A 230686-nucleotide genomic window follows, 5' to 3' on the forward strand; every position below is an offset into this window, starting at 1 on the left:
TTAGTTGAGCAGGCTGGTAGAATTCACTCTCTTGCAGCTGTGAGGACTGGCATTCCTCTCATCGTTTGTCTCTCCATTTCGTGAATTCCTTGCAATCCGACATCAGATCGGCTCCAATCATAGTAGTGACCCAAACAACCAGATTTTTTCCTGACGCTAAAAGGTTTCCCCGATGAAACATCTTACATTCATTGCCTGCCTGTTTATAACAAGCGTTTGTTTTGCTGCGAACCACGCACCAAAATTCAAACCGCAAACCATTGATGATACGGTTGAAATCGGTTATGGCACCGCCATTGGCGATGTGGACGGCGATGGAAAACCAGACATTCTTCTGGCAGATAAGAAAGAGTTCGTCTGGTATCAGAATCCCACCTGGAAACGGCATGTGATTGCCGAAAATTTGACCGAACGAGATAATGTTTGCATCGCAGCTCGCGATATTGACGGCGACGGGAAAGTCGAAATCGCAGGCGGCGGACAGTGGAACCCCGGCGATACACTGAATTCGGGAGCGGTTTTCTATCTCGAACCACCCAAAGATCGAACGCAGTTATGGAATCCCATCAAACTTCCCAATCAACCCGTTGTTCATCGCATGCGTTGGGCCAAGCTGGGAAAAAATCGTTTTGCACTCGTTGTTTCTCCCCTGCATGGCAAAGGAAATAAAAAAGGGGAAGGTGCCGGTGTGAAATTAATTGCTTATGAGAAGCCCACAAATCCCAAAGACAAATGGAAGCAAACGGTGATCGAAGACACGTTACATGTCACACACAATCTTGACCCCGCTCAATGGAATCCCCATACAGAAGCAGAAGAGATTCTCTATGCAGGTCGTGAAGGGGCAATGCTGATTTCCTTTGACCAGGGACAGTGGAAAAAGGAACGTTTTCCTGTCATCGAAGGCAGCGGCGAAATTCGTATGGGACGTTTGACCCCCTCCAGCCAATTCATCACGACCATTGAACCACTACATGGCGACAAACTGGTATTGTATCAATCTGGAACGAAACCAACTGAAATTTCAGGGCGACAGGTACTTGACGAAAACATCAAAGCCGGCCATGCGATCGCCACCGCAGATCTCTCAAGAAACGGGCGTCAGGAAATCGTGGCTGGCTGGCGTTCTCCCAACAAAGATCAGAAAGTGGGAATCAAGGTCTACTGGTCTACTGATGCCTCAGGCAAAAATTGGAAATCTGCCTGGATCGATGAAAACGGGATGGCCTGCGAAGACATTCGACTGGGCGATCTGAACGGCGATGGGAAAATCGATATTGTTGCCGCCGGTCGCAATTCACACAATTTGAAAATTTACTGGAATCAATCTGAGTAAGACAACACTCTACATCGTCCTGCCACCATCAACGACTAATAACTGTCCGGTGCTCAGAGTTGTTCCCAGCGAAAGATACAACACTGTATCGGCAATGTCATCAGGTAGAGAAGGGCGGGGAATCGGATAACCCGACGTCTCTTCGGCCAGTTGTTCGTCGGTCATTACCCGTTTCAGCCAGCGGCTGTCAATCGGACCGGGGCAAACGGAGTTCACGCGAATCTCAGGTCCGAGAGCACGGGCCAGTGATTTTGTCATCGTATTTAAACCACCTTTACTTGCACAATAGGCAACACTCGAACCACGACCATCAATGCCTGCGGTGGAGCTGACATTCACCACCGATCCCAAATCACTGATCCGCAATAAATGTGCTGCTGCACGAACACAAAAGAACGGCCCTTTCAAATTCACCCCCAGAATGCGGTCCCAAATTTCCTCAGTCACTGCGTCCAGATCCTTGTGTTCGATAAATTCAGTCGTACCCGCATTATTTACAAGCACATCCAGCCGTCCCCATTGAGATTCCACTTCGCCAATCATCGCTTGCACGGCTGCGTCATCACTCACATCACATTGAATGAGTAAGACGTTCCCTCCTTCTGCCTCCACCAGAGATTTTGTTTCAAAGGCTTCTGCTTCGCTACGGGAATAATTCACCACAATATCAAAGCCTTCTTCGGCAAACCGTAGGGCACAGGCACGTCCTACACCCGTGGCTGACCCGGTAATCAATGCAACGTACTTTTCATTCATGAGCAAATTGTTCTGTTAAATTATTCTATATTTAAGTTGAGAGAGAATTCTGATAAGCCGCCTGAAATCGCTAAGTGTTTAAATTCGCTTCGACGATTCCCCAATCGACTTCGATGCCCAGTCCTGGCAAGTCAGGAATCGTGATGACCGGACCTTCGATCTGGAGCGGATTTTTAACAACAGAAATTTCATGATATTCAGGACCGAGAATATCACCCGGATATTGTTCAATGTTCATATTTGGACAACCAACGACCGAATGACACATCGCAGCGGAAGCGATATCAAGTTCCAGATTGGAACCGATACTACAGGGAATCCCGTGTTGCTCGGCGTATTTCACAATCGCGACGGTCTTACTGATACCCCCGTTCTTACCGGGATAGACGTTGATCACATCGCAGGCTTCATTCCGAATACACTCTTTGGCATCTTCCAGATCAAAACAAATGTCATCAGCCATGATTTTTGGTTGAATGGCACGTCGCACTTCTGCGAGTGCAGCAAAGTCACCCCGAGGTGTCGGTTGTTCAAATAGCGCCACATTACAGTCAGCCATGCGTTCCATTGCTGCAATCGCGGTGGTTGCATCCCAACCGGCATTGGCGTCGATGGTTAACTCCAAATCCGGTCCCATTGTCTCACGTACCAGCTTGACGCGAGCAACATCTTCATCCGGATTCGTACCCACTTTGACTTTGATCGTACTAAATCCGGAAGCCACAAGTTCTTTTGTTCTACGTTCTGCCCGTTCCAAAGGATACGCGCCCATTGAAAAGCGACACTTGATCGAACGACTCCGCGCAGCACCTCCCAATAACTCATAGACCGGTTGGCCTGCTTCTTTTCCTTTTATGTCCCAGCAGGCCATTTCGATTGCGGACTTGGCAAACCAGTTTCCCTGTGCGATCCGATCCATAATTAAATTCACGTTTTCAATGTCACACGGATCATGTCCCAGCAATAACGGTGTAAAGATGCGATCGACAATGGCCTGTGCCCCCCAGACCGTTTCACCACTCCAGCGTGAGATGACTGTTGCTTCACCGGCCCCCTCAATACCGGCGTCTGTTTCCACTCGCAATACCAGATATTGGGAAACATCGTGTTTGCCGAGTGCCGAAATCATACGGCGTTCAGGCTTGAGAGGAATACGAACAGGGTAGGTTTTAATCGCGGTAATCTTCATGATGGTCTCGCTTGTGTTCCCAGTTGTCAGTCATTGTTTCATCAACTTGAGCCTGTTATCGAATAAGTCAATAATGATACCAAATCCGTTTTCATACAGGAATCAAGAGCAAACATTTCCCTGTATTATTACTTGAAACCATTAACCAATGAATACTGCAAGTCGGTAATGGTTGAATTGACGTTTCGATTTCGCTAAAAGCAACTCCAAGATCAGATTGAATTCTCCCTAACTCATTCGAAAGTGAATTGTCCGTGTCGTCTCTCGAAGATCGTCTCCCATTGACTTCTCAACGAATTTTGAACGGTATTGAAAACCAGTTACATACTGGAATGCAGATTTATGTCTCATTGCAGGGCGAAGTCATTGCAGACGCCGGTGCAGGAGAGGCCCGCCCCGGCATTCCCATGACGGCAGATACGATCAATCTCTGGCTCTCGGCGGGAAAGCCGCTGACAGCGATGGCCATTGCGCGACTAGCGGAACTGGGAAAACTGAACTTTGACGATCGAGTGACACGTTTTATTCCTGAATTCGGCACACACGGCAAAGAATCCATTACCTTACTACACATTCTTAACCACACTGCCGGCTTTCGACCGGTCGAAACGGGCTGGCCGGAATCGGATTGGGAAGAGACAATCCAACGCATCTCCACTACACCACTTGAAGAAAACTGGCAAATCGGAAAAACGGCCGGTTATCACGTTTCATCCAGTTGGTTTATTTTAGGAGAAGTCCTGCAACGCATCATGGAACAACCTTACCCTGAATTGATGCGGGATCTGATTTTGGAACCTCTGGGTATGAAACAGAGTTGGCTGGGTATGCCTGTTGAAATCTTTGAAACGATTCAAGACAACATTGCCTATGTCTATCAGCGAGAAAAAGGAGAGATGCAACTGACCGACTGGCATACAGCACCGCGCTGTTTGAAACCTTCACCGGGGGGGAATGCACGAGGCCCGATTCGGGAACTGGGCTGGTTTTATGAATGTCTGCTGAATCAGGGTCTACCGTTGTTTGAACCTCAGACTGTTGAAACAATGACATCACGGCATCGCATCGACCAGTTCGATTTAACGCTGCAACACATTGTCGATTATGGGCTCGGTTTTATTATTAATTCAAATCGTTACGGCGAAGCCACCGTCCCTTACGGGTTCGGTAAATATGCTTCGGAAGAAACGTTCGGTCATGGTGGTTCACAATCTTCGATCGCCTTTGCCGATCCGGAAAAAGAATTAGTGGTCGCCGTCGTTGCGAATGGCAGACCGGGTGAACCCAAACATCAGCGCCGTGCAAAAGAAATCAACGAGGCGATTTACGAAGACCTCAAGTTGATTTGACAAAACAGACTTTACGGTGCGACAGCCCCTACGTAAGGTTTCATTCCACCGGGAGTCCCGGCCACTTTGCGAGCAGGATTATCCGGGGCAGGGGAGAGAAACTTTTGATCGCTGGGTGTTGTAGATACGAAATTGCTTAAATTCGCATCTCCCCGCTTCCCTTTATTTTTGAAGAGATCCAGCTCGTTTGCTGGAATAGGTTTTGGTGCTGTTCGCGAAGAATAATTTTCCTGAGCTGTTAAAATCTTTGCCCAGACTTTGGGATCGTTCTGTTGTTCGACAGTTGCTTCTGGGCCTTCAAGCGTTGCAAACAGATTACGGGAAATCTGAATCGCTTCGCTATTGGGTCCGGGCATCGCCGTAATCACAATCCCTGAGTTCACAATAAAAAAGGTATTGTTCGTCAGTTTCAAGTTAATAAAATCATATCCCAAGGACTCAAAACGTATCCCGGTTGCAGTCTCAGAGAAAATAGATTCTTTGATATGAGTGTCTTTCACTGTGGATGAATATTGAATGCCCGTTTGCATCGTATTTAAACAACGCAGATTGGACACAACAATCTCACTATTCGCATCGCCTGTAAAATGGACACCAACGGCTTGTGGGTTGCCCGCTTTGATTTTCAGGTTTTCTAGAAGCAGTGGTTCACCTCTAAGTCCACTCACTCCCGTCGCCAAAATACCAGTAGTTTGAAAATCATTTATCTTCAAATTTTTCAATCGCGTTCCGACCAGGTAATCATTTAATTGAACGGCTACTTTTTTGCCTTGTGCTCTGATCAGAAAACCTTCTATTGTGAGTCCTTCGATTCCCTGTAGCTGAATGATTGGTTCAGGCCCCTCAGGAGCCAATATCACTGGTTTTCCCTCGTCGGCAACAATCGTAATTCCTTTTGGATATTTCAATAGGGAATTATCAATACTGATCCGCTCTTTTAATTCCTGCCCGGCAGCGACTTTGATCGTGTAATGCTTGTCACTCTCATCAAAATTTTTCTCAAAGACAATCTGAATGTCTTTGAGAACGGCGGAAATCGATTTGTAATCTTCCTCTGGCCCAACTTTAATTTCTTCGGGTAATGATTCCGGTTCTGCAGGCTTGTCTGGTGTTGGTTCTGGTTGGACAGTCTGTGCGTCTTCAGGCTTTGGTTCGTCACCTTCCCCCTTCAACGCATACATCACAACTCCCACTATCAACAACAATCCTACTCCGCCTCCCGCGATTGCAGGGAGAAACCACCGACGATCGCTGCCGGGAATCGCATCGAGAAAAGAATCGGAAGCCGTCGCTTCCTCAACTAACTCCGCTTCAACTTCATCTGGCTCGGCTTCCATAACGACCGAATCACCAGGCAACGCTTCAGCAACAGGAATTGCTTTTTTGATAGGTCGCTTCGCAGGTTTCTTGACCGGCTTTGCCACCGGCTTAGCCTTAGCGGCAACTGCCGGTGCAACCGCTTTTGCACCACTTCCGGGCTTTGTTTCTGCAACACTAGAAATGCGCGTTGATCCGGCACCGATTTTATCTTCTTTTACAACGGAGGAATCTCGAACGTCGGAAGAAGGCTTTTTTGTCTGCTTGAGCTGAGGACTGCTCTTAGCCTTTTTCAAATTTCCGGAATCACTTGCCTGGGGGACGACTGGTTCATCCTTCAAATTTGAGAGAAATGCAGCCAGCTCGGGATCTTTTTTCTGTTGCTCTTGAGCTCCGGAACTGTTTTGAGTTAACCCAACCCCGGAACCGACACCACTACTCACATTATTCTGTCGCCACACATCGTCTGTATTTTTCTGCAACCATTCATATAAGGCTTCCGCCGTTTCAGTTGCGGTTTGGTATCGCTCCTCGCGATCTTTTGCCATCATTTTATTAATGATCAACAATAAATCTTCAGGAGTATCGGGTCGGTCATCAGTGATAGGTGGTGGCTCTTTCGTTTGATGCGCCATCAATCGCTGCGCGAGCGTACCTTCGGTGAAGGGGGGATGACCTGTCAACAAAAACGATAAAGTACAACCCAGGCTATAGATGTCGGCGCGGGAATCTACCATATGACTGTCAATGGCCTGCTCGGGCGCGAGATAGTCAGCCGTCCCCAATACCTTCTCATCATGCGCGATTGTCAGTGACTTGTCTTCACCTTCGTTAAAAAAACGAGCTAACCCCAAGTCAAGAATCTTGACGACCCCTTTAGAATCAACCAGCAAATTTCCAGGTTTGACGTCCCGGTGTACCATATCTGCTTCATGAGCGTGAGCCAAACCATTGGCTGCCTGTCGGATATAATTCACAGCATCTCGAAAGTCGAGAGGTCCATTCTTATTCACGATCTCATGTAAATCCCGACCATCGACATATTCCATCACCAGAAAATGAATCTCTGCATCATTTTCCATCTCATGGTCTACATCATAAGCACGCACGATATTTGGGTGATCCAAGAGTGCGACGGCCTGTGCTTCACGATGAAAGCGGGCGAGGTAAGAAGCGTCATTAACGCGTTTGGAAGGGAGCACTTTAATGGCACAACGGCGACGCATCAGTACATGTTCCGCCAAATAGACCGAACTCATGCCCCCTTTACCAACCAGATCCAGCAGGCGATATTTTCCAAGGAAAAATCCTTTATGCTTTCCCTGTAGTAACTTGGTAGCCTGCCATCTGGTTACCAAAGAACGCCGAATCAGCTCCTCTGCGATCTCAGCAGGTTCGCCCAGCTTGACCCCTTTTTCCTGATATTCGGAAAGAAGTTTTTTCAACTGATCGACCGAAACCAGACCGCTTTGTTTTACCAGGTTTAAAAAACCTTCGGCCGTTAGTTTTCCTGCCATTCTCTACCAATTCGCTCAACGTGTCCTTCGATGAATCTCTATTTACTCAGCCAGGTAATAATAACACTCTAGCATCCGTTTTAATGCCTGACCAGTATTGGTTTAAGGAATCTCCTGAATCACATCTAATGAATGGAATGCTTACAGAAGCATTTTTTCCATCGATGCAAGATATATACAATTTGAACACTATCTGGAAAGGGCTTAATTTTAACTGAATCATGACAACGAAATTGGATAAAACTGGGAAGAGATTCAAAAAGCGCAGCAATTGACTATAATATTTCGAGTAGAAATTCGATTAATAGTTTAGAGATGACGGGCAGAATACGCTTAAAAAGTCCAAGAAAAGAGTAGAAACCAGGAAACAAGATATGAGCACGACTGCACGCAAAGAAGAACTTCCACAAGGACTCTCTGTTTTGGGGAACACCTTGTTATTTCTGGGCTTAGGTATTTTTGCTCTCTCTCTCACAGGTACGAGTTGGCTCCCCTTTACCATGCCCCGTTCCTGGTTTCAGAATCCAACCGTGTGGAAGTTATTGGCACTCTGTTTGTCCTTCGGCGGAATTGCTATTTTAAAACAAATTTCCAGCTCGGAAATGAAAGAGGGAGAACGTAAGTACCAACCCCAGCAAACCAGAGACTGGATCCCGGAAGTGCCTGGACAGCGTTTTGAGACACTCACAGTATACACAAAAGAAAACTGCCCCCTCTGCGAAGAAGCAACCGAGATCCTGGAAGATTATGCCGCCTATCTACCTCAAGCAGAATTGATTGATATCTATAGTGATCCGGCACTTGTGGAAAAATTTGGCACATGTGTCCCCGTCGTGTTAATCGACGGGAAAATCCGATTCCGCGGACGCATCAATGAAGTGTTGCTTCGTCGTCTGATCGTAGCATCACCTGCCAGAGAACTTTTGAAGAAAAGCTGTGGCTGTAACAAACAAGGCTGCGGCTGTAAGCCAGAACCAACACAGCTCAAATCGAGCGGATGTGGTAGTAATTGCCGGTGCGCTTAAATCTGCCAGAAACAATCACGGCCAGAAAAACAATTCTCTACCGGGAAATTCAGTTTACAGGTTATTGTGATTCTACGTTAAATCAGTTAAATTGCATGTAGGAAGCATGGGTTGGCATTTCAGGCTGACCCAAGGGGCCAGCGATTCCTTCTATATTAAATACTACAGGTTAAAGATCATGTCGTCTGAAATCTCATTGAAGAATTCAAAAGTACTCATCGCTGATGATAATCATCAGAATTGCGAGCTATTAGACGCATATCTGCTGGATGAAGGTTATGAAACCTTCATGGCATATGACGGCAAAGAAACAATTGAGAAGGTCGCCGAAATTGAGCCTGATCTGATCTTACTGGATATCATGATGCCCAAACTAAGCGGCTATGAAGTTTGTGCACAGCTGAAACAAAATGAAGAGACCAAAGATATTCCCGTTCTGGTCGTCACGGCATTGAATGAAATGGGAGATATTGAAAAATCGGTGCAGGCTGGTTGTGATGATTTTTTAACCAAGCCTGTGAATCGAATTGAATTAACCACGCGCGTCCGTTCTCTATTGCGTGTCAGACATTTGACAAATGAGCGGGATCGATTGCTGGCTTACCTTGCGGAAGTGGAACGCACACCTAATTCCACTTCCAGTGAATCATAATACTCAACGTGGTTTGTCTTTACCAAGACCCGCGCACGTAATCATCAATCCTGTTCATTTCCGGTCAATTCCGTTAGTGAGCGCCCTTTTTCATTTCGATAGACGCTAAAGTTCTACCGATGCTTTTTGAATAGAAATCTCTCATGACTGATTCAAACCCAGTAGGGTCCGACTTGACAGTCACTACTGAAACAGTTTCAACACCACGTGTGACTCTCAAACCAAGACGTGCACTCCCTTTCTTTGGTCGGCATCCCTGGGTCTTTGCAGGAGCGATTTCGAGAATTGAGGGAGCTCCTCAAACCGGTGATGAGGTGATCCTGCAATCAGATAAGAAAGAATTTATCGCTCGCGGCCTATTCAATCCTAATAGTAACATTCGAGTCCGCCTGTATGTGTGGGAAGAAGAACAGGTCCTGGACGACAACTTTTGGGAACATCGACTGGAGCAGGCAGTTGCACTGCGCGAAACAGTCGGCTTGTTGGATCAGTTTGAAAACACTGGTTGCCGACTGGTCTTTAGTGAAGCAGATCAACTCTCAGGACTGACCATCGACCGTTATGGCCAATGGTTTCTGGTTCAATTTTCCAGTTTGGCACTCTCACAAAAACAGGAACTGGTCATTCAGTTTCTCAAAAAGAGATTTCAACCCAGGGGTATCTGGTTACGTACCGAAAAAGGGATGCGTGAATCGGAAGGTCTGGAAGTCTCTGATCATCTTCTCGATGGCGAAGCACCTCCCGAACATTTCTTTCTCGAAGAGAATGGAGTTCGTTATGGCATGAGCATGGTGACGGGACAAAAAACTGGATTTTATCTTGATCAACGCGAAAATCGTCTGGCAGTTGCTAGATACCTGGAAGGACACCGCCTGCTGGAAATGCATTGTTACACTGGAGGCTTCGCCTTGAATGCAGTGATTCATGGCAAAGCACAATCAGTTCTCGCCTACGATTCTTCACCATCTGCCATCGAACAGGCCACAGCCAATGCAGAACTGAACGGTGTCGGCAATCGTATTCGTTTCCAGACTGGAAAAGCATACGAAGTACTGGAACAGTTAAAAGCAGAAGGAGAGCAATTCGATTCAGTGATTCTGGATCCCCCCAAAATGGCGCGACACCGTAGCGGAATCAAACAAGCCCTGAAAGGATACTTTAGCTTGAACCGTTTGGCCTTCGATGTTCTGAAACCAGGAGGCATTCTGGTTACTTGCAGTTGTTCGGGACTGATCAGCCAGTCAGAATTTCAGCAAATGCTGTCTTCAGTTTCACAACATACACGGCGACATGTCCAGATTCTGGAACAGCGTGGGCAACCAGCTGACCATCCTGTCTCTCCCAGCTGTCCCGAGAATCATTACTTGACATGTTTGATCTGTCGTGTTTTATAATCATCGAAAGCCAATGAAAAAGATTTGAAATACTGGCGACTTCGGCTGCCATTCACACTTCTTACAGAACTGACAAGAGTTCTAAAATGAAACATTATGTCACGCAAATCTAAAAAAAAACAACGTTCTAAAAAAACAGCTCCAGCACCGGAACAGATGCTGCTGGACTACTTGGCACCTGATTGGCAAGCTAAGTACACTCTCTGCTTCCAATCGAACTTGCAGCCACTCACAACACAAATAATGCAGCGTGCTCAGTCAGATAGCCGCGTTGACAGTTTCAGTTTTGATAAAACGGTTAGTAACCGCATTCAGCAAAAATGTCGTATCTTACAGGAAGAACAACCGCTTTCTATTGAATGGAATGCGCTCTGCGACAGCGATTTTCCTGAAAGCAAATATGACGCGGCACTTTTACCGCTCTCGGAACAGTATTCCGACGAGTATGTGCGAGATTTGACATTCTCTGCCTTTCACTGCCTGCAAATTGGAGGCATTCTGACCATTGCATCGCCTCGCATCAAAGATTACGACTACCATAAATTTCTGAAGTCACTGTTCAGCAAAGTGACGAGAATCGTTTCCGACTTTGGAATCATCTATCAAGGCAAGAAACAGAAATCGCTCTCCAACAAAAAAGATTTTCTCGATGAAACAGTGATTCGAGATGGCGATCACCTGTTACATGCTTTTACGCAACCTGGTGTCTTCAGCCACCGTCGCCCCAATCAAAGTGCGCGTGCTTTGACTAACCTCATGGAACTTTCTGATAAGACAACTATCTTAAACGTTAATTGTGGTTCTGGCATTGTTGCGTTTGTTGCAGCAGCTCGTCATGAAACCGCAACCGTTCACGCCATTGACAGTAATGCACGCGCGGTGAAATGCACAGAGCAGGGGATAGCCAGGAATCATTTGTCTAACCTTCGTGTGGAATTACACAAAGAAGGAGAGGGGATCGTTCCAGAAACCTACGATTATGTTCTCGCGTGTAAATCCTATTTCACAAGTGAAGATCAGGGAGAGGCCTTCTTACAGATGAGTCTGCGTGCCTTGAAGCCAGGAGGGCTGTTACAGTTTTCTACCAAACAATATCAATGGTACGCCAATCGTTTGCTTGATCTATTCACCGATGTTGCAATCGACGGCTCTACACATCACTTCATGTTGAGCGCAAAAAAGCCAGTTCAAGCTACCTCAGATCTGTAATATTAATCATCGTCCAATCAAATTTTGAGATGAGAATCAGTTTCAGTGTGTCATCATTTTCTGATTTTCACTGATTTTATTATAATCTTTTCTCAAGAATCACTCGTTAACTACGAATCACGAATGGGGAAAAATCGATTTAACTAACTGAGATTCGAGAATTCCTCGCACAATTGCATCTGAACATAACAAGCACGGTTTTGATCTTTTCAGAAGGAGACTGTTATGTCATTATTCCTGTCTATTACGATCCTGGCTTTCGCGCCACAAATTCCCCATGAAAATGAGCAGCCACCTGCCCAGGCTGAAAAACCACAAATGACAACCAATTTTACAACTTTTGACCAACTGGCCGATTCACTCTCTTCCCGCGTTCAGACAGGCACTCTGCTATTCAGCAAAGGAGACTGTCTGGCAGTTCGCATTTACACAAAAAGTGCTTATACACATGTCGCGATGGTTGTGATCCGAAATGGCGAACCATTAGTTTACGACAGTATGAACGGAACAGGAGCCCGCTGCCTGACGCTGAAAAATTATTTGAATACTCAGCGTCCTGCTACGATTCATATCTTTCAACCAAAAACAAAATTCAATCCGTCCATGACAGCTGAATATGAACATTATCTGGATCAAAAATTGGGAACGCCTTATTCAATCAAACATCACTTGACCGGAAGCAGAGCTAAGGGAATCCATTGTGCGGAATACGCCATAGATGCATTATCTGCTTGCAATTTGATGAAAGCGAACGCCCCCGCCAAAGTCTCTCCGGCTTCTTTAGTCACGGGGATCGTTAAATCGGATCGCTATACTCCTTCGATCACTTTCGAGTTGAAAAGACCACCGCGCGTGTCAGAAAAATCGAGTAGCTGGTGCCATCAACTCTGGATTGATACCAAAAACTGTACTTCTGCCTGCTGTATTAAACTGCGGGGATGGGTCTTCTGCCAATAAGAATCTGTAGCTCTGCTTGCAGAAAGTTTACAACATCTTCTTCGAAATCAGGGAAAGATCGGTAAACACTGCTTGAAAGTGCAGGGATTGTTAGCGAAAATCTACGAAGAAACTTTTGCTCATGTGTGACTTATTTCGTAGACGAAAGCGCGATTATGTTGAAGCTCCTCCGTGATAAACAAGCAGTCTTGTTTGTGTCTTGTATTAAACAGTGCCTCTGCTATTCCCTGATTGTAGCGATTCTGCTATCAGTCACTCCGACCTCTGCACAGAAAGATACTAAGGAGCCACAGACTGTTTCAATTGAGCGCGAAGCAATCTCACTCAGACATCCTCGTGATTATTATGTTCCGTTGAATTTAAAACCGGTACGTTCACTCATAATATCTTCGCCGATCGATGGAGTTGTGCATGCAGTTGATGTCAAATCGGGAGAGAAACCAACATCGAAAGCAGTTTTAGTTCGTCTGGATTCTAGTATCCCGAAAGCCGAAGTCACGCGCGCAGAAGCAGCCCTGGAATTGGCCAAACAGGAACAAAAAAATACAACAGGCAAAGCTACGGCAATTGCCAAAGCCAAAGTGGAACTGGCCGAGGCAGAATTGAAAATCGCCAACATTCGATTAGAGCAAACCAATATCCGCGCGCCATTTCAAGGAGAGATCTTCCGAATCTTCGCCACTCCTGGTGCTTTCGTCAGAGCAGGGGAACCACTTCTGGAATTGGGGGATACCTCAAAACTCCAAGTTGAGATCCCATTGGAACGTGAACAGGCACAAAAAGGTTCCAGCATTAATCTCAATGTGGAAGAACAGGTAGCTCAAGCCACCGTTGATCAGATACTTCCGCTCTCCCCAAAATTTGAAAAGCTTAGAGATCTCGGGAATTCCATCACCTCGGCTGTGGTGATTTTGAATAATAATGGGAATCAGTTTCGGCCAGGCCAAGCTGTGAATGTGGCATTGATTCCACGCTATCCGATTGCGGAAATTCCCACCATTTCCGTCAAGAACACCCCTGAGGGAAAACGAACGATTCAGATTGTTCGTGAAAATGTGATCAGAGACCTGACTCCCCAAATTCTGGGTCAAATCGGCCCAGAACGGCTCTTTGTCTCAGCTGCTTTCAATAAAGATGATGAAATCATAGTCAGTACATCACAACCTCTACCGGATGGAACCGCAGTGCAACCCAAACTGACAGTCGGCAAGCCAGAGCCTACCCAGGGAAAAACGACAGGACGTTCTCCGTCAAAACGACCTGAAAAAAAGGTCAGCTTTTAGATTCCATTGTTCCGTTAGGGGCTCGACCTCGTTACACTATAAGCTGTGAGAAAATATTTCAGATCAATAATCTGAGTTCATAAGATTCACATCACATCTAAAAAACGAGTTCAGTTTATGATAGATCATTGTAGTCAATGGCAATGATCTCGAATAACAGTGCGTTGAGTCGTTCAAAAGCTAGAGGTTGCGCGATGGCAGAAACAACGGAAACAACAGAATCAGAAAATGTCGTCGATGAATATGAATTGGTCAATCTCATTGCCGATGGCACCACTACGCAAGTCTGGGAAGTAAAAGAACAGGGCGGAACGACCAGTTTTGCTATGAAACGACTCCTCCCAGAGCCTATGAAAAAACCGGAAGTCGTTGCCACGATGAAACTCGAGGCAAAAGTGGCTGGATCCCTGGATCATCCCAATCTGATCTTTCTTCATAAATTTGTGAAATCCAAAAAGCATATTTATTTGCTGATGGATTATTTTCGCGCGCCCAATCTGCGTTCTCAAATGTCCTCTGACCAACTCGGAGTCCAGACACGTCTGCGGAAGTTGATAGAATCAACAGCGATGGCACTCGGACACATGCACGAAAAAGGTTGGGTACACAAAGATATCAAACCGGAAAATATTCTGATCAGTAAAAGTTCGGAAGTCAAAGTCATCGATTTTGGCCTCGCCGTACCCGTTGCCAAAGGGATTGGTAAGCTGTTTGGAAAACCCAAAACCGTTCAGGGCACACGCTCTTACATAGCACCAGAAACAATTAAGAAACTCCCACTCGGTCCGGAAGCAGACGTTTATAGCCTGGGAATCACGATTTTCGAAATCCTCACTGGAAAAACTCCCTTTCATGGTGAAAATCCTAAAGAAGTTCTTCTAAAACATATTTCAGAACGCCCTGTACCTCCTTCGAGCATTAATCCGAATGTCTCACCCGAATTTGATGAATTCGTACTGAAGATGCTGGCTAAGAAACCTGCAGACCGATTTCAATCGATGGATGAAATCGTTTCTTCCATGAGGAATATGAAATTATTCAAAACAGAAATTTCAGAAGTCATCGCTCAGGAAAAAGCGCAAGCAGATAAAGAAGAAAAGGAATCGATGAAAGAAAAGCGACTGGACAGTCGCGCGGATGCCCGCTTATCAGAACTGGTTAAAGAAGATCCCAAACTGGCTGAGCAATTAATAGCCGAACGTAAAGCTAACGCCAAGCCGAAACAAAAGCCAGAACCTCCCAAAAAAGAAAAGAAACCCCAGCAACAACCGCCACCACCTCAGCCAATGCCGGGTGGATACCCGCCACAGTATCAGCAACCAATGTATCCACCCCAACCAATGCCCGGGTATCAGATGCCGCCGCAACCCATGCCGGGACAACCAATGCCAGGGCAACCTGTGATGCACCCACCACAGCAACAAGGACAACCTCTGCCTCCTGGAGCTTATCCTCCACCAGGTTATCCGCAGCAACCACAACAACCCTATCCTCAACTTCAACCACCACAACCTGGCATGCCACCACAGCAGGCTCCTGTCGCGCCGGCACCAACACAGCAGGCACCGCAGCCGCAACCACAGCAACCCCCGGCAGCGCAACAACCACCGGCTCAGCAACCTCAGGAGACCGCCGAGAGCAAGAAAAAAACCAAGAACGATGACGATCTTCCTTTTATGGATGAATTGCCAGACGTGATCTAAAAATATAAAATCTTGCATTAATCACTTGCAACTTGCAAAATACCTAGCATCTTTACATAAACACATTCTTTTTTTATACGTGGCCTAGCAAAACATGTCTGTCATTAATCAGCTTCCATTCGAACGTCCCATTTACGATCTGGAAGAACAGCTCAAAAAAATCGAACAGGAACCGGATCCTACCCCCAACACCAAAGATGCCATCCGCAATATGCGTCTGGAAATCACACGCATGAAACGCGAGATCTTCGCGAATCTCGATGCTTGGGATACCTGCAAAGTTGCCCGCCATCCTGAGCGCCCCCAAACTCTGGATTACCTCGAATTAGTCTTTGATGAATTCGTAGAATTACACGGCGATAGAGCCATGGGCGATGACCGCGCTATCCTGACCGGTTTTGCCAAACTCGACGGGCAAAAAGTCATGTTCGTCGGTCAACAAAAAGGTCGCACTTTAAAAGAACGTACCGAATGCTTTTATGGCTGTGCTCATCCGGAAGGCTATCGTAAGGCGCTTTCCAAAATGAAGATGGCGGAAAAGTTTGGCATTCCCATCATCTGCCTGATCGATACTCCGGGCGCGTATCCGGGTATCAAAGCGGAAGAACACGGACAAGCCTACAACATCGCAGTCAATCTCAGAGAAATGTCGCTTCTGAAAACCCCCATCATCTGTGTTGTGATTGGCGAAGGTGGCTCTGGAGGTGCATTGGGGATCGGCATCGGAGATCGTATTGCTGTCTTGCAATACGCGTATTACTCCGTGATTACTGCTGAAGGTTGTGCAGGTATCTTGTGGAAAGATGTCAAATTCGCCAAGGAAGCCGCCAACGCATTGAAGTTCACCAGTCAGAACTTGTTGGAAATGGGAGTCATCGATGAAGTGATCCCGGAACCACTGGGGGGAGCACATCGCGATCATCGTCAAATGGCAACTGCTTTGAAGGTTTCATTAGCAGCCAATCTGAAGGAGTTGAAGGAGCTACCCAGCGACCAATTAGTCGATCTCCGGTACGAGAAATTTCGTAAGATCGGCATGTTCAACGAAACAGGGGAAACCGAGTAATACCACTCCGGTTTCGAGCATACTCACTAGCCTGCAAGAAACAGTGACTTCACACCTCAATACTAGAAATAGCATCCTACCACGAACGTCCGATAATGTCCGTTATGTTAAATTCAATTTTCAAAAAGGCCTATTTTTATAGGGTTTTCAAATCTTCTCTCTGTTGCTCCCTAGGTCCCTGTATGCAACTTGATTTGCCTGTTTTGTGTTGCCCTTTTTCAGTCTGATACAACCACTTTTAAGACACTGATTTCTAGCGTCTTTGAATGTTTTTTAACCGGCTCTGCAGTGTTGAACTAAGTGAATCCAGTGAGACCTGCTGTAGCTCTAATTGACGCAAAACTCGCACGTCTAAAGGCGTGGTTACATCTGTCTTGGAATCGGGGTCTCCCCCAGTCAATAGCACATCTGCTCGCCAGTCTCTTAAGACTGCCATTACGACCTGATCTGGCAAGCCTGAGAGGCTTTCTTCAAACTCCTCGATGAGTGAATTCTGTGCCTCAGGATAGTCAGAATAGATCGCAGCAATATCCCGCAATAACACTGCCCGCTCAGGAGCCAATTTCTCTTCTTGATTTCTATTTGCGTCAAACAAAGGGCTACCTGATGTGGTTGATTCATCTGGTTGGCCATTTTGCCAGTTTTCAGCAACCCCTCTCAACACACCGGGGATCCGGGACGTGAGCTGCCTGGCAAACTCCTCACGGTCCTCAGGGGCAGTTGAATTGAAGGCTTCAATGATCTTATCTTCCAGCTCTTCGCGTAAATAGACGGGAATGCTCTTGAGAATCTCTTTTAATGAGGGTTCCTGATTCGTAGTTCGAACTTTAGAGCCATCTCCTTCCGATCCGCGAAAGAACGGATTAGGAAGATCGTTTGAACCAGGTGGAAACGGGTTTTGTTCGCCCTGATGCTTACGATCGTCGCCGAACAGTTCTTCATCGGGATTACGGTCACGAACGGGAACGTCGGGATGATTTAATTCGGCCAGATACGAATCAAGAACATCATGAAACCCTGCCGGCATGACAGGAGCCAGCTCGTCTAAGATAACCGCAGCTGCATAACCACTGTGAGAAGTCAAAACAGTGGCACGGGCTGATTCGGAAATCGTGATTACGAAAAAAGTCAGAAACAATGAGAAGATGATGCCTTTTGCTAGACCCAAAAGCGCTCCCAGATGACGATCAAACTCCTGGAACTTTAATGCATCAAGAGTTGATTTTAAACTTCGCGCCACTGTAAACGAAATAAATGAGAATACAATATAGATCACTAACATCGCGATCCAGCGATTCAATGGCGGTTTCACATTAATCATGGGAGCCAATTGTAAAGAAAGCGATTCTGCAAAAGCAAAACAAAGAACCAAAGCAGCAATCGCTGCCAATTGCCAGACCACTCCTTTGGAAGCCCCCTTCCAGATGGCGTAAAGCAGAATTCCAGCAATCAGTAAATCAAACCACATTTCGACATCCTGTCTAATTTGGATCTTCCGTAATCTATGGGCGGACGCTCCTCCCCTGCTAATACTCCCCCGATTTTTTTAAAATCAAGGGAAGGGGATTATAGGTAAAAATCACGGTCAGCGCAAAGACCAAATTTTGCCCTGTATTTCAGGAATCAAAGAAAAGACAAACCCTCTTTTGAAAAAATGACAGACCGGTTTTATCTGTTATTTTTTATCGTCTTCTGCATCTAGATAACGCTCGAAATAAAAGATCGCAAGTCTAGTTAAACAATAAACCAACCCTACGATCAGAGGCATAAATATGATAAGGATGAAAACTATGCCCAAGAAAGGGTTTCCAACTGGCCCTGTTTCAAAGATCCCATCGGTCCGCTCCCACTCTAAAACTGTGTCAAGATAATACATCAAATGCCCTGGAATTCCACAAATCAATACCACAGCACATATACTGCATACGAATGCAAGAACTCTTTGATAGGGATTCATGCCAGTCTATTCCGTCAATGATTTTTTAGTATCAATTGATTAAAACTGTTTCTTGCTATCTAACAGCAGGGTGATTGGCCCATCATTGACCAGTTCCACATCCATGTGTTCTTGAAAACGTCCTGTGGCAACTTCAATTCCATGGCCTTTCACTTCTGCGACAAAACTTTGATATAGCTCATCTGCCTGTTCGGGACGGGCGGCATTCACAAAACTGGGGCGACGTCCTTTGCGACAATCACCCAGTAAAGTAAATTGGCTCACGACCAGCATTTTCGCGTTAACATCAGATAATGCCAGATTCATTTTCCCGGCATCATCTTCAAAGACACGGAGTCCCACAGTTTTCTGTGCCAGGTAAATCACATCATCCTGTGTATCATCCTGTTCGACTCCGAGTAAAACCAAAAAGCCCTGTTCGATTTGCCCCGTGATCTCATTATTCACGGTCACACTCGCGCGGGAAACCCTCTGAACAACGGCTCTCAATTTGCCTCTCCTGATTGGTTCGTTTTCCTGATCATCACTCAGACTTTCATCCCACGTGAACAGGAAAAGGGTTCGAGCGGAAGATCAAGTTCCTGTTTACAAATCAATTGTCTGATCAGCCTGGCGGTAATCGGTGAAAGTTGTAATCCATCGCGATAATGCCCGGCAGCCATTAACAGATTATCGTAGCCTTCAACAAATCCGAGATATGGTAGCCCATCAACAGACTTGGGTCGTAAACCAGCCCAGGCACGTTCGAAAGTTGCCTCTTTCAAAGATGGAACAACAGACTGCGCAAATTGAATCAAACCGCCAACGCCTTCGGCGGTATTGTCTTTATTAAAGCCGACATTGCTTTCCGTCGAGCCGATCAGAATTTTTCCATCACTACGAGGCACCAGATATTGACTACCACATTCGATCACATTACGAAACGGTAGGCGATTCACCGACAGCAAAACAATCTGTCCCTGGACAGGAACCAGTTCGCAATTGATTCCAAGTTTACCAAGAACTTCAGAAGACCAGGCGCCCCCTGCAATCACAGTTTTCTCTGCACGATGAATTTCTGATGAAGTTCGGACGCCTGTGATTTTAGAATCACTCATTTCAAAACCGATGATCGGCATTCCGGAATTGAGTTGAACTCCTTGATTTGCACAAGCCAGGAGCAGCGCCTTTAAGTGTCGGGGATTTCGAACCTGGCTCATCTCAGGAAGATAAAATGCTTTCTTCACCTGCTCGCTTAAAAACGATGCGCGCTCCTGTAACATCATTTGATCGAATTCTTCAATCAACGCACCTGAGTCGCGCCATTCTGAAGTGAAGTCATCCCACGCGGCACTCTCATCACCAAATGAAATCTGCAAACCACCGCAATTGATGAAACCGTTGTCGATGCCCGATTCCTCTTTCAACCGGCTCGACCATTCGGACCATAACAGCTTACTGGCGGCACGCAGTTGAATACCGGGAGTCATCGCCGACTTGAGATCCGCAGGAGGCAACATACCCGCCCCTGCCCAAGATGCTTCTTTTCCCAGTTGCTGACGGTCAAAGATGGCAACAGACAGACCTTGATTTGCTAATTCATAAGCGACAGAAAGGCCAATCACCCCACCGCCAACAATATTCACATCCATCATAAGAATTATGTGCCCTGGTATCACTCAAAAACTCGGAGAACTCAAGGCGATTGATTATAGCGGACTGCTTACAGAATCAAAGGGTCGAGCAGAACTCTAATATCAAGAAACTAAACCCCTTCTCTCGTAAGTGCTCACCAGCAAACCAAATTTACTTTTTCACACGACCAGGACGTAGCGTGCGCGCATATGTTGCAGCCAGCGTTCGTAAATTGGACCCGTAGACTTTCGTGAGTGCAGCCGGAACAGCTGTGCCACTCTTGAGCTCACGCAAAAGCAACGCCATTTTGGGCAGTCCCCCACTTTTGATCAAAAACTCAACTAAAGTAAAGCCAACGGCCGATGTTTCCGCAGGAGAAAAGGTTCCCTCAGCAAACAGTTGCTCAGGACGAGTGACTTTGGGAGCCGCTTCGAGCGCCTGCTGCCTTAACGATTCAAAATAGGTTTGACTTGATGAACCATTGGAGGCAAGCAGCAATCCTAATCCGCTTGATACCCACATTGGTACGTCCCCTGCCCCTCGTTGAATCGCTGCATTGGTGAGTCCCGCAATAACATTAGTTTGTAAATCAGGAGCATCCGCAGAAGCTTCATCGCCTACGTCCTGCAGTACCAGATAGGCATCCAGATAAATTGGGGTTACTTTAGAGTGCCAGGTCACTGTTCTATCAATACGACGGTCTTCAATCGTCTGGTTAAATTCCGAATAGCCAAAACGATCTTTATACACAAAGACTGCCAGCTTCCCTTTCCAGAGTGGCTTCTGCTTATCGTTGAACATTTTTCTTAAGGCATCGGCCTGTGTTTCAGCCCATGCACTAATCTGCTTTAGTCGATCTGCACTGACGTTTCCATAAAAAATGAACTCATCGGTTTCTAATATTTCTGCTTTCTCTTTTGTAAGAGCACGCTTCCAAAGTGACTCAGCATTTTCACGTCGTAGATCGGCAAATTTTTCAGGCGAAAGTGTCGCTAATTCTGCCCTGCGCTTTTCATCTTCTGTCGGCACCATCGCTCGCAGTGCAGCCTTCGCATCTTTTCCGTCAAACCTGGCCCCTTCAGCAATCCAGGTTTTGAGATCTTGCGCATTTTTTCGTTTGAGCAATGCCTGCCCTTGTGGCATTTTAATTGGATCCTGTAAACCAACCAGATGCCAGAGGCGACTCTCATCTGGCTTACCAGGAACGATGACAGAACCACTTTCACCTCCACGTAGGATATCTTCAAATGTCACAACCGAAAATTCGCTCGCGGGATTATTACCACTATGACAACGCAAACAAAAATCCAACATCCAGGGTGCTACATCTTCCATAAAAGAAACTTTTTCGTTACCAGTCGCCATAACAACCTTGACTGGTTCTTTCTTTTTCTTCGTAGACGCCCCGATAGGATCGGTCTCTTTTTGTCCGTCAAAGCGTGCGCCTTCAGCAATCCAGCGTCCAATCAATTGAATCTGATTCAGCGCCAAGGGTGCTCCGTTCCGGGGCATACGTTGATTCCCGGTAGCAGTCAATTTGCGAATGATTAAACTGTTATTGGGATTACCGGGAATCAGCAAGACACCATTACGTCCTCCCTGCTTCATGCCGGCAAACGTATCCAGTTTCAGATTGGAACTAGCACGCTGAGCACCATGACAGTTCACACACCTTTCATTCAAGATAGGAGCAATCTGAGTCTCAAAGCTGATTCCCTGATTTCCTGCCACTTTTTTTCCGCCTCCCATCCCCTTCTCCAGAAGTTTGCGGCGCAATGCGATCAGTTTTTTAGTACTCACAAGAATCGGGTCTGTTTCGGCGAGCATGGCATCTGCGGCAAGTTGCTCCAATTTCTTTTCTTCCGCATCTGTCGCTTCTTTGGCTTCTTCATACTTTTTCTGTCGAATCAACGAAGAAACCTTACCCAGGTTCTTTTTAATTGATGCCAATTCTCTTCTCTGCGCAGATGTGAGCTTCGCGGCCTCTACACTCCCCGCTATTACCCCCAAACACAATAGCAAGACAAAGAGAATTCGTAATACGTTGACAGACTTAAATGACATAACTTGCCTCATCGCTTGCTTCTTGATTGATTACTTTAAAAAATAGCCCCCTGCCCCGCCCTATCACTACTTATTTTATTCAACTATAGGGTTTGAAAGCCGGGTGGAAAAACTACTTCTGGGGTCAGCTTAAAACTTAACAGATGCTTACTTGTAGCCATCCAGTATAATCAGCCCCGGGATCAGAAAAAAGATCTGAACACATCGAAACAGAAATCTAAACAGAGTGTACAATGCTTCCTTTTAACTCAACCTCCCCTATCTAGTCCCCGTTCGCCACTTTTTGACAATTGCCAGTAAGAAACCTCAGATTTTTCTGATGATGTTCCGAGACAAGCCTATCTCAGATTGTCTATAATAGAGGCAGCATAAGTACTTTTTCAATCACTTCTTGCAGAACCTCCGCTTTAAATTATGTCTCTGACAGCAGAATTATCACAAAAATCTGAGCACCTCCAACAAATTTTGTCGACAATGGATCGCATTGTTGTCGCCTTTTCTGCAGGCGTTGACAGTACAGTGGTCGCTCAGGGGGCTTTTTTAGCCCGTGGCGATCATGCATTAGCAGCCACTGCAGTCAGCCCGAGTCTGGCTCTGGGAGAAAAAGAAGAAGCGATCCGACTGGCAAAACTGATTGGCATCGAACACCGTCTGATTTCCACTTCGGAGTTTTCTATATCTGACTACCGAGCCAATGCCCCCAACCGTTGCTTTTTCTGCAAAACAGAACTGTATCAACTACTCACCCGTTCTGTAGCATGTAATGAATGGGAAACGGCAACACTTGTTAACGGTGCTAACCTTGATGATCAAGGGGACCACCGTCCGGGAATGCAAGCCGCTATGGACTTTCAAGTTCGCAGTCCTCTGATTGAAGCAGGTTTTACAAAGGTGGATGTCAGAAACTTAGCTCGTCACTGGGAACTCCCCATCTGGAATAAACCAGCACACCCCTGCCTTTCCAGCCGCATTGCTTATGGCGTGGAAGTGACAGAGGAACGCGTACAAAGAATCGACCAGGGAGAACAATATCTTCGTCGGCAATTTCAGATTGACGAACTACGTGTTCGTCTGGAGCCGAATGAATTGGCGCGCATTGAAGTTCCACTTCACCAAATACAAAAATTGACCACGCCCACAGCAGTCGAAGAGATTACACAGGAGTTTTTAGCATTAGGTTTTCACAATGTAACACTTGACTTGCAGGGATTTCGATCCGGTAGTCTCAATAGTTTTCTCTCCATTAATGACCTCCATATAGCCGCTCAAAAAAAATGAGTCTCTGAAGGGATTGCATCTTGGTCCCTCTCAGAACAGAATAAACCAAAGAAAATACAGCAATCATTTGATAAGGAATACCAACTGTGGATCCACATAGCGATACTTACATTGATCTTCGCAGTGATACCAAAACAAAACCGACACCCGAAATGCTGGAAGCGATGATGACCGCCGAGATAGGCGATGACATGAACGGTGAAGATCCGACCGTGAATCGTCTGGAATCGATGGTCTGTGAAATGCTGGGAATGGAAGCAGCTGTCTTTGCCTGCTCGGGTACACAGTCCAATCAAATGGGGCTCAGGTCACATTGTCTTCCAGGCGATGAATTGCTGATTCATGAACTGGGACACATCGCCATCTTTGAAGGAGGTGCACCTGCAGTTCTAAGTGGTATTAGTTGTCGTACACTGAGTGGCGAAAAGGGTATGTTGACTGTAGATACTTTGCAGGGGAAAATTCGCGCCGATGACCAGCACTTGTGTCGAACCCGGCTCCTCTGTGTGGAAAATACGACCAATGCCGGCGGTGGATATTATTACCCTCTCGGTCAACTCAATGAAATCTGCGATTGGGCACACGAAAATGGTTTAAAGACACATATGGATGGTGCCCGGGTCTTTAATGCCACAATCGCAGCGGGATACTCCATCAAAGAAGTCTGTGCTCCGCTCGATACCATTTCCATTTGTTTTTCGAAGAGTCTCGGCTGTCCAATGGGTTCTATTCTGGCTGGCTCGAAAGAAGAGATTGCCAAAGCACGACGATCCCGTAAAATTTTCGGCGGTGCTTTGAGACAAGCCGGAATCGTTGCTGCCGCTTGTGTCTACGCATTAGAAAACAACATTGACCGACTGCAAGAAGATCATGACAATGCCCGTTTCCTGGCAGAGCAACTGGCAACCATTGAAGGGATCTCCATTTCTCCTGAAGAGACCGAAACAAACCTGGTCTTTTTCGATATTCATCCGGAACTTGGCAACGCCATGCAACTTTCAAAAGCCTTGCACGAAATCGGGGTAGGCATTGGTGCAATGGGACATACTCGTCTTAGAGCCTGTACTCATATAGATATCAGTCGAGAGAAAATTGCTCAGGTTCCCGCTGCCATCAAAGAAGCACTCAATTCCGGCCTCAATCAATATCAAGGAGTGGCAACAGGTCCTTACGCCCGTGGATAATTAGAGAGGCCCTTGCTATAGCACGTCCAATTCAACCATAGCGGCTTCAAAGCGATGATACGAGACCCAAATAGTCCTGGAGACGCTAAAAGAAACATGCTTACATGATAAACTCTTAAAAAAGAAGCACTTAAAATAAAACCTTTAATATGTTTTGAGTTCAGTGCTTTCCCCCTCTCTATAATCCATAAAATCGTCACCAGCCACCGGGTCCCGGGTTGATCGGGCGATTTCTAGCCCTGAAATTAAACTTTCTACAATCTCTGCGTCGATGGAATAAAGGTTCAAACTCCCCTCAACGATTGAGGCCGTAAAGACATAGGACTATGTCTTACACTTAAGCCCAAATCTTGCTTTATATTCCATTGAGCTGGAGGATGTGCAGGAAGCCATTCTACATTCAATATTGATAACAAGCTGAAAACAGGTGTTCTTTTGCTCTATTAAGGTGCAAATTCACTTGAATTCAGTGAATTCAATGAAAGAAATGGCCATGACTGCAGACTACCAGTTGAATCGATCCCCCGTATTACGATATCATGAATCCCATGAAGTAAATAATGATCGGGAGAATTCGCTCCCGGCTGACACAGGATTCCGTGACAGGGGGAATGCCGCCATGGACGTTACCGGCACCAGTTCTATTTCCGGTTCTCTGCCAATCAATAAACCGGTTGAGCAGAATAACACCAACAACAAAGAAGCGCCCACCTCGAGACCGATCTCTTCACCAAAGGATGAATTAGAGATTTCTTCAGCGGGGCGTATGCTGGATGAAATGACGAACGACTCTGAAATGCGCGCAGAACGGTTGGCACAAATCAAGGCAGCTATTGATGATGGCACTTATGAGACCGATGAAAAGCTCGATGCAGCTTTGAATCGTCTTTTAAACCAAATCGACGAATCTGCGTAATAACGCAGTTGCCGAAAAAAGTAGAGAAATTGTTCAATTATTGAGTGAGAGATATCGGAACTCAATATAGAAAAACTGGAAACCACTATGTCTCCTATCGAGAACTTTAGAGAGTTTCTAGCCAGAAAAGGCATGCGATTTACTAAGGAACGTGAGTTGATCGTGGCTGAGGTCTTTTCATCTTGCGAATATTTTGATGCAGACCAGTTGGTAAAACGAATGGCGGACCAAAAGACCAGTCGCCGCGTCAGCCGTTCGACAGTCTATCGTACCCTAGGCTGGCTGATAGACGCCGGTCTGTTACGAAAGATGACAGATATGATTAACCGTGATCGTGATGTTTATAGTACGATTTCGAATAACCCACGTTTTCGACTATAAAAAAATTTAGAAGAGAAAGAGACAACAGTGCTTAATTTAGAAAGCCTGGAAATCGCTGTTTCTCCTACCGAGAAATTCAGAGAATATCTGGCTACAAAGGGTATGAGACTGACGCAGGAGCGTGAATTGATCGTGACTGAAGTCTTCTCATCTCACGAACATTTTGACGCAGACCAGTTAGTAGAACGGATGGCGGCTCAAAAAACGGGGCGACGCGTCAGCCGTTCCACAGTTTATCGCACATTAGGCTGGCTGGAAGAATCGGGTTTATTGCGAAAAGTTGCAAGGACCAATGATCGCGATGTCTATGAGCACGATTATGGCTACCCGCAACACGATCACTTTATCTGCAAAAGCTGTGGGGAATTGTTCGAATTTCAGAATTCTGACATCGCTGAAATTCTGGAGAAACTTGCAGAAAAAATTAATTTCCGTATGAACGAACACCGACTCGAAGTATATGGAATTTGTGAAGACTGCTCACGTCCAACTCAACGCCGCCATAAAAAGCTGGATCTGATCTAAATCTAAACTGCAAGATCCTTGGTCCCCAGTCGTCTGAGTATTTTCAACGACGCTTGACAGGAATCGCACGGTAAATCCGTAATAAGAGCAACATCACAATCAACGCTCCCACTGCGATACCAACTATCATAGCCAGGCCCGTTGCATCACCAAATAGCTTACGGATGGAAAGTTCTGGTGGTGCACCGGGTACTGTCGCTGGCCATTCGGCCAGCCAAATCCATTTCCAGCCCATGAGTACGATCAAAGTTGCCGCACATAGATAGGGACCATAAGGGAGATAAGTTTTCCCTGTTACCATACGGCTCAAAAACCCAATTAGTAATCCACACAAAGGTGCCAACGGTAAGATCAACAGGATTGGCTGCCACCCGACAAAACTGCCGATCATGGCCATTAGTGTCACATCTCCAAACCCCAAAGCTTCCTGGCCCAGTAAAACAGAAGAGATAAATCGCAAAGCCCATGTAAGCCCCCCTCCTACAATGAGCCCCGTTAAGCTCCAGACGAAACCATGCCAATGTGAGTGACCTTTGATCCACTCAGGAATGTAGGGACCAGATAAACCGGGAATCGCCTGGTTCCAGTCGACCCAAAAATGAATGATTTGAAGGTGCCCCGCGATAGTCGCTCCTAAGACACCAACAACCATTCCGGTTACTGTAATTTGATCGGGAATTAAATATTCTCGAAAATCGATACTGGTTGCGGCTACAAGCAAGGTCAACAGTACATAATGATAGAGCATTCTCCACTCTAGCATCGCTGCAGAAGGAGCTACGGAGGGTACTTCCAGACAACGTTGCTGCACAGCCATGAAATAATAAAACGCAAATAATCCTCCCGTTCCCAGTTCCAGTAGTATTTCCGAACGAGGGATGTAAGTGGAACATTTTCGGCAACGGTTCCGAAAAGGAATCCAGCGAACAATGGGGACCAGTTTCCAACGGGAAATGAGAATTCCACACTTTTGACAACGAAAGAATGGCTGAGCTTCTGGGCTCAGAGACATTCTGCGAACCCAGATATTCACGCCAAACCCTACCACGGTTCCCAATAAAAATAAGATCCCCGCCATGACCAACGGTAATTGATCCTGAGGTATACTAATCAATTGTTCCGAGATAAATTGAGCCATATCTTAAACAAACCTGAACAAAACCTGCTTTCACATAGGTGATTTTATAAGAAGGCTTTGTTAAACTGTCCGTTAACTGATTTGATCGTAAGATTATGTTAGACGAGGATATGGTGAAGTCTGATGACTCCAATCGCAATTGCGGTTGCGTGAAAAAATGAAATTAGATGAAACTGGATTGAACCAGAGCCATCTAAACGCATTTATTTCACAAACAGATCGTCCGATCAATTCAGAGATCCAAAGCGCTCGCTCACTGCTTTGAAAATCCATTTGCGCTCGGAAAGGCCCCTGTAATGAGGAGAGTCTACAGACACAGTACGTACTGTACATTGTTGGCATGTTGTTTGAGTTTTTTAAGTATCGGCCAAGTATTCGCTGACGAGGTTTCTAATCCTCCACCAGAACGATCACTTTCAGAAGCACCAGCACAGGTTGCAGCTTCTGTAACTATGAATGGGGCCGACATGGCTTGGCTAATGGTCTCTTCGGCATTAGTCCTCATGATGACGGCTCCTGGTCTTGCGCTTTTTTATGGAGGCTTGGTTCGTAAAAAGAATATCCTGGGAGTCATGATGCAATGTGTGTTCCTAATGGGACTCATGTCTGTCATCTGGGCCATTTGGGGTTACAGTTTTGCCTTTGGCTCTGATATTCTGGGTGGGTTTATGGGTGGCTTTGACCACATTCTGCTTAAAGGGGTCATCCCCACTTGGTCTGATGGAGCCGTTATTATTCCAACTACATTTGATGGTGCCATTCCCACTTCACTCTTTATGGTCTTCCAAATGATGTTTTTCATCATTACCCCTGCTTTGATCTGTGGCGCGTTTGCTGAACGCATGAAGTTCAGTTCAATGGTCGTCTTCTCAATTCTCTGGGGCACTTTTGTGTATTGCCCGATCGCTCACTGGGTTTGGTCTGATACCGGCTGGTTGTGTCATGGGAACGAAGATGCGCTTTACCCTGCCTTTGATTTTGCGGGTGGAACCGTAGTACATATCAGCTCCGGCTTCTCAGCCCTTGTTTGTGCCATTCTACTAGGAAAGCGCCTCGGATACGGTCAGGAACCAATGCCTCCCCATAATTTGACCTATACTTTCATCGGTGCCACGATGCTGTGGGTCGGTTGGTTTGGATTCAATGCTGGAAGTGCAGGAGCTGCCAACTCAGATGCCGTGAATGCTTTTGTTGCCACACATTTGGCGGCGGCGGCTGGTGTTTTGGCCTGGGCTGCTGCGGAATGGGTTTACAACGGAAAGCCCAGTATTCTGGGTGCCTGCTCAGGTGCAGTCGCAGGTCTGGTTTGTATTACACCTGCCTGCGGAACCGTGACTCCGCTTTCCGGTATCATTCTCGGACTCCTAGCAGGCTTTGCCTGTTACTTCGCTTGTACTACTCTGAAATCAAAATTTAAATACGATGACTCGCTCGATGCGTTTGGAGTTCATGGCATTGGCGGTACTGTTGGAGCCATCCTCACAGGCGTATTTGCGACACGAGCCATCACGGGAGATGCTGATGGATCTGGTTTACTGGAAGGTAATACCCAACAATTTATTAATCAATTAGTGAGTGTGGGTGCTGCGATTGTTATTTCGGTCATAGGAACCATTATCATTCTGAAGTTGATTGATTTGACCATGGGCTTACGAGTCAGTAAAGATGGTGAAATTCAGGGTCTTGACCTGAGTCAACATGGCGAAGAAGGATATATTTTCTTGTAAGATTATAAGTTAATGGGAGTCAGCATCAGGCTGACTCCCATTAATTTCCTTTAGAAAAGTGAACCTTAAAAACGATACAAGCGATTAGTTTTCATTGTTTTTAAGGAAATTAAATTGATGTATCGAGATTTCCCTGCGAATTCGATATAATAATTAAGTGTGATAGTCGCTTGGGTTTCCGAAAGCGCTGGAAGAGAACCGAGCATTTTTCTGGGAGTATGATTCCGATGAAAAAAGTAGAAGCTGTCATTAGACATTTCAAGCTGGAAGAAGTTAAAGATGCTCTGACTGAAATTGGTGTCCAAGGAATGACGGTCTCTGAAGTCCGTGGTTTTGGACGTCAAAAAGGCCATAAGGAACAATATCGGGGTGCCGAATACACCGTCGATTTCCTACCAAAAGCTAAAATGGAAGTTATCGTTCCCGATGACCAAGTAAAGGCCGTTGTCGACACGATATTAGAGTCAGCACGGACTGGTCAAATCGGCGATGGAAAGATCTTTGTGATGCCAGTCGAAGACATTATTCGTATTCGAACTGGCGAAGCGGGAGACACCGCCCTTTGATAATTCTGCGTAAAGCGAGGGGCGTTTTGCCGCCCCTTTTGCTTTACATCTGTGCCAATGCGACTCAAATCAGGATTTTTCGAAAGTAGCACTTGATGAAAAAGATACAGGCAATCATACGCCACTATAAATTAGAAGAGGTCAAAAACGCGATTTCCGAAATTGGAATCAGTGGGATGACTGTCAGTGAGGTACGTGGTTTTGGTCGTCAACGTGGTCACAAAGAAACTTATCGTGGCAATGAATATATCGTTGACTTTCTTCCTAAAGTGAAACTCGAAATCGTTGTTCAAGATGATATGGTTCAAAAGTCAGTAGAGACGATTACGGAAGTTGCCAGAACCGGTCAAATCGGTGATGGGAAAATCTTTATCACTGATCTGGAAGAAGTCATTCGAATCCGCACGGGAGAAACTGGACCGGAAGCGGTTTAAACATCAATTTGCTTCCTTCTACTACTTTCTGTCATGAACCCGGGCAACCTTTTTTCTTTTTCGTTTCAGCCTGGAATTTTTGATGTCATACATTTCTCCCACAAGCTCTGCGGCACAACCATTTGTTGTCTATCGAGCAAAGCTGGATCAAGCCAGAGAACGTGGCCAAGAGTTATTAAAGAGTGGTGCGAGCGGCTTGCAGATCGCAACTGCAATTGCAGAATCAATTGAGCAATTAATCCTGCAGATTATCCAAGACCAGTTTTACCAGCTACCTGAGACAGAGCAAAAATTAATCAGTCAACACAGTACAATTATGGTCATCGGCGGCTCAGGACGCGGATTGATGGCCCCGTACTCTGATGTCGATTTGTTGTTTCTTTATCGTAGTCAGGTTACCAGTGAATTCTCAGAATTCGTCGGAAATATTGTGCGTACTTTTTGGGACACAGGCCTGAAACTGGGACATAGCGTCAGGACCGTTGCTGATTCAGTCAAGATGGCACGGACGGAACCAGAATTCGCAACTGCCATGATTGAAGCACGCTCGATCTGGGGAGACGAATCTCTTTCTGAACAACTGATCCGCAGCTTTTATCGGCATGTCATTTTATTTCGCAGACGAATTTTCTTTGAACAATGTGTCATAGCACGTTGGGAAGAGCGCGAGCAGCATGGCGGCGCGGTCATGCAGTTGGAACCCGATATCAAACGATCGCCCGGTGGTTTGCGGGATATTCATTTACTGCGGTGGGCAGGTTACTCTCGTTACGGAACAGCAAATCTTGATATGCTGCGACTAGACAGCCGGATCAGCAGTCGTGATGTTCGCACGCTGAAACATGCCCGCGATTACCTGCTCAAAGTACGTATTCAACTGCACTATGAAGCTGGCAAACAACAGGATTTATTCACCAAAGACACACAGCTCTGGATGGCCGAACAACGCAACATTGAAGGCACCAATGGACAACGCCCAGTAGAACTTCTGATGCAAGAATATTTCCAGCACAGCAAAGCCGTTGCTGAAATCACCGAACGTTTTATAAAAGCACATCGCCCTCAACCAGTTTTCTCTCGGATCTATAACTTTTTGATGACACACCGTTCGGATTCGATTCTAAAAATTGTGCCAGATCATTTGGATGTCGTTCCTAAATATCGCACCAAAGTCAGCAGCAACCTGGAAGAAATCCTCAAACTTTTCGATACTGCCTCACTTTATGGCATCTCAATCGCTCCTGAACTTCTAGACGCAATTCGCGAATCAACCCTACAACTCCCCCCTGCCCTTACTAATGAGTCAATCGATCTATTTCGAGCCATTATGGACCGAAGTAATAACTTAGGTCCGACTCTGAGAACGATGTTTGAAACGGGAGTGTTAAATTTACTGATTCCCTATATGAAACACGCATACTGTTTATTGCAATTTAATCAATACCACAGTTACACCGTCGATGAACATACTTTTCGTGCGATTGAAGCAGCAGAGACTTTTACAAACGATGATTCGCCTCTGGGCAGTTCCTATCGACGTATTGAAAAGAAAGATATTCTAAATCTGGCTATTTTGCTGCATGATATCGGTAAAGGTTATGGGGAAGACCACAGCAAAATGGGAGCAATGATTGCTGCAGACACGGCAGTCCGCTTTGGCTTGAAAGAGGAAGAACAAAAGTTATTGGTCTTTTTGGTGCGAGAGCATCTAACGATGGCCCATCTGGCCTTTCGTCGCGATATTTCAGATCCTGATATTCTGTTCGCATTCAGCCAGAAAGTAGGTAGCCCGGAAAAATTGCGAATGCTGTACGTACTCACTGCCGCTGATATTACTGCGGTAGGTCCCGGTGTGTTTACTGACTGGAAATCAGAATTGCTATCGGATCTATATGAACGAACCATGCTGTTACTTGGTGGTAAACATTCCCGCTACAATCGAGATCAACGGCTTTCGCGCGTTAAGCAGCGTGTACGTAGTCATCTCGAACTTCCCCAGGTTCTGGAAAACGAAGAAGACACGACGCCCTGGTTCACCGAGTTGTTCAACTCGTTTTCCCCGCATTATCTATTGGTGACCCCCTCAGAACGTATTGCTGCTGACATCAAAATCTTGCGGGATCTTCCCGCAGATCAAATTGTTGTGGAAGGAGAATTTGAGCCAGAGACCAGAACGGTCAACTACCATGTGATCGCGCAAGCCATGTATTCACAATCCTGTTTTCATCGAGTGGTCAGTGTCTTCACTTCAAAGCGGATGGATATTATCTCTGCACAGATTACCACAAGTGTTTCTGGTGGAGTGGTTGATAGTTTTAGAGTGATCGATAACGATTATGCAGAAGAAGTCCCGACCAGTCGCATCAAAAAAATGGAACAGGAAATTCGTAAAGCAGTTCTTGGCGAATCCGATGCGAAAACGATGTTTTTAAATAACCAGCGTTTTCAAGAAGCGGCAAGCTTGAGTGGTGAATTTGATCTGGGTCGCGTCGAAATTGATAATCAATCTTCTAAACGTTGCACAATTATTGATGTGATTGCCCATGATCGGATCGGTTTGTTATATATCGTTTCGCGCGCGATCAGCCGCATGGGATTGTCTGTCGTGATGGCAAAGATCTCAACACACCTCGACCAGGTAGTTGATGTCTTTTATATTATTGACGAACAGGGACAGAAAATAGAACAGGATGCGAGACTACAAGAAATCAGCAAACAGTTGCAAGAGACTCTGCATGAATTTGAGCTGGAAGGATACAAAAGGTACCAACGAGTGTAGTATAAAAAATTAAGCAGGAATGACTTCCAAAAAGGTAATCTCAGCATCCATATGAATTTGACAATCAGGGGCCGTTGCGGGTATCAGAATAGTTTTCCCTGGGAGAAGTTCATAAGTCTCTTCACCACAGTCTAACTGGCCTTCCCCTTCCAGAATAACCAATACCTGAGCTTGGCTTAAAGTGGGCAATGAAAAAGAATGCTGAGACTGATGGCGTCGTATTGAAAAGTACTCTGACTCCAAAAGTTGCTCAACATCGTGCCCTGCAGCAAATTGTTTCTGTGGTTGGATTAAATCTACTGGTCCTCTATCAAAACTGATACTCTCAAAAGCTTTCGTGATATGCAAGGGACGTGGATTCCCTGATTGGTCAAGGCGGTTCCAATCAAATAAGCGATATGTGATATCGCTGGTTTGCTGAATCTCAGCTAACAGAACTCCCTCACCAATCGCATGAAGCGTACCCGCGGGAATATAAACACAGTCCCCTTTTTGCACGGGGTAACTATGTAAACATTCTTCAATGGTCCCCTGCTCCAAATGCCGTCGGAGTCGACATTCATCAACGCCTGGTTTTAAACCCGCGTAAATTTGACTTCCTTCGGCGGCATCGAGAATAACCCATGCTTCAGATTTTCCTGACTCGATCGAGTCAAATTTCTGTTGATCAGAGTTATCAGGATGAACCTGTAAAGATAAACGGTCGGTCGCATCGATGAACTTAATCAACAGCGGAAACGTTGTATTACAATTACCGACCCCAAAAAGGGCATCTGGATCTTTATGAATCAATTGAGACAACGTCCAGCCAGCAAATTCTCCATTGGCAATTCGAGTTTGGGCAGTAGGATGGTCAGACAGCTCCCAACTCTCTCCATAGTCCCCTTCAATACCAATTAATTTATGCAACTGCGTTCCCAGACGCTCTCCGCCCCATCGAGTACGCTTAAAAATAGGCGTAAACTCAAGTGGTAACAGGGTTGCCGTGGACTGAACTTTTTGCAGTGACATAATTGAAAAAAAGCAATACCAATAAAGAAGATAGAAAGAAGAGTAAAAATGGACTCTTCCATAATGCTAAACTACGAAAGCCAGCAATTGCAACTATAATCTCTATGAATAGAGATAAGTGCGTTCTCATGGACTTTTTTGTTTTTTTTCTCGAACTGACCTTATGCAAAGGTTCCAATTGCCATAAACCGAAACACCTGCTAATCTCTCCCCCCTTGCAATCCTTACAGACAGTGAATTCGTTTGTACACATGCCCAGAAACACAATAAAACGATTGCAATAATTAGATTTCCACTGTTTATCTATGAAAGGCTGATAAGTGGCTGACTTGTTAGTACAAAGATTGGAATGGGATCTTTCAATTGGAGACACAATTCAAATAGGCGATCAGTTTTTGACGGTAGTTGATATCGAGGGAGATGAAATACTGTTTCAGTTAGATTCAGAAGACCCATTGAAATCTAATCCTAAAGATGAAACAAATTCCAACTCACAATCGTGTCGCTAGTCCGAAAACAAAATGATGAGCTTCGGTCTAAAAAATCCAAAATGTAGTTCAACCCGAGCTGAATTAACCAGCTACTTCACGGGTTAAACTATGATTCGAACCTAGAATTGGATCTGATAACGCTTCGTCATCTCTCTACGAATTGACGCCGTGGAGTCTTCGATTTCTTTCCAACTTGTGAAACGAACACCTGTTGCTTTTGACTGCTCTTCTGCACGGTTCTGAATCTTCACACTCGCATTCGAACGTCGACCGTAATAATTATTGTTTGAATCATAATTATAACTGTAATTACCATAAACGCTGGAATTCCGAACCCCAGTGCGAGATCCTGCTGCTCTTTTTGCTAACGCAACACCGCGAAGAGTTTCAGCAACTTTCGAGCCGTAGTCAAGTAAATCTTCATCGACGTTTAAGATAGGAAGTCTGTCAATTTTTCGTGCATAGCGTTCGTTGTAAACTATGTGATTATCGCGATTCGTTTGAAGGTATTTTCGTAAATCATCAACGAGAACTGTTACCGATTTGAAATATGTCAACGAAGCCTGAGCAACTTTTTCTGGACTACCCGGGCTTAAATCTTCGTCTTTCAATTCGCTAAATTTTGTCGAAGGAATTTCCAGAATACTAAACACACGACGCATGCCATCATTGGAAAGAGAGCCGCTGAGAATAATTGACTTACCTTTTAATTCGACTTTCCATTTTTCTAAATCATCCAAGTGGATTCCCAAATCATCTATGACTTCCAAAACCATGGGTTTCGCAAGACTGGCAAATTTTGCTGTCTCCGAGCTAAAATCGATACGCAATTCTCCTTCGGCTTTGCTGCCTATCTTGACAGAAAAAGTAGCGCCTTGAATCCCGCTGATAAGTTCAGTTAGCTCTTTAATTTTTTGTTCATTTCCTTTTAACACATTCGACTTCTTAAGGCCTTCCTCAAGTTTATGAGGTTGTGTGCTATCTTTCAGGTCAATTGCCATCGCAATTTGTGGTCCCGCCCGGCGCACGACTTTCACAGCTTGACTTAAATAAGTTGAAATAACCGAACTGGAATTTTTTCGGCCAAAGTCCGCCCAACGAGAAACAGCCTGTCGATTTGCAGGATGCATGACCCCCATGACAGAAGTACTAAGCCTGACAAAATAGGCATCACTGGGTGTCCACGCAGCATGTAAACCATTGATCGAATCTACATAACCACCTTCTGCCCGTGCAATGGAGCGCATTGGAATCGGTTCTTTTAAATCCATAACCGCCAATTCCCAGTTTTGCCCTAAGTCATTCGCAAAGTTAAGTTGTGCTGCAATGACAATTTTTTCTGCTTCGGGTGGTAAATAAATAGGCCGTTCGACATAAGCGGCTTCATGTTTTTTTTCCCAACCTTCTTTTCTCGCCAATGTGCTGGCATGCATACGAGAGACATCAATGACAACAACTGAATTAGCACTTGAAGGAATTCTATTGAGCAGGTCTTCAAACTGAGCCCACGCAGGAACCTCATAGAAAAGAGCGGCAAGCAAACACGCTGGAAGAATTAGTAGCGACCTTGGAGCAGAGTTCGATGCTGACTTGAAAAACAGAACTGAAAAAATACGCAGAGAAGCTTGATGAATGTATTTCATGATTCAACCTTTGATGTGGAGCCCGAATGCCTAAGTTATCACGTCAGGCAAGATTTGTATTAGAATGCGTTTGAAACGGATCCAGAATAGGAATGAAATCATCATACCAAGCTGCATCCCCTCGCGCCTAACAATATCGTATTTTTTCAAGGTTGCATTAGTGATTCAGTTTTTCAACATTGTTAAGGATCAAGAAGCTGTTAAAACTCGTTCTGCTTTCACATTCATTCAGGTGAGGATATGAACCTCTTGGACACACATCCAAACAGTTTTAATATCCTAAAACAATTCAGTGCAGAGGAACCATATGAAGAAAAATTATCAATAAATACCTCAAAGTATTTATTGATAATCAGTTTGGTCTGAACACAAATTACATCTACTTATGAGTAAGCGTTTTTGGATCGGCAGGAAAAAGACACCACTTTGGCACTTGAGGGATTGCAAGCCTCTTTCGTTTTGTTTCAGCAATGACCTCTTGAAAGCGAGGAATATTTTTTAGCCAAAGTGTTGCCTGCTGATCATTATAGATCTGTACCCAGTCTTTACGCTGCTCCAGATAACCCAAAACATTCAAAGACGCAGGCAGTAATAATATTTCTGTTGGATACTGATCGAGTAAGGGAGTGGGACCATGCGAGTTCTTATCCAACTTTTGAAATTGCACTAACTCTGCTTCTAACTTGGCCGAGTATACAGTTCGATAACGGCCATCAAAGGCGATTCGCGATTCTGGAAACGTTTGCCAGATGACATACTGTGCCCAACCGTAATCCGTTAAAATATTTCCGTTGAGATTTTGGTCTTGTAAGACTTCGATTGATGCTACGGGCATGCCTGGTGCTCTGCTTCGCGTTTCTACTCCAATCTGCCACGGAGGAACGGACTCTTCCCAGAGCTTCATGATTGTATGAACTGCCAAACCACTAACCACTAACATAGTAGAAGCAACTAATAGAGAACGGATTATTCTGCGCCGTTCTCCTCCCCACTGCTGATTAAGATAAGGAAACAACCTACGAATCGAATCAGAAATTGGCATCGGCAATAAAATAATCACTGCGATTGCCAATAATGCCACATGCCGAATATGGCTGATGGCTTGATAGGCAATCACAACGATTAAAATAAGATCTATCCACTCCCACTTTCGTGAACCGAAAAATGCCAGTCCGATTAACAAAAAGGGAATATAGTATAACAATGCCTGTTGCGCATCCCAAAGTGGTTGCCACTCACGAACAATCTGTTTTGTGATTAAATGATCCCACAACATCTGATGTAATTGAATTCCATAAGGATTGATCAGTGTCACAGTCCAGGCAAGACCAATGGTAATACACAACCGAAAAAAATCTCTTTGTTGATATTGTGATTGATAAACGCCCTTGCCCATCCAAAGTAATACAACCCCTTGAATTCCAACGCCAGCCAGAAAACCACCATGAGAGTTTGCCCAAAACATCATCACCACCGGCAGGTACCAGATTGATTTCGACTGAGGATGATTGAGGTAATGCCTTAACAATAACAGAGTCAATGCAAAACAACCAAAGGTGACAAGTTGAGGACGAACGAAAACTACAAACTGGGAAAGGCAGAATGCAGTATAAACCAGTAACAAGATTGCAGCAGCAAGACTTGCTTTGAATTTTCTCAAAGCAATCCAGGCAGGAATAAAAATCACCAATAACCAGAAATTACGCCACAACCAAAGTCCAATATTTCCAAAACTGCTCCATAACCAACCAAAAGACAACTCAGAAAGCCATTCGTGATTCACCCAGATGGCACCTGGTTCGGTATAACAAAATGGATCGGAGTATTCTACCAGAACATGTTGTTCTATCGCACGCAGACCATAAAGCGTATGTCCCCAAAGATCAGGGTCAGCAATCGTCACAGTGCAAGTTAAAAATAGACAACATCCCCAGATCATAGTAGTGGAAAGCCACCACTCTTGATCGCTCATGGTCCATTCGCCGGGAACGTGTTCTAAATCAGGTCCTTTCACAAGCTTGCCTTTGCCAGATAATTCATTGCTCTCTTTGGATCTATTACCGTTTCATAGTGAATAATAAAAAAAAAGATCTGCACATGATTGTACAGACCTTTTGATTTTCGTTTTCAATCTCATCGCCAGCAAATACTGAGTAGAATAAAACTCATTACTTACTTTTAAGAATGTCTTCCAGACTGGGAAGCGGAGTATGGATTGGTCCCAACACAGGCAAGTCTTCGCCATTTGCTGGAGATTCTTCATAAGAAGTCAGATCAATTTGTGCATAAATTTGAACGAACATTTTATGCGAATAAGGAGCTCTAGGATCACCGCCTATTGCGACAACTTCTCCTTTTTGCTTCAAAACATTCGTGTAGTTATATGGTCTAAAGTAGTAATAACCATGATAAACTGGCGTGTAAGGATAATGAGGGTACATATCTCCTGTTGTTTTCCAATTCCACCAAGGTCGCTTCTTTAATTTGCAAAAACCATTGCAATAACTACTGCCACACATATTACATACACCATATCCACCACCTGAACCATCTCCTCCACCTGACTGGCAAGAGCCGCCTGGCATGCAGGAATGGGCTGCAGGATAACTACATTCACATGATGCTAATGAGATAGTTGCGGGAGCACTGACTGTGCTGGCAGGAATGACTTCACCGTCATACTGCCAGGCACTTAAACCGATGAGCAATGCAAAACTCGCATTCATGAGACCACCTTTTATATCTTTACGTTGTATAAACAACTCATTTGGTTAGGCAAACTGGTGGGATAACAACTGAAATCCACTCTGAACTCAGAGCGTAATCTCTCTCACCATAAATCGTTTTCGACTTACTAGTGACCGGAGGTAAAGTAGAAAATCAGATAAATCTCTAAAATATAAAAAATTGCATAATCTGGGAAACACTGCAAAATTAAGATTAACCTCCCTGACTTGATTATCCGATAAGACTGATGCTACGGGAATTGTATGAACAGATACCAACTCCCGATTTGAGTTAAAATGATATGTTGAAAGTTAAATCCGCAAATAACTGATAGCTGGACTTAAATTCCTTAACAGTTTTGAGCCATCTACCAGACACAAACTAAAAAAGCGGCAACATCATAAGTAATTAAACTAATCTCCTTTAAGCGTGGCTTAATGTGAGCGATAATTAACTAAATTCCTAACTCCAAAATTGATGTCCAAAGGATTGGGAGACAAGTATGTCTATAAATGCCTCATGGAAAAGACGCACAATGCTGGCTTTTGCCTGCGGTGTCGCTATTACAGCTACGCCACTTGCTGCACAGGTCCCTCCAGCTCCTCCTGTTCCAGGTAAAATTAAAGCGAACAAGTTTACTTCTGGAGCAGCAAAAAAGAATACACCGGTTGTAAGCACCAAAACAAAAGAAAAAGTCCATCAACTCGTTGATCGAATTTACGAATCCGAAGTAGAGCTCAGTGTTCAACAAAGGCATTCAAAAATTCTAAAAATGAAGATGGATGTCTTCCGAGTCGCTATCGCAGACCCAACAAAAATTGAAGTGGTAGCCTTCGGTGCTCAGGAAGTTGAAGTTATCGGAAAAGAAACCGGTACGACAACAATGACACTCTGGCTAGGACAAGAAGCTAATCCTCAGATTCTGAGTGTACAAGTAAAGGTTGAGGGCGATAATTCCATCGAAGACTTACGTCGAATGGAATACGGTGAATTCCAGAAGATGATCAATGAATTCTTCCCAAACAGTAAGATTCAATTGATTCCTTTTGCTGATAAGCTGATTGTTCGAGGTCAAGCCCGAGATGAACAGGAAGCAACACAGATCATTACAATTATCCGTGCACGCTCCGGCGGTGGTTCTTCTATCGGTAATGGAACTGGTACAGGTTCTTTGTTCACAAGTGGTGAAGCAGCAGATCCTTTCCCCGACGGTGCAGTGCTTCCCGAAGCCACTGTCATCGATATGATGAAAGTTCCGGGAGAAAAGCAAGTGATGCTGAAAGTACGTATCGCCCAAATTGATCGTTCTGCCGCACGCACTGCAAGTACTGACTTATTTGTGAGATCGGGTGACTTTGGCTGGAGCCAATTGTTCACAGGAGTTGCATCACAATTGGCAAATGGGGGAACTGGTCTTGTAACGGCTTCATTAACAAGCAGTGATGTCGACCTCTTCATTTCAGCACTTGCTCAAAATGGATATGCGAAAATTCTCGCTGAACCAAATTTGGTTACAATCAGCGGACGAGCAGCGAACTTTATCTCTGGTGGTGAATTTGCTGTCCCAACAGTCGTTGGCGTAGGTGGTGCTCAAGCAGCTACCACAACTTTCAAAGGCTTTGGTACACAACTTTCCTTTCTGCCTACTGTGTTGGATAAAGATAGAATTCGATTACAGGTCACCCCAACTTTCAGTACCGTTAATCCGGCACTGTCTGTTCAAGGAATCCTGGGGATCGATACACAATCAGTCAGCACTACGGTTGACATGCGAGAAGGTCAAGTTTTCGCCATCGCCGGACTGATTCAAGAACAACAACGTGGAGACTTGAACAGAGTACCATTTATTGGAGATCTTCCTTTCGTAGGTCCCCTGTTCTCAAATAAAGCTGTCTCACGTGACGAAACAGAACTAATCATCTTGATTAGCCCTGAACTGGTTCACCCAATGGAAGCAGAAGACGCCCCTACTGTACTACCTGGCATGGAAGTTACTGAGCCAGGTGATTGGGACTTCTTCTTCTTGAATAACATTGAAGGCAAACCTGATGTGCACCACAGAAGCACTGTCTGGTATATGCAGAAAAAACGTATTCATCAGCAACAAAAAGATTTTATCCATCAGACAAAATCTGACAAATACTATATCAATGGCGACTACGGATTCTCTGACTAACACAAGTTATTATTTCTTTGCAAAATAAAACTTATATTATTCCAATCACATTCACTCAAGACTGTGAGAGAAAATACAAGGAAGTAAGCAATGTCTATACAACCTAAAATTGCAACTTTGCCTGCTATTGCTTTAGCAGCAATGCTGGTCAGTGGTTGCCATCATAAAGAACATCACGCACAAATACCCTACGATGCTGTAGCTCCACTGGGAACGATTAGTGATGACATTTGGCAAAAGCAGGAAGAAAATGCGGAAGCTTCCGACTTCGTAATTTATGAAAGTGAATTTGTCGGAGCGACTGCAAAACTGAATGCTGCTGGTGAAGACCACGTCAAACAAATTGCGGTTCGCATGGTTTCAACACCTTTCCCTGTAATTGTTGAACCCAGTTCTATGTCTGTTAATCAATCGGATGAATACAAATATCCGGTCAATGGAAATGATGATCTGGACATGCATCGCCGAAATGTCATCGTTAAAATCTTAACAGCGATGAACGTACAAGATGCTGATGAAAGAGTCGTTGTGGCTCCTGCCTTGGCACCCGGCTTTGAAGGGTTCGAAGCCTATCGAGCTTATACTAACGGATTCCGAAACCGTGGTAATGGTGGAATCGGTGGGCTCGGTGGATTCGGCAGCGGATTCGGCGGAGGATTTGGCGGCGTAGGCGGTGGAATCTTTTAGATAAAAGAGGAATTCGCTACGGAAACATGAATCAGTGGACGGGTTCTTTTGAATCCGTCCACTTTTTAATAGCATCAAACAAGTAGGTATCGCCTGCTAAGTTATGGTCCGGTCCAGATCGAGCAAAACACAAATTTAAGCTCGCTATGCTGTTATAAATAGCACAATACAATTAGTCAAAATAACGCCAGGAATAGAGTTATGAACAACAAAGGATTGTCTTGTTCAACCGTGATCCTTCTCATCACAATCACTTTCCAGGGATGCTCCCATCTAAGCAACCAGGTTGCCAAAGTCAAATCGGCTTTACCAACTCAGAAAAACTCAGATAATCTTATCCTTGCTGCTCGAACATTTGAGAGCAAGAATGAATGGCTGGCGGCCCGTGAGCAATATGAAAAATATTTAAGCAAAAATCCTAAGAGTGCTAAAGCCTGCCATCGACTAGGTATCGTCTGCACCCGATTAGGTGATCCTATTGCTGCTACACGTTATTTTACACAAGCGCGACAAATCGATCCGCAAAACTCGGTTTTGCTTAACGATTTTGGATATGCCCTCTATCAACGAGGACAATATAAAGCTGCTGAAAAAATCTTTACAGAAGCGTTACAGAATGATGCCAATAATAATCGCATTATTAATAACCTTGCGCTTAGTGTTGGCCATCAAGGGCGTTTCAAAGAAAGCTTTTCACTCTTTCGAAACATTATGCCTGCAGCTGAAGCACATGCAAATGTTGCATACATTCATACACAAAGAGGTGAAGGTGAGCTAGCCCTGAAGGAATATGATTTGGCGTTGACTGCTGACCCTGATCTAAGAACAGCCGGCCTAGCGGCTGCTGAGTTAGCAGAAATGAAGACCCTGTTTCTTGCAAAACGGGACCAAAAAATCACACAACAAGTGGCAACCAATAAAGTGACTCCCAAAATTCAACTTGACAAACAACCGACACAGCTTGTGACCTCAAAGCGACCCGTTCAAAAAAAGCCAACACTATCGATTTCTCAATCGACTCAAGCTGGAAAACAAAAACTGATTTCACAAACTTCCATGAAGAGACAAGCTAAAGTGGAACCATCATTCAAACCTGTCTCTAAGTCTGAGCCAGTAGTGGAAGAACAAGAGTTGGAAATCAATTCCTTCCGAACGCTAGATGAACTCTCTGAAGAAGAATCGGTTATCATCCGTATCTCAGATGAAAAAACACAAGAAGAAAATTTATTCCGAACCCCACAGGAACTGCAAAACAACTAGCATATTGCTGTCTTGCTTACTTCCCTTCTCGTGCTTTAATCGCTTTTACTGCAGCAGCTGCATGAAATTTGAAGTTCTGATTTTTGGTACTGCGGGATATTTCGTCTATTTTATTTAGGCTTTTTTCTGTCCCAATTTCCTTGAGTACACTGAAGACCCTGACCAAAGTCAATAAATTGGATGGATCAAGCTGGTCTAATACGGCATCCTCTGCCCGACTCCCATAGGCAATCAACTTTTTCGATGCATTATGAGACTTAAGAGGCTCTTTCAATAATTTTGCTACAGCAATAATCCCTTCGGAGGTTTGATGTTTTAGAATAGAATCCATGATAGCATCTGATCCCAAGATATTGACTTGAGATAATAACTCTATTAAAGCGGGAACATCTTCTTTAGTGGACCAAACCACCAGCGCTTTCGACGCATCAGCAACGACAATGATATCTCCACTCTTCAAAACTTTGATCAAGATTTTTGAAATCTCAGGACTTTCTTGTGTTGGATTGGCTTCACTTAATTTTTTCAGCGCAGCCTTTCGCTTCAATACGTTTGTTGTCGCCAAGTCCTGAAGAATGTTTTTAAGATCCACATCGATATTTTCAGGGATCTCAAACTTACTGGCTTCCTTACGTTTCTTAATTTCCGCTTGATGCTTCTTTTGCAACTCTTTCTGATCAGCTCGATATTTCAACAGTTCGGCTTTAGTCATTTGTTTCGAAGAAATCGTGATCGGAATTTTATGCACGCTTGTTTCAGAACGACGAAATAGCTTGTAGTTCATCGTTAGGCTTTTCACACCACCTTGCTTTTTATCAAACTGAATCGTACCTGTTCCCGCCAGTTCTACTTCAGGACTTCCGTCAACCATCGCGATAGTTCGATAAGAATGCTTGACTTCAATAGAAACATCCTCTGCTGTCTGTCCAGTAATTCTATAGTCAGTTGTCTGTTTGGCCCCCATTGTTTTTTCCACATTCGTGCCTCGTAATGTCAACGGGATTCGATCTGAAGAAATAATCGAAATACTGGTTTTTTCACTTTCGGACCACTCAGTATTATTCTCAGGAGAAAGTGGGATCAGATTAATTTCTGATAAATTACCAATCAGATAAGGGAGTGAGGAAGAACCTTTTATCGTATCAATTTCGCCGTATCGATTCATATTTAAAACATGCGGTTCAAAAGATCTCATCATGTTATGGGTCAGACCTGTAAAAGGGGATCTGTGACGATGCAATCTCATGGGATGGATTAATAATCGTTTACTTTTGCTTTTCTTGGTAGAATTCAAACTTCCAGTACATCGTAGCGAAATACTATCTGAGTCTGACTTGATCACTTCATATTGTTCGACGCCACTTAATGTTTCCGTATAGTCATCCAATGTGGCTATGATGTCGATCCGATAAGCAAAATGTTGTCCTTGTTCCCATGTGTATGTCAGCTTCGTTTTCTCTGCTGCATAACCGGAAACTTGCACAAGAAACACCAACATCGCCCCTAAAATGATCTCAGAAAGACGCCGAGTTACAAAGTGAAAGCCATCGAATCGAGAGGCAAACAAATCTCGCAATTGAATTCCTGATAACATAAGAAACTCCCAAAGAAGGAATTAACACGGACAGGTTCAGATATTCATTTCAATGTACACAATCCAACCCCAACCTGCACGAAAGAAATACAAAAAACTGGTTCGATTGTGAATCGCCCGCAAGCGTCATATCGGGTCAGTCTTTGAGCAACCAATCAACAGCAGCAATTTCTTTGTTTGCCGTTTTATTGAATATCTCGACTTTATTTAGCTGGTCGGCTGAGCGATACGTCGCCTGTACCAACTTGGGGACTGATGTGAAGTTACTAGCAATCCAGAGTGCCGCTGGCTGGCACAGAGACAATAACCCGTTGACATCACCATATTTCACTGCTCCAGGCCATAGTCTGAGATCACGAATGTTAGTAATCTCAGCAAAACGAAAGTCTCCAGGCCCGACAGCTAAGTGGTTGATGAGATTCGGAGAATGGGCACAAGCAGCGGCAGCACGGACTCCTGAAAAACCAAAACCAACCAGCGAAATGGACTGGGGATTGCTTTCATGATGTTTCGCAAAAGAGAGAACATTCAAAATGTCATGTACCTGTTTTGAAAATATGGGGTGATTATAGCCCAATGTGAATCCAGCAAATTCACGAGGATTCTTCACTACCGGCATTTCCGTGGGAGCAGGTTGCTTCTGATTAAAATCGCCTTGATAAAGTACATCGATTCCGGCAACCGCTGTTCCCGCATCAATCAGCCGCTGAATGGGGGCCGTCGGTAGACCATTTTTTTCCAGCAAACCAGATTTCCCCTGATCGTGTAACCAGATCACTACTTTATTGTTCCAATCCTGAGGTAGAAAGAAGAGAGCCGGAGTCGATTCACCATACTGTTTATTCTTGATAAGTGTATGATATTGGCGATATCCCTGCTTCTCTTCTTCAGAAATATTTTCTGCTTCCAAATCATCAGCAGTTGGCAAGGGCCGGCCTATCATCACATCGATCGCTCCTCCCACAATCTTTCGATATTTTGCAAGGCTTGCCCGATCGCTGGGAGTCAGCTGTTTAATTTGATCTGCATTATTTCTAGCCAATGCATGTAAAATTTTGATTTCTGATTTCTCATCGCTGGGAGGTGCAGGATACTTTTTATCCCAGACGGATAGTTCTTCACGAGTCAATGGGATAAAGTCAGGCTCGATAATCGGTGACGTAAGCCCCAGCTTGAAATGTTGATTAAAGAACTCATACATCATGGCGCGACTGACGTAGTTATAATTATGCGGGAATGGATAATATTTGCCGACTACGTTTTCAGGGACTCCCATCATCTTGAAGTGCTGTTTCAGCTCGGGCAAACCTTTGGTCTCGATTTCTTTGGTCCAGTCATTCGCTGCAGACATGCCGAGGGGACGAGGAGCCAGGAGTGCCGCAAACTCAATATTTCCAGTGTTGATTCGTAAATAGCTTGCGTTTTCACAGGTACACCCCCCCTGCATCGCAGTTGAAACCATTACTGCCGGAAACGCAGCAGTAATGCGATCATCAATAGCAGCTAACACAAATGTTTGAGTTCCTCCACCACTAGCACCAGTAATACCAATGCGTTTCTTATCAACTTCTGCTAAAGAACTCACCCAATCCAGCGCACGAATTGAATTTAGCGTTTGTAATCCGAGCGCATTGATCAATCGTAATTCTGCCTGCGCACTGAATAGGCCCCAGTTCTTTTCGCTCGACATCTCTGACCGCTGTTTTGCGAAACGATGAATCAACTGGTAGCTCAGACAGAATCCATCGGCATACCCCAACATGTCATAATGGAATACCATACACCCCATACGAGCCAGTTGAACGCAACGTGCCTGAAGCGGATACCTGCCACCTACCTCGTATTTTTCTGCACCAGCTTTAATATCTGCCTGAACACGTTTTTCTCCACTGTCATAAAAGCGACCTTCCGCAAAATGCCCATGCGGAGATAAAATCATCGGAAAAGGTCCCTGTTTCCCTTTGGGACGATATAAATTACCAGTCACAAATAAACCGGGAGAACTTTCAAAAAATACTTTTTCAACTGTATAATCATCCCGATCTACTTTGCCATGCAGCGTTGCCTTGATCTCTGTATTTTCGGGTTTCGGCCAAACACCTGCAGCAACCATGATTTGTCGCCTGACATATTCTGCCCGCTTTGCCCATGCTTCAGGTGACTCACTCGGATTAAACGGAAAGTACCCATTCAGGTCTTTTAATTCCTGGAAACGGCTGTCAGTGAACTCAGGTATTTGATCGTCAGCAAATGACTGCCTGCTCCCACAAGCCGAATTAAAAGCGCTTGCTGACAACAATGCTAAGCCAATATTTTGTAAAGCCGTTCTACGATCTATTGAGAATTGGTCATCGTTCTGAAACATCATTCCCCTGCTTTCTTCTAAGTTGCATAACGACAGAAAATTCAAGCCAGAAGCTCAACCTTGAAAGTTCTTCCAGTCTAACCACAAGCCCTGCACAGGTGCCAGCCTGAAAATAACTTTTTGAGCAACGGGAAATATTTCTCTACACCTTAGAATCGATCTGCCAACAATCTCCTCCGATAAAGAAAGGGAGCCATTCACTTTTAGTATCAGAATAGTTGGTATGATTCAATATCCATGAGCAGCTACACCCGTTTCTTCACCCAGACCACTGTGCCTAAAAGGATTATAAGTACGATGCCTGCAATCAGGCTCCAGTAAATCGAAATCTGCTCAGGCTGTGGAGCAGGATTGTAACTAGGCACATGATAGCGTTCGCCCTTGGCCTGAGATTCTGGATGATTGGGAAAGGCTTCTGCTTTAATACTCAGGTCTTTCCAAAGGACCCGCACCGGTGTTTTAATATCGCTTTGTTGCACTCCTAATCGTAACAGGTCCACATCTGCAGTCCCCAGTTCGACTTCACGTAATTCACGAAATGGCTCACTTGCTCCTTCTGATACAAAAAACTTTAACATACTGCTTTCTCTTACCAGCCTTAATTTTCCGATGTTCGTTTTTGTATCATACAGTTTCACATTATAGTTTCTTTTCGAAGCTACTGTTGTCGACAAAGTGGTACTGAAAACGTGTTTGTGTTCAGGTCGCAAAAGCCGTCCGATCATGACAGCCGATTCTTTCTCATCATGCATTCTGAGATAGAGGCTTGGCCCCATCCCATAGCCGGACTCTGGATCCTTCCAGGAGGGAACTTCAAATGATGCGGTAATTTCAAAATCACCTTGAATCTGAAACCGCGGGCTGACTCCGACTGCGGATAATTTGTATCCTGTCGGCAATGTGAATAATAAACCTTCAGAACGAGGTTGTAATAGCTTCACAGTTCCTCTTCCCAGCGGAACTAGTAACTCATTGTCAAACTGCTCACCCCAAAAACTGAAAAAATGTTCTCGGGCATACTCTTCTGCTACCAACGGTGAAAAAACCGTTATCATGAGACAGAGGCATAAAACAAAACGAGAACCGATTTTGAGCCAATATTTCATATTCCCAAACCTGTCGACTGTTCTCCTCCGGAAATCGTTCCCGCTGATCGCCAGACTTCGGCATTGATATTTTCATTGACAAACCGGACGGCACCATCCCCCATCAGTACATTGACCCCATTCATATGCCAACTGGAGGGGTTCATGATAACTCCATCCCAAGTAAAACCGTTTTTGCAGCTGGTACGGTTGGGGGTCCTAACATGGTTATATCGAGTCCAGTTCATATTACCTGCTAACCAGGTTTGCCCTGACTCAACATCATACTGATACGCGCTGGCCGTCTGTGGTGCCAAGCTACCACAAGCATCAATGAATTGGTTTTCAGTCCAGACTCCCTGGAGGTTATACAAATCTGATAAAGGATCAATCAATGTATCATCCCAGGTCCCTTTCGCACGCTCGCTAAACATAGCCGTATTGGAGAGCCCATCTTTGACATCGCCCAGTCGAACACTACTATTCTGACCGAACATGCCATTACCCTCTCTACCAGACCACGAACTCCCATTACAAGACCGGTAGTTATTTGGGCCCCAGCGGCTTTGTAATCGACTCAGGTCACTGGGGCAAATAAACACATTCAACTTTGCCTCAGCTGCTGGACCGTTGAGCACTTCATGAAACCGCTTTGTTAATTCTTCCTGAGCATCATTGGCTGCATTCACAAAAGGATGAAATGGTGCAACATCAAAATTTAGCAGATTGTAGACTGCCGCCTGATCCAGGTAAGGTAATAACATTACGTGTGCTGAGTACCTACGGTCGTTTAAGGTTCCCAACGAAGAGATCGGGCCATCATTATCATGACCTACTCCGAACGGTAGAACTTGATGCACTTCGTGGTATGCTTGCAGTGCAATGCCAATTTGTTTTAGATGATTTGCACATTGCGCTTTTCGCGCAGTTTCACGAACCATTTGCACAGCTGGAACTAATAGCGCTACCAGTAAGCCAATAATCGCTAAAACGACCAATAATTCAATAAGAGTAAATCCACTGCGTCGATTATTATCTGAATGAATTTGCTTCGTTATAAGTACCAACTATTCTTTTCCTTTATTGATGAGTCTTAGAGCAAACCTCCACAGTTTAACGACTTTAGAACCCATTAAACCTTTTATTAGACATACTTAACTTTTACTTTCTGCTACTTGTTTTTAATTTTGCCAAAAAACTTTCTAATTTACGAATTTTCTTTGTTAAGAAACTGCGTCAACTATACAACTTACTAGTGAGCACAACGTAATTGTGCAGACTTTCAGAGATAGACACGTATTTAAATGATGACTTGGCACTAATTTCTCGATTTGTTAATTCAGCGTCTTTGCAAGTGAGTCAACTCACCTAGAGTTCTCCTAGAAACTCTTTATGAACATTTTATCAAATATTCAGAAAAACATTATTATTTTATGAAGACGCGTTAGTAAAACATAAGCTAATTATATTTATATACTTACAGTTATTTAATTCAAAAGATTTTGTTCAAACTATCTTGGCGTTGCCTTAAATTACATTATTTTTAATTGTCATACTTGCCCTGTAGACGACAGTATACTAAAATAAAAAACAGGTATAACACTCAGGCTATTACGTTAACATTTATGATAAAAAAAGTAACTCCTTTTTATACATCCCTGATGGTTAATATCTTTTTTTAAAATCCTGATTAGATTTCTTTTTGGGTAATACGTTTATGGATTCCTGTTTGTTTCAGGAATGTCAACTTAGTTCACTTTAACTTTAAGAAACGAGGTACTTTGTAATGGCAGGCACCAAAGCAAACCTTACACAGCGACAACAAGAGATTTATGATTTCTTGAAAGACAAAATTATTAACCGAGGTTATGGACCAACTGTCCGTGAAATCGGTGCTAATTTTGGCATCCGCTCTCCTAATGGCGTGATGTGCCACCTGAAGGCTCTGGAAAAGAAAGGGCTTATTACCCGCGAATCTCATATGTCACGAGCCATTCAGCTGTGTGATCACTCACAAAAACGAACGCGTCTTCCACTGGCAGGACAAATTGCTGCAGGTAGCCCGGTTCTTGCCGTGCAGGATGATGAGCACATCGATTTCGGACCATTATTTGATCCAGATGATCAATTCTGCTTGAGAGTCAAAGGCGTCTCAATGATCGAAGATCAGATCGCCGATGGTGATTACGTCGTGGTCCACAAGCAAAACACTTGTAAAGAAGGCGACATTGTTGTTGCTTTAGTTGATGGCCAGGAAGCGACACTAAAACGTTACTATTCTGAAGGTGACCGTATTCGCCTTGAGCCAGCAAATTCCAGTATGCAACCGATTTATTCTAAAAACGTTGACATTCTTGGAGTTGTCACTGGCGTCATTCGAAAATACTAGGCGATCCCTCAGAAGACGACACGGTTAATTCGAATTCAGAATGATCTATATTTTGGATGTTTCCCAAAAACGCTCTGGTATTTTACCAGGGCGTTTTTTCATGCGCGAAACACTCCAATCAACCAGCGGCTCGGGTTTGATATTGATTCAGCTTGTTATAGAGAGTTTTCAGGGCTATTCCCAACTCAGCTGCACATTTAGGCTTGTCACCGTCATGTTTGTCAAGCACATGATAAATCACTTCCATTTCAATATCACGCAATGTTTTTCCCTGGGTACCCTCTGTCCAATTGACCGATGAGGAACCAGCGAGAGGAATCACTGAGTCTTTAGTCAGATTGGATGGTAAATCGGTAGGCATAATCTGCACACCATCCCACAGAATAACAGCATGCTCCAACGCATTGGCCAATTCGCGTACATTACCTTTCCAGTCATAATCCTGTAAAATCTCAATGGTTTCCGGAGCGAGAATGTCTTTAGAAATGGAGTCTTTTTTCAAATGTCGTTTCAACAATACACGCGAAATTTCCGGGATGTCACCTTTACGCTCGCGTAAAGCAGGCAGTCGAATTTCGAAGGTATTCACACGAAAATATAAGTCTTCTCGGAAAGTCCCCTCATTGACCATTTCCTGTAGATCTCGATTCGTCGCACAAACAATCCTGACATCAACGTGAAATGTCTCGCTGTCACCAACACGTCTCACTTCGCCTGATTCGAGAAAACGCAGGAGCTTCACTTGCATTGTTTTATCTAATTCACCTAACTCGTCTAAAAATAACGTACCGCCATTGGCAATTTCGATCAAACCCTTACGAGGAGTGTCTGCACCAGTGAATGCCCCCTTCCTGTGTCCGAATAGTTCGCTCTCCACTAGATTTTCAGGCAGAGCACCACAGTTGACAGGGACAAAAGGCATCGACGCACGAGAACTCAAGTCATGCACACGGCGCGCCACCAGTTCTTTACCTGTTCCAGTTTCACCCAAAACCAGAGCAGTAGAATCTGTGGGAGCGATTTTTTCGATCAGCTTTTTCACCTGCAACATTGGTGGCGTCTCACCGACAATTTGACAAGGTCCTTCTGCCAACTTGAGACGTGATTCAAGTGCATAATTCTTGTTCTGTAAAGAACGCTTATCAGCGACTTTTTGCAGAACAGTTGCAATATCGATCAACTTACAAGGCTTAGGTAAAAAGTCATATGCGCCGCGGCGAATCGCCTGAATGGCTTCATCAATACTTCCATGACCAGTACTGATAATCACCTCGGTCTCCGGAGAAACTTTATTAATATGATCCACAACATCCCAACCACTGAGCCCGGGCATTCGTAAATCAACAATGGCAGCATCAAAGGTGATCTTATCCAAAGCAACCAAAGCCGACTGACCATCCTCACAAATGGTGACATCATGTCCCATACGTGGAAGCTCGATTCGCATCACTTCACGAATGGCCGCTTCATCGTCGACAAATAAAACCCGTAATTTATTGACCGAATTACTCAAGTTGTGCTCCTTCTTCCTGCTTTGACATCCTGTCAAAGAGAAAGCCATTTAATAAATTTGATAACCGAATGGTATTCAGGAAGGAATAGGTGAAAGGTTCTGAAGAAATTCTGTTCGAATCATGCGAACTCATTTTTTTCTCCAGCATAGAAACTTAACAATGTAATTCCGAAACCGGGACTACATCCAGGACCTTTCTCTGCACAATGCGCGTAAAATAAGGAAGGGGAATTCTTAAAGCGATATGCTGTACAGAGAACATCCATTTTCTCCTGTATCGTTAACTTTGCGTGAATCAATCATGGGGAGAGACGTGTAATATCACATTTTAAAAATCGTGGCAATCGGAGAATTTCAAAAATATGAATTTCATAAAATTTACTTAACTAATTACGCTGCCTTATTTTGTGCCTTTGACTTTTTAGGGAGTTCTACAAAAATCGTACTTCCCTGCCCCAGACCTTCACTTTCGACTTCGATCTCCCCACCATGATCCTTGATAATCCGATGTGTGATCGACATCCCCAAACCAGTCCCAGTCCCATCAGCTCGCTGGGTGAAAAAAGGATCAAACAGCTTTTCTTTGACTTCCTGGGTCATGCCACAGCCATCGTCCTTAAAAACCAGTGCCACGGAATCTACATTTTCACGAACTAAAATTTCTAAAGTCCCCCCTATATCCATCGATTCCAAAGCATTAGTCATAATATTAAGGACCACTTGTTTAATTTCTGCAGGATTGAATTCCGCGTTACATGGATTCTTTTTAGCAAAAAGGATATTCCGCCCTTTCAAACGTTTAATCAAACTGACCATCGAGCAAACTTCTTCAATCACTGCCACCAGATCATTGACACTCCTCTCTGAATTTTGACCGCGTGAAAAATCGAGTAGCTTGGAAGTGATATCCCTACACCGCATCGCTTCGCGCTGAATTAAGCCGAGATATTGCTCAGCGACTTGAATATCTGCTTCTTCACAATGCGATTTTAAATCGACCATTCGCCCTTGCAGAGATTCAGAAGCCATCGAAATCGCAGAGAGAGGGTTATTGATTTCGTGAGCGACACCAGCAGCCAGAACACCTATTCCCGCCAGCCTTTCCGAGCGAACAAGCTGTTTACTGCGTTCTTCAACCTTGTGATTCAATTCATCACGTTTTTCTTTAAAGCGCAACGTCATATGGTTGAATGCTTCCGCTAGCTCTGCCATTTCATCATTGGATTTAATCACAAATTGGTGATCAAAATGCCCCTGGGCGACAATCCGGGCTCCTTCATGCAAATCCTGGATAGGAGAAAGTACAGTGCTGTAGCCATACCACATGAGGCAACCAAATGCGATAAAAACCACCAGACACGTCACCCAGACTATATTATATCGGGAACGATAGACACTCGATGCACGCTTTAAGGCTGCCTTGTTCCCAGTGGGAACTTCATGCAGCTCCAGCAGCATGGATTCGAGATGCGCGATCTCGAAAATCATCTGCTGAGCCGTTTTACGCCTCTCTTGTGGATTTCCCAGATTGGCTTTTTTAAGTTTGAGTTTTTCCAAAACTCTTATACTGGCGCCATGTTCGCTAAGTTGTGATTTAACCCAGCCTTTCCAGAGCGCCACAGTTGGATCTGGTGGCAATTGATCTACTTTTTGTAGAAAGCTCTGGATTTCCGTATCAACCTCATTCAACTGCTGTTCAAACTTTTGTTGGTAATGGGTACTAGCTTCAGCATGTGAATTCAGGATTTTCTGGAGAGGTTCATTAAGAGCCACAACAGACATAATCAGTCGATCACGATCAGGCAGGCTATTTAGAGAATACTCAAAATCCTCGACAGTATCACGGTAAGATCGCAAACCGGAAACAGCCCCATAAGCCAGCAGAATCAACATAAAAAAGATGATCCCCAAGCCTAATCCCAATTTTCGTCGAATTGTTTGTGTAAAGAACACACTGACCTCCGTGTCACAAGTCCTTTATAATCCCCTGAAATAAGAGTGGGATCATATCTGAATTGGATTAAAAATCCAATGTTAATTTAGGAGACTTCCCCGTATGGACAGAACTCTGAGTTGAGAGAGAATTCTGGGTCATAATCAGTCCTCTCGAGATGACTGATTGGAGCCCTTTTTCCAGCGCGCCTGATGAACCATTTCTTTTCGATAGGAATGTAAACCTGACATCAAAATATCAATCGCGCGGGAAAAATCGCGAAAGGCTTTTAAATATTTTTTCTTTTCCAATCCTTCCTTGGCTTCGTAATATATTTTATTATGGGCCGACCATTCAATGGTCCATTCTTCTTCCATTGCCGCGCGCTGCAGCTCAGATTCCATTGTTGTCAAGTATTGCAGAAAGTCCGTATTAAATTTCAAACGTTCCGAACGATAAGGTTTCCATTCTACAGTTTTACTGTGATCCAGATATTCCTCATGTATACTAGACTCTCGTTGAGAAAATAACTTTCGCACCAGCAACACAACTAGAAGTGACATACCCCCAAACGTCAGAAATTCACCTCTGTCAAATTTTGTGAGTAACCACATGACGATTCCTGTTGCAACCATAAGTGAAGCAACCCAGACACCTGCCAACCACCACCATTCACTCCAGCTCTTCTCTAACTCTAATTCCGGCTCTGGTTCCGGGGGTCTTTCCTGTGAAAGATTCCCATCGGGAAGTTCTCCCACTCGTACCACAATCACTGAAATATTATCAGATCCACCCCTTAAATTTGCCAGATTGATCATCAACCGGCAGGCATCACTGGGTTCCAGATATTTGGCAATCATTCCTATTTCTTCATCTTTAAGATGGCTCGTCAGTCCATCACTGCACAAGATATATCGATCACCTTCCATCACCGGATAAGGGCCTTCAATATCGACTTTAACGACCGGCTCTGGACCTAACGAACGTGTAATCACATTACGAGGTTCATTTAAGTAAACTTCTTCGGGTTTCATTCTTCCCTGACGGATCAGTTCCCACTGTAGACTATGGTCGAATGTGAGCTGATCGATGCGGTTTTCGCGAACCCGGTAAACGCGACTGTCGCCCACATGACCGATTACCGCTCCTTCTGGGCACAGACAAATCGAACTGCAGGTCGTTCCCATTCGCATAAATTCACGATTCGCCATTCCGCGTTCATTAATCGCCTGATTGGCAACTTCAATGGCTGATTTCAACGACTTGGCAACAGGACCCGGTTTATTTTTAAAGAAAGTATGCGGTACAGTCTCTGAGGCAATCTTGCTAGCCAATTCGCCGACAGCATGCCCTCCCATGCCATCAGCGACAAGAAAGAAGTGGCCATGATCGCGCCAGCTCTCCTGGTCTTTACAAATGCGAACAGATATTGAATCTTCGTTATTCCTCCGTCGAAAGCCTACATCACTCTGCGATGCGAACTGAACCGGATGTTCCCAACGCATTGATTCTCCTTAAAGCAAGTCATGAAACGGCAAATTCTAACCTCTAATCGCACTACCTAATATCTTGGAGAGAAACGAGATCAAACGCCAGAGCACACGATAAGAAAACTCGTTTTTGTTATTGAAATTTAACAAAAACACTCTATTCAAAGTCCGATAAAGCGGCTCACTTGAATAGTTGTACCCCGCTTGTGTTTTCGAATGAATCAATTTATCTTAAGCCTAATTCGACCCAGGCATCGTCTTGCCAGTCAAATTGTAAACATAGGCCATGATTTCGACGAACACTTCATATAACTCAACGGGAATTTCCTGACCAGATTTGACATCGCGATACATCTGTCGCGCCAATGCTTTGCGTTCGATAATTGGAATTCCATGCTCATTCGCAATTTTTCGAATCTGAAAGGCGATTTCACCGGCTCCTTTTGCAACCACAACTGGGGCAGGCATTGATTCGGGATCGTACTTGATTGCAACCGAGATATGCGTTGGGTTGGTAATCACCACATCTGCGCTTGCTACTTTAGAAAGTTCTTGAGACATGGCCAACTTCCGATGTGCCTCTTTTCGCCGTTGACGAATCAAGGGGTCACCTTCCATGGATTTCATCTCTTCACGAAGCTCCTGCTTGCTCATCATCAAGTCTTTTTCATGCTTCCATTTCTGAAATGCAAAATCCAACCCCCCTAAAATAATCAAAGCTAAAGCGAGCAATATTCCCAACTCAACCGACGCACTAAAAATATCATGCATAATGGTTTCCGGAGCAGCTCCCATTAATGCCAGAAAATTGGGAAACATGATATAGCTGAACCAGATTGCAATTAGAACCAACAAAAATATCTTACCGAGACTGATGGCGAGTTTGACCAACCCACGAATAGATAGAATTCGCTTGGCCCCCTCAATAGGATTGAGCCGTTCCCATTTGATTTGCAGCACATCGGGGGAAACCATAAAACCGACTTGAACAATATTAAAACAGATGGCAGAGATAAAGAGCGTCAGCATAGCCCCTATTGTCCCACCTAGAAAGAGCTTGATCACTGCTTCGCAACGTTCTATTAACATTGCTGGCTCCATTTGCAACCAAACCGGAGCCGTCAATGTGACTTCCATCAAGTCCTTCATATTGCTGTTCATAGTGATGGCAAAGAAATAGAGAACTGCGGCAGCGGCCAGCATCATTCCAGCCGCGTTCAAGTCAGTACTTTTCGCAATGTTCCCCTTTTCACGGGCTTCATTGCGCCGATGATCTGTGGGTAGTTCGGTTTTTTCTCCTGAATCATTCTCTGCCATATTAGTAGTGGTTCAATCTATTTTACATCACTGTACTACGACTTAATTGATCTATCGCCATCGGAACAGATTCAATCACAATGTCTGCGAGTCCTGTTAAAGTAAATACAAGAACCGCTACACTCACTACCACACGAATCGGAAATCCAATCACCAATACATTGATTTGGGGGACTGTGTGCCCTAGATAGCCCATCGCCAGGGAAACCAATGCACTAATTGCCAAGAGAGGTGCAGCAACTTTAACCGACAACACTAATGACTGATGCATGATGTTCTGAAGCACATCCAGTGTATTTGTAGAAACGATCCCCTCACCCACCGGGAATACTTGGAATGTGTCGATCAAAGTAGAAAGAATTAATAGATGACCGTTAATCGGCTCCATAACTAAGAAAATCGAAATCCCCACCAAATAAAGAAACTGACCACTGAGTGAAGCATTCATATCAAAGCCGGGGTTGAATACCTCCCCTAAAGCCATTCCCGCTTGTTGATCAGCCATCTGTCCTGCCATCTGTAGACTTAATAAAATGATGTAGACTCCCAGTCCCAGCGCGAAACCTAGCGTCAGTTCCCCTAAAATCGACCAGATATAATCCAACAATGAAGCTGGCATATTAGCGACAAATTGATAGTCGTTCACCGTTAATTCCCGTGTCCCCTGGCGTCCACTTTTAATAATCAAATTATCAAAGCGGTCATGTAAATGTGTAGGTACTTCATCTTTACTGAGCCGCTGATTCTGATTTGCATCGAGCTCATAAAAACCAACGATCACCTGATCATGCAATGTTGGTGTGATGAGAATAGAAAGGCTGAGAACTAATAAAACACGTATATTCGTGGGAAAGATCGGTTGACCGAATACTGGTCCAATAATCATCAAGCCACTAATGCGAACCATCACCAAAGTAAATGCATAAAACTGTAACATCGCCCACTGCAAAACCTGTGCTGGAGCTACTTGCAAAAGAGGATTCATCAAGTATTGATCGAGAATTGCACTCACTGGTTTCTCTTTTTCACAGTTTCAATGGCCGTAATGGGGTTAGAGGCGAGACGGAATCTCTCTAATCAGATTTGTGCTATATTCCATCATTAATGCAGTAACCCATGGCAATGTATATAGAATCGCCAGTACCATCATCACGATTTTAGGAACAAAACTAATTGTTTGATCTTGAATCTGAGTGACTGCCTGTCCGATGCTGATGACTAATCCCACAACGACGGCCGTCAACATCACCGGGCCACTGACCTCCAGCATGATCAGCAATCCTTCACGCCCTAAATCCAGAACTGTTGAAGTATCCATACTTTTTACCTGTAACTAATAATGACATAAGCGCAACGGTAGCGCTCCAGTCAACCGATGATCCTGACGCTTTCCAATAGCATTCCCACAGTCAACAGCCAGCCATCGATTAAAACAAACAACAAAATTTTAAATGGAAGTGAAATCAATACCGGAGGCAGCATCATCATGCCCATACTGATAAGGATTGAGCTGATAACCATATCAATCACAATAAAGGGGAGGTACAGTTGAAAGCCAATCAGGAAAGCTGTTTTCACCTCGCTCAACATATAGGCTGGCAATAAAACTGTCAGTGGAACTTCGTCGTAGTCTTTTGGAGGTTGGTAACTTTCCGCTCCCGGGGTTCCGGGAATCGGTTGCTGATACTCTAGAAACATCCAAACTGTATCACTGTTTCCTGTCAATTCAATTTGATCGCTCATGAATTTGCGAAGTGGTGCAACAGTTTTTTGAAACGCATCTTCCATAGAAACCGGTTTTTGTTGAGTCTGATTCGTATAGGGCACAATTCCTTCTTCATATGACTTTTCCCAAATGGGAGCCATCACCATAATTGTTAGAAACAGGCTAAGGGATGTGAGCACCTGATTTGGTGGTAACTGCTGCGTGCCTAATGCCTGCCTCAATAATCCGAATACAATGACAAATCGAATAAAACTCGTGGTCATAATAAGTATAGAAGGCGCCAGACTCAGCACAGTTAATAATAAGAATACTTTTAGAGTCGAATTTAGCCCTTGAGGAGATGTCATCTCTTCGACATTAAAGATCTCAGGAACCCCCGTTTTTCCTGTGGGCTGTTGTGCTAATGCAGATGGTCCCTGAGATACTTGTGAATTCTGATTGGCGGCTCCTTGATTTGAAAGCGCTTGATTAACCGGGGGCTGAGCCTGCACTGTTTCTGCTATCAGGACTATCAGAAGCATAAATACAACCACACTCATTACTGTCCTACACAGAGGAGCAGTAAAAGTAAGGGGTGTTATTTGCTGGTGCCGCTTTCTAAGCATGCCCGGGCTCCGAACTCTCATTCACAGATTGTCGAGAGGTATGCAGAAGCTTCTGTTGTAGCCGAGAAACAGCTGCGTTGTAATCACCATGTTCTGGTGATCTGGCAGGTTGTTCGGGTTCAGTACGTACATACTGTTTAAAACGGTCTACAGCTCGATCCTGTCCATTCTGATCCGGCTTGTTTTGAGTCGATTGAAATAGATTCAAAAACGTCGAATTTGAACGTTCGGCCTGTTCACGTTCCCGACACATACCAGTTATAAGATCGACTTCGACTGGATCTAAAACTTCACTGAGCATTTCGAGACCGGCAGGAGAAGAGCCTAAAATCAATATTCGAGAACCACAGCGCACAAAATGAATCGTCTGACGTGCATCCAAAGGCCGTTTTCCCAGAACTTCCATCACTTCGCGAGGTAAATTTTTAGATGCAAGAGGAGAATGTTTCTTAAATATTTTTGCACAGACCAGAATAATCGAAATCACAACAAATAGCGCACCTAATGTTCCCCAAAGGGAGGGAGCGCGTTTTTGTAAACGATCCCCGTTCTGACCATTTGCGTTCTGAGTTTGTCGATCCACAGGCGTAATCGGATTGGAACGTGCTTTGTTATTGGTATCATTTGTAGAATCAGCTTTGATTTTAGTCACTCGTGCTGATCGTGAGGTCACTGGCTGGACAAACTGGTTGGAAGCAGATGGAACAGCTCCCCTTCCCTGAGTTCTTTGTGCGATAATATGTCGCGATTGTTGTTTATAAGTCTGCGTTTCATTTATATTCGCTCGTAGCTTACGAAACTCGTTATTTCGCGCAGACGAATTCACATCCTCTGACATTGCACTCGAAAGACAATGCATACTACAGACTAATATTAGTCCAGATAAGTAGAAAAAACGAATCATCAAACCCTTTTCATCGTCAACCGTGTTGATAAACAGGTAATTCCGTTTTCGTGGCTTGCACTTACAACTCTGGTGAAATAATCTCTGCGACTCGCACACAGAAATTATCATTCAGGACCAAGACTTCGCCCCGAGCGATAATTCGACCATTAACCAAAATATCCACAGGATCACCAGCCAATTTATCTAACGGAACAACGACTCCTTCTTTCATTTTTAATACTTCTTCGATTAACAGCTCTGTTCTGCCGAGCTCAATACACAGATCCAGCTCAACATTTTGCAATGAAGAAAGCGCCATTGCTTCTTCAGGGCTACTAGCCATTGATTCAAAGTTTGGAAATTCAAATTCTTTGGTCCCTCCCAAGTCCGCTGGGATTCCACTCCCCGGCCCTAAATTAGGAGAAATCGCAGCCGCCAGGTTTGCTTCAGCCTGATTCAGTAATGCTTCGGTTTCTTCGTGAGAAGAGATAGGCATTCCTGATTGATCACCAGATGGGGAAGCATGCTCATCAAAAAGAGACCCAATATCATCATTATTAACAACTTGACTTTCTGTTGATTCAGTCTCATTAGCTTTTGCCTCAGAGCCACCATCCTCTGAAGCGGCTCCTTGCAGCAATTTTTCGATATCAGAAGGATCAAGAAGATCACTTGTTGCACTCTCAGGTTCTTCTTTAGGAGTCTCTGCCGCGGCATCATCCGAAGTCGTACCTTCCTCCTTCGCATTTAACAGTTTTTCGATTTCAGAAGGATCTAAAAGATCATCATTCTCTTCAGCCACGATTGCGCCTTGATTTCTTAACCATGCATTATTGTGTCATTGTGCGATATTCACTGATAACGATTTCAGTAACATAACTTTTCTTGAGAACTTTATTAATCGCCTCTTTCATCATACGTTTCATCGTACCCAATTGAGGGTCGTTAAGATCCGATAAACTTGATTTGCGAACCACTTGAATGACAGCTTGTTTGACACGTGCTTTGCTTTTTTCTTTGACCATGCCACCAAAATCTGACGCTGCTCCCTCACCAACAAGAGCCACAAGATTAAAAGTAACATGAATTGTTGCACCTGGTTCAGCGATGTTGTTCGTGACACTGAAATTATCAATAGGGACTTCTGCTGTATCGGTCTGTTCTTCAGGCATCGGTTCATCCGGGAGCTCAGTTGGTTGCTCTGGGGCCAGCAGCCAATAAGAAATGCCGATCTGAAGGGTAATTACAAGCAGTAGTAATCCTCCCACCTTCAGTAACTTTGCTTTTGAGTTATTACCTGAGACAGCTGTCTCTTCGGTGGACGCATCTGCTTCCGAATCGACACCAGGATCTTCTGTTTCGGTGTCTGTTGCCACGAGTCTCCTCCTTGAACTCTCGCATTTTGTTTGATGAAAGACAAATCCTTTGTCTTTTTATTCACGTCGCTTCTCACGAACGTTTTATTTCACAGGCAATGGTTTAAATCCAAATGAAACAACAATTCCATTTGGCAGAGTCTATTAATCGTTCTTTATTCACGATTGCCTGTCTTTGGAGAGACTATATACGCATCAATCAAAAATACGTCAACCCGACGATTCAAGTATTGTTCCTCTGGATTTCGCGTAATGGTCTGCGGCTCTGCATCACCAGATGAACTGACGATTAGTCTTTCCGGAGCGATTCCCTTAGATTCCAGGTACTCAGCAACATTTTTTGCTCGGTAAAACGATAGTTCCTGAGAATCTCGGAACTTTGAGTCCTTTGGGAGAGGTTCGGGAGATGCATGACCACGTACAACGAGACGGTTCGGTCTGGATGAGAGAATCTCCGCAATGATATCCAGCTTTCGCTTGATTTCAGAATTTAATTCAGCAGAAAACCTCCCAAAACTAGCACCTCCGCCCAATGTTACTTCCGTTCCGCTGTTGATGCGCTCTACTGTTTTGTTAGGCCCGCCACCACCAGCAGATTTTTCTTTGCCGGCTTTAGTACCCCCATCAGAACTTGATCCCTTAGAAGCCGGCTTTTTCTGATTGCTGGTAGGTTCCAAATTTTTCCCTGGTACAGCAGCAGTACCGGGATCTGAACCAAAGCGCTCCCGCAAGGAATCGAGCATGGCGCGAACACTTCCTTCGTCGGTACGAATTTCACTCATCGATACCAACATGATGAAAAATGTCAACAAGAGAGACATCATATCACCATAGGTGACAACCCATTCTGGAACGCCTGGAGGTCCATCATCTTCCGGCATCGCCATCTGAGAACACTCCTTTTTTGTCATTCATACAATGAGCTAACTTGCAAAACTTGTCACGCAAGTTAATAACGACAGTTCCACATGTTGTAAGAACGATGTTAAGCTGCAGCCTGGCTATCTTTACCAACCCGTTGATCAATCGGAAGGAACGTATTCAATTTCTGTTCGATCACTCGCGGATTATCTCCCTCTTGGATGGCGATCAGTCCTTTGATGATTACTTCTCTCACCTGGAATTCCTGCTTACTATAATAAGCCAGCTTATCAGCAAACGGTAGAAAAAACAGGTTGGAAACAACGGCACCATATAACGTTGTAATTAACGCGACGGCCATACCTGGGCCAATAGCTTCCGGATCATCCATATTCCCTAACATGATAATCAAACCCATTAATGTACCAATCATCCCGAACGCAGGTGCATAACGGCCCACGGTATCCATCAGAGATTTTCCATTTTTATGTCTGCCCGCAACAGCTTCCATCTCCGTTCTTAAAATTTGCTCCATTAATTCCACATCAGTACCATCGACGGCCATCTGGACTCCCAACAAAATAAAGGGATCCTGAATCTCTTCTGTTTTGGCTTCCAAAGCCAAAATACCATCACGACGGGCAATTTCAGCAAATTCCACGATTTGCAGAATAACAGGCCCCAAAGCTTGTTGATTAGGAAAAAATATTTTCTTGACAACCTTTGGAAAAATAAGCATCGCCGCGCCGGGAAACGCAATAAACGAGGCGGCAATAGCTCCCCCGACGACAACAGCAGCAGAGGGAATATCAATAAAGGCAGCAAAGCTCGAACCAGGCGCAATTGCGATTGCCAGCAAGAGCAATGCGATTCCAGCCACAAGTCCGCCAGCTGTTGCCTTATCCATTTCTACTAAAATTCCTGAAGAATGATGACTGTCTGGTGATCTCGAATGAAAAACGCTTTGATAGCAATTGGCCCCAATTAGAGGCCAGGTACGAGGCGGATCGCTCTTGAGTAAGCGATCGAGCGTTTGACTACTTCTTCGACACTCTCTTTTACAATCAACCGATCATCCGATGTCAAAGTAATAAAAGTGTCTGGCCTGCTTTCGATATACTGGATCAAGTTTGCATTGATCACTAATTCCTCACCATTCAGCTTGGTCAATTTGATCATGCTGCCATTCTCCTTAGCACAGCAATATCTTTGTTCGAATTGCAAGGAATTTTCATGACACTTTTACTATCGTCCCAGAACCAGAAGCTCATCTACCAATTGCTGCACCGAACTGATCACTCTCGCATTTCCTCGATAGTTAGTCGAAGCCACAATCAGGTCTACCAGGTTCCGTCCGACATCCGTATTTGACAACTCAATGGAACCGGCACGAATGGTACCTGCACCAAAGTTACCAGGAGTCACCAGGAACGGAGGTCCAGAACTGACTCCCTCCTGAAAGGTTGAGTTCCCTGATTCCAATAGTCCTTGCGGATTTGAGAAACGAGCCAGTGTGACTTGTCCCAAGGTACGAATGATTCCATTATCAAACACACCATTGATGATACCTGTTTCATCAATCACAAAACTGGAAAGTGTCCCTGGATCCGAACCATCCTGTCGATCCAGCTTTAAAGTACTTCCCGCTGATTGAGAGGAAATACCAGAGATATTTGACAGATCAAGTGATACATCCATTTCATCAGCTGCTGACAAAACTCGACTCACTGCAAATGTGGTTGGTGTAAAGTTAGTCACTTTTCCCTTACTATCAAAGGTGATCGTTCCATTTGAGACCGCGATATCACCATCATTATCATCAGCACTCTCAAGGAAGTAACGGAACACTGTATTATTGGACGTACGCGATTCTAAGACACTTGTCATTTTCATCGTAACTGGCTCGCCCAGAGAGTCAAAAATCACAAAGTCGGTAATGGCACTTTCGCCATTTGCCGATTGAGATTCAGTAAATGGCATAGCGACAGTAGCACCATTTGAAGTCAAATTCCCAATCGTAATGTTAATATCATTGACTACCCCGGAGTTGCCAACAATCTGAAATTCGCCTCCCCCTGTAATGGTGACTCCTGGTTGACCTCCCGTACCACCATCATTGGGAATCGCACCTCCACTTTGAATCCCCAATGTTGAATCTAAAAAAGTAGCAAAATCTGCGGCAGTTGTTCCTGCACCTACCACCAAAGTCAACGGATCAAGCGATCTCCCCCCCTTACTGGGCGTAAATTCCAGAGTCTCACCTACCGTAAACAAAGGAGTTCCAATACTGGCTTCTACATCCGTCAATAACGTAGCCCCAGTAATGGCAGCATTCGCATTCCCAGCATCGGTAAGTGCTCCGCTCGTTAATACTGTTCCCAGTGTACCGATTGTTCCCGTAGGTAATAGAGCGCCACCTATATCTACATTCCTGGTGGCCTGAGCTACATTTAAATCTCCCAGGGGAACCTCGATATCTGTTAGAGTGGTAGTCACAAGATTAAAATCTTCATCCACTCCATATCCCTGAACTTTGAATCCACTTTGATTAGTCAATAAACTCTGACTGTTTAATTCAAAGTTACCATTTCGCGAATAAGCCTGACCATCGGGTCCTTCCAGTATAAAAAAGCCATCTCCTTGAATGGCTAAGTCTGAAGGACTGGTACTATTTGTGACACTTCCCTGAGTGAAATCTTTTCGGATCGAAGCACTTAAAGCCCCCAAACCAATCTGACGGGGGTTCGTACCGCCGTTTGTACCAGTAGGACGCGAACCCACACCCAGTGTTCGCGATAACTGAGTGGTAAAGAGCACATTCGATGCCTTGAAACCATTAGTTCCGGCATTAGCAATATTATTTCCTAATACATCAATGCTTGTCTCATTCAGAGATAAACCACCAAGTGATGTATTTAATGCAGATGTCAATCCCATGACTACTCCTTGGTTGAATCAACCAGCTTAAAAAACCTAATCCTTTGGTTCTAATCGCGCAGCATCAGCCAACACTGTGCTACAGCTCTACTTTCTATATCGTCTAAAATAAGCCTGATCATGTTCTATTTTTGGGGTTTTTGATTACGTTTATTTTAGTGCATCGAGAATATGGTCATAAACTTTGAATCAAGCTGCACTTGCAGGCTCTTGAACATTGGTGATTGCAGAAACGGGAAGTTCAGCATCCCCAACTCCTATATACGCTTTCCCATCTCGGACGAAAGCACGGTCAACTATTCCAGCTATAGCAGGCTGACCATCCTCCTGCCCTTCTATTTCTTTACCAATAAGGCCAGCCGCCTGGGTTAGCCCCTGACCCAATGTGATTTCAGTGAGAGTATCAGACAATTCGATATTGGATTGTAATTCTCGCATGCTGGAAAGCTGATTCAATAACTGTTCGTTGCCTAATGGTTCAGTCGGATCCTGGTTTTGTAACTCGGTGATGAAAAGTTTTAAGAAATCATCGGCAGTAAGACCACTAAAGGCCGAATCATCTTTATCAACAACATTGACTGTTGTAGTACTGTTTGTACTACCGACTCCATCAACGGACATTTTATCACTCCTTGATATCTATATCCCTAAAATTTTATTTAGATCTGCACATCGATTTCTTCTACATTCTCTGCCTCGAAGCCTTGAGAACGCATAACTTGTGGGCTATTTTGTTCTACTTTTTCAGTATCTTCACGCGCGACAGTCTCATCCGAATGCGCCCGTTCTTCTTGCCACTGCTCAGATTCATCTGAGTTTTCAGAGAACTGGTTGGCATCAAAATCGTTCGCCGTCTGAGACTGGGCATCCGAATTTGAGGAACGTTGATCTTCACTGGCATCTGTATTGATATGTACGTCAATGCGATCAATCGAAACTCCAGTTTTTGCCAATGCCTCTTTCAACTGAGCGATGTTGTCATTGATCACTTTTTGTGCATGACTGTTTTGCACTTCCAACTTTGCCAGGTACTCACCATTTTTCAACGACACTTCTATTTGGAGTGTCCCTAATTCAGGAGGGCTGAGACGAATTTTTAGTTGCTGTCCCGTGGATTGTGATTGGCGTATAGAGCTGCTAATTCGCTCAACTAATTGCTCAACCTGATTGGCATCTATAGTTGGCCCTACGGAAACGGTACCTTGATTTCCAGCCACCTTAGCAGTCTGATTAAGTCCAACCTGTTGTGAAACGGGCTGGCTGTTATCATTCGTCGGAGTGTTTTCCTGTGAAATGGGGCTAATTTTTGAAGCATCCGATTGAGCTCGAGTTTGGATATCTAAACCTGGATTTAGATTCTGATTTCCGGGTACTGTGGCGACTTCTTCTGATTGCTGATCTACACCTTCGGAATCACGTGCCGTGCTTTCATTCACAATTTTTGTGATATCGGTTTGTTCTGAATTTGCTTCGGGTTGAACTTGCTCAATTACCGTTTCTGAAATCGTTTGAATCGACTCATGGTCTAAGGTCAACTCTGACTGATCAGATTCCTCAGAAGAGGATTCCGATTGTTCTTGATTGTTGGAACGAAGGTATCGTTGTTGCAAGACCGCTTGTATATTGATTTCACTCTCTTCCGTAGAACCTGAGGAATGATCGGAATTTTTCGCTTCAAATTCTTCAATTGCTTCTTTTAATTCTTCTGTGATTTGAATTCCTAGCAATTCTTCTGAGTTCAACAGAACATTTTGTTCGGAGGCTGCTTCATCACCTTCTGCCAATGCCTGAAGTGTGTCATCTAACTGTGAAGTAGAATTCACCCCATTTGTTTTGTCCGCTTGCACTTGCTGATTGATCTCAGTTTGTGACATATCAACAACCTGTTTCTGTAGGAGATCAGCCAGTCCTTCTGGTATGGGTAAAGTCTCTAATGAGTTGGTTTCCGTCACATCAGTCGGCAGACTAATGTCAGTTTGGTCTTCAGCAACTTGGAAATTGGCAGGGGGTTGAATCTCTCCGTCACCAATTATAAGTTCTTGAGCCAATTGCTCTTCACTTTGCGTGGAAAGTGTTGACTCGAATAGAGAGTAAACTTGTCCTTTAGCTTCGTTTTCAGACAGTTTTACTTCTTGTATCGTACTGAGCCCAGATTCTTCAATCGCTTCAACTGATTCTGAATTCTCTTTTGTTTGAGATTCCTGAGCGGATTGTATGGCCTCAGATGCTGACTTTGAAGACCTTGATTCCTGGTACGCTTCGGTATTATTATCTCGGCGACTCTCTCGCTGTTGCACTTGATCTTCACGATAATCAGCATTCGATCTGGAATGGGTGTCCGTTTTTGAAGATCTTTTTTGATCTGATTGAAAATCAACAGATCTCGATTCTGTTTCCTGTCTTCTATCAACTGTCGAATCTGATTGTTTCTTAGACAGGGACTCGCTTAACTGTCTGCGATAAGTAGAATCCGCACTTCGAGATGCCCCCGGATTAATATCGAGATTCGTTTTCCCATATTGACTTAAATCAGGTGCCGGCAGGTCGAGAATGGAAACCTTGTGAGAACTAGACATTTCTCAGTACCTCAGATAAGAAAATGATTCTGTTTACAATCGTTTCGCGTACTTTTTAGGAGTGCGCAATAAAGACCACAGTTGGATTTAACTGTTTCACCAGTATCATTTTCGTCAGAATGAGGTATCAGACATCACGTAAGAATACGTAAAATAAACCTATTTTAGCGAAAAATTGTATTAGGCTTGCGTGGAAAACCTCAATTGTTTTCCGAAAGTTTACCGAGCGTGTCTTCAGAAAGGCTGCGGAACCGTTCATCTTGGGAGATTTGCTTGAATATCTCTTTTCCGCGTTTTATGACCAAAGGATCAGCCATCACCAGGAATTCCTTTAAAAGCTTAGCGATAAACTTCCCATCCATGCCCTTCAGGAGCTCAATATTTTCTTCGGTAGAGAGCTGCATTAAATATTGAACAGCATCACCGGGAGGCAGTGCAACGAGTACACTCTGAGTTTTTTTGGTAGCAGTACTCTGACTTTGCTTTTTCAGGATTTTGAGTTCCTCTTCGAACTCTTTCTTCGCTTCTTCAAAGTTCAGACGATCTTTTTTTAGAGAATCCGAAGACTGAGTGATAGAACTTTTCAGCATTTCAATTTCATCTTCGCGTGATGCTAATTCTAAAATACGCATCTCGCGTTTCAATGTGATCTCGTCACGTGATGGCGACGTTTCCACATCTTCAATAATCGCCACATCATCCAACGACTGCCCCGTAACGATCAGACGAATATCTTTCATTGAATCTGCAGTAAGATGCCCTCTAAACCACAAAAAACCGATGCCCAGTAGTTCTGACATAATGGTCGCTACACAAAAGACACTGACAATAATGGCTAAAGAGCGGATCATCTTGAAACCCTTGTTTGTTGAGTTGCAGCCCAAGTTTCTTCGAGCTCAAATGATTCTTTCCTGGTTTGCTCATAAAGAAACTGCTCACGATGTTTGTCTGACAGCTTTTCCATTGCTTTCACTTCCTGCTCGGCACTTGCGAGTGCCTGTCGGCACGCCTGAATCTGTTTTTCTACAATCTTACGATTGGCTATGATCATCTGAATCTGAGCCTGTAATTGCCCGGCATAGAATCGGAGGCTGGTAGAGCCATCAATGTCAACGGCACCTTTTGATTGCCGTACTCGAATTTCCTGAAACTGTTCTATCCTCAATTCCTCTAAATTCTGCTTCTGTTGGATTAATCGTTGATCTGTCTGTAGTACCTCTCCCAGTAACTGGCGGCATAAACCTCGTTTATGACATCGCATTTTGAGGACAGATTCGAATTGAAACTGAAACTTTTTCATACCGGGTTCGTTACCGCCTCTCGATTAACAAAATGGTCAAAAGATAAATTTCACCTAATCTGTCTTCGTAACTGTCTCAACTTCCTGCTCGCTTTCAGGAACATGACTTATTGACGCTAGTTGACGGGAACGAACAAGTAAATTTTCAAGCCCTTTTGCTGCGTCTTCGTAATTTGAATTTTCTGTGCTTCCCTGTTTCAAATACTCATTCCAGAGCGGTTTTAATCGAATTGCAAGATCGACCTCAGGGTTTGAACCCGCTTGATAAGCACCAATCGAAATCAAATCTTCCGACTGTTGATAAGCAGCCATAAGTTTCTTAATCACTGCAGCCGATTCTTGATGCTCAGAACTGGTGATATCGTTCATGGAGCGACTGATACTTTGTAATACATCAATAGCGGGCCAATGTGATTCATGCGCCAGCTTCCTGGAAAGCATGATGTGCCCATCCAGGATTCCTCGAACAGTATCTGAAATCGGCTCGTTAGCATCATCGGCTTCAACGAGAACCGTGTAGAAACCAGTAATACTACCTGAATTGGTGCGACCACTACGTTCAAGTAGCTTCGGCAGGAGGGAAAAGACGCTTGGAGGATATCCCCTTGTTGCCGGTGGTTCACCAGCAGCTAATCCAATTTCCCGCTGCGCTAACGCATAACGGGTTACGCTATCCATCATGAGTAGTACATCCTGCCCCTGATCGCGGAAGAATTCTGAAATCGCCGTTGCCAGATGTGCTGCACGAAGTCGAATGAGTGCTGGTTCATCACTGGTTGCTACAATGACAACACTACGAGCCAACCCTTCAGGTCCAAGATCACGGTCGAGAAACTCACGTACTTCTCGGCCACGTTCACCCACGAGGCACACGACATTTATATCAGCCGAACTTTGTCTGGCCATTTGCCCCATTAATGTACTTTTTCCGACACCACTGCCTGCAAAAATACCGAGACGTTGTCCTTTTCCGCATGTTAAGAAGCCATCAATGGTTCTGATACCTATACTCAAGGGAGTATCAATCCGCGGACGTTCCAATGGAGAAATCGGTTTCGCTTTCAGGTTTGCACGATGCGATAGCATTGCCTGATTTTTTCCATCAATACAACGCCCCCGGCCGTCCAATACTCTTCCCAGTATCCCCTCTCCCACTGCAACAGCAGGTACAGATTGAATCAATGAAACCCGATCCCCTCGACGAATTCCCGTTAACTCTTCATAGGGAAGTAACAAGGTTTCCTCATCCTGAAATCCAATCACTTCCGCTTCTACAGGTCGACCGTTTTCTCGATCAATAGAACAGACTGCCCCTAAAGGAGCCGGGAAGCCAGAAACAGATGTGGTTAAACCAACGATCCGAGTGACCCTCCCTGTAAGACGAAAAGGTAGTATCTGTTTTATTTGTTGAGAGACATCAAACATAGGTTTCAGCTAGTCCTGATTTTGGATAATTAACTCTTGAGAGATCCTCTCCAATTGAGCTTCAATTGTGGCATCAATGGTTCCATGTTGTGTCTCAATAAAACACCCCCCAGAAGAAATCGATTCATCCTCAATCACTTCACACGTCTGACATCCAGTAAGATTGGTAATAAACGCTTTCGTACCTTCTCCAAGTTGAGCAACATCAACTGGATTCAGATGAAATCTGATGTGCTGTGTACCTGATGCCAGCTTGAGAGCCTCACTCATCATTACGTTCACAGATTCAGGATGAGACTTGAGTTCGTGGCGAATTAGTTTTTCTGCAATGTAAAGGCAAATATCGACAGCCGTAGCATCCCACGTTTTACGCCAGTTTACCTGCTCATTTTGTAGCCCCTCAACAGCGGCCTGCATTGCAGGATAAATTGTCCCCAACCTCTCCTCAACACTTCGATTAGCTATCTCTTCAGATCGAGATTGAATTGATGCTTCCACTTCATGTTGAGCTTCCTCATGGCCTTGTTTTTTCCCTGCAAGAAACGCCTCTTGTTTAATCTGTTCTGCTTCTTGCTGCGCATCGATAATCATCTGACGTGTCTGATTACGTACGGTCAGAATATACTCCTCACAACGTTTTTCGATGTCATTAAAATTGTAAGCAATTTTCGAACCCAGCGACCGAAATGCTTCAGCTTTTAGTAATTTTGTTGTTTCCAGTTCCACCATGCTGATAACTTTTATCAATAAAAAATGAAAAAATGTTCAAATCTCTGCGAGATTATGTTTCGTTAACAATTAATCAATGTTGACTGTAACCTATGTGATATACTGTTCGCTCTCATTTCCAGCAGCGACTTCAATTTCACCTGCGTCTTCTAATCGACGGACACTATCAACAATTTGTTGTTGTACTGCTTCAACATCACTGACTTTAATCGGTCCTAGATATTCCATCTCTTCTCGAAGCATATCAGCCGCTCTTTGTGACAGATTACTGAGAACTTTCTGTTTAATTTCATCAGAGGCACCTTTGAGAGCAATTGCCCACTGGTTGGTATCTACTTCCTTCAACAAGGCTTGAATTGCTTTACCATCCAGTTTGACCAGGTCATCAAAGACAAACATCAAACGCCGAATTTCATCAGCCAGGTCCGGTGTATCTTGATCCATACTTTCCAGAATCCCCTTATTTGTCATACGATCGGTTACGTTCAGAATCTCTGCCACCAGCTCAACACCACCCGCTTTTTCCATTCCCTGACTGAACGTATTTTTCATACGATGTTCGAGACTCTTTTCAACATCACGAATTACTTCTGGGCTGGTTTGTTCCATGTTTGCAATCCGCTTGATCACATCCATCTGCTTATTAGAGGGTAGCCCGGCCAGAACTTCAGCAGCCAGATTACTTGATAAATGCGACATAATCATTGCGATTGTCTGCGGATGTTCTTCTATAATGAATGTCAATAAATTCGCTGCGCCTGACTTCTGTAAAAATCCAAATGGAACAGAATTCATCGTCTGATTGATACTATCGAGAATCGAGCCCGCGCCTTCTTTACCTAATGATTGTTCGAGGAGTTCGTTGACTGCATCCAATCCACCTCGCTCCATATTGGTCTGTTCACTCCGCAACGCTGTAAACTCATTCAAAACGCTTGTTTGTTGCTCTTTAGAAACATCTTGCATGCTGGCTATCATCATAGTGACTTTTTCAACATCTTCTTTGGGCATTAAGCTGAGTACTTCAGCGGCAAGCGCTTTATCCAAGCTCAATAACAAAGTCGCTGCTTTTTGTAATTCATCCATTTTCTTATCCAAAGTCTAAATGATTTTCCAACTTTAATGCCTAAGATCATTTCGAATTAAGTTTTCGATTGAATCCATTTGCTCAATACGATCGCTGCGACTTCTGGGTTATCGCGTACCTGTAGTTGAACTTCATCACGCTGAGTCGGTTCAACGGCCGGTTTTTCTTCTTCCTCTTCTTGCGTAGAGTTGGCTGCCAATTCTGCCAAAGGATTGACTAAGTCCTGATCAACGTCTTTCACTTGAGGCATACTCTTATTGAGCATCCACAATGCCCAGATTGCAAATAAGCCCAAGCCAATCGTACTTCCCCATTGGCTCATAAATTCACCAACACTCTCTGTAATCGGTAATGCTATTTCCGGAACATCTGGATCAACACGTACATAAGAAGAAACACTCACGGCATCAACCGCTGATTGCGAGGGGATGAGCTTTTGCACCTGCTTTTGAATATTTGTCTCGACTTCTGTTTTTATAGCATCTGTTGCCTGTTTGAATGCGGCAATATCAGCTTCTGCTTCTCCTTTTTTTGTACCACGTTTAACGGCAACAGCTTCGTAATAATCCTCTGGAATAGAAACAGAGACTTGCACTGTGCTGGGCATGGCTGCCACAAATTCTTTCTCAGTCCAAGTGAAAGATGGGGCAGTAATCGATTCGTTATTCGTTTCTGTGACTTTCTCATTTTTTTCATTACCACGAGCGACAGACAGAGAGTTAGGCTGATTGGAGCGCGCACCTGGTTCTGATTTGACTGGTTTCGAACTGATACTGCGTTCGCTGGACTGCTCTTTTGACTGCAATGTCACCTTGGCATCGGTACTGATTTCCTGTTTTCGTTCAACATACCGTTTCAGATTCTCAACATCGACATTCACGTTCACAAGGACGTCCGGAATGTATGACAGAGAATCATGTATTTTATCCTGATAGTTTTTAGTATGTTTATTGACCCACGTGATAAATTGGCTATCGAAAGCGTTGTTTTTATCTTCGGTTGTGTAGGATGTTCCCGTCGATTGATCGAACACTGTTACTGAATCAACAGTTAAATCAGGAACCATCGTAGAAACGGCTGCGCGCAGGCTCGTAATTAATACTGGTGTCAAGTCTCTACCAGGACGCGGCTTGACCATTACCGTGGCAGTTACTTCAGGAGTAGTATTATTCCAGCGTAATCGCTTCTTGGAACGAGCCCACATAACACTCGCGTCTTCTATCGCAGGAATAGCTCGAATCATTCGACGTAACTGGTTTCCGAGCGCGATATCACGCATGACCTGCAGTTGGTCCTTGCTGACAAACATGCTTGATTTTTCAAACTGTTCCTGCCATTCTGAAGCCCAGTCAGTCGGTAATCCGCCCCCTTCGATTAAAGCGGCGTTATAGCGTGGGACTTCATTTTGAGGAACCATGATTCTCTGGCCTTTACGACTAAAATCGGTCAAGCCGGCCCGCAACAGAACTTCCTCTGCGTGAATCACTTCCTGAGTTGTAAAGTCTTTCCCGAGCGAAAGGGAGACATAGCTGGAATTTTTGTCTCGAAAAAAGAGCACTCCAAATGCAATCATCATCAATAGTGGAACTGCCAGCAAGATAGCTCGCTGGCTGCCAGACATTGATTGAAGTAACTCATTAAACTGCTGATATACTTTTTTTATGGTATCCATACCGTGCGACCAATCGACTAATCCGTGTCAAAATGGTTTAATAACAAACTGAATTTATTTTCAATCTACATTTGCATCCGCTGAATTTCATTATAAGCTTCCAGAAGCTTATTCCGCATCTGCACCATCATTCGCAGAGCAAGATCTGCTTTCTTAATTGAAGAGAAGACTTCTGCCTGTGTAATGTCTTCTCCTAACAATCCCTTTTCAATCGATTGCTGAGATTGCAACTGAATCTGATTCACATTTTCCAAAGACTGAAGCATCATATCTTTAAAGGAAACATCGCTTGAAACATTATTTGCAGTATTATCATTGAATCCCACTGGCGGAATTCCAGGTGAAAACATATTGCTAATTTGGTTTATGGAATCAGTCATTCTGCTCACTTCCCTGAGATCAGATGAAATTCGGAATTACTTATTATTGGGAATCTGGAAATCACGCCAGAATTCGTAACGAAGTAGTAAACATTTCTTTTGTAATATCCATAGCAGAGATATTCGCTTCATAGGCACGCCCCGCTTCCAATGCATTCACGAATTCTGTCGTAACATCAATATTAGGATATGTCACCAGACCATCCTGGTCTGCATGAGGATGCCCCGGAGTGTATGTTTTTCGTAATTCGCTGTCTGTATCAATTTCAACTTTATATTTGACCCCAACACCTGATCGCTCCTGACCCAGGCTTTGAGTATCTGCCTGAAATGTGACTAATCTTCGGTAGAAAGGCGATTCCCCACTATTAGGATCATGTGATACATTCACAGAGGCAATGTTACCAGCGATCGTATTCATCCGTTGTCGCTGTGCCACCAGACCACTAGAACTGATGTCTATTCCCTTAAACATGTCATGTCCTTTGCAATTATTATAATTATTTATTCTTATTATGATCATTCAAAGCTAGGGACGTTCTGAAATCACCGTCATCAACTGATTCATCTGTGCCATCATGACCTCAACAGCAAATTGCTGCATCAGTGAATTTTTTGTCATGCGCATGACTTGGGACTCCATGCTCCGATTGTTCGCATCTTGAAATGTCAGGTTTTGAGGAGACGCTTCCTGCGCTTCAAATAAGCTTTTAGGAAATAAGTTTTCCAATTGTGATTCAACTGACTGACTATTTGCTAAAGTAACTGGCATCCCTAAAGATTGCGGAGCCGCAGGTCCTGGTATTTTATCTTTCAACTGAACTGCTTCACGTAACGCCTGCTGAAAATCTTCAACGGGTAAGTCACGCATTTTATAAGATGGTGTATCAATATTGGCGATATTCCCTGCAAGAACTTCCTGTCTATGTTCCGCGAACGCGGCCATTTTTTCCAATAAAGGCAAAGAATTCGAATTCAGAATTTGATCTATCATAAAATCCACCTCACAAAATGCTTAAGACACCACGGTCGGTCACGCAGCTCGTTTGACCTTAAATCTTCGTTTCGAATCTGGACCACCTCGAGGCGGATATCCATAAGATCTCAACTTCCCAGAAAGTGTTCGTAGGCCAATATCCAGCATTTGTGCCGTATTTTCACGATTTCCGCCACAACGGGCAAACGTACTTTCTATGAGTTTTTGCTCCATCTCCCGTAAGGTCATCCCGACTAGAGAATCTGTATTTGATATCATCTCTGATCCTATCCAAGGTGATAAACTGGCGGCATCAAGTCGGGAACCGCTGTCAACCAGATTCACATGGCGGATCAGATTTTGTAACTCCTGGACATCCCCAGTCCAATCATGTTTCTTCAACATTTCCAAACCATCTAATGTTAATAGTTTGGGAAGCGTCCCCTCTGTCTTAGCAACTTCACTAATGATATGCTCAGTCAACAACGCCAGATCTTCTTTTCGATCATTCAAACGGGGAACGGAAATTGTTGATTCCGTGAGAATCACTGCCAGTTTTCTCTTAAACTGATTTTGTGATACCAATTCTTTAAGCGAAACATGGCTAGTGGAAATGACTCGACAATTCACATTTTTTTGCTGTTTTTCTTCTGGAGAAAAATATGTTTCATTCTCAAAAATCTTCAACAAAATACCTTGAACAGGTAATGAAGCCAGATTCACCTGATCGAGAATCAAGGTTCCCCCCTCTGCCTGTTCAATACGTCCTGGATTCCAGACAGGCTCGTCTGAATAACTGCTTTCTTCATGTGAATAAAAACCAATCAATTCCCGCTCCACATTCTCTGTAGTCAGAGTATTACAATTCACTTTAATGAGCGGATGAGAATCAATGAACATGGAATCGTGTATAATTTCAGCAATCAGAGATAACTCTGAACCGGGTACCCCTTGCAATAAGACGGGACATTTCAGGTGGATAATATCTGCAATACGATCACGTAATGTTTGAATAACCTGACTATAGCCAATGAGCCGGCGACTGGAGCGTTCATTTAATTCTGAAATCAAGTCAGCACATTCTTGAGACAATCGAGCGTATTTGATAGCAGAATCGAGTAGTCTCCTGATACTATCAACGGAATCCTGGGGATTCAGTTCTGCGAATGGAATCATAGATTCATAGGAAGTCGTTTGACCAGATTTCAAAACCTCTTTTTGTGTTTCATTAGTTAATGCTGGATAAAAAAGAACAGGAATCAAATTCTGCTGATTATCATGATCAACCGAAAGTGTAAACTCCGAAATTGACTTTTGATCAAGTAACACACAAACATCTGCTCTCGCACGGAGCGGTGCTTGTGAAAAATTGACTTCCGCTAAAGGAATTACGGTATACCCTAAATTTGAAAACTGAGCACACACTTCTAGGCGACGAATACGATCCTGAGAAACAACCTGAATCGCTCCACGTGACAAGGAATTTTGTATTTGTTTTATATTCATTATTCAAAACCCATCTAATTGAAAGGTAAAATGATTTGTATTCAAAATAGATCAAACTATTGATCAATATTTAAATGGCGATGAGTGACCGGGGCCAAACTGTCCCGATAGGCTTCGCCCACTCTCTCGCCCTGGTTTAATGACTGGATCTGGTGATTCGTACGATCTCGTCGATCTACCATACATTGGGTACTTGTGTCTTCATTCTTTAACAGCTTTGCAAGAACTTCTTCAGACTCCCGTAAGATCTGTTCGCATACTTCGCGTTGATCAGCTGACAACAAATCTCGCTCACTCCTCCATTTCTCCCAAAGCTTAGGCAATTGTCTGGTGTATTGATCCAGTTGCCCAAATAACCGTTGTTTTTGCCCTAGAACGTCCAGCAAGCCGGAATAGTCATCCTGGTCAATCAAATTTTGCTGCTCAAACGAAAGCTTTAGCAATCTTTTTGAATATTCCAAGCGAACTGAAAATAGTTTGGGATAATCGATCATTTTTAGGGAGGTCAAAAAACTAGATATAATTTTGGTTAAACAAAATCAGGGATACGCCACACGGCGAATAATAATTCCTGAATTGATCTCTATTTTGCGGTTACAACATTAAACACCAGCACCTGTCTCTATTTGATTTGGACGGTTATCAGAATTACGTAGTTCACGTGACCAATCCAACCAGCGGTTCCATTCTTCGCGTCCCAAATTCGTTGCCCTGGACTCAAAGACTTTATCCGGCATCTGTTTCAAAATAATTTTTGCCTGTTCGAGCATACTTTTGGCCTCATTTTTTTTCCCCAGACTCTCGTAACATCCCGACATTTTCATATATGCGATCAGGACTTCCGTGCTTTGAGGATAGCGGTTAACGGCATCATGATAAGATTTGATTGCTTCCTCGTACTTTTCAGTCAGGTACAATAAATGCGCAGTACCAAAACAAGTTGACTTTAGCAATCTTTTTCCCAAAGAATCCAGGCGATCTTCGCTTTCCAGTTTTCGCAGATCACGGTTTAACTTTTTGAGTTGCTGAATGGCCAGGTCCAAATATTCAAACTGTTTTTTTTTCAACTCTTGTCGCGCATTATCTGTTTTTGCATATTTCATTTCTTGAAACGGTTGATCCGCCAAATTTTGAAGAGATCTTGCTAACAGAAAACGCGCTTCATAGACCTTGTCTGATTCAGGGTAACGATCGACATATTCTCGTAGCCGCTTCGTTGCTTCTTCATGAAAGACAATGTTAGCTGCTTCTTTTCGCTTCTGATCAGTCTGTGGTTCTTTCTTTCCTTCTTCTTTTTGAGACTCCGCGATCTTTCCACGATGAAAATTTAGTTTACCCAAAGAGAATAAAGAGTCCTGCCACTGTTTCGCTTTCGGCGTCAAATTGCTTGATTCCAAAATTTCTTTCCAGATTGAGGCAGCCTGATCAAGATCATCTTTCTCAAGATAAGCGATCCCCATCAAATATTTTGCTTCAAATGAAGCGACATCAGTCGGATACCCATTGATGACTCGCTCAAAGTGATCGATCGCCTCATCAAGTTGATCAAGTTCAAGTAAAACTTCACCACGCCGAACAAGTGCCTGTGGCATTTTTTTACTTGGGTTTGTATTAATGAATCGAGTGATCACTTTTAACGCCGTCTCAAAGTCCTGACTTTTATGGAAGTGCTCTGCAGAGATTGATAAAATTTCTCCATAACGATCAGACGTAGTCAGAAGTCTGGCAAGCTCGTAATATGCTTTACCGCTTTGTTTCCAGCGTTCATTCAACTCAGGCTGCATACTTAGCTGCTGACTCACTGTAGATTCATCAAAAACACGTTCCAGATACTCAGCCCATCGGCGATTTGCATTTGCTGCTAATTCTTTCGCTTGAACTGCTGATAACAAAGGGGGAAGGTAATCTGACAATTGAATGGCGGCATTAAAATAGGTCACACCATTTTGAATATTTTTTTCATCAACCCAATCATTCCAGGCATCGAGAACATAAGTCCGAACCCGATCCAGATCAATCCAACGATTACGAAATTCTTCAGGACTCTCAATTGAGCGTAGTGCAGCACGATAGGCAATGAGTGCTTCTTCCGTTCTACCATTCTTTCGTAACAGTTCAGCAAGGTGTAAATAAGCAGCCAGACCTTCATGAGTTCCGGCATAACGATGAGTTGTTTGTTCATATAAATCGATGGCGGCGACTGTATCATTCAACGATTCAGCACACAATCCCATCAAATATGAGGCCTGTCGGGAAAACTTTCGCTCTAAACCCAGATTGTCTTTCACAGGAGCCAGCATACTTAAAGCCTCTTGATACTTTTCTTCTGCCATAAGCGTTTGTGCCTGAAAGACGATTGTTACCTGATTCACAGATTCTTTCTGTTTCACTTTTGACAAAACCTGCTGGGCCTGCTCATTCTTGCCCTGTGCCAGAAAAATCTGTGCCCTTTGTAAATACAATCGATCCCGTGTCAATGAATCCAAATCTTTAAGCTTGAGAGCTTCCGTATTTAACTCGAATGCTTTCTTTAAAACAGTATCCGCTTTATGATCAAGATAGATATCTGTTAGTAACATTGAGGCCTTCAATTTCCCGGGCGGATGTGTCTCAACCGCTTCTTCTAAAAGTGGGCGTGAACTTTTCATAGAACCCAATAAATAAGAACATGTTCCCAGCGCGTAACTCCATTGTGGACGATACTCTTGGTCAATCGCTCTTCTCTCAGCTTCTTTAAGATAACGGCTAGCGATCAAATACTGATGTTCCTGTGATTCTCCGGTAAGTCCTTCTGCATTTTCAAAGGCAACGATCCCAAAAATAAAATACAAAGCTCCTGGAAAATCAGGGTCCTGGTAATCCTGTTTCTTCAAATCGTATGCGATTTTCTGAGCTTGAATCCGGGTATTATTATCTTTTGCCGATTTCAAGATATCTAATGCTTCAGCTAAAATTTCTTTGGGCGTTTTTTCTGGTTCGCCACTAATTGTCAAACAGTAAAGAGATAGCAAAACCAGCACAGAGCCAGCAATTCCCAAAGGCTTCCAATGAGTTCGAGCAATTTTTGTAACTCTGTCACGTAATGAAAGCTCTTCGGTTTCTGCACCTTCTGCAGCAGTTTCTTCAGCACCGTCTGCCGGTGATTCTTTCACCGCAACGTCAGCAACCTCGTCTGATTCTGTTTGATTATTGTTTTCTTCTGCCATGACTTAGTAGCCCATCTTGTAGACGGGAGATTCGTTACACTGAATTGTCAGTTGAAGTGAAAAGCTTAGATCTGTATTGGAATTGGTATTCAGAAATAGTGATAGAATGATCGCGATGACAAACAGAATTCCAGTGAAATGGAATGATTGCCACGCAATTGCAGAATCAAAATTGAGAGTCTTTTTGTGTGAATGTAAAGAAGTGAAAATGAGAGACGTGAATCTTGAGTCTTAATACAAAAAAAGTTGTTTTTTTGTCAATATCGATTCAAGCTTATGAGTCACCACAGCTACTCACAACAAGAAATAGCGCAGAATAGGAAATATAGAAAAAATTTTAACAACAATCAACGCAACATATTGTGAAGCCCGCCCGCAGCCTGTTTGCCATGCTGTCGATAATTTCTATCAAAGGGAACTCTCAGATAAATTAATGTCTGCTTTAGAATCTCTGAAGCTGGAGGGCCTGCAATGGTCCCACCATAATGGTTTGGCCCGACTGACGGTTCATTCACCACAACCAGAACCAGTATCTGGGGATCATGTGCTGGTGCACCACAGATAAAAGAACTCACATGTAACTGGGATGAGTACTTACCAGTTTTGGGATCAGGCTTTTGTGCAGTTCCCGTCTTCCCAAACACAGCATACTCTTCTAACATCGCTTTTCGCCCAGTTCCCCGCCTGACAGTTTCTAGCATCGGCACCCTAACCAGCCAGTCAGCAACTTCTGATGAGACGATGGGAGTCGAAACCAAAGGTCGGACTTGTTCAGGTTCTTCATCAGAACGGGGAAAATGATTGTGATCAATCTGATCTCGAATCAAGCGAGGATTTAGCAGTTTCCCTTGATTAGCGAGAGCCACATGGGCAGTAATTAATTGAATTGGAGTCACTGCAATCTCCTGCCCCATTGGGATGGAACCGGTCGAATAGATATTCCATTCTTTCAAAGGTCTGACGATCCCATTTAATTCACCAGGTAACTGAATCCCTGTTTTCTGACCGAGACCAAACGCTTCGACTGCTTCGAACAAACCGGGATTAGTCAGTCTCTCGCCAATTTTCGCCATCCCAATATTACTTGACTTAACCAGAATATCGGTGACACTCAACATTCCATAACTGTGATGATCGTGAAGCACTCTCTTACTCATGCGATACTCACCATTTTCACAATCAAACTCTTCCTCTTTTTCTAAGATCCCTTTCTCAAGTGCTGCCGCTACAATAAAGGGTTTCAAGGTCGAACCTGGTTCATAAATAGATGCAATTGCCGTATTTTTCCAGGCAGACTCAGAAATGTTCTCAGGATGATTCAAATCAAAGGTCGGAACAGAAGCCATGGCCAGTACTTCACCTGTTTTGACCCCCATCACGATAGCACACGCACTTTTGGGCTGCCATTCCTTAACAATTGCCTGCAATTGTCGCTCGGTATATAGCTGAATGATCGAATCCAACGTCGTTACCAAACTTTCTCCATTACACGCTGCTACTCGAGAATCATTGCGAACTTCAATCACACGCCCATGTGCATCGCGAACCTGAAACCGATAACCATCTTGACCACATATCATGTGATCAAAAGCCTCTTCGATACCCCCCTGTCCTTTTCCATCAATATCCCGGAGTCCCAGAACATGTGCGGCTAAAGCACCTTGAGGATATTTTCTACGATATTCCTGTCGAAAGCCCCAGACATCATCAGAGAGACTGAGCGATCTAATGTCTTGTAGTTCCTGATCGGTTAGACGTCGTTTAACCCAAAGAAAAAGCTTATTCCGATTCTGTTTTAGCCGGTTGAGAAAATGCGCTTCATCAAGGTCAAGCAACTTGCAGATCTGTGCAACATCGTTCTGATTTTCTAGACGTTGCGGAATAACAAATAAACTGCTTGTCACAATCGTTGTTGCCAACAGCCGTCCATTCCTGTCAAGGAGATCCCCTGGCCTGGCAGGTATTTTTTCTTTATAAACCTGCTGTCGAACAACGACAGAAGCAAACTGGCGATGCCCGATGTATTGAAGATAAATGAGCCGCCCGGAAATCACGATCCATGCGAATACCACAAGGATCACAAGGCTCCAGGTTCGCCAACTTATATGTCGATCAGACTTTGTGGAACTCAAAACACTTCTCACTTTTAATAATGATCGTTCGAATCAGATTCCATGCCTGAAGCCAGTTTCCTCGAACCAGATTCAAATGAACCACAATTCGCGGTGACGAAGTTCGCTCATACTATTTTTCAACCACTTTTGAGGAACGATTCAAATGCCATTGCAGTAAAGGCATTTCACGTCGATTCGTTGATGAAGGACGTTGAGTGGATTGCACGTCAAGTTCACCTCGCTCGATAGAATTCAAGACCTGTCCGGGAGAACCGGCCTGTTGAGTAGCCAGTTTCATTTTCGCATGGACATCGACCAACACATCCAATTGATAATGTTGACGACTGACTCGGCGCTTAAGCTCCAAACTCTCTTTTTCAAGCGCAATTCCTATCAGCGATACAGCAACCGCTAACAAGATTGCACTTCCGAAACGGAATAACATCGACTTCAGCCTTTCGAAGCCAGCCGATTGATGATCAATCAATTCACCACTGGTTTAGACTCTGATGAAAAAAGACTAACACATGTGTCTAATTTCACTATCGGCTGGATGTGTTTCCAGGAACAAGACTGACTCGGCTGGCGTCATAAGGGAGCTGTAATTCTGTGCCAATTTTTAGCTTATTTGGGTTCTGCAGTTTTTGACGATTGATCTGATAAATCTGAAACCAGCGAGAAGAACGTCCGAGATGTCTCTGTGAAATATCGGTTAATGTATCATTACTCCCCACACGGTACATCGGACGCCCATCTTGACTGATAAAAAAGCCAGATGGTTTGCTTGATTTCCGCACTGATCCTGTTCCGGAAAACTTACTGGCTACAGTCTGTGTCGATTTGTGCCGCGATTGATATCGAGCATCAATCGCCGTTCGATCCGGGGCAATCAGTTTCGTACCTGGCCTCATTTTTTGTGGATCACTCACCCGATTTTTGTTGATCTCTGCCAGCAATTGAAAATAACGGCCGGTACCATACAATTTCTTAGAGATCGTCCAGAAATTCTCGCCATGTTGTACTGTGTATTCACCGCGTGCATTCATGACAGGCTCTTGTTGGAATGACTCTTCCTGTAAAGCACCAAACTCCTGAGTGGAATTGACTCTGGTTTGTGCAGATCGATCAAACAGCCCCTGAGCCTGGGGCGTTTGTTGTCCTGTCATGGCTCCTGGATTGTGAAATGTACTAGAATCAATTGCCGCTGACGGATTTTTCACCGTCGTGACGCTTTCTGCCTGTTGTGCTGAAAATTCTTCCGGACGAAAATTACCAAAACGGTCTTCACCCTGATTCACAGAGTCTGCATTGAATTCTGAAACTTCTGGCTGTTCGAATTCCTGATTGAACGACTGCTCATTTTGAGCCATCGATGACTGGGGTTCACTCTGTGAGAATTCAGCAGCATTAAAGTCGCCTGCTTCAGCTGGTGTGGAAATATCAGTGATATTGATCTTCGCTGTATTATCAGAAAATTCTTCCGGGTTCTGCATCTGAGCTGAATTTAATTCATTTGCGGGATCAAAGTTTTCAAACTCATTCTCTGCAGACTGCTGTGGTTCTGCCTGCATAGTTTGTCCTTGCTGTGCTACTGCACCAAATGGATCTTCTTCTGCTTGAAATGCATTGGTAGTCACCTCTGCTGATTGATCGAACTCATTACCAGAAGACTGTTCTCTCAATCCCGAATTTCCTGCCTCTGGATCAGGTGGCAATCCAGTTTGTGATTCCAGATTGAAATCGTTAGATTGCTGAGCCGTCTGCGTTGGCTGTTGAGCAAACTGATTCTCTTGTGAAAATGGGTTTTGTTGCTCAGCTCCAAATTCCTGTTGAGAATTATCAAAAGTAGCGGGCTCAGACTGATTCTGCATGCCCTTCTGAAATTCATTTTGAGTAGGATTTTCAAATTCATTATTCGAATTTGACGAGGAATCAAACTGCTGGAATCCATTATCTGTCTGATTCATTGCCAATTCAGAAGACTGTTGAGGTTCAGACCGATTTTCGAACGTGTTTTGGGAAAACTGATCCGCGCCTTGTACTCCAGACTGCTGCATCCCAAAAGAATTATCCTGATCTTGCCCTTCCTGTGGAGTGGAAAACCCCGAATTGCTTTCATTCGAATCAAAACCATTCGACTGATCGACGACCTGATCAGAAGAGGAAGGCTGCAAATTCCCCTCTCCAAAAGGATCTACTTCTTGATTCGGATCTGCTTCTGGCAAGTTCTCCGTGGAATCAACCTCTGCAGGATTATTAACAGCGAGCTCTTCCTGCGGTCGATTAATTTTCTGATAAACAACCAAACCAAAGGCACTCAGCAAGATAAAGATCAGACAAAGTCCCACTTTGGTTTCAATGGCAATCCCAGACTTAGGTTTTTCAATTCCCCAGTCTTCTTCGGTTGTCTTTTCTGTTTTTTTTTCTTCAGCCATGGCACTGAACCAATTCCAATAAAACGTAAAAATTGTTTTCTTCAGACCAATAGAAAACTATTTGCCTGCCAACTAAATTTAGTAGTGAAAATTAAGTCTTGATCGCAACCCTTAACTTCGCCGTACGGCAACGTGGATTGACACGCTGTTCTGCCTGAGTCCCAACAATAGGCTTCTGTGTCAGTCTCTTCCAAATAGCTTGATTCTTAAAAGCCTGCTTGACTAATCTGTCTTCCAGCGAATGAAAGCTGATAATCGCAGCTCGTCCTCCTGGTTTCAGAACCTGTGGTAAGACAGTTTCCAACATGGTTTGTAATTGTTCGAGTTCCTTGTTTGCTGCTATCCGTAATGCCTGAAATACACGTGTCGCCGGATTTTTCCTTGCTGAAGTCAATGCCTTATGCGGGACAGCTTCATGAACGGCTTTTGTCAAATCTACTGCCATCCTGATCGGTGCCGACTTGCGCTGCCTGACAATCTGAGCCGCTATTCTGTGACTGAAACGCTCCTCACCATAAACTTCCAATATTTCACTCAGCTCTGATTCTGAAAGTGTTTCCAGAAGTTTCCAGGCTGGAACTCCCGATCTGGTATCGAACCGTAAATCTAATTCTCCTGACGACTCAAATCCAAATCCGCGCTCGACGTCTCCTAATTGATCTGAAGACAATCCCAAATCTAACAGAATTCGATCAATAGATTTTAGTTGCAGTTCATCCAAGACTCTAGGTAGCTCTGCATAACTCGCCTGTTTGAGATGCCACTGCCCAACTGATGATTTTTCTAACTGTAATTTTTCTTTTGCAAAATTGAGCATCATCTCATCACGATCCAGACCAATTAAGATTCCTTCCTTACCAATTTTTCTCAATATGTGTTGACTATGGCCTCCGGCTCCTACTGTTCCGTCAACAACAACCAGCCCGGGAGATAAATCAAGTTGTTCAATGACCTCACGTAACAGGACCGGTATATGAGTCGTCTTCTTCTGATCACCGGACATACGTGACATTCACTTGGTAACAGTACTAAATAAAAATGATTTATCAATAATCGTACGGCGGCCAGACAGGCAATCATTGTGCGATTGATATTAGTTCTTTGATTTGATTGTAAAGATAGGGGGGTAGAGACTTTTGAAGTGAAACTCTGAGAGATTGTTGCTTAAGAGTTAAGTTGAAGAATCAACTTGAATTTCAAGCCTGAGAAGTTTAGAAAAATTTCGTTTTTTTGACAAGATCAGTTAAAGTTTTTTGAAAGGCGGTTATACAAAAGTGCTAAGTCGTCTGATAGAAAGCAATTGAATCAATCTCATTTGATAAGATTTTAGTAAACCGTGTAAGAATTTCTTGTTCACATCAACTTTCTTTGCTCAAGGAGGGAACCCTGAAGCCATCCGTCTCAAGTAGCTTCCTTTCTACTTAAGTGCGGAGACGAACGACCGGTGGCCCAACCGAAGTATTCTGAGCACACACAGGTGAATTCCATTTCACCTTCAATCCGCGAAGCCCGGTAGCCAGCGGAAGAGTTCCATTATTTCCTCCTTGAACAATACTGTTTTTTATTTTGTTGCTAAACTGCGCTTACTACTAGAAGCCATTCACGAAACGTTCCATCTCTATTCGATTTCTACCAAGGCATTTGACCAAAGGCTTGAGAGGCCATCTCATCAAAACGAGGTCCATGATCCTTAAGGTAGGTTTCCCAACGCTCTGTACTCCAAATTTCTGCATGATCTTGAACTCCAATCAATATCACTTCCTGTTTTGATTCCAGGCTAGCCAGATTAGCCAAACGTTCCGGAATACAAATGCGTCCCTGAGCGTCCACTTCCACTTTCTCAGCCCTCGAATAATACAATCGGAGATAGCGGGCTGCCTCCGGGACATTATTGGAATACTCTTTTAAACGCTCTGCCTGCTGTTCAAACTCCTTCTCAGAAAAAAGCAACAAAGATGTTTCCGTGCCTGGTGCAATATAAACCTGTGTAAATTGTTTGTTGACAAGTTCTTCTTTGATTCGCTTGGGAATTGCCAAACGACGTTTTCCGTCCAGAGTCTTGTTGAAGGTTCCAGTTAACGCCATTGATCCCCACTTGCCACCATTATTCACCACAGAGTGATGAATTTATCAGCCAGATCGGAATCGTCAAGCATGATTGATTCGCTGAGTAGAAAACAAAGAACTCGAAATGACCTAGATACTTATCACGATTGGAATTGTGAATTTTTAGTTTTTTATATTTTATTGATTTGAATCAAAATTGATGCTCGATTTTCGTCAATTCAGCGATGCTTTATCAGTAGGTTTTCGTAGATCTGGTCATATTTCTGGGCTATTGCTTCCCATGTAAATTCTTTTTTGACAATAGTTTGCGCATTTCTGGCCATCTCAAGAGACATTGCAGGTTCATGACTGAAGTCTCGTAATGCCTGTTGAATCTCAGCAGAACTACCCTGAGCTACTAGAACACCCTGTTTACCATGTTGCATTAACTCAGAAACGCCGTCCACATCCGTTGAGATGACAGGCAAACCAGAGGCCATCGCCTCAAGAACCACATTTGGCATCCCTTCCCATAACGATGGAAGCACCAAACAACTGGCTGCCTTCATCAATTGAGGAATCTGAGACTGCCAACCAGCAAAATGAATCCGTGAAGCACACGGCAATTGGTACGATTGGTGTTCCAATTCAGCTTTCAACGGCCCCTCACCAACAAACAGGAGATGAAAATCGGGAGCTTGCTCCGCAAAGCAAGTAAATGCAGTCAGAAGATCGTTGGGGGCCTTCTGAGGATCTAATCTCCCCACGAACAGAATCACCTTCGCACCGGTAGGAATGCCCCAGGGGCTCAAATCTATCGCTTCTGCTCTATCAAACAATTCGAAATCTACGCCATTAGGAATTACCTTCACTTTAGATTTTGAAAGCTTACCCTGCCGAATAGAAAACCGTGCCACCGATTGACTGACACAGACATTCAAATCTACAAGGCCGTTAGTCCAACGATCCAGAAAGAGGTGACCATTCTGTCGTTTTTCTGAAACACGAATGCCAGAAACGACATGCCGTATTCCGGAAATGCGCGCAGCAAGTCGACCGGCTAAATTGGCATGAAATAAAAATGTTTGCAGTAAAACTGGTTTCTGTGCTTTGAACTTTTTTGCCAGTCGCCAGATAATGCGGGCATCCCAAGGCGAATGAACGTGTAAGATCTCTATGGGAATGTCCGCTAACTGGAGTTCATCAGCCAGTGGTCCCGTGCCTGTCAGAGAATAAACAACGGGAGACCATTTTTCACGATTCAAGCGTTTTACAATCTGAACGAGCGCACGCTCCGCTCCACCAGGCTGCAGCCCGGTAATACAAAAAGCTATCGGAGTGGGAAAGACATCGTCAGACAACTATTTTTCCTCTTTAGGAAACAAAAGGTCAGCATCGGACTGATGGAGTCAGCCATAACCTGAATTCTATTGTTCGAAGGCTGAAATTGCCGACAAGCTTAGATTTCGAAATTGTGCTCAATATGATAAGAGAAAATAAAAATCTTCGTTAAAATCCGCCATTTTCAACGGTTTCCAAGAAATTTCAGCAAACAAAATTAATCCCTCTTTAAATTAATCGCTTCAGAAACTTGCTTCATGACCGAATTAAACACATTTGACTACGAACTTCCTCCGGAATTAATCGCCACCCAACCGACACAGCAGCGAGATCAATCTCGGATGTTAGTAGTAGACCGCCAAGCAAATACCATTATCCATAGCTCGATTTCTGAACTACCAAAGCATTTAAATTCTGATGACTGTCTGGTCTTGAATGATACGCGTGTGCTCTCAGCCCGGATATTCGGTGTCAGAAAATCAACGGGTGGTAAATGGGAAGGCCTCTATCTGGGATCTGATGAATCAGGCCAGTGGAAATTGATGAGTAAAACAAGAGGCAAGCTGATTTCGGGAGAGATAATTGATTTGGTACCTGCCCATCCAAGACAGGAACAAAAGCAGATCTCACTTCAAATGCAAAGCAAGGATGCAGAGGGTTACTGGACTGCCGCAGTTCAATCAGATGAAGACCATCATACCATATTGGAACACTTTGGGACGATGCCTCTGCCTCCCTATATGCGACGTGAGCTGGCAACGGATGTCGACTGGGAGCGCTATCAAACCGTTTATGCCAACCAACCCGGCGCAGTGGCAGCGCCAACAGCAGGTCTGCACTTTACTCCTGACCTATTGAATGAGTGTACGCAAAAAGGAATTCAGATTGCGAAAGTCACGTTGCACGTTGGTATTGGAACATTTAAACCAATCTCGGTGCAAACATTGGATCAACACAAGATGCATTCTGAATGGTGCGAGTTATCGGAAGAGTCTGCCGTATTGTTAAACGAAACCCGACAAAAGGGAGGTCGAATCGTTTCCGTGGGAACAACAAGTGTCCGTACCCTCGAAACAGTAGCACAACAGGGCTCGCTCAATGCCTGGCGAGGAGAGACAGACATCTTCATCTATCCACCATATCAGTTTCAAGCCGTCGATTGTCTGCTGACCAATTTTCATTTGCCAAAATCAACTTTATTAGTTCTGGTAAGCGCCTTTGCTGGTACTGAATTAATACGCGAAGCCTACGAAAAAGCGGTCGAAGAACAATATCGTTTCTTTAGCTATGGCGATGCCATGTTGATTTTATAGCCCGTCTTGAAAATTATTGAGGTTTGGCTATTTCTTTGGGAACCTGACCATCTAAATAACGCCAGTTCTTAATAAATGAAATCAAATCTGCCATCTGCTGTGGATTGATGGTCTTCTCCAATCCGACAGGCATTAAAGAGAGTCCACTGGATTTCATTTCTTCAATTTCTTCCTTGAGTACAGTAACCGTTTTCCCTTCAGGCTGCTTTAACGTAATCGAAGCACCACTATCAGAAGAAATAATTCCAGTATGGACGACTCCATCAATGGTAATGATCGTATAACTAAAGAAATTGGCATCGATGGCACGATTGGGATCCAGAATATTTGTGAGAAGATACTCTGGTGTTTTCGAGCGTGAATCACCAATATCGGGTGCGACATTCACACCGATCTCTCCAATTTTGTGACAGGTCACACAGTTCTTGACAAACACCTGCTTTCCATGCAATGGATTCGCCTTCAATTTCAGAGAGGCCTGATAAGCGGCAAGTACTTTTTGGCGGTCTGCTGGAATAGCGGCAGCAAATAGTGCAGCCGCTCGCTTCTTGATTTTTGGATCACGATGTCGCTTCAATCGTGTTGAACGTGAAGGACCCAACTCTGAAATCTTGATCTCTCCCTTTTCGATTGCATCCAGCAGTAAATTAGTTCGACCTTGATTTGCCAGCATCGCATCCAGAATGGCTCGTCTCATGCCGGGTGTCTGTTTTGCATATCCATCCATCAAAACGGCGCCTATCTGATCGTCGGCGTACGGACTGATTGCCCCAATAGCTGCGATCTTAACAGCCTGTGATGGATGATCTTGAATCAGCGAAAGCAGTGTTTTGCCATTCATGTCAAAACCCACGAATTGTAATACAGCAATCGCATTCAGTTTTTGAGTCAGTGGAGTTTTGGAATCAGAAGCAATATCGACAATCTTCTGAAAGAAATCCCTCAACTTCTTCTGATCAGCAATAGATAACTGTTTTTGATACTGTGCGATTGATTTTCCACGACGTCTGAGGCTAGTCCCTAATCCTTCAATGCCCGCAATTTGAAGTTCTAATTGATGACCGGAATCCAAGCCCGCAATCAATGAAAGCGTCTCTTGAATTTCTTCCGCTTTCAAACGGGGTCCGATGGCAGCCGTCATTTCTCGAACCGCATCATTGATACCTGAGTTTTTCGAGGTGGTATTCAACTGACTAAGAAAAGATTCAAGCACCGTCACCGCGGAATCAGAGGCAGAAGAGAGTACGGCAGCGCGAGTCCAGGAATCATTGGCTCCCTTGAGCATCAATTTTGCTAACTGATCAACTATCGCCTGATTATCCTTGGCTTCTCCCAGACTGATTGCCAATTGAAAACGCAACCGGGCATCAGCGGAATCAACAAGTGAGAGCACCTTTTCTTTTAACTTCGGATCTTGAGACAATCGCGGTTCACTTAAACGAACGGCTTGTTCTTTAACACGTTGAGATGAATCTTTTAATGCCGTCTTCAAAACAGATGCGTTTAGTCTTCCCAAACCTTCCAAAGCCCATAATGCATGAATACGTGCATGCTCAGACTTTCCTTCAGATACAAGTTTTTCTAATAAAGGCTGGATTGCAGGATCTTGACGTTCAAAGATTAACCGCGATGCAGTCTCCCGTTGCCATGCATCTCCTGAAGATAGTGCCGCCGCCAACTGTTCAAGAGTCGCATCTTTCAAGGCGGTAAATGCGCCTCTTTTAATCTTAGCTCCTTTAGGAATGATGCGATAAATCCGGCCACGATCAATTCCATCATTCAAATCGGAACGCTTTTTCAATTCCACAGGCATGAACTGAGGATGCTCGATTACCGCACGATACATATCACAGAGATACAAAGCCCCATCGGGGCCATTTGCCATGTTCACAGGACGAAACCACTCATCGCGGCTGGCAAGGAACTCAACCTGATCACGACCATATTTTGAATCATAAGTTGCGCCCTGGGGTGTCATCACATCGCGGTGAACCAAATTTGCTGTCGGTTCACAAGTGAAACTATTGCCATAAAATCCTTTTGGAAACAAACCTCCACGATAAATTGTCACACCACAGGCGGCGGTGAATTGCCCGGCGTGGAGTGTCGAGGTCGTCCAGGTACGACTGATGGCGTAAACTCTTGACGTCTCTGCACTCGGTGAAACATCATGAAAAACCGACTTCACTGCCAGATATGAATTTCGTTTAAGATAACGATTTTCAAGGACGATATGCTTATTGGGATTTCGATTAGAACAAACGAATCGATTACCGTAATCATCAAATGTTAAACCAAATTGTCCAATTCCAGAAATCGATTCATAATGCCCGCTCAGAGGTTGAAAGCGGAAATCAAGCCCATTAATAGGGACTTGTTTCGCTTCTTTTTTCCACTGTGGATGTGTGGCAATTACGGAACCACCTCGAAGACCATTCGCTATATAAATGTGATTATCTAAACCCAATGTGGGATGGTTTGCGCGAAGTTGAGAGTTTTCTTCTTTGAATCCAGTAAACCAGGTTTCAACAACATCGGCTTTATCATCACCATTGGTGTCTTTCATGAATTGTACTTTACCTGCCAGAGTTACAATCAATCCCCCTTTCCAGGGTTGAATTCCCGTGGCAAATAACAGTTTGTCCGCAAAGACCTTTGCAGTCTCGTAATAACCATCATCATTCTTGTCGCGCAATAACTTAATCCGGCTTTTAGGATCTTCCCCTGGTTGAGGCCCATGGGGGTAGTCTGTCATTTCAACAACCCACAATGATCCTGACTCATCAAATGCAACCGCCACGGGATTAATCACCTGGGGTTCGGCCGCTACCACCTGCATTTCGAAATCAGGATGAACCACAGTCTGTTTGAGCGACTCTTCGGGAGATAATGGTGATTTCGGTACCTGAGTCACCTGATCTGCGGCAGACATGAACTGGCTTCCGACACTAATCGCCAAAATCAAACAGCCCACTCGCATCCCGTAAGCTTTTACTCTCGAAATTATCTGATCCCGTCTTAATAAATGTTGTGTTAACATAAAAATCTTGGCTCGTTTCATCTTGAATCACCGTATCAATTAAAAACTAAATTCTTATTTAAACTACGAAATCATATAAACAGTAATAGATCCATCGTACCTGACATGTGAAGGATTCTCTATCTCCCCCAAAGCATGTTTATTGGAATCTATCGAATTTATAAACAATATTAACGTTTAGAGGAGGCCAGAGCGATCACCATTGGCAAACTGTTTAAAAAAATCCATGTATACATCATCTATTTGAGGAATTCCCGGGCTCAGCAGCCTAAATGGGTTTTATGTTCTCTACGAAATCGTTTACCCTGATCTATCACAAAATATGCATGAGATTCATAAATAAACCCCCATCAGAATTATTATTTATCTACTAAAGTATAATATGCAGTCTACCAGCCTGGTTTTAATACGATTCTGCCTCTCAGCCTGGGTTGGAGCAGCAGTCATCTTTGTCATTACAGGGGTTCAAGACGTCACCTATCAGCCGTTTGACTCCCTGATGAGAGATCAACTCATCTCTCTGCACTTCCCAGTTTATTATACGATGGCATGGATCTTATTAGGGGGAACATTTCTGGGTTGTTTGGGAATACGAAATAAAGAGTTGATCTCTCGCGGTAGGGCAAATCTCATTTTCTGCCTGGTGGTGATTATTCTAGGAATGAGTCTGGTTGATTATATCTGGATCTACTCTCCGTTGGAATCAATGATCACTCCCCCCGGAAATCCACGCCCAGCTAACTTTCGCGTGTACCACCAAGCCTCAAAATATGTTAACAGCATCAACATATTGCTGAGCCTGATTGCTGCAGTTTTAATCAATCTTCCTGTGAAACGTCAAAGACCAATCGAATCCTAGTACGAATTCTTAGTCTCGAATATGGAATAACTGCTTAAGCGCATCGAGTAAACCATGCGGGGTCCCTTCCCTCGCTTCATGCCTTAGCACTTCCAGTGGGGGATGTAAAAGTTTATTCACGATTTGTTCGATGGAACGTTCAATTAATTCTTGATCTTTTTCATCCAAGTGCGATAGTTTTCCGAATAGCTTCTCAACTTCCTGCTCGCGCACGTCGTGCCATTGTTCTCTGAGCTGTTTAATAATCGGACCTGTAGCCCGATGATAGACCCCGTGCATGAACCGTTCTGTTTCTTCGTCAATGATTTCCAGCGCTTTTTCCACTTCTTGTTGTCGTGCTCGGCGATTTTCTTCGCACGTCGCTTCTAAATCATCGATATCATAAAGAAAGATATCATCGTTGAGTTCGCCCACAGCAGGCTCGAAATCGCGAGGCGCCCCCAGATCGAGTATGAAAAACGTTTTATTCCCTGCTTTCTGTAAAACGCGTTCAAAGCAGGCCACATCAACAATCGGCTCGGTGGCGCCGGTCGTGCTGACAATCACATCAGCCTCGGCAAGATAGTCTTCCAATTGCTCACAAGGCCTTGCCTCGCCACCAACTTTCATCGCCAGCTTTTGCGCATTTTCAAAACTGCGATTGACAACAATAATGCGTTCTACACCCTCATCTTTTAAATAGGTCAGAGTCTCTTCTGCCATTTCGCCGGCACCAATAATTAAAACCGTTTTGTCGTCGAAGTATTCAAAAATTCCCTTTCCAAACGTTCCGACAGCGACACTGGCAATCGAAACTCGCCCTTCAGCAAGTTGAGTTTCAGTCCGTACACGGGCAGAAACGCGAATTGCCTGCTGGAATAATGCATGTGTTAACGGACCGCATAAGGCATTTTGAGTGGCGCGTTGATACGCTTCCTTAACCTGATTGACAATCTGTGGCTCGCCTAACACCATACTGTCGAGACTTGAAGCAACCTGAAACAGATGCCTTACCGCATCGGGACCTGTTCTCTCAAGAAAATCTTCAAAAAAATCGCTGACTGGAACCTGGTGAAATTCGGAAAAGAATTTTGCCAGGTCCTGATGAGAGGGTCCTGTCTCAGACTCCTGACTGACAGTATAAAGTTCGACCCGATTGCAGGTTGATATCACCACCATTTCCGTATCGGGATAAGATTTTTTCAACTCGGAATAAGCGCTATCCAACTGTTCGTTCGAAGAAAATGCCAGTTTCTCACGAACATCCAATCTTGCTGTTTGATGATTACAATAGACCACTTGCAGGTTCACGAAACGATCCTTCCTGCAGTTGATCTCTGAGATTCCCCAAACGGAGCTGAATATTGCGAGTGCCAGGAATCAAAGTTCAGTATGCGAACATTTGCCAGTATTTGAATACCAATGAAAGTTAAGAGCAACAATCCACCGGTCCAGATAGTTAATTGTGCAATATGTTTTTGATTAGGCCGTTTTGTTCTGAGGATGAAAATCACACTAATCATCATGATCACCCAAACGATTTCATAAACGATAATTACCGGATCAAAAAAGGAGACAGAATGTGGCCCTTTTTGCACATAGACCCCTAAACCAATACCGATTCCCATACCGACAGTTAAAAGTGGAACAGAAATCATTAAGGCCCAGCGATTCAAACGTGCCAGTTTTGCCAGACTGGGAAGGTTGAAACCTTCAGAAAAATTCTGTTTCTGCTTTAATCGACGGTGTTGAATCAGGTACATGGCGCTGATCACAAAACAAAGTACAATTCCCACGCCCCCTAAGACCAGTAAGGAAGCATGCAACATCGCCCAAGATCGAATGGCTGGTTCGACCAGCATATTTGTGTCGTTATCCACAAAGTAGGATGCAATTACTAAAGCCAGAACCAGAGGAAACAGAAATAAACCAATAGCGAGTTCTTTATCGACTAGATTAACGAACAGGAAGATCGCCACTAACAACCACGAAAACACAATTAACCAATCATGCGATGAGCTTAATAATGGTGGTAACTGTGTCTCGCTAGAGCGTTTAAAGATGTAGGCAGTCTGTGCTACCAAACCAGCGAGGGAAGAGAAAAAGATCAAAGATCGAAGATACCTGTTTTTTTTATGCTTGAATCTAGCCACTTCCAACCCGAAAGCAACCAGATAACTGGCCATAAAACAGAAAACCGTAACTTCCGTCAACATAATAGATACTTTAATTAATACGACCCAAGCAAAAATAGAATCACCCTATTCATTACTGATGGATATCAGAATGGCTATCTATTATAGGCCTGTTCAGCAAGTTAAGGGCAAGTCATCTTGCCTCAGATTCTAATTCGTATTCTGATATTTTTTTATGAAGTGTATTCCGGTTAATTCCTAAACGGGTGGCGGTTTTCGTCTGAACACCTTGACAAGATCGTAAAACCTGCAAAATCAACTCTTTTTCCACTTGCGAAACAACCTGAGCATGCACATTGGTTGAGGATTCACCTACATCCCGTAATTGCAAACTCACTAGTTCACGGCACAAAGATTCGGGATCTTGTGTTTTGGAAGGTAGTGAACGAGGAACCGCTCTCCCTGTGACGTGTCCTGGTAATAAATCGAGGGATGGCCCCTCTTCACCCGATAGTACAATTAGACGTTCTACATAATTTTGCAGTTCTCTGACATTTCCTGGCCAGGCATAATTCTTAAAAGTCGACAAAACCTCCTCCGAAAAATGAGGTAATGCAACTTTTTCTACAGCTGAAAACTGTTTTGCAAAAAAGTGTATCAATTCCGGAATATCATCAGCACGATCTCGTAATGGGGGCAAGTCAATCGGGATGACATTTAGACGATAATACAAATCCTCGCGAAATCGTCCCGCTTCAATTTCATCCATTAGATCACGATTCGTTGCCGCAACAATTCGACAGTCTACTTGAATTGATCGTGTATCCCCTACTCTCTCAAATTCATGCTCTTGCAGCACTCGCAATAATTTCACCTGCAAAGTAAAGCTCACAGAATTGATTTCATCGAGAAAAATCGTTCCACCATGTGCTGCTTCGAAACGACCAGTCCGATTTTCTACTGCACTGGTGAAAGCACCTTTAATATGCCCAAAGAGCTCACTTTCCAGTAGACTTTCACTCAACGCACCACAGTTCACTCGGATGAAAGGTCCTGTGGCACGAGGACTTAACTCGTGAACTGCCCTGGCAATTAATTCTTTTCCTGTCCCCGTTTCACCCGTTAATAATACTGTGGATGATGTACTGGCAGCACGACGAGTCAAACGATATACATTTCGCATAGCCGAACTATTGCCGACCATGTCTTCTAATATGGGGCGATCGTCTTCCATTCGTTGTATCAGAAAATCCTATGTATTCGCAGGGAAACAATTTAGAGCACTCAATAAACGAGCAAAAGTGTGTCAGATAAACTCGTTGAGGTTAGCTTAAAAGAGCAAACTTGGACTGAGTCCCGGCTAATCTAGCATGAAAACATTGCACCTACATGCACAAAAAGGTGGCGAACGCTCTACTATGATATTCTGTAACTAGGGACTTAGGAAGAGGCAGACTTAGATTTTTTGATAAACAATAACCAATGCTTACTTCATTCGGTATATTGAGATAAGACTGCTAGCAAAATCAGCAAATCAGCTTAAAATTAAGGCTATTAACTCATTTGGAACCAAAAGCAATGGGCATCTCTGCTGGAACAGGATGATTTTGTCCATCTACCAGAACCACTTTCGGCTGGTGTTTACCAGACCCTTTGACTTTGTACTCGGCGTAGCTGGCAATAATGACTAAATCTTGAGGCTGAACTAAGTGAGCAGCAGCACCATTGATACAAATCACGCCTGAACCAGACTCGCCTGAAATCGCATACGTGGTTAGACGAGTTCCGGAAGTGATATTATAAATTTGCACCTGCTCATACTCTACGATGTCAGCAGCATCCATCAGTTCCTGATCAATGGTAACACTTCCATTGTATTCCAGATTGGCCTCAGTAACCGTAGCGCGATGGATTTTTGACTTAAGTAAAACGCGTTTCATCATTCAAACCTGAAAGAAGATGGACTTCTTTTTGCCTGTATAGACAGACTCTTCGATTATAATTCTCGGCGTATACTAACCAGAGATCTTATTGATAAGCAAGAGTGTATTCATTTGACCATACAGCAAAACCTTAAGACTGCAATGGTGCAATCTCAATCACTTGACTTTCGTTGGTATTATACTCTTGTCTTTTAACCGAGTCATCAATTTTTCGGTCCCAAGGCTCATCAGGACTTGCTCCCATAAACCGTGCATAGAGGTAATAATAGGTGGGAATTAAGAAAAGAACCAGACCTGTTGCTAATATCAACCCGAAAATGAGACTGGCGGCCATCGGAATCAGAATCTGTGCCTGAAATGAAGTCTCTTTGAGTATCGGCGCCAATCCAACAATTGTCGTCATTGATGTCAATAACACAGGTCGAAAACGACGACGCCCCGCATCAATTAACGCATCCTTTAAAGGAAGTCCATCTGCGATGCGGTGATTGATGAAATCGATCAGTACGATTGAATCGTTGACTACCACACCTGTCAAAGCAACCAGGCCGAATAAGGAAAACAGTGTCAATTCCATACCTAGTAGCGCATGTCCAAAAACGGCCCCGATCACTCCAAACGGAATGATCCCGAGAACTATGAGAGGTTGAACATAAGAACGAAATTCTATTGTCAATAACGCAAACATTGACGCCAGAGCAATAAGAAGACCGATGATCAAACTATCTACTGATTCATCTGTTTGCTCTTGCTGCCCTTCCCAGCGTACACGCACATCAGGATATTTCGCCATCAACTGATCCATAAAGCCTCCCGGCTTTTTCAATGACTTGACGATTTCGCTGGCGTTCCCTTTTTTCTCATTCAAATCTGAAGATACAGTGATAGAACGTTGTTGATCGATCCGGTTGATCTCCGAGTAACCTCTTTTTACAGTTACTTCAGCTAATTCTGTCAAAGGTCGTTCCGCGCCGTCTCCTGTACGAATTCGAATGTCATCAAACCCCATCAACGATCGTCGTTCTTCTTCCGGATAACGGACCATTAACTTCACTTCGTGTCGACCACGTTGCAGCCGCATTACTTCTTCACCGTAATAGGTTGCCCGCACAGTCTCCGCCACATCCGCCAATGGAACTCCCATAGCGCGTGCTTTGTCTTTGATTTTAATTTGAAACTCCCACTTTCCGGGACTGGAGTCGTCGTTAATATCTTTGACCCCTGGATATTTCGCAAGTTCCTGCTTTGCTTCTTCAACGGCGGCTTCTAGTTCATCCAGATGTTCTCCATTTGCCAATAGTTTAAATTCAATCGGCTTGCCGCCTGGTCCCATTGAAGGAGATTTAAAAGTAAGACGATCCACACCTGGAACTTCGCCAACTTTTTCTCTCCAGAGTTCGAGAATCTCTTCACTACCGAGAGTCCGTTCGTGGGCTTCTACTATTTCGACACTGACTTTACCAACATGACTGCCTTCAACAGATCCACCAACACCACCGCCTGATTCATCCCGTGTTCCAAAACCCACATTTCTACGGACTAACTTGATGAGAGAATTACCATGCTTCTTCTGGTAGTCTTGATTCAGCTCTTCAAACGCTCTTTGAATATGAAGTGTCGCACCTCCCGTAATTGCTTGAGGAGTTCCATCAGGAAATTCTACGGTCGCTTCTATCATTCGGTAATCAGTTTTCGGAAAGATATTAAATGGTGCAAAGCCCCCCATAATCAATCCAGCAGACAATAGCATCAGAGCCCCAGCAACAGCTAAAGCAGACGAAGGGTAATTCAAAGCAGACCTTAAAACAGGTAAGTAACAGCGGTCGATGAACGAGTTCAGCTTCTTTCCTACAAACCCAATTTTCTTTTCTGAACTCATTTTTCCGTGTGCCAAGTGACAAGGGAGAATAAAAATACTTTCCAACAGCGAAATCACTAACATTGCAATCACAGCAATCGGCATTACCGCAATGAATTTTCCCATAATCCCTGAAACAAACAACAAAGGCATAAACGCGATAACCGTTGTTGTGACAGATGCACAAACCGAAGGCAAGACTTCAGTCGCACCATCAATGGCAGCCTTCAGAATTGATTTACCCATCTGACGATGCTCATAGATATTTTCCCCGACAACAATCGCATCATCAACGACAATCCCCAATGCCATCAAAAACGCAAACATGGAAAGCATATTTAATGTTTGACCGGTATAGAAAAGCACAATACATGCACCAAACATTGAAATCGGAATCCCCAATGCAACCCAGAACGCAAGACGAAATTCCAGAAAGATAGCAAGAGTAATAAAAACCATAAGGAGGCCCTGCAGCCCATTTCTCGTTAATAACTGCATACGATCACGTACGTCAACTGACTGATCTTTCCACAGCTTCAATGAGTATCCCGGTGGCAGATTTGCTGTTTTCACGTACTCGCGAACTTCTTCAACTATCGCCAGCAGATCCTCTTGCGCTGTTCGTTCGATTGCTACAGACAAGGCGGGCTTTCCGTCAATTTCACTGATCATGGTTGTATCAGCAAATTCATCCTGCACACTTCCGAGGTCGCCAACCGTTAAGACAACCCCTCCCTCTTCAGTAACTAAAGGGATCTTTTCAATTTCACTACCAATCAGATGTTTATTCTTTCCTCGTAGTAATAAAACCTGTGAATCGGTAATTAATTTCCCACCAGGTAATTCCAGGTTTTCTCTGCGAACGGTTCTTGCCACATCCTGCAAGGTCAGACCGTATTTTCTGAGTGTGGCTTCGGGAATTTCGATATCAATTTGATAATCGCGAGCGCCTGCAATATTTGCCTGCGATACGGATTTTAACTGCAGCAGTTCATCTCGGATTCGCTCAGTGACAGCACGTAGCTCCCACCCACTGTCTTCATTTTCATTATCAGGACCAATGACGGCCACTTCAATCGCTACCTGCCTGAACGTAACTTGCTGGATTTCCGGATCTTCAGCCAATTCAGGAAAACTGGGGATACGATCAATCTCAGAACGAACCTCATTTAATACTTTCTGCACATCAGGTACATCAGCCCGTAATTCTAAAACCAAAGATCCTGAACCTTCATTGGCAATCGAGGTCATCTTTTTGATACCGTCAATTGAACGAACGGCCTCTTCCATTTTCTGGCAGATACCTTCTTCCACTTCATCAGGACTTGCTCCTGGATAAGGAACAGATACCAGAATAATTTCCAGTTCAAACTCCGGAAAGACTTCACGGCGCATGAACATTAAAGAGACAAGCCCTACCCCCAAAACGGTAACCATCAAAGTATTCATTGCGGGCGAGTTATTGATCGCCCACTTGATGATCGACCTCATTCAACCTCTCCTTTACGAACCAGCATGCCTTCATTCGCTACGCTCAATGGGGATGTGACAACCTGATCCCCTGGTCTCAACCCGGAGGCTCCCAGTTCAACGAGTAATTGGTTAGCACTCGTGTCTACAACGCGGATCTTTTCTGCATGTAGTTTTCCCTCTCTGACAACCCAAACCAAATTGCCGGGGCGAATTGCTGTCTCAGGAATTTTCAATAAAGACACATTGCCTTTGAGGGGAATTTCGATGGAAACATACATGCCACGTGTTAAAGGCGGCGCTCCGACAATCTTACTTGCCGGTTGGCCATTTACCAAAATTTGAGATGGTTTAGGATCTGAAACGACAATACGACAGGGAACAGTTCTCGTTTTTTCATCCAGGCCAATCCCATCATAGCGAGAGAGCTTGCCTTTCCAGATAAATTTTCTACCTCCCAATTCATAAGTGACGTTAACGGGAAGCTGAGGAAGTTGATAGCCTAAATCATGTCGGTTATCCTGAGATTTAGCTGAGGATAGCTGACCTTTTTTTGCAGATTGAGCGGCATGCTGCCAGAGTTGGTATAACTCTTCCATTCGCAGGTTCGAGCGTACTTCCACAGCAGAAGTATCTTCAATTGTAACTAATGGATCGCCCGCTTTAACGTAACCATCTTTTTCGACAGAGTCTTCTACAATAACACCATTAATCGGAGAATAAATGTGCGTACGACTCAGGTCCAGTTTCGCTCTTGTCAGTTGAACTCCCACCAGATCACGGGCGTGTTCCATTCGTTTTCGGCGTGACTTGAGTAGATCTGTCTGGTTGGTTAATTTTTGTAGCGAATTACGAGATGAAAGTTCTGTACGTTTGGCTTCATCATATTCAGAGTCTGAAACGACATTTTTAGTACGTAGTTTTTCTACGCGATCCAGATGTGTTTTCTGTAGGAGCACCTCTTCATGTGCCAAGTCAATCATCGCTTTTTCATTATCGATTTCGACTTCTAATTCATCGATGGCATCCTGTGCTTGAGCAAATTCCTGAGTAAGACGCTTTACTTCCAGTTCATAGTTCTCAGGATCGATTTGAATTAGTAAATTTTGAGTATTCACATCTTGTCGTTCTCGTTCGGTTGCCTTGCGAACAATATTTCCAACTTTACAGCCATTCTGGGTGTAAATCACTTTTCCAGAAACTTCTGCTGCAAGTTTGACCTCTCTGGAGGGTACAACAACCCCATCAACGGTGATCGTGACCCCTTTATCAGAAAAATCGATGGTTTCAGTCGAAACCAATGGCGCCAAACTGGCAAGTGTATTTTCACTTTTCTCAGGCTCTTTTTTCATCGCCATGAGGACAACCAGGCTTCCACCACCAAGGGCGATAATGACCACTGGTAACAGAATGTGTTTGAGCTTGTTGAATAAACTTCTTGATTTTTGAGTTTTCAAATCTGACATGACCATTTTCTATATTGAAACGCGTCACAGTGGTAATTGAAGGAATGAGTCAATTACCGTTTGTGAATTCAAGTAGATGTGTATTATTTCGAACAGGATGATGCCAAGGCGATCATCTCAAAACAACCTGCTAAAATTTCAAATAGCTTTTCTTAGAAATTTTTTATTTTTATTTACTCTATTTTCGTTTGATAAGATTCAGATTTTATGAACGGGTGAAGAAGATTCCATTTCGGACAGAGCCATTTCCTGTTTCAAATTTTTGATTGCTGCAAGAGAAAACTGTAGAACGTGTTCAATTAAACATTCGACATCGTAATGAGTGTTTTTTTCTTCATTGCCTAACATCAAGGTCACCAGACTTTCAGAGACACGGTAAAACTGGCATTGAGCAGCGATACTGAAAACACACTGCATACGACGATACTCAGGGACTTCTTCGCCCAGCATCTCCTGCAATATGGAATCTGCGATATTTACAAAAGGACGAAAGTGTTCTTGAATAAGATGCTCGCAGGCCTTGGTTGGCTCCAATACCTCACGCATAATCAAATGGTTACTCCAGGAATCCGTTCCTAACATCCTCATCACCAATGTAGTGACCCAGTCTCGAAGTTTTTGTTCGGGAGAAGTGTCAGAGGACCACTCTGGAAGCGGTGCACGAGAAATCCCCATCTCTTTTGCGAGACGGATCACTTCCAGATAAAGTTGTTCTTTATCTCCAAAGTAATAATTCACGCTAGCAAGATTCACGTCTGCTTTCTGACAGATTTCGCGCACAGTCGCTTTCTCAAACCCCTTTTCTGAAAAAACGGGCCCTGCTACTTCAAGTAATTTGTCACGAACATTAAATGATGACATATAGAAAGTTCCATCTCTTTTTAGCGCATGAGACTTAACTTGACCACACAATCTAAATCGATAAAGCAATGATATTTAAAACACTGTTTCAAACAATTGTATTAAACAAGCGTTTAAAATCAATTGCAATTTTTAAAATGCAACTTATCTCAAATCAAAATATATACATATGACGATTTCAAAAAAGCTAAAAGAGAGAAAATTTGCGAGACATTCTGAATTCGAATGCGGAAGACGAATATTGAAAAAATGTCGATTCCCGCTTTTTAGCCAGTCAGCCGCTCAGGGCCATCTTCTCGAATCGAAAAGTGTTGAAAACCACTCGCATCCAGGCGCTGCCTTAAGAGTTCTTTCCAGAGCGGTTCTCGGAGACCATTCAATACACCATATAAGACCGTACCGATCGTTAAGCTGGCAACTTCGACCACGCTCATCGGAAGCGAAAACTGCTTTAGGTCTGCGAAGATCTCATCCGCACTACAGTATTCGCCAAATTTATGACCGGAGTACATAAACTCTACACCAGAGAAGTCTTTGCTCCATTCATAATCGAATGGACCAAACTCCTTCCTGCGATGAAGAACCCAAAAACAGGTTCCATTAAAGCGAATACTGTGAGTACCTCTCAAAACTTCTAATCCTTCAACAAATTGAATGATTCTGAGTCTCATTGAAAAATGACTCTATTGTTCTTGAAGAACTAAACCGAACGATCAATCATACGGAATCGACTCATCTTTGCGAAGTCCGTTTTATGAACCCCTGCTCCACTTTTTCTGTCCCTACAAACCTCTGATTTAAACGGTATCCATAAGAGACCCAGCAATATACAACAAAAAAAGACGATCATAAGTCGATAACTCACCAGAACTTGCTATTATTAAACACATACTCAAAAAAGTCGTGCGCATTTAATCAATCCAGGATCCATGAAACAAACTGAACCATACAAGGTCGCGTTGGACATTGTCCGCAAATTACGGAATGCAGGTTACCAAGCTCTCTGGGCGGGAGGCTGTGTTCGCGACCTGCTACTGGGAAAAAAACCACAGGACTACGATGTCGCGACCAATGCTCTACCAGATGAGGTTCGTAAATTGTTTGGGAAACGGCAAACTTTAGCCGTAGGCGCCAGTTTTGGCGTCATTATCGTCCGCGGTCCACATTCAGACTGTGATGTTGAAGTAGCCACGTTTCGTAGTGAAGGCCCCTATCTTGACGGGCGGCGTCCGGAACACGTGACGTTTACGACAGCTGAAGAAGATGCCCACCGTCGTGACTTTACCATCAACGGCATGTTTTATGATCCCCTTACTGAGTCAGTCTATGATTACGTGGGAGGACAATCCGACCTTAATCAGCAAATCATTCGTGCCATTGGAAATCCGCTGAAACGGATGCAGGAAGATAAACTTCGGCTGCTACGCGCAATTCGTTTTGCTTCCACACTTGAGTTTCGTCTGGATCAGGTCACATTTGAAGCAATTCAAACAATGGCGAATGAAATCTGTGTAGTGAGCCCGGAACGGATTTCCGGTGAATTAAGAAAAATGCTGCTTCACCCCAATCGCAGTTATGCAATTGAACTTGTTCAGAGTTCCGAATTGTTAAAATCAATTATTCCTGAATTAGCTCCCTTATGGGAAGATCCAGAAAAACAGCCTTTGTGGGACCAAACACTTCTTCGTCTGAAAGGTCTCACACTCATCAATTTTGAGCTGTCATTCGCTACCTTATTATTGGATTTGCCTCACGAAGATAGCACCCATCAGCTCGATATCATTCATGATATTTGCAAACGACTTCGCTTTTCCAATCATGAAACCTCTCTGATTTACTGGTTGATTCAGCATCGAAACAGTCTGGAAAGCGCCCCATCATTCAAGCTCTCACGACTCAAACGACTTTTGGCTCATAAAAATTGTCCCTACCTGATTGAACTGGTCAAAGCGGATCTTACTTCTCAAAAACAACCTCTGGACGACCTTGAATTTTGTTGTCAGTATCGAGATCATACACCCACTGAAGTTTTGAATCCTCCTCCGCTCATCACAGGCAATGACTTGATTGAGTTTGGAATCAAATCAGGTCCTGAATTCAAGGAACTACTCAATAAAATTCAAGATGCTCAGCTAGATGAAATCATTCATACAAAAGAGGAAGCCTTTGCCCTGCTTTCCCGATTGCATCAGAACTAAACGAGCATTCTACTAATTCAAATCAACATCACACTAAAGGCGTATTTATGACAGACTCCATTCGTATCGGCATTATTGGTGCTGGTGCCGTCTCCGACTACCATCATGTCCCTGGCATTGATCTCGATCCGCGAGCAGAACTGGCTGCGATTTGTGATCCTAACTCAGAACTACTGGCACAGCGCCAATCCGATTGGGGAAAAACCAAAGCCAGCACTAAGTATCAAGAAATTGCTGACGATCCTGAAATCGACGCGGTCATCATCGCCACTCCCAACTTTACACATCATGAAATCGCACTGGCTTGCATTCGAGGGGGAAAACATGTGATGTGTGAAAAGCCCTTGGGATTAAATTATACGGAATCGGCTGAAATGTATCGGGCCGCTCGCGATACCAACCTGCGACACATGACGGCATTCACATATCGCTTCGCCCCTTCCATGCGCTATGTGAAACATCTTGTGGAATCAGGAGCACTGGGGACTCCCCGTCACTTCCGTAGCCAACGCTTTCTCGATTGGCCTGAATCAAGCTGGGGCTGGCGACAAAGTAAAAAGTTAGCCGGAGCCGGTGACCTGTTTGATATGACAATTCACCGCATCGACTTTGCCCAGGATTTACTTGGTCCGATTAAAAGCATTTGTGGTGCAGTTGCGCAATTTGTTCCGCGAGACAAAACTGCAGAAGGTCAACCTTGCGAACCATCTGAAGTTGATGACTGGTCTTCCTTAATCGGACAATTCGAAAATGGTGCAGTTGGAGTCTGGGAAGGGAGTACGTTAATGAAAGGCTATCACAATGATGGTTTTGGTTATGAATGGGCAGAAGTAAATGGCTCCGAAGGTTCCGCCGCCTATCAATTGACAGACCCCAATAACATCTTGATCGGTAAGCCTGGACAAACGATGGAAAAACTTCCGGTACCGGATGAATTTCTGGTTATTGAAGGCAGTCCACGCAAGCCACATGAGGGTGTGCCTAGTACCGTATTCCGTTACGATTTGGTCTACGAATTTGTGTCAGCCATTCTGGAAGAACGGGACGCCATCCCTGGTTTTGATCATGGGGCTTCAGCTCAACTTGTCGCTGACTCCGTACTGGAATCGTTTGAGAAACGCACATGGATCGACATTCAATGCAATTTATAAGTTTCAGAATGTCAGTTGATAGCGAATCATCCCCGTGGGAGAGACATCATAATTGCCGTTGTTCGATAAATATTCCAGCTTACGATTAAACACATAACCAATTTCAAACTGGCTCACCATTCCATTGGTATGCTTTGTCTCGATTCCGCCAATCAATCTTAGATCATTGTATGTCACAACGTCATCAACTGCCGTTCCTGCACGACGAATCGCCCACGAACCACCCCCAAATTCACCAGCCACATACAACCAACGTTCTCGCGCCTCACTCTTCTCGATACGATAAGTGAACTTGGGTTTTGGAAAAATAAGCTCAAGACGTGATCCTTCACTAAACCACATGATCATACCGGCAGCAGGTAATAATTTGAGATCTTCACGATCGATATAAACCACCCCAAACACAAACTGTTTGGAACGTGAGTGCATGTAATAGGCGAGCCCTCTTCCCGTAATTCTGAGAGAATCAGTCGTCACGTTTTTAAAATCGCTATAAACCCCAGGTGCTACTTCGAGTTCATATGACCATTTTTCGTTGAATTTATTAAACCAACGAAAGGCAACCGAGGTATCGTAGACCCGAGCCGGTAAATCAGTTCGTACAGGACCATCCAAATAATGCACGCCAAACCGGGGTGTGATGGTGAATCCTTCATAGCGAGGTAGTTCCAAAGCTTCGGATAAACTCAGGCTGAAAATTCCTAGATCATCACCTGTACCAGGTAACCAGGTCACATTGGCCGTGGCACGTTTATGAGAAATTAATGGCACAAACGTTTCGCATTCGAGACATTCATCTTCCGACTCACTCCAGGAATCGTCGGATTCCAACAATTGGGGAGGAATTCCTAACGCCTCACGGGCTTCTGCGTCTAAAACTTCGGGAACTTGAGGCGACTGGCTGATTTGCTTGATATCCTGATCACGCGGTGCAAATATCGTTTGGTGACGACGATAAGACTCAAGATTTGTTGCTTTCTTTGCTCCCAACTCAGAAAGTCTTCCCTGAGCATAAGCAAAACGACCAGTCACACTGCTCAATACAATCACTGATGTAACTATCAGGAGAAAAACAGCCTTCAAAGACTGAAATGGCATAACTGAGTCTTCCAAATGAATAATTAACCAGGTACGTAAATTCTATCTGGTGGAGTTCTACCACCATGGGTAGTTGTCAGAACTAATGGGGAGAGGTCAAAAGAATAGAGAGATGTAGAGGCAAGAAATATCAAGGAAACACAAATGGGTCAACCCGAATCCAGAGTATACGCTTCTCTTAAGGACTCTGAAAAATGCCCTGCTCTGATCGTTGCCCCCTGTTTCAATAGATGTTAGAATCAGATACCGAAGACAGGAAATATACATAAGAACAATACTATACTTTCATTTTTACCAGGAATACACAAGAAATGGGACGTGTTGAAAAAGGGCGCGAACTGGCCCAACGTCGAATCCGGAAGCATAAACTGAAACAACTTCGGGAAAAATTCGCCAAGGCAAAAGACTCTGCGGAAAAAGAAGCGATCAAAGAAAAAGTTCGCAAGATCAGCCCTTTTGTTGTATTAGAAGAATCTGCCTGAGATCCCTTCTTATTATCGATCATTGAAGTAGACGCTCGCTTTATTGAAGTGAGCGTCATTTTTTCTTGCGCTGAGGGGATAATTGAAATGACTGACTTCAATTCAACTCACAACCGAGCAGTCTGGTTCGATATACCCGTGGCTGACCTTGATCGAGCTGCAGCATTTTATTCAGCAGTTCTTTCGGTAAAAGTTCATTGCGAACAATTCAACGAAACTCGATTCGGCGTTTTGGGTCATGAGCAGGGAAATGGCGGTTGTTTGATCCTCGATGAATCGGCAATCTCGGCTGACAAAGGGATCCTAGTTTATATGAATGTCGATCATCGTATTCGGGATGCCGTAACGCAGGCCGAAGCCAAGGGAGGAAAAGTGATCGAACCGATTCACTCTATTGGTCCGCATGGCTTTCGGGCTCTCATTCTCGACAGCGAGGGAAATCGTCTCGCGTTACATTCTAATTCTGATAAATAAAAAATCACAGCTTAAGAGACTAACCCCAAAACTGTGATTCAAATAATAACCAAATTGATCTTGAACCGTTACTTTTCAGAGAACAGGTACAATCCTTCATGTGCATTCACATAAATTGTGGCACCTTCTGAAAATTCTCCCGACAGTAACTTATTCGCAAGTTCATTCTGGATATTCTGCTGAATGGTACGCTTTAAAGGACGCGCTCCATAGGTGGGGTCATAACCTTCTTCCGCTAACAAATCTTTAGCGGCATCAGAGACTTCCAATGTATATCCATTCTCTTCCACTAAAGCGGCTAAATTCTTTAATTGTAATTCCACAATCTGGCGAATTTCTTCACGTCCGAGCGGATGGAAGACAATCGCTTCATCAATTCGATTTAGGAATTCAGGTAAAAACTCGCGCTGCAGTGCATCCATCACACGGCTATGGATCAACTGCTCATCCTCCTTACCAGATAAATCCATAATCGTCTGACTGCCAATGTTAGACGTCATCACGACAATTGTATTTGAGAAATCAACAGTTCGCCCGTGGCTATCTGTCAATCGCCCATCATCGAGTAATTGCAAGAGAATGTTAAACACATCACGGTGTGCCTTCTCTACTTCATCCAACAAGATGACAGAATAAGGCTGGCGTCGTACCGCTTCCGTCAATCGCCCCCCTTCTTCGTAACCGACATATCCTGGAGGCGCACCAATGAGTCTTGCCACGGAATGTTTCTCCATGAATTCACTCATGTCGATGCGAATCATGTTGCGTTCGTCATCAAACAGAAATCCGGCAAGTGCCTTACATAATTCCGTTTTTCCCACCCCCGTGGGTCCCAGGAACATGAATGAACCGATGGGACGACTCTGATCCTGTAAACCGGAACGAGAACGTCTGACCGCATTGGAAACCGCTTCAACAGCTTCGTTCTGATTGATCATTCGCTGATGGATTTCCTCTTCCATTCTCAGTAATTTTGCCCGTTCGCCCTGTAACATTTTCGAAATGGGAATCCCGGTCCACATACTGATCACCTTAGCAATATCTTCCGGCGTCACTTCCTCACGCAACAAGCGTTCGCCACCGACATCGCCGAGTTCTGTAACCCGTTCTTCCATTTCTGACAAGCGTTTGCGAGCTGTATTTAACTCCTGTTCTGCATTATAAGCAGTTGTAAAGTCTTCATTGGAATTTGTTTGTTGCGCTCGATTAAATGCCTGTTCATAAGCTGTATTCAATCGATCAATCTCTTCCTTCAATGGCTGTAAACCAGACAAGGCTTCCTTCTCGGTTTCCCAACGGGTCTTTAGCGCATTGACGCTCTCCTCACGGTCGGCGATCTGTTTTCTTAATTCTTCCAGACGCTCTTTACTATCCGCCGTCGTTTCCGTTGCCAGAGCCGTCGCTTCAATTTGCATTCGAGTTAATTGACGAGTTGCCTCGTCAATTTCAGCAGGCATCGAATCCATTTCCATCCGCAAATGGCTAGCTGCCTCATCCACTAAGTCGATGGCTTTATCGGGTAGAAAACGATCGTTGATATAACGGTCCGATAATGTCGCTGCATTGATTAACGCATCATCCATAATGCGCACTCCATGATGCGTTTCGTAGCGTTCTTTTAAGCCACGCAAGATGGAAATTGTGTCTTCCACAGTCGGTTCCTGTACCATCACCGGTTGAAAACGTCGCTCTAAAGCAGGGTCTTTTTCGATATGCTTGCGGTATTCGTCGAGAGTCGTGGCTCCCACACAATGCAATTCTCCGCGTGCTAATGCCGGTTTCAATAAATTGGAAGCATCCGCGCCCCCTTCTGCTGCCCCTGCTCCCACAACTGTATGCAATTCATCAATAAACAGGATGATCTCCCCCTTGGCCTGTTCGATTTCTTTAAGAACTGCCTTCAAACGATCCTCAAATTCACCACGGTATTTCGTGCCCGCTATGAGTGCCCCCATATCTAGAGCAATCACCCGTTTATTTTTAAGATTCTGGGGGACATCGCCAATCACAATACGATGTGCGAGCCCTTCAACAATTGCTGTTTTTCCAACTCCCGCTTCACCAATCAAAACCGGATTATTTTTTCGACGACGGGATAAAATTTGAATGACCCGTCGAATTTCCTGATCGCGGCCAATCACCGGATCGATTTTTCCCTGCCGTGCCAGTTCCACAAGATCTTTACCGTATTGCTCCAGCGATTGGTATTTTTCCTCGGGACTTTGATCAGTCACTCGTTGACCACCACGTACGGCCTGCAAAGCCGACAACACATCGTCTTCTTCAATGCCATTTAATTCCAAAAGACGTTTTGCCTGATCATCTACAGTAGTAAAAGCCAACAGCAGATGTTCTGTCGAGACAAAATCATCCTGCATCTGATCAGCACGATCCTGAGCAGCCTGAAGGACCTGAAGCAACGCCTGACCAATACCCACCTGAGACATGGCTCCGGTTACTTTAGGAAGGCGTTGAATTTCGTCATCTACCATTTTTTGAAGCTGAGGAAGATTGGCACCAATCTTTTGAATCAGAGGTTTCACAACACCTTGTTCTTCGTCCAACAGCGCTTTGAGCAAATGCAAAGGCTTAATTTCCTGTTGGCCAAAATCTTCAGCCGTTTGCTGGGCACGCTGTACTGCCTCTTGAGCTTTTACAGTCAACTTTTCAAATCGAAACGCCATAATGCTCCTCCAATTCTTTTCCAATATTGCGCAGCAACTCAACAGCTTGGATTATCTTTCTGAATAACCAGCTGACAAGTAATGTTTTTAGGAATTTAGTTTTTTGTTTAAGGAACAGGCCCAGTGAGGTGGGAAAAAATGAACCTGCTAATCTACATGACTACAAAAAAATTATTATGTAAAACAAAATATATTAAGTAGGAAAGGTCTTATTTACTCAGAAGTTGGGAACTCAGAATGAAACCTGAGCTCCCGTCTCCTATTCTCGATAAAGCACTAAAACGAAATCTGTTCTAGTCTTTTTTCTCAAATTCTGCATCAATTACATCTTCTTCCTCAGCGGGAGCAGCAGCGTCTCCGCCCTCGGCGGAAGTACCATCGGCTCCTGCAGCTTGGCTCTCTTTATACATCTGCTCTGTGAAAGCATGAGTAGCCTGCTGTAATTCCTCGCAGGCAGTGTTGATCGCCGCTGCATCTTCAGTACCGATCGCATCGTTCACTTTTTTCACTGATGCCTCAATCGCTGACTTGGAAGAATCATCAATTTTCTCAGCGTGTTCTTTCAACAGTTTCTCTACTTCATAAATCAGTCGAGACCCATTATTCTTGGCTTCAGCCAACTCGAATTTCTTCTTGTCTTCATCGGCGTGGGCTTCTGCCTGTTTCTGCATCTCTTCAATTTCGGTTTCAGACAAACCACTGGACTGTTCAATCCTGACAGAAGTTTCCTTACCTGTAGCAACATCTTTTGCCGAGACATTTAAAATTCCATTTACATCAATATCAAATACCACTTTAATCTGTGGAACTCCACGAGGTGCTGGTGGAATTTCTTCCAGATTAAACTGCCCCAACAATCGGTTGTCGGTAGCCATCTGCCGTTCTCCTTGGAAAACGCGGACTGTAACGGCAGTTTGGTTGTCGGCAGCGGTTGAAAATACTTGGTCCTTGGTCACAGGAATGGTTGTGTTACGTTCAACCAGTTTCGTCATTACGCCGCCTTCGGTTTCGATTCCCAAAGACAGCGGAGTGACATCCAGCAACACAACATCCTGGACATCGCCAGAAATAATACCACCTTGAATAGCAGCACCAATAGAAACCACCTCGTCAGGATTGACTCCCTTGTGTGGCTCTTTCCCAAATATTTTCTTAACGAATTCCTGAACTTTGGGAACACGCGTTGATCCACCAACCAACACAACTTCATCGATTTGGCTCGAATCAAGTCCTGCATCCTTCATTGCCTGCTCGACTGGCTTCCGACAGCGTTCAACAAGAGGATCGATCAACTTCTCAAACTCAGAACGGGTAATCGCCATTTGTAAGTGTTTTGCGCCTGAACTATCCGCAGTAATAAACGGCAGATTAATATCTGTCGATTGTGAAGAAGACAATTCTTTCTTTGCTTTTTCGGCGGCTTCGCGCAAACGCTGTAACGCCATCGCATCATCTCGCAGATCTATTCCCTGCTCCTTCTTGAACGCATCTGCAATATGATTGATCAACTCTTCGTCAAAGTCGTCTCCCCCCAGATGACCATCACCGTTCGTACTTAGAGTTTCAATGATTTCGTCGCCGACTTCCAAAACGGAAACGTCAAACGTTCCACCCCCAAAGTCGAACACGACAATTTTTTCGTCGTTCTTCTTTTCCAAACCGTAGGCCAGTGCAGCGGCTGTCGGCTCATTGATGATACGCGAGACTTCCAAACCAGAAATCTGGCCCGCGTCTTTGGTCGCTTGTCGTTGAGCATCATTGAAATAAGCGGGAACAGTAACGACCGCTTTGTTGACTTTATGTCCCAGATAGCTTTCTGCGGCTTCTTTCAATTTCCGTAGAATCGAAGCTGAAATTTCTGGCGGGGTGTAGGTTTTACTACCTGCCTCTATTTTGACATAGTCCTCAGGTCCACCAATAATTTTATAGGGTACGATCTTTTCTTCACTCTGTACTTCATTGTGCCGACGTCCCATAAATCGCTTTACGGAATAAACGGTATTCTTGGGATTGGTCACAGCCTGACGTTTTGCAGGCTCTCCCACGAGCGTCTCTCCTTTATCGGTAAAAGCGACAACACTAGGGGTAATCCGATTCCCTTCCAGGTTAGGAATCACTTTGGCTTCCCCACCTTCCATAATCGAAACCACTGAGTTTGTAGTTCCCAAATCAATTCCGATGATCTTTTCACCTTGAGACGACATTCGAGTTTCCCCTCTTTCTTTATTCCTAATTCAGATCTGTACTAGACACAGTCTCAAAACGAAATCCAATGTCATGTACATCAATCATGTGCTTCTTATGATTTCAATCAGTGAGCTAGCTGGAAACCAGCTGATTACTTACTTAGCAATGTACGTGCCAAGCCGATTTTAACATCTAACACAAAACTCTAAACAACTTAATAATAAACACTTACAAACCAAATAGTTTTCGCTAACCGAAAATTCAAACCATAAAGAATGCCATATTGGCACCCTCAATAACCAAGCCTGCCTGCACGTCAGAATGACATATTGGCAGTTTATATAAACAAGCTCTTAGAATAAACGCTAAACACTTCAGAGGTAAGGCTCAACCGCTTGACAGCCCTTAATTACGGCGGTACAAACTAGAACAATTGAAGACTAAGTTGATTTTTTTTGAAAATCAATTCAAACAGTATATAAAGTTTTCAGTTTTCGTCTGACAACCTAAATGCTTGTTAGGTAATGTCTTACAATTTTTAAAAAAGATTATTGATCGGGAGAAATCCCAAACTGAGAAGCTCTGAAGGGATTGTAATCCAATTGTGAAACTGGCAGTAAGCATCAAGGCACGACCAGGGAGGGCATGTGATCTGGCTGCGGTTAATTTTCTGAGAGACAGAAACGAGACTCACATCCTGAAAGATTCCGATGGCCAAGAAAAAAGCGGTTAAAAAAGCCACCTCAACAAGCAAATCGAAGGCGGCAGTAAAAAAACAACCAGCCCAAAAGCAACCAGCACGAAAAAGCAGTAGCAGTAAAAGAAACCCGGCCTCAATACAGTCCGAGTTAAAGAAAATTGACCGTGAAATTGTAAAATTGGTCAACAAACGCTGCTCAATGACGATAAAACAGATCAAGTCAGATCCTGATCCACGGGCTGCCATGTTTGACCCCAAGTCAGACGAAGAACTTCGTGAATTCATTGAAAAGCTGAATTCATCCGGTCCACTCACAAATAATGCGGTTCGAGGAATCTTCCGGCAAATTTTAAGTTCTGCTCGCAGACAAATCCACCCACAGCGAGTTGCCTATCTTGGACCAGCGTATAGCTATACCCATTTGGCAGCACTGGAGCGTTTTGGTGAAGAAGCTGACATGGTTCCCGTGAATACTATTGGTGCTGTCTTTGAAGAAGTAAATCGGAGTAACACGGAATTTGGTGTAGTACCTATCGAAAACAGCACTGATGGACGTGTTGTCGACACACTCGATATGTTTACCAGACTTCCTCTCAGAATTTGTGGAGAAGTTCTGATTGCTGTTCATCACAACCTGCTAGCACGTTGTGAACGTAGTGAAATCACGGAAATCTATAGTAAACCACAAGCACTTTCCCAGTGTCGTGAGTGGCTTTCGAGAAATATGCCCCAAGCACACTTACATGAAGTGACCAGCACTTCAACTGCAGCCCAACTAGCTGCGACGAAACCAGGTGCAGCTGCCGTTGCCAGCCATCAAGCGTCAGTCGAATATGATCTTCAAATTATCGTCGAAGGAATAGAAGATAACACCAACAATGTAACCCGTTTTGCTGTCATCGGCGAAGAAGTCTGTGAACCAACGGGCAAAGATCGAACTGCCATTCTGGTGCAAATTGCTCATAAAGCGGGTTCGCTGGCCGATACCCTGCAAATCTTCAAAAAGAACAAAGTCAATCTTACCTGGATCGAATCTTTTCCCTTGCGAGGTGAAGAACCAGGATATCTCTTCTTTATTGACTTTGAAGGACATATTCAGGAAGCCCACATCAAAAGAACCATTAGTGAACTCGAAAAACGAGTGGTGCGTCTGGAAACAATGGGTTCTTATCCACGCAGTGGCATTTTGGAATAACCCCCTTTTTTTCTACCAGTTTCCTCGATCTTTCCAGATAATTCATGAAATCGAGCCAATAAGAGCTACATTTCAGGTTTTTCAGCTGGGATCCTTGAATCACTGCTTCTGAATCAATAACTTATCCAGCACGAAACGTCCTCTCTGAATTCAAAATTCCGTATGCCGATGCTCAACAATACGGATAATTTCTCCTTCTCTTTCTCATTGAAAGCGAAAGAGAATACAAGAAATGTTTAAATGACAGAGAACCTTCAGCACATTACTTCATTTAATTACAGGATAAATCATGCGTCGCTTTCTTGTAGCTGGTAACTGGAAAATGAATACTACCAAAGACTCCGGATCACAATTGGCCCAAGCTTTGGCAGCTGAAGTTCCAAAAGAAAAGACAGCAGTTGAAGTGCTGGTTTGCCCTCCCTTTCCTTACCTGAGCACAATCGGTGATATCGTAAATGGAACGGGAGTCGGTTTTGGTGCTCAAAATTGTTATCATGAATCGCCAGGGGCATTCACGGGCGAAATTTCAACTGAAATGCTCTCTGATGTGGGTTGTCGCTCAGTCATACTGGGACATAGTGAACGACGACATATCCTCAAAGAAACTGACGCTGATATTAATTTAAAAGTAAAAAAAGCCCTCGATGCAGGACTTCAGGTTGTTTTGTGCGTCGGAGAGCTGCAAAGTGAACGTGAATCTGAACAGACCGAGGCTGTCCTCGACACCCAGATGACAGGTGGCTTGGAAGGTGTTAACTCAGCTGCCTTCGACAAAATTGTGATTGCTTATGAACCAGTCTGGGCAATCGGAACTGGCTTGACTGCCACTCCCGATCAGGCAGAAGCGGCCCATCAGTATCTCAGAAACTGGCTCAAAGATCACTACTCTGCAGAGATTGCTGATTCAACGCGAATTCTCTATGGGGGCAGCGTCAAACCTGATAATGCGAAAGAATTACTCTCTCAGGAAAATGTGGATGGAGCCCTGGTTGGGGGAGCCAGCTTGAAAGCTGAGCTTTTTATCCCTATTATTCAGGCAGCCGTTGAACTAGCAGAGAGTTAATTTAAGCTGGCAATTTCTCTCGATTCGTCTCTACTCGAGTTACAGAATCGATTTACAGATCGTAGCTTACTAAGGTATGATACGCTGAAATTATCGTTTCTTCTCAGAAAATCGCCCACACTATATTAAATAAATTTCATTTGAAATCGCCACTATAGGATAACACAATGCTGCTTTCATACTTGATGATGACCCTGTTGATGTTCTTAGGGATTCTTTTGATCATCATTATCCTGCTACAAAAAGGACGCGGTGGTGGATTGGCAGGTGCCTTCGGTGGCTCTGGTGGACAGAGTGCTTTAGGAACCAAAGCCGGTGATGTGTTTACCAAAATCACAGTCATCATGGCAGTCATCTGGGTCATCTTAGCTGGTGTATCCGGAATCGTGGCCAGAAATAATTCTGGCAGGTTTACAGGAGGCTCTGCGGCTGTGACTTCTGATAAAACAGAAATGAAGCCAGGTGAAGAGAATGCTCAGGATCCACCAATGACTGAAGCACCAGAAGATCCAAAATTCAATACAGACCTCAAAGACAAAAAAGAAGCTGAGGCTCCCTCAGAGTCACAGACAAAACCAGCTCCAAAAGCTGACGAAAAATCATCCACAACGAAATCAGAAGAAAAAACGGATACAGCCAAACCCAAAGATGCCACTACACCTGCAGAGAAAAAACAGGATACCCCTGCAGAAACTGAGAAGCCTAAGTCTGAACCAAAATCGAACTAGTCTTCGCGGCATAAATGAAATCAATTTAATGAGAGACTGTTCTCTTAACTTCCATCGATTCCTGTTTTCAGAAAAGAGTGTGTTGTGCTGCTAGGCATGACTGGTTTTGGAAGTTCGACAGCAGAAGATGACCGATTATCGGTCCAAGCTGAAATTCGAACTGTCAACAACCGTTATTTAAAAATATCGACCCGTTACCCGGATTTTTACGCAAAGCTTGGCAGTCAGATTGAAAAGCAATTGCGAAGTTCGATTACGCGCGGAACGGTTAATCTCACACTGAAAATCAATCATCTTGATCGAACGAGTGATTATTTACTGGATGAAGAGGTTGTCAAACAGTATTGGGAACAGCTGAAAAATATCACTCAGGCCTGTCACCTTCCACTTCCGGATGATCTTAATAGTCTGCTTTCCTTGCCTGGGGCTGTTCTTGACAACGACTCGAAATCACACACACCTGAATCGGATTGGCCACTGATCGAAAAAGCACTTCGGGAAGCATTGGAAGATTTAACAGAATTCCGCAAAAAGGAAGGTGAGTCAGCACAAGCCGATCTTCTTGCCAGTAATCAGATAATCTGTGAACAACTAAAGATCGTAAAAGAAATTGCGCCACGTGTCGTTACCAACTATCGAGATCGTTTGCATCAGAGACTAAGCGATTTGCTCCAAGACCAGGAAGTCGACCTTGATTCAGACAGCCTGATTCGGGAAGTCAGCCTGTTTGCAGATCGCTCTGACATCAATGAAGAACTCAGTCGTCTGGATTGCCACCTGGAACAATTTGATACAATATTGAACGGCTCAACATCCCAGGGTAAAAAGCTGGAGTTTCTGGTTCAGGAAATGTTTCGAGAAATCAATACCATCGGATCTAAAGCCAATGATGTTGAAATCTCGCATGCTGTGATCGAGATGAAACTTGCTGTCGAGAAGATTCGAGAAAACGTTCAAAACGTAGAATAACATATAAATTTGTCCATAAATATTGAATATCGAGACGACACAGGGATCGCTCTGGAGTTTTGTAACGTGTCAAATCCTCAAGCAGAAATACCAATCGTCGTACTCTCTGGACCGACTGCCAGCGGTAAAACCACGATCGTAAAACGGCTATTACAGGAGTCTCCTGTCAAATTGATCAAAGCCATCTCAGCCACGACCCGTCCAATACGTAACGGAGAAATTGATGGCCAGGACTACTATTTCCTGACGCCAGAAGAATTTGAGGAACGACGGAAAAATAACGAATTACTTGAGTGCGAACAGGTACATGGGTTGGGATACTGGTACGGTACGTTAAAATCGGAAGTAGATCGCGCAGCCAAAGAAGGTGGCTGGCCCTTTCTCGAAATAGATGTTCAAGGTACATTGAAGCTTAAACAACAGTTTCCACAGACAATGACGCTGTTTGTCAGAACAAGTTCTGATGAAGAATATGAAAAGCGAATTCGGGATCGAGGAACGGAATCAGAAGAAATTATCGAAAAACGGCTCGCAACGATCCGCAAGGAGTTGGAGCTGGCCGAGTATTATAATCATGTCATTATTAATGACGAACTGGATCGGGCTGTCAATAAAATTGGCACCATCCTGAAACAACGGGAGCAAGAAATCAATGCTGGAAGAATTTAAGGAAGAAGAGATCGTTAACAAAGTTGGCGGTCGGTTTAAATTGTCTTCGCTTATTCAGAAACGAATCGTCGCTCTCAACCGAGGGGCACGACCACTGGTTGAGATGCAAACTAAAAATCATATTGAAGTGGTCGTCAAAGAGATCATGGAAGATAAGATCTATCTGGATCAATCAGGCGAAGTTGCGATCAATGATGATGGAAGTCCATTAGATGCAGTCGAATTTGATGATGCAGGTCCTACACTCGAAGATCTGATTTAATTGAATCATCAGGTCCATTTGCTCCGGAAATCTACCCATGCAGGGGCGTGAAATTTTATTAGGTGTTTCAGGCGGGATTGCCGCTTATAAGACAGCTGACCTTACCAGTAAACTGGTCCAGAAAGGGGCGGCTGTCAGTGTTGTAATGACCAAGGCGGCCGAAAAGTTTATTGGAGCAACTACGTTCGAAGCATTAACTGATCGTCCGGTATACCAAGGTAGTTTTTCCCCTAGAGAACATTTCCAGGGAGAGCATATTGGCCTGGCCCGCCGAGCGGAACTTTTTGTCATCGCACCGGCAACAGCAAATGTCATTGCTCAACTTGCTCATGGTCTGGCCGAGGATCTCCTTTCAACACTTACATTAACCTGTACTGCTCCTATCCTGATAGCTCCGGCGATGAACGCGGATATGTGGGCCAAACCTGCGGTGCAGCGCAATCTGAGCCAGATCAAAGAGGATGGAATTCATATCGTAGAGCCGGGAGAAGGCTGGCTCAGTTGTGGTGTCATTGGAAAAGGCCGCATGGCAGAGCCCGCAGAGATTTTAACACGAATTGAAGAATTACTAAATTGATTCAAGACATTCCTGGTCATTTTCAATTCGCTTGAAGTAAATGAAACTCATGAGAATTCTTATCACTGCTGGCCCCACCCGTGAATATCTTGATGACGTACGTTATCTTTCCAACGCCAGCAGTGGCCAGATGGGATATGCTCTGGCACATTCTGCGATTCAAGCCGGACATGAAGTTGCCCTTGTATCTGGACCGGTCAGACTGCCTCCACCGGAAGGATGTGAAGTCTACCATGTGGAAACGACTGATGAGATGTATGCCCAATGCGAAAACCTCTTCCCTGAATGTGATGGGGTTATCGGAACAGCAGCAGTCTGTGATTATAAGATTAAAACCCGAGAGCCAGGTAAAATCGCCAAAACCGGTGAAGCGATCACTTTGGAACTGGTAGAAACGATTGATGTACTAGCCGAACTGGGGACACAGAAAGGCCACCGCTGGGTGATAGGCTTTGCTCTGGAGTCACAGGATGCTCGCTTCAATGCAGTCCGCAAACTCTACAGCAAAAAATGCGATGCGATTGTCCTCAACGGCGTGAATGCCATCGGTTCCAATGAAAATTATGTGGAAGTCATCGATCAAAGCCAGGAAACCGTCGCCACTTATTCTGGTGAGAAATCTCTGGTAGCAGAATCACTCATCTCCTGGGTACAAGCACACATCGCTGGAAAATAATGTGAAAGCCGATGCTATCAATCTAATGATAGAAACAGGGGACGGCAACAGGACCTGAACTCAGAAGCCCCGGTACCAGAAATGACAAACGTTATAATCTGTCCTATCCGCACAACCAGTCCTTTCAACTTCGACTGTCTTTTCTAACCCGACCAACCCGCGCGTATGAGGCAGAAACGCAACATAGTTTGTTGAGTTTTTCCGACATGACCGTCGTTCGTGTGCTAGGTTTGAATAGTTAAGGAAATCAACATCTAGCAGAAACCATACTTTTGTTTGGTACGTCTCAATTCCCCCTGATTGAGACAATAGTCGTGAAAATGTTCCCGTTTGTTGATGTTCTTGGGTTTACTCACAAACGGGAACAATTTTCTTTCCATGCAAAAATCTAATGCCTTCTGAAAAAAGTAAGCACTTTTTTGCGTTCGCTTTACGCGCCGTTGATTCCATTTTTAAAATAAATTGGTCTCCATTTTTTGTATAGATTTGCAGGTTGGTCGTCATGATCGACATTCAACGGTTCAAAACAGATTTAATTGCGCTCGGGTTGCTGGCAGTCACAGTCTTTCTCGGACTGAGTCTCTTCAGCTATGACCCCGCTGATCCTCCTGCGCAACTGGTCTACCCTGTCCGTGAAGCTGCTCAAAATCTATGTGGAACTACAGGAGCCCATGTCGCTCATCTTTTGCGAACTGGCTTTGGTGTAGGTGCCTGGGGAATCTTTCTAGCGTTGATCGTAATTGATATGCGTATGTTTTCACGTCAACAGGCAGTTGGCGCGATGGTAGAACTCTTTGGACTTGCGCTGATTTTAGCCTCGGTCTGTATTGTCAGTCAAATGATGTTAGGCAATAACAGCACGACACCTCTTATTGGTAGTGGTGGTTATATTGGTGCACTTGGATTCTCATTTTTGGAAGCAAAATTTTCTGTTGCTGGTTCCTTAATTCTGTTAGCTTCCATGTTTTTTGCAGGGCTCTTATTAACAGCCGATACGATGCCTGTCCGGTTTCTTTTTTCCTGTCTCTCATTTCCGTTTCGAGTTTTAAGCCGCGACACTTCAGAATTTGAGGAAGCGGCTGAAGAAGAATATGAAGAGGACGAGGACGAAGATGTCATCGCTGAAGATGAAGAGGAAGAGTATGAAGAAGAAGTCGTTGCCGCTCCAAAACTGAAAAAAGCCAAAGTACGAAAACCGATCAAAGTAAATCCACCAGCGGGCCTTCGCTTGTCACGCGAGCCTCGACCCATCGAGCAAAAAAAAAACAGCTCGTATAAGTTGCCCGGGTTAGAACTCCTGGAAGAAGCAGAAAACTTTCCATTTGAGTTATTAGCGAAAAAAGCGGAAGAAGCAGCCGAAGTTCTGGAGAATACATTCGCCGATTTTGGCTTGGATATTCAAGTTTCTGAAATCGATACCGGTCCAGTTTTAACTCTATTCGAACTCAATTTGAAACCTGGATTACGTGTTGCCAAAGTGACAGCACTGGCTCATGACCTCGCGGTCGCTTTACGAGTGCCATCAGTGCGAGTTGTGCCTTCTATCCCTGGAAAAAATACAGTGGGTGTCGAAGTTCCTAATGAAAAGCAGGTCATGGTACGTTTGAAAGAACTGATTGAGGCCTGTTCTCAAGAAGCAGATCGCAATCGAATTCCACTTTTCATGGGTAAAGACGTGAGTGGCCGCCCTCTGACTGCTGACCTGTCGAAACTGCCTCATCTATTGATTGCAGGACGTACCGGAACAGGTAAAAGTGTCTGTCTCAATACACTCATTCTTTCGTTACTGATGACGCGGACTCCCAACGAAGTCAAGATGTTGATGATCGACCCCAAAATGGTGGAGTTAAGTGGTTACAAGCGAATTCCCCATTTGATGCACCCCGTAATTACCGATATGAAAAAAGCGGAAGCGGTTTTGGCGTGGGCTGTCGACAAAATGGAAGAACGCTATGACCTTCTCGCGCGTTGTGGTGCTCGAAACATTGAAAGCTTCAACAAACTCGGAAAACAAAAAATCTTAGAGCTGGCTGACATTGATCCTGATTCAGAAGAAGCACAGCAAATGCCAGAAAAAATGCCTTCCATCGTGATCGTTGCGGATGAAATTGCTGATATGATGATGACATCAGGTAAAGATGTGGAAGCACACATTATCCGTCTGGCTCAGAAATCGCGGGCTGTGGGCATTCACCTGGTACTCGCAACTCAAAAACCAACCGTCGATGTCATTACAGGGCTGATTAAATCTAACCTCCCTGCCCGAATTTCGTTTCAGGTTGCCAGCCGTGGTGATAGCCGTGTGGTATTGGATGAAAATGGTGCTGATGCTCTGCTCGGCAATGGTGATATGCTCTACCTGGCTCCCGGAACCAGTAAACTGACTCGTGCTCAAGGGGCCTACGTGAGTGATGAAGAAATCGAAAATGTAATTGACTTCTTTGGCGATATGGAACCAGAATACAGTCCTGAACTGGCTCAAATCACAGCTGCAAACTCAAAGAAGAATAATGGTGGTGACTCTGAACGTAAAGAGGACAGCCTGTATAATGAGGCAGTTGAAGTCGTTATTCGCGAAGGTCGCGGCTCTGTTTCTCTATTACAACGAGCCCTTGGGGTAGGCTATGGTCGCGGTGCCCGTTTGATCGATTACATGGCAGAAGATGGTATTGTCGGTGAGTACAACGGCTCACAGGCACGTGAAGTCTTGTATACAATCGATGAATGGGAAGCCGCGAAGCAAAACGACTTCCAAGACGATTATGAAGAAGAAGAATACGAAGAAGAGTTCGTATAACGTGGCATTTCGCCCTATTCTTCTTTACTTATTGCCTTAAAAGATGTCTGAAGTCGTAAATTCTGTTTGACTACCACAGCCGCTCTGCTTATGATCTTTCCATTACAAAGCGCATAATTAGCCATTTTCACTAGGATTTGAAGGTCTTTTCGTCAATGATGCCTGTTTCAAATATCGTCTGCGTCAGCAGCATTATTATTATTTGCGAAATTACAGGCTCACTATGACTTGAGGATCATTATCAATTTAACAGATTTTCAGAACCTCAGGTCACAACCTGAGGTTTTTTTATTGCATTGACCAAGACTCATTAAGGACTGTGACAAGATAACCTGAAAGAAAATAACAGGAGATCATTTCATAGTACAAAACGTTAGCATTTAGTGTGGCTCGAATAGGATACAGTCTAAATCAACCAGCGACTCTTCAATTTTCAAAGAATAACAGAAAAAGAAAGCCCCTAAAGATGGCCCGAATTCAGATGTATGACACAACTTTGCGGGATGGCAGCCAGGGAGAAGGCATCAACTTCTCATTGGAAGATAAGCTGCAAATTACCGTAAAGCTTGATGAAATGGGCTTTGACTATATTGAAGGTGGCTATCCTCTTTCAAATCCCAAAGACACAGAATATTTCCAGCGCGTCGCAGAAATGGATCTGAAACACGCTAAAGTCACAGCCTTTGGAATGACACGTCGTAAAGATATTGCCGCAAAAGATGATGTTGGCATGCAGGCACTCCGCGACTCCCAGGCACCCGTTGTCACTATCGTCGGTAAGACTTGGGATTTGCATGTCACAGAAGTTCTACGGGTGAGTCTCGAAGAGAATCTGGCCATGATTACAGATTCAGTCTCCTTCATCAAATCATGCGGACGTGAAGTGATCTATGACGCGGAACACTTCTTTGATGGATTTCGAGCGAATCCGGATTATGCTTTAAAAACGATTAAGGCAGCTGCCGAAGGTGGCGCAGATATCATTATCCCCTGCGATACGAATGGCGGAAGTCTGCCTGAAGTCATTGCCAAATATCTCGACCTCGTTCGAAGTGAGTTGAATACCCCCCTGGGCATTCACTGTCACAACGATTGTGATGTCGCAATAGCTAACTCATTAACTGCGGTAGAGCATGGAGCCGTACAAGTTCAGGGAACGATCAATGGAATCGGCGAACGCTGTGGAAATGCTGATCTGATTAGTGTGATCGCCAATCTGGTCACAAAACAGGAAGGTCATTCGGTTCTACTTGACAACAATTTACATAATCTGACCGAACTATCGCGCTATGTTTACGAACTGGCTAATATGAATTTTCGATCAAGCCAACCGTTTGTTGGCAGTAGTGCCTTTGCACACAAAGGCGGCATGCACGTTCACGCCGTCAATCGTATCGCCAGAAGTTACGAACACATCGAACCGGAAGTGGTAGGTAACGAACGGAAAGTACTCGTCAGTGAACTGTCCGGCCGTTCCAACATTGTCGCAAAAACGACAAAATATAAACTCGATCATGATCCAGAGCTTCTTACCAAAATCTTGGAAAAAGTTCAGGATCTGGAAAACATCGGCTATCAGTTTGAAGCGGCGGAAGCCTCGTTCGATCTGCTCGTCAAAAAAGTCGCAGGAACATTCACACCTCACTTCGAGAAGATTCATTATCGAGTCAACGTTGAATCAGATCACACTCATGAACCGCTTACAGAAGCGACCATTAAACTAAACGTCAACAGTCATCAGGAACATGTTGTCGGCGAAGGCGATGGTCCTGTCAACGCATTAGACACGGCACTCCGCAAAGCCCTCTGCCCTGCTTACCCAGCACTCGAAAAGATGCATCTGGTTGATTACAAAGTACGTGTCATCAACTCTGCAGAAGGCACTGCCGCCCGCGTACGAGTAGTCATTGAGAGTAGAGATGAACATGATGTCTGGAGCAGCATCGGAGTCAGTGAAAATATCATCGAAGCGAGTTGGCTGGCACTCGTAGATAGCGTCGAATATAAGCTCTATAAGGATAAAGGAACTTTTTCCGACTAGAATGAAGAAACCGCGACCGTCAATAATGCCCGCAACAACTATTTTTGCTATATCTGAGTCTGATCAGTCATGTTTAGCTGCTCCGACAGGCTCTATTCATTGACGAATGATACTCATACATCAATCAGGTCCCTCAAACTTCAAACAAGACTCAATAGTAACTCATGACCGAATCGCTTGACAAACAATATCATCCTGAGAGTGCACAAGAGAAATGGTATCAATTCTGGGAAGAGAAAGGCTATTTCCACGCCGAACCGAACCCGGAAAAACAACAACACACGATTATGATTCCTCTTCCCAACGTTACAGGTGCCCTGCATATGGGGCACGCGTTGAATGGAACTCTGCAGGATCTGATTACCCGCTGGCGTCGGATGGAAGGATATGAAGCGCTCTGGATGCCAGGAACCGATCATGCTGGCATCGCGACACAGGCAGTTGTTGAACGTCGCATGAAAGAAGAAGAAAATCTGACTCGCCACGATATCGGACGTGATGCATTAGTAGAACGTATCTGGGAATGGAAAGACCAGTATGAAAAACGAATTCTAAATCAATTACGTAAACTGGGAGCCAGTTGCGATTGGCAGCGTACGCGTTTCACACTGGATGAGATGTGCTCCAAAGCAGTGAGACGCACATTTCTGAAACTCTTTTCTGATGGTCTGATTTTTCGTGGTAAACGCCTGGTAAACTGGGATCCATTCTTGCAAACCGCTGTTGCCGATGATGAGGTGTTTTCAGAAGATGTCGATGGACAGTTCTGGACGTTCCAATATCCGATAGTCGATAGTGATGAACGGATTTCCTTTTCCACCACACGCCCTGAAACGATGCTCGGTGACACCGCGGTCTGTGTGCATCCTTCAGATGAGCGGTATACTCATTTAATTGGAAAAAACGTACGCATTCCATTAAACGGACGTGAAATCCCGATTATCGCAGACGCTTTACTGGCAGATAAAGATCTGGGAACCGGAGCCGTCAAAGTCACTCCCGCCCATGATCCGAATGACTATGCTTGTGGATTGCGAAATGATCTGGAATTGATCAACATTCTCAATCCTGACGGAACCATCAACGAAGCCGGTGAAGACTATGCAGGCCTAGATCGTTATGAAGCACGCAAAAAAATCGTCGCTGATATGGATCAATTGGGCTTCTTCATTGAAGTGGAAGACCGTCTGATTCCTGTCAAACATAGCGACCGTTCGAAAACTCCGATCGAACCTTATTTGTCGGATCAATGGTTTGTCAAAATGGACACCTTGGCTCAGTCGGCCATCGATGCTGTTGAAGATGGTCGTGTGCGATTCTTCCCCAGTCGTTATTCCAAAACTTATCTTGATTGGCTCAAGGAAAAACGAGACTGGTGCATCAGCCGTCAACTCTGGTGGGGACACCGTATCCCAATCTGGTATTGTGAAACCTGTTCTGAGGAAGATCTCAAACAGGCATTTGATGATCGCTATGATGTGAGCTACCGGCGTGATGATGAAGATACCTGTTGGCTCATCTGTAGTGAAACTGATCTAAAAAGTGATGAGCTGGGAGCCGACCATCAATTAACGCAGGATGAAGATGTGCTGGATACCTGGTTCAGCAGCGCCTTATGGCCACATGCCACACTTGGCTGGCCTGATAAAAATCCGGACCTGGATTACTTTTACCCGGGAAGTGTTCTCGTCACCAGCCGGGATATCATCACACTCTGGGTTGCCCGAATGGTGTTGACCGGTCTCTATAATATGGACGACATTCCTTTCAAACATGTCTGTATCCATCCTAAAATTCTCGATGGTTTTGGTCAGACAATGTCCAAATCAAAAGGAAACGGCGTAGACCCGATGGACCTCATCGATAAATACGGCGTCGATGCTGTGCGGTTTACAATCGCCTCATTTGCTGGAGAAACTCAGGATGTCAGACTGCCCGTCGGATACGAAGATCCGGAAACTGGTGAAGTTGTCCCTCAAACTCTGAAACATCAGAAAACCATTCCCGCGGGTGGTGAGAAACCACGTATCAAATTCCCTAAGAGCGGAAAAACGTATCAGTACACCAGTCCCTGGTTTGACCCCGATCCAGGAGAAAAAGTAGCCCGCATCGTGAGTGAACGTTTTGAGTATGGCAGAAACTTCTGCAATAAACTCTGGAATGCGAGCCGCTTTGCAATGCTCAATCTTGAAGGATACACCCCTGCTCCATTAGATGAAGCTGATTTAACAATGGAAGACCGCTGGGTTTTGAGCCGTCTCTCCAGTGTTGCAGAAGAAATGACAACCGTTTTAAATCGTTATCAATTTGATGTCGCAACTCGCGCCATTCGCGACTTTACCTGGAACGAATTTTGTGACTGGTACCTGGAAATGATTAAACCCCGTCTCTGGGATGAAGATCAAAAACCAGCCGCTCAGCGAGTATTAGTAGGCGTACTCGATTCACTACTGCGGCTGCTCCAGCCTTTTGTACCATTCATTACTGAAGAGCTTTGGCAACGTTTGAATGAGATTTCCCCCGAACGCGGATTATTCAATCCAGAACCGGCGGCAGAAAGTGTGACGATCGCTGACTGGCCAGAACCACCAAAAAACTGGCAAGATTCTCAGTTGGAAAAACGCTTCGAACGTCTGCAGGAAATGATCGTCGCCGTTCGTAATATTCGTGCCGTTTACAAAATCTCACCTTCAGTATCACTAAAACTATTCCTACGCTGTGAATCTGAGGTGGCTGATGACATGCAAAATGTTGCCAGCCAATTTGATAATTTAGCTAAAACACTATTGGAGTCGGCCGGGGCTGACGTACAACGTCCCAGCGGTTCGGCCACGTTTTCGCTAAATGATGTAGATGGCTTTATCTCACTGGAAGGTGTGATTGATTTAGAAGCAGAACTGAAACGCCTGGAAGTAGAAGCAGAAAAACAAAAGAAACACATCGAAGGAACTGAGAAAAAACTGGCCAACAAGAACTTTGTTGATCGAGCGCCGGCTGAAGTCGTTGAGGGTGTAAAAGAAACCCTAGCTGGATTACAAAAAAAACATCAAAGTATCCTCGAGACAATCGCACAATTAAAAGAAAAATAGTGAAAGTTTCCGGCTATCATTTCATTAGAATCCTGTTGTGCTGCCATTGGGCGGTGTATAATAATGACACTAAAATAAAGACGTTCTGATTCAGGAATATTTAACTCATTCTGGTTGGCTGTGTTATTTTCTCTGCCCGACCACAGGAGGTTCTCTTGCTTGTTGAAATGGAGTTATCTCGCATTATTATCAGCGAGATTGGTGACCAGCAGGTGATTTATCTGCGCGAAGTGAATGGGGAACGTATCTTTCCGATCCTGATTGGTATTTTTGAAGCAACTACCATTGACCGTCGTGTGAATCAGGAATTCTCACCTCAGCGTCCCTTAACACATGACTTATTAAAAAATACGATTGAATCACTGGGTGGGAGACTCACTGACGTTGTGATCACACATCTGGAAGACCACACTTACTATGCAATGTTGCGGGTCGATCAGAATGGAGAATTAGTGGAAATCGATAGTCGCCCGAGTGACGCAATTGCTTTATCAATTCATTACGATCCGCCAGTGCCGATCTTCGTCCATGAATCCGTGCTGGAGCAGACTTCCAAGTAAACCACTTCAGGAATTCTTAGTACACTGCTACAAAAAAAGGCTCTTCCAATTACGACCTTCGGAAGAGCCTTGTATCGATTTTCAGTATCTACTAGTTGCAATCCGCAACCAATGGTCCAGCCAATTCATCTAAAATAATCAGACGACCGGGTTGCTTTGTCATGTATGTGGAAGGAATCCAACTCGTCGGTTCGTGTCGTAATGTCATCCAGACACTCATTCCCTGCCACTGCATCCCCCGTGAGAAAATCCCATCACAGCCACCGATAATCTTATCGGCGTTCAGGAAACAGCCAGGGCCAATCGTGTTAGCATATGCAGGCACGAGAGTCGTGCGACTTTTGAAGCTTGTCACTGCATTCTGTTCGATGGTGAGCGGATGCAATTTTGCACCGATCCGGTGAGTTTGAGCCTGCCACTCCTCTTCAGAATTGAACTCACCTGCAAAATGAGGTTCCCAGAACGCGATGTGGCAAACTCGACCGATGCCAAAAATCACGCCCAGTTTTGCACCCGCTGATCGCAACTCACCAATTTTATCGGCATAGGTTGGTAGTACATCTGCGGTAGCAAAGTGTCGTTGGTTCTCAGGAACAGTCAAATCACCCAGGGGGCCATAAAAGGCATCCTTCATTGCGAACTGAAATGCTCCCGGATTGGTAGGAGGTAACGTGTTTCCATCCGCATCACTCCATTCATCCATGTTGAATCCATAAACATGATCGCAGGAAACGCCCCACTCTTTCAGAAAGAAAACAGCCCAACGATACATACCCATTGGTCCCACAGGCAGAATCAACGCCAGTTTCTCTCCTGCATCGCGTGACTGCTTAATCGTTAATGCAATTTCATGGCCCATAATTGTATCGAAGTCGGTTACACTTCCACACATTACTGGTTCGAAGTCTTTGTGCCACCAGGACTGGCGATCTGTAATGGACGCCGGATCCGCATTCATGCATTGATCAATTTTTGCCAGATCCCAGCCAGCTGGAAAATAACCTTCCATCATGGAACCGGCAATCGTACTCATTAAATCCATAACTGTTCCCTTCTCAATCCAAACTCACAATTTTTTCAAACTCTGGAAAACGTCAAAAACTCCTAATTTCTAACGATTATTTCAAAATTCGGTTTCAGGCGTGGATTTTAGCATAGACAGAAAATGAAAACAGGAAACAAAAGGCTATGATTTCATAAACAAAAGAATAATTAAACCAACACTTTAAGTCCGATAAACATCTTGAATTCTCTCATCGAAATAGTTCTAATAGATTTGCTGAATTGATTGTTCTCCCAAGCAATCAATCCTGCCTGAAAATGACCTTCCTTACAAACCGAATATTTTATCTTTACGATAATTATCAACCTGCCTGATTGAACAACAGAGTCCTCTCTGTTGTCATAAACAAGGGGCTTTTATTGATAAATGTCCAGACTTACTTTTTTGGGATTGAAAGCGATCCCTGTATAGTCCGATGGATATTCTATTGAATAACCTCCCTTGCTGCGGTTCATCCAACCGGAGAAATAAAAACGATGAAAGTACTGATTGCCCCAGCCTGTACAGCTCTGGCTATGATTATTGGCTGGTTAGTTTATGAACAGTCTCTACAAGAGACTCAGACGGCTCCTAAAACCATCATCACCCAACCCATTGCCGTGCAGGTGACCCGTTCCACCGAAAAATCTCTTGAAAAGCGCATTAACCTCGTAGGCAATCTTGAAGCTGGATCACAGGTTGAGATTCGGACCAAGCACAGCGGGTACATTAAATCGATGCCATTTAATGTAGGAGATCAAATTAAGGCAGGGGATATCATTCTGGAGTTAGATGACTCTGAAAACCAGGAAATGGTCATTAAATCAAAAGCCGCACTCACAGTTGCGAAAGCACAGTTGAAGGCACAAATCACCGCTCAAGAACTGACTCAAAAAGAACATGAGAGATTATTACTGCTTAAAAAAACAGGAGTCAGCACGGTACAGCAAATGGAAGAAGCGGTCGCGAATATGGCCATCGCGAAAGCGCAGACGGAACTCGAACAAGCAAGAGTTGAACAGGCAGAATCGGGGCTTGAGCAAAGCCGCCTGCGTCTGCAGGAAAACCAAATCCTGGCTCCGACAAACGGCTTTGTGGCAGAACGTCTGGTTGACGTTGGCGATTTGGCCAAACCCGACGTTGCTTTGATGAAGATTGTCAATCTGGATACGGTCCGCACGATCGTGCACATCATCGAAAAAGATTATGAAGATGTCAAACTCGGCCAGAAAGCTGTCATTTCCGTAGACACCTTCCCCGATAGAACATTTTCCGGCCATGTTTTACGCAAAGCACCTGTGTTGGATCCACAGACGCGGACTGCTGCGGTATACATCGAAATCCCCAACAAAGATTTCTCATTGAAACCGGGCATGCATGCACGTGTTCAAATTGTGTTTGAACAACGTCACAAAGCCAAAGTACTACCAGTTGCTTCTCTGACGCGCCGCAAAGATGGGCCTGGATCAGCAGTTTATATTATTGATGGAAACCCGCCGGTTACTGAAATCCGTAATATTGAAGTCGGCATCAATGATGGTGAACTGGTCGAGATTCTCTCTGGAATCAATTCGGGAGATCTCGTGATAACGCTTGGAAATCGACTTGTCGATGAAGGTCAAACAGTCACTCCCGTTGAAGTCCCCATGGACGAGGTTCTTCAATCACCACTGCCTTTGCCGCAGAAAACGAATTTGTGATTTAGACCATCTTCTTTTATGGAGATGATCAATGATTGAAGATTAATATATGTCCCTGACACGACTGGCAGTTCACCGACCGATCACTACACTGATGGCCTCTCTGGTATTGGTCATGCTGGGTTGTGTTTCGTTGTCACAACTGGCAGTGGACCTGATGCCGGATATTCAAAATCCAAGCGTGAGTGTGATCACGATTTACAAAGGTGCCGGCCCCAGTGAAGCAGAAACGCTCATTACGCGCCCCATCGAACAAACTCTCAGTTCAGTCGCCGGCGTGGAAAACATTCTCAGCAGCAGCGTCGAGGGAAGCAGCACCGTTCGCCTGCAATTCCAATGGGGAACAGATCTCAATCTAGCGATCAACGAAGTCCGTGATTCGCTGAATAAGCTAAGAAATTCCCTTCCTGAGGGTGCTGAGGACCCTTATATTCGCCACTTTGATGTTGCTGATAGTCCAATTATCTATTTCGGTCTCAATAGCGATCTCGACCCGATTACCCTGACCCGCGTCACGGAAAATCAAATTATTCCCCAGTTTGAGCAGTTGGATGGTGTGGCCCGAGTGCGCATGCGAGGAGGGATTGAACGGGAGATTCAGATCAATCTGGATCGTAGTAAACTTGAATCTCTGAACATGGGCGTCAATGAAGTTATCAATGCTTTACAGCAAGATAATATCAATCAACCCGCAGGAAATTTTGAAGAAGGACATCTCAATTTACATATTCGCAGCCAGGGAGAATTTACCAGCCTGGAACAAATCGAGAATACTGTAGTACGTGAAAAAGCAGGCGCGACCGTTCGCGTGCGTGATGTTGCTGATGTTGTCGACGGAGAAAAAGAACGTACCGAGTTAACTCGTATGAACGGGCAGCCCGGTATTCTGCTCTACGTTTATAAACAGTCTGGCGCCAATACGATCAGTGTGAGCGACCTTGTTCGAAAGCAAATTGAGCGCGTTAATAAATCGTCTTCGGATGTAAATCTCAGTATTCGTGTTGATAAAGCTGAATTTATTCGACAATCAATTGCTAATATTCAAGAAGCGGCTCTTTATGGAATGGGCCTTGCGTTTCTAGTACTCATTCTCTTTCTACGAAGCTTTCGTAGTATGCTGGTGATCGGTGTATGTATGCCTCTCTCCGTTCTGGCGACATTTATTCTGATTTACTTTCAAGGTTTCACTTTGAATATCATCTCCTTTGGCGGCCTCGCTCTTGGTGTCGGTCTCCTGGTGGACAATTCGATTGTGGTTCTGGAAAGTATTTTCCGCAAACGGGAAGAAGGACTTGATCCTATTGCAGCTGCCATTGAAGGAACAGCTGAAGTTTCTGCTGCCATTGTTGCCAGCACATTGACGACACTCATTATCTTCCTGCCGTTGGTATTTATTCAGGGCGCGACAGGAATTCTATTACATCAACTGGCGTGGGTTGTTTCGTTCTCGCTAATCTGCTCTTTATTTGCTAGTCTGACACTGACTCCCGTGATGAGCGCTTACTGGATTCCGGCCGAGACAAAAAAAGTTCGCTCCAAATGGTCCAAACCTTGGTTTGCCACCATCGAAACCTTCCATAATACAAATCATAAGATTCTACTGTTTCTGGAACGAATTTATGAGCGAATTCTACGTTTCAGCTTAAAACACTCAACGATGACCGGTTTCACTTTATTAGTATGTTTTACAGCGACTCTAGGCTTATCTCCACGTATCAAAACTGAGTTTTTACCGAAGACAGATGAAGCAACCGTCAATGTATTTTCGAGAATGGCAGCCGGTATCCAACTCAAAAAGTTGGACCAGCAAACACGTATACTTGAACAGGCAACAATCAAATCAGTTCCAGAAGCAGTCGCCATCGCCTCATTCATCGGTGATAGTGCGGATGATGCAGACCGCTGGAATCGAACTACGTTGCGAATTCAACTCTCACCTCGGAGTGAACGAAAACGAGGTATCGAAGAGATTCGAAAAGCCCTCGATGATGCTATTGGTCCCGTCCCCGGCATGAAATTTCAGGTGAAAGCGCAAACGGAAATGATGCTGATGAGAATGATCAGCCGCAGAGGTGGTGGTGATCTAGTAGTTCAGGTTGCCGGGCACAATCTACAGCTATCACAAGAAATCGTAGAACAAGTCGTTGAGGTCATGAAACAAATCCCCGGACTGATCAACGTTGAAGCGGAAATCTCAGACCAACGTCCGGAATTGACCGCTTCTATTGACCGAGATAAAGCTGGGCTTCTCAAAATCAGTGTGCAGGATATTGCACAGACCCTTGAAACTACGATTCAGGGAACTGAAGCAACTCTCTACCGCGAAGACGGCGATGAATTCTCAGTAGTCGTTCGGCTTCGTGAAACAGACCGCGATCGTCTTTCAGATGTACAACAAGTGGGTGTCACAACAGAAACAGGTCGTACGATTCCACTTAAAAATCTGCTGCAATTTAAAACTGACGAAGCACCTGTTGTGATCGAACGCCAGGACCAACAACGTGTCTTAAGAATCTTTGCTGATGTGGAAGGCAGAGATCTGGGAAGTATCGTTCCCGAGTTAGAACAGCATTTGAACTCCATACAAATTCCTGCAGGATTTTCAATTCGAGTCGCCGGTGACTGGGAATCACAACAGAAAAGTTTTGATGCATTAAAGCAAGGATTTGTCCTGGCCATCATATTGATGTATATGGTCATGGCTTCACAGTATGAATCGCTGAGAGATCCATTTTACATCCTGTTCTCTGTTCCACTTGGAATGATTGGTGTGATCTGGGTCTTTGTGTTTACTGAAACGACATTAAATGTTCAATCCTTCATTGGCATCGTCGTTCTTTCCGGTATCGTTGTGAACAATGCAATCGTGCTTGTGGATTACATTAATCAGCTCCGTAGACGCTTTCCCGACAAACCGCTTTCCGAACTGATCATCCAGGCAGCCACTCGGCGATTTCGCCCCATTCTGATGACCACTTTGACCACAGTTCTGGCAATGATCCCCATTGCACTGGGCTGGGGAGAAGGCGGGGAATTACAGGCACCAATGGCACGTGTTGTAGTAGGTGGACTGTGTGCTGGTACGATTATTACGTTACTCGCCATTCCTTTGATTTATCAGACATGCACAGGATCTGTTACAAAAGAAGCGAAAGAAAAACATCAAGTATGCTCTGAGAATCCCCCCCTCGGTCAGGCAATAAAATCTACCTGAATATGCTGGCAGAGCCCATCTACGATAGCATCAAATCAGCCAGAATGTCTATAATAAGCGTCTAAAGGATGAGCAGACATTTCCGCTTCAGTTCTTGTGTTGCATACTACAATCAGATTAGCATCTATTTCATCTGTGGGCCCTTGGACAGTCATTCCGATTTATGATGAATCAAAAACCTTCTCTCATTTCTGAACCGATTCCCTACAATACAATTTTTCCCTGGTTGCATCTATTTCGCATCTTTCGACTGGCCGTCGATTTTCAGAAAATTATGCTAGCTTCGGCAGCGTTTCTACTTTTGCTCCTGGGAAATCACCTGTTTAACACTCTTCCATTTGCCCCTCCTCAACAGGTAAGAGATACAGAGCAGTTACTTCCGCAAAACATCCAGTTTTATCCACAAGCTTCGGATCGTTTTCTGCAACAGCGGCTAAATAGCATCAAAATACTTGGAGAGAATAGCAACTACACAATCTTTCATGAATTGAATGAAAGAACATTGCTGGAACCAATGTCATCTTTTACAAGGCCCGTCTTCACTCTTTTTAATGTTGGAACCAATTGGAGTTCCCTCGCTTACGCTACGACGCAACTACTCTGGGCCGTTATCGTATGGTCCCTGTTTGGCGGAGCCATTACCAGAATTGCCGCCATCCAATTTGCTCAGGATGAACATATCGGACTCCGCGCCGCGTTACGTTTCTCATTGAAACGCATTCTTTCATTGGTGAGTGCTCCCCTGCTCCCTTTCGCCGGTATAGGATTTTTCTGGGTATTGTGTCTACTCATCGGCTTGCTCGGTTATATTCCAGGAGTCGGGGAAACCATTGTCAGTTTGTTCTGGGGTCTTGCCTACCTGTTTGCATTTGTAATGAGTTTGATTCTGCTGGTTACCCTAGCGGGCTGGCCTTTGATGATGGCCACGATCAGTGTCGAAGACAGTGATGGTTTTGACGGGTTGAGCCGTATCTTCAGTTACCTGTTTGGCCGAATCTGGTATTTCCTCTGGCTCGTGATTGTCACCCTTTGCTATGGTGCTGTTTGCCTCTTCTTTGTGGAATTACTGCTCACATTTATCACCTATCTCTCTTACTGGGGAGTCACTTGGGGGCTAAGTGATGATACAACCAATCAATTATTCATGCCTAATCAGAATTCGCTCGCGAGAACCATTACTCTGGGATGGGGAAAGGTACTCAGTATTTTATTTTCCGGATTCATCATCAGTTTTTTCTGGTCGGCAAATACTGTTATCTATTTTCTTTTACGAAAGTGTGATGATGGGACTCCAATCGATCACATCTACAATGCAGATGCGGACGAAGAACAAGCAGCTGATCTCCCCTTAGCGGGCGTTGCTAAATCAGAAGAACCAGTGATTGAGCGACCTGTAAATCCAGAGCAATCAGAAGAAAAACCGGAAGACGAAGAAACGTCTTAGAAATAAGATATCAAGGCTAAACTAATAGATAAGATTAATCTCTCTCAGATCAGATCCGGAAAGACGTCAGCACTTTTCAATACCGTTTTACCAGCGAAATAATCCGGTACCCCAGGCAAGGCCTGCTCCAAAACCACTAAGTAGGACGGTATCGCCTCGGTTAATCAGACCGGCTTGAAATGCTTCATCAAGTACAATTGGAATCGATCCCGCAGAGGTATTTCCATACTTGCTCAAGTTGTTAAATACCTTTTCGCGAGGAATTCCCAATTGTTCACAAGCCGAATCAATAATTCGAATATTGGCCTGATGCATCAAAAACAAATCGACCTCATGCACACTCATACCAGTTTTGGTTAACATCAGGTCAATAGAGTCGGCGACAGTTCTGACAGCCCATTTAAAGACACTACGACCATCCATACTTAAAAAATGGCGACCATCTTTGATGTCTTCTACTGTAGCAGGATTACGTGTACCACCGGCAGGACGATCTAATAATGAGGAACCGCTGCCATCCGAACCAGTCTGATAGCAAGTTAAACCCTGATGTGGATCCCCTTTCGCCAGCAATACGGCGCCTGCCCCATCGCCAAATAGAGGAGCAACGCGGCGATCATCAGGATTAACAATACGACTATTACAATCTCCACCAATCACCAGAGCCAATTTACTGTTTCCTGTTGCCACGTATTGAGCGGCTGTGACGAGAGAATACATGAATCCTGCACAAGCGGCTTGTAAATCAATTGCGGGCGCATCAAGACCTAATCGATCCTGAACCAGACAAGAAACCGAAGGACATTGATAGTCGGGTGTAAATGTCCCGACAATCAGCAAATCAATGTCTTCAGGACTGACACGTGCAGCACGAATGGCTTTTTGTGCCGCTTCGTAACACAAGTCACTGGTCGCCATTTCTGGAGGGGCATGACGGCGTTCTAAGATACCAGTACGTTGCTCAATCCATTCCGGATCAAAACCATAACGCTCCTGCAGGTCTTGATTGGTAACGATATTATTGGGTACGTAAGATCCACTCGAAACAATTTGTACTCCCAATAATGAATTAGTTCGTTGACTAATCACTTGGCGACCACGCTTACTCTCTATTTTCTTTTTATCAGATGACAATTTCACCTGTTGATTCAGAAGCCCAGACGCATCCAAGACTGATTCAAGATCGGAGGAATTGACTTGATTTTTGGTTTTATACTTTAAAGAAATTTTGTGCATTATTCTGACATCCTTATTCAGCATTTACTGACCCCTGAATCAATTTCAGAGCCCAGCCTCCATTCAACACGAATCCTATCGTGATGTAGCACAACTCCAATAGAACAGGCCACTTTCACTAAGTAAACCTGTCATGAATACGATTTTGCACTGTTCACTAAGAACACTCAAGATTTTTTGTGAGAATAGAAATGATCGAGTCTCACTAATACATTGATGGTCATTATTATCTAATCATTCTCATAATGTTCGCAGAGTATAGCGTTTCATAAAATTGGAAACTAGCGAAATATAGAAAATTCCAGCTAACGAATAAGATAGGTAAAATACCACCGCCTTCAAAATGAACATAAACACACATATTTCAGGCAACTTCTTCATCCAATTTATCATTACAAATTCGATAATAGAGATATGTTTCGAATTCCTCTTCCAGATTATCTCCCCTTTTCACTTCGATGCTGATTCCATACCCACGGATTTCGAGTATTCGTGTTCTGATTGCCGCTCCTACTTCAGAATCACAAGATATGCTTAAATCCCCTGATAAAGGGGGAAACAGCCCGATATGCACTACACTCACTTTCTGATTCCTAGCGAACTGAACCAGGGTGCCCCCCTCAATCACTTCAGAACCATCGGGTTCCGTCATACGACTCATCCACTGTGAACGATTTTCCTGCTCTTCGTCAAACTCAATGACTTCATGAGTAGAATCAGTAGATAGTTCCGGCAATACCTTCAATAATGCTTCATTACTCTCATCGATCAATGCAGGTGTCTCGACGCTCGTTTCTTCCGTAACAAGCGTCTGCTTTGGGCTTGAGATGTGTCTTTCCTGGTCATGCTGCGAGAATTGTTGTCCTTCTTCATGTTGAAGCTCGGTTGGAAAATTCTCAGAAGCTGCCAACGCTGCCGCCTCGCGTTCAATCAGCTCGTGAACACCAGCAAATGCCAAAAAGTAAACAGTAATCAAGCCCCATCCACCAACAGATGTCAATTGTCCGTCTGGAAGCGCTGCGAACATTCCGCCTAAGACTGGTAGAATCAGTACCAGAGTTAGTGAATACTTCTGACTCTGTGAAAGATCCATCAACCGCTGAGAGCGTATCAAAAGTAGAGTGGCTAAAGAGAAACACGACAGCAGACCGCCTAATGTTACCAGAGGTAAAAAGCTCTGCTGAACTTGAAAAATGCCAGTAGCGCGCATTAACAGTAATACACTGGCAAGAATGAAACTAACACCAATCATAAAAAAAGGGAACAGCCATCTCAAACGAGATGACTTTCCCTGAATGGTTCTATTCTTAATTTGATTGATGCTGCGTTTTGTTTCTTCCATGTCGAGCATCCTCCATTCTGCTCGGCGAGAGTTGACTCAGAAATCAGCGGAACCTCAATCACGACATCGCGAATTGAGGCTCAGGCACTTCGTTTCCCAGGCCAGCAGCGTCTCTCAACTCAGCAGCTTTGTCTGTTGCTTCCCAAGTGAAATCGGGATCGTTTCGACCAAAGTGCCCGCCCCAGGTTGTTTTTCTGAAGATGGGACGACGCAACTGTAAATGATTAATAATCCCCTGTGGCGTTAACGGAAAGATATCTCTGACCAGTTGAGAAATCGTTTCTTCCGGAATCACCGAGGTTTCCTTTGTATCTACATAAATACTGGTCGGTTCAGCAACACCAATCGCATAGGAAAGCTGAACTTCACACTCAGAAGCCAGACCAGCGGCCACAATATTCTTCGCGATATAACGGGCCATATAAGCTGCAGAACGATCCACCTTGGTAGCATCCTTACCACTGAATGCGCCGCCACCATGACGTCCCCAACCACCATAAGTGTCGACAATGATTTTGCGGCCTGTCAGACCAGTATCTCCATGAGGCCCCCCAATCACAAATCGACCAGTAGGATTGATATGATATTTGGTCTTGTCACTCAAAAAATTTGCTGGAACAATTTCCTTGATCACATTTTCAATGACGAAGTCACGAATCTCTTCCTGACTGACATTTTCAGTATGCTGAGTTGAAACAACTACGGCCGAAACACCAACAGGCTTGCCATCTTCGTATTCAACAGTGACCTGGCTTTTACTGTCTGGCAACAACCAGTCGACTTCACCATTCTGACGGATTTCAGTCAGCTTATTCAAAATTCGGTGAGAAAGGGCAATCGGAACTGGCATGTATTCTTCAGTCTGGTTACAGGCATATCCAAACATGAGGCCTTGATCTCCTGCACCTTCTGCATCAACACCTTGCGCAATATCTGCACTTTGTTGATGAAGCTTTACCAGAACTTCACAAGTATCAGCATTAAAGCCGATATCTTTACTGGTATAGCCAATATCCCGAATCACATCACGTGCAATTTTCTCATAATCCACTTTTGCATTACTTGTGATTTCTCCTGAGAGCACAACAAAGTCAGTTGTGCACAAAGTCTCACAAGCGACGCGCGAATAAGGATCGCCAGCAAGCAGTGCATCCAATATCCCATCTGACACCTGGTCAGATACTTTATCAGGATGCCCCATACTGACCGATTCACTTGTGAACGAGAAGTTAGCCATGCGTCACTCCACCTTTTTTGCATTGATTAAAGAAAGATAGTCAAAAATATATCTCGCCCGATTTCGGGATCACTTTAGTATCCACTCATCCTTGAAAGATCATACCAAACACACTCTTGTGAACCTGACCTTTGCGAGTATTATTGTTCCCGATTGTAGAGCCCCTGAATGAACTCAACAAGAGTTTCTCCCCTCTAGCTTAACGTTTTGAACAAGGTTTCTCAAAAAATCAGCACTATTTTCATAGATGATCAGTAGAATATTTCCCTGCATTCTAAGCCGCACGTTCACAGCTAGTTACCTTAGTGTTCATGAGGAGAGGAAGAATCAAGTTCACAGTCCGACTTGTTGCACCACGTTGGTCTAAGACAAATTTTTGTGCCCGCTCTCCCTGACTTGCTGCCGTTTGAGGATCTTTCAACCAATCCAACAGAGTGACGAGCAATTCATCCTGGTCATGGACCACTTTAGCTGCCCGATGTTGGATCAATGCATCCACCACATCTTTGAAGTTCCAAGTATTGGGTCCGAACATCAGAGCAGTACCATAACCGGCGGGCTCAATCATGTTTTGCCCTCCCCGCTTCGTCAAACTTCCCCCAACGAAAGCCACATCCGCCACCCCCCAACAGGCTTTTAATTCTCCCAATGTATCCAGCAAACCAACGGCCGGTGCTTCACTGTTGGAAAAAGGAAGCAACGTACTTACATCACCCTGTCTTTGTTCGCTACGACGAATTAAGGGCAGGCCATAACTTTTTATCATTTCAGCGACTTCTTCAAAGCGTTCCTGGTGCCGGGGAACCAGAATGAGTCGAAGACTCGGAAAATATTTCCTGGCTTCCAGATAAATATCCAGAGCAATACGTTCTTCAGGAGACTGTGTACTACCTGCAACCAAAACAGTCTGTGCTGTATTTAACCGAAATGTACTTCGGAGCTCGGCTGTTAACGGATTGTCCCGCTCAACTTCAATACCGTCAAACTTTATGGAACCAGTAATATGAATACGGTCTGAATTACCTTTGAGACTTCGAAACCGCTCAGCATAATTCTCTGTCTGCGTTGCAATCAAATGGAGCCGATTCAAGAGAGGACCGATCAATTTGCGAATCCGCCAATATCCACGAAAACTCTTTTCGCTTAAGCGACCGTTGATAATAGAGACTGGTATTTTTAACTCAGCAGCAGCGAGTACAAAATTTGGCCAAAGTTCCATTTCCACCAGAATCACCGCCGTTGGTTGAATTCGCTGAAGGGCACGCTTGACTGCCCATGAAAAATCGAGCGGAAAATAACAAATACGATATTGGGGAAATTTCTCTTGAGCGACAGTAAACCCGGTATGAGTTGTCGTCGTGATGACAAACTCCACATCTGGAATCTGCTCTTGAATTTGATCTAATAACGGTGGCAGTTGAAGCACTTCACCGACACTGACGGCGTGAAACCAAAGACAGGGACGATCTTCATCCCGACAAGGCAGGTTTCCCAGAAACTTCTGACTCCAACCAGATCGATATTTCTTTTGAACCAAAACCCGATACAGAATGATCGGGAAAACAACTGCCAACAACAGGCAATAAACAAGGTTCAAAAGATAAGAAATTAAACGCACGGGATTCCATTCCCTTATCAAATTCTGGTGTTGCCTGAGCACATTACTGTTTAAAAACTACAGGTTCTTGCCGCAGCACTTTTTATATTTTTTCCCGCTACCGCAAGGGCACGGATCGTTCCTGCCTACTTTGGGTTGCTGATTCACAATCGGATCAATTGTTTGCTGTGATGGCTCTGAAGGACTTCCCGATTCCTCTCCAGACTCATCATAACCATAATCATCTGAGACCTCTTCATGTACCGTCGAAGTGACCTGCCATAAAGAACCAACAAAATCAGGACTCTGTTTTTCCAATCGGAAGATGGCTGAGGTGACTTGCTGACCAATCCGACCCCACATCGCATCGAAGGCCTTCATCCCTTCGCGACGATATTCTACCTTGGGATCTTTTTGGGCATAACCAACCAGACCAATTCCGGCCCGTAAATGGTCCATGTAATACAAATGGTCTTTCCAAGATGTATCTAATACTTCCAGAATGAGCGAACGTTCTGCCTGACTTAGTTCGGGGCGATACCGATGATTGTAAGCTTGATACAACCGTGTTCGAATCTCATCATCAGATAGAGGTTCTAGCTCTTCCGTCGTTAAATTCGTCTCCAGTTCCTGATTGGCCCATTCAACCAGTTCTCCTAACGCCGGATTGTGAGAACCTCCATGAACTCCATTCCCGGAAGCAACAGTGGCTTCTTCCGAGTATGCTTTAGTAAGAAACTGTTCGATCTGTGAAGAAGCTTCTCCATTGACAAAAACTTTCTCACTTTCAGTGGAAAGAATCTGTTGGATTTCATTAACGGGCTTACCTTTCAACGATTCCAATTCCAGATTCGTTTGGAACCTTGTATTAGCCCATTTCACCAGTCCAATACGACTATTCGCTTCATTACCGGGCTGTTGATTTCCGAGGAAATTATACATACCAACAGTTACAGGAAACGTCACTTCTTTTTCGCGGTATAGTTCTTTGACTTTTTCAAGGACCTTCTCTTTGGCTTCAGGAATACTCAGATCTTTAAAATCCTCAGGATCGGCGGTAATCCCAAACTGATAATCCAAATATCCAACTAGAGAACGCGTACCCCAGCTTGGATCGAGGAAGGTCTCTAACGGTGAAAAATCAATGCGACCAATGGCTTTCTGTGCATGATCGTATAAAGTCTGATGTAGACCATCTTTGCCGCTTTTCTTCAACTCACGCTCATTCAAATTTAAGCTAAAGTGAGCGTTGGCCCATTTAGCGAGTGCCTGCCAGTTCCAATCATCTTCGTACTCTTCTGGCAAGTTCTCTTCAATCTGTTCGGCAATTAAATCATCAGCTTGTCGACTTGCTTCATCTTTGAGGTAGCTGACTAATTGCTCAAACGTCATATCCCGAACACTGACAGCTTCGACGTCAATATGCGCTTCCTGACCACACCAGGCTGCGATCGTATCCCAGCGGTAATTACTGTCGAGCAAGCGATCGGTTTCTTCATCTACCTGTCGTTCGATCATTTCTAAAATCAAATCGCGGCAATTACAGCCATCCAGGATTTGTTGTCGGTAGCCGTAGACGTTTTTACGTTGCTCGTCCATCACTTCATCGTATTCGAGCAGATGCTTACGCTGTTCAAAATGGCGTTCTTCAACCTTTTTCTGAGCACCTTCAATCCGGTTTGAGACCATGCGGCTCTCAATCGCTTCGCCTTCTTCCATACCCATGCGGGACAAAATCGACTTGACCCAATCCCCCGCAAAGACCCGCATCAGTTTGTCTTCCAGAGAGAGAAAGAAACGACTGGAACCCGGATCTCCCTGACGACCAGACCGACCACGTAACTGCAAATCAATACGGCGGGAGTCATGACGCTCTGAGCCGATCACATGCAATCCGCCCAGTTGGGTGACCTCTTCCGCTTCAACATCCATGCCTTCCCGTTTTTCGATTTCTTTGACAAGCTGATCCCACTCTGCTTTAGGAACCTGTAAACGAGATTCATATTTCTGACTCAATTCATCCCAGGCAATATGCTCGGCACTACCCCCCAGGATGATATCGGTACCTCGACCGGCCATATTGGTCGCAATCGTGACGGCCCCTTTGCGCCCCGCCTGTGCGATAATTTCCGCTTCGCGCTCGTGCTGCTTTGCATTGAGTACGTTATGCTGTATTCCATATTTACTCAATTTATGGCTGACGATTTCCGACTGTTCAATGGATACCGTTCCCACCAGAATGGGGCAACCTTTTTCATGCACTTCGCGCACTTCATCAGCAATCGCAGTCCACTTTTCTTTCTCAGTCTGATAAATCACGTCGGGATGATTGATTCGCTGCATCGGACGATTCGTAGGAATGCTGACCACATCCAGTTGATATATCTTCCAAAACTCTTCCGCTTCGGTCATAGCGGTACCAGTCATCCCCGCAAGCTTATCATAGAGTTTGAAGAAATTTTGTAAGGTAATTGTTGCCAGAGTTTGCGATTCTTCTTTAATCCGAACGCCCTCTTTGGCCTCCACAGCCTGATGCAAGCCATCGCCCCACTGACGTCCCGGCATCAAGCGACCTGTATGATCATCGACGATAATCACTTCGCCCTGTTGAACGACATAATTCACATCTCGTTTATAAAGATGATGGGCTTTGAGTGCATTATCGATTAAATGAGGCCACTCCATATTGCCGGCCGTGTAAAAACTTTCCACTCCAGCCAGTTCTTCCGCGTGTTTGACACCTGCATCAGTTAAGTGACATGTATGTTCTTTTTCTTTGACCTCAAAATCGACGCCCACTTTGAGCTTCATTGAGACGGAATTTGCCTTGGAATATTTTGTGAGATCATCCTGAGCCGGCCCGGAAATTATGAGTGGTGTTCGGGCTTCATCGATCAGAATATTGTCAATTTCATCGACAACAGCATAATGAAGAGGCCCCTGTACCTGCAGCTCTTTCACAGGTTTCATATTGTCGCGCAGATAATCAAAACCGAATTCATTATTCGTTCCATACGTAATATCACAGGCGTAATGCTTCTGCCGTTCTTCAGGTCCCATTCGAGACTGAATGGCACCGACGGTCAATCCCAGGGCAATATGAATCGGCCCCATCCACTCCATATCACGTTGCGCAAGATAATCGTTAACGGTTACAATATGGACCTTGCCGGACAAGGCATTCAGAAACGCGGGTAAGGAAGAAACCAATGTCTTCCCTTCTCCCGTTACCATTTCAGCAATCATGCCTTTATGTAGAAAGTAGCCTCCAATCATCTGCACGGAGTAATGCCGCATATTCAAATTACGCCAGGCAGATTCCCTAACCGCGGCAAATGCATAGGTCAGAATATCATCCAGCGTTTCACCGGCTTCCAACCGCGCGCGCAATTTCGATGCGGTCTGTTTTAATTCTTCATCAGATAGTTTCTGTAATTCAGGTTCGAAGCTATCGATTTCAGCCAGCATCGAGCCAGGTACAACTTCATCGTTGCCTTCTTTGTCTCTGACGAATCCCAGTTTTCGAATTTGTCGCTCGTTTGATGAACCGAACAGACCCGTTAAAAATCGTTCGAACCATGCCGTTACAACAGTCAGCCATTCACCTAGTTTGTCAAGGAATTCCATTTTTTAACCTGAACTCGAATTCTCGAAAATAGTCTATCTATCGCCTCTGGTTCATTTCACGCTGACTGTCATACTGGCAGTAGCAACGTTCCATTCAAGAATTGACAGAGCGCGTATCGCCAAACGATGCCCTGTAACCAGAATACATGTAATTTCTGTAAGTTCTTCTCTTTCCGAAGTTTATTTATTTTGAAAAGTATGGTCAATGGCGGTATTTGCTTCCTGTTTGACCATGGCTTCGGGAGATTCAGAGGCTCACTCATACTGAAATGCAACCAATGTGCCAAGTCTGGGGCATTTGTAATATCTACCTCTGGATCTTTTAACCGAAATGCTTATATTTTCATGGGATGGATCAGAACCCAACCTTTCAACTGATTCATACTTAAACCCTTACGGAGATTACAGATGTATAATGGACCTGATTCAGAAAAATACCAGGCAGGTAATCCTCCCGCTCCTCCTGCAGACAACTCCGAAATGATCATCAGCTCCGATACTTACCGAGAAAACCGCATTCCCGCTGGTCAAACTCGAACCCGAAAATGGCCGGTCCTGCACGCAACCGATGTTCCCAAGATCAATCTCGACACCTGGAAACTGGAAATTAGTGGTCTCGTCAAAAATCCCCTTTCTTTTAACTGGAATGAATTTCAACAATTACCGCGCACACAAGTCTTCGCAGACTTCCACTGTGTGACCCGCTGGTCCCGCTTGGGAAATCTTTGGGAAGGTGTCTCCGCGAAAGAAATCATGCAACGCGCCGGAGTCCAACCTGAAGCCCATTATGTCATCGCCACCGGTTACGATGATGGCTGGACTACAAACCTCCCGCTAAAGGATTTCCAATCGGAAGACGTTCTCTTATGTGACAAACATGACGATGAGCCTCTTGACCCCGATCACGGCGGGCCTCTGCGTTTAATTATTCCCCTCCTCTACGCCTGGAAAAGTGCCAAATGGATTACAAAAATCGAGTTCGTCGCCGACGACTCGCCCGGCTATTGGGAACGCGGTGGCTATCACAATCATGGTGACCCCTGGGTCATGAATGAAGACAACCCCGACGGCGAACGCTTTCAATCAAAAGATGACATCCCTCCCGGCTTTTTTGACTAAGTAACGACGTTCAATATTTTCACCCAAAAAATCCCATTGACAATTTCGGGAACCCCCGAATGGAATTCCCTTCCTAAAACGGTGACCACTTTTCTTCTTGACATCATCGCGCCGTTCTCGAAACTCTGTGATCTGCGTCGCGCGCGCGTGGAAATTTTTTCTTCGCGGTGAATACTTCTGGTCCTGTTGATTTCATCACTATAAAAGTCCCTTGTTTTTGATGATTGGATCATGAACATGCTGAACAAGCTCTTCATCATCACCCTCATTTCAGACTACTTTCAACTACATTTGCATCATCAACACCGCTCATATCGGTCAAACTCAAGACAAAAATGCGCAAATCTTTCTGGCTTGACTGGCCCACGCCATTCCAGATCATGTTAGATATTCGATCACGACTAAATCACGTTTTCATATTTCTGAAATGATCTGAATACACAAACGAAAAACACACAACCTTGCGATATACACTCTGTTACTAGAGTTTTTTTGCATTGTCATGTGACCACAGACATATTCTAACCGATATGACGACAACGCCTGAGATGAATATCTGCTGAGCAGTCGGATTAACATGCCACTCACAGCTACGCTTTTAAAGCACTAAATAAATCCATTGATTAGCTTGTCCTTCTAGACCACAACCGATGAATCTACTTATACGATCTTCAGGTAAATGGATTTTTTTCGAAAATAAATGAACCAAACGGGAACTGATTACGACTATAGTCACAGTTCCATGACACGATCACCCAACCAAATCCTTGACGAGTTGCTAGTGCTGAAATGCCAGGATGGTGACATCAAGGCTTTCAAAACTCTTGTCTCTCGTTGGCACAACCGGTTGCGGCGGCATGCCTGGTATTTAACTCAAGACTGGGAAGCTGCGGGAGACATCGTTCAGGATGCCTGGTTGGATATCATTCGTACCATTCGTCGGTTGAAAGACCCATCGTCATTTCGGAACTGGGCGTACCGCATTGTGGCGAACAAAGCAACCGACTGGGTGCGACGCAAACAGCGACAAAGAACATTGTGGACGGAAATAGCGCACCAAAAAAAGAGTGCGGGTGACTCCACAGCGCAACAAGGAAACAAGTCACATGTGCAGTCAATAATTCAACAAGGTATCAAAGCATTGTCGACAAGCAGCCAACAGATTCTTTCCATGAAATATATGGATCACATGTCAACACAAGAAATCGCACAAGCGTTAGGGATCCCGGTCGGAACTGTCAAATCGCGGTTACATCATGCCCGGGAGCAACTGAAGCAAGTCATACAAAGGAGCGAATTATGAAAGAAATTGATGAACAGATTCGGGAGGCACTCCAGGCTCAGCAGGACGAATTGAATGATGGATACAATCTGGACAATGAAGGTATCTTGCAAATGTTTCGAGGCCACTCAAAGTGGATCACCATCACCTGGTTTAGCCTGATGGCGGTGACGGTTACCGTAATGATCGTTTCTGCAGTTCAGTTCTTTCGGGTTGAGAGTACCCGTGCCATGATTGCCTGGGCCACTGGTTTTACCGTCTGCTTCATTTTTGAAGCGTTAATTGAGTTTTCTTTTTTAGCAGATTGTCGGAAGAACGCACTTCAATGTCAGATAAAACGACTGGAGTTACAGGTCGCAACTTTAGTCAGTGGAATGGAAAACAAAGAAGAACAGCCAGAAGACGAGAAGGCGTAATGGCCTTTTAAGTCACCCTACTCCTGACAGAGCCTCTCAAAATATCCAATCATTCTAGAGAATAGGCATGCACCGCCTCTGTCACACTTGCTGAGACAGAGGCAATTCAGAATTACTCATCGAGATTGAATTTCATGACATCCGACTCGGGATCACCAGTTACAACAACAGAAAGCTCTGTTGCGTCGTTATACTTTGCAGGGATCACCTGCTCGACTTCGTCGATTTGTTCATCGGTATCAGGGTCGATCTTTTTCTTGCCTGTTGGTTTGTGCCAATAAACGGCAACACGGTAGGACGCCTTGTTGGGCCCCTTATCAGCAGGGATTTTAAACGCTCCGTTTTCAATAGGCCCACCAGCAGGGTTGGACTTTCCATCTTCTGGAATCAGGGAGATCATACCGTTAGGGATTGGTTCGCCTCCAAAGTTCACCGTTCCCGAGACTGGAAATCGTTTCTCCCCTGTATAATCAGACTGACTTCCACATCCCAAACAACCTGCAATCAAGACAACCAGTAATGCTCGAACAACCACGCCCATTTGATTCATCCGTAAGTGCCCTGTTAAAAATTGAGAATAAAAAATATCAACCAGCTCGACTGAGCTGGTTGAATTCAAAGAAGTTTCAAAGTCCAATTTAGAACTCTCCGACAACCTCATCGTCATCGATAAAGAACAAATTCTGGATTACAAATCCCGGACCAGCCATGTTGACATTCATCCCCAAACACGTGGTAGTCGAACCGGCTGCAGGATTGTGACTGATGTTTTCACTAATGAAACGTACCGCACCATCTGCCATCAGGAACTGGGCTCCCCCTTCATGGTTACTACTCATTCCATGACGTGTACAACCAGTGTCACCTGATGCAGCGTTATTAGCTGAAGTCGTTGCGGTCGGAGTGTTGATGGGCCAGTTGACACGGAACTTGTTGCCAGCGTCTGTAACACCACTGCGTCCCCAGACAATCGCACCTCCAAAACGTTTGCCTGCGGGATTGCGTTTCAGGCGACGTTCTGCCAATAAGAGAGTGTTACTGGTTCCATCGGTGATGTCACGAATACGAATCTTGGTATTGCCGCTCCCGATGCGATCATTCACAACATAATTGGATGTGGAATAATCCTGGTGCATATCGTTAAAATCTTTTTTTCCCGTATCCGAGGGACACCTATGGGCGGGAACGGGATCATCGAGTGGTGTGGTGCCCGCAAAATTGGCGCCGCGATTAGGCATCCGGCAGCCATCTGGATTTAATATGTTATACAAGGGAGCCTGATCCATGTAGGGTAGTATGAAAGTTCCCCAACCCCATGCACGGTAACTGTTGTCAGAAAAAGTACCTCCGTTTGACATCGTCACACACCGGGTCGACCAGCCAGCGCCACCGGGACGGTTAATAACCCCGGGAGGAAACACATTGTGAACATCGTGGTAGTTGTGAAATGCCAATCCAAACTGCTTCAAATTATTCTTGCAGGTAGATCGTCGGGCCGCTTCTCGAGCCTGTTGGACGGCTGGTAATAAAAGTGCAATTAAGATCGCAATAATGGCAATGACAACCAGCAGCTCAATTAACGTAAATCCAAATCTTCTGTCTTTTAATGAACTCTTCACCACAAAGTACTCCTTTAGAAATAGAGTTAAACTTTATTGCCTCTTTAGAAATGAAGGAGAGGCTAATAAGAAAATTTCTTAGAGATGCTCTGTTCAGATTCATGACTGTTTCTAAAATTACATTAGGAACAAAATATTCCTTTAATTAATACATCAGTTTATTAATATACACATGATTAATAATTAATCTACAAGTGTTTGGTTCAAAATGAATTTTTCACTAGTGATTACATTCGAACCTGATCTTTAGTTTCGTTAATAAAATAAATAGTCACTTCAACTCTTAAGACCAAGTAAACAGATTTCATTTGATCTTCCAATGAGACAGACTTTTTGACGCGTGAGTTACACTACTTCGATAAACGATTCAACGTTTGTGGGAACCTGATTCGCGCAGTAGCAACTTTTCAGAGAGTGCCAAAGTTTTTCTCAGAGTTCATCCTGGACTGTAAATCAGAAAGCAGAACGAATTCTGTGTTTACGCAGAGTCTGTAGAGCCCTGTTAATCTCACTTGTTCTAAAGCAGAAGGCCCTCTGATGAGACATGAGACTCGCTGACAGATTGGTCCCAGTGTTTGATACGACTATCGTGATCCCAATGTAAAACCTTCTGCCAGTTTCATTGCTTTTGCTGCTGCGAATGTTCCCCGGAACCGCATTGCAAACTGAAGGTATCTCTGCTTTGCAACATGGGGCTTGTCTTTGAGAAACTCTTCCAGTTTGGTTAACTCGGCAAGAGCGACTTTCTCTTTTTTTTCTTGCCGTTTCGACTCGAGAGACAAGGCGAGTTTCGTTTTTGCCGAAAGAGGGTAATCAAATGAAACAAGAAGTTTTTTTGGAGCCCCCTCTCTCACTTGTTCCTCTAAAATGAATGATTTTCCATCAATCGTCAGCATGACTTGAAATGGCGTGACTGTTGGACCTCCATTACAACGATAGTAATGCACATAAACTTGATACTCTCCATCAGGAGCTTTTCGCAAGGGCCAAAAGATATTCTCAACGGGCTCAATTGAAAAGGGAAAACGGACATTCATATCAACGTCTAAACGCCCCTGACAGATTGACGTTTTATGACGATACCAAATATGCTCTTTTGATGGAGGAATGACGTGTAAGTCGATGTCATTCACGTCTTCCCAAATCAGCGATACTTGAACTGCACCCGTCTGAGCATTTTCCCGTTTGAGGCGACTCTTAAAGACAGACCGTGCATACCCAGACCCCTGCTCTAAATCCCCTTCCCTGCCAATTCCTATACCTCGCGCCATGTGATCAATTGCGCGATCCACTTGAGACTCTAAATTTTTCAGACCATGTTTTGGAATGACATTCAGATCAATAAAATCGGTCTGAGGGACTTCAACATTGAGTTCAACCAAGTCGATCTTGGAATCAATCAGGGCATCTTCTTCATGTTCCACAAGCACTGTTGAGATCTCGAACTGTGGTTGATCTATCGAACGCAATATAATTAACCCCATGACCAGGAGGATGAAAAAATGGACTACGAAGCTGCAAGCTAATCCCTCCATCCAGTGAGTCTGTTTAAAAAAGAATGAATCTTGATCATCCATCAGAAACGGCTTAAGTGAAGACGACTTTATCGGACTGAATCTGGTAGCTCTGAAAGGTCTCTGAAATCTGCGTTTCTGCGGTAAACATTGAGCAGTGCTATCTATTCCCTCTTGAGATTGGTCAAACAGTACTTTTAAACGCCCCGCAGGATACCACTCTCCAGTGCTTCCCATTTGCACGCGTGTCTTGCGTGTAACACGACCAATATGAATGAGCCCTTTCATTTCAAGCAGGGTAAAGGGACCAAATCTGGTCGATTTATTCTCGAAGAACCAATCTTGTGCCATGAATTTTGCTCTCATATCACGCGACATACGCGTCAAAACTATCCATACACTACCATATAAACATTATAACACCACACTTCTCTCTGTGTCAAATAAGCACCGCTCCATCAAGCATCTCTGAACCTGTTTCTGATGTATTTGTCGTAGGGTATAGCAAAAGCAGGGTTTACCATCATTTCCAGATTAGGCAACAACGCGAGGTTTATAGAATCAGACTTTTACAAACCAGTCTCGAACAAATTTTTCCTTCAGAGAAACTCTCATAATGAAATGCTCTAAACCAAAGTTTGCTTCATTAGTGAGAGACAGCCTCTTGAACCAAAAATGTTGGTATGTGAGTTCTGGCGCAGTTGGAACCACTTTTGAATTAGCATTGGGGAAGAAAATCTTACGATGTCAACGGTTGTTGAATTTAAGTCACCCTCAAGAATTTCGAGAGTATGAAGGGAGCGCCAATCTGCTGGTCTGGTGTGCCTGGAGGCTTGATCGAGGCATGAAGACCGTAACAAGCTGGGACGACGAAATCGAGACGGTCGTGGAAGGACTATCACATTTGACCGGCAAAAGAGTAATCGACTTGGATATTCAGACTCCAGCCTGGGACTTGCTTCTTAAATTTACCGGTGACTACTCACTAAAAGTATTTTGCGATCATGTACCCGGAAATCCCAGCTGTCAAGATAACTGGATCCTTTCGATACCGCAAAAAACATTGTATGCTGGCCCAGGTCAATATTATGGTATAGAACGGAAAAACTAAAAATCGTGCTGATTAATATCAACATAAACTTAAATAAGTTCAACCACTTTATTAGAAACCAATGATGTCCTATGTCTTATCGCCTCAGTAATTTTTCACTGTATCTGATTTTTTACAGCCTCTTGATTTTTTCGATAACGAATCCCGCATTCGGTGATGCCCCCGTGAATGGCAACGCCGTCATCAAGCGAAAGGCGGGATCTTCTGAAATTGTGATCACAACAACCAATCGTTTAGCCGGTGCGATTGACTCACTCACCTGGAACGGAAAAGAATTCATTGACAGTTTTGATCATGGCCGACAACTGCAGTCCGCGGCCAGCTTTGACCTTCAATCGACAGATCCATTCTGGGCAGAACGTTATAACCCCACAGAAGCCGGTTCTCGTTCCGACGGGACAGGAAAGACCTCATCCAGTAAGCTCCTCTCGCTCCGCGCCACAGGAAACGAATTGGAAACCACGACACGCATGGCGTATTGGCTGGCGCCCGGTCAGAAGTCATCTGGTCGGCTAGCGCTCAACCAAAAAATTCTTTCAAATCATCTCGTATCCAAGCACGTCCGCATCGGCTACAAAGATCATGATCAGGTGATCGAATATCAGACGACTTTCACGGTTCCCAAGGGTGAGCAACACACTTACGCTCAATTCGAAGCACTCACCGGCTACATGCCCGCCGAGTTTGAGAAGTTTTGGACTTTTCAACCTGCAACGGGCAAGCTGGAACCGCTCAGCGATGGTCCTGGCGAGCAGAAACTACCCGTCGTCATGAGTACCAAAGACGGCGAGTACGCGATGGGTATCTTTTCTCCCGATCAACCCTCAAAGGGTTACAGACATGCGGGATATGGGCGTTTTCGCTTCAAGGCAGCCAAAGTCGTCAAATGGAACTGTGCCTTCCGCGTACGCGACCAACAGGGAATTAAACCAGGGGAATATTCCTTCCGCATGTTTGTGGCTGTCGGTACTCTGGAGGACGTCAGACAATCACTTGTGTCACTCACTAAAGAGTTTTGAAGTGATTTGGTTACCTTGATTCATTCAAGATCTTTGGGACGCAATCAATAAATAAAGTGTTTGAAATAAAAATGGAGCGTAATTCGATGAGCTGTCAATGGTCTGTTAAGCATTTGAATTTTCTACTACTAATACCCTGCCTCTTCATTGCAACACACGTCCAAGCCCAGGAGATCGCTCCTGCTGATCTGGAAACGTTTGTTGATTCCGTCGCAATGGAATCGATCGAAAAGCAAGCCAGTATTGGCTTGAGCATCGGCATTGCGCGCGGAGACCAAATTGTTCTCGCCAAGGGATATGGATCTGCTGATCTGGAACTCGATGTACCGGCAACAGAAAAAATGGTCTATCGAATTGGCTCGATTACGAAACAGTTCACCGCCGCTGCAATTCTTTTGCTCGTCGAAGAAGGAAAAATCAAACTCGATGATCCACTAACGAAATTTCTGCCCGACTATCCCACTCAATCGCATGTGGTAACTCTACGGCATTTGTTGCAACACACTTCAGGAATCAAAAGTTTCACGAGCCTGCCTAACTACCGTCAATTGTTGTCTCAAAACGTAACGCATGAAGATATTTTGGCACGCTTCAAAGAGATGCCGTTTAATTTTGAACCAGGTACGAAATTCAAATATTGCAACTCAGGTTACTATCTGCTGGGAATGGTCATCGAAAATGTGTCTGAACTCTCTTACGACGAATTCTTACAAACACGAGTCTTTAAACCATTAAAGATGAATACAACTTACTACGACAAAGCCAGCCCAATCATACCGAATCGAGCCAGCGGCTATTCTCGCTGGGGTGGCAAACTCCGCAATGCGGGATTTATCAACATGAAGCAACCATTTGCAGCAGGTGCGATGGCTTCAACCGTGACTGACCTCATTCTCTGGCAGCGCGGCTTGCACAACAACAGCCTGCTCAAACCCGAATCATATCAATTAATGACTACGCGAGGCACACTTTCTGACGGTAAAGCGATCAATTATGGGCTGGGCACCTTTATACGAAAGATTAACGGCAAGCAAACCATCGGTCACGGTGGCGGCATTACGGGCTTTCGTTCCGACCTGATTTATTATCCGAAGCTAGACCTGACGATTGTCGTGCTCGCTAACTGTGATCGCACAAATCCCGCCCGAATTTCAAAACAAATCGCCGCTCACTTGATCAAATCAAAAACAAAAAACCTGGAAAAACCATAATAGTAATCCAGCATGCATCAATTTAGTTTGCCTGACAAATAAAAAGGACCCACCACAGGTCTAACCTTCCTGCGGTGGGCAATGTCGCACTGAATTTCAGTCGATGATTGTTGCCGGTATCCGTTTAAGCCATCGTTTAGTTTAATCACTTGAATGGCCTTACCATTAGGCCTACTCCTCCAATATTTCAAACGTTAATGGCATGTCTGACAAAAGTAAAAAAGTGGAGGAGGCGAGAATCGAACTTGCATCTTCAAGCATTTTCATCCGGCATTCGAGACAACAATCAGTGCAAATGAGTCTAGAGTGATAATCTAAACTTCATTTGTGTTCGCAACACTTGCCTCTACCTATTGGGCTATCTCGCCGAAAATAATACAAATGGCGAGAGCAGGATTCGAACCTGCAACTGACAGTGGCGAAGAATTCAATCTTAGTCTGATACTGAATTTTGCACTCCATGTTTGAGTGCTACTCTTTGTGAGATCATAACACATACAAAACCGTTTGCAATCCCATGCTGGATCGATTGAATCGAAGCGACTGAAAGGTACAATCCGGTGCATCTCCCCTAACGATATTATTGCAGAATTGGCAGACGCATAAAGGAATGCTTCTGCCACACACTGGTTTCATTCAGATGGAGGTGTCACATCAAACAAGAATTTGAATAAAGGTTGAGAAACATTAACGGATGTCACTTCCGACATATTCGCCGTCTCGCGTGCGAATTTGACAGCATCAACAATGCGGCCAACACGTTCAAGTAAGTTACTCTTCTCTGTCGCTGGAATCGCACCTGAAAATTTGATTGTATTCCATTTACCAACAACGACATCCTCGCTGTAAGTCTCGACTTGTGCTGGATGATGTTCTGTCGCTTCGGCCTTCACATGGTTTCGCAACATTTTCTTCGTCTTATTCGTTTGTGCAGCTTCAGAGGCATAGCAATTCGCGGCATCTGACCACTCCCAGTTCTCAGCAGGATCGAGTGTTGGCAACGAAGAAACAAACGTCTGAACGTCATGTAACTGTTTCTCAAGAAAAAGCATATAGGTCACGGGGACATCGCTCAGTATGGTCTGGCCATCAACAACTATATCGGCAGTTGCTTTGGTGTTCGCCCAATCTTGTGTCGCCACGATGTCAAATAATCCTGCCAAAGATTTCGAGACTTCTTCGATCGCATTGGGGACAGAATACTGTATATTTTTCTTTTCTGGTGGAAATGTTTCGCCCTCATCATCCAATGGCTGATAGGTACGAGTAATCCCGTCAAACAAAGCAGACTTTTGAACTTTTTTGTATGTCTCTGTAATCTCACGAGTGGTCTTGGTTTTCTTACCATTCGCAATGGCAATAATCTGATTCAGTTTCGACATTCTATATTTCCTTAATTTCGGTTTCACTCTAAATCAACATTCAAATTCGAGCAAAACACCAAATGATTGTCAAGGAGGTCCTGTAATTTGCAACTCACATTAGTATGGATGACACTTCTCGTAAAACGACAAAGTCCCATCGTGTCGATATAAAAAAGAATCAGAAATAAGAATCGATCTTAAAAAGGATAATTCACTGAAGTGATTATCCCCCTCAATATCAGTCAATAACTCAAACCTGAGGTGCAGCCGCGATGACTTCTTCGGAGACTCCTGAAGCGTATTTCATGAAGTTATTATTGAAGGCGGTTGCCAGTTTGACTGCGGTCTCCTTGTAAGCACTTTGATCGGCCCATGAATTATGGGGCACTAGAAGCTTGTCATCTACACCCGGGCACTTCGTAATCGTAGCCATTCCAAAAATAGGATCGATCTCTGTGGGTGCATGATTGAGAACCCCTGAATGGATGGCATCAATGATCGCCCGTGTGGCTTTCAGGCTGATGCGTTCGCCCACACCATACGCGCCCCCATTCCAACCGGTGTTGACCAACCAGACGTTTGCATTGTACTTCTTGATTTTCTCCGCCAGCAGATCCGCATATTTTCCCGGATGCCAGACTAGGAACGGTCCGCCAAAACAGGGAGAAAAAGTCGCCTCAGGTTCTGTGACTCCCATTTCAGTGCCAGCAACCTTTGCAGTATATCCGCTGATGAAGTGGTACATGGCCTGCTCAGGAGTCAATTTGCTGACAGGAGGTAGCACACCGAATGCATCGCAGGTGAGGAAAATGACATCATTAGGATGATCGGCAACACACGGGATTTTTGCACTGGGCATGTATTCTATCGGGTAAGCACCACGTGTATTTTGTGTGAAGCTCGTATCATCAAAGTCCACATGATGATCGGCTTCGTCATACACCACGTTTTCCAGTACCGCGCCGTAACGCAATGCCTGAAAAATTTCTGGCTCATTTTCACGTGAGAGATAGATCGCTTTCGCATAGCAGCCACCTTCGATATTGAAGATACCATTGTCGGTCCAGCAGTGCTCATCATCGCCAATCAAATATCGCTTGGGGTCGGCTGAAAGCGTTGTCTTTCCGGTTCCTGAAAGTCCAAATAGTACTGACGACCGCCCCGACTCGCGATCCGCGGTTGCCGAACAATGCATCGACAAGATTCCGCGCTTGGGCATCAGATAGTTCATGACGGTGAAGATTCCCTTCTTCATTTCGCCTGCGTACTCTGTGCCCAGAATCACAATCTCGCCATCCTCAACACTCAGATCCACGCTTGTCTTAGAAGTCATGCCGGTTGTGAATCGATTCGCGGGAAACGTTCCAGCATTGTAGATCACATAATCAGGCTTGCCGAAGTTTTCCAGTTGTTCCTCAGTAGGTCGAATCAACATGTTATGCATAAAAAGAGCATGATAAGGACGCGAGCAGATCACACGAACTTTAATTTGATATTCAGGATCCCAACCGGCAAAGGCATCAATCACATATAAATGGGGGCAGATATTCAGATAGTCGGTTGCCCGTTCGCGGTTGCAGAAAAAGGCATGCTGATCGAGTGGATAATTGACATCTCCCCACCAGATATCCGCTTCCGATTTTTTATGTTTAACGACCCGTTTATCTTTGGGAGACCGACCTGTTTTGTCGCCAGAATAGGCAATCAGTGCTCCGGTATCCGAAATCGAAGCTCCCGGCTCATAGCGAATGGCTTCTTCATATAACATCGAGGGATCAGGGTTCCGCATGACCCATTCCACGTTAATTCCATGCTCGGATAGATCAAACGACGACATGTATCACTCCATTTAGTTTATTTAATTTCGAATCACTTTAGCATTCTTGTTAAATCAGAGTTTGGGAACACCCCTGATTAAAGCTAATCCTGGCAAGTGTAATCTCTCTCCGCTTTTTTCCCAAGAGCGATTCACACCTTTAAGTCCGATTTCCTGAAAGCATCAACAGATAGTAATCACCAAAATATCACTACTGTGCCGCCAACCGTTTTAGTTCCGGCTCCATGCGTCGCATCGCTTCTTCGAAGTCTACGATTGGATGATATCCAAAGTCATGGCGGGCACGGCTGATATCGTAATAATGGGAACTACTCAATTGGGAAGCTAGAAACCGGGTCATCGGAGGTTCACCGGGTAAATGTAATATACGAAACAAAAACTCCAATACGCCCCCAATCCGTTTGGCGGCTTTGACGGAAATGTGTTTTTGAACCGGCGGTAAATCGGCTGCCTGCAATAATTGATTGATCCATTCCCATAATAAAACAGGTTCCGGCTCGTTGATAAAATATGCCTGCCCCCCGACAGGCGAATCATGAAACAATCGCGCGGCGGCCTGTAGATGAGCGGCAGCGGCGTTTTCCACATAGCTCATCGAAATCAGGTTCGTCCCCTGGCCCACCTGTCGCAAGCGGCCCGATTTCGCTCGTTTGATCAATCGTGGAATCAAGTGATTATCACGAGGTCCCCAGATTAAGTGCGGTCTTAACGCGACTGTCGCCAATCCGTTTTCCCCATTCGCAGCCAGCACTGCTTTTTCGGCCAGCATTTTGGTATGCGGATAATGACAGAGGTACTGATCGCTATAGGGCAGATATTCATTCGCGTTTTCATGGGCAGCACCATCATAAACCACGCTGGGCGAGCTGGTGTAAATTAATCTGGTCACGCCTTCGGTTTTGCAAGCGTCCAGAATGTTTAGTGTTCCCTGTGTGTTAATACTATGAAAATAATCCCACGGCCCCCAGATACCGGAAACGGCTGCCGTATGAAAAACGGAATCGATTCCTTCACAGGCCTGCTTCACAGTCGCGGTATCTCGAATGTCCCCCTGCACAGTTTCTACATTCAATTCTTTAAGACGTGTATACTCTCCGCGACAAAGCACACGGACTGTTTCCCCCGCTTCCACTAACTGTTCGACGATGTAGAGACCAAGGAAGCCGCCTCCCCCGGTGACGAGTATATTCATCCGATTTGTTTCTCTGCCCAGGGTACTAGTTTTTCACGAAAGATTTTTACATTATGCCGAATATCAACGGGTAGAGAGCGATGGAATAAAACCGTTTCAATCGACTGCGTTAATGAATTGGCCTGCCCTAACGCCAACAGCTCCTGAGTAAGTTGTTCACGGTCTGGCTTGCTCTCAGGAAATTCTCCCTGCTCCGGCTCAACAATCATCACCGGTTTCTGATTTGGTTTCGCGCCGACTCCGACCAATGCACTACGATAAATCCGTGGGTGTTCATTAAAGATTGCTTCACAACGAATGGTAAACATGGCTCCTTGTGTGGTTTCAACGATATGAGCTTTCCGACCACAGAACCAGAGTTTTCCTGCTTCATCACGATAACCAACATCACCCATGCGATGCCAGAACTGTTCTCCATCTGGAATTTTTGCAAGCCGTGTTGCCTCTGGTCGCAGAAAGTATTCTCGCGTTGCCATCGGACCTTGTACTATGATTTCCCCAATTTCACCTGCAGGAAGCTCTGTAGCTTGCTCAATAGATTCAATCGGCTCATTGTGAATCTCAATAATCTTAACCTGGACGCCCGGAAACGGAGCGCCCACACAGGTCCCCGCCCCTGACCGGGTCTGCTCTGAGGTTTCTTCAATCACTTCCCGTCCACAAATCGAAGCCACCGGCAATGATTCGGTTGCACCATACGGCGTATTGATATCCGTTTCTGAATTAGAAAAGGTCTGTCGCATGCGTTCAATTACATGCACCGGGACCGGAGCCCCTGCTGACAAGATTCGTTTGAGTGAAGGTAGTTTTACTTGATGCTGTTCGCAATACCGGCCAATCCGATTCCACATGGCGGGAGATCCAAAGGCCTGTGTCACTCCTTGATCCTTTATTTGTGCAATGATCCTGACCGGATCTACAAGTGCCGGCTTGGTTGGGTTCATATCGGGAATCACCGTTGTCACTCCCATTGCCGAATTAAAGAGTGCAAATAATGGAAAGCCTGGTAAATCGACCTCACCAGGTTGAATCTGATAATAATCCCGCAAAAAATCAACCTGTGACCAGAACATACCGTGTTCGTATGCCACTCCTTTGGGAGGACCTGTGCTGCCACTCGTAAAAATAATCGCTGCAGGATCAGTCAGTGTTCGCTGGACCATTGGTAACGGCTTCCAGTCACCACCGAGTAACCAGCGGTAGTCAATGCCTGACGTCAACACCGGTTTTCCCACAGTCACATTCAAGTGTGCTTTCGGAAAAGATCTTTTTTTGAATTTGCGAATCATTTGAGCCAGTGGGATTGCAACAAAGCCTTCCGGTTCTACTTCCGACAAACAACGAATAATATTTTTTCCCCCCATGCCCGGATCGATAAGAATGATCACAGCTCCTGCTTTAAACAAGGCAAACGTCAGCGCGATGAATTCCAGGCTGGGACGTACCATCAATGCCATTCGGGTTCCGGGTTTCACACCCAGTTGAATCAGGCCGCGCGCCAGGCGATCACTTTCCTGATCAAGTTGTTGAAATGTCAAACTACTGTAGGTATAGCGCCCCTGGTGATCCTTTCCTGCAGGAAAGACAACCGCTTTCTGATAGGGATAAACTTGAGCTGACTGACGAAGCCGCTCAGCAATATTGCGTTGTTCAGACATGAATCGAAGTAAAGCCGAATGTCAAAAGAGGTAACCTTTATCACTGGCGGACTAGAATTTCGCCCTTGCCAAGTGCGAGAAAATCCCCACAGTATCGTCGATATTCACGATCAAAACAATCTTCGGGAACGGGAAAACCGGAGGATCTCAATTGTCGTAAGAAAAAGAAGAGCCAGGTTGGGTGGTACACACATGAGAACTTAAAGGTCGGTAAGAATTCCGGTTCATTTGACTCACCGAATAACGCAATCGTGCCTCGACGCATACCAGCCCCTATACGTCTACCGATAGACCCAAACGAAAAAATAGAGCCGGCAATCATATCGAAACCAATCGCATCGCCCGAGGTACCCCCAATGGCGATTGTCCCTCTGCGCATACGGTGACCTGCTTCATGACCCACGTTACCATGAATCAAAATCGTACCGCCATTCATTCCCCGTTTACTACCAGGATAGGCAGCCCCTACCAGATCACCGGCATTGCCTTTGATACACAGCGTCCCGCCTTTCATCTCAGTCGCAATCCAGTCAGAGACATTGCCCTCCACCAGAATCTCGCCACCAGACATTTCTGCTGCCAGGTGCATCCCGGCATTGCCTTCAACGCGAATTCGTCCTGCAACCAAACCTGCACCAATATGCTTTACTCGAGAACAATCGCCCGACCAGACAATGAGGTCTTCTTCCGCAGATGATTGTTGCACGTCAAAAAAGTCGTCAACTGTCAGTTTTCGATTACCATGTAACACGGGTAAGGCACGTACTTTATCAACCGGTTGCTGACTCACCGATTCATGATTGACGGAATTCACTTCAAGAGGCACCTTGAGTGTTTGCTTGAGAGTCAGCGTAAGAGCCATTCGGGAGACATTCTTTATCAACTATGCGGTAGTTTTTCCCATATTGGCCAACCCTTCGATGAAACCACGTGCAGACAGATAATCATTGGGAAGCATGTTCCGAATCTGACCGCGAAGAATATTCTTCATGACTTGCGCTTCATCGCTAATTTGCTGAGACAGGGTCGAAGTCACACCTGTTGAGTTTCTTAAGGAAAACAATTCCTGAATTTTTTCACGAGATGCCTTGTATTCCTCACCCATCAATGATTCAGGCCAGTTAATCTTGCCTGTCGCAGGATTGAATTGACTCGCGGTCAAAGTTGCTTTGTCCTGGGAAGCACTCGCATTCAGATAGGGGCTTAGACCTGACTCACGCATTTTGCGATTTTTCTCAGCCTGTCGATCTAAAGCTGCCTGTCGTTGTTTGGCTCGTTCTTCATTGATCTGTGATTGCAACTGAATCGATTCTCTCTGTGCCTTTTGTCGGGCAATGTAAGTCTCTGCTACTTTCTTCTGGTTGTCGATATATTTACTGCGTGCATCTTCATAATTGACCATGGCCTTGGAACGATCGACCTGTGCTTGTCCTTGTGCGCGAATTAAAGAAGACCCATCATTCCAACCACCATAATAGCCGCCGCCATAGTAACCACCACCATACCAACGATTACCGTAAAACACGGAGGGGCTGTAGTATCCCCCATAATTGTAAATCGTTCTTCTCGGGAAGAAGGGACCAGCAGCCTGTAGCATTGAGTACCCTGCAGAAGACAAAAGGATTATTAAACATAATCCAGAGAGGGCCATTTTGCGTATCACTGTTCTCATCTCTCACCTCAAAGCATAAACTGATAACGGAACCTCATCCCGCGGGAATTTTTCAATCCCTGCGAACAAGCTTATATGATTTCCTGATGAAACTGAGCAGAATTACTTGATTTTTGAACTCAGATCATGATATCTATTATATTATAGTTTAATGTTCTCCTTTCTATTTCGCCAGTCTTTCTTGAGAAGGTAATGTGAATTCTTCACCTTTCGGAAAATCTGGCTTTTGCAACGATGATTAGCAGGAACGATACTCATGCGTCAGTTACTAACCGCAGGACTTCTTTTCGGAATTTGTTTGCTCGCTTCTGACTTTGCTATGGCGCAAACTCCTGATATCAAATTGCTGATTACTGACTTAAATAGCGAGAATGAAGAGAAGCAAGCGTTAGCCGCTCATACGTTAGGAGAACTGGGGCCTATTTCCGAACCAGCAGTTCCGGCCTTAATTCGTGTAGTTAAAGGAGGCTCAGTGGCTTCTCGTAGTGAAGCCATCATCGCATTGGGAAAAATTGGTCCTGGTGCCGCCGCTGCGGTTCCTGAACTGACAAAAATCCTGCGTGGCCATTCGGTTATTCTGAAATTTAATACATTGCAAGCCTTAAGGCTCATTGGTCCCGCTTCAAAACCTGCAGCGAAACAAATTGCCACTCTCCTGGAAAGCAACAACTCTTACATCAAAGTAGCTGCAGCCTGGGCACTTTGGTCCATCGACCCAGATAATAAAGCAAATTTGGATCAAGTTATCAAAGTGCTATTGAGTAGTCTGGATATCCCCATTAACGAAGTTCGATCAGACGCTGCTGTAGCTCTGTCAGAAATTGGTGCCCCCGCTGTAAAACCGTTGCTGAATAAATTGAAATCAGAATACAAAGCCAATCATACAGATCAGTGCGAGCAAATCTGCGATGTGATTGCTCAGATGGGTGTACAAGGTGAAGCAGCGATTCCCACTCTTCTTAAAGCCTTGAAGTCAGAAGACACCGATCTCGTCTGGCGTTCAGCCCACGCTTTAGGTGCCATCAATGCGAAACCCAAAAAAGTTGTACCTGCTTTAATCACTTTGTTAAATAACACATCACCAGAGATACGCGCTCATGCTGCGCTTGCGCTGGGAGATTTTGGGGCAAAAGCGAAAGCGGCTGTTCCAGAATTAATCAAACTGCTTTCTGACTCTGATCTGAATGTCAAACTTGATGCGGCTGCGGCATTGGGAGAAATCGGTCCAGATGCTTCTGCCGCCGTCCCAGAACTTTCCAAAGCGATGCAGGCAGGACCGACAGCTCTGACACTGAATAGTGCCTCTGCATTGGCGGCCATCGGTGAAGCCTCTGTACCAACCTTAAAAAAACTACTTGACGATAATTCTCCTTTGAAACTTCTGGCTGCTCATGTTCTGGGCGAAATTGGAGGCTCCTCCGAATCAGCCATTCCGGCACTGCTCAAATTGATTGACTCACCAGATGCGAATCTTCGTGAAACAGCGATTATCAGTCTCGGAGACATTGGTCCGGCTGCGATCAAAGCAGAACCACAGCTTCTAAAAATCATGGAGACTGGAACTGGCAAAACCAGAAACACGGCCGTTTATGCACTCTCAAAAATTGGAAGTAAAAAAGCATTACCACTTTTCAAGAAATATGCTGCTGCTTCAGATGAAGATGAAAGATTTCGGCTCGTTTGCTCATGGGCACTGGTTAGAGCCAATCCAACTGATCCTGAAACAGTGAAAGCGGCATTACCAGGATTGATTAAAGTTCTCGCCGATGAGAACCCTGTCGTGCGTAGAGAAGCAGCCAATGCGATCTCGTTGAGTGGTCCTCTCGCAGAGTCCGCCACACCGAGTCTGAGTCAGGCACTTAAGAAAGAACAGGACCAGCGAGTCGTCGCTGAATTGATTACTGCTTTAGCAGAAATTGGTCCACCAGCCGCTTCCGCCATTCCCTTGATCACTCCTTACCTTGACTCTCGTGATCCGATTTTACGAGTCGTTGCTACTTATGCGATGGCTCGATTTGGTAAATCGGCGAAATCAGTAGTCCCTATTATGGAAAAAGAACTCGCAAAGCATGACGAAGAGGAAAACGCCGTTACACTCTGGGCATTAACAAAAATTGATCCCAGCCCTACCAGAGCCAAAGCTGCCGCCCCGATTCTGACAAAACTCGTCACGGAACACCCTGATCCCAACGCGCGCCTGGAAGCGGCAATCAGTCTGGGAGAATTTGGAATCAATACCCCCAAAATCAAAGCGGCTCTGGAAACCGCAAGCAAAGATCAGGATCCTCAAGTGAAAAAAGCGGCTGAAGCTGCACTCAAAAAACTGAGTAGTTAGTTTTTCCAGCACAAACATGTTGATTTTTTTCAACCAAAATCAGTTTGTGTTGCAGAAAAACAACAAAGCGACGTAATGCAGGCGTCTGGTTGGAAGGGTTATCCGAAATAGAATTGTTGCATTCAATCGAGTTCTGTTTTTCTTCCTCAAATTCTGAACTGATATCCTTACAATCCCGTTGTTCTGATCTAAAGTGCCCTGTTCCAGTCAGAAATGTAGACTGTTCGTTTACTTTAGCTTTGATGTGGTATGTTTCTTGCGGCCCATTTGATTAAGGCAATCGTTTTACTGATTTAATTCTCTTCCCATTTTTGTCATAACCGGAGGTTCTATGATCACAGTTGCTGAAATCAACGACATCGATCAACTAGATAATTTTCGGCTGGCATGGCACGCCCTGCTGGGAAAGACGAAAGGTGCGACGTTTGCGCATTCTCCGGAATGGCTGGAGCATTACTGGGAACACTTCGGACAAGGACTCAAGCTAAGGGTCTTGCTAATCACATTAGGCAACAAGGTCATCGGCATTGTACCTCTGGTTGTAAAACCAGTCACAACCAAATTAGGTACGATACGTGTGCTGACTTATCCGCTGGATGGCTGGGGGGCATACTATGGACAGATTGGTTCCAATCCCGCTGCTACAATGGTCACTGCAATACGACATATCCACGGCTCCAAGCGAGATTGGGATCTCATCGACTTGCGCTATATCGACCAGGATGGCCATGATCACAAACGTACTGCCAATGCCTTAAGATCTGTTGGATTTCAGGGAAGTGAAGCCATCTGGAAACAGCTTCCACTTGTAAACACACAAGAGACAAATTGGACTTCTTATCTCGCCAGTCGATCATCAGAAACCCAGCACATCATTAAATCAGCGGAACAAGTCATTTCGGCAAAAGGCCATGTTGCCTTTTATCGATCACAAATGGAAGACCCGACAGCTCCCGGCTGGAATCCACGCTGGGATCTCTGGGCACATTTTGAACAAATGGATTTTCGTTTTGGTAACCAGACGACAATCGCCGGTGGTGATTTTTCCAATCAACGAAAACTAGCGTTCTTACGAGAAATTCACGGACCTGCGGTTCGAGCAGGAAGAGCGCGAATTGATGCATTGTTTATTAAAAACTCTCTGGTTGCTTGCGCCTATGGACTACAACATGCAGCAGGAACAGACTATTTGGCGCTCGGTCGGCAGGAAGATGCTCCCCGCGAGTCTGTGACGTATTTAATAACACGAATGATTCAAGAATCGATACATGAGCAAGAACATTCTCTGAATCTGGCGTTACTTGGTACAGAACTAGCGGGAATATGGAAGAATGAGGAGAGGAAAAGCTACCGCTGTTCCCACTTCCCCATCATGGTCCCCCGTTCGCAATTGTTTCGTATTAACCGTTGGATCTCTCAACCAGCGCAAAAACAAAAGTCATCTCAAGCTACTACTACTAGGAAACCGGCATTGAATGTGAAAAACGAAACAGATCAGGATGCCACAATTGAGATTACGAGTGACGCTCCACAAGACTGGTTATCAGAGAACAATAAGCACTCAAAAGGAAATCGCCCCGGTTTTCGAATTGTAGGTTAAAATGTCTCCATGAACGATGCGAATAGAAATCATTCGAGATCGCGTGCAAATTTAATGACCATTAAAGTGCGGTCATCTCCATCATTTCCGCCTTCCAGGTGTTTCTGTAATTTGGACCAGATCCCCTGCATCACTTCTTCAGCCGTATCTGCGGTATGATTTTCCAGGACTTTCATGATTCCATCTGAGCGAAACATTTTTCGTTCGCTGCTCATTGCTTCACTGATTCCATCACTGAAGCCAACAATGATATCGTTCGTGCAAATGGGAATGACAGAATAATCATAATCGGTGGTGTCAGTCACTCCCAGTAACATCCCATGCGATGTCAAACTGGTAATTTTTCCCTTGTGGACCCAAAACGGTGCGGGGTGCCCGGCATTGGTATAGGTGAATGTCCGATTCTGTGTGTCAATCACACCATAAATCATACTCATAAACTGATGCGGCAATGATGTATGGTATAAGGCATTATTAATGCGACTGATCACAAACCGGGTATCTTTCGCCTGTTCAATCGGACCTTCTGTTAACGTTCGTAAGGCCCCTCTGACAGAGGCCATGACAACTGCAGCGGGAATACTGTCACCCGAGGCATCACCAAGGGCAAAACAGGTCACATGGGGAGACAGTGTGATAAATTCGCATAAATCACCGCCTACTTCATGGTGGCTGATTGTGTGGACCGCCGCTTGGAACTCACGATTTTGTGAAGGATCTCGAACCAGCTCAGCAGGAAACGATTCCGAGATCACCTTCAGTTCTTTTTTCAAGCGAAGTTGATTCTGGCTTTCTTTGATCAAGACTGCTCTCTCAAGAATGGTCCCCACCTGAGCACCAATCGATTTTAACACGTGAATATCCCGGTCATTCAATCGACGGGCTCGACGATCAAAGGCCCACAGTGTTCCAAACGGACCGGAATCAGACTGAACTGAAACACAAACTCCAGTCAGACAACCTTCCGGTAACCAGTGAGTCAACTGTGGGGTTTCCTGACTGTTGATAACAATCCCTTCTTTGGAGAACGCTTCCAGATCAGGGGGCGACTCGGACAGGATTCTTTGATGAAAAGGAATTTCAAAAGGAGTCAGGTTGTACTGGACTCGCAGTGATAGCTGGTTCGATTCAGAGTTCAACAGAAAGAAGCCGGCAGAACGCAGTCCCGTCAGTTGTAAAGCAGCTTCCAACAATTTTTGCAGAGCATCCTGTAAGCCACTTTGTTTACTTGATGAGAGCCCCACATCCATGAGCGTAGAAACTTCTTTGTTCTTCAGCTCCAAAGACGTATTCAGGGTTTCAATCCTTGAAATTAATCCTGCTACCAACTCTGCAAATTTGATGGCTGTTACAAACAAACGATCTTGGTCTGCCTCTTCCGGTAGTGTCAGGTAAAGATAGCCCAAACAACAATTACCATCTTCTATCGACTCATACCAACAGTATTTCTCAACCTCTGAGAGTTCGGCTTCCTGTGATTTTTGTTCTCCTGGTTTGGCAGACATAAATCGTAGCGTCCAACCAGTGATTTCTGTAAATTGATCACAGATCGTGTGAATCCATTCCAGAGGTGGGGTGATTGTCTGTTCCATTTCACCTGATCCAGGAGATGCCGAGGAAGAAAATTCAATATCCGGGAGCGCAAATCTCCCTTTTCTTCTATCGACAGGCAGGAACAGGCAAAATACTCAGAGGTCTGGTTATGAGGATTGAAACAGTTGTACCACAAGAATTACAAAGCAATATCCAATTCTGGCAGCTTCAGGTTAATTTTTCTCAGGCACTGTTTGAGGAAGCAGCTGGTCCGCGATAACGTTCAATGATCGCACATCCACAGGAATCACTCCAGACATTGACCGATGTGCGGCACATATCCAGTACCCGATCGACGGCAATAATCACTCCCTGTGCTTCGAGTGGCAAGCCTACTGCTTGTAACACAATCGCCATCATCACCAATCCGGCATGCGGGATACCTGCGGCGCCGATACTGGCTAGTAACGCCGTAACAGCGACCAAAATCTGGTCTGGCAGTGGCATGACCACGCCTGTATAAGCTTGTGCAATAAACAACACCGCGACAGCTTCATACAACGCGGTCCCGTCCATATTGATTGTCGCTCCTAAAGGAAGCACGAACGAACTGACCTCATTGGAAACCTTTGCATTTTCTTCTACACAGGTCATCGTTAGAGGTAATGTTCCATTCGAAGAAGCAGTCGAGAACGCCGTCATCAAGGCGGGACTCATCGCATGCGCAAATTTTACTGGAGAACGACCTGCGACAAATTTCAAGAGACAAGGTAAAATGACCACTGCATGAATCAGCAAGGCAAGAGAAACAGTAATCATATACCAGCCGAGTGTCTTAAAGATTTCAATTCCCTGTGAAGAGACAGCGTAGATCATAAATGCCGTCACACCAATAGGAGCCAGGCTGATCACAAACATCGTCATTCGCATCATGACTTCAAAACCAGCTTGAAAGAAATCTGTGAGCACTTTGGCATGTTTACCACCGACCAGAATAATAAATATTCCCGCCAACATGCTGAAAGAAATAATCGAAAGGAACTCCCCTGCCCCCAAGGAGTGAATAATGTTTGTCGGAATGAGCCGATCGATCATATCCAGAAAAATGGAGCCTACTGATTCCCGTCCAGAAGAGAGAACTCCGCTGCCTCCCGGCAGTTCAGCACCAATTCCAGGTCGAATCAGGTTCACAACTAAAATTCCGGTACTGATCGCCAGCAGACTGGTAAACAGGTAATACAAGAGGGTCTTGGAAAACATGGCTCCAAATCGAGTCGCGTTTCCCAGGCTTGCAATACCCGTAATTAATGAAGTGACAATTAAAGGGATCGTCACCATCTTTAACAACCGCAAAAATAAGTCACCCAGCCATTTAGAAATCGCCATCACTTTTTGTGAGAGGCCGGTACCAAACAAAAAATAATCAGTTTCCCATTGGGGATATTTTTTGACAAGCTCCTCACCACTAGACGCAGAGTAAGAAGTTACAACCATCTTCTCATCGATAGACCTAGTGTAAGTCAACGTCACTTTTTTTACGGAATCGACGATATGTATCGACCTTTGATTCACCTCCACAGTTACCGGCTTTTCGAGTTCCCCCATGGCAAATAATTTGGCCAATTCGGGATAATTCGCGACGAGTTCTTTGCGATCCTTAAATTGGTAGTCTTTCTGTTGATCGCCTGCATACTTTTCAATCACCCGATAGCCTGTCTCTGATCGGCTGACAGTCAGTGAAAGATCAGCAAGCGTAATCTCACCTGGATTGAAGAGAAAACCGAGAAAGGTCCCCACGATCAGAGCAATCAAAATTTGATAATGCAGCGGAATTTTCTTCATGAAACACTAAACTTCCTGTTTCTCTTTTGGGAACGTTGATCCTGGCGCAGCAATCACTCATTTAAGAGTGTCAACAAAATTAACTCTCTAACAGATTAACGTCTGGCACTTTCACATTGAAAAGGCAACCAGGCACCATTTTCGTCACTGCTGGCAACCGATTGCTGAATGAAGAACATCCCTTCGACACCATCATAAACATTGGGATAGATTGTATCTTTCGCTTCAAAAGACTGGCCAGAAATACGCTGAACCATGGCATCAAATGCGGAACGGTAAATATTCGCAAACGCTTCGAAAAATGCTTCCGGGTGTCCCGAAGGTAAACGGCAGGCAGCCGCTCCAGATTCATTCATATAAGGGGCATTAGGGTCCCGTGTGTAAACTGAATGTGGTTGACCATTGCGGCGGATCACCATCTGATTGGGTTCTTCCTGTCGCCATGCCAATGCTCCTTTCGTACCATCGATCTCGATAAACAGATCATTTTCACGTCCGTGTGAAATCTGACTTGCAGTCACTGTTCCCAGCGCGCCATTTTGAAAACGAATGGTGGCATGGCCATAATCATCCAGCTGACGCCCGGGTGCGAAGATTTTTAAATTGCATGAGATTTCTTCGGGAAGCAGCCCCGTCATATAACGCCCGAGATTATAGGCATGTGTGGCAATATCGCCAAAAGCACCTGCCGCTCCTGATTTTGCAGGATCGGTTCGCCAGGCAGCCTGTTTCTGATCTTCTTCTTCCAGACGTGATCGCAACCACCCCTGAATATAGTTGGATCGAATCGCCTGAATTTCCCCAAGCTCGTCGTTCAAGATCATTTCCCGCGCCATTCGCACCAGGGGGTAACCTGTGTAATTGTGACTGACAGCAAACACCACACCGGAACTTTCAACCAAAGCTTTTAATTCTTCAGCCTGAGCCAAATCGAAGGTCATGGGCTTATCGCAGACGACATTGAATCCGGCTTCTACTGCTGTTTTCGCAATGGAAAAATGAGTGTGATTAGGTGTCGCGATACTGATAAAATCAACGCGTTGATCTTCAGGTAATGACGATTCCTGCTCAACAAGCTCCTCTATGGATCCGTAAGCGCGATCTGGCTTGATATCATAAGCCGGCGCAGATGCTTTTGCTTTTTCAGGATTCGATGAAAGCGCGCCCGCCACCAGTTCCGCTCGGTTATCCAGGCAAGCGGCGATGGAATGAACCCGACCGATAAACGAACCCTGTCCCCCACCCACGAGCGCCATTCGCAGTTTACGATTGAGTTGACCGTTTATTGTTTCCATTGTGTCATTCCTTCCTCTTAATGATTCGTTCTATACCCGTATCAATATACAAGTTAGAGTTGAGCTGCGAGATGTTGAATCTGACCAGTCTTGACGACGATCACTTACAAAGCAGCATACTTTTGCGTGATCAGAATTACAACCAATGGGAATTCTGAGAAGAAATTGATGTAAAAATGGGCGATTTCGCACTCAAAATGATCGATCAATTCTTTGTAGTTCAGTAATCACGTCTAGAAGTTATTTAAGCCCTTGGGTACAATTAGTGTATCCAGATCCCTTTGAATGCTGGGATTGTGTATCACATCAAAATTGAAGTACGTCTGCCAACAGACACACCTCTTAAATAGTAAAAAGACAGGGAGACATTTCTGATGAAAAATCATTATGCGGAACATCGATTTTTTTGGTTAACTATCGGTGTGATCTGTGGTATGTGTTTATCCTATTTCTGGCCTCACGAACCCGCACTGGCGGTTGCAACAGACCGGGACGGAGATCGCTTTGCTATCGCAACCGCACCTACAAAACAGGGCAATGCGGAAGCTGTCTTTGTACTCGATTTTTTGACGGGTCGTTTGAGTGGTGCTGCCATTAATTCACGATCAGGAAAGTTCACGCACGCTTATTACCGTAATCTGGCGGCCGACTTCAACGTCGATCCCACTGCGAAGCCGCATTACGTGATTGTTTCAGGGACAGTCAGTTTACCAAACCAGGGACGTGCCCAAATCGCAAATAGCGCTGTCTACATCGGCGAAATGTCATCCGGTATGGTCATCTGTTACGCGTTTCCGTTCATCATTAATAACGCACCTGTTCCACCGCAACAGTTAATGCCAATCGACCGATTCCAGTTCCGCCAGGCTCAGGGTGTTGGTAACTAATAGACCAAATAAATATTTGAAAAACGGGAGTCAGATATGGCTCCCGTTTTTTTGTAGATACTCAGAGAAAAGGAAATGACAAGACCACTATTCCCGTTCACAAATTAAGGCGCGTGCTTTCCCTTGTAACCGAGCGATGATCAAAACTCCCGCTGCGGCCCCCTTCAAAGATAATTTACGACGCAGATTTTCAATGGAAACGGGAATCCGCCGGCATTTGATTTCCAGTTGACCAAAAGGCGCGGTTCGAAAATACTTTCGAATCTCCTTCTCGTTATTCGATAACGTTTCTAGAATCTTGAAACGTCTAAAAAAAGGTGATTCCACTTTTTCTGTCGATGTCAGATATTCTTCTTCGGGATCCAAGCGACTGAGCGAAAATTGATCAGCGACCACATCCAATAATCCCGAACGCACGACGGCAGGATCGGGATCGTAAATATAATCGCCTGCGTCTGTGATACTGACAAAAGCATCCAGCGGATGACCGGCAATACTATCGACGTTGCCCTCTTTCGAAATCGCAGTGGCTCGAAATTCCTGATCACCGGCTAACTCGCCAAACCAGATTGTTGCTTCTTTACATTCGCCATTCAAACTAATCAGTTCCGTCTCAGTTTCAGGAAATTTCCCGGCAAAATTGCTGGCAGGGCTAAGTTTGATCGCACCTCCCTGGAACTGTGGAATTAACTCCAGCAAAGTCTCTAAATCTGGTAAATAATCTTCGATTCGAATCACTTTACCACCAGAATGAGGCCGTCGATCAGGATCAATGTGCAACCACCCCTGCCGATCCCGTACCTCTTCGATAGAAGAATTCAACACGGTCACAGTTTCAGAAACGCCATAGACCTCACTATTCCAACGTGCGAATTGACACAACAAGGATTCCAGGTCAACACCGACAACAGTACCACGCTTCGCTAAAGAAATCAGGTCCCCTCCCATACCACAACAAAAATCATAGACTGTCCCTGAAAATCGCTGTGCTTTATATTGTGAAACCAGTTCGGGTGTTGACTGTTCAAGTCTTTTTCGGTCAAACCACATCTGATCCGCGAGGGAAAATTTAGCACGTCCCCGTATACGTAATTCAGAGAGAGTCAATGCAGCCCGTACAAGGTCCTGCGAATAGTTTTTTCTTAACTGCTTCTGCAGATGAAATTCTGAACCTGCATGCTGTTGAATCAGGTCAAAGATTTCAGGCGATTGATGAAGACTTTGAAAGTAATCAAGTTCGGAATGTGACTCACTGGGCATCGAATTCGTTAACGACCTTCTGTCGCTGGAGTAGGTTGATTCAGACGAAATATCGCTCGTGATATTCTCTGAGAAATTTCATCGAGTCGCGTTTCATTCAAATCGAATTTCACAACGCGAACAGTATCATGCACAACCGCCAGACCAATTGCATCTGGCCTGCCTCCGATGAGTTGTTCAACGACCAGTGTATACACTCCCAATTGAAATTCATACTCTTCGGTCAAATCTTCATCAGTCATGTGTGCGAGACGTGGCCCCGTCTTATAATCCAACAACATCCACTCACCTGCTGCTGTCTTAAAGAGCGCATCAATCGTTCCCATAATTGTGATGGGCACGTTTCTTTTTTGGTCCATTTGATCCGCTTCGCTGCCCGTTACAGGCCACTGCAACAGAAAATCCAGCTCCCGATAATGCGAACTCGCTGAGTGTAAAATCTTACAGAGATCAGACTGATACCAGGCGGAAATCTGCTGCGTGATCAGAGGTTTCAACCTGTGCTGAATCTGTGATGGCTGATCAAAGAGAATGGATTCCACAATCTCTGAAGCTTGACCAGGCTGATTTGGCTCCAGACGTTCGATGACGGCGTGTGTCAGTGTCCCCAGTTGTGTGGCTTCGTCTGAAGTTAATGAAAGTTCTGTAACTGCGCCCCCCTGCCAATGGATGCGAGATTTCTGTAATTCTGCATCCATCTCCTCCAGTTGTGAGACACTTACATGAGTTCTCTCTCCACTATCAGGATGGAATGGAGCATAGGTCATGGGCAATGCTTCAGGAGTCGCCTGTTCCAGAGCCTGTAAAAACTGACTGGGCTTTAATTCCTTTCGTTTTTGTACACGCTTGAATGTAAGCTGTGGTTTGACCTGGTGCACATGGATTCGGGGTATTTGGTCAGCAGAAGTAGTCCCTAATGAAATTTTACCGAGATAAGGATCAACGGCAGGTGTGCCTGTACTTAAATCAAAGTGCCGCGCCAAAAGCTTCATCCAGGGAGACTGGTGTTTGCGATCATAGGGTAATCCAGCAGAAAGAATTAAATAATCAGCAGCACGTGTCACGGCGACATATAGCAGACGAACGGTTTCCTCTTCATTCGCCTTCTGTTCCAACGCATGGTGCATCTTGAATGCATAGTTTTCAGGGACAACCCCGCGTTCCGCAGGAAGAGAGAGCAACGCTCCCCATTCGGGATGTAAAAAGGGTGCTTTACTCCCCCCGTGTGACTTGCGATCAAGGTCTGCCACAATCACGATTGGAAATTCGAGCCCTTTTGATTGATGTATTGTCATGAGCCGAATCACATCACTGGTTTCCGGTAGAGTCGCCGCCAGTTCTTCTTTACTTTCTTCCAAAATCGAATCTCGAATTCTCTGTACAAAATCTTTGAGAGTAAATAGCCCCGTCGATTCAAAATTGCGAGCCAGTTCGATTAACTTTCGCAGATTGGCAATTTTACGCTCACCCAGAAATTCATTCAGTAGAGCCGCATCATAGCCTGTTCTCTCTAATGCCAGATTCAACAATTCGGCCAGCGAGAGCCTGTCTTTTTTTGAGTGTAACTCCGCAAGCACACTCTGGGCGTAAAGCACCTGCCGTTTCTGTTCTGGTTGTAATTCATCGGGAGGCAGTGTGCGCATTGCTTCCGCTAGGGTTTCTGCATTACGGACGATCGAATAGATGGTATCATCGGAAAGGCTGAAAAAAGGTGAACGCAGAATACCCAGTAAACTCAATTCGTCATCGGGATTATCCAGATACTGGCAAAGATTGCTGACATCATAAATTTCCTGTTGCGCATAAAAGGCACGCCCACCAACCAGATAATAATCCAGGTCCTGTTTCTGTAATGCCTTTTCATACAAACTTACATTCGAGAGTGCACGAAACAGAATGCAAATATCCCCTGGCTCAACACGTCTTAACTCCCGTTCGCCTGTTTGTGAATTTTTAGCCCAAACACGTGGCGTTTCATCATCCAGTAATTGTCGTACCCGAGCCGCAATCCATTCCGCTTCCGTCTCACGAACTGCTTCTGCTCCTTTCAGTTCCGGGTCATCAGGGGACGCAAAGAGAAACTCAATGCCAGGAGTTGGTGAGTGCTGTTTTTTGTCGAATGGCATTAAGGGTTCGTAATAGTGCTCCATCGCTGAAGAAAAGAGACAATTCGTGAAATTCAAAATCGCTGGTTGGCTTCGAAAATTAGTACTTAATGGCAAACGACCTGCCTCGGGAATTTCCATCCGCAATTGGTGAAAGACTTCCGGATCCGCGCGCCGAAAACGATATATCGACTGCTTCGCATCGCCCACCAAAAAGAGTTTCCCTGTTAGTAACTCTTTGCCACACAGCGCACGAACAATCTCGCTTTGAACTGGATCCGTATCTTGAAATTCATCAACCATTAAAAATTGAATGCCGGCGGCAGCACGTTGCCGGGCATGCGGATCACGGCGAAACAGGTCACGTGTCTGCAGCAGCAGATCATCAAAGTCCAAAAGTCCTTTCTCTGATTTACTCTGCTGGTACCGTTTCGCAACAAATTCAGCCACCCGTAGTACCATTAAACTGGTTTCAGCAGCCAATAAAAAACGAGAAGCATCTGGAGCAAGATCCTCATAAATTTTCCCCAATGCTTTTCTCAAAAACTCAAATCCGTTTTTAACCTGTTCGTAAACATCTAAATCATCCCAGTCTTTTTTGGTTCCCGCCCCTTGAATCTTAGCGTGTGAGATCAGTGTTGCTAGTAATTCGCTTCGGTTTTGCTCTGCACCGTTTTTCAATTCAGGAAGTCGAGATTTGAGAACTTGAAAACGTTCTCTCATTTTGGGATGAGCCGGCTGATACTCGTTCATGAGTTTGATTAAAAATTGAGTACTCTCAGAATTGGCGATTTCTTCCAACTGCAAAGGAATGAATGTTTGACTCCAAAACTCTCGAATTTGGACAGACAGTTTTTCGGCCGTCATCTCAGCAAAATGGTCAAATTCAATCCGAAATTGCTGAGGTACCAAAGTAATCAATAATTCGTATGTTTTTTCCAATCCATACTGATAGACCATCTGCATTCCATCATCATTCTCCTGTTTCAAGAGTTCGTGAACCGCTTCCCGAACGACTTTCCGTAAGAATGCATCGCTGGTTCCCTGCTCTAATAATCCAAAATGAGGATCAAGATTGGCACTCACAGCATGAGTTCTCAAAATCGAAGTACAAAAGGAATGAATCGTACTGATCCGAGCCGAATCCAGACCACGGATGACGGCTTGCCAATGTACTACTTCTTCTACAGGGCAGTTTCGTAATTGCTCAAGGCACGTTTCACGTATTCGATCCCGCATTTCACGGGCCGCTCGTTCCGTAAAAGTAATCGCAACAATATGGTTCAGTCGGTCAGACGGAGTTCCCGGCTCAATTAGTTTTAGAAACCGCTGCGTCAAAACAAATGTTTTTCCACATCCAGCACCTGCAGAGAGCGCAATAGACACATCACGCCGATTAATGGCGGCGGCCTGCTGGTCCGTATATTTAGGCTCGTTTGACATTTTAATCTAACATAAACTTGATCAGGAACATTCTTCGGGATTCGCCTGATCGATTTGTGAATACTGCAGTAGATCTATCTGCTTACCCAGACTATCCTGATAACTCTCGACTTGTGAGAAACGACAGACAGAGTAAAAAGCCGGATCGAGGTGAGCCGTTTTTTCATCCACCTGTACCGGAAAAATTCCATTGCGGATCAATTGCGCCAGATGGGGCACCAGACCTTCAATCGTCATTTCCAGTAACTCCAGATCCTCACCCGAAATCGGTTCCACCATTTTTTTTCGAGAACGTAACGGCATAACAAAACCAGTTTCCTGAACTTTCCAGTAACCCAGGTGAAACGGTTCGGCATCGACATCAATCATTTCCAATCTCTTTGCTGCAATCAGATAGAGTGCTAGCTGGAGCTTCTTCCCTGAACGAATTTCTGTGGCAGAAGGAAGCGCTCGTCCGGTTTTATAATCGATGATGTTAAAATATTTTTGACCAGCGATACTCCCCAGGTCGATGCGATCAATTTGACCTCTGACCCGCGTTTCTTCCTCTCCGCCCCCCAGCGTCAGATGCTGATAATGCCTTTGTGTTGGATCTAGTTCTGCAGGAACTTTACCAAAAGGAACCTCACGTCCTACAATCGAGGGAGGAGCGTCCCAAAGCTCATCAAACTGACTTCCATAGCTCTCTGATTGTTCCGCAAAGAGAGAAGCCCAATCTTCCAGAATTTGTTTTTCAATCGTGAGCAGCACTTGTTGCAGTTTGGTTTCTGCAAAAGAATCGGAAACTCGCTGATTCAATAATTCCAGAAATAATGCTTCAATTCGATCAGCCTCATACAGCTGCTCACCCTCACCTTGTTCTATTAGAAGTTCATACAACTTTGTCAAGATACCATGTACGTGAATTCCGCGCTGAAGATGATTCGTTCTTAACTCCGGAGGTTCAGATACATCTATCCCGAGTACACTCTGTGTAAAAAACTGATAGGGACATGACAAATATAATTCCAGTTGCGTGGTACTGAATTCATACTCGCGAGGAAACCGTTCACGTATCGCACGTCTGTTTTGAGGTGAGACCAGGATTCCCTCGTACTCGGTAAACCCCTCCGTTTCGAAACGATGGATGGCCATTTCCGAAGCCGCCAGAATGTTCTTCGCGACGCATTTCAAATCAGGTTCATCTAAGAGATTCAAAAACAGCCCCGGCTGATCCTGTTTTAATTGATGCGTTGCTAAGACTCGTAAGTCACGCTTTGATAGCGTCTGCTCTTTGCGCGGAAGAGGGTTCAGTTCACTTACATTTTGAATTGGTAGTGCGGAAGGCTGGAACAAGTCGACCAAAGTGGTAAGGTAAGGACTCGGAAAAAGAGGTTGCCCTGTGGAACTGATCGCGGGATAACTCAGAATCAGTTGCCTCGAGAAGCGAGTGATCACCTCATAAAACAGTAACATTTCTTCCTGCTGTTGATTGGCATGCAGCTTGAGTGAAAGACCGCACTGCTTCAATTCCCCTCGCTCTTTCTCACTGTAGAGACAATCCTCTCGATGACTTCGGGGAAAACTGGCTTCACTCAGACCGCCAATAATGAGATAAGGAATACTTAAATTTCTTAACTGTGCGGCATCCAAAACAGAAACCCGACCTGATTCATCCGTTTGCAGGGAAATGGTCTGCTGCTCAATGAGATCCAATAACAGGCCACGAAATGAGACCAAATCCAGAGGGACTGCATCCCGCTGGTGAAATTGTTCAATTTGCTCTATTTGAGCGACCGCATGAAATAACAGCTTTTGAAATCGATCCCATACAAATTGATCGCGCTCATCAAGAAGATCTTTTTCTGCTTGATCTTTGTTCCATACCTTTGATAGGCCAAACTCATTTGCGAGTGAAATAAAAATGTCGATCCAATCTACAAAGAGTTCTTTACCCCTCAGTCTTTGTGTTGCTTCTGAAAGTCGCTTCGCAAGTTGGTATGCCGCCTGTGTCTCCTCCAGATGGGCTTCCCACTTCGGTTGTTCCGGATATTTATTAACAAGTTCTACTGCTGTTCCACTGGCCTTTTCCAACGCATTCAAAACATCATTTCTTCCTGAATCGATTTTGAGCTGACGTAAGACTCGTGAGAGGCTGCGTACAGCTCTCCCCTCCTGGTATTCTGGCCAATCAGGGGAAAAATAATTTGAATCAAGAATCGACATGGTGCTGTCAAACGACCAGTTTTCGATTTCAATCTGCAAGAAAGCAAAGAGGGCTCGCACGACAGAGAACCTGGAAAAATCTTGCTCAACTCCAAGAAAATAAGGAATACCAGCTGCGGTAAAAGTTTCCTCGATTAAATCGCCATATTCGAGCGTAGACCGAAACGCAACTACAATCTCTTCTGGTAAAACCCCTCGTAATAAAAGTTGTTTCACTTCTGCCGCCAAGACTTCCAACTCATTGCGTTGTCCTGCGACTGCCAGAACTTTCATTTGATCGGCAGTTACCAGCGGCTTGATCTCTCTTGGATTATCAAACAATGCCTGGCTAATTTGCCAACGGGAAGTTTGAGTAGAGTTTCCTTCAAAACAAACCGTTTTTACTGTTCCAGGTAATCGTGTTTCCAGGACTTGCTTTGCGACAACTGACTTGGCAAACAAGTCACTCCGGCGCGACTCGATTTCCTGAGGAAGTGAAATTAGTAATTTGTCAGTTCTCGCTGCTAATAATTCCAAAATTTCATATTGCGTATGAGTAAAGTCAGCAAACCCATCCAGGACAATCAAACGAAATTGATCGAAAGGTCCCCATTTCCCCTCCTGCAAAGCAGTCCGCGCTGACCAGAAGCGCCCTTCAGAATCGTATCGCCGCAACTCATGTAGCGCAGTCTGGTAACGCTGATAAATCAGCGCCAGCTCCCGGTCTTTCTGGTTTGAATCGGAATGGAGTTTCCCAAAGGCCTCAGAAAATTGTTCAGGCCAGATTTCTTCTCGTTTCAGTTCAGAGATGAAACTGGAAATTAAATCCAGAAATCCCGACGTTCCGGCAATAGAATGAAAATACTGGACTTGCTGTGTCACAATCAGGTCGTCAACAATACTTCGCAGCAAATATCGTTTGGAAATTTCAGGCAATGTCTGAATCGGTTCATCCAGCGATTTTAAAATGGTCTCAGCAAACGCTTCAAAAGTATAAACATTGGGTGCAAAACAGACCGGCATCTGCTCGCAGAGTAATTGATTCAGAACCTGCCGACGTGAACGAATTGTTGGAGAGATCCAAAGTGTCGTTCCGGGAGATTGCTCTGTGAGTCCTGCCTGCAGGGCATCTCGATACTGGTTCAGCAAATAACCCGTTTTACCGGAACCTGCTGTACCAATTAAGATTTGAATATCCGGCTGCATTAGCTCTCTTGCCTGTTTAAGACGAATTTGTCAAAAAAAGATTCTAAGTGCAATGTATCCGGCTGAACCCTAGAATTCAATTTCGTTGCTATTTTGAGGATTAACCTGTTTTCATTACTTTGATCACAGAGCAAATCTTGCCACTGCTTTCCTGATCGCCTACACTAATGGTATCGGAAATGAAGTTTTTCAGAGTTTCTGCCACCCAACCAGAACATATTTCATCAAATTGGAATTTAGATTTCTTCTCAATTTGAGATATGTTCTGTAATTCTCATAAGGAATCATCCATGCAAAAATTTCGTTTGACTAGTTCATTCCTGTTGCTCGCCTTATTTATTTCCTCAGTATTCTCTCCATCAACATATGCTGATGAGACAGAGAAAAAGAAAAATAAGGACGAAGATTATTATCAGATGATGAAACTGTTCGCAGATACCTATGAGCAGATTGAACGGAATTATGTAAAAGACGTCGATCGGCGTGTATTACTCGAAGCAGCCATTCGAGGCATGGTAAAAGAGCTGGATCAATACTCTAATTATATCAGCCCCAAAGACCTCTCTCGCTTCAATCAAGTTGTAGAACAAGAATTTGGTGGAATTGGGATTCAGGTTCATATTGATGAAGAAAACAACAGGCGTCTGACAGTCATGACACCATTACCGGGCACACCCGCATACAAAGCAGGCGTACGGGCGGGAGACGTCATCGACTCTATTGAAGGAAAATCGACGAAAGGCTTTACACTTTCACAAGCAATCAAAACCCTGAAAGGGCGAGCTGGCGAGAAAGTTAATCTGACAGTAATTCACAAAGGGACGAATAAACCCATCCCCTTAACGATTACACGTGAAATCATCCATGTTGCCACAGTATTGGGAGACACTTATAAAAAAGACAATGCCTGGGACTATATGATCAATAAAAAAGACAAAATTGGTTATATTCGTCTCACACACTTCAGTCGTCACAGCGCAGAAGAATTAAAAGCCGCCATTGATGATCTTGTGAAGCAAGGTATGAAAGGATTGGTTCTGGACCTGCGTTTTAATCCCGGCGGTTTACTTTCTCAGGCGACTGAAATTTCTGATATGTTTATTGAATCGGGAAAGATTGTGAGTACCCAAGGCCGCAACAGTCGCAATCGAAAATGGGAAGCAACAAAAGAAGGTACTTATTCCGATTTTCCAATGGCAGTGCTTGTCAATCGCTTCTCTGCTTCAGCCAGTGAAATCGTTTCTGCCTGTCTGCAGGACCATAAACGAGCAATGATCGTGGGAGAACGAACTTGGGGTAAAGGCAGCGTCCAAAATGTAATTGAACTGGAAGAGGGAGACAGTGCTTTAAAACTAACCACAGCCAGCTACCATCGCCCTAGTGGAAAAAACATACATCGTTTCCCGGGCTCCAAAGACGCTGATGTTTGGGGAGTCACTCCTGATAAAGGCTATCGACTTCGGCTCAAGGACGAAGAATTAGAACAACTCGGCATATACCGTCGTAATCGAGATATTCTGGATCATAGTGCCAAACTGGATGAAGAGTTTAAAGACAAACAACTTGAGCTCGCACTGAAGTACATTAAAACATCACTGAGCGATGAATCAAAGCCGGCCCCAAAAAGCGAAGCCAAGAAACCAGCAGCTAAAGAAGCAAAACCTGCAAAAAAAGCTGCCGGAGTTGAGCAAGTCCCCCAGGCAAAAATCATCATCGGAACAACATAATACTCTAATTTGGACGTAACAGATTAATTTCATTTCAAAGCATAGCGACGTTCGGAAGCGTCTCTCATCCGGATGTCGTTTTTCATTATACTTTTCGGCATGTCATTACCCACCAAGCAACCTGAAGAATACCTCCTCGCAATTGAGTCTTCATGCGACGAAACAGCGGCAGCGGTCATCACTCGTGATATGAAGATCCTTTCGAATATCGTCTCCTCACAAACAGACTTGCATGAAAGATTTGGAGGCGTCGTTCCGGAAATCGCTTCGCGAGCTCATTTGGAACGAATATTACCTGTCATTGATGATGCTTTACAAAAAGCCAATGTCTCCTTAGATCAATTGACTGCGATCGCAGTCGCGACAGAACCGGGTCTAGTAGGTTCTCTACTGATCGGTCTCACAGCCGCCAAAACTTTGGCGATGGTGTTAGATATTCCTTTAATCGCGGTGAACCATATCGAAGGCCATCTCTTTGCCTGCCAAATGCAGGAAACAAATCCCATTTTTCCTGCGATTGGCTTGGTCGTCAGTGGTGGCCATACGAATTTATATCATTGTTTGCCTACTTTCGAATTTGAATTAATCGGTGCTACGATTGATGATGCCGCCGGTGAAGCATTCGACAAAGTCGCCAAAATTTTAGGGCTGCCTTATCCCGGCGGGCCTTCGATCCAACAGACTGCAACTAAGGGAAATCCTAAAGCGTTTCCATTTCCTCGAACCTTACTCAAAGACCCTGAACTTCGTTTTAGTTTTAGTGGTTTAAAAACGGCAGTCCTTTATGCCGCATTAGGCAACCCAGGGGCAAAAAAACAACCACCACCACTCACCGTTGAACGAATCGCTGATCTGGCAGCAAGTTTCCAGGAGACTGTTGTGGATGTATTGGTTGGAAAGTGCCAGCAAGCACTCATGCAATTCAAGCATTCCACGCTTTGTATCGGAGGAGGCGTAGCCGCGAATACATTACTAAGAGAACGCTTGACAGAAATGACAAACAAGGCAGGCATCCATTTAAGTATGGCTCCCCCCGACTTATGCACAGATAATGCCGCTATGGCTGCAATTGCCTGGCATCATTTGGACCAGGGGCGCATCGCCTCATTAGATTTGGATGTTACTCCAGGTCTTGTACGTTAGTATTTTTCTGCTCATATCTATGGCTGAAAAAAGCTAAAGGTAAAGACTTCCGTCACATTCGTAAATTGTGGTGAGAGTGACAGTCTGACATATCTTCGGTCCGGCGAAACAACGGCCGCCCCTGACAAACTGATCCCCTCTGGAATGACTGTAATCACTGGTTGATTGGCAATACCACCCACATTTTGCGATCCTGTCACAAAAGGAACCTGCCTGCCTGTAGAGACACCAGCTCCCACCTGTCGTGAAACTCGAAACCCCTTTAATGATTTCACTGCCTGTTTTGAAAGCGGACCGACTGCATGGGACAAGTTATGAATAGTGCGTTGACTTGTTTTCTGTGAGTTTTGTTGAGGTTGGGGAACTTCTGATTTCTTTCTACGACGCCCTTTGGAAAGATCAATGCGAATCAACTGATCTTCTTTCGCCAGTGGAACAATCATAGACTGTATGATAGGTTGTTCTGATCCTCGATAACGTGTCACTTTTAACTTTGCACGCTGACCGACAATCTTTCCAGAAACATAACGCACGCGAACCACATAAGTTCCTGGAAAACCATTGGCACACAAATATTCTTCATGGCAGTTTTCCTGTCTGGGACCATAGCCATCATTGAGCAAAACTCCACCACCTGCCGTTAACGGTGCCTCAAATGAACACACGGTTCCTTTTGGTTCTTCGACAATCAGGTCCAAATCACCGTCCCCATTCCAGGTCAATTCCAGTTGTAAATCTCGTTTTAAGGCTTCCTTTCTGGCTAACCTTAGCTGCTCCGCTTCTGCTTTTCTGCCTGAGGACTCAAACGACTGCTCCAGATCGGCCAGTGCGTTTAATGCTTTCTCATGCAGCTTCTGGTGTCCCTTCACCCAAACGTGAGTCAAAATACCAGTCGCTGCCCACTGAATTGCCTGTGGATCTTTCAGCTTCTCAGCGAGGCGCAGGCCCATTACATAAGGCTCTGGTCGGGCAGGTGCCAACTTTGATGCTTGTTGATACAGTTTCAGAGCCTGCTCGTCGGCACTAAAGCGCGATAAATAAGCAGCCGAATAAACCATGTTGGAAACATCTGCCGCCGAAAAGTCAATTCGAGAAAGCAACGCACGCTGAATTTCATCTTTGGGGCGACCAACAATTTCCATTGACAAAGCAAGAACGTCATACATCCAGGGCTGCGATTGGTTATTAATTAAAGCCGCTTTAATCGCAGCGATCACATGCTCGTGTTTACCCGCCTGATGTAAATTAAAGATCAAGTCATTTACGAGGGAGGGCGCAGGTTTTCGCTTGGAGAAATAATCGTTCCAAAATGCGACCGGGTCTTTAACATTACTCGTTAAAGGCAGCTTGGCCTCGTCCTTTTTTTGGGGCTGACCCTTAATAGAAACGGAGCCATTCCTTTTGGAACGGCTCCGATCTGATAATTTAGATTGTTCAGGTACACCAGGCGATGTTGCTTTGGTGTTTACTTCACGATTTCCGGTTTTTTTTTGAGTTGTTCAATCGTGTGATTGTCAAACCGAAAGGGATTATCCTGAACTTGAAATTGTGCTTTCGGCTGTTTTACTTCAGCCTGTCCCAGGATATTATTCAGGATTCCCTTTATTTCCTGGTCATTGATGGGCTGAAGCTCTTCTTTTGCAGGATTTACTTTCGCATTTTTATTCGGTTGCTTCTTTGCATTTTTAGCTTTGGGAGCATTCATCAGCAGCATTTCAGGTCCAACGCTGAAGAATCCTTGACCACCACCACCTTGTTGACCAAATCCGCCACCGCCACCGAAACCCTGTTGACCGCCACCTTGTTGGCCAAAACCACCTTGCTGACCACCAAAGCCACCCTGGCTGCTACCGACAGACTGCTGCTGAGTCGCAACAGAAATTACAAGGTCAGCTACGGGATAAACGCGAGTGGTATAGATTTCATCTGACTTCACAATCGTTGTAATTTTCATCACTTCATCTTCAACGACGTAAGTTAAACCAATGGGTTTTAGGATAATATTTAGAGCACTTTTTAGTTTGATTCCACTTAACGATACATTGACTGGCTCATCAGGCGTTAAACCTTCTTCTCCCAGATCATTGGAGTTGATCAAAATTGTAATATTGTGCAAATCTGCAAAGTAAGTCATAACTTCAGAGAGCGGAATGTCAGGGAAATTCGCTTCTGTTTCTTTTTGTAGCTCTTCAAAAATTCGTTGTTCTGCAGGACTGTTTTTATGCAGGTCAACCGCAGCCCATTTCTTGCGACGTTCTGTTAAACTGGTCCAAACAGGTGCCGCAGGCCAACGAATTGGTGGTTCGTCAGGAAATGGAACATGAGACAATTCTACCTGATAAAGTGTTTCCAGAAAGCGGTCAGACCTTAAGGAACGCATACGGAAGACTTTATCCAGTTGCCCGGCTGCTTCAGAAGTAAACAGGGCAGCTGTGGCAGGTCCATTACCAGGCTCCATATCAACAGCGACGCGAGAAACGGCTTCCGCCTCTTCGTAGGCATCACTGTCCCCATGTCTTCCGTCCTGCATTAAAGAACGGATGCGGTCAATCAACTGTTCCAGTTTTTCGTCCTCTAAAAGGATCTTATCTACGAGACGCTTTTGTTGTTCAAGCTGGGCTAACTGTTGTTGTTGTCGAATCCGTCGCGTTTCAGCAACTTCGATTTGACTGCGAACTTCCACCATCATGCTGTTGAGGCGACGTTCCAGTTGCTGTTTCAGATCAAGTTCAATATCAGATGTCGACTTCACGAAGCTCAATGTTCGTTTTAACATCCCCAGAGCACCATCGGGATTTTCAGCAGAGATCCTTTGTGCCTCTTCAATAGTATTGGAAACCTCAATTTTCATCTGGGCTCCCTTGATCTGCCTCAACTGTTCGACTTTACTGATCGAATCATCAATTGGCGGTTTTGCATCACCTTTTGCTGCAGGCTGTGCTTTCGCATCAGCGGCTGGTTGTTTAGTATCCGCTTGTGCCAACTGGTCCTGCTTAAATTTATTAGACATTTTTAAAAGTGTATCGCCTCGGGTATTGCCCGGATCAAGCTGTTGAATTAAGTTTCCGAACTTCGCGGCCTGTTCAAAATTTCCACTTCGAATCGCCTGGGTTCCTGCAAACTCTAATTGAGCCATATGCTCTTCGTGTCCCGTACGAGCCAGATTCATCATTCTCTGCCCGGCAAATGCGATCCCGACCTCCTGCCCAGGTTGATAATTCACCCAGGGAACTGCCAGAAAGCTATTCACAGCTTGTGCGACAGGTACGTTGAACTTCCAGATACCACTTAAATTTTTGTTACTTAGCTCAACCGACAATCTTTCAGTCAGATCTCCTTCTGCAAGATAGATCGTGTCGCGGTCAGTTCGGATCGGTAAGGCTTGAGGTGTATTTAATACTAATTTCTTGTCAGAAAGCTGAATCTTTTCTGGAAAGAAAACAGGAGCTTGAATCGCTTTAGCCAATTCCCTGCCAACCTTCGTCGGAAGATCTTTCTTCCCTTCTGCGAGATCGGTTAAGACCACACCACCTGTGTAAACTCCAAGAGTTCCCAGTAATCGCAAGTCTTTGCGAGGTCCAACTGCATAGCTGTGAACGGGAACGTTTTGGTGTGCCAACTGTTGAGTGAGTGCAGCCATTTCAGGAACAGAAATCAATTGAGCGGAACTCATTCCATCGCCAATATATAGAATTGATCGAGTCTCTTGATTCTTCAATCCCTTCATCACAGTTTTCATTGCCTGAGCAAGATTCGTAGCACCCAATGGTGCACGAGAAGCGAGAGATTCAACGGCAAGCTTAGCCTGCCGGCTTTGAGGTGCGACAAATTCATTAACGAACGGAGTGCATTGCACATCGACTGCATAAACGGCAACGGTGGAATCGTTTGGTAACTCCTTTAGAAACGACTTCAAAACATCCAAAGCCTGAATGCGATGCTCGCCAACCTGGCTGGCAGATGTATCAAACAAAATCGCAATTTGTTTACCTGAATGAGCGTTTGAGGGTAAGCGATCTGCTTTTAATCGCAGAGCAAAATAATGCTGCCCCTCAGTGTTCTCATAGCTGAGGATTTGGCCAACGTTTGATATCTCTGGAACGGCATTCTCAGCAAAGCTGACAGAAGTGCAACAGAAAAGTGCCGATGCTGCTAAAACAAACGTTGCGATTCCAAATCTGGATATTGACATAATTTCTCTCTCCCGAGTTACTTTGGGCAAGAATGCTCTCACTCAAATCACGTTCGGCGATTGCCGATTTGCGCATTCTCCTCAACTGTGCATTGTATATTCAGTCTCGGACACCATTGAAGGAAATTCCCCCGATTTTCTCCTAATTCTCCAAATTTGGTCAGAGTTGAAAAGCGTTAGTCGGCACGGACTGAAGTATCCGCGTAATTTATAGTCCGATTATGGGGAAATTAGGGGTCAAAGCTCGCTTAACGAAACCATTGATTCCATGAGCGAGCACTAATAAATCAATTCAAAATATTCACTTGTTCATACCATTTAGTAAATATTGAAGTCCCAACTACCGATTGGATGCACACATTATGCTGATTCCGCTCATTAAATCTGGTGGATTTTGACGATCTTTCTCTTAAGACTCATCACCATCCACTCTCCAGTCAGTTCAGGTTTAACTTCCTGAGTTCAATACACGACACCATCTCTGTCATCTAAATTTCTCATGGAAATTCGACGATTCTCCATCACACCCTCTGTGGCCTGGATTCTCATTTTCTCATTGCTCATTGTGTTGGGAATTGGATTCTCACAGAAGAATTCTGCCGAGCACCTAAGAGCGAGTCGAATTTCTTCAAAAAAGGTGATGACTTATAAACCCGTGTTACCCGACTCTCAACCAGTCAATTGGAACCTGCCGGTTAATGTCACAATTTCTGGACCAGATCAGAAATTCCCGCTTTCATTTACGAACGGCAGCGAATATGTATTGATCATCAACAACCTGCAGAGAACAACTCAACAAGCAAAAACAGTCAAGCTGACTGCAGAGTTAGATACCAGCAATCATACAATACCAGCGAAGTGCTTCCAAAACACCCGCATACTCACACAAAGGGAATCGGTAAAAAAAGGGGCTGACTTGTTGTCGAATCCGAATCTTTCATCACAGCCAGACAAAGCATTGGAAGATGCAAAAAAAGAACGCTCCTTCTTTCTGTTTGTTACAGATGGTAACCTCACTGATAAAAATCAATATACGCGCATTAACGGACAACTGATTCAACAAACATCGCGGATTGCCATCTACCTGGATAACCAGCAACAGGTTGAGGAATTAGCCCCTGGTCTCGTGACCGAGATTACTGAAATTCTGGAAAATCAAGTTTTAGATCAGATTACCAGGCAATGTGGTACAATACGAGACGTCGACCACAGTGGACGGTTCACAATCCTGCTTTCTCCCTGGTTGAACAAACTGCAAGGCGGCCGTACATCCATCAATGGCTTTGTACGCCCCAGTGATTTTCGACTCACGGTTCCTGAACCATTTAGCAATCACAGCGATATGCTGTACCTCAATTCTACCTTGCAACCTGGGCAGGATTTACTTGATCTCCTGACTCATGAAGTCACACATGCGGCTGTCGCTAGTGTTCGATCTGCTCAAACCCCTTCAGAAGCAGGCTCGTTAGCAGATGAGGAAGACTGGTTGAACGAAGGAATTGCTCATATTATGGAGCCTGGTTATACAAACCGAGATTATCGTATCAGCGAATTTTATCGTAGCCCTGAATCCTACCCACTCGTAGTCTCAGACTATTACCGCTCACATCTCTGGCGCAACCATGGCTGCCGGGGAGCCGTTAATGAGTTTCTGGACTGGTGCAATCAAATCGAATCCACCCAAAATTTCCCTTACAGGTTTACGCATCACCCACTCACCGGAATTGAAAAAATAGAACAGCTCACCGCGATTCCTTTTCCAGAGCTATTCCGGCAATGGTCACTATATCTGGTAAAACAGTCTTTGGAGGGAACCATTCAAAAAAAGTCAACCACACCACAGCCAGGATCTCTTTGTGGAAATTTTGTGTTGGCGGGGCCTGCACTGCGAACATGGAATCTGTTTCGCAATCCACAGACTTCGCTCAAGATCTCAGCGACGGCTTCAGGATTTCTACACCTCAAATCAGGGAGTCAAGAGACTCAAAACGTCCTAATCAAAGTCAACGGTTTTGAGAAGATACAGATGACGCTCTTACGAATCCCCCCGAGCGAGAAGCAAATCTCTTTGAATGCAACCTTCGTCGACTGCAATACAAACACCAGCCAATTACCAGAATCATTTGAAGTTTGTCTGCGTTGTATCCATCCCACTGATTCAGCAGTCAAGATGATAAGCCTGGAATATTCCGGTGCTCATCTCTCTCGTACAGAGCGACGACCGCGAAAGTTTCAAACCAGCGAACTTAATTCGTCACTCACATCAAAGTCAGACAAGCTACAAGTCGCGATGAATGATTCGAACTCTGAAAGCGAACAACTGATTACAGATTTTCTGATCCGAATTCCAAAAAAGAAAATACCGAAACAAGCTCAACCAGTCTATCTGACTTTCAAAGCAATTGTTGAAACAGAAAAAGAATTACAATTCGCAGGCCAATCCGAAATCAAGCTCCCTTTCAAACCAGTTCACCGTCTAGCCAAGGCTGCACCTTCAGAAACGACAGTGAAATGATTGACTTGCCAGATTAGAAACTGGATTCTTCATCCTGAATTTCACCAGTATATTTCAACCGTGTTGCGAACAATTTCTTCAGCCGAGAAACAGGATACATACGCACGATTTTATTCTTGTAAGTAATTCTTCCCTGGTCATCACGCCCCAATTGGGCTGCAATATCAGGTTTCGCCAGACCCGCATACAAACCAGCGAACGTTTCTGGATCCACGCCATTTCCCGCTTCCAGGTCATCCATTGCATTGACCCCACCACAAGTGACTGCAAATGAGTTCAATCCCTTTGTAGCTGGTCGCATAAAATTTTCTTGCTCCAATGCGGATTGTGCTTCAACGAGCTCTTTGGCACCACGTTTGATTTTATCTTCAGTCTCCTCTGTTGGAGTCCCTGAGCTTTGTTGTGCGTGTAATTTCGTGCTTTGAAAGCTCTGAGAGGCTCCCAAAACATAGCCCACAGTAATCAAAAGCAAACCAATAACGACCTGGCTCAACTTGGACATGAAAGACTCCCCATAAAATCGACTTTTGTTATGATTGATTTCTATTTAAGATGAAAACATTCGACCGACTGTTCAAACGCTTTCATTTTAGAGGCTTAAATAGAATGACATCATTGAATGTCAGTAGCTCATATTTACTAATAATTATCAGGTCAGGTCAATAAGAACCCTGCAAAATCAACTCGATCAGCACTGATAAACCGGTGTTAAGTATAGAATTCCAGCAAAATTCTCTCAAACTGCCCCTGATAAACCTAAACTTCGATCAGGATATTGTTTCAAAAAGCACTTGAATATGAATACTACAGAATTTCAACAAGCATTATCCAACATCGTAAGCCAATTTCAGAAAGCCGATTACGATGCCAGACACTTGCTATTGGATCTCACCGATAAAATAAGGGAAATCGGGGATCAAATCCCGGATTCAGTCCCGAAGCATCTCAGCTCAGAATGGGAATCGATTTGTGCTGAAGTCGATGAAGTGCAACCCATATTCAAAAGCCAACGAAAAACATCGATCTTGTTTGATCGGCAAGGAATGGGTCAACCGGGAGTTCAAAGGGCAAAGAATCTCATTACAAGAATTGTGGCTCTTTCACAATCCGTGGAGAAGCTGGAAAATGAGCGGCATCCACCAGTTTGAACGAATCCTTGTCGAATTGAAGTTTAAATCCAAAAATCTTAATCAAACAACAATACGATCCATGTGATTCAAGATGATCTCTTTCTGCTGTTGAATTGCAGCCTCATCTTCTGATTTACATGCGATCTCTAATGCGGCTGCAATTTCTGAAAGCTCTTCAAATCCATAGCCAGCACTGGCGCCTTTTAACTGGTGGGCTAATACTTTGAGTTCCTCTACCTGATCGGTCACAGATGCTTGTCGCAGAATCTCTTTTTTCTCTTCAATTCCATCGACGAACATTTCAATCAAGTCGAGAAAATCTTCATCATCACAAAATGATGATCGAACCGGTGTGTTTTCCAGGGTATCTACCATGCTTCCCTTTTCCTTAATTTACAGGTCTATTACCGATCTTCCTTTTTTACTTTTGATACACTCAAATGTCTTCCTGTTTCAGTAGTTGAAGAATCAAGTGGACAGCTACATCAATTTATAGCTTGAGGTTTTTTACAGGAATGAAAAATTACTGAATTAAGCCAAATTCAAGGTGGGGTAAATTACTGCAACGAAATAAATGTACTGAATGTGACAGTTATGCCGATATCTTATTGTCTCCAGCAAATCCTGATTCTGCTTTTTTCAGGTACTTTCTCATTGAAATCCTCTCACAGCCCAATAAAAATGAACATTTGAACACAAACATTGCGTCTGATATTGACTCAGTTCCGCTTCTTACCGTATACAACTTCGGGCAAGATCTGCTGAACGTGCCTGGTGTAAAATCATAACCTCGTTCCATTTCACAAATAATTATCTCAATCATTCATGCGATTGCTTCAGCGCTATATTCTCTTTGAATTGCTGCGTGTTTTTACCTTGATGATCACAGTTCTAACAGTCCTGTTGGTGTTTGTGGGAGCCTTCCAGCAAGCAACCAGCCAGGGCTTAGGGGCTATTCTCGTCCTTAAAATTCTGCCTTTCATCGTCCCTAGTATGTTACCGTTTACGATTCCAGCCACGTTACTTTTAACTGTGTGTGTGGTTTACGGGCGTATTTCCGGTGACCAGGAAATTACTGCAGCGAAAGCAGCGGGTATTAATGTCCTCTCACTCCTCTGGCCATCCTTTATTTTAGGAGGATTTCTGAGTCTTGGGTCACTATTACTAAGCGATCAAATTATCCCCTGGGCTGAAAAAAATATTGAGAATACTATCGCCTGTGAATTAGAAAGTATTTTCTTAGAAAAACTCCGTTCCCAAAATCAGATACATGATCCAACAAGTGGAATCTCGATCACCGTAATGGGTGTTCGTGATAAAACGCTACTAGTCCCAACATTCCGATATTCGCCTGCGAATAAGCAACCCGTTCATCTCCAGGCAGAAGAAGCAACACTGGAATTTGACCTTGAGCACCAGCAAGTTATCTTGCACATTCGAAAAGGGCACATCGACTTCCCAGGAAAGCCGCGATTTTATGTTGAAAAAGATGACTTTCCTTTTCCACTCCCCAGTCAGAGTGCTATGGCGAAACCAAGACACATGACTGTTCAATCCATCAAAACAGAACTTGGAGATCTACAATTAGAACGAGATGAACTGGAATTTCATCGTGATATTGAAGTCGCGATGCTACTGGCTCTAGGTGATTTTGAACGATTTAATTCACCGGAAATTAATACCGATTTACCTCAAAACCATGTCAAAGAAAAAAGACAAAACAAACTCAAAACAGCGCTGGCCAGCCGATTCGCCCTGAGCTGTAGTTGTTTCTTTTTTGTATTAGTAGGCTGTCCGTTTTCGATTGCCCAGGCACGAAGGCAATTTCTCACCAGTTTTTTTATGGTCTTTATGCCCATACTTTTGTTTTATTATCCGATTGTATTGCTAACGATGAATTTAGCAAAGCTGGGCAAAGTTGAACCAAGCTGGTCTCTATGGGCGGGTAACGTCGGTTTGTTTTTGATTGCCATTCATTTACTACGAAAAGTGCTTCGAAATTAAAATCTGACTCTAACAGCCCCTTTTATTTCCATTGTGAAAAAAACGTAGTCAATCGCTGCGTTTCACCAAAAATATAGAGAGCGGCAGAAATATGCCCCGAATCCAGCCAGACTAACTCGGGTTTCTTACCTATCGATTCCCATAACGCAATGGCACTTTTGGGAGGCAGAATTTCATCATGTTTTGCCACCACCATCAGTACGTCACGGTTCTGCAAGAGATGACCATAAGTGTGTGGATCGACGGGTGACATAATCTTTAAAAACGATTCATAAGTTCCACCATTCTTTAACCACTGCTGTCGAAATTGCTTCGCATGCGGATGTGGATTTTCCCAAATCCCCAAAGCGAGATTTCCTCCCCCCAGATAGATAGCGACCTTCTTGAAACGAGGCTCTGCGGCGGAGGAAAGGGCAGACATGATTCCCCCCAGACTGATTCCCGTCACTCCCAGACGGTTCGCATCAACTTCCTCTCGACTCATCAGCCAGGCGGTAGCCTGCCGTATATCCAATACCGCTTGAGTCATCCCCTCGGCTGTATGTTGCGGGACAAAAGAAATCATACGACGATAGCGATCTTCGCCGACGCCACGTCGCTGCGCGTAATAAGGCATTTTAATCGTTAGTGCCGCGATACCCTGACGTGCCAAAGAATTGGCAGACATTTCAGAAAGCTCAAAACCGCCTCCCAGAATATGTAAGCAGACGCAGGCAGGAAAAGGGCCTGTTCCTTCAGGCTGATAGTAGTGGCCGTGGACGGTATTATTGGCTTCGACTTTTGTTTTGACCGGCGATGGGAACGTAACATCATAAACGCGAACCGGCCCACTCATTCGCTTGAATTTACACGTATAAGGAAACTGATGCGGATCGAGGTGAAATCGATCAGGAACTTTGCCTTCCATCTCGGTCGTTTCAAAGCGAACCTGTCCCTGCTCTGGTATGTCTACAAACACAGGACCGGTTGGTTTATTTTCCGCCTTGCTTTGTTCGCTCATCACTGCAAAACAAGCGATGATTCCCAAAACCAGGATTAGAAAACGTCGTTCCAAAAGCGTACATTGCTTCAAAGCCATTGTGTCAAAGATTCCCGTTCTTCTGAAATTAATTGGAAACAACCACAATTTCAGTTTTGTGGCCGCATTGCAAATATGGTTTTATTTTAGACCAATGCTTCCCAATTATGTAGACCGATTTTGACTGAACGGATAAGGAGTGAGAAAAGAAGGAAGATATAAGCGAAGATTACGATTCCCGGTCAGACCAGGTTTCAACAGAAGTTTCAACACCTTTCCCTGCGTTGAGTACACGTTCAATTTCCTCAGCAGACATGCCGGATGCCAACATATGATGCTTCAAATCCACATCTTTCTGGTGGCAGGCCGCTTTCGTCCAGGCACTAGCGACAATTGCGATAATCCCGCAAAGAAAGGGCAACCCAAACAGACAAATGACGGCTGTTAAACCAACAAGATCATAGTCACCCATAATTTTCTCCTGAGATGCATCAAAGAATTTAAATCGTGTTAGATTGATGTAAGTTCGTTGATTCGATCAGAATATTTGCAGTGAGACTATTTTAATGGGAATTATTTTTGAGTTACCATCAAGATAGTAAAAAACAGGCACTTTTCACTATAAAATCATATGCGTCAGTAATTTCGGGAAACAGAGTAATTTGACTCCCGCTCATCTGCTGATAATAATAGAAGGAGAGCGTGGAAATATTCTATTTTGCATTCAACCATTTGTTCACAATTTACGTATTACTAAAAAGGGGGCGATCGGATTCGACTGGTTCACCGTATGTTAGGGTGGCGTGCCGTGGTTGATCAGTTGGCCACGTTAAAAGCTGATCACAATCTAATTGCAAACAAGCAATTTTCAATGGCTGCTTAATAAAAGCAACCCCGGCTTAGGAATCCCTGTCTGAGGAGTCCGAAGGCTGGTCACAAAATCAGACTGGTATCAGATCAATGTCCGCTCCGTCTGATATGAGATCCGTGGTGGACTGGCTACCGAAGGGCTTTGTTTATTGTGCCTGAAGTAGCGAGACTCAAACAATAAAATATGCACGTAGAGGCCTTAGCTGAGGGTTCACAGGACGCGGGTTCAATTCCCGCCGCCTCCATAGAGCTGTCCAGTATCGGACAGCTCTTTTCATTTAAGGGCAGCGATCACTTCCAATCACCGATTGCGCCTCGTGTCATCATTTCACCTGAATTACATACGATCCGGGAAGATTTCAATAAAAAGAGGTCATCTTACGAATCGAACTCATAAGATGACCTGAAGCACTTCTATCATTTCTTAATTTGTTAATTGAAACAATTCTTGTGGAGGTTCTGCTTCGATCAGCTTAAGATCGAATTTCTCCTGCAGAATTTTAAATACATTGGGAGTGATAAATGCCGGTGGCTCGGGACCAATACGAATCCCCTTCACTCCGAGATGTAGAAGAGTCAGTAGAACTGCAACCGCCTTTTGCTCAAACCAGGAAATCACAAGAGTTAACGGAAGATCATTCACACTGCAGTCAAATGAATCCGCCAATGCGGACGCCACTTTAATGGCTCCATAGGCATCGTTACATTGTCCCATATCAAGTAATCGTGGCAAACCTGCCACAGTTCCGTAGTCGTAATCACGGATACGGAACTTCCCACAGCCTAAAGTCAAAATAACCGATTCTTGTGGTGCCTGTTGCGCGACTTGGGTGAAGTAGTTTCGTCCGGTTTCCGCACCATCGCAACCACCAATGAGATAGAAGTGTTTGATATCACCCGATTTGACCGCATCGACGATCTGATCAGCGACCCCCAGAATGACTCCATGATGAAAACCAATCGTCGACTCACCGGTCTGCTGTTCAACCAATGGCTGACATTCACGGGCTTTCTCTATGACGGCAGTGAAGTCATTGTCCTTCAATCGAACCCCTCCGGGAACTGCTGTCACTCGAGTTGTAAATAAACGATCAGCGTAAGATTCCCAGGGGATCAATACACAATTCGTCGTAGCCACTACCGGACCGGAAAACTGGGTGAACTCCAATTGTTGATTCTGCCACGCGGTGCCGAAATGTCCCGCCAAATGAGGATGTTTTTTGAGCTCCGGGTAGCTATGCGCGGGAAGCATCTCTCCATGTGTGTAGACGTTAATGCCCATGCCGGCAGTTTGTTCCAGAAGATCAGAAAGATCCAGAAGATCATGTCCGGTGACGAGAATTCCGGGGCCTGCTTTAGTGCCTTCACTCACAGTGGTCGGCTCTGGTGTTCCAAATTTCTCAGCATGCCCTTCATCCAGCATCTGCATTACGCGTAAATTCATGCGACCACATTCCATTACCAGTTCCAGCAACGATTCCAGATCAAAGTTCACATTCGTCATAGTGGCGAAGAGCGCTTCTTCAATAAACGCGCTGACCTCATCGTCCGTCTTTCCCAGACGACGAGCATGGTTGGCGTAGGCAGCCATCCCCTTGACCCCATATAACAGTGTTTCCTGTAATGATTGCATATCGGGGTCTTTGCCACAGACACCAACATCTGTACAACCGGTTCCTTGGGATGTTTGTTCGCATTGATTACAAAACATAGCGACTCCGATCTTTTAAATACGGGAAAATAGATGATTGTTGCTACACTGATCAACAATTTAAATCCTGTGTTTTCAACGTGTTTTCTCTTGTGTAAGATAATAATCAGACCCATAATTGGATGTCAAGATCCAAATATCCTTTTATCTGTAGTAACATAGAAACATAGTAATAGACATGAAACATATTGATGAGCAACTGCTGGAAACCGATCTCGCTTATCGTTTTGAATACCTCAAAGAGTTTATCGGTTTTGATGAAGCCGATGTGACAGCAATCCGTAATACGATCCCTCACTTTGCACCACGCATCAACGGTCTGGTTGATGCGACTTACGAGCGACTACTCAACTATGATGCAACCGCGCGTCACTTCGTACCACGTCAACATGGCTATGAGGGAGCAGTTCCCGAATCACTAGAGGAACTCACGGCTGAGGATAACCAGATCAAATTTCGGAAAGACCATCTCCAAAGATATTTTATGAAGTTACTGGGACATTCATATGACGCGAAAATGGTCCTCTATCTGGATATGGTAGGTAAGATTCATACTCCCAAAGCAGGGAATGAACAGCTCGATATTTCCCTCGTTCAGATGAACGCGTTGCTGGGTTTAATATCAGATCAATTGATCGAAATTTTTCTTGAGTTAGACATTCCAAATGATCAGAAATTCGCAGCCATCCGAGCGTTTCAGAAACTACTCTGGATACAGAATGATTTTATTTCCCGCCATTATATCGAAATCTCACACGACTGACGTGTCTGAGATTTTTTGAGCTTCTTATTTCTATTAATGCCAAAATCGAACAGAAGCATTAACTCGTTGCTTCTGTGTGGAACAGAGAATGAATCGGTCGGCTTAATTCGATGTTCTCAGCGGATTCACTGCTGCTTTTTAGATTGTACGTGAAGTTGTATGATGGGAGTACAGGGACCGGGTGCACCAACCCGAATATCGCTTCGCCAAGTCTGTGCCACCGTGATCGCGTAAGTTCCGACGGGTATTTTTGATGTGTTAACAAGCGGAGCATTCACAATACCGTCCTTGCTGAGCGGAATATTGACAGGAGTTCCAAGATTGCATTTGATACCTTCTGCCAGATTTACCACCAGCGGCACCTCTTTCGCATTTGCTGCACCATGGACACGAACAGGTATCTTTGCTGTCTCGCCTTGCGTAATGGTCAGCTCCTTGATCATTGATTCCAGCCAAAGATCACGAGGTTTGGCAACTGTGGTATAAGCCTGAGGCGCAACTCGAAAAAAACCGGTATCGCTCGTGCGGAACCACGTCAATGGATACGCAACCCTTTCGATCACTTCTCCCTTATGCTTCACGCGGCCCACGACACGAAATGGAACCGTTGTTCCAACCGGCACGTCCTTTGGCGCAGTGATTGTCAGAAACACGCGATCTTGATATGGGTTTTTAGGACGTTCTTTAGTGTTACCGAGTGCTTTGGCCTGGCTTCCCTTCCAACCATCGGGCAGTCCTTCAATTGAGAGATCAATGTCGAAGTTCCGAGAACTCATCCAATCAACGCGAACTGTCAATCCAGCTGTACTGCCTGGCCCCCAAATAGGAACCGCGTCAGGAAAATGACGTAAAGCAAAACGGGGTTTCGTTCCGTAACGCTTCATTGACAAACGATAGACGGCTCGAGAGCCACTTGTTCCGTTACTGTTAGTCACGCGGACATAATAGTCCCCTGATGTCTTTGGTTGAAATACGAGCCCACTATCGGTGGTATTAAAATCGTGGTAAGCAGCAAAACCAGGTCCAATTGAACCATCATCATCGTTTTCACTTAATAGCTTCCCATCAGCACTAAAAACCTCCAAATAGGTATCAACGGGTGATCTGATAAACCGATGTGCGAACACCTGCAAAAAAACATATTGTTTTTCCTGCAACCGAATACGATACCAATCAACGTCGTCTTTTGACTCAAACTGACCGTAGACCATCGCCTCCATTTCTAAATCGTTGGCCTTTGCTCGTTCATTGTTTGGCTCTCTCTCAACAGATTCTGTATCATCCCCCAGGAGTACAGGAACATCCTGCCCACTGGTCGCTCCAGGCAGAGCGAGATACTGTAGAGGAAAAAACGTACCTTCATTTGCCGAAATCAACTGTCGCGTACCGGCAGGGACATTGGGCCCACGGAGTTCTACCTCCACTGTTTTACCCCGCTGGATACCAGGTGGAAATACACTGGTAACGTAGGGGACTTCGCCAATAGTCAATCGATAGACGGCTTCCGGGTAACCATTGTACGCAACGAGCTTCAGTCGTGCAGTGTAAATACCAGAGGTAGGGACCTCAAAATGGATCATCGGGTCATAGCCCACTTCATCAAGCGATTCCGCGATGACCACACCTTGTTCGTCAAGCAACTCCAGTGTGAAATCGGTAATTCCCCAATTGCTCCCACTTCCGTGGACGTCTAACGAATGAGCGGCCACTGCAATAACAAGTTTTTGACCTTGTTTGGCAGAGAAGCGAAAGCAGTCCATGTCAGCCTTGGGGTTGATTTGCCCGTTCACGACAACCGGCAATTTCATCGATTCGGCTTTGTCTAATTCGTTATTTGGTTCTTTCTCGATATGCTCGGACAGTCCACTTACTACAAAGTGCCCAAAGTTTGTGATCCCCGACTGTTCGTTGACCACACGCACCCACCTGCGTCCGGGTGGAGCGTCGTTTGCAATAGTGAATTTCGCTTGGACTGTATCATTTTTGGAAATGGCCTTTAAATCACTGACTGTGATTCCTGGTGGCCCCTCGATGAGAATCTTTTGCGGCGCTGCTAATCCACCTTTTCCTTTTCGACCATGGAGTTCCACGGTGACTGTCGTTCCCTGCTGACCGCCGGCGGGAAAAATTGAATCCAGTCGGCATTCGTAATAGTCAGGCGGTTTCAACTCAGAAATCGCGTGAGACACATAGCTCAACGACATCACTACAATCAGAGTTAACCGTAAACAAAGAGCGCTATGTCTGCGTGAGGAGAGAATACCGATACGTTCATGTTGAACTGTGGATTTGCTTTGGCCCATCAAGCTATGACCCCCTTAATCGGTTTGCCGCCATTATTCAGAAATACAGGACGACCATCTTCGGTGTGATATTCTTTGCTGCCGTCGATTCCAAGAATACGGAAAATTGTCGCGGCGTAGTCAAGTGTGTCATTGGTTTGTCCCACAACATGTTCACAGCGAGAGTTTGTACGACCTATAACCGAACCCATGGCAGTACCTGCCCCACTCAAACCGACGACATTGCAGGGAGCATAATGATCGCGACCTGCGGCCCCGTTGACTTTCGGAGTCCGTCCAAATTCACCCGCACAGATCACCAATGTGGAATCAAGTAAACCACGGGTTTCCAGATCTTCCAGTAAAGCTGACCATGCCTGATCGAGGGTCGGCAACAGAGGCGACTTAAGCTCGATAAAGTTCTTGTCATGCGTATCCCAACCATCTAGGTTGACTGTCACAAAACGTACGCCTGATTCGATAAGCCGTCGAGCCAGTAATGCCCCTTGTCCACCGCGGGTTCTGCCATAACGATCACGCAACTTCGCAGGTTCCTCATCTAATTTAAATGCTTTTTTGGCTGCAGACGAAGTGATGAGATCAAATGCCTGACGATAGAATTCTCCCTTTTCAGCGACTGCTCCTGAAAGTTCTTTCTGTCGCTGCCAGGTATCAAGTCGTGTTAACATTTGCTGACGACGCTGCATGCGTTTCTGCAAGGATTCGGCCACACTAACATCCCGAATCTGAAAGTTTTTAGCATTGGGATCAGCACGAATCCATAGTGGATCAAATGCAGAACCAAGGTAGCCCGCCCCTGAATAAAGTAACTTACCTCCTAAAACAACGTTGGGAGGAATTGCCTGTTTCCAGCCTTTTTCATGTCCCACCACGGAGCCAAACGACGGAAAAACGACTACACCCGATGGTTCACCAGTGGGGTCCGGTCTTTGGGGATACCCCGTGAGCATATAATGGGTAGCCGCGGCATGATCACCGCTCATCGTGTGAGCAATTGATTTCACTAAGCAAACCTTGTCCATCACACGTGCCATACGTGGGAGATGCTCACAAACGGGCATCTCTGGAATATTACTACTAATCTGTTGGAACTCACCCCGAAACTCAACTGGCGCTTCGGGTTTCATATCGAACGTGTCAATATTGCTCATCCCGCCATTCGTCCACAGAAGGATACAATTGATGTCCTTCTTGGCACTCCCTGTTGCGCGGGCTTCGAGTAATCGAGGAAGTGACAGGTTCAATAGTGGTAAGCTACCAACTTGCAAAAACGCGCGGCGTGAAAGCCCTTGGCAATTTCGCATCATTCGGTCAATTGAAAACATAGTTGGTCCTTCCCTCAATGATTGAAAACGAATTCAGACAAATTGATTATTGTCCACACCAAATCCTGCCAGCCCTCTTTACGAGACGGCGCTTCGGCCAATAGTTCGCGAACTGCCTTGAGCTCATCAGCGGTGGGCTTTCGAGAGAGCGACGCTAAATACAGTTCATCTAGAATCTCTGCATCACTCTTATTCTCTTTGAGTAACTGGCCAAGCCGACCCTCGTTACTGAGAGCCTTTGAGTTCATCGCATAACCGTTGACCAGATGCAGTGCCTGGGCCAAATCAGGCTTTGAGCCGCGGGCACATTCACAGGCACTGTTTCTTAAAGGGCGACCGAAGGCCATCAGGAAGTAAGAGGAAATCTGAGGATCCGGAAGCGCGATGGCCCGTGTGCCCGGTGGCTGACCGTTGAATCTTTCGGTTGTCCCGGCAAACTGGTTAACGGCATCAAGCAATACCTCCGCCTGCATTCTCCGTGGTACACGATGAGTGAATAATCGGCCCGATTTGTCCCGTTCTGGCTTCAAATCCGAAGCTAATTGATACACGCGCGAGTTACAGATGGTGCGCAGCAAATGTTTCACATCGAACTGGTGGGCGATGAAATCTTCAGTCAGCGCGTTCATCAGTGCCGGATTCGAAGGTGGGTTCGTGGCCCGCATGTCATCTACCGGCTCAACAATTCCCCGTCCCGTCAGCCATGCCCAATAACGATTCACAAAACTACGTGCAAAGTACGGATTTTTTGGTGAGACGATCCAGTCAGCCAGTGGTTGACGAATATCAGGCAAGTCCTGATCAGAAACCACTGGTCCTCCCAGCACGCGAGCCTCAGACGGTTTTTCTAATTTTCGTTTTGTATTCGCCTTGATCGTTGGGCGCAGACTTTTCGGCCCTCCAAACCTTACACCGATTTTCCCTGCGTCCTTGAATTGCATATGCGTGAAAAACGCCGCCAATCCGTAGTAATCTTCCTGGCCCCAGACTTCTAACGGATGATGATGGCATCGCGCACATTGCATACGAATTCCTAGAAAGACCTGTGCTGTGGTTTCTGCAAGTTCTTCCGGCTTCTGATCGATAAAGTAAAACCCGACCGGACCGTTGGAAAACAGATCGCCCTGGGCAACAATGAGCTCTCGTGCCATCTCGTCGAGAGGACGATTCTCACGTATTGAACGTCGAATCCAACCACGAAATGTTTCCAGCCCTTTATCTCCCACATAACGACGATGTACACGAAGCAGATCACTCCACTTCAACGACCAATAATCGACGTACTCCGGCCGTTCGAGTAAAGCGTCGATTATTTTTTTCCGTTTATTCTTATCTGTAGACTCAATGAACGTTCGAACTTCGTCGGGCCGTGGTAGTGAACCGATCAGATCAAGATAAACCCGGCGTAAAAATTCGCTATCGGTCGCAGTAGGTGCGGGGGAAACTCCCATTCTTTGCCATTCGGCCAATACCAACTGATCAACATAATTCGAGGGAGCGAAACCAGTAATCGCTTTTGCTGGATTGTACGGTACTGTTACGTCCACTGAGGCCACTTGCCCCAGAAAACGAACCGTAACCGGAGATTTTCCGCTTCGAACAGCTGCAATCTGGCCCGATGAAGACACCTCAACAATTTGTGAATCTTGACTGTCAAATAAAGCCCAACGGGTGATATCGCGATGGACACCGTCCTCCCAATCTGCCACTACTTTGAGTGAACGACTTTGCCCAGGCGCCAGAACCAGGGAGGCAGGTTCCACCGTCAATTTGATAACTCGTGGATCATCGGATTTCGCTGGTGACATCCCTTGCTTGATGTATTCACCCAGGACTTGAAAACTCTCGGAATCTTTTTTAATGAGTGCTCCACCACCATGCGGGACACTGCCTGTAGCTTTTCGAAGAAGAAGACTTCGATCAGCGGCTGTGGGTGTGACTCGCCGTCCGCGTCCCGCTTGAAACAAGGCTTCAAAATCAGCTACTGTGTTGTAGCCAAGCAGAGACAACGACATTCCTCCGCGCCCCTGAAACGAACCATGACAGGCACCGGCATTGCAACCAGCCTTTGTTAAAACCGGTACAACGTCGCGGCTAAAACTTAAAGTTTGCTGGTCTTCTTTCTTTACTGTGTCTAATTTTTCTGCACCAACTGCGATCGAGCCCCATGATGCAAAAGAAAGTAATAGCAACCAGCTGAAAATGGAGTGCCATTGTGTTGAGCCCAAGTTCCGATAAATAGATCGATACTTCAAAGCTGTAGAAAAGCAAAAAAGTGAATTTATTCTATCCACGCAACTGGCCCTCTCGAGTGGAGATTGAAGGAGTTCGTTAAACTACGAAACACGACTCAACGGCTATGGAGATCTCGTTATATCATTTAAAGATGATTACTAAACAGTTGGTTTGATTATTAATTGCCTTCCTTAAAGAGTGTTTGAACTGCAACCCTATGCATAAAAAAACACTTATTAGTTATTTTTAACATATAGTAGACATTAATATTAGCACTTTCTTGTAGAAAACGCGCATAAATTTGTATTATTTACGCATAATAGATCCTCAATTCTCATTTCTTCTGGTTTGAGGGCTCGATATTACCCAACACAATGTGGTTATTTCGAATGTGGTTCGATGGTAGTTCACCGGCAGCTTGCCAGTCTTCTTTAAGCATGGCATTCAAATATCACGATGTTGACGAACCGTCTTGATCCATGTGTCTCGATCAAGAATTTCCCAATCAAATAAAGTACGAATAAATTGCCCCTGCCGCCTGCAGATACTTGATAGCATTCCCAGACGCGCGGCGAAGGACTTTCGAATTCACAAACCCGCATCAACCCCCACTCCGGCACAATGCATTGTTATTTTGTTTTCTCTAATGATGATTCAAACAGCGTTTCATGGTACATACACAATGCTGGAATAACTGTGATGGCTTCATCTTCAAGGGAAAAGTATTCGTCATCAAGCGCTGTAAGGGATTTCTGCCAATTTTTTGAAATACCAGCGAAGTATTCGTCGGTGAGCCGCCGTTTGAGTTTTGAACGCCCTTTGAGCACTACTGCTGATTTTTCATCTTCGAGTCGCTGGATGATATCGGATAGAATCTTTTCGGGCGGGGTTTGTATCGTGTGTGTGTGTGTGTGTGTGTGAGAGTTCGTTCTCTCTGCGTGATGATTTTTATTTGATTGTCAGTAACGGAGTTCTGTGATGTGGTGTTTGGTTTTCATGTTGTTGCGTTTGTTTTCTGGTTGGTGGAGGGTTTGTTGGTTGAGTTTCGGCAACCACTGCAAATGGGGTGGAGTAGGCAACTTTATTATTTGCGCATTATTGTCTCAGGGTTGGTCAATTCGTGACCAACTGAGGTCTGATTTTGTCGCTTTTAAGGTCAATTTCGGTACAAAAAGTAGTGAAGATTGGGAATCGGTTTTTGTATCGCCTGTAGGAATCTTGCTGAAACCAGTGGGTTTTATAGGACTCAGATCCGCAGGCGCAGAAACATTCAGTATTGAGAAAACAGTTTTCGCGCCAAAATGGGGTCGCTCGGTGGCGGCGGTATGATTGATCAAGTGTTTCTTCTTGCTATGGCTTACTCACAGATCGGTAGATGTGGCGTACTCGACTGGGGTCGGGGGACAGCCTTTCCAATTTTGGAGGCACTCAGCCTGTCCGGCTCGTAAAAAAGTGCTTAGACTGAGATGCTGGGGGTGGCATCCCCATGCGTCAAATGATTCTGCCCTCCAGATGACGGTTGGATTTCCAAAACTTTAACTATGAATAATGGAACCTGAACCATGCACCAATTGCACCGAAGTTTTTTTATTGGTTTGCTCTTTACCATCTGCACCACATGTGTCACCAATGCCGCGGATGGTCAGTTTGCTGTTGAGTCGAATCTACGCGCTGGTGTTGCCAAAGTTGACATTACGCCTGCCGAAGTAAACCAGCTGGAAGTCGTCGGGCATCGTCGTAAAGTGACCGGTGTGCGCGATCCTCTACGAGCGGGTGTGTTAGTACTGGATGACAGCGAGACAAAAGCAGCAATCGTAACTATTGACCTGATATCTGCATATGATGAACTGGTGAAGTTGACTCGTCAGCAGATTGAAAAAGAAACTGGCATCCCGGCGGCCAACATCATGGTTGCGGTATCACATAATCACTCCGGTCCGGGCTTCAACTCCCAATCAAAGTGGGGGCAAGAGTTGATTGGAAAGCTCGGCGCTGCAGCCAAACAGGCGGCGTCCAAAATGCGTCCCGTAACAGTCGGCTATGGTGAGGATAAGATTGGATTCGGCATTAATCGACGAAAGGTAATCAATGGTCGTGCCGTCGTGCGGCTCAACGAAGATGGCCCCAATGACCCTCGCGTGAAAGTCCTGCGTTTCGACGACGGAAAATCTTTGACACCACTGGCTGTGATTATGCATGCGGTATGCCATCCCTGTTTTTTTACATGGGGTGATAAAGGATCGATGCCATACCCTAACGGCTATCCAAAAATGAGTGCGGACTTTCCTGGCGAAGCACAGTCGTTTGTGGAAATGTGCTACGGCCAGCAGACCAGTTCTCTGTTTTTACAAGGCTGTGCCGGCGACATCCGTCCGAATCTTCCGGGTTACCCGTATCGCTGTGCTGATGAAGCCGATATCCAATGGGCAGGGCGGGATCTGGGCAGTGCAGTCATTCGAACGCTGGCCCGCAGTGTAACCCGAGAACAACTTGCCAATCGTGCAAAGCACTACCGGATCCGGGTCGCAAATTCCGTCATCTCGTTGCCTGGTAAAGAAGGCCGCATCGACTCAGAGTTACAGGCGATGAAAATCGGCCCGTACCTGTTGTTGACCATGCCTGGCGAACCGATGGTCGAATACGGATTGAAAATGGAGAAAGATATCGCAGACCGTGCCATTCCCATCATTGTGGGATACGCCAATGGACACGTCGGCTACATTGCCACCGCCGATTCCTACGACGTCGGCGGCTACGAACCGAATACGTCCAAACTTGTGCCAGAGGCGGAAGCAATCATTCTCACCGAACTGAGTGTCCTCGCGGATCGCGTGATTGGTGATGTCTTTGAATCGTTTTCCAAACACCCGAAAGACATCAAGAAACGCGAACAGGCTGACAAAGCTCGTGCTCGAAAGCGGCAAGCACAGCCTTCACCGAAACGCTAGCCGTCTCTAGATTGAATGTAGTATCTCCGAAGCCATTGAAATCAAGTAGAATCATATGAACCAAAACGAGCAACTCCAACAACGCAAGCTGGCTGCCTTCGCTCAGGGTCAAGGTAACGCCCACAACATCTATATCCAGCGTACTGAAAACGCTGAGCTCTGGGATGTCGAGGGACGTCGCTATATCGATTTTGGTGCTGGCATTGCAGTGGTTAATACCGGTCATTGTCACCCCAAAGTAAAAACTGCGGTAGCTGAACAATTGGAACACTTCAGCCATACCTGCGTGATGGTCACGCCCTATGAATCAGCTGTGGCACTGGCGGAAAAACTGAATGAAGCCGCTCCAATTTCAACCGAGTGTCGAACCATTTTTGTCACCAGCGGTGCGGAAGCAGTAGAGAATAGCATCAAGATTGCCCGTGCGCATACAGGCAGACGTGGAGTGATCGCTTTTCAAAGCGGTTTTCATGGTCGTACCAACATGACCATGGGTCTGACTGGCAAGATCACTCCTTACAAAAAATCATTCGGCCCCTTCCCGGCTGAAATCTATCATGTACCATTCCCGATTGAATACCATGGAGTCTCTGTTGAAGATGCTAATCATGCCATCGAAAATCTATTCAAGGTGGATATCGCCCCCGAAGACGTCGCTGCTCTGATTATCGAACCGGTCCTGGGCGAAGGAGGTTTCTACCCAGCCCCCGATCAGTTCCTCAGCACATTACGCAAAATCTGCGATCAACATGGCATTGTCTTCATCGCAGATGAAATCCAGACCGGTTTTGGCCGCACAGGTAAAATGTTTTGTATGCAGCATTCCGGTGTCGAACCGGACTTGATCACTCAGGCCAAAGGGATAGCCGGTGGTATTCCCATCGCCGCGGTAACTGGAAAAACATCCATCATGAATTCCCCACATCAGGGCGGACTGGGTGGCACATATGGCGGCTCGCCTTTGGGTTGTGCAGCTGGTCTGGCGGTCCTGGAAGTGATTGCCGAAGAGCAACTGATTGAAAGAGCCAACGAAATCGGTCAGCGTTTCATGTCTCACTTGAGCAAGATTCAGCAACAGTTTCCTGACCAGGTGGGACACATCCGCAACCGCGGTGCGATGATTGCCATGGAGTTGGTCAAATCAGGTGATCCGAATCAACCAGACGCTCTATTGACCAAATCTCTGGTTACTGCCGCTGCAGACCGGGGACTGATTCTGCTCTCCTGTGGTATGCATGGTAATGTCATCCGCTTTTTGCCACCGTTAACCATTCCGATGGAATTGATTGACGAAGGGATGGCAATTGTCGCCGATTGTATTGCCTCATTATCAGACCAGGATTGATCATCTATTTTTACCGGTCTCACAAATCGTGTTTTTCACAAAAACTCTGACTCTAAAAACTCACCATTACCTGTCAAAAGGAACTGTTTTTTTGAGCTCCCTTCCTGCCTTTTCACCAGCATAAGCAAGGTTTTCGGATTATTTCATGTATTTTGTTTCTAGTTCTCTCATAATGACCAAATTAGAATCAAACCATCAGTCATTGACTTAATTTTGACTACTGACTAAGCCCAAAGGCACGACCATGCGAAAAACAATCTATGCGATGGCTACGATGGATACCAAAGGTGAAGAACTCTGTTTTGTGGCTAACTATATTCGCCGGGCAGGTTTCGACGTAGTACTGGTTGATTTGAGTACCCGAAATAAATCGGACCGCGCAGATATCGCGGCGCGCACAATCGCCCAGGAACACCCCGATGGACCTGACAAGGTATTGGGGAATACCGACCGTGGTCGAGCTGTTACGGCAATGTCGGAAGCACTGCAAAGCTGGCTGCCGAACGAAGTCAGAGCGAAAAAAGTGTCAGGGATCATCGCACTCGGCGGGAGCGGTGGAACGGCAATCGTGGCTCCTGCTTTGCAGGCTTTACCCATCGGATTACCCAAGCTGATCGTTTCGACCGTCGCCAGTGGAAACACACAGCCTTATGTAGGATATAGTGATATTACGATGATGTATTCGGTGGTTGACGTGGCGGGACTGAACTCAGTATCAAGGCGCGTATTGAGTAACGCTGCCCACGCAATCGCGGGCATGGCTGGCCACTCCTCTGACTTCCCTGAAGAGAAACCGGCTATTGGCATGACGATGTTTGGCGTTACGACGCCATGTGTGGACATGGTTCGCGATTCACTGGATACTAAAGGGTTTGATCCTCTCGTCTTTCATGCGACTGGCACCGGGGGTCAAGCCATGGAAAAACTCGTTTCCGATGGACTGATTAGAGGAGTCCTGGATATCACTACGACTGAAGTGGCGGACGAAGTCGTGGGAGGAATCATGCCCGGTGGTACACATCGTTTCGATGCAATCATCAAAAGCAGAATCCCATATGTCATGAGCCTCGGTGCACTCGACATGGTCAATTTCGGTGCTCGTGATACCGTTCCGGAACGATTTGCCGGTCGCCACTTTCTTATTCATAATCCGCAGGTAACACTGATGCGAACAATCGCTGACGAAAACCGTGATTTTGCAAAATGGATTGCCGAGAAAGTCAATCAATCAATGGCTCCATTAGAAATCCTGATTCCCGAGCAGGGCCTCTCGATGCTCGACGCCAAAGGGGAAGCATTTTATGATCCCACAGCCGACCAGAGTCTGTTTGAGACATTAGAACAGGAAGTTGAGCAGACAGACATTCGACGCATCACCCGTCACCCCTGCCACATTAATGACTCAGCGTTTGCAGACGCGCTCGTGGCGGCATTTGAACGTGTAAGTGGAAGCCAATGTTAATAGAGACAATAAATTTAAGGAAATGATTTATGACAGAATCCAGAGAGACGATCCTGAAACGACTGCGAGAAAAAGTTTCTCAAGGCAAACCCATCATCGGGGGCGGCGCAGGGACTGGCTTGAGCGCCAAATGCGAAGAGGCCGGCGGCATTGACCTGATCGTGATTTACAATTCGGGGCGCTACCGTATGGCCGGACGGGGCTCTCTCTCGGGACTGATGCCCTACGGCAATGCGAATGAGATTGTTAAAGAGTTGGGACGCGAGGTGCTTCCTGTCGTCAATCAAACTCCTGTGCTGGCAGGAGTCTGCGGAACTGATCCATTTATGCTTCGCGACCTGTTTCTCAAGGAACTTCAGGCAATGGGTTTTGCAGGTATTCAGAATTTTCCGACCGTTGGACTGATCGACGGACAATTTCGAGCCAATCTGGAAGAGACCGGAATGGGTTTTGATCTGGAAATCGATTGCATCCGCGCGGCTCACGATCTCAACATGCTCACTACCCCCTATGCCTTCGATCCCGAACAGGCACGGCAACTTGCTGCTGCTGGAGCTGACATTGTGGTGACTCACATGGGGTTGACCAGTGGCGGAACGATCGGTGCGGAAACGGGTAAGACGCTGGATGATTCGGTTACGGCAATCCGCAATATGGTTGACGCAGCCAAGAGCCAAAGGGAAGATGTGCTGCTACTCTGTCATGGCGGAGCCATTGCGATGCCTGAGGACGCCCGGTACATTTTCGATCGCGTCGCTGGCATTGATGGTTTCTACGGGGCCAGTTCGATGGAACGTCTGCCTACGGAAGTAGCGATGACAGCCCAGGTACGCCAGTTTGGAGATCTACGATTATCAAACGCATAGTCATATTCCCTGCTTCTCTAAATCAACTTTATCATGGAAATTGAACATGTATCGTTTAACTGTACTCTATGGACATCCGGAAAATCCTGCCGAATTTGACCGTTATTACCACGAGGTCCATATTCCGCTCGCGAAAAAGATGAAAGGACTCAAAGGGTGGACGATTGGAAAATGCATCTCTGCCGATACAGTCAGCGCTCCTCCCTACTATCTCATCGTCAGTCTGTATGCCAAATCTGCAGCCGCGATGCAGGCTATTCTCGACAGCCCGGAAGGAAAGGAAACGGTTGCGGATGTCCCCAATTTCGCGACAGGTGGTGTTACGTTTTTATACGACGAAGAAGAAGTACTCATTCCTTTCAGCTTAGAAGCATCAGACGTTTGAGTTCCGATTTACCAGGAAACCTCTGAGATTCCTGCTAACTCACGTTCGAACCGTTTGGGACATGTTGATTTCTCTCTGCTCCTCCCTGTATAGTGAACTCCTATCAGCAGCAATACTTAACTGGAGAGTCTCATTCTATGATAGCATTGAGTAAACACGTCCGCTCCGAATTAATTCGGTACATAATTTTCATCGTCCTCTTTCTGGCATCCAGTGCGGTAGCAGGCGAACGCCCCAATATCGTTTATATTCTCGCCGATGACCTCGGTTATGGGGACGTGAGTTGCTACAACCCTGCATCAAAAATTCAAACCCCGCATATTGATCGACTGGCTGCCGAGGGTATGAAATTTACCGATGCACATACCCCTTCCGCTGTCTGCACTCCTACTCGTTACGGAATATTAACGGGACGTTACTGCTGGCGAACCCGTTTGAAGTATCGTGTGTTAGATGGATTTGATCCGCCTTTGATTGAACAGGATCAGACTACCGTACCCTCTTTACTCAAGCAGGCCGGTTACGATACGGCTTGTGTGGGTAAATGGCACTTGGGCATGCAGTGGACTGACAAAAACGGCCAGCCCGTACCCGCTGTTCCCATCGATCGTCGGCAGCGTCCCCGTGTAGGTGATGATGTGGATTTCACTCAGCCTGTAACCGGTGGACCTTTGGCAAACGGGTTTGACTTTTATTTCGGCATCTCGGCTTCGCTGAATATGTCTCCCTTTTGCTATCTTGAAAATGATCGGCCCGTGATCATCCCCACGATTCCATCGGAACGAATTCAAACCGAATTTCTCTCTGTCGATCAAGGCATGCGTTCCCCTGATTTTACCATTTCCGGAGTGATGCCCACATTAACCGGTCAGGCAGTGCGTTATATCGAACAACATTCTAAAGCATCTCCCAAGCGACCATTCTTTCTCTATTTTCCTTTGACAGCGCCTCATCTACCTCTGGTTCCCAACGACGAATTCCGAGGTAAAAGTGAGGCCGGCGAATATGGTGATTTTGTTCTCGAAGTGGATGCCACCGTTGGTGCGATTATGGAAGCGTTAAAACGAACCGATGAGGCTGAGAATACACTAATCATTTTTACTTCTGATAATGGTGGTCTGTATCACTGGTGGACTCCACAAGAAGCCGATGATCTGAAGAATTATCGACTCTCGCATCGTGCAAAGTATGTGAAAGAACGCGGCCATCAAGGTAATGCGCACCTGCGAGGTACCAAAGCAGATATCTGGGAAGGTGGCCACCGGGTGCCATTCATCGTTCGCTGGCCCAAGCATACTCCCGCCGGTTCGACGAACGATGAACTTGTTGAACTAACCGATCTTCTGGCAACTTGCGCAGCGATTACAGACACGAAGCTGCCAGCCGAAGCTGGCGCAGACAGTATCAATATCCTGCCAGCGCTACTCGGTAAAAAAAGCAACAAACCGTTGCGTGAGTATGCAGTGCACCATTCATTATGGGGACACTTTGCGATCCGACAGGGCCCCTGGAAGATGATCCCTAAACGTGGCTCAGGTGGCTTCACCCGCCCCCGCGAAATTACACCAGCAAACGAAGAACCTGCGGGACAACTCTATCACCTGACAGACGACCCGTCAGAAACCAAAAATGTCTGGAATGAGCATCCCGAAATCGTCCAGCGCCTTACACTGTTATTAGAGAAAATTCAAAATCAGTGAGTTGGTCCTGTTTCTAGCAAAAACGCTATGTTATTGGCATGTCAAACCATTAGCACTTTATGATTAAGCGCTAGACATGTTTGTGCTGTCATGTTAGCATTCGTTTATATGTTTGGCGTGGCTTCAATATAGCCAGTCAGACAAGAAACGAATTACTTTTCGCTGCAGAAACAAACGGGCCTCAATCAGGGCTCCCAATTGATAACGGGGGAACAGGTTATGCAACGGCGGCAATTTCTGGTGGCATCGGGACTCGGCTTTGCGGGTATGCACTTCGGAACGCCGACTTCCGCAGCACCCCAAAAGAAAATTTCCCCTTCGCGCAAGCCTGCAAAATCAACCATTCTATTCTTTTTGTGTGGTGGTGCGTCTCATCTCGATCTGTGGGATCTGAAACCAAACGCCCCCTCAGAGTATCGCGGTCCCTTTCAACCGATTGAAACGTCAGCCCCGGGAGTCCGGCTCTCTGAGCATCTTCCAATGCTGGCTAAACAAGCGCATCATCTGGCACTGGTCAATTCGGTTGGTGCTACGGTTAACACCAATGATCATCACGCCGGGTATTATCACAATCTGACCGGGCATATTCCGGATCAGTCATTCGTCACCAAAGGAAACAATCGCACTCCGCAACCGGATGACTGGCCTTATATGGGTTCGGTTGTTGCCTCACGTCGTCCAAGCCATCCGAATCTGCCCAATGCAATCTCTCTACCACACATGCCAAGCCGCGCGCCCTATACGCGACCAGGACAGTTTGCAGCGCGATTGGGTGTTGAACACGATCCAATGTACATTCATGGAAATAACGAGGAGCCTCTCAAACTTCGTGGACCGGCCATGTCTCTTGAAGGGGAAATCACCGTTGATCGATTGACCGAACGGATGTCACTTCTGAAACAACTCGATTCTGCCCGACGACGATTTGATGAGTTTGCCAATATCGCGACAATGAATCAAAATCAGGAACGTGCTTTGTCGTTACTCCTTTCTTCGCAATCAACTTCCGCATTCGATCTGACACAGGAAAAGCCAGCCATGTTGGAGCGTTATGGTAAAACAATCAACGGCATGAGCCTGCTGGCCGCGCGGCGTCTGGTTGAAGCCGAGGTTCCTTTCATCACAGTATTCTGGAAAGGTGACCTGAATCGACTTGGCAAGAAATGCAAAAGTGCTGGAAGTTGGGATACGCATGGCAACAATTTTAAATGCCTCAAAGAAGATCTGCTTCCGGAATTTGACCGCGCCTATTCCGCCTTAATTGAAGATCTGGCAAACCGTGGCCTGCTAGATGAAACTTTAGTTCTGATAACCAGTGAAATGGGTCGCAAGCCAAAAATTGGTGATCCTCGCTCCGGTGGAACTTCAGGAGCCGGCCGCGATCACTGGACACACTGCCTGACTGACGTACTCGCCGGCGGCGGAATCCAGGGAGGCCAGACATTTGGTGCCAGCGACCGCTATGGCGAATTTCCTCTCAAGAGTCCAGTCACACCGGCGGACATTACTCATACAGTCTATCACGCTATGGGCATTCATGATTTGATGGCCTATGACAAGTTAGACCGCCCGTATCATCTACTCGAAAATTCAAAACCTCTAACTGCATTGTTCTAACATTCAGCAAATTGTAACTCATTGATCGAATTTTTACATTGAGATTTCTGTAGTTAGTCACCAACTAAGTCATGAATTTGGCTTCAGTAATTCAATTTCCTGAACTGTGCCACTTCATCTGATTCCGATCGAAAATTGAATTAATTTACGTTCTCTCAGGCCTGAATTATCTGATTGATCTGATGCAATAAAAAATTCAGAAATAATTGTCCCCTGCTCTGTCAGTCGTTCGCCATCTTTGTGTACGATCAACTCGCGTCAGCGAATTTCATGTTTTAGCAAAGGACCTTAAGATGGCCAAATTTATGTTCTTACAGCGTGGTAATTGTGATAATCCTCCAAAGATGACTCCCGAACAAATGGAAGCACAAATGAAATCCTGTATGGAGTGGATGCAGAGTGGAAAGGATGAAGGGTGGTTGCTGGACCCGGGTGCTCCACTTAATGGAAGTAGTGCGGTAGTCGAGTCTGATATGACAGTCCTTGATGGCCCCTTTGCTGAATCGAAGGAACTTGTTGGCGGATACACTATTGTTGAAGCGCCCGATTTGGCAGCTGCATGTGAACTGGCTAAACGAACGATTAAAATGGCAGGTGCTGGAAAGATCGAAGTTCGTGAAATTGCGAATGTCGGCCAGTAAGTTAGTAAACTGTAAATGACTTTTTCTTCCTGGTGTGAGCTGGCGTTCGCCATTAAATCGAACAACAGCCGCATTCTGGGCAGTCATTGAGCCATACCTTTTATTAGCGACTTTCAGCGGGAGTCTTGAAATGCCGAAGTATATGTTCATTTATCGTGGTGGGCAGGAAAAGTTGAAATTCGCCTCGCCCGAACAAATACAACAGGTGATGCAGATGTGGATAGATTGGATTGATGATGGCGTCGAGGCCGGCTGGATCTTGGATGCTGGTGATGGTTTGAAGCCGGGTGGTGCAATCGTCAACATGGATTTGACGGTGACTAAAGATGAATTATCAACTGAATCGGGATCGCTCATCAGTGGCTATTCGATGATCGAGGTACCCGATCTAATCATGGCAATCGAATTAGCCAAAGATTCCCCAATGCCGAATTCGGGTGGCACAGTTGAAATTCGGGAACTCACTCATAATGGAAAGCAGTACGAATGAAGCAGTCGACCAACCAACTGGTCGAACACTTTTTTCGGCACGAGTCTGCGAATCTGATTGCAGTGCTGACGCGCGCCTTTGGTATGCGCCGTATTGACCTGATTGAAGACATGGTTCAGGTCGCAATCTTAGAGGCCATGCACGCCTGGAAACAACGCGGCGTCCCGGAAAATCCCGCTGCCTGGGTTCACCATGTGGCAAAGAATCGCATCCTCGATTCCATACGTCGTGAAAAAACATACGAAAAAGCGATCGCATTGTCTGGTCTCTCCAGGTCAGATCAATCAATTACTGCTCAGGAATCAATGGTTGATCAATGGCTTGAGAAAGAAGAGCTACCTGACAGTTTATTGCGTATGATATTTGTCTGCTGTCATCCATCGCTGGAACGAAAAACGCAGATTGCACTGACGTTAAAAACACTTTGTGGATTCGGAATTTCTGAGATCTCTCGGGGACTACTATTACCCAGCGAAACGGTTAAGAAACGTATTCAACGTGCAAAACATTCTCTGGCAACAGCAAATGTGCGACTTGAACTACCCAGCGATGATCAGCTAACACAGCGGCTAGATGTCGTACATGATGTACTTTATTTGATGTTTAATGAAGGCTATAGTACTTCCCACGGAACAGAGCCAATTCGCGACGAAATCTGCGAGGAGGCAGTCCGACTCTGTCATCTGCTTTGTGAAAGTCCTTACTCATCTCCGTCAACAAAAGCACTGCTCGCCTTGCAATTGTTCCATGCCGCGCGACTCGATGCGAGAACTGATGAAAACGGAGCAGTGATACTTCTGGAAGATCAAGACCGTGAAAAATGGAATCGTTGCCTGATTGGTACTGCACAAAGCTGGCTAGCAAACTCAAAAACCGATCAGCCAACGAGATTTCATTTCGAAGCAGCCATTGCAATGCAGCACTGTATTTCTCCGAATGTCGAAGCCACAGACTGGAACTCTATCGTCAACTTTTATAGTCGGCTCATACAGCTACGCGATTCACCTGTTTATGAATTAAACCAGGCGATTGCTATGGGCCAGGCAGGCGATACAGGTGAGGCATTCTCTCAACTTCAGAATTTACGGGATAGTGACGATATGAAGCATTATTTCTTATTGGATTGCGCTTTCGCGCGTATTCACGAACTGGAAGGGAATACAAAAGCAGCGATCGACTCATACCTGACAGCATTGTCTAAAACCGTCGTTCCGCATGAGAAGACACTGCTGGAAAAAAAACTTCGAAAGCTTGCTGATTCGGGATAACAAAATAGATTTCAATTCTTATTTATTGTGGGCAGGAAGCGAGTAAATCTTCACATCGTCAACAACGGCATTTTTGGCTACAGCCAGTCGCAAAGTTCGTTTGGTAGGATGTGCTATCCCTTCGGATGAAAAAGAGCCTACTTTCATTCCATCAATGAAAACAGTCATAGTGTCTTCGCTAACTTTTACGATTAGGTCATACCATTTTTTGGTTTGAAGTTTATGAGGAAATCTTTTTTTCTTCGATTTTAATAATTCCTGAAGTGCGGGTGTCAGTTTTTTGGCTTTTCTCAACTCGCGCGTCTTTAAGTCCATATTCCCGGTTTTGAGATCGATCATTTCCACGTTTCGGGTACTAATTTTTGTGGCAAACAAATGACCGGCGTGAACTTTCTTGTACTTCAAATCCGCAAAATTTAAACCAAGGCTATCCTTTTTGTCCTCCAGCATGAACCTGAGTTCGACGGATCCATCTCGAAACTCAGCAGAATGGGTTACTGAAACCGCGTGATCTGCTACCTTATGAATGTAAATATACATTGCACCATTTTTGAGATCGACCTGCTTATTCCCTGCTGCACGCCAGCGGCTATTAGTTCCCCAACCGTTACCAATTTCATCTTTGGTTTCCTGAGATTCGTTTCGTTCGAAATCATCTTCGAATATCAACGTGCCTCGTTCCTCTGCCAGAAGCGCAGGAGAAATAAATAGCATGATCGCCCAAACAAATAGGAAATGTTTTTTCACTGGATGTAACCTTTTCAAATTGTGCTATAGCTTCCAAAACTAACTGAATGCCAGAATGTTTGGCAACGTCCATTCTATTAAGTTAGACCATCAATGTTTTCTATATTCGAAATCTCTTTGAAATGTTCTAGAGCATCGCCCTAAAACAGAAGATGTTCATCACCTCAGAAAATCGAACCTCAGGTTACTAGAGTTTGGTAATAACCTGACTACCCTTCATCTATTCAGAGTTTATGAAGTTGATCAGAATCAAACAAACATATTACGTATGCATGCTTTAGGCATTTTAGAAAAAATAGAAAAAACGAAAACATATCGTTGCGTTCACTTATGTTTTTTTGTGACAATAAATCTGTACTAAAGTTTAAACTAGCATTGCACCTCGGATATTACAGGTTTCCCTTATGTCTAAATCTACACAAGGCCGACTCACATTACCACAAAAAGTGCGATCCTCGGAACAAAAGTATATAAACGAACGCCGCAAAGCGGCAAAACTACGAGACAAGAAAAAACCGCCATCAATTGGATTAGCCCTCTCTGGAGGAGGAATTCGATCTGCCACATTCGCTCTGGGAGTGCTTCAAAAACTTGCCAAGCAAAATAGTCTGCGTTTTATTGACTACATGACGACTGTCTCAGGCGGTGGGTATATCGGCGCGTGCCTGTCTTCCTTAATGGCATTTCCAGATCCGGATCTACCCCCAGAAAAAGATGACGTAAGTATAAACCAAAAAGCATTTGAAAATTTTAATTTAGCAGACAATTTTCCTCTGTTGCGCACCGATCAAATGCATCATCTACGAAAACATGGTAGTTTTCTGATCTTGAGAGAAGGTCTCTTTCGTAAAGATGTTTTGCGTGCAATTGGAATGTTCTTTGCAGGGCTGTTCTCAACACTCCTTCTATTGGCTTTACCATTATTTACTGCTGTTGGTCTAGCGATAAGTTATATTTCGTTAGTTGGTGATCTCGACTTATCAACTGAATCGCTACAGAAAATAGGATGGACTTCCTGGGACACAGCACTGGAATGGAATTCACATCATACAAAAGTATTTTGGATAGGATTACTCACAGGAATAATTACTGTTTTTATAATACCGATTATTCATTCGTACTGGAAAAAAACTGGCGGTAATCTAGGGGAAACAGAGGAAGAGATTACTGAGAGAACCTGTTTGACTTACGTCTTCTGTGCGATCTTTACAATCGGTGGAGGAATATTTGCATCTTACGAATATCATGATTACCAACCAATGATTAACAACGTTTTTACGTTTTCCTCTCTTATGACATCAATGATTTTTAGTTTGGGAGCTTTTATAGGTTCCATGCTTTATTATTCTCTCATCATATGTAAGAGAAACTCAAAATGGACGTCAATAAATCGTTCCTTAGTAGGTGCATCTATCGCAATTATTTTTAATGCGACAATTGTGTTTTTATTGTTAGCTGTAATCACCTTTTGTATTTGGGCCGTTCTGGGAGAACATCTGGGGGCGTTTGGTTTAGATTTTTATAAGAAACAAGAATCACCTCCTGGTATGTTTTTTCTTGTCTTAAGTGGTCTTACATTTATTGTAACTCGACTTTTTGCATTGCGAGGAAAAATTCCGGAATCGAATAGTGGTCCGATAGCGGTGATCGCCTCGAAAATTCCTCTCTTGATTTTGCGAATTGCAGTTCCGCTGTTCCTGTTCTGTACATTTATGGTCACAATTGAGTGGACTATTAAATATGGTGGAATTGAAGAATGGAAAGAGGGCTTACTCTTTGCAGGTGGAAGCTTCTTGGCTCTCATTGTTGCGGGATACTTAATTGATGTGAATCGACTAAGCATTCATTATTTTTACCGAGATAGACTGGCTGAGACCTATCTACAAACAGAGCGACATGAAACTGGTGAATTAAAACTCATTCGTAACGATTGTGCTCTGAAAGTTTCAGACCTCAACTGTCATGGTAAAAACAAGGGAAACCCACTTCCCTATCATATCATTTTGTGTTCTTTGAATTTAGCTGGCTCTCGAGATCTGGCGCGCCGTACTCGCAAATCAGACCATTTCATTTTTTCCCGTGCATATTGCGGTTCCGGTTCAACCGGTTATATCCCGACAGAAAAATATCGAAACGGCAACACAAAATTAGCAACAGCAATGACTATTTCTGGGGCTGCCATTGGTAGCAATATGGGTTTTCAAACTTCATTTGCACGCGCGTTTGCATTAACCATGTTTAATATTCGACTCGGATACTGGATCGTCAATCCACGTGTTTATGATCAGGATACTATAGCAAAAGAAGAAATCATCCAGTTCCCAGACGAAAAGAAGCCAAACAAAAAATGGGTCGACGAAAACTGGAAACATAAATTATTCCCGTTTAGTCCCTATCTTTTGGAAAAAAATATTTGGTGGCCCTGGTTTCTCAGATCAGAGTTAGTGGGAAATACAAACAGCCAGGGTCGTCTAGTTAATTTATCTGACGGAGGGCATTCCGGAGACAACATTGGTTTATACCCTCTCTTTCAGAGGCGCTGTAAATTAATCATTGCAAGTGATGCAGAGTGTGATCCGGAATACAACTTTAGTTCTCTGATTAATGCAATCAATCAAATCTATATTGATGAAAATGTGGAAGTGAAGATCGATATTACTCAAATCCGTCCTGATGAAGAAAATGCGCCTGCCAAAAAACATTTCGTCATTGGAAAAATTGAATACCCTGAAGACCCTAATCGCCTCGAAATAGATCCAGATGATGAAGACGCCAAAGCCTCAACCGGCTGGCTTATTTATCTGAAGTCGTCTCTGATTCACAACTACTATCAATCGATCAAAAATCAAGGGCATCATGAGCATGATGAACTTGATCATGAACCAGCGGCAGTGCAAAGTTATGCCGCACAAAATAAGAAATTCCCACATGAATCAACGGCTGATCAATTTTTTAATGATGATCAATTTGAAGCTTATCGCGCTCTAGGTTTTCACGTTGTTTCCGCAATGTATGATTCTTTTGATCAATGGTCAAAAAAGGCGAAACCAAACAAAGCAAATGAAATTCCTTCGGTGGAAGAACTTGTTGAGTGGTGCGCGTTTGAGTATGAGAAAAAATGAAGATGAGTTAACTAGGTCTCACTTAGCAAAACAGATTCACATTAGATAACTAAATTCTCTACTACTCCAAAGATTTCCGAAAATCTCCTATCAAATTGGAGTGCAGAATATATTTAGCAAATTGGTGCACTTTGGTAGACATCAGGCGATGATATCCTTCCACACATTACCATGCACGTCAGTGAGTCGCATGTCTCGGCCACTGTAACGGAATGTGAGTCTTTCATGATCGATTCCAAGTTGGTGTAAGACGGTGGCCCAGAGATCGTAGACGGTCGCCTTCTTTTCTACAACATGGTATCCGAATTCGTCGGTGGCCCCATAGGTCACGCCCCCCTTCATTCCTCCTCCTGCGAGCCAGAGACTGTATCCGTAAGGATTGTGATCACGGCCGTTACCCTGAGCAAAAGGCGTGCGTCCAAACTCGCCTGTAAATACAACTAATGTATCTTTGAGTAAATCACGTTGTTTGAGATCTTTCAACAAAGCTGCGATTGGCTGATCGACTTGTTTTGCCATGGCACCGTGGCCTTTTTTGATTTCGCCATGCTGGTCCCATGGATTGGCAGCACCACCGGCACCAATACCGGGACTACTGCAGGAAAGCTCAATAAAGCGAACCCCTCGTTCGACCAGACGACGTGCCATCAGGCATTGTCTGGCATATTGTGCCATATGTGGGTCTTTATCATTCACACCGTAGGCATTCTGGACCGCCTGTGTCTCACCGGTCAGGTCAGTCAACTCAGGAACAGCCTGCTGCATTTCAAAAGCTGTTTCCGCATTACGAGTAGAATCGATGATGGCATTCTCTGCCGCGACACGATCAGCGAATCCTCGGTCCAGTGATTTAATGAGGTCAAGCGCCTTACGTTGTTCCTGTTTTGCCATCTTCGGCGTGATATTCGGAACCGCATTCTTATCAGTCAGGTTAAAGATCGACCCACCTGTAATTGCAGGTAAAAATCCATTTCCGTACAGACTCACACCACCATGCGGAATCCCTGCTGAATTCGTCCGCAAAACAATATACGGTGGTAAATTTTTATTCGAACTACCTAGCCCGTAAGCAACCCATGCCCCGGCACTGGGATAACCAAGAAACGGAAAGCCACTATGCAAAAAGAAATTACTCTGAGCATGTTCAGAGAAATTAGTCGTCATGGACCTCACGATGGCCAAATCGTCGACCATCTCTGCCATTTGAGGAAACATGTTCGTCATTTTGATTCCGGACTTGCCGTACTGTCTCGTTTCCCAAAATGTATCGAGAATGTTCCCTACCGCGTCAAACTGGGTACGTTCGATTGTGCCAGGCATGGGTTTACCATGCATCGTTTTTAGCATCGGTTTGGGGTCAAATGAGTCAACGTGTGAGAATCCACCTGACATGTAAAGTAAGATGACCGATTTCGCTTTGGCCGGATGATGCAATGTTGGTTTTGGAATTTCAGATGCATCTGACGAATTGATGAGACTGGACAACATAGTCGCACTCACGCCAGAGGCAGTCAGCTTTAAGAACTCACGACGGTTATGTGTATTAATAGACATAGATAAATTCCTTAGAATTAAGGAGAGCATGCGCGATGTGGTAGTCGCTTCCTCCTGATTGGAGATATTCAATGAACAATTTCAACTCCGCCGACGTCGCAGGCCGCGCATACGCTTGAATAAACATCGCATTGATTTTCTCGGCGAGAGTGTTAAGGTTTTTATCCTGTTGTATTCGTTTGACCCATGCCTTAGCGGCTTTCTCAACGACTGCCCCATTTAACATTGCCAGCGACTGAGAGGGCACATTGGTATTACTGCGAACGCTGACAGTTGAAGTGGGAACAGGGGCATTAAATGCCTGTAAAAATGGATTCAGACGATTACGAACCACGGGCAGATAGATAGCACGCTGGTTACCTTCCGTAACAAAGTGGATCGAATCGAATATCGATTCTGCATCAAGCCTTCGAGGTGTGTAGTATGAAAGAAAAAGATTTTCTGCATCCTTTTCTCGCATCTTTAAAGAAGTCTGACTGGCAGAGCGGAATGTGCGACTGGTTACCATTTTTCGCAGTGCTTTTTTGATTGACCAGCCATTGCGTTCGAAGTCCAGCGCCAAATGATCGAGTAGTTCCGGATGGGTCGGTTTCTTACCCAGCCGACCGAAATTGTCTGTTGAAGCCACAATACCTCTACCGAAAACATAAGCCCAAAGCCGATTAATCAAAACACGCGTCTTCAAAGTATTTGCTTCACTCACCATGTCCTCAGCAAGTTGCAATCGTCCGGAATTCTTATCGCTATAAGACTGATCATTAAAAATCTCTAAAAACTTTCTTTTAACAGGGTCTGATTCCTGTTTCTGCTCACCGCGAATCAACAGAGGTTGATCGACGGGTTCCGACTCCAAAATGCCAGGTGCCCTTCTCGGCACAGGAATCGCTTTTTCCAATTCTCGATATCGGTCTATTTTCATCTGTAATGAAGGAGGGAATTGGCCAACCTGGTTTGTCAACAAGTCGAGTCTTACAAATGTATCGAGCCATTCAGCTTCCTTATCAGACATATTACCGGCTTGCCAATGAGTGATTGCCTGTTTGAGCATTCCCACATACGCACGTATCAGGCTTTCCTGATTAACAATTTCATGCGAATTATCAATCAGATCTAATAGCGAAGCCCCCTCCTCTTGCATGGTATCGTTACCAGCATACACTTCAGTAATTCCAAACCAGGAACGGTCATTTGTTCTTGGAATTGGAAGAAAGTCTTTTGCGGTTAGTAACTCATAATGGACTTGATCTCCCCGCCAGTATTTCCATTTTCGCTGCGTATTTCGCCATTGAAGAGTGAGATTGTTTACGTCTTCGGCCGGATGGAGCCCCCCATGTGTTAACGGATAATTGCGAATCGGTACTTTGAGCCGCGCGCTGTTGCCGGCAACCCGAACCATAGTCTTCTCACCTTTCGCTATGAAATTGCCTGAACTGAGGACAGCCGCATGCTTGTCTGAAATAAGATGCGAATAGATACCTCGTGGGAAAATCCCGGCAATTGCCTTCTCACCGTCGAAATGTAATGCGAAAGAACCTGCGGGACTCACTTGGGCTGTTGTTCCGTTTCCCGTCGAGTACCATTGATCGAACGTCGCCTGATCGCGTAGGTCGAGATAGAACTCAGCATTCGTAATCGCCTTCTGATTCTGTTCTTTAATTTCTTTCAATTTTGTTCGCTGTTGGTTAATCGTCGTCGAGTATGCTTCTGGCTTGACCGATTGGAGCCCTGACCAGAGCCCGAATGGGTGCGTCACACTTCGCATCGAATTGACGAGATTCCACTTTGCCTGCTCTGCTTCAAACTGTTGGCGAACTTTATTTTGCTCGTTCTTCTTCAATGTTCCAAAATTAGCCGGTAATTTTGGGGGATTTTTTCTCTCAGCTAATTCCTTGAATATTGGCAACGTTTGTAACCTGGTCGATAATTTTTCACTTTCACCAATCCAAAAGTTGGCTAATTCCTGACGAATCTCTTGCTTGATTTTCGTAATTTCAGTTTTGTTTGCATCAAGCTTTTCCCTGGTATCAATCAGCACGGTTGCAGGTTTGTTGCTCACCATCACTCCAAAAAATCGGTAGAAATCTTTCTGGCTGATTGGATCGAATTTATGATCATGACAACGTGCACACGAAACCGTTATCCCCAGCATCGCTTTGGAAATGACATCAATCTGATTATCTGTGAATGTGATCTGTTCTGCGTATGCATTGGTAACACCAAACCCATGCGGAACCATACGTAGATGGGCGGGACCGATTGTTGACTCGTTAATCCCAAGTTCCTGATTGACTCGAGGATCCTTCAGTAAATCTCCCGCCAAATGTTCTTTTAGTAGTTGATCATAGGGAACATCAGCATTGAGCGCTCGGATCAGATAATCACGGTACGCGCTCGCATAGGGAATTGGCGGGTCCCCTTCACTGCCATGTGTTTCTGCATAGCGATACCAGTCCATCCAATGCCGCGCCCAGCGTTCTCCAAATTGTGGTGAAGCGAGTAAGTCATCAACCAGTTGTTCGTATGTTTGTAGAGAATAATTTTTCACAAATTCTTGAACAACTTCCGGTTTCGGCGGTAGCCCCGTCAAAATCAAGTGCAGACGACGTACCAGAACTTCTGGCGAGGCTTCGGAAGAAGCTGGTAAATGCTCGTGCTGCAGGCGAGCAAAGATGAAGCGGTCAATCGAATTTTTTGACCATGCTTTAGCAGAAACATTGGGAATGGGAGGATTCTTTAATGGTTGAAATGACCACCATGTGAGACGTTGGTTTCGTAACTGTTCCCAGGGTAGCTTTTTATTCAGATCATCCAGCGTAGGCTTGGTCAAACGTGGGTCATGTGCTCCCTGATTGACCCAATGTTCGAAATCTCGAATCACAGCATCGTCGAGCTTAGGCGACTTTGCTGGCATCTCATAACCTTCCTCATGACGCAACGCCCAGATCAAAATACTTTCTTTTGCTTTTCCAGGAACGATGACCTTACCCGAATCACCACCTGCTAATAATGCTGCTTTATAGTCAAGCGCAAGGCCTCCCTTTTTCTTCCCGAGACTATTGTGACACTCATAGCAATGCTGTACCAAAACGGGTCGAATTTTCTTCTCAAAAAATTCGTTCTTCTCCGACGAAAATGCAACTGTAGCTTTGAATAGAAAAAGAAATATGACATTATTTATAATTCGAAACTTCATGAATGTTTTTCCCAAATGAAAATTCATCAACACTTTTTTTGTTCATCCTGTGTGACGCTTTAATCGATCGATGAGAACCGCCACCGTAAGGACGGCTCCCAAGACAATCTTCTGATTAAACGGATCCACATCTGTCAAATTCATTCCATTTTTGATCACTGCAATAATGAAAGCGCCGATCAGAGTACCAAAGACCTTACCCTGCCCGCCCATTAAAGACGTGCCACCAACGACGACTGCAGCAATCACTTCCAGCTCGTACATTAATCCGTACTTGGGATCACCCGCAGAGAGTTGAGACGTCAGCATGATTCCTCCCAAACCCGCAAGTGCCCCACAAATCGTATAAACTGTCAATAAAACTCGTTTGACAGGAACACCAGACAAACGCGCGGCTTCCTCGTTCCCACCAATTGCATAGATATAGCGTCCAAAAATCGTCCTCGACATTAGAATATGTGCAATCAAATAAAGTACGATCATTACAAGAACTGGGTTTGGCAGGCCGAATGTTTCTCCTCGTCCTAACCAAAAAGATGCTGATGGCAACTCGGGGATTGAGCGCCCCTCTGCAAGTCGAAATGACAGGCCACTGGCCATCATCATCATTCCCAATGTCACTATAAATGGTGGTATTTGAAAAGCCGTGACCATCAAACCATTGAAGGCACCAGCAGCAGCACAAACACCAATTCCTATGCAAGCGCTGAGCACAACCATCATGACACTTGCCTCAGCCCCACCACAGTAATCCCGAATGAAGAGCGCAGAGCTTACCGAAGCGAGTGCAATCAGGGAGCCAACCGACAGATCAATTCCTGCGGTGATAATCACCATCGTCATGCCAATCGCAATGATCGCGTAAATCGAAGTCTGGTTTGCAACACTCATAAGGTTGCTGAGTTTCAAAAAATTAGGCCATGTGTATGACGTTGGTGTGATGCATTTCGATGAACCAACCGACTCAAAGCGGTCATATACTGTCCATTTGGCGGTCACATTGTTAGCCGCAATCGCATCGATGGTTTGCCCTTGAGCAAGCAGTGATTCAATTGCTTTCCGTGCATCAGAAGCGGAACCGTTCACCTGACCGATAACATCTACCCCGCCTGTCTTCAATTGCTCAACCACAGCCTCAGCGAAGGCCCGATCTTCTTTAGTATCTCGTGTGACGATAAGAACGCGAGCGTTTTTGCCATATTGTTTCAAAATAGTTTTACCTACCTGACTACCGGCACTCGCTCCGGTTGGATGTTGTTCTTTTACTGTCAAAGAACTAAAGAGAATCACGAGAATCAACAGCATGAAAATCATGCCATAATCCCGGAAGAATGGGTGGTGAAACAAATTGGATTGATGCTCTTTTGTCATTTGTCAGATCACTGCCAGTTTCATGATTTCTTCCTGTGTCGTGTTTGCAACATCGCGAATCTCTCCAGTGATCCGACCTTGATGCATCACGAGAATACGATCGCTCATCCCCATTACTTCCGGCAGTTCCGAGCTGATCATAAGAATTGCTTTTCCTTGACTCGCCAGTTCATTAATAAGGGTATAAATTTCATACTTCGCCCCTACATCAATACCACGCGTCGGTTCATCAAAAATGACAACTTCTGCATTTTTTTCCATCCACTTTGCAAGTACGACTTTTTGTTGATTGCCTCCTGAGAGGCTGCGGGCAAGTTGTTCCTGATGGGGAATTTTAATACTCAGTCGTGAAACATAATCAGCAAAAGTAATTCGTTCCTTTTTCTGATTAACGCAACCCCATTTAGAAAACGCATTCAGGTTTGGTAAACCAAAATTCTCGCGCACACTCAAATCTAAAATTAATCCCTGACTCTTACGATCTTCGGTGAGGAGACAGATACCTGCTTGAATGGCATGGCGTGGACTATGAATTTCCAGCATTTCTCCATCTAAAAGAATCGTCCCTGAATCGGCTTGATCTGCCCCAAAGATGATTCGCGCGGTCTCAGTACGCCCCGCTCCAACCAACCCTGTTAACCCAAGTACTTCTCCGGCATGAATCTCAAAACTGACATCTCGAACTGTTTCAGCACGATTAAGACCTTCTACAGCAAGACGAGCCTTACCAATCTGATGGTAATGTTTCGGAAACTCGTTACTGATTTCGCGTCCCACCATCAACTCGATCATTCTCTTCCGTGTGAGTTGATCTGTTGCTGCTTCGCCTACGACTTCACCGTCGCGCAGAATGACAACGCGGTCTGATATCTCAAAAATTTCATCTAGACGGTGACTGATATAGATCACTCCGATTCCATTTTGCTTCAAGTCGCGGATGATGTCGAATAGTCTAGAAACTTCCTGGGGCGTGAGTGCCGCCGATGGTTCATCCATAACAATCAGCCGAACGTCTTGGGATAATGCTTTTGCAATCTCAACAATCTGCTGCTGGGCAACAGATAATTCACTACATGGCACATCAATCGGAATTGACACACCAATTTGCTCAAACAGCTCGTTCGCGCGGTGACGTTCTTCGCTTCTGCGAACCAAACCGAAACTTGCCTCGCGTCCGAGAAAGATATTTTCCCAAACTGACAGTTCTGGTATCAGATTGAACTCCTGATAAATGATTCCAATCCCCGCTTTGTTCGCTTCTATCGGACTCGAAAATTGCATCTCCACCCCCTCAATGCAAATCGAACCCATATCCGGCAAATGAGCCCCGCCAAGCATCTTGATAAGCGTACTTTTGCCAGCCCCGTTTTCACCCAACAATGCCAGAACTTCACCTCGTTCTAACCTCAAGTCGACTCCCCCCAGAGCGCGTACGCCAGGAAAGGACTTTTCGATCCCACGCATGGCAAGCAATGGTGATTCTGCGACTGAGGCAGGTGACGACATAATTACCTACCCTTTATTAAAAAGAGGATCTTTTTCAGCATCTGCTTTATAGTAAAGCTTGGAAGGAATCAAGATTTCCGGTTTTACATCATCACCGTTAAAATATTTGATGATTTGTTCAATGGTAACTTTTCCAATCTGATCAGGGAATTGAATCGGATCACACAGGATCTTACCTTCCAGTATCGCCTGCTTACCAATCTCCTGCCCATCGAAAGCAATAATTGTAACCTGGTCAGCTTTGCCAGCAGCTTCCAATGAAGCGCGCGCCCCCAAGGCCGATGGATCGTTAATCGCAAAAATCGCAGAAAGGTCAGGATTCGATTCAATCACATCTTTTGTTACTTTAGAACCTTCATCACGATCCCCACCTCCATCAAGCGTCGCGACAACTTCGATCTTTGCGTTTTTCGTCTTGTCGTTGTGAGCATTCACAATTTCGTGAAACCCTTTAACGCGCAACTGACACGATTCTGCTTGCGGAAAATGCAGAATCGCCACTTTGCCTCCCGAATCGCCAAGAAGTTTGACCATCGCTTCACCGGCCAGTTTACCGCCCTGATAATTGTCCGTTGCCACATGACAAACAACTTTTCCTTCATCACCGTCGTATTTGATGTCATTGGTAAAGACCGGGACTCCTTTTTCATTTGCTTTTTTAATTGCAGGTCCGATTCCATTCGAATCGCAGGGATTCAAAATAATCGCCGAAACTCCCTTTACCAGAAACTCATCCACATGATCGGCTTGCTTTTTCACATCGCGTTCTGCAGAGAGCACAATCAGTTCATATCCATGCTTTGCCGCCTCTTCCTGCATTTTGTCTGCAATCACCTTGAAAAAGGGATTTGTCAAGGTAAGCGCTGAAAAGCCAATTGTCCCTTTGCTTTCAAGAGTGGCAGATTCTTTTGATTTACTATCAGATGACGATTCAGTAGAAGTCTTGCTACAACCTGAAATCGCTACTAACAGGCTCAGAATCATTGCCATAGAAAGCCGGACCATTCGCTTAATCTCCAAAAAAATCAACAGATGGACGAAACAAGCTTGATTGAAAGTGAAAGATATCGTATTCATATAAGAATTGAATTTCAAGTGTGAATGAATTTTACGCTCACATTTCTTTAACATTCACCTGAATCAATTCCATTTGGGAATAATAATGACTGAAATCAAAATAGCGGAAACGAAAAAATCCACAGTACCAAATCTCCAAAGAGGAATGTCCATCCTGGAATTCCTTTCGAAACACCAGATGAGCGCGACCATAGCAGAATTGTCTGAGCGATTGGGTTATCCTTCAGCATCGGTATTTCGTATTACACAGGAACTTGCGGAAATGGGATACCTTTCGCGCGATCCCGCAACAAAACGGTTTAGTCTGACCAATAAGTTTCTTATGCTAGGTCAACCACAGGGTCGTGAACAAGGATTAGTAGAGGCGTCCCTGCCTGCAATGCGAGGAATTCGAAAAGCAACGGGAGAAACGACACAAATTTGCTGTCTGATCGAGGTCGAAATTGTAATCTTAAATCAGTTAGTTTCAACTCATCCGTTTAAATACTCTGCGGAACTCGGTGCCCGCTGCCCTGCTTACTGTTGTGCTCCTGGAAAGGCTATCCTCGCAAGTCTTCCCGAAGAAGATCGCGAAGAGTTAGTCTCTCGTATTCGTTTCAAAAAATTTACCCCTAATACGATTACCACCCGTCGAAGCCTGCGAGAAGAGCTTGCAAGAATCTCAGCATGTGGCTTTGCACTCGATCAAGCTGAATGGATGGAAGGAATTCGTTGCGTCGCGGCACCAGTTCGAGACCGTCACGGATATCCTGTAGGAGCAATCACAATTGCAGGTCCCGCATCGCGAATTTTGGAGTCAGAATTTGAACAATTGGGAGAACTCGTCTCAGGAGCCGCTTCCAGTGTTGAACTCGATTGCGCCTAAAAAATCTTTTGAGGAGCCTGATGTGCAATGAACTTTCTTAGTCAACTCACAGGTAGCTTTGCACAACCATGTGCTGAAAATCCGACTGTCGCAATGATCGAAGCTGCCTACCGCCATCATGAACTCGAATGGCGTTACATCAACTGCGAAGTTGCCCCAGATGAACTGGGAGATGCGGTCCGTGGAGCAAGAGCCATGGGCTGGGCGGGCTTCAACTGCTCGATTCCACACAAAGTCGCTGTGATTGAGTTTCTGGATGGACTGGGCGAATCTGCTGAAGTCATCGGGGCAGTCAATTGCGCTGTGCTTCGTGATGGTAAGTTGATTGGCGAAAATACTGATGGCAAAGGATTTGTCCAATCGTTGCGAGAATCAGTTGACCCTAAAGACAAAACGATCGTGATGTTTGGCGCTGGTGGTGCTGCACGTGCAATAGGCGTCGAATCCGCACTTGCCGGTGCGAAAAAGATCACTGTTGTTAATCGTTCTGAAGAACGAGGCAATGCAGTCGTTTCACTCTTAAATGAAAAAACCGCAACGAATGCGGAATTTGTCTGCTGGGATGGCGATTACCAAATTCCAGCAGGAACTGATATTGTGATCAATGCCACATCAATTGGTTTGTTTCCCGATGTCGATGCCTGCCTTGCACTAGATATGAATACACTCACAGCAGACATGGTCGTTGCCGATGTCATTCCCAATCCACCTGAAACACGACTCATTCGTGAGGCGCGACAAATTGGTTGCACCGTAATAGACGGACTTGGTATGTTAGTGAACCAAGGCGTGATTGGAATCAAATATTGGTCAGGGAGAGAAGTCGACCCAACAGTGATGCGAACCAAACTTGAAGAAATTTTCGATGTCACCACGGAGAACTCAGCATGAACCGCATTAGCATTTGTCTCATTTTTGTACTTAGCCTGATATACCCCTTTTCAAGTTGCGCACAAGCCGCTGAGAAACGTTATGTACTAACCAGCGCTGATGGTAAAGTACAGACGGAAAAGTGGGATCTCTCGGGTGATGGCTGGTCTGTGAGGAAAGAAACATTACATGGTGGCAAGCAGGAAGGCGTCGAGTTAATCACCATTGACAACGGTGTGATGCAGATCGTTATCATCCCCACTCGTGGAATGAGTATCTACGAAGTTCGCAACAAAGAGATGCGGCTCGGTTGGAATTCTCCCGTCGAAGGAATCGTTCACCCGTCATTTGTGGATCTCGACAGTCGAGGTGGCCTTGGCTGGCTTGAAGGTTTTAACGAATGGATGGTGCGTTGTGGATTAGAATTTGCCGGACACCCAGGCACAGATGAATTTGTCAATAACACAGGTGATAAAGCCACTATGGACCTGACGTTGCATGGTAAAATCGGGAACATCCCAGCGAGCGAAGTTGAAGTAATCGTTGATTCAGAGGCACCACACCGTATCCGCGTACGTGGTGTTGTTTATGAGAAATTTTTCTACGGACCGAAACTCAAACTCATCGCAGAGGTCTCAGTCGTACCTGGCGAAGATACATTTCGTATTGACGACACAGTTACCAACTTAGGCTCATCTGATCAGGAATTCCAGATGATTTATCACACCAATTTTGGTGCACCACTGCTGGGTAAAGGTGCAAAATTGCATACGGCGATAAAAAAAATTGCTCCCATGAACGAACATGCGGGGAAAAGTATCAACTCCTATGCAACCTACGAAGGTCCAACGAAAGACTTCATTGAACAAGTCTAT

174 protein-coding genes and 1 other RNA gene (2 of these 175 running past the window's edge) are annotated in these 230686 nt (G+C 44.8%); 76 read left to right on the forward strand and 99 right to left on the reverse strand.

All coding sequences use genetic code 11. The features are described from left to right. Positions 1-8 carry the 3' portion of a DUF1501 domain-containing protein gene (locus V144x_RS18065; RefSeq protein WP_144986773.1) on the forward strand. 1432 nt of this gene lie to the left of the window's left edge, so the window shows 8 of its 1440 coding nt (coding positions 1433-1440); its start codon lies beyond the left edge, outside the window; its stop codon occupies positions 6-8. 164 nt (positions 9-172) lie between these two features. Then, positions 173-1336, forward strand: coding sequence for an FG-GAP repeat domain-containing protein (locus V144x_RS18070; RefSeq protein ID WP_144986774.1), 1164 nt, complete (start codon positions 173-175; stop codon positions 1334-1336). A 9-nt stretch (positions 1337-1345) separates the two neighbouring features. Here V144x_RS18070 and V144x_RS18075 read toward each other — a convergent pair whose 3' ends face one another. Then, positions 1346-2098 carry an SDR family NAD(P)-dependent oxidoreductase gene (locus V144x_RS18075; RefSeq protein WP_144986776.1) on the reverse strand — a complete coding sequence of 251 codons (753 nt, stop codon included), beginning with the start codon at positions 2096-2098 and terminating at the stop codon, positions 1346-1348. Positions 2099-2162: 64 nt separating this feature from the next. Beyond that, on the reverse strand, positions 2163-3281 hold the full coding sequence (locus V144x_RS18080) for a mandelate racemase/muconate lactonizing enzyme family protein (RefSeq protein ID WP_144986778.1): 1119 nt from the start codon (positions 3279-3281) through the stop codon (positions 2163-2165). A gap of 254 nt (positions 3282-3535) precedes the next feature. Between V144x_RS18080 and V144x_RS18085 the strand changes: the two genes are divergently transcribed. Continuing rightward, a complete protein-coding gene (locus tag V144x_RS18085; protein WP_144986780.1) occupies positions 3536-4630 on the forward strand; it encodes a serine hydrolase domain-containing protein in 1095 nt (364 codons plus the stop codon). A gap of 11 nt (positions 4631-4641) precedes the next feature. Here V144x_RS18085 and V144x_RS18090 read toward each other — a convergent pair whose 3' ends face one another. Beyond that, positions 4642-7464 (reverse strand): serine/threonine protein kinase, encoded by a 2823-nt coding sequence (locus V144x_RS18090; protein ID WP_144986782.1) that lies wholly within the window; start codon positions 7462-7464, stop codon positions 4642-4644. Positions 7465-7838: 374 nt separating this feature from the next. Here V144x_RS18090 and V144x_RS18095 point away from each other — a divergent pair, with 374 nt between their 5' ends. The 8 genes from V144x_RS18095 to V144x_RS18130 all read left to right on the forward strand — a co-directional run bounded on the left by V144x_RS18095 (position 7839) and on the right by V144x_RS18130 (position 16753). Continuing rightward, on the forward strand, positions 7839-8489 hold the full coding sequence (locus V144x_RS18095) for a glutaredoxin family protein (RefSeq protein WP_144986784.1): 651 nt from the start codon (positions 7839-7841) through the stop codon (positions 8487-8489). A gap of 178 nt (positions 8490-8667) precedes the next feature. Then, entirely contained in the window at positions 8668-9141 is a 474-nt protein-coding gene (locus tag V144x_RS18100) for a response regulator (RefSeq protein ID WP_144986786.1), read from the forward strand. A gap of 143 nt (positions 9142-9284) precedes the next feature. After that, positions 9285-10535 (forward strand): class I SAM-dependent rRNA methyltransferase, encoded by a 1251-nt coding sequence (locus V144x_RS18105; RefSeq protein ID WP_144986788.1) that lies wholly within the window; start codon positions 9285-9287, stop codon positions 10533-10535. Positions 10536-10631: 96 nt separating this feature from the next. Beyond that, positions 10632-11744 (forward strand): methyltransferase, encoded by a 1113-nt coding sequence (locus tag V144x_RS18110; protein ID WP_144986790.1) that lies wholly within the window; start codon positions 10632-10634, stop codon positions 11742-11744. A gap of 225 nt (positions 11745-11969) precedes the next feature. Continuing rightward, positions 11970-12701, forward strand: coding sequence for a YiiX/YebB-like N1pC/P60 family cysteine hydrolase (locus tag V144x_RS18115; protein WP_144986792.1), 732 nt, complete (start codon positions 11970-11972; stop codon positions 12699-12701). A 155-nt stretch (positions 12702-12856) separates the two neighbouring features. After that, positions 12857-13984, forward strand: coding sequence for an efflux RND transporter periplasmic adaptor subunit (locus V144x_RS18120; protein ID WP_144986794.1), 1128 nt, complete (start codon positions 12857-12859; stop codon positions 13982-13984). A 194-nt stretch (positions 13985-14178) separates the two neighbouring features. Beyond that, entirely contained in the window at positions 14179-15687 is a 1509-nt protein-coding gene (locus V144x_RS18125; RefSeq protein WP_197998499.1) for a serine/threonine protein kinase, read from the forward strand. Positions 15688-15781: 94 nt separating this feature from the next. Continuing rightward, positions 15782-16753 carry an acetyl-CoA carboxylase carboxyltransferase subunit alpha gene (locus tag V144x_RS18130; RefSeq protein WP_144986798.1) on the forward strand — a complete coding sequence of 324 codons (972 nt, stop codon included), beginning with the start codon at positions 15782-15784 and terminating at the stop codon, positions 16751-16753. A gap of 253 nt (positions 16754-17006) precedes the next feature. Here the strand turns inward: V144x_RS18130 and V144x_RS18135 are convergent, their stop codons facing one another. The 4 genes from V144x_RS18135 to V144x_RS18150 all read right to left on the reverse strand — a co-directional run bounded on the left by V144x_RS18135 (position 17007) and on the right by V144x_RS18150 (position 22388). Further along, positions 17007-18221 (reverse strand): CvpA family protein, encoded by a 1215-nt coding sequence (locus tag V144x_RS18135; protein WP_144986800.1) that lies wholly within the window; start codon positions 18219-18221, stop codon positions 17007-17009. Between the two features lie 528 nt (positions 18222-18749). Then, the gene (gene dtd, locus V144x_RS18140; protein WP_144986802.1) at positions 18750-19199 is read right to left on the reverse strand and encodes a D-aminoacyl-tRNA deacylase; all 450 of its coding nucleotides are present in this window, start codon (positions 19197-19199) and stop codon (positions 18750-18752) included. 38 nt (positions 19200-19237) lie between these two features. Further along, on the reverse strand, positions 19238-20344 hold the full coding sequence (gene thiO / locus V144x_RS18145) for a glycine oxidase ThiO (RefSeq protein WP_144986804.1): 1107 nt from the start codon (positions 20342-20344) through the stop codon (positions 19238-19240). 151 nt (positions 20345-20495) lie between these two features. Next, entirely contained in the window at positions 20496-22388 is a 1893-nt protein-coding gene (locus V144x_RS18150) for a c-type cytochrome domain-containing protein (protein WP_197998500.1), read from the reverse strand. Between the two features lie 414 nt (positions 22389-22802). Between V144x_RS18150 and larE the strand changes: the two genes are divergently transcribed. The 5 genes from larE to V144x_RS18175 all read left to right on the forward strand — a co-directional run bounded on the left by larE (position 22803) and on the right by V144x_RS18175 (position 26672). After that, on the forward strand, positions 22803-23666 hold the full coding sequence (gene larE / locus V144x_RS18155; RefSeq protein WP_144986808.1) for an ATP-dependent sacrificial sulfur transferase LarE: 864 nt from the start codon (positions 22803-22805) through the stop codon (positions 23664-23666). Positions 23667-23752: 86 nt separating this feature from the next. Next, on the forward strand, positions 23753-24850 hold the full coding sequence (locus V144x_RS18160) for a threonine aldolase family protein (protein WP_144986810.1): 1098 nt from the start codon (positions 23753-23755) through the stop codon (positions 24848-24850). Between the two features lie 469 nt (positions 24851-25319). Continuing rightward, the gene (locus V144x_RS18165) at positions 25320-25766 is read left to right on the forward strand and encodes a flagellar biosynthesis anti-sigma factor FlgM (RefSeq protein WP_232102844.1); all 447 of its coding nucleotides are present in this window, start codon (positions 25320-25322) and stop codon (positions 25764-25766) included. An 87-nt stretch (positions 25767-25853) separates the two neighbouring features. Next, on the forward strand, positions 25854-26147 hold the full coding sequence (locus V144x_RS18170; protein ID WP_144986814.1) for a Fur family transcriptional regulator: 294 nt from the start codon (positions 25854-25856) through the stop codon (positions 26145-26147). A gap of 27 nt (positions 26148-26174) precedes the next feature. Further along, positions 26175-26672, forward strand: a complete 498-nt coding sequence (locus V144x_RS18175; protein WP_144986816.1) for a Fur family transcriptional regulator — start codon at positions 26175-26177, stop codon at positions 26670-26672. 43 nt (positions 26673-26715) lie between these two features. Here the strand turns inward: V144x_RS18175 and V144x_RS18180 are convergent, their stop codons facing one another. Then, on the reverse strand, positions 26716-27810 hold the full coding sequence (locus tag V144x_RS18180; protein WP_232102570.1) for a prepilin peptidase: 1095 nt from the start codon (positions 27808-27810) through the stop codon (positions 26716-26718). 467 nt (positions 27811-28277) lie between these two features. Between V144x_RS18180 and V144x_RS18185 the strand changes: the two genes are divergently transcribed. The 4 genes from V144x_RS18185 to glnD all read left to right on the forward strand — a co-directional run bounded on the left by V144x_RS18185 (position 28278) and on the right by glnD (position 33316). After that, the gene (locus tag V144x_RS18185; protein ID WP_197998976.1) at positions 28278-29537 is read left to right on the forward strand and encodes an ammonium transporter; all 1260 of its coding nucleotides are present in this window, start codon (positions 28278-28280) and stop codon (positions 29535-29537) included. A 227-nt stretch (positions 29538-29764) separates the two neighbouring features. After that, positions 29765-30103, forward strand: a complete 339-nt coding sequence (locus V144x_RS18190; protein WP_144986818.1) for a P-II family nitrogen regulator — start codon at positions 29765-29767, stop codon at positions 30101-30103. Positions 30104-30198: 95 nt separating this feature from the next. Beyond that, a complete protein-coding gene (locus tag V144x_RS18195) occupies positions 30199-30537 on the forward strand; it encodes a P-II family nitrogen regulator (protein WP_144986819.1) in 339 nt (112 codons plus the stop codon). Between the two features lie 82 nt (positions 30538-30619). Then, positions 30620-33316, forward strand: a complete 2697-nt coding sequence (gene glnD / locus V144x_RS18200) for a [protein-PII] uridylyltransferase (RefSeq protein WP_144986821.1) — start codon at positions 30620-30622, stop codon at positions 33314-33316. Positions 33317-33325: 9 nt separating this feature from the next. On the opposite strand, the gene V144x_RS18205 is transcribed toward glnD, so the two are convergent. From V144x_RS18205 to V144x_RS18220, 4 genes are all read right to left on the reverse strand, one after another. Then, a complete protein-coding gene (locus V144x_RS18205; RefSeq protein ID WP_144986823.1) occupies positions 33326-34327 on the reverse strand; it encodes a type I phosphomannose isomerase catalytic subunit in 1002 nt (333 codons plus the stop codon). A 610-nt stretch (positions 34328-34937) separates the two neighbouring features. After that, positions 34938-36461 (reverse strand): hypothetical protein, encoded by a 1524-nt coding sequence (locus V144x_RS18210; protein ID WP_144986825.1) that lies wholly within the window; start codon positions 36459-36461, stop codon positions 34938-34940. Positions 36462-36840: 379 nt separating this feature from the next. Then, on the reverse strand, positions 36841-38475 hold the full coding sequence (locus V144x_RS18215; protein ID WP_144986827.1) for a hypothetical protein: 1635 nt from the start codon (positions 38473-38475) through the stop codon (positions 36841-36843). 154 nt (positions 38476-38629) lie between these two features. Continuing rightward, positions 38630-39187, reverse strand: a complete 558-nt coding sequence (locus V144x_RS18220; RefSeq protein ID WP_144986829.1) for a hypothetical protein — start codon at positions 39185-39187, stop codon at positions 38630-38632. 503 nt (positions 39188-39690) lie between these two features. On the opposite strand from V144x_RS18220, the gene V144x_RS18225 reads away from it, so the two are divergent. From V144x_RS18225 to V144x_RS18235, 3 genes are all read left to right on the forward strand, one after another. Further along, on the forward strand, positions 39691-41364 hold the full coding sequence (locus V144x_RS18225; protein WP_144986831.1) for a type II and III secretion system protein family protein: 1674 nt from the start codon (positions 39691-39693) through the stop codon (positions 41362-41364). A gap of 90 nt (positions 41365-41454) precedes the next feature. Further along, entirely contained in the window at positions 41455-42051 is a 597-nt protein-coding gene (locus tag V144x_RS18230) for a hypothetical protein (protein WP_144986833.1), read from the forward strand. A gap of 201 nt (positions 42052-42252) precedes the next feature. Beyond that, the gene (locus tag V144x_RS18235) at positions 42253-43311 is read left to right on the forward strand and encodes a tetratricopeptide repeat protein (protein ID WP_144986834.1); all 1059 of its coding nucleotides are present in this window, start codon (positions 42253-42255) and stop codon (positions 43309-43311) included. Between the two features lie 16 nt (positions 43312-43327). Here V144x_RS18235 and V144x_RS18240 read toward each other — a convergent pair whose 3' ends face one another. The 4 genes from V144x_RS18240 to V144x_RS18255 form a co-directional block, all read right to left on the reverse strand. Further along, entirely contained in the window at positions 43328-44905 is a 1578-nt protein-coding gene (locus tag V144x_RS18240; protein WP_144986836.1) for a hypothetical protein, read from the reverse strand. A 136-nt stretch (positions 44906-45041) separates the two neighbouring features. Then, positions 45042-47273: an alpha/beta hydrolase family protein gene (locus V144x_RS18245; protein WP_144986838.1), complete on the reverse strand. Its 2232-nt coding sequence runs from the start codon at positions 47271-47273 to the stop codon at positions 45042-45044. A gap of 242 nt (positions 47274-47515) precedes the next feature. Then, positions 47516-48376 (reverse strand): DUF1583 domain-containing protein, encoded by an 861-nt coding sequence (locus V144x_RS18250; RefSeq protein WP_144986841.1) that lies wholly within the window; start codon positions 48374-48376, stop codon positions 47516-47518. After that, positions 48373-49422 (reverse strand): DUF1559 domain-containing protein, encoded by a 1050-nt coding sequence (locus V144x_RS18255; RefSeq protein WP_144986843.1) that lies wholly within the window; start codon positions 49420-49422, stop codon positions 48373-48375. The genes V144x_RS18250 and V144x_RS18255 overlap by 4 nt, the downstream gene beginning before the upstream one ends. Before the next feature lie 719 nt (positions 49423-50141). On the opposite strand from V144x_RS18255, the gene lexA reads away from it, so the two are divergent. Further along, the gene (gene lexA, locus V144x_RS18260) at positions 50142-50744 is read left to right on the forward strand and encodes a transcriptional repressor LexA (RefSeq protein ID WP_144986844.1); all 603 of its coding nucleotides are present in this window, start codon (positions 50142-50144) and stop codon (positions 50742-50744) included. 118 nt (positions 50745-50862) lie between these two features. On the opposite strand, the gene V144x_RS18265 is transcribed toward lexA, so the two are convergent. From V144x_RS18265 to V144x_RS18430, 34 genes are all read right to left on the reverse strand, one after another. Next, positions 50863-52257: a sigma-54-dependent transcriptional regulator gene (locus V144x_RS18265; protein ID WP_144986846.1), complete on the reverse strand. Its 1395-nt coding sequence runs from the start codon at positions 52255-52257 to the stop codon at positions 50863-50865. A gap of 390 nt (positions 52258-52647) precedes the next feature. Then, positions 52648-54210 (reverse strand): sensor histidine kinase, encoded by a 1563-nt coding sequence (locus V144x_RS18270; RefSeq protein WP_144986848.1) that lies wholly within the window; start codon positions 54208-54210, stop codon positions 52648-52650. 144 nt (positions 54211-54354) lie between these two features. Next, on the reverse strand, positions 54355-55695 hold the full coding sequence (locus tag V144x_RS18275) for a PP2C family protein-serine/threonine phosphatase (protein ID WP_144986850.1): 1341 nt from the start codon (positions 55693-55695) through the stop codon (positions 54355-54357). Positions 55696-55917: 222 nt separating this feature from the next. Next, on the reverse strand, positions 55918-56997 hold the full coding sequence (gene flhB, locus V144x_RS18280; protein WP_144986852.1) for a flagellar biosynthesis protein FlhB: 1080 nt from the start codon (positions 56995-56997) through the stop codon (positions 55918-55920). Positions 56998-57019: 22 nt separating this feature from the next. Then, positions 57020-58009, reverse strand: coding sequence for a flagellar biosynthetic protein FliR (locus tag V144x_RS18285; RefSeq protein ID WP_144986853.1), 990 nt, complete (start codon positions 58007-58009; stop codon positions 57020-57022). A 39-nt stretch (positions 58010-58048) separates the two neighbouring features. Further along, positions 58049-58315, reverse strand: a complete 267-nt coding sequence (gene fliQ, locus V144x_RS18290; RefSeq protein ID WP_144986855.1) for a flagellar biosynthesis protein FliQ — start codon at positions 58313-58315, stop codon at positions 58049-58051. 50 nt (positions 58316-58365) lie between these two features. Continuing rightward, positions 58366-59244, reverse strand: a complete 879-nt coding sequence (fliP, locus tag V144x_RS18295; RefSeq protein WP_232102571.1) for a flagellar type III secretion system pore protein FliP — start codon at positions 59242-59244, stop codon at positions 58366-58368. A gap of 76 nt (positions 59245-59320) precedes the next feature. Next, positions 59321-60232 carry a FliO/MopB family protein gene (locus V144x_RS18300; RefSeq protein ID WP_197998501.1) on the reverse strand — a complete coding sequence of 304 codons (912 nt, stop codon included), beginning with the start codon at positions 60230-60232 and terminating at the stop codon, positions 59321-59323. A gap of 61 nt (positions 60233-60293) precedes the next feature. Further along, the gene (gene fliN, locus V144x_RS28435) at positions 60294-61016 is read right to left on the reverse strand and encodes a flagellar motor switch protein FliN (protein WP_197998502.1); all 723 of its coding nucleotides are present in this window, start codon (positions 61014-61016) and stop codon (positions 60294-60296) included. 28 nt (positions 61017-61044) lie between these two features. Continuing rightward, a complete protein-coding gene (locus tag V144x_RS18310; protein ID WP_144986861.1) occupies positions 61045-61590 on the reverse strand; it encodes a flagellar basal body-associated FliL family protein in 546 nt (181 codons plus the stop codon). Positions 61591-61745: 155 nt separating this feature from the next. Then, complete coding sequence (locus V144x_RS18315; protein WP_144986863.1) at positions 61746-62477, reverse strand: OmpA/MotB family protein; 732 nt, start codon at positions 62475-62477, stop codon at positions 61746-61748. Positions 62478-62575: 98 nt separating this feature from the next. Beyond that, entirely contained in the window at positions 62576-63358 is a 783-nt protein-coding gene (locus V144x_RS18320) for a motility protein A (protein WP_144986864.1), read from the reverse strand. Positions 63359-63435: 77 nt separating this feature from the next. After that, positions 63436-63630: a flagellar FlbD family protein gene (locus V144x_RS18325; RefSeq protein WP_144986866.1), complete on the reverse strand. Its 195-nt coding sequence runs from the start codon at positions 63628-63630 to the stop codon at positions 63436-63438. 66 nt (positions 63631-63696) lie between these two features. Further along, positions 63697-65388 carry a flagellar hook-basal body complex protein gene (locus V144x_RS18330; RefSeq protein ID WP_144986868.1) on the reverse strand — a complete coding sequence of 564 codons (1692 nt, stop codon included), beginning with the start codon at positions 65386-65388 and terminating at the stop codon, positions 63697-63699. A gap of 189 nt (positions 65389-65577) precedes the next feature. Then, positions 65578-66009 carry a flagellar hook assembly protein FlgD gene (locus V144x_RS18335; protein ID WP_144986870.1) on the reverse strand — a complete coding sequence of 144 codons (432 nt, stop codon included), beginning with the start codon at positions 66007-66009 and terminating at the stop codon, positions 65578-65580. Positions 66010-66047: 38 nt separating this feature from the next. Next, positions 66048-67964: a flagellar hook-length control protein FliK gene (locus tag V144x_RS18340; protein ID WP_144986872.1), complete on the reverse strand. Its 1917-nt coding sequence runs from the start codon at positions 67962-67964 to the stop codon at positions 66048-66050. A gap of 200 nt (positions 67965-68164) precedes the next feature. Then, a complete protein-coding gene (locus tag V144x_RS18345) occupies positions 68165-68815 on the reverse strand; it encodes a hypothetical protein (RefSeq protein ID WP_144986874.1) in 651 nt (216 codons plus the stop codon). Then, a complete protein-coding gene (locus tag V144x_RS18350) occupies positions 68812-69264 on the reverse strand; it encodes a flagellar export protein FliJ (protein ID WP_144986875.1) in 453 nt (150 codons plus the stop codon). The genes V144x_RS18345 and V144x_RS18350 overlap by 4 nt, the downstream gene beginning before the upstream one ends. 54 nt (positions 69265-69318) lie before the next feature. Beyond that, positions 69319-70689, reverse strand: a complete 1371-nt coding sequence (locus tag V144x_RS18355; protein WP_232102572.1) for a FliI/YscN family ATPase — start codon at positions 70687-70689, stop codon at positions 69319-69321. Positions 70690-70698: 9 nt separating this feature from the next. Further along, positions 70699-71418, reverse strand: a complete 720-nt coding sequence (locus V144x_RS18360; protein ID WP_144986877.1) for a FliH/SctL family protein — start codon at positions 71416-71418, stop codon at positions 70699-70701. 90 nt (positions 71419-71508) lie between these two features. Further along, entirely contained in the window at positions 71509-72504 is a 996-nt protein-coding gene (gene fliG, locus V144x_RS18365) for a flagellar motor switch protein FliG (protein ID WP_144986879.1), read from the reverse strand. Between the two features lie 56 nt (positions 72505-72560). Beyond that, entirely contained in the window at positions 72561-74177 is a 1617-nt protein-coding gene (locus tag V144x_RS18370) for a hypothetical protein (RefSeq protein WP_144986881.1), read from the reverse strand. Between the two features lie 65 nt (positions 74178-74242). Continuing rightward, the gene (fliE, locus tag V144x_RS18375) at positions 74243-74557 is read right to left on the reverse strand and encodes a flagellar hook-basal body complex protein FliE (RefSeq protein WP_144986883.1); all 315 of its coding nucleotides are present in this window, start codon (positions 74555-74557) and stop codon (positions 74243-74245) included. Positions 74558-74618: 61 nt separating this feature from the next. Next, entirely contained in the window at positions 74619-75032 is a 414-nt protein-coding gene (gene flgC, locus V144x_RS18380; protein WP_144986885.1) for a flagellar basal body rod protein FlgC, read from the reverse strand. Between the two features lie 54 nt (positions 75033-75086). Then, positions 75087-75551, reverse strand: a complete 465-nt coding sequence (locus V144x_RS18385) for a flagellar basal body rod protein FlgB (RefSeq protein WP_144986887.1) — start codon at positions 75549-75551, stop codon at positions 75087-75089. Between the two features lie 39 nt (positions 75552-75590). After that, positions 75591-77039, reverse strand: coding sequence for a sigma-54-dependent transcriptional regulator (locus V144x_RS18390; RefSeq protein ID WP_144986889.1), 1449 nt, complete (start codon positions 77037-77039; stop codon positions 75591-75593). A 56-nt stretch (positions 77040-77095) separates the two neighbouring features. Further along, positions 77096-77482, reverse strand: coding sequence for a hypothetical protein (locus V144x_RS18395; protein ID WP_232102573.1), 387 nt, complete (start codon positions 77480-77482; stop codon positions 77096-77098). Positions 77483-77641: 159 nt separating this feature from the next. Beyond that, positions 77642-80245 carry a tetratricopeptide repeat protein gene (locus V144x_RS18400; protein ID WP_144986893.1) on the reverse strand — a complete coding sequence of 868 codons (2604 nt, stop codon included), beginning with the start codon at positions 80243-80245 and terminating at the stop codon, positions 77642-77644. Between the two features lie 347 nt (positions 80246-80592). After that, on the reverse strand, positions 80593-82377 hold the full coding sequence (locus tag V144x_RS18405; RefSeq protein WP_144986895.1) for a peptidoglycan D,D-transpeptidase FtsI family protein: 1785 nt from the start codon (positions 82375-82377) through the stop codon (positions 80593-80595). Positions 82378-82489: 112 nt separating this feature from the next. Further along, on the reverse strand, positions 82490-82804 hold the full coding sequence (locus tag V144x_RS18410) for a hypothetical protein (RefSeq protein WP_144986897.1): 315 nt from the start codon (positions 82802-82804) through the stop codon (positions 82490-82492). Between the two features lie 97 nt (positions 82805-82901). Further along, a complete protein-coding gene (locus V144x_RS18415; RefSeq protein ID WP_144986899.1) occupies positions 82902-84794 on the reverse strand; it encodes a LysM peptidoglycan-binding domain-containing protein in 1893 nt (630 codons plus the stop codon). Between the two features lie 91 nt (positions 84795-84885). Next, positions 84886-85797, reverse strand: a complete 912-nt coding sequence (rsmH, locus tag V144x_RS18420; RefSeq protein ID WP_232102574.1) for a 16S rRNA (cytosine(1402)-N(4))-methyltransferase RsmH — start codon at positions 85795-85797, stop codon at positions 84886-84888. 626 nt (positions 85798-86423) lie between these two features. Then, positions 86424-86879, reverse strand: a complete 456-nt coding sequence (gene mraZ / locus V144x_RS18425) for a division/cell wall cluster transcriptional repressor MraZ (protein ID WP_144986902.1) — start codon at positions 86877-86879, stop codon at positions 86424-86426. Positions 86880-87079: 200 nt separating this feature from the next. Next, positions 87080-88201 carry a glycosyltransferase gene (locus V144x_RS18430; protein ID WP_144986904.1) on the reverse strand — a complete coding sequence of 374 codons (1122 nt, stop codon included), beginning with the start codon at positions 88199-88201 and terminating at the stop codon, positions 87080-87082. Positions 88202-88438: 237 nt separating this feature from the next. On the opposite strand from V144x_RS18430, the gene queA reads away from it, so the two are divergent. Continuing rightward, positions 88439-89494 (forward strand): tRNA preQ1(34) S-adenosylmethionine ribosyltransferase-isomerase QueA, encoded by a 1056-nt coding sequence (queA, locus tag V144x_RS18435; RefSeq protein WP_144986906.1) that lies wholly within the window; start codon positions 88439-88441, stop codon positions 89492-89494. A gap of 13 nt (positions 89495-89507) precedes the next feature. Here the strand turns inward: queA and V144x_RS18440 are convergent, their stop codons facing one another. Further along, on the reverse strand, positions 89508-92426 hold the full coding sequence (locus tag V144x_RS18440) for a PVC-type heme-binding CxxCH protein (protein WP_197998503.1): 2919 nt from the start codon (positions 92424-92426) through the stop codon (positions 89508-89510). Between the two features lie 490 nt (positions 92427-92916). Here V144x_RS18440 and V144x_RS18445 point away from each other — a divergent pair, with 490 nt between their 5' ends. Continuing rightward, entirely contained in the window at positions 92917-93393 is a 477-nt protein-coding gene (locus tag V144x_RS18445; RefSeq protein WP_144986909.1) for a hypothetical protein, read from the forward strand. A gap of 9 nt (positions 93394-93402) precedes the next feature. Here the strand turns inward: V144x_RS18445 and hemA are convergent, their stop codons facing one another. From hemA to V144x_RS18485, 8 genes are all read right to left on the reverse strand, one after another. Beyond that, positions 93403-94683, reverse strand: a complete 1281-nt coding sequence (hemA, locus tag V144x_RS18450; protein WP_144986911.1) for a glutamyl-tRNA reductase — start codon at positions 94681-94683, stop codon at positions 93403-93405. Continuing rightward, on the reverse strand, positions 94680-95588 hold the full coding sequence (gene ccsA / locus V144x_RS18455; RefSeq protein WP_144986913.1) for a cytochrome c biogenesis protein CcsA: 909 nt from the start codon (positions 95586-95588) through the stop codon (positions 94680-94682). The genes hemA and ccsA overlap by 4 nt, the downstream gene beginning before the upstream one ends. A gap of 112 nt (positions 95589-95700) precedes the next feature. After that, the gene (locus V144x_RS18460; protein WP_144986916.1) at positions 95701-96741 is read right to left on the reverse strand and encodes a sigma-54 interaction domain-containing protein; all 1041 of its coding nucleotides are present in this window, start codon (positions 96739-96741) and stop codon (positions 95701-95703) included. 325 nt (positions 96742-97066) lie between these two features. Continuing rightward, complete coding sequence (gene panD, locus V144x_RS18465; protein ID WP_144986918.1) at positions 97067-97447, reverse strand: aspartate 1-decarboxylase; 381 nt, start codon at positions 97445-97447, stop codon at positions 97067-97069. Positions 97448-97580: 133 nt separating this feature from the next. Beyond that, positions 97581-100799, reverse strand: coding sequence for an efflux RND transporter permease subunit (locus tag V144x_RS18470; RefSeq protein ID WP_144986920.1), 3219 nt, complete (start codon positions 100797-100799; stop codon positions 97581-97583). Next, a complete protein-coding gene (locus V144x_RS18475; RefSeq protein WP_197998504.1) occupies positions 100796-102244 on the reverse strand; it encodes an efflux RND transporter periplasmic adaptor subunit in 1449 nt (482 codons plus the stop codon). Before V144x_RS18475 ends, V144x_RS18470 begins: the two co-directional genes overlap by 4 nt. Positions 102245-102442: 198 nt before the next feature. After that, positions 102443-103105: a TetR/AcrR family transcriptional regulator gene (locus V144x_RS18480; protein ID WP_144986924.1), complete on the reverse strand. Its 663-nt coding sequence runs from the start codon at positions 103103-103105 to the stop codon at positions 102443-102445. A 266-nt stretch (positions 103106-103371) separates the two neighbouring features. Next, a complete protein-coding gene (locus V144x_RS18485) occupies positions 103372-103776 on the reverse strand; it encodes a hypothetical protein (protein ID WP_232102575.1) in 405 nt (134 codons plus the stop codon). Positions 103777-104034: 258 nt separating this feature from the next. Here V144x_RS18485 and V144x_RS18490 point away from each other — a divergent pair, with 258 nt between their 5' ends. After that, entirely contained in the window at positions 104035-105303 is a 1269-nt protein-coding gene (locus tag V144x_RS18490) for a CCA tRNA nucleotidyltransferase (RefSeq protein ID WP_144986926.1), read from the forward strand. Positions 105304-105350: 47 nt separating this feature from the next. Next, positions 105351-106454 (forward strand): Gfo/Idh/MocA family protein, encoded by a 1104-nt coding sequence (locus tag V144x_RS18495; protein ID WP_144986928.1) that lies wholly within the window; start codon positions 105351-105353, stop codon positions 106452-106454. Between the two features lie 3 nt (positions 106455-106457). Here V144x_RS18495 and V144x_RS18500 read toward each other — a convergent pair whose 3' ends face one another. Next, positions 106458-107552, reverse strand: coding sequence for a DUF6268 family outer membrane beta-barrel protein (locus V144x_RS18500; RefSeq protein WP_144986930.1), 1095 nt, complete (start codon positions 107550-107552; stop codon positions 106458-106460). Between the two features lie 311 nt (positions 107553-107863). On the opposite strand from V144x_RS18500, the gene V144x_RS28440 reads away from it, so the two are divergent. Further along, a complete protein-coding gene (locus tag V144x_RS28440) occupies positions 107864-108034 on the forward strand; it encodes a DUF6800 family protein (RefSeq protein ID WP_197992865.1) in 171 nt (56 codons plus the stop codon). Between the two features lie 87 nt (positions 108035-108121). Next, on the forward strand, positions 108122-108508 hold the full coding sequence (locus V144x_RS18505) for a VOC family protein (RefSeq protein WP_144986932.1): 387 nt from the start codon (positions 108122-108124) through the stop codon (positions 108506-108508). A 68-nt stretch (positions 108509-108576) separates the two neighbouring features. Here V144x_RS18505 and clpB read toward each other — a convergent pair whose 3' ends face one another. Continuing rightward, positions 108577-111192 carry an ATP-dependent chaperone ClpB gene (clpB, locus tag V144x_RS18510; protein ID WP_144986934.1) on the reverse strand — a complete coding sequence of 872 codons (2616 nt, stop codon included), beginning with the start codon at positions 111190-111192 and terminating at the stop codon, positions 108577-108579. A 293-nt stretch (positions 111193-111485) separates the two neighbouring features. Then, the gene (gene dnaK, locus V144x_RS18515) at positions 111486-113396 is read right to left on the reverse strand and encodes a molecular chaperone DnaK (protein ID WP_144986936.1); all 1911 of its coding nucleotides are present in this window, start codon (positions 113394-113396) and stop codon (positions 111486-111488) included. Between the two features lie 693 nt (positions 113397-114089). Here dnaK and pheA point away from each other — a divergent pair. The 12 genes from pheA to V144x_RS18575 all read left to right on the forward strand — a co-directional run bounded on the left by pheA (position 114090) and on the right by V144x_RS18575 (position 128705). Continuing rightward, positions 114090-115274 carry a prephenate dehydratase gene (pheA, locus tag V144x_RS18520; RefSeq protein ID WP_144986938.1) on the forward strand — a complete coding sequence of 395 codons (1185 nt, stop codon included), beginning with the start codon at positions 114090-114092 and terminating at the stop codon, positions 115272-115274. A 289-nt stretch (positions 115275-115563) separates the two neighbouring features. Continuing rightward, the gene (tpiA, locus tag V144x_RS18525) at positions 115564-116337 is read left to right on the forward strand and encodes a triose-phosphate isomerase (protein WP_197998505.1); all 774 of its coding nucleotides are present in this window, start codon (positions 115564-115566) and stop codon (positions 116335-116337) included. 167 nt (positions 116338-116504) lie between these two features. After that, positions 116505-117065: a preprotein translocase subunit SecG gene (gene secG / locus V144x_RS18530; RefSeq protein WP_144986942.1), complete on the forward strand. Its 561-nt coding sequence runs from the start codon at positions 116505-116507 to the stop codon at positions 117063-117065. An 84-nt stretch (positions 117066-117149) separates the two neighbouring features. Beyond that, on the forward strand, positions 117150-118034 hold the full coding sequence (locus tag V144x_RS18535; protein ID WP_144986944.1) for a YicC/YloC family endoribonuclease: 885 nt from the start codon (positions 117150-117152) through the stop codon (positions 118032-118034). Positions 118035-118100: 66 nt separating this feature from the next. Beyond that, positions 118101-118703 carry a guanylate kinase gene (gene gmk, locus V144x_RS18540; protein ID WP_144986945.1) on the forward strand — a complete coding sequence of 201 codons (603 nt, stop codon included), beginning with the start codon at positions 118101-118103 and terminating at the stop codon, positions 118701-118703. Then, on the forward strand, positions 118687-118965 hold the full coding sequence (locus tag V144x_RS18545) for a DNA-directed RNA polymerase subunit omega (protein ID WP_144986948.1): 279 nt from the start codon (positions 118687-118689) through the stop codon (positions 118963-118965). Before gmk ends, V144x_RS18545 begins: the two co-directional genes overlap by 17 nt. A 37-nt stretch (positions 118966-119002) precedes the next feature. Continuing rightward, positions 119003-119542, forward strand: a complete 540-nt coding sequence (coaBC, locus tag V144x_RS18550; protein WP_144986950.1) for a bifunctional phosphopantothenoylcysteine decarboxylase/phosphopantothenate--cysteine ligase CoaBC — start codon at positions 119003-119005, stop codon at positions 119540-119542. A 49-nt stretch (positions 119543-119591) separates the two neighbouring features. Further along, the gene (locus V144x_RS18555) at positions 119592-120218 is read left to right on the forward strand and encodes a phosphopantothenoylcysteine decarboxylase domain-containing protein (protein ID WP_144986952.1); all 627 of its coding nucleotides are present in this window, start codon (positions 119592-119594) and stop codon (positions 120216-120218) included. 502 nt (positions 120219-120720) lie between these two features. Continuing rightward, complete coding sequence (locus tag V144x_RS18560; protein WP_144986955.1) at positions 120721-123015, forward strand: DNA translocase FtsK; 2295 nt, start codon at positions 120721-120723, stop codon at positions 123013-123015. A 466-nt stretch (positions 123016-123481) separates the two neighbouring features. Further along, positions 123482-125056, forward strand: a complete 1575-nt coding sequence (gene cimA, locus V144x_RS18565; protein WP_144986956.1) for a citramalate synthase — start codon at positions 123482-123484, stop codon at positions 125054-125056. Positions 125057-125220: 164 nt separating this feature from the next. Continuing rightward, entirely contained in the window at positions 125221-128145 is a 2925-nt protein-coding gene (locus V144x_RS18570; RefSeq protein WP_144986958.1) for a valine--tRNA ligase, read from the forward strand. Positions 128146-128300: 155 nt separating this feature from the next. Further along, positions 128301-128705, forward strand: a complete 405-nt coding sequence (locus tag V144x_RS18575) for a bifunctional nuclease family protein (protein WP_144986960.1) — start codon at positions 128301-128303, stop codon at positions 128703-128705. Positions 128706-128796: 91 nt separating this feature from the next. Here V144x_RS18575 and V144x_RS18580 read toward each other — a convergent pair whose 3' ends face one another. Continuing rightward, a complete protein-coding gene (locus V144x_RS18580; protein ID WP_144986962.1) occupies positions 128797-129747 on the reverse strand; it encodes a sugar phosphate isomerase family in 951 nt (316 codons plus the stop codon). Between the two features lie 497 nt (positions 129748-130244). Between V144x_RS18580 and V144x_RS18585 the strand changes: the two genes are divergently transcribed. From V144x_RS18585 to V144x_RS18595, 3 genes are all read left to right on the forward strand, one after another. Beyond that, a complete protein-coding gene (locus V144x_RS18585; RefSeq protein ID WP_144986965.1) occupies positions 130245-131447 on the forward strand; it encodes an efflux RND transporter periplasmic adaptor subunit in 1203 nt (400 codons plus the stop codon). Between the two features lie 49 nt (positions 131448-131496). After that, positions 131497-134661: an efflux RND transporter permease subunit gene (locus tag V144x_RS18590; RefSeq protein WP_144986967.1), complete on the forward strand. Its 3165-nt coding sequence runs from the start codon at positions 131497-131499 to the stop codon at positions 134659-134661. A gap of 163 nt (positions 134662-134824) precedes the next feature. After that, positions 134825-136105: a hypothetical protein gene (locus tag V144x_RS18595; protein WP_144986969.1), complete on the forward strand. Its 1281-nt coding sequence runs from the start codon at positions 134825-134827 to the stop codon at positions 136103-136105. Between the two features lie 87 nt (positions 136106-136192). Here the strand turns inward: V144x_RS18595 and V144x_RS18600 are convergent, their stop codons facing one another. The 5 genes from V144x_RS18600 to secA form a co-directional block, all read right to left on the reverse strand. Further along, positions 136193-137341 carry a 3-oxoacyl-ACP synthase III family protein gene (locus V144x_RS18600; protein WP_232102576.1) on the reverse strand — a complete coding sequence of 383 codons (1149 nt, stop codon included), beginning with the start codon at positions 137339-137341 and terminating at the stop codon, positions 136193-136195. A 364-nt stretch (positions 137342-137705) separates the two neighbouring features. Next, a complete protein-coding gene (locus V144x_RS18605; RefSeq protein ID WP_144986971.1) occupies positions 137706-138683 on the reverse strand; it encodes a hypothetical protein in 978 nt (325 codons plus the stop codon). Positions 138684-138741: 58 nt separating this feature from the next. Beyond that, on the reverse strand, positions 138742-139920 hold the full coding sequence (metK, locus tag V144x_RS18610) for a methionine adenosyltransferase (protein ID WP_144986972.1): 1179 nt from the start codon (positions 139918-139920) through the stop codon (positions 138742-138744). A 274-nt stretch (positions 139921-140194) separates the two neighbouring features. Continuing rightward, on the reverse strand, positions 140195-141538 hold the full coding sequence (locus tag V144x_RS18615) for a 3-deoxy-D-manno-octulosonic acid transferase (protein WP_144986974.1): 1344 nt from the start codon (positions 141536-141538) through the stop codon (positions 140195-140197). Positions 141539-141595: 57 nt separating this feature from the next. Further along, positions 141596-145144, reverse strand: coding sequence for a preprotein translocase subunit SecA (gene secA / locus V144x_RS18620; RefSeq protein ID WP_144986976.1), 3549 nt, complete (start codon positions 145142-145144; stop codon positions 141596-141598). 408 nt (positions 145145-145552) lie between these two features. Between secA and V144x_RS18625 the strand changes: the two genes are divergently transcribed. The 3 genes from V144x_RS18625 (at position 145553) to V144x_RS18635 (ending at position 147961) form a co-directional block, all read left to right on the forward strand. Then, positions 145553-146263, forward strand: a complete 711-nt coding sequence (locus tag V144x_RS18625; RefSeq protein WP_144986978.1) for a sulfite oxidase-like oxidoreductase — start codon at positions 145553-145555, stop codon at positions 146261-146263. 742 nt (positions 146264-147005) lie between these two features. Beyond that, positions 147006-147566, forward strand: coding sequence for an RNA polymerase sigma factor (locus tag V144x_RS18630; protein ID WP_197998506.1), 561 nt, complete (start codon positions 147006-147008; stop codon positions 147564-147566). Then, the gene (locus tag V144x_RS18635) at positions 147563-147961 is read left to right on the forward strand and encodes a DUF6768 family protein (RefSeq protein WP_144986981.1); all 399 of its coding nucleotides are present in this window, start codon (positions 147563-147565) and stop codon (positions 147959-147961) included. Before V144x_RS18630 ends, V144x_RS18635 begins: the two co-directional genes overlap by 4 nt. Positions 147962-148073: 112 nt before the next feature. Here V144x_RS18635 and V144x_RS18640 read toward each other — a convergent pair whose 3' ends face one another. From V144x_RS18640 to V144x_RS18650, 3 genes are all read right to left on the reverse strand, one after another. Then, entirely contained in the window at positions 148074-148511 is a 438-nt protein-coding gene (locus V144x_RS18640; RefSeq protein WP_144986983.1) for a hypothetical protein, read from the reverse strand. A gap of 88 nt (positions 148512-148599) precedes the next feature. Continuing rightward, entirely contained in the window at positions 148600-149580 is a 981-nt protein-coding gene (locus V144x_RS18645; RefSeq protein ID WP_197998507.1) for a DUF1559 domain-containing protein, read from the reverse strand. 584 nt (positions 149581-150164) lie between these two features. Further along, a complete protein-coding gene (locus V144x_RS18650; RefSeq protein WP_197998508.1) occupies positions 150165-151445 on the reverse strand; it encodes a DUF2135 domain-containing protein in 1281 nt (426 codons plus the stop codon). A 313-nt stretch (positions 151446-151758) separates the two neighbouring features. Between V144x_RS18650 and V144x_RS18655 the strand changes: the two genes are divergently transcribed. The 3 genes from V144x_RS18655 (at position 151759) to V144x_RS18665 (ending at position 154435) form a co-directional block, all read left to right on the forward strand. Beyond that, positions 151759-152205, forward strand: coding sequence for a hypothetical protein (locus V144x_RS18655; protein WP_144986989.1), 447 nt, complete (start codon positions 151759-151761; stop codon positions 152203-152205). Positions 152206-152276: 71 nt separating this feature from the next. Beyond that, positions 152277-153224, forward strand: coding sequence for a hypothetical protein (locus V144x_RS18660; protein WP_197998509.1), 948 nt, complete (start codon positions 152277-152279; stop codon positions 153222-153224). Positions 153225-153310: 86 nt separating this feature from the next. After that, a complete protein-coding gene (locus V144x_RS18665) occupies positions 153311-154435 on the forward strand; it encodes a serine hydrolase domain-containing protein (RefSeq protein ID WP_197998510.1) in 1125 nt (374 codons plus the stop codon). 632 nt (positions 154436-155067) lie between these two features. Here the strand turns inward: V144x_RS18665 and V144x_RS18670 are convergent. The 6 genes from V144x_RS18670 to V144x_RS28445 all read right to left on the reverse strand — a co-directional run bounded on the left by V144x_RS18670 (position 155068) and on the right by V144x_RS28445 (position 162083). Then, a complete protein-coding gene (locus tag V144x_RS18670; protein ID WP_144986993.1) occupies positions 155068-155817 on the reverse strand; it encodes a DUF7873 family protein in 750 nt (249 codons plus the stop codon). A 232-nt stretch (positions 155818-156049) separates the two neighbouring features. Further along, complete coding sequence (gene pckA, locus V144x_RS18675) at positions 156050-157636, reverse strand: phosphoenolpyruvate carboxykinase (ATP) (RefSeq protein ID WP_144986995.1); 1587 nt, start codon at positions 157634-157636, stop codon at positions 156050-156052. Between the two features lie 190 nt (positions 157637-157826). Then, entirely contained in the window at positions 157827-158828 is a 1002-nt protein-coding gene (locus V144x_RS18680; protein WP_144986997.1) for an NAD-dependent epimerase/dehydratase family protein, read from the reverse strand. Then, positions 158825-160486: a fatty acid CoA ligase family protein gene (locus V144x_RS18685; protein WP_144986999.1), complete on the reverse strand. Its 1662-nt coding sequence runs from the start codon at positions 160484-160486 to the stop codon at positions 158825-158827. Before V144x_RS18685 ends, V144x_RS18680 begins: the two co-directional genes overlap by 4 nt. 40 nt (positions 160487-160526) lie before the next feature. Continuing rightward, positions 160527-161348 (reverse strand): formylmethanofuran dehydrogenase subunit C, encoded by an 822-nt coding sequence (locus tag V144x_RS18690; protein WP_144987000.1) that lies wholly within the window; start codon positions 161346-161348, stop codon positions 160527-160529. Between the two features lie 21 nt (positions 161349-161369). Next, the gene (locus tag V144x_RS28445; RefSeq protein WP_197998511.1) at positions 161370-162083 is read right to left on the reverse strand and encodes a hypothetical protein; all 714 of its coding nucleotides are present in this window, start codon (positions 162081-162083) and stop codon (positions 161370-161372) included. 331 nt (positions 162084-162414) lie between these two features. Between V144x_RS28445 and V144x_RS18700 the strand changes: the two genes are divergently transcribed. Then, on the forward strand, positions 162415-164493 hold the full coding sequence (locus V144x_RS18700; protein ID WP_144987002.1) for a HEAT repeat domain-containing protein: 2079 nt from the start codon (positions 162415-162417) through the stop codon (positions 164491-164493). A 331-nt stretch (positions 164494-164824) separates the two neighbouring features. Then, positions 164825-166093 carry a GNAT family N-acetyltransferase gene (locus V144x_RS18705; RefSeq protein ID WP_144987004.1) on the forward strand — a complete coding sequence of 423 codons (1269 nt, stop codon included), beginning with the start codon at positions 164825-164827 and terminating at the stop codon, positions 166091-166093. A gap of 29 nt (positions 166094-166122) precedes the next feature. Here the strand turns inward: V144x_RS18705 and V144x_RS18710 are convergent, their stop codons facing one another. The 3 genes from V144x_RS18710 to V144x_RS18720 form a co-directional block, all read right to left on the reverse strand. After that, positions 166123-167685 carry a PP2C family protein-serine/threonine phosphatase gene (locus V144x_RS18710; RefSeq protein WP_144987006.1) on the reverse strand — a complete coding sequence of 521 codons (1563 nt, stop codon included), beginning with the start codon at positions 167683-167685 and terminating at the stop codon, positions 166123-166125. Between the two features lie 184 nt (positions 167686-167869). Further along, entirely contained in the window at positions 167870-169468 is a 1599-nt protein-coding gene (locus tag V144x_RS18715; RefSeq protein WP_144987008.1) for a dicarboxylate/amino acid:cation symporter, read from the reverse strand. A 95-nt stretch (positions 169469-169563) separates the two neighbouring features. After that, entirely contained in the window at positions 169564-170763 is a 1200-nt protein-coding gene (locus V144x_RS18720) for a Gfo/Idh/MocA family protein (RefSeq protein ID WP_197998512.1), read from the reverse strand. A 374-nt stretch (positions 170764-171137) separates the two neighbouring features. Between V144x_RS18720 and V144x_RS18725 the strand changes: the two genes are divergently transcribed. Beyond that, positions 171138-171650, forward strand: a complete 513-nt coding sequence (locus V144x_RS18725) for a hypothetical protein (RefSeq protein WP_144987010.1) — start codon at positions 171138-171140, stop codon at positions 171648-171650. An 87-nt stretch (positions 171651-171737) separates the two neighbouring features. Here V144x_RS18725 and V144x_RS18730 read toward each other — a convergent pair whose 3' ends face one another. From V144x_RS18730 to V144x_RS18740, 3 genes are read right to left on the reverse strand one after another with little or no spacing between them, the layout of a single operon-like run. Beyond that, a complete protein-coding gene (locus V144x_RS18730; protein WP_144987012.1) occupies positions 171738-172910 on the reverse strand; it encodes a class I SAM-dependent methyltransferase in 1173 nt (390 codons plus the stop codon). A gap of 8 nt (positions 172911-172918) precedes the next feature. Beyond that, complete coding sequence (locus V144x_RS18735; protein ID WP_144987014.1) at positions 172919-176458, reverse strand: UvrD-helicase domain-containing protein; 3540 nt, start codon at positions 176456-176458, stop codon at positions 172919-172921. A 21-nt stretch (positions 176459-176479) separates the two neighbouring features. Continuing rightward, the gene (locus V144x_RS18740; RefSeq protein ID WP_144987016.1) at positions 176480-179848 is read right to left on the reverse strand and encodes a PD-(D/E)XK nuclease family protein; all 3369 of its coding nucleotides are present in this window, start codon (positions 179846-179848) and stop codon (positions 176480-176482) included. Positions 179849-180138: 290 nt separating this feature from the next. Between V144x_RS18740 and V144x_RS18745 the strand changes: the two genes are divergently transcribed. Further along, a complete protein-coding gene (locus V144x_RS18745; RefSeq protein ID WP_144987018.1) occupies positions 180139-181575 on the forward strand; it encodes a S41 family peptidase in 1437 nt (478 codons plus the stop codon). Positions 181576-181674: 99 nt separating this feature from the next. Beyond that, positions 181675-182718, forward strand: coding sequence for a tRNA (adenosine(37)-N6)-threonylcarbamoyltransferase complex transferase subunit TsaD (gene tsaD, locus V144x_RS18750; protein ID WP_144987020.1), 1044 nt, complete (start codon positions 181675-181677; stop codon positions 182716-182718). 17 nt (positions 182719-182735) lie between these two features. On the opposite strand, the gene V144x_RS18755 is transcribed toward tsaD, so the two are convergent. Both V144x_RS18755 and V144x_RS18760 read right to left on the reverse strand, forming a co-directional pair. Further along, positions 182736-183974: a hypothetical protein gene (locus tag V144x_RS18755; protein ID WP_144987023.1), complete on the reverse strand. Its 1239-nt coding sequence runs from the start codon at positions 183972-183974 to the stop codon at positions 182736-182738. 209 nt (positions 183975-184183) lie between these two features. Further along, positions 184184-186910 carry a vWA domain-containing protein gene (locus V144x_RS18760; RefSeq protein WP_144987025.1) on the reverse strand — a complete coding sequence of 909 codons (2727 nt, stop codon included), beginning with the start codon at positions 186908-186910 and terminating at the stop codon, positions 184184-184186. Between the two features lie 499 nt (positions 186911-187409). Between V144x_RS18760 and V144x_RS18765 the strand changes: the two genes are divergently transcribed. After that, complete coding sequence (locus tag V144x_RS18765) at positions 187410-189425, forward strand: M30 family metallopeptidase (RefSeq protein WP_144987027.1); 2016 nt, start codon at positions 187410-187412, stop codon at positions 189423-189425. Between the two features lie 13 nt (positions 189426-189438). Here the strand turns inward: V144x_RS18765 and V144x_RS18770 are convergent, their stop codons facing one another. Beyond that, complete coding sequence (locus V144x_RS18770; protein ID WP_144987029.1) at positions 189439-189927, reverse strand: hypothetical protein; 489 nt, start codon at positions 189925-189927, stop codon at positions 189439-189441. A 295-nt stretch (positions 189928-190222) separates the two neighbouring features. Between V144x_RS18770 and V144x_RS18775 the strand changes: the two genes are divergently transcribed. Then, positions 190223-190573, forward strand: a complete 351-nt coding sequence (locus tag V144x_RS18775) for a hypothetical protein (RefSeq protein ID WP_144987031.1) — start codon at positions 190223-190225, stop codon at positions 190571-190573. Between the two features lie 42 nt (positions 190574-190615). Here the strand turns inward: V144x_RS18775 and V144x_RS18780 are convergent, their stop codons facing one another. Next, positions 190616-190930 (reverse strand): Hpt domain-containing protein, encoded by a 315-nt coding sequence (locus V144x_RS18780; RefSeq protein WP_144987033.1) that lies wholly within the window; start codon positions 190928-190930, stop codon positions 190616-190618. 450 nt (positions 190931-191380) lie between these two features. On the opposite strand from V144x_RS18780, the gene V144x_RS18785 reads away from it, so the two are divergent. Then, positions 191381-192559 (forward strand): LptF/LptG family permease, encoded by a 1179-nt coding sequence (locus tag V144x_RS18785; protein WP_144987035.1) that lies wholly within the window; start codon positions 191381-191383, stop codon positions 192557-192559. Between the two features lie 22 nt (positions 192560-192581). Here the strand turns inward: V144x_RS18785 and V144x_RS18790 are convergent, their stop codons facing one another. Continuing rightward, positions 192582-193637 carry an alpha/beta hydrolase family protein gene (locus V144x_RS18790; RefSeq protein WP_144987037.1) on the reverse strand — a complete coding sequence of 352 codons (1056 nt, stop codon included), beginning with the start codon at positions 193635-193637 and terminating at the stop codon, positions 192582-192584. A 169-nt stretch (positions 193638-193806) separates the two neighbouring features. After that, positions 193807-194049 carry a hypothetical protein gene (locus tag V144x_RS18795; RefSeq protein WP_144987038.1) on the reverse strand — a complete coding sequence of 81 codons (243 nt, stop codon included), beginning with the start codon at positions 194047-194049 and terminating at the stop codon, positions 193807-193809. Between the two features lie 288 nt (positions 194050-194337). Here V144x_RS18795 and ssrA point away from each other — a divergent pair. Further along, positions 194338-194695: a transfer-messenger RNA gene (gene ssrA, locus V144x_RS18800) on the forward strand. 176 nt (positions 194696-194871) lie between these two features. On the opposite strand, the gene hcp is transcribed toward ssrA, so the two are convergent. Beyond that, positions 194872-196158 (reverse strand): hydroxylamine reductase, encoded by a 1287-nt coding sequence (gene hcp / locus V144x_RS18805; protein WP_144987040.1) that lies wholly within the window; start codon positions 196156-196158, stop codon positions 194872-194874. A 178-nt stretch (positions 196159-196336) separates the two neighbouring features. Here hcp and V144x_RS18810 point away from each other — a divergent pair, with 178 nt between their 5' ends. Beyond that, the gene (locus V144x_RS18810; protein WP_144987041.1) at positions 196337-196921 is read left to right on the forward strand and encodes a protoglobin family protein; all 585 of its coding nucleotides are present in this window, start codon (positions 196337-196339) and stop codon (positions 196919-196921) included. Positions 196922-197046: 125 nt separating this feature from the next. On the opposite strand, the gene V144x_RS18815 is transcribed toward V144x_RS18810, so the two are convergent. From V144x_RS18815 to V144x_RS18825, 3 genes are read right to left on the reverse strand one after another with little or no spacing between them, the layout of a single operon-like run. Further along, a complete protein-coding gene (locus V144x_RS18815) occupies positions 197047-199224 on the reverse strand; it encodes a DVUA0089 family protein (protein WP_144987043.1) in 2178 nt (725 codons plus the stop codon). After that, entirely contained in the window at positions 199224-200549 is a 1326-nt protein-coding gene (locus V144x_RS18820; RefSeq protein ID WP_144987045.1) for a DUF1501 domain-containing protein, read from the reverse strand. The genes V144x_RS18815 and V144x_RS18820 overlap by 1 nt, the downstream gene beginning before the upstream one ends. A 14-nt stretch (positions 200550-200563) precedes the next feature. Next, entirely contained in the window at positions 200564-202843 is a 2280-nt protein-coding gene (locus tag V144x_RS18825; protein ID WP_144987047.1) for a DUF1549 and DUF1553 domain-containing protein, read from the reverse strand. Positions 202844-203762: 919 nt separating this feature from the next. Here V144x_RS18825 and V144x_RS18830 point away from each other — a divergent pair. From V144x_RS18830 to V144x_RS18880, 11 genes are all read left to right on the forward strand, one after another. Next, entirely contained in the window at positions 203763-204113 is a 351-nt protein-coding gene (locus V144x_RS18830; RefSeq protein ID WP_144987049.1) for a hypothetical protein, read from the forward strand. A 233-nt stretch (positions 204114-204346) separates the two neighbouring features. Beyond that, entirely contained in the window at positions 204347-205732 is a 1386-nt protein-coding gene (locus tag V144x_RS18835) for a hypothetical protein (protein ID WP_144987051.1), read from the forward strand. A 55-nt stretch (positions 205733-205787) separates the two neighbouring features. Continuing rightward, positions 205788-207077: a 4-aminobutyrate--2-oxoglutarate transaminase gene (gene gabT / locus V144x_RS18840; protein ID WP_144987053.1), complete on the forward strand. Its 1290-nt coding sequence runs from the start codon at positions 205788-205790 to the stop codon at positions 207075-207077. A gap of 244 nt (positions 207078-207321) precedes the next feature. Next, positions 207322-208539, forward strand: a complete 1218-nt coding sequence (locus V144x_RS18845; protein ID WP_144987055.1) for a Tm-1-like ATP-binding domain-containing protein — start codon at positions 207322-207324, stop codon at positions 208537-208539. Between the two features lie 29 nt (positions 208540-208568). Beyond that, the gene (locus tag V144x_RS18850; RefSeq protein ID WP_144987057.1) at positions 208569-209405 is read left to right on the forward strand and encodes a phosphoenolpyruvate hydrolase family protein; all 837 of its coding nucleotides are present in this window, start codon (positions 208569-208571) and stop codon (positions 209403-209405) included. A gap of 46 nt (positions 209406-209451) precedes the next feature. Beyond that, positions 209452-209790, forward strand: a complete 339-nt coding sequence (locus tag V144x_RS18855) for an EthD family reductase (RefSeq protein ID WP_144987059.1) — start codon at positions 209452-209454, stop codon at positions 209788-209790. Between the two features lie 137 nt (positions 209791-209927). After that, entirely contained in the window at positions 209928-211490 is a 1563-nt protein-coding gene (locus V144x_RS18860; RefSeq protein ID WP_144987061.1) for a sulfatase family protein, read from the forward strand. 219 nt (positions 211491-211709) lie between these two features. After that, positions 211710-213107 carry a DUF1501 domain-containing protein gene (locus V144x_RS18865; protein WP_144987063.1) on the forward strand — a complete coding sequence of 466 codons (1398 nt, stop codon included), beginning with the start codon at positions 211710-211712 and terminating at the stop codon, positions 213105-213107. A 293-nt stretch (positions 213108-213400) separates the two neighbouring features. Then, complete coding sequence (locus V144x_RS18870; RefSeq protein ID WP_144987065.1) at positions 213401-213748, forward strand: YciI family protein; 348 nt, start codon at positions 213401-213403, stop codon at positions 213746-213748. A gap of 130 nt (positions 213749-213878) precedes the next feature. Then, positions 213879-214238 carry a YciI family protein gene (locus V144x_RS18875; RefSeq protein ID WP_144987067.1) on the forward strand — a complete coding sequence of 120 codons (360 nt, stop codon included), beginning with the start codon at positions 213879-213881 and terminating at the stop codon, positions 214236-214238. Beyond that, on the forward strand, positions 214235-215506 hold the full coding sequence (locus tag V144x_RS18880; protein WP_144987069.1) for an RNA polymerase sigma factor: 1272 nt from the start codon (positions 214235-214237) through the stop codon (positions 215504-215506). The genes V144x_RS18875 and V144x_RS18880 overlap by 4 nt, the downstream gene beginning before the upstream one ends. An 18-nt stretch (positions 215507-215524) precedes the next feature. Here V144x_RS18880 and V144x_RS18885 read toward each other — a convergent pair whose 3' ends face one another. Next, positions 215525-216220 carry a LamG domain-containing protein gene (locus tag V144x_RS18885; RefSeq protein WP_144991007.1) on the reverse strand — a complete coding sequence of 232 codons (696 nt, stop codon included), beginning with the start codon at positions 216218-216220 and terminating at the stop codon, positions 215525-215527. A gap of 437 nt (positions 216221-216657) precedes the next feature. On the opposite strand from V144x_RS18885, the gene V144x_RS28450 reads away from it, so the two are divergent. After that, on the forward strand, positions 216658-219375 hold the full coding sequence (locus tag V144x_RS28450; protein WP_197998513.1) for a patatin-like phospholipase family protein: 2718 nt from the start codon (positions 216658-216660) through the stop codon (positions 219373-219375). 141 nt (positions 219376-219516) lie between these two features. On the opposite strand, the gene V144x_RS18895 is transcribed toward V144x_RS28450, so the two are convergent. From V144x_RS18895 to V144x_RS18915, 5 genes are read right to left on the reverse strand one after another with little or no spacing between them, the layout of a single operon-like run. Continuing rightward, positions 219517-220929: a DUF1501 domain-containing protein gene (locus V144x_RS18895; RefSeq protein WP_144987071.1), complete on the reverse strand. Its 1413-nt coding sequence runs from the start codon at positions 220927-220929 to the stop codon at positions 219517-219519. Further along, positions 220919-224122, reverse strand: a complete 3204-nt coding sequence (locus tag V144x_RS18900; protein ID WP_197998514.1) for a PSD1 and planctomycete cytochrome C domain-containing protein — start codon at positions 224120-224122, stop codon at positions 220919-220921. Before V144x_RS18900 ends, V144x_RS18895 begins: the two co-directional genes overlap by 11 nt. A gap of 42 nt (positions 224123-224164) precedes the next feature. Beyond that, positions 224165-225436 carry an ABC transporter permease subunit gene (locus V144x_RS18905; RefSeq protein WP_197998515.1) on the reverse strand — a complete coding sequence of 424 codons (1272 nt, stop codon included), beginning with the start codon at positions 225434-225436 and terminating at the stop codon, positions 224165-224167. Between the two features lie 60 nt (positions 225437-225496). Then, a complete protein-coding gene (locus V144x_RS18910) occupies positions 225497-226999 on the reverse strand; it encodes a sugar ABC transporter ATP-binding protein (protein WP_197998516.1) in 1503 nt (500 codons plus the stop codon). 6 nt (positions 227000-227005) lie between these two features. After that, the gene (locus V144x_RS18915) at positions 227006-228004 is read right to left on the reverse strand and encodes a substrate-binding domain-containing protein (protein ID WP_197998517.1); all 999 of its coding nucleotides are present in this window, start codon (positions 228002-228004) and stop codon (positions 227006-227008) included. Positions 228005-228161: 157 nt separating this feature from the next. Between V144x_RS18915 and V144x_RS18920 the strand changes: the two genes are divergently transcribed. The 3 genes in view from V144x_RS18920 to V144x_RS18930 are tightly spaced (at most 27 nt apart) and all read left to right on the forward strand, a layout consistent with a single transcriptional unit that may run on beyond the window. Further along, positions 228162-228941 carry an IclR family transcriptional regulator gene (locus tag V144x_RS18920; protein WP_144987077.1) on the forward strand — a complete coding sequence of 260 codons (780 nt, stop codon included), beginning with the start codon at positions 228162-228164 and terminating at the stop codon, positions 228939-228941. Positions 228942-228968: 27 nt separating this feature from the next. Next, the gene (aroE, locus tag V144x_RS18925; RefSeq protein WP_144987079.1) at positions 228969-229832 is read left to right on the forward strand and encodes a shikimate dehydrogenase; all 864 of its coding nucleotides are present in this window, start codon (positions 228969-228971) and stop codon (positions 229830-229832) included. Then, positions 229829-230686, forward strand: the 5' portion of a protein-coding gene (locus V144x_RS18930) for an aldose 1-epimerase family protein (protein WP_144987081.1). It continues 378 nt past the right edge of the window; 858 of the gene's 1236 nt are visible here — the first part of the coding sequence; it begins with the start codon at positions 229829-229831; its stop codon lies off the right edge, out of view. The genes aroE and V144x_RS18930 overlap by 4 nt, the downstream gene beginning before the upstream one ends.

The organism is Gimesia aquarii (assembly GCF_007748195.1).
GTDB lineage: Bacteria > Planctomycetota > Planctomycetia > Planctomycetales > Planctomycetaceae > Gimesia > Gimesia aquarii.

What these genes read in the sequence shown, in the direction of transcription:
- V144x_RS18070 (WP_144986774.1), top strand. Translation starts at nt 173, where the DNA reads ATGAAACATCTTACATTCATTGCCTGCCTGTTTATAACAAGCGTTTGT.
- V144x_RS18080 (WP_144986778.1), bottom strand. Translation starts at nt 3,281, where the DNA reads ATGAAGATTACCGCGATTAAAACCTACCCTGTTCGTATTCCTCTCAAG.
- V144x_RS18090 (WP_144986782.1), bottom strand. Translation starts at nt 7,464, where the DNA reads ATGGCAGGAAAACTAACGGCCGAAGGTTTTTTAAACCTGGTAAAACAA.
- V144x_RS18095 (WP_144986784.1), top strand. Translation starts at nt 7,839, where the DNA reads ATGAGCACGACTGCACGCAAAGAAGAACTTCCACAAGGACTCTCTGTT.
- V144x_RS18100 (WP_144986786.1), top strand. Translation starts at nt 8,668, where the DNA reads ATGTCGTCTGAAATCTCATTGAAGAATTCAAAAGTACTCATCGCTGAT.
- V144x_RS18105 (WP_144986788.1), top strand. Translation starts at nt 9,285, where the DNA reads ATGACTGATTCAAACCCAGTAGGGTCCGACTTGACAGTCACTACTGAA.
- V144x_RS18110 (WP_144986790.1), top strand. Translation starts at nt 10,632, where the DNA reads ATGTCACGCAAATCTAAAAAAAAACAACGTTCTAAAAAAACAGCTCCA.
- V144x_RS18115 (WP_144986792.1), top strand. Translation starts at nt 11,970, where the DNA reads ATGTCATTATTCCTGTCTATTACGATCCTGGCTTTCGCGCCACAAATT.
- V144x_RS18120 (WP_144986794.1), top strand. Translation starts at nt 12,857, where the DNA reads ATGTTGAAGCTCCTCCGTGATAAACAAGCAGTCTTGTTTGTGTCTTGT.
- V144x_RS18125 (WP_197998499.1), top strand. Translation starts at nt 14,179, where the DNA reads ATGGCAGAAACAACGGAAACAACAGAATCAGAAAATGTCGTCGATGAA.
- V144x_RS18130 (WP_144986798.1), top strand. Translation starts at nt 15,782, where the DNA reads ATGTCTGTCATTAATCAGCTTCCATTCGAACGTCCCATTTACGATCTG.
- V144x_RS18135 (WP_144986800.1), bottom strand. Translation starts at nt 18,221, where the DNA reads ATGTGGTTTGATTTACTGATTGCTGGAATTCTGCTTTACGCCATCTGG.
- thiO (WP_144986804.1), bottom strand. Translation starts at nt 20,344, where the DNA reads ATGATGGATGTGAATATTGTTGGCGGTGGGGTGATTGGCCTTTCTGTC.
- V144x_RS18150 (WP_197998500.1), bottom strand. Translation starts at nt 22,388, where the DNA reads ATGTCATTTAAGTCTGTCAACGTATTACGAATTCTCTTTGTCTTGCTA.
- larE (WP_144986808.1), top strand. Translation starts at nt 22,803, where the DNA reads ATGTCTCTGACAGCAGAATTATCACAAAAATCTGAGCACCTCCAACAA.
- V144x_RS18170 (WP_144986814.1), top strand. Translation starts at nt 25,854, where the DNA reads ATGTCTCCTATCGAGAACTTTAGAGAGTTTCTAGCCAGAAAAGGCATG.
- V144x_RS18180 (WP_232102570.1), bottom strand. Translation starts at nt 27,810, where the DNA reads ATGGCTCAATTTATCTCGGAACAATTGATTAGTATACCTCAGGATCAA.
- V144x_RS18185 (WP_197998976.1), top strand. Translation starts at nt 28,278, where the DNA reads ATGGCTTGGCTAATGGTCTCTTCGGCATTAGTCCTCATGATGACGGCT.
- V144x_RS18190 (WP_144986818.1), top strand. Translation starts at nt 29,765, where the DNA reads ATGAAAAAAGTAGAAGCTGTCATTAGACATTTCAAGCTGGAAGAAGTT.
- V144x_RS18195 (WP_144986819.1), top strand. Translation starts at nt 30,199, where the DNA reads ATGAAAAAGATACAGGCAATCATACGCCACTATAAATTAGAAGAGGTC.
- glnD (WP_144986821.1), top strand. Translation starts at nt 30,620, where the DNA reads ATGTCATACATTTCTCCCACAAGCTCTGCGGCACAACCATTTGTTGTC.
- V144x_RS18205 (WP_144986823.1), bottom strand. Translation starts at nt 34,327, where the DNA reads ATGTCACTGCAAAAAGTTCAGTCCACGGCAACCCTGTTACCACTTGAG.
- V144x_RS18210 (WP_144986825.1), bottom strand. Translation starts at nt 36,461, where the DNA reads ATGAAATACATTCATCAAGCTTCTCTGCGTATTTTTTCAGTTCTGTTT.
- V144x_RS18220 (WP_144986829.1), bottom strand. Translation starts at nt 39,187, where the DNA reads ATGAATGCGAGTTTTGCATTGCTCATCGGTTTAAGTGCCTGGCAGTAT.
- V144x_RS18225 (WP_144986831.1), top strand. Translation starts at nt 39,691, where the DNA reads ATGTCTATAAATGCCTCATGGAAAAGACGCACAATGCTGGCTTTTGCC.
- V144x_RS18230 (WP_144986833.1), top strand. Translation starts at nt 41,455, where the DNA reads ATGTCTATACAACCTAAAATTGCAACTTTGCCTGCTATTGCTTTAGCA.
- V144x_RS18235 (WP_144986834.1), top strand. Translation starts at nt 42,253, where the DNA reads ATGAACAACAAAGGATTGTCTTGTTCAACCGTGATCCTTCTCATCACA.
- V144x_RS18240 (WP_144986836.1), bottom strand. Translation starts at nt 44,905, where the DNA reads ATGTTATCAGGAATTCAATTGCGAGATTTGTTTGCCTCTCGATTCGAT.
- V144x_RS18245 (WP_144986838.1), bottom strand. Translation starts at nt 47,273, where the DNA reads ATGATGTTTCAGAACGATGACCAATTCTCAATAGATCGTAGAACGGCT.
- V144x_RS18250 (WP_144986841.1), bottom strand. Translation starts at nt 48,376, where the DNA reads ATGAAATATTGGCTCAAAATCGGTTCTCGTTTTGTTTTATGCCTCTGT.
- lexA (WP_144986844.1), top strand. Translation starts at nt 50,142, where the DNA reads ATGGCAGGCACCAAAGCAAACCTTACACAGCGACAACAAGAGATTTAT.
- V144x_RS18275 (WP_144986850.1), bottom strand. Translation starts at nt 55,695, where the DNA reads ATGCGTTGGGAACATCCGGTTCAGTTCGCATCGCAGAGTGATGTAGGC.
- flhB (WP_144986852.1), bottom strand. Translation starts at nt 56,997, where the DNA reads ATGGCAGAGAATGATTCAGGAGAAAAAACCGAACTACCCACAGATCAT.
- fliQ (WP_144986855.1), bottom strand. Translation starts at nt 58,315, where the DNA reads ATGGATACTTCAACAGTTCTGGATTTAGGGCGTGAAGGATTGCTGATC.
- fliP (WP_232102571.1), bottom strand. Translation starts at nt 59,244, where the DNA reads ATGCTTCTGATAGTCCTGATAGCAGAAACAGTGCAGGCTCAGCCCCCG.
- V144x_RS18300 (WP_197998501.1), bottom strand. Translation starts at nt 60,232, where the DNA reads ATGATTCGTTTTTTCTACTTATCTGGACTAATATTAGTCTGTAGTATG.
- V144x_RS18315 (WP_144986863.1), bottom strand. Translation starts at nt 62,477, where the DNA reads ATGGCGATGCCGGAAGATGATGGACCTCCAGGCGTTCCAGAATGGGTT.
- V144x_RS18320 (WP_144986864.1), bottom strand. Translation starts at nt 63,358, where the DNA reads ATGGATAAGGCAACAGCTGGCGGACTTGTGGCTGGAATCGCATTGCTC.
- V144x_RS18325 (WP_144986866.1), bottom strand. Translation starts at nt 63,630, where the DNA reads ATGATCAAATTGACCAAGCTGAATGGTGAGGAATTAGTGATCAATGCA.
- V144x_RS18330 (WP_144986868.1), bottom strand. Translation starts at nt 65,388, where the DNA reads ATGGGATTGACATCTGCATTAAATACATCACTTGGTGGTTTATCTCTG.
- V144x_RS18335 (WP_144986870.1), bottom strand. Translation starts at nt 66,009, where the DNA reads ATGTCCGTTGATGGAGTCGGTAGTACAAACAGTACTACAACAGTCAAT.
- V144x_RS18340 (WP_144986872.1), bottom strand. Translation starts at nt 67,964, where the DNA reads ATGTCTAGTTCTCACAAGGTTTCCATTCTCGACCTGCCGGCACCTGAT.
- V144x_RS18345 (WP_144986874.1), bottom strand. Translation starts at nt 68,815, where the DNA reads ATGATCCGCTCTTTAGCCATTATTGTCAGTGTCTTTTGTGTAGCGACC.
- V144x_RS18350 (WP_144986875.1), bottom strand. Translation starts at nt 69,264, where the DNA reads ATGAAAAAGTTTCAGTTTCAATTCGAATCTGTCCTCAAAATGCGATGT.
- V144x_RS18355 (WP_232102572.1), bottom strand. Translation starts at nt 70,689, where the DNA reads ATGTTTGATGTCTCTCAACAAATAAAACAGATACTACCTTTTCGTCTT.
- V144x_RS18360 (WP_144986877.1), bottom strand. Translation starts at nt 71,418, where the DNA reads ATGGTGGAACTGGAAACAACAAAATTACTAAAAGCTGAAGCATTTCGG.
- fliG (WP_144986879.1), bottom strand. Translation starts at nt 72,504, where the DNA reads ATGGATGAATTACAAAAAGCAGCGACTTTGTTATTGAGCTTGGATAAA.
- V144x_RS18370 (WP_144986881.1), bottom strand. Translation starts at nt 74,177, where the DNA reads ATGGATACCATAAAAAAAGTATATCAGCAGTTTAATGAGTTACTTCAA.
- fliE (WP_144986883.1), bottom strand. Translation starts at nt 74,557, where the DNA reads ATGACTGATTCCATAAACCAAATTAGCAATATGTTTTCACCTGGAATT.
- flgC (WP_144986885.1), bottom strand. Translation starts at nt 75,032, where the DNA reads ATGTTTAAGGGAATAGACATCAGTTCTAGTGGTCTGGTGGCACAGCGA.
- V144x_RS18385 (WP_144986887.1), bottom strand. Translation starts at nt 75,551, where the DNA reads ATGATAGATCAAATTCTGAATTCGAATTCTTTGCCTTTATTGGAAAAA.
- V144x_RS18390 (WP_144986889.1), bottom strand. Translation starts at nt 77,039, where the DNA reads ATGAATATAAAACAAATACAAAATTCCTTGTCACGTGGAGCGATTCAG.
- V144x_RS18400 (WP_144986893.1), bottom strand. Translation starts at nt 80,245, where the DNA reads ATGGCAGAAGAAAACAATAATCAAACAGAATCAGACGAGGTTGCTGAC.
- V144x_RS18410 (WP_144986897.1), bottom strand. Translation starts at nt 82,804, where the DNA reads ATGTTATTCCGTTTCGGAAGTGCAATCTTGTTAGCGGTTGCTGTATCG.
- V144x_RS18415 (WP_144986899.1), bottom strand. Translation starts at nt 84,794, where the DNA reads ATGGCTGAAGAAAAAAAAACAGAAAAGACAACCGAAGAAGACTGGGGA.
- rsmH (WP_232102574.1), bottom strand. Translation starts at nt 85,797, where the DNA reads ATGTCCGGTGATCAGAAGAAGACGACTCATATACCGGTCCTGTTACGT.
- mraZ (WP_144986902.1), bottom strand. Translation starts at nt 86,879, where the DNA reads ATGGCGTTAACTGGAACCTTCAACAAGACTCTGGACGGAAAACGTCGT.
- queA (WP_144986906.1), top strand. Translation starts at nt 88,439, where the DNA reads ATGACCGAATTAAACACATTTGACTACGAACTTCCTCCGGAATTAATC.
- V144x_RS18440 (WP_197998503.1), bottom strand. Translation starts at nt 92,426, where the DNA reads ATGTCTGCCGCAGATCAGGTGACTCAGGTACCGAAATCACCATTATCT.
- V144x_RS18445 (WP_144986909.1), top strand. Translation starts at nt 92,917, where the DNA reads ATGCAGTCTACCAGCCTGGTTTTAATACGATTCTGCCTCTCAGCCTGG.
- ccsA (WP_144986913.1), bottom strand. Translation starts at nt 95,588, where the DNA reads ATGTTGACGGAAGTTACGGTTTTCTGTTTTATGGCCAGTTATCTGGTT.
- V144x_RS18460 (WP_144986916.1), bottom strand. Translation starts at nt 96,741, where the DNA reads ATGGAAGACGATCGCCCCATATTAGAAGACATGGTCGGCAATAGTTCG.
- panD (WP_144986918.1), bottom strand. Translation starts at nt 97,447, where the DNA reads ATGAAACGCGTTTTACTTAAGTCAAAAATCCATCGCGCTACGGTTACT.
- V144x_RS18470 (WP_144986920.1), bottom strand. Translation starts at nt 100,799, where the DNA reads ATGAGGTCGATCATCAAGTGGGCGATCAATAACTCGCCCGCAATGAAT.
- V144x_RS18475 (WP_197998504.1), bottom strand. Translation starts at nt 102,244, where the DNA reads ATGTCAGATTTGAAAACTCAAAAATCAAGAAGTTTATTCAACAAGCTC.
- V144x_RS18480 (WP_144986924.1), bottom strand. Translation starts at nt 103,105, where the DNA reads ATGTCATCATTTAATGTTCGTGACAAATTACTTGAAGTAGCAGGGCCC.
- V144x_RS18485 (WP_232102575.1), bottom strand. Translation starts at nt 103,776, where the DNA reads ATGAGACTCAGAATCATTCAATTTGTTGAAGGATTAGAAGTTTTGAGA.
- V144x_RS18490 (WP_144986926.1), top strand. Translation starts at nt 104,035, where the DNA reads ATGAAACAAACTGAACCATACAAGGTCGCGTTGGACATTGTCCGCAAA.
- V144x_RS18495 (WP_144986928.1), top strand. Translation starts at nt 105,351, where the DNA reads ATGACAGACTCCATTCGTATCGGCATTATTGGTGCTGGTGCCGTCTCC.
- V144x_RS18500 (WP_144986930.1), bottom strand. Translation starts at nt 107,552, where the DNA reads ATGCCATTTCAGTCTTTGAAGGCTGTTTTTCTCCTGATAGTTACATCA.
- V144x_RS28440 (WP_197992865.1), top strand. Translation starts at nt 107,864, where the DNA reads ATGGGACGTGTTGAAAAAGGGCGCGAACTGGCCCAACGTCGAATCCGG.
- V144x_RS18505 (WP_144986932.1), top strand. Translation starts at nt 108,122, where the DNA reads ATGACTGACTTCAATTCAACTCACAACCGAGCAGTCTGGTTCGATATA.
- clpB (WP_144986934.1), bottom strand. Translation starts at nt 111,192, where the DNA reads ATGGCGTTTCGATTTGAAAAGTTGACTGTAAAAGCTCAAGAGGCAGTA.
- dnaK (WP_144986936.1), bottom strand. Translation starts at nt 113,396, where the DNA reads ATGTCGTCTCAAGGTGAAAAGATCATCGGAATTGATTTGGGAACTACA.
- pheA (WP_144986938.1), top strand. Translation starts at nt 114,090, where the DNA reads ATGGCCAAGAAAAAAGCGGTTAAAAAAGCCACCTCAACAAGCAAATCG.
- tpiA (WP_197998505.1), top strand. Translation starts at nt 115,564, where the DNA reads ATGCGTCGCTTTCTTGTAGCTGGTAACTGGAAAATGAATACTACCAAA.
- secG (WP_144986942.1), top strand. Translation starts at nt 116,505, where the DNA reads ATGCTGCTTTCATACTTGATGATGACCCTGTTGATGTTCTTAGGGATT.
- V144x_RS18545 (WP_144986948.1), top strand. Translation starts at nt 118,687, where the DNA reads ATGCTGGAAGAATTTAAGGAAGAAGAGATCGTTAACAAAGTTGGCGGT.
- coaBC (WP_144986950.1), top strand. Translation starts at nt 119,003, where the DNA reads ATGCAGGGGCGTGAAATTTTATTAGGTGTTTCAGGCGGGATTGCCGCT.
- V144x_RS18555 (WP_144986952.1), top strand. Translation starts at nt 119,592, where the DNA reads ATGAGAATTCTTATCACTGCTGGCCCCACCCGTGAATATCTTGATGAC.
- V144x_RS18560 (WP_144986955.1), top strand. Translation starts at nt 120,721, where the DNA reads ATGATCGACATTCAACGGTTCAAAACAGATTTAATTGCGCTCGGGTTG.
- cimA (WP_144986956.1), top strand. Translation starts at nt 123,482, where the DNA reads ATGGCCCGAATTCAGATGTATGACACAACTTTGCGGGATGGCAGCCAG.
- V144x_RS18570 (WP_144986958.1), top strand. Translation starts at nt 125,221, where the DNA reads ATGACCGAATCGCTTGACAAACAATATCATCCTGAGAGTGCACAAGAG.
- V144x_RS18580 (WP_144986962.1), bottom strand. Translation starts at nt 129,747, where the DNA reads ATGGATTTAATGAGTACGATTGCCGGTTCCATGATGGAAGGTTATTTT.
- V144x_RS18585 (WP_144986965.1), top strand. Translation starts at nt 130,245, where the DNA reads ATGAAAGTACTGATTGCCCCAGCCTGTACAGCTCTGGCTATGATTATT.
- V144x_RS18590 (WP_144986967.1), top strand. Translation starts at nt 131,497, where the DNA reads ATGTCCCTGACACGACTGGCAGTTCACCGACCGATCACTACACTGATG.
- V144x_RS18595 (WP_144986969.1), top strand. Translation starts at nt 134,825, where the DNA reads ATGATGAATCAAAAACCTTCTCTCATTTCTGAACCGATTCCCTACAAT.
- V144x_RS18600 (WP_232102576.1), bottom strand. Translation starts at nt 137,341, where the DNA reads ATGCACAAAATTTCTTTAAAGTATAAAACCAAAAATCAAGTCAATTCC.
- V144x_RS18605 (WP_144986971.1), bottom strand. Translation starts at nt 138,683, where the DNA reads ATGGAAGAAACAAAACGCAGCATCAATCAAATTAAGAATAGAACCATT.
- metK (WP_144986972.1), bottom strand. Translation starts at nt 139,920, where the DNA reads ATGGCTAACTTCTCGTTCACAAGTGAATCGGTCAGTATGGGGCATCCT.
- secA (WP_144986976.1), bottom strand. Translation starts at nt 145,144, where the DNA reads ATGGAATTCCTTGACAAACTAGGTGAATGGCTGACTGTTGTAACGGCA.
- V144x_RS18625 (WP_144986978.1), top strand. Translation starts at nt 145,553, where the DNA reads ATGTATAATGGACCTGATTCAGAAAAATACCAGGCAGGTAATCCTCCC.
- V144x_RS18630 (WP_197998506.1), top strand. Translation starts at nt 147,006, where the DNA reads ATGACACGATCACCCAACCAAATCCTTGACGAGTTGCTAGTGCTGAAA.
- V144x_RS18635 (WP_144986981.1), top strand. Translation starts at nt 147,563, where the DNA reads ATGAAAGAAATTGATGAACAGATTCGGGAGGCACTCCAGGCTCAGCAG.
- V144x_RS18640 (WP_144986983.1), bottom strand. Translation starts at nt 148,511, where the DNA reads ATGAATCAAATGGGCGTGGTTGTTCGAGCATTACTGGTTGTCTTGATT.
- V144x_RS18650 (WP_197998508.1), bottom strand. Translation starts at nt 151,445, where the DNA reads ATGGCACAAGATTGGTTCTTCGAGAATAAATCGACCAGATTTGGTCCC.
- V144x_RS18660 (WP_197998509.1), top strand. Translation starts at nt 152,277, where the DNA reads ATGTCTTATCGCCTCAGTAATTTTTCACTGTATCTGATTTTTTACAGC.
- V144x_RS18665 (WP_197998510.1), top strand. Translation starts at nt 153,311, where the DNA reads ATGAGCTGTCAATGGTCTGTTAAGCATTTGAATTTTCTACTACTAATA.
- V144x_RS18670 (WP_144986993.1), bottom strand. Translation starts at nt 155,817, where the DNA reads ATGTCGAAACTGAATCAGATTATTGCCATTGCGAATGGTAAGAAAACC.
- pckA (WP_144986995.1), bottom strand. Translation starts at nt 157,636, where the DNA reads ATGTCGTCGTTTGATCTATCCGAGCATGGAATTAACGTGGAATGGGTC.
- V144x_RS18680 (WP_144986997.1), bottom strand. Translation starts at nt 158,828, where the DNA reads ATGAATATACTCGTCACCGGGGGAGGCGGCTTCCTTGGTCTCTACATC.
- V144x_RS18685 (WP_144986999.1), bottom strand. Translation starts at nt 160,486, where the DNA reads ATGTCTGAACAACGCAATATTGCTGAGCGGCTTCGTCAGTCAGCTCAA.
- V144x_RS18690 (WP_144987000.1), bottom strand. Translation starts at nt 161,348, where the DNA reads ATGGCTCTTACGCTGACTCTCAAGCAAACACTCAAGGTGCCTCTTGAA.
- V144x_RS28445 (WP_197998511.1), bottom strand. Translation starts at nt 162,083, where the DNA reads ATGCTACAGGCTGCTGGTCCCTTCTTCCCGAGAAGAACGATTTACAAT.
- V144x_RS18700 (WP_144987002.1), top strand. Translation starts at nt 162,415, where the DNA reads ATGCGTCAGTTACTAACCGCAGGACTTCTTTTCGGAATTTGTTTGCTC.
- V144x_RS18705 (WP_144987004.1), top strand. Translation starts at nt 164,825, where the DNA reads ATGATCACAGTTGCTGAAATCAACGACATCGATCAACTAGATAATTTT.
- V144x_RS18710 (WP_144987006.1), bottom strand. Translation starts at nt 167,685, where the DNA reads ATGGAACAGACAATCACCCCACCTCTGGAATGGATTCACACGATCTGT.
- V144x_RS18715 (WP_144987008.1), bottom strand. Translation starts at nt 169,468, where the DNA reads ATGAAGAAAATTCCGCTGCATTATCAAATTTTGATTGCTCTGATCGTG.
- V144x_RS18720 (WP_197998512.1), bottom strand. Translation starts at nt 170,763, where the DNA reads ATGGAAACAATAAACGGTCAACTCAATCGTAAACTGCGAATGGCGCTC.
- V144x_RS18725 (WP_144987010.1), top strand. Translation starts at nt 171,138, where the DNA reads ATGAAAAATCATTATGCGGAACATCGATTTTTTTGGTTAACTATCGGT.
- V144x_RS18730 (WP_144987012.1), bottom strand. Translation starts at nt 172,910, where the DNA reads ATGCCCAGTGAGTCACATTCCGAACTTGATTACTTTCAAAGTCTTCAT.
- V144x_RS18735 (WP_144987014.1), bottom strand. Translation starts at nt 176,458, where the DNA reads ATGTCAAACGAGCCTAAATATACGGACCAGCAGGCCGCCGCCATTAAT.
- V144x_RS18740 (WP_144987016.1), bottom strand. Translation starts at nt 179,848, where the DNA reads ATGCAGCCGGATATTCAAATCTTAATTGGTACAGCAGGTTCCGGTAAA.
- V144x_RS18745 (WP_144987018.1), top strand. Translation starts at nt 180,139, where the DNA reads ATGCAAAAATTTCGTTTGACTAGTTCATTCCTGTTGCTCGCCTTATTT.
- tsaD (WP_144987020.1), top strand. Translation starts at nt 181,675, where the DNA reads ATGTCATTACCCACCAAGCAACCTGAAGAATACCTCCTCGCAATTGAG.
- V144x_RS18760 (WP_144987025.1), bottom strand. Translation starts at nt 186,910, where the DNA reads ATGTCAATATCCAGATTTGGAATCGCAACGTTTGTTTTAGCAGCATCG.
- V144x_RS18765 (WP_144987027.1), top strand. Translation starts at nt 187,410, where the DNA reads ATGGAAATTCGACGATTCTCCATCACACCCTCTGTGGCCTGGATTCTC.
- V144x_RS18770 (WP_144987029.1), bottom strand. Translation starts at nt 189,927, where the DNA reads ATGTCCAAGTTGAGCCAGGTCGTTATTGGTTTGCTTTTGATTACTGTG.
- V144x_RS18775 (WP_144987031.1), top strand. Translation starts at nt 190,223, where the DNA reads ATGAATACTACAGAATTTCAACAAGCATTATCCAACATCGTAAGCCAA.
- V144x_RS18780 (WP_144987033.1), bottom strand. Translation starts at nt 190,930, where the DNA reads ATGGTAGATACCCTGGAAAACACACCGGTTCGATCATCATTTTGTGAT.
- V144x_RS18785 (WP_144987035.1), top strand. Translation starts at nt 191,381, where the DNA reads ATGCGATTGCTTCAGCGCTATATTCTCTTTGAATTGCTGCGTGTTTTT.
- V144x_RS18790 (WP_144987037.1), bottom strand. Translation starts at nt 193,637, where the DNA reads ATGGCTTTGAAGCAATGTACGCTTTTGGAACGACGTTTTCTAATCCTG.
- V144x_RS18795 (WP_144987038.1), bottom strand. Translation starts at nt 194,049, where the DNA reads ATGGGTGACTATGATCTTGTTGGTTTAACAGCCGTCATTTGTCTGTTT.
- hcp (WP_144987040.1), bottom strand. Translation starts at nt 196,158, where the DNA reads ATGTTTTGTAATCAATGCGAACAAACATCCCAAGGAACCGGTTGTACA.
- V144x_RS18810 (WP_144987041.1), top strand. Translation starts at nt 196,337, where the DNA reads ATGAAACATATTGATGAGCAACTGCTGGAAACCGATCTCGCTTATCGT.
- V144x_RS18815 (WP_144987043.1), bottom strand. Translation starts at nt 199,224, where the DNA reads ATGGGCCAAAGCAAATCCACAGTTCAACATGAACGTATCGGTATTCTC.
- V144x_RS18820 (WP_144987045.1), bottom strand. Translation starts at nt 200,549, where the DNA reads ATGTTTTCAATTGACCGAATGATGCGAAATTGCCAAGGGCTTTCACGC.
- V144x_RS18830 (WP_144987049.1), top strand. Translation starts at nt 203,763, where the DNA reads ATGTGGTGTTTGGTTTTCATGTTGTTGCGTTTGTTTTCTGGTTGGTGG.
- V144x_RS18835 (WP_144987051.1), top strand. Translation starts at nt 204,347, where the DNA reads ATGCACCAATTGCACCGAAGTTTTTTTATTGGTTTGCTCTTTACCATC.
- gabT (WP_144987053.1), top strand. Translation starts at nt 205,788, where the DNA reads ATGAACCAAAACGAGCAACTCCAACAACGCAAGCTGGCTGCCTTCGCT.
- V144x_RS18845 (WP_144987055.1), top strand. Translation starts at nt 207,322, where the DNA reads ATGCGAAAAACAATCTATGCGATGGCTACGATGGATACCAAAGGTGAA.
- V144x_RS18850 (WP_144987057.1), top strand. Translation starts at nt 208,569, where the DNA reads ATGACAGAATCCAGAGAGACGATCCTGAAACGACTGCGAGAAAAAGTT.
- V144x_RS18855 (WP_144987059.1), top strand. Translation starts at nt 209,452, where the DNA reads ATGTATCGTTTAACTGTACTCTATGGACATCCGGAAAATCCTGCCGAA.
- V144x_RS18860 (WP_144987061.1), top strand. Translation starts at nt 209,928, where the DNA reads ATGATAGCATTGAGTAAACACGTCCGCTCCGAATTAATTCGGTACATA.
- V144x_RS18865 (WP_144987063.1), top strand. Translation starts at nt 211,710, where the DNA reads ATGCAACGGCGGCAATTTCTGGTGGCATCGGGACTCGGCTTTGCGGGT.
- V144x_RS18870 (WP_144987065.1), top strand. Translation starts at nt 213,401, where the DNA reads ATGGCCAAATTTATGTTCTTACAGCGTGGTAATTGTGATAATCCTCCA.
- V144x_RS18875 (WP_144987067.1), top strand. Translation starts at nt 213,879, where the DNA reads ATGCCGAAGTATATGTTCATTTATCGTGGTGGGCAGGAAAAGTTGAAA.
- V144x_RS18880 (WP_144987069.1), top strand. Translation starts at nt 214,235, where the DNA reads ATGAAGCAGTCGACCAACCAACTGGTCGAACACTTTTTTCGGCACGAG.
- V144x_RS18885 (WP_144991007.1), bottom strand. Translation starts at nt 216,220, where the DNA reads ATGCTATTTATTTCTCCTGCGCTTCTGGCAGAGGAACGAGGCACGTTG.
- V144x_RS28450 (WP_197998513.1), top strand. Translation starts at nt 216,658, where the DNA reads ATGTCTAAATCTACACAAGGCCGACTCACATTACCACAAAAAGTGCGA.
- V144x_RS18895 (WP_144987071.1), bottom strand. Translation starts at nt 220,929, where the DNA reads ATGTCTATTAATACACATAACCGTCGTGAGTTCTTAAAGCTGACTGCC.
- V144x_RS18900 (WP_197998514.1), bottom strand. Translation starts at nt 224,122, where the DNA reads ATGAAGTTTCGAATTATAAATAATGTCATATTTCTTTTTCTATTCAAA.
- V144x_RS18905 (WP_197998515.1), bottom strand. Translation starts at nt 225,436, where the DNA reads ATGATTTTCATGCTGTTGATTCTCGTGATTCTCTTTAGTTCTTTGACA.
- V144x_RS18910 (WP_197998516.1), bottom strand. Translation starts at nt 226,999, where the DNA reads ATGTCGTCACCTGCCTCAGTCGCAGAATCACCATTGCTTGCCATGCGT.
- V144x_RS18915 (WP_197998517.1), bottom strand. Translation starts at nt 228,004, where the DNA reads ATGGTCCGGCTTTCTATGGCAATGATTCTGAGCCTGTTAGTAGCGATT.
- V144x_RS18920 (WP_144987077.1), top strand. Translation starts at nt 228,162, where the DNA reads ATGACTGAAATCAAAATAGCGGAAACGAAAAAATCCACAGTACCAAAT.
- aroE (WP_144987079.1), top strand. Translation starts at nt 228,969, where the DNA reads ATGAACTTTCTTAGTCAACTCACAGGTAGCTTTGCACAACCATGTGCT.